230 protein-coding genes, 5 tRNA genes, 1 other RNA gene and 3 pseudogenes (2 of these 239 cut by a window edge) are annotated in these 230686 nt (G+C 51.3%); 146 read left to right on the top strand and 93 right to left on the bottom strand.

The genetic code is table 11. The features are described 5' to 3' along the window. Window positions 1-1066 carry the 5' portion of an efflux RND transporter periplasmic adaptor subunit gene (locus L3K52_17260; GenBank protein ID UOG91913.1) on the bottom strand. The gene continues 131 nt to the left of window position 1, outside the view, so 1066 of the gene's 1197 nt are visible here — the first part of the coding sequence; it begins with the start codon at window positions 1064-1066; its stop codon lies beyond the left edge, outside the window. Window positions 1067-1262: 196 nt separating this feature from the next. Here L3K52_17260 and L3K52_17255 point away from each other — a divergent pair, with 196 nt between their 5' ends. Further along, a complete protein-coding gene (locus L3K52_17255; GenBank protein UOG91912.1) occupies window positions 1263-2810 on the top strand; it encodes an ATP-binding protein in 1548 nt (515 codons plus the stop codon). A gap of 56 nt (window positions 2811-2866) precedes the next feature. Further along, entirely contained in the window at window positions 2867-3604 is a 738-nt protein-coding gene (locus tag L3K52_17250; GenBank protein ID UOG91911.1) for a TSUP family transporter, read from the top strand. A 2-nt stretch (window positions 3605-3606) separates the two neighbouring features. Here L3K52_17250 and der read toward each other — a convergent pair whose 3' ends face one another. Next, complete coding sequence (der, locus tag L3K52_17245) at window positions 3607-5025, bottom strand: ribosome biogenesis GTPase Der (protein UOG91910.1); 1419 nt, start codon at window positions 5023-5025, stop codon at window positions 3607-3609. A gap of 60 nt (window positions 5026-5085) precedes the next feature. Here der and L3K52_17240 point away from each other — a divergent pair, with 60 nt between their 5' ends. Further along, entirely contained in the window at window positions 5086-5631 is a 546-nt protein-coding gene (locus L3K52_17240) for an NUDIX hydrolase (protein UOG91909.1), read from the top strand. On the opposite strand, the gene L3K52_17235 is transcribed toward L3K52_17240, so the two are convergent. From L3K52_17235 to trpE, 7 genes are all read right to left on the bottom strand, one after another. After that, the gene (locus tag L3K52_17235; GenBank protein ID UOG91908.1) at window positions 5632-6057 is read right to left on the bottom strand and encodes an RDD family protein; all 426 of its coding nucleotides are present in this window, start codon (window positions 6055-6057) and stop codon (window positions 5632-5634) included. Then, the gene (locus L3K52_17230) at window positions 6054-6479 is read right to left on the bottom strand and encodes a DUF86 domain-containing protein (GenBank protein ID UOG91907.1); all 426 of its coding nucleotides are present in this window, start codon (window positions 6477-6479) and stop codon (window positions 6054-6056) included. The genes L3K52_17235 and L3K52_17230 overlap by 4 nt, the downstream gene beginning before the upstream one ends. Further along, on the bottom strand, window positions 6472-6879 hold the full coding sequence (locus tag L3K52_17225; protein ID UOG91906.1) for a nucleotidyltransferase domain-containing protein: 408 nt from the start codon (window positions 6877-6879) through the stop codon (window positions 6472-6474). Before L3K52_17225 ends, L3K52_17230 begins: the two co-directional genes overlap by 8 nt. Next, window positions 6863-8293 carry a hypothetical protein gene (locus tag L3K52_17220; GenBank protein UOG91905.1) on the bottom strand — a complete coding sequence of 477 codons (1431 nt, stop codon included), beginning with the start codon at window positions 8291-8293 and terminating at the stop codon, window positions 6863-6865. Before L3K52_17220 ends, L3K52_17225 begins: the two co-directional genes overlap by 17 nt. A gap of 82 nt (window positions 8294-8375) precedes the next feature. After that, on the bottom strand, window positions 8376-8951 hold the full coding sequence (locus tag L3K52_17215; GenBank protein UOG91904.1) for a Uma2 family endonuclease: 576 nt from the start codon (window positions 8949-8951) through the stop codon (window positions 8376-8378). 47 nt (window positions 8952-8998) lie between these two features. Beyond that, window positions 8999-9583 (bottom strand): aminodeoxychorismate/anthranilate synthase component II, encoded by a 585-nt coding sequence (locus L3K52_17210; GenBank protein ID UOG91903.1) that lies wholly within the window; start codon window positions 9581-9583, stop codon window positions 8999-9001. Between the two features lie 14 nt (window positions 9584-9597). Beyond that, window positions 9598-11079: an anthranilate synthase component I gene (trpE, locus tag L3K52_17205; GenBank protein UOG91902.1), complete on the bottom strand. Its 1482-nt coding sequence runs from the start codon at window positions 11077-11079 to the stop codon at window positions 9598-9600. Window positions 11080-11185: 106 nt separating this feature from the next. On the opposite strand from trpE, the gene gcvA reads away from it, so the two are divergent. The 7 genes from gcvA to L3K52_17170 all read left to right on the top strand — a co-directional run bounded on the left by gcvA (window position 11186) and on the right by L3K52_17170 (window position 15383). After that, on the top strand, window positions 11186-12160 hold the full coding sequence (gcvA, locus tag L3K52_17200; GenBank protein ID UOG91901.1) for a transcriptional regulator GcvA: 975 nt from the start codon (window positions 11186-11188) through the stop codon (window positions 12158-12160). Next, window positions 12150-12383 carry a molybdopterin converting factor subunit 1 gene (gene moaD / locus L3K52_17195; protein UOG91900.1) on the top strand — a complete coding sequence of 78 codons (234 nt, stop codon included), beginning with the start codon at window positions 12150-12152 and terminating at the stop codon, window positions 12381-12383. The genes gcvA and moaD overlap by 11 nt, the downstream gene beginning before the upstream one ends. 2 nt (window positions 12384-12385) lie before the next feature. After that, a complete protein-coding gene (locus tag L3K52_17190; GenBank protein UOG91899.1) occupies window positions 12386-12829 on the top strand; it encodes a molybdenum cofactor biosynthesis protein MoaE in 444 nt (147 codons plus the stop codon). Window positions 12830-12850: 21 nt separating this feature from the next. Continuing rightward, window positions 12851-14284 (top strand): cardiolipin synthase, encoded by a 1434-nt coding sequence (gene cls / locus L3K52_17185; protein ID UOG91898.1) that lies wholly within the window; start codon window positions 12851-12853, stop codon window positions 14282-14284. Between the two features lie 101 nt (window positions 14285-14385). Beyond that, window positions 14386-14622: a 50S ribosomal protein L28 gene (gene rpmB, locus L3K52_17180; GenBank protein ID UOG91897.1), complete on the top strand. Its 237-nt coding sequence runs from the start codon at window positions 14386-14388 to the stop codon at window positions 14620-14622. 20 nt (window positions 14623-14642) lie between these two features. Then, window positions 14643-14813 (top strand): 50S ribosomal protein L33, encoded by a 171-nt coding sequence (rpmG, locus tag L3K52_17175; GenBank protein ID UOG91896.1) that lies wholly within the window; start codon window positions 14643-14645, stop codon window positions 14811-14813. A gap of 81 nt (window positions 14814-14894) precedes the next feature. Further along, window positions 14895-15383, top strand: a complete 489-nt coding sequence (locus tag L3K52_17170; GenBank protein ID UOG91895.1) for an SRPBCC family protein — start codon at window positions 14895-14897, stop codon at window positions 15381-15383. Here L3K52_17170 and folK (L3K52_17165) read toward each other — a convergent pair. The 4 genes from folK (L3K52_17165) to L3K52_17150 all read right to left on the bottom strand — a co-directional run bounded on the left by folK (L3K52_17165) (window position 15380) and on the right by L3K52_17150 (window position 17156). Further along, window positions 15380-15871 (bottom strand): 2-amino-4-hydroxy-6-hydroxymethyldihydropteridine diphosphokinase, encoded by a 492-nt coding sequence (folK, locus tag L3K52_17165; protein UOG91894.1) that lies wholly within the window; start codon window positions 15869-15871, stop codon window positions 15380-15382. The genes L3K52_17170 and folK (L3K52_17165) overlap by 4 nt on opposite strands. Next, the gene (gene folB / locus L3K52_17160) at window positions 15853-16224 is read right to left on the bottom strand and encodes a dihydroneopterin aldolase (protein UOG91893.1); all 372 of its coding nucleotides are present in this window, start codon (window positions 16222-16224) and stop codon (window positions 15853-15855) included. The genes folK (L3K52_17165) and folB overlap by 19 nt, the downstream gene beginning before the upstream one ends. A gap of 103 nt (window positions 16225-16327) precedes the next feature. Next, complete coding sequence (locus L3K52_17155; protein UOG91892.1) at window positions 16328-16804, bottom strand: glycine zipper 2TM domain-containing protein; 477 nt, start codon at window positions 16802-16804, stop codon at window positions 16328-16330. 76 nt (window positions 16805-16880) lie between these two features. Beyond that, window positions 16881-17156 (bottom strand): glycine zipper 2TM domain-containing protein, encoded by a 276-nt coding sequence (locus L3K52_17150; protein ID UOG91891.1) that lies wholly within the window; start codon window positions 17154-17156, stop codon window positions 16881-16883. A 218-nt stretch (window positions 17157-17374) separates the two neighbouring features. On the opposite strand from L3K52_17150, the gene L3K52_17145 reads away from it, so the two are divergent. Next, a complete protein-coding gene (locus L3K52_17145; protein UOG91890.1) occupies window positions 17375-18763 on the top strand; it encodes a glycoside hydrolase family 18 protein in 1389 nt (462 codons plus the stop codon). Here the strand turns inward: L3K52_17145 and L3K52_17140 are convergent. Beyond that, window positions 18760-19938, bottom strand: a complete 1179-nt coding sequence (locus L3K52_17140) for a M20 family metallopeptidase (protein UOG91889.1) — start codon at window positions 19936-19938, stop codon at window positions 18760-18762. The two genes, L3K52_17145 and L3K52_17140, sit on opposite strands and share 4 nt — an antisense overlap. Window positions 19939-20027: 89 nt before the next feature. Between L3K52_17140 and L3K52_17135 the strand changes: the two genes are divergently transcribed. Continuing rightward, window positions 20028-20639 (top strand): hypothetical protein, encoded by a 612-nt coding sequence (locus L3K52_17135; protein ID UOG91888.1) that lies wholly within the window; start codon window positions 20028-20030, stop codon window positions 20637-20639. Window positions 20640-20709: 70 nt separating this feature from the next. After that, on the top strand, window positions 20710-21861 hold the full coding sequence (gene mltB, locus L3K52_17130) for a lytic murein transglycosylase B (GenBank protein ID UOG91887.1): 1152 nt from the start codon (window positions 20710-20712) through the stop codon (window positions 21859-21861). A 40-nt stretch (window positions 21862-21901) separates the two neighbouring features. Here mltB and corA read toward each other — a convergent pair whose 3' ends face one another. The 11 genes from corA to L3K52_17075 form a co-directional block, all read right to left on the bottom strand. Next, on the bottom strand, window positions 21902-22855 hold the full coding sequence (corA, locus tag L3K52_17125) for a magnesium/cobalt transporter CorA (protein UOG91886.1): 954 nt from the start codon (window positions 22853-22855) through the stop codon (window positions 21902-21904). A 24-nt stretch (window positions 22856-22879) separates the two neighbouring features. Continuing rightward, window positions 22880-23743: an RNase adapter RapZ gene (rapZ, locus tag L3K52_17120; GenBank protein ID UOG91885.1), complete on the bottom strand. Its 864-nt coding sequence runs from the start codon at window positions 23741-23743 to the stop codon at window positions 22880-22882. A 4-nt stretch (window positions 23744-23747) separates the two neighbouring features. Then, on the bottom strand, window positions 23748-24236 hold the full coding sequence (locus L3K52_17115; protein ID UOG91884.1) for a PTS sugar transporter subunit IIA: 489 nt from the start codon (window positions 24234-24236) through the stop codon (window positions 23748-23750). Between the two features lie 6 nt (window positions 24237-24242). Further along, the gene (gene raiA, locus L3K52_17110; GenBank protein UOG91883.1) at window positions 24243-24578 is read right to left on the bottom strand and encodes a ribosome-associated translation inhibitor RaiA; all 336 of its coding nucleotides are present in this window, start codon (window positions 24576-24578) and stop codon (window positions 24243-24245) included. A gap of 60 nt (window positions 24579-24638) precedes the next feature. After that, window positions 24639-26132: an RNA polymerase factor sigma-54 gene (locus L3K52_17105; protein UOG91882.1), complete on the bottom strand. Its 1494-nt coding sequence runs from the start codon at window positions 26130-26132 to the stop codon at window positions 24639-24641. A gap of 126 nt (window positions 26133-26258) precedes the next feature. Next, entirely contained in the window at window positions 26259-26984 is a 726-nt protein-coding gene (gene lptB, locus L3K52_17100; GenBank protein UOG91881.1) for an LPS export ABC transporter ATP-binding protein, read from the bottom strand. Continuing rightward, entirely contained in the window at window positions 26981-27493 is a 513-nt protein-coding gene (gene lptA / locus L3K52_17095) for a lipopolysaccharide transport periplasmic protein LptA (GenBank protein ID UOG91880.1), read from the bottom strand. Before lptA ends, lptB begins: the two co-directional genes overlap by 4 nt. Next, window positions 27465-27905 carry an LPS export ABC transporter periplasmic protein LptC gene (locus tag L3K52_17090; protein UOG91879.1) on the bottom strand — a complete coding sequence of 147 codons (441 nt, stop codon included), beginning with the start codon at window positions 27903-27905 and terminating at the stop codon, window positions 27465-27467. Before L3K52_17090 ends, lptA begins: the two co-directional genes overlap by 29 nt. Continuing rightward, on the bottom strand, window positions 27902-28459 hold the full coding sequence (gene kdsC, locus L3K52_17085) for a 3-deoxy-manno-octulosonate-8-phosphatase KdsC (protein UOG91878.1): 558 nt from the start codon (window positions 28457-28459) through the stop codon (window positions 27902-27904). Before kdsC ends, L3K52_17090 begins: the two co-directional genes overlap by 4 nt. Continuing rightward, a complete protein-coding gene (locus L3K52_17080) occupies window positions 28459-29433 on the bottom strand; it encodes a KpsF/GutQ family sugar-phosphate isomerase (protein ID UOG91877.1) in 975 nt (324 codons plus the stop codon). The genes kdsC and L3K52_17080 overlap by 1 nt, the downstream gene beginning before the upstream one ends. Before the next feature lie 102 nt (window positions 29434-29535). Then, window positions 29536-29622: transfer RNA gene (locus L3K52_17075), tRNA-Leu, on the bottom strand. 79 nt (window positions 29623-29701) lie between these two features. Between L3K52_17075 and queA the strand changes: the two genes are divergently transcribed. Continuing rightward, window positions 29702-30736 (top strand): tRNA preQ1(34) S-adenosylmethionine ribosyltransferase-isomerase QueA, encoded by a 1035-nt coding sequence (gene queA, locus L3K52_17070; protein ID UOG91876.1) that lies wholly within the window; start codon window positions 29702-29704, stop codon window positions 30734-30736. A 209-nt stretch (window positions 30737-30945) separates the two neighbouring features. Next, the gene (locus L3K52_17065) at window positions 30946-31776 is read left to right on the top strand and encodes a hypothetical protein (protein ID UOG91875.1); all 831 of its coding nucleotides are present in this window, start codon (window positions 30946-30948) and stop codon (window positions 31774-31776) included. A 43-nt stretch (window positions 31777-31819) separates the two neighbouring features. On the opposite strand, the gene folD is transcribed toward L3K52_17065, so the two are convergent. The 3 genes from folD to ppsA are packed head-to-tail and all read right to left on the bottom strand — an operon-like array spanning window position 31820 to window position 35934. Continuing rightward, on the bottom strand, window positions 31820-32677 hold the full coding sequence (gene folD, locus L3K52_17060) for a bifunctional methylenetetrahydrofolate dehydrogenase/methenyltetrahydrofolate cyclohydrolase FolD (protein UOG91874.1): 858 nt from the start codon (window positions 32675-32677) through the stop codon (window positions 31820-31822). Between the two features lie 45 nt (window positions 32678-32722). Then, complete coding sequence (locus tag L3K52_17055; GenBank protein UOG91873.1) at window positions 32723-33553, bottom strand: kinase/pyrophosphorylase; 831 nt, start codon at window positions 33551-33553, stop codon at window positions 32723-32725. Beyond that, window positions 33553-35934: a phosphoenolpyruvate synthase gene (gene ppsA, locus L3K52_17050; protein ID UOG91872.1), complete on the bottom strand. Its 2382-nt coding sequence runs from the start codon at window positions 35932-35934 to the stop codon at window positions 33553-33555. Before ppsA ends, L3K52_17055 begins: the two co-directional genes overlap by 1 nt. Before the next feature lie 270 nt (window positions 35935-36204). Here ppsA and L3K52_17045 point away from each other — a divergent pair, with 270 nt between their 5' ends. Further along, on the top strand, window positions 36205-37116 hold the full coding sequence (locus tag L3K52_17045) for a LysR family transcriptional regulator (GenBank protein UOG94031.1): 912 nt from the start codon (window positions 36205-36207) through the stop codon (window positions 37114-37116). Here L3K52_17045 and L3K52_17040 read toward each other — a convergent pair. Beyond that, window positions 37100-38308, bottom strand: coding sequence for a glycosyltransferase (locus L3K52_17040; GenBank protein UOG91871.1), 1209 nt, complete (start codon window positions 38306-38308; stop codon window positions 37100-37102). The genes L3K52_17045 and L3K52_17040 overlap by 17 nt on opposite strands. Before the next feature lie 380 nt (window positions 38309-38688). Here L3K52_17040 and hemN point away from each other — a divergent pair, with 380 nt between their 5' ends. Then, window positions 38689-40074 (top strand): oxygen-independent coproporphyrinogen III oxidase, encoded by a 1386-nt coding sequence (gene hemN / locus L3K52_17035; protein ID UOG91870.1) that lies wholly within the window; start codon window positions 38689-38691, stop codon window positions 40072-40074. 14 nt (window positions 40075-40088) lie between these two features. Here the strand turns inward: hemN and fnr are convergent, their stop codons facing one another. Beyond that, a complete protein-coding gene (fnr, locus tag L3K52_17030; GenBank protein ID UOG91869.1) occupies window positions 40089-40841 on the bottom strand; it encodes a fumarate/nitrate reduction transcriptional regulator Fnr in 753 nt (250 codons plus the stop codon). A 153-nt stretch (window positions 40842-40994) separates the two neighbouring features. On the opposite strand from fnr, the gene pssA reads away from it, so the two are divergent. Continuing rightward, window positions 40995-41768 (top strand): CDP-diacylglycerol--serine O-phosphatidyltransferase, encoded by a 774-nt coding sequence (pssA, locus tag L3K52_17025; protein ID UOG91868.1) that lies wholly within the window; start codon window positions 40995-40997, stop codon window positions 41766-41768. A 17-nt stretch (window positions 41769-41785) separates the two neighbouring features. Here pssA and L3K52_17020 read toward each other — a convergent pair whose 3' ends face one another. The 6 genes from L3K52_17020 to L3K52_16995 all read right to left on the bottom strand — a co-directional run bounded on the left by L3K52_17020 (window position 41786) and on the right by L3K52_16995 (window position 47694). Then, on the bottom strand, window positions 41786-42184 hold the full coding sequence (locus L3K52_17020) for a hypothetical protein (GenBank protein ID UOG91867.1): 399 nt from the start codon (window positions 42182-42184) through the stop codon (window positions 41786-41788). Between the two features lie 81 nt (window positions 42185-42265). Further along, complete coding sequence (locus L3K52_17015; protein UOG91866.1) at window positions 42266-42775, bottom strand: hypothetical protein; 510 nt, start codon at window positions 42773-42775, stop codon at window positions 42266-42268. 33 nt (window positions 42776-42808) lie between these two features. Continuing rightward, window positions 42809-45634: a hypothetical protein gene (locus L3K52_17010; GenBank protein UOG91865.1), complete on the bottom strand. Its 2826-nt coding sequence runs from the start codon at window positions 45632-45634 to the stop codon at window positions 42809-42811. Window positions 45635-45673: 39 nt separating this feature from the next. After that, window positions 45674-46498 carry a hypothetical protein gene (locus tag L3K52_17005; protein ID UOG91864.1) on the bottom strand — a complete coding sequence of 275 codons (825 nt, stop codon included), beginning with the start codon at window positions 46496-46498 and terminating at the stop codon, window positions 45674-45676. Between the two features lie 28 nt (window positions 46499-46526). Continuing rightward, window positions 46527-47021, bottom strand: coding sequence for a hypothetical protein (locus L3K52_17000; protein ID UOG91863.1), 495 nt, complete (start codon window positions 47019-47021; stop codon window positions 46527-46529). 64 nt (window positions 47022-47085) lie between these two features. Next, window positions 47086-47694, bottom strand: coding sequence for a hypothetical protein (locus L3K52_16995; protein ID UOG91862.1), 609 nt, complete (start codon window positions 47692-47694; stop codon window positions 47086-47088). Window positions 47695-47898: 204 nt separating this feature from the next. On the opposite strand from L3K52_16995, the gene L3K52_16990 reads away from it, so the two are divergent. The 6 genes from L3K52_16990 to folK (L3K52_16965) all read left to right on the top strand — a co-directional run bounded on the left by L3K52_16990 (window position 47899) and on the right by folK (L3K52_16965) (window position 53672). After that, window positions 47899-48825: a hypothetical protein gene (locus L3K52_16990; GenBank protein UOG91861.1), complete on the top strand. Its 927-nt coding sequence runs from the start codon at window positions 47899-47901 to the stop codon at window positions 48823-48825. Window positions 48826-48933: 108 nt separating this feature from the next. Beyond that, entirely contained in the window at window positions 48934-50484 is a 1551-nt protein-coding gene (locus tag L3K52_16985; GenBank protein ID UOG91860.1) for a 2-isopropylmalate synthase, read from the top strand. Window positions 50485-50490: 6 nt separating this feature from the next. Next, window positions 50491-51294, top strand: coding sequence for a uracil-DNA glycosylase (locus tag L3K52_16980; GenBank protein ID UOG91859.1), 804 nt, complete (start codon window positions 50491-50493; stop codon window positions 51292-51294). Next, on the top strand, window positions 51278-51745 hold the full coding sequence (gene rimI / locus L3K52_16975; GenBank protein ID UOG91858.1) for a ribosomal protein S18-alanine N-acetyltransferase: 468 nt from the start codon (window positions 51278-51280) through the stop codon (window positions 51743-51745). Before L3K52_16980 ends, rimI begins: the two co-directional genes overlap by 17 nt. A 122-nt stretch (window positions 51746-51867) precedes the next feature. Then, a complete protein-coding gene (pcnB, locus tag L3K52_16970; protein UOG91857.1) occupies window positions 51868-53178 on the top strand; it encodes a polynucleotide adenylyltransferase PcnB in 1311 nt (436 codons plus the stop codon). Continuing rightward, the gene (gene folK / locus L3K52_16965) at window positions 53175-53672 is read left to right on the top strand and encodes a 2-amino-4-hydroxy-6-hydroxymethyldihydropteridine diphosphokinase (GenBank protein ID UOG91856.1); all 498 of its coding nucleotides are present in this window, start codon (window positions 53175-53177) and stop codon (window positions 53670-53672) included. Before pcnB ends, folK (L3K52_16965) begins: the two co-directional genes overlap by 4 nt. Window positions 53673-53723: 51 nt before the next feature. Here folK (L3K52_16965) and L3K52_16960 read toward each other — a convergent pair whose 3' ends face one another. Genes L3K52_16960 through L3K52_16950 form a run of 3 tightly spaced genes read right to left on the bottom strand, consistent with a single transcriptional unit; the run spans window position 53724 to window position 58455 of the window. Beyond that, window positions 53724-56744 (bottom strand): efflux RND transporter permease subunit, encoded by a 3021-nt coding sequence (locus L3K52_16960; protein UOG91855.1) that lies wholly within the window; start codon window positions 56742-56744, stop codon window positions 53724-53726. After that, window positions 56741-57817, bottom strand: a complete 1077-nt coding sequence (locus L3K52_16955; protein UOG91854.1) for an efflux RND transporter periplasmic adaptor subunit — start codon at window positions 57815-57817, stop codon at window positions 56741-56743. The genes L3K52_16960 and L3K52_16955 overlap by 4 nt, the downstream gene beginning before the upstream one ends. Next, window positions 57817-58455, bottom strand: a complete 639-nt coding sequence (locus tag L3K52_16950; protein UOG91853.1) for a TetR/AcrR family transcriptional regulator — start codon at window positions 58453-58455, stop codon at window positions 57817-57819. Before L3K52_16950 ends, L3K52_16955 begins: the two co-directional genes overlap by 1 nt. 136 nt (window positions 58456-58591) lie before the next feature. Here L3K52_16950 and L3K52_16945 point away from each other — a divergent pair, with 136 nt between their 5' ends. From L3K52_16945 to dapD, 4 genes are all read left to right on the top strand, one after another. Beyond that, window positions 58592-59773, top strand: a complete 1182-nt coding sequence (locus L3K52_16945; protein ID UOG91852.1) for an ATP-binding protein — start codon at window positions 58592-58594, stop codon at window positions 59771-59773. Between the two features lie 14 nt (window positions 59774-59787). Continuing rightward, window positions 59788-60138 (top strand): YajD family HNH nuclease, encoded by a 351-nt coding sequence (locus tag L3K52_16940; GenBank protein ID UOG91851.1) that lies wholly within the window; start codon window positions 59788-59790, stop codon window positions 60136-60138. Window positions 60139-60218: 80 nt separating this feature from the next. Continuing rightward, window positions 60219-61412 carry a succinyldiaminopimelate transaminase gene (gene dapC / locus L3K52_16935; protein UOG91850.1) on the top strand — a complete coding sequence of 398 codons (1194 nt, stop codon included), beginning with the start codon at window positions 60219-60221 and terminating at the stop codon, window positions 61410-61412. A gap of 14 nt (window positions 61413-61426) precedes the next feature. Continuing rightward, window positions 61427-62260 (top strand): 2,3,4,5-tetrahydropyridine-2,6-dicarboxylate N-succinyltransferase, encoded by an 834-nt coding sequence (dapD, locus tag L3K52_16930; protein ID UOG91849.1) that lies wholly within the window; start codon window positions 61427-61429, stop codon window positions 62258-62260. Here the strand turns inward: dapD and L3K52_16925 are convergent. After that, a complete protein-coding gene (locus L3K52_16925; protein UOG91848.1) occupies window positions 62257-63822 on the bottom strand; it encodes a hypothetical protein in 1566 nt (521 codons plus the stop codon). The genes dapD and L3K52_16925 overlap by 4 nt on opposite strands. Before the next feature lie 245 nt (window positions 63823-64067). Between L3K52_16925 and L3K52_16920 the strand changes: the two genes are divergently transcribed. Beyond that, window positions 64068-64715, top strand: coding sequence for a lytic transglycosylase domain-containing protein (locus L3K52_16920; protein UOG91847.1), 648 nt, complete (start codon window positions 64068-64070; stop codon window positions 64713-64715). On the opposite strand, the gene ppk1 is transcribed toward L3K52_16920, so the two are convergent. Beyond that, window positions 64712-66796, bottom strand: a complete 2085-nt coding sequence (gene ppk1 / locus L3K52_16915) for a polyphosphate kinase 1 (GenBank protein ID UOG91846.1) — start codon at window positions 66794-66796, stop codon at window positions 64712-64714. The genes L3K52_16920 and ppk1 overlap by 4 nt on opposite strands. A 275-nt stretch (window positions 66797-67071) precedes the next feature. Between ppk1 and L3K52_16910 the strand changes: the two genes are divergently transcribed. From L3K52_16910 to L3K52_16880, 7 genes are all read left to right on the top strand, one after another. Further along, a complete protein-coding gene (locus L3K52_16910) occupies window positions 67072-67731 on the top strand; it encodes a MotA/TolQ/ExbB proton channel family protein (GenBank protein UOG91845.1) in 660 nt (219 codons plus the stop codon). Beyond that, window positions 67728-68162, top strand: coding sequence for a biopolymer transporter ExbD (locus tag L3K52_16905; protein ID UOG91844.1), 435 nt, complete (start codon window positions 67728-67730; stop codon window positions 68160-68162). Before L3K52_16910 ends, L3K52_16905 begins: the two co-directional genes overlap by 4 nt. Window position 68163: 1 nt before the next feature. Beyond that, window positions 68164-69915, top strand: a complete 1752-nt coding sequence (msbA, locus tag L3K52_16900; protein UOG91843.1) for a lipid A export permease/ATP-binding protein MsbA — start codon at window positions 68164-68166, stop codon at window positions 69913-69915. Beyond that, on the top strand, window positions 69905-70831 hold the full coding sequence (gene lpxK, locus L3K52_16895; GenBank protein UOG91842.1) for a tetraacyldisaccharide 4'-kinase: 927 nt from the start codon (window positions 69905-69907) through the stop codon (window positions 70829-70831). The genes msbA and lpxK overlap by 11 nt, the downstream gene beginning before the upstream one ends. After that, window positions 70824-71015 (top strand): Trm112 family protein, encoded by a 192-nt coding sequence (locus L3K52_16890; GenBank protein UOG91841.1) that lies wholly within the window; start codon window positions 70824-70826, stop codon window positions 71013-71015. Before lpxK ends, L3K52_16890 begins: the two co-directional genes overlap by 8 nt. Then, window positions 71012-71752 (top strand): 3-deoxy-manno-octulosonate cytidylyltransferase, encoded by a 741-nt coding sequence (kdsB, locus tag L3K52_16885; GenBank protein UOG91840.1) that lies wholly within the window; start codon window positions 71012-71014, stop codon window positions 71750-71752. Before L3K52_16890 ends, kdsB begins: the two co-directional genes overlap by 4 nt. A gap of 152 nt (window positions 71753-71904) precedes the next feature. Then, window positions 71905-73173 (top strand): outer membrane protein transport protein, encoded by a 1269-nt coding sequence (locus L3K52_16880; GenBank protein ID UOG91839.1) that lies wholly within the window; start codon window positions 71905-71907, stop codon window positions 73171-73173. A 183-nt stretch (window positions 73174-73356) separates the two neighbouring features. On the opposite strand, the gene L3K52_16875 is transcribed toward L3K52_16880, so the two are convergent. Together L3K52_16875 and L3K52_16870 are read right to left on the bottom strand one after the other, a co-directional pair. Next, on the bottom strand, window positions 73357-73662 hold the full coding sequence (locus tag L3K52_16875; protein ID UOG91838.1) for a hypothetical protein: 306 nt from the start codon (window positions 73660-73662) through the stop codon (window positions 73357-73359). Window positions 73663-73964: 302 nt separating this feature from the next. Beyond that, a complete protein-coding gene (locus tag L3K52_16870) occupies window positions 73965-74270 on the bottom strand; it encodes a hypothetical protein (protein UOG91837.1) in 306 nt (101 codons plus the stop codon). A gap of 362 nt (window positions 74271-74632) precedes the next feature. Between L3K52_16870 and mqo the strand changes: the two genes are divergently transcribed. From mqo to rraA, 3 genes are all read left to right on the top strand, one after another. Then, the gene (mqo, locus tag L3K52_16865; GenBank protein UOG91836.1) at window positions 74633-76135 is read left to right on the top strand and encodes a malate dehydrogenase (quinone); all 1503 of its coding nucleotides are present in this window, start codon (window positions 74633-74635) and stop codon (window positions 76133-76135) included. Window positions 76136-76328: 193 nt separating this feature from the next. Further along, window positions 76329-77642: an isocitrate lyase gene (aceA, locus tag L3K52_16860; GenBank protein UOG91835.1), complete on the top strand. Its 1314-nt coding sequence runs from the start codon at window positions 76329-76331 to the stop codon at window positions 77640-77642. 133 nt (window positions 77643-77775) lie between these two features. Then, on the top strand, window positions 77776-78264 hold the full coding sequence (rraA, locus tag L3K52_16855) for a ribonuclease E activity regulator RraA (GenBank protein ID UOG91834.1): 489 nt from the start codon (window positions 77776-77778) through the stop codon (window positions 78262-78264). A 10-nt stretch (window positions 78265-78274) separates the two neighbouring features. On the opposite strand, the gene L3K52_16850 is transcribed toward rraA, so the two are convergent. The 3 genes from L3K52_16850 to L3K52_16840 all read right to left on the bottom strand — a co-directional run bounded on the left by L3K52_16850 (window position 78275) and on the right by L3K52_16840 (window position 81593). Beyond that, on the bottom strand, window positions 78275-79867 hold the full coding sequence (locus L3K52_16850) for a TRAP transporter large permease subunit (GenBank protein UOG91833.1): 1593 nt from the start codon (window positions 79865-79867) through the stop codon (window positions 78275-78277). Next, on the bottom strand, window positions 79864-80400 hold the full coding sequence (locus L3K52_16845; GenBank protein ID UOG91832.1) for a TRAP transporter small permease subunit: 537 nt from the start codon (window positions 80398-80400) through the stop codon (window positions 79864-79866). The genes L3K52_16850 and L3K52_16845 overlap by 4 nt, the downstream gene beginning before the upstream one ends. An 80-nt stretch (window positions 80401-80480) precedes the next feature. Beyond that, window positions 80481-81593 carry a TRAP transporter substrate-binding protein gene (locus tag L3K52_16840; GenBank protein ID UOG91831.1) on the bottom strand — a complete coding sequence of 371 codons (1113 nt, stop codon included), beginning with the start codon at window positions 81591-81593 and terminating at the stop codon, window positions 80481-80483. Between the two features lie 111 nt (window positions 81594-81704). Between L3K52_16840 and L3K52_16835 the strand changes: the two genes are divergently transcribed. The 8 genes from L3K52_16835 to L3K52_16800 all read left to right on the top strand — a co-directional run bounded on the left by L3K52_16835 (window position 81705) and on the right by L3K52_16800 (window position 87898). Beyond that, window positions 81705-82925: an argininosuccinate synthase gene (locus L3K52_16835; GenBank protein UOG91830.1), complete on the top strand. Its 1221-nt coding sequence runs from the start codon at window positions 81705-81707 to the stop codon at window positions 82923-82925. Between the two features lie 6 nt (window positions 82926-82931). After that, window positions 82932-83135: a SlyX family protein gene (locus L3K52_16830; GenBank protein ID UOG91829.1), complete on the top strand. Its 204-nt coding sequence runs from the start codon at window positions 82932-82934 to the stop codon at window positions 83133-83135. A 15-nt stretch (window positions 83136-83150) separates the two neighbouring features. Next, window positions 83151-84572: a DUF3696 domain-containing protein gene (locus L3K52_16825; protein ID UOG91828.1), complete on the top strand. Its 1422-nt coding sequence runs from the start codon at window positions 83151-83153 to the stop codon at window positions 84570-84572. Next, complete coding sequence (locus L3K52_16820) at window positions 84572-85096, top strand: hypothetical protein (GenBank protein UOG91827.1); 525 nt, start codon at window positions 84572-84574, stop codon at window positions 85094-85096. Before L3K52_16825 ends, L3K52_16820 begins: the two co-directional genes overlap by 1 nt. Next, a complete protein-coding gene (locus L3K52_16815) occupies window positions 85089-85805 on the top strand; it encodes an RNA ligase family protein (GenBank protein ID UOG91826.1) in 717 nt (238 codons plus the stop codon). Before L3K52_16820 ends, L3K52_16815 begins: the two co-directional genes overlap by 8 nt. Beyond that, a complete protein-coding gene (locus tag L3K52_16810; protein UOG91825.1) occupies window positions 85802-86533 on the top strand; it encodes a class I SAM-dependent methyltransferase in 732 nt (243 codons plus the stop codon). The genes L3K52_16815 and L3K52_16810 overlap by 4 nt, the downstream gene beginning before the upstream one ends. Before the next feature lie 80 nt (window positions 86534-86613). Beyond that, the gene (locus tag L3K52_16805; protein UOG91824.1) at window positions 86614-87003 is read left to right on the top strand and encodes a DUF423 domain-containing protein; all 390 of its coding nucleotides are present in this window, start codon (window positions 86614-86616) and stop codon (window positions 87001-87003) included. A gap of 142 nt (window positions 87004-87145) precedes the next feature. Continuing rightward, a complete protein-coding gene (locus tag L3K52_16800; protein UOG91823.1) occupies window positions 87146-87898 on the top strand; it encodes a metallophosphoesterase in 753 nt (250 codons plus the stop codon). Window positions 87899-87977: 79 nt separating this feature from the next. Here L3K52_16800 and L3K52_16795 read toward each other — a convergent pair whose 3' ends face one another. Next, a complete protein-coding gene (locus tag L3K52_16795; protein ID UOG91822.1) occupies window positions 87978-88481 on the bottom strand; it encodes a Fe-S cluster assembly transcription factor in 504 nt (167 codons plus the stop codon). A gap of 197 nt (window positions 88482-88678) precedes the next feature. Further along, window positions 88679-89128, bottom strand: a complete 450-nt coding sequence (locus tag L3K52_16790) for a DUF1249 domain-containing protein (protein UOG91821.1) — start codon at window positions 89126-89128, stop codon at window positions 88679-88681. Window positions 89129-89220: 92 nt separating this feature from the next. Between L3K52_16790 and L3K52_16785 the strand changes: the two genes are divergently transcribed. Continuing rightward, on the top strand, window positions 89221-90858 hold the full coding sequence (locus L3K52_16785; GenBank protein ID UOG91820.1) for an alpha-D-glucose phosphate-specific phosphoglucomutase: 1638 nt from the start codon (window positions 89221-89223) through the stop codon (window positions 90856-90858). A gap of 3 nt (window positions 90859-90861) precedes the next feature. Here L3K52_16785 and mnmH read toward each other — a convergent pair whose 3' ends face one another. The 7 genes from mnmH to L3K52_16750 all read right to left on the bottom strand — a co-directional run bounded on the left by mnmH (window position 90862) and on the right by L3K52_16750 (window position 99548). Beyond that, on the bottom strand, window positions 90862-91992 hold the full coding sequence (mnmH, locus tag L3K52_16780) for a tRNA 2-selenouridine(34) synthase MnmH (GenBank protein ID UOG91819.1): 1131 nt from the start codon (window positions 91990-91992) through the stop codon (window positions 90862-90864). A gap of 5 nt (window positions 91993-91997) precedes the next feature. Further along, entirely contained in the window at window positions 91998-93038 is a 1041-nt protein-coding gene (selD, locus tag L3K52_16775; protein ID UOG91818.1) for a selenide, water dikinase SelD, read from the bottom strand. A gap of 40 nt (window positions 93039-93078) precedes the next feature. Continuing rightward, window positions 93079-93732 (bottom strand): exopolysaccharide biosynthesis polyprenyl glycosylphosphotransferase, encoded by a 654-nt coding sequence (locus tag L3K52_16770; protein ID UOG91817.1) that lies wholly within the window; start codon window positions 93730-93732, stop codon window positions 93079-93081. 185 nt (window positions 93733-93917) lie between these two features. Beyond that, window positions 93918-95138 (bottom strand): type II secretion system inner membrane protein GspF, encoded by a 1221-nt coding sequence (gspF, locus tag L3K52_16765; GenBank protein UOG91816.1) that lies wholly within the window; start codon window positions 95136-95138, stop codon window positions 93918-93920. Next, window positions 95138-96655 (bottom strand): type II secretion system ATPase GspE, encoded by a 1518-nt coding sequence (gspE, locus tag L3K52_16760; protein UOG91815.1) that lies wholly within the window; start codon window positions 96653-96655, stop codon window positions 95138-95140. The genes gspF and gspE overlap by 1 nt, the downstream gene beginning before the upstream one ends. Continuing rightward, on the bottom strand, window positions 96652-98763 hold the full coding sequence (gene gspD, locus L3K52_16755) for a type II secretion system secretin GspD (protein ID UOG91814.1): 2112 nt from the start codon (window positions 98761-98763) through the stop codon (window positions 96652-96654). Before gspD ends, gspE begins: the two co-directional genes overlap by 4 nt. 17 nt (window positions 98764-98780) lie before the next feature. After that, a complete protein-coding gene (locus tag L3K52_16750; GenBank protein UOG91813.1) occupies window positions 98781-99548 on the bottom strand; it encodes a hypothetical protein in 768 nt (255 codons plus the stop codon). Window positions 99549-99712: 164 nt separating this feature from the next. On the opposite strand from L3K52_16750, the gene L3K52_16745 reads away from it, so the two are divergent. Then, entirely contained in the window at window positions 99713-100933 is a 1221-nt protein-coding gene (locus tag L3K52_16745; protein UOG91812.1) for a DUF1015 domain-containing protein, read from the top strand. 78 nt (window positions 100934-101011) lie between these two features. Beyond that, entirely contained in the window at window positions 101012-101800 is a 789-nt protein-coding gene (locus L3K52_16740; protein ID UOG91811.1) for a hypothetical protein, read from the top strand. On the opposite strand, the gene lepB is transcribed toward L3K52_16740, so the two are convergent. Both lepB and L3K52_16730 read right to left on the bottom strand, forming a co-directional pair. Beyond that, window positions 101797-102294, bottom strand: coding sequence for a signal peptidase I (lepB, locus tag L3K52_16735; protein ID UOG94030.1), 498 nt, complete (start codon window positions 102292-102294; stop codon window positions 101797-101799). The genes L3K52_16740 and lepB overlap by 4 nt on opposite strands. 327 nt (window positions 102295-102621) lie before the next feature. Then, window positions 102622-102696 (bottom strand): annotated as a pseudogene (locus L3K52_16730) (hypothetical protein). 114 nt (window positions 102697-102810) lie between these two features. Between L3K52_16730 and L3K52_16725 the strand changes: the two are divergent. The 4 genes from L3K52_16725 to mnmC all read left to right on the top strand — a co-directional run bounded on the left by L3K52_16725 (window position 102811) and on the right by mnmC (window position 105831). Next, window positions 102811-103080, top strand: a complete 270-nt coding sequence (locus L3K52_16725; GenBank protein ID UOG91810.1) for a hypothetical protein — start codon at window positions 102811-102813, stop codon at window positions 103078-103080. After that, entirely contained in the window at window positions 103058-103489 is a 432-nt protein-coding gene (locus L3K52_16720; GenBank protein UOG91809.1) for a PIN domain-containing protein, read from the top strand. The genes L3K52_16725 and L3K52_16720 overlap by 23 nt, the downstream gene beginning before the upstream one ends. A gap of 185 nt (window positions 103490-103674) precedes the next feature. Beyond that, window positions 103675-104109, top strand: coding sequence for a hypothetical protein (locus L3K52_16715; GenBank protein ID UOG91808.1), 435 nt, complete (start codon window positions 103675-103677; stop codon window positions 104107-104109). Between the two features lie 114 nt (window positions 104110-104223). Then, a complete protein-coding gene (gene mnmC, locus L3K52_16710) occupies window positions 104224-105831 on the top strand; it encodes an FAD-dependent 5-carboxymethylaminomethyl-2-thiouridine(34) oxidoreductase MnmC (GenBank protein ID UOG91807.1) in 1608 nt (535 codons plus the stop codon). Here the strand turns inward: mnmC and L3K52_16705 are convergent. Continuing rightward, window positions 105828-106154 carry a hypothetical protein gene (locus L3K52_16705; GenBank protein ID UOG91806.1) on the bottom strand — a complete coding sequence of 109 codons (327 nt, stop codon included), beginning with the start codon at window positions 106152-106154 and terminating at the stop codon, window positions 105828-105830. The two genes, mnmC and L3K52_16705, sit on opposite strands and share 4 nt — an antisense overlap. A 260-nt stretch (window positions 106155-106414) precedes the next feature. Here L3K52_16705 and L3K52_16700 point away from each other — a divergent pair, with 260 nt between their 5' ends. From L3K52_16700 to L3K52_16680, 5 genes are all read left to right on the top strand, one after another. Next, window positions 106415-107068: a c-type cytochrome gene (locus L3K52_16700; protein UOG91805.1), complete on the top strand. Its 654-nt coding sequence runs from the start codon at window positions 106415-106417 to the stop codon at window positions 107066-107068. Between the two features lie 418 nt (window positions 107069-107486). Then, window positions 107487-107851: a transfer-messenger RNA gene (gene ssrA, locus L3K52_16695) on the top strand. Window positions 107852-108015: 164 nt separating this feature from the next. After that, complete coding sequence (locus L3K52_16690) at window positions 108016-109230, top strand: integrase arm-type DNA-binding domain-containing protein (protein ID UOG91804.1); 1215 nt, start codon at window positions 108016-108018, stop codon at window positions 109228-109230. Between the two features lie 426 nt (window positions 109231-109656). Then, entirely contained in the window at window positions 109657-109947 is a 291-nt protein-coding gene (locus L3K52_16685; protein UOG91803.1) for a DUF6516 family protein, read from the top strand. After that, window positions 109944-110318, top strand: a complete 375-nt coding sequence (locus L3K52_16680) for a transcriptional regulator (GenBank protein ID UOG91802.1) — start codon at window positions 109944-109946, stop codon at window positions 110316-110318. Before L3K52_16685 ends, L3K52_16680 begins: the two co-directional genes overlap by 4 nt. Window positions 110319-110453: 135 nt before the next feature. Here L3K52_16680 and L3K52_16675 read toward each other — a convergent pair whose 3' ends face one another. Further along, window positions 110454-111128, bottom strand: a complete 675-nt coding sequence (locus tag L3K52_16675) for a hypothetical protein (protein ID UOG91801.1) — start codon at window positions 111126-111128, stop codon at window positions 110454-110456. 363 nt (window positions 111129-111491) lie between these two features. On the opposite strand from L3K52_16675, the gene L3K52_16670 reads away from it, so the two are divergent. The 4 genes from L3K52_16670 (at window position 111492) to L3K52_16655 (ending at window position 113076) form a co-directional block, all read left to right on the top strand. Beyond that, the gene (locus L3K52_16670; GenBank protein ID UOG91800.1) at window positions 111492-111671 is read left to right on the top strand and encodes a hypothetical protein; all 180 of its coding nucleotides are present in this window, start codon (window positions 111492-111494) and stop codon (window positions 111669-111671) included. A gap of 1 nt (window position 111672) precedes the next feature. Next, a complete protein-coding gene (locus tag L3K52_16665; GenBank protein ID UOG91799.1) occupies window positions 111673-111972 on the top strand; it encodes a hypothetical protein in 300 nt (99 codons plus the stop codon). After that, window positions 111959-112321 (top strand): hypothetical protein, encoded by a 363-nt coding sequence (locus L3K52_16660; protein UOG91798.1) that lies wholly within the window; start codon window positions 111959-111961, stop codon window positions 112319-112321. The genes L3K52_16665 and L3K52_16660 overlap by 14 nt, the downstream gene beginning before the upstream one ends. A 173-nt stretch (window positions 112322-112494) precedes the next feature. Further along, window positions 112495-113076: a hypothetical protein gene (locus L3K52_16655; protein UOG91797.1), complete on the top strand. Its 582-nt coding sequence runs from the start codon at window positions 112495-112497 to the stop codon at window positions 113074-113076. Window positions 113077-113347: 271 nt separating this feature from the next. Here the strand turns inward: L3K52_16655 and L3K52_16650 are convergent, their stop codons facing one another. Further along, a complete protein-coding gene (locus L3K52_16650; GenBank protein ID UOG91796.1) occupies window positions 113348-113557 on the bottom strand; it encodes an Arc family DNA-binding protein in 210 nt (69 codons plus the stop codon). Between the two features lie 124 nt (window positions 113558-113681). On the opposite strand from L3K52_16650, the gene L3K52_16645 reads away from it, so the two are divergent. From L3K52_16645 to L3K52_16595, 11 genes are all read left to right on the top strand, one after another. Next, window positions 113682-113855: an Arc family DNA-binding protein gene (locus L3K52_16645; GenBank protein UOG91795.1), complete on the top strand. Its 174-nt coding sequence runs from the start codon at window positions 113682-113684 to the stop codon at window positions 113853-113855. 103 nt (window positions 113856-113958) lie between these two features. Then, window positions 113959-114414, top strand: a complete 456-nt coding sequence (locus L3K52_16640) for a hypothetical protein (GenBank protein UOG91794.1) — start codon at window positions 113959-113961, stop codon at window positions 114412-114414. Next, on the top strand, window positions 114411-114800 hold the full coding sequence (locus tag L3K52_16635; protein ID UOG91793.1) for a hypothetical protein: 390 nt from the start codon (window positions 114411-114413) through the stop codon (window positions 114798-114800). Before L3K52_16640 ends, L3K52_16635 begins: the two co-directional genes overlap by 4 nt. Continuing rightward, a complete protein-coding gene (locus L3K52_16630) occupies window positions 114797-115084 on the top strand; it encodes a hypothetical protein (GenBank protein UOG91792.1) in 288 nt (95 codons plus the stop codon). Before L3K52_16635 ends, L3K52_16630 begins: the two co-directional genes overlap by 4 nt. Window positions 115085-115097: 13 nt before the next feature. Next, window positions 115098-116816 (top strand): hypothetical protein, encoded by a 1719-nt coding sequence (locus L3K52_16625; GenBank protein ID UOG91791.1) that lies wholly within the window; start codon window positions 115098-115100, stop codon window positions 116814-116816. A 61-nt stretch (window positions 116817-116877) separates the two neighbouring features. Continuing rightward, the gene (locus tag L3K52_16620) at window positions 116878-117078 is read left to right on the top strand and encodes a helix-turn-helix domain-containing protein (protein UOG91790.1); all 201 of its coding nucleotides are present in this window, start codon (window positions 116878-116880) and stop codon (window positions 117076-117078) included. Window positions 117079-117165: 87 nt separating this feature from the next. Further along, window positions 117166-118206, top strand: a complete 1041-nt coding sequence (locus L3K52_16615; GenBank protein ID UOG91789.1) for a hypothetical protein — start codon at window positions 117166-117168, stop codon at window positions 118204-118206. Beyond that, window positions 118203-120149, top strand: a complete 1947-nt coding sequence (locus tag L3K52_16610; GenBank protein ID UOG91788.1) for a DUF927 domain-containing protein — start codon at window positions 118203-118205, stop codon at window positions 120147-120149. The genes L3K52_16615 and L3K52_16610 overlap by 4 nt, the downstream gene beginning before the upstream one ends. Window positions 120150-120835: 686 nt before the next feature. Beyond that, window positions 120836-121210 (top strand): Arm DNA-binding domain-containing protein, encoded by a 375-nt coding sequence (locus L3K52_16605; protein ID UOG91787.1) that lies wholly within the window; start codon window positions 120836-120838, stop codon window positions 121208-121210. Window positions 121211-121268: 58 nt separating this feature from the next. Beyond that, window positions 121269-122153: a transposase gene (locus L3K52_16600; protein UOG91786.1), complete on the top strand. Its 885-nt coding sequence runs from the start codon at window positions 121269-121271 to the stop codon at window positions 122151-122153. Window positions 122154-122546: 393 nt separating this feature from the next. Further along, window positions 122547-123107 (top strand): site-specific integrase, encoded by a 561-nt coding sequence (locus tag L3K52_16595; protein ID UOG91785.1) that lies wholly within the window; start codon window positions 122547-122549, stop codon window positions 123105-123107. A 217-nt stretch (window positions 123108-123324) separates the two neighbouring features. Here the strand turns inward: L3K52_16595 and L3K52_16590 are convergent, their stop codons facing one another. Next, window positions 123325-123813, bottom strand: a complete 489-nt coding sequence (locus L3K52_16590) for a PH domain-containing protein (GenBank protein UOG91784.1) — start codon at window positions 123811-123813, stop codon at window positions 123325-123327. Between the two features lie 467 nt (window positions 123814-124280). Between L3K52_16590 and L3K52_16585 the strand changes: the two genes are divergently transcribed. Continuing rightward, window positions 124281-125615 (top strand): IS4 family transposase, encoded by a 1335-nt coding sequence (locus L3K52_16585; protein UOG91783.1) that lies wholly within the window; start codon window positions 124281-124283, stop codon window positions 125613-125615. A 360-nt stretch (window positions 125616-125975) separates the two neighbouring features. On the opposite strand, the gene L3K52_16580 is transcribed toward L3K52_16585, so the two are convergent. Further along, entirely contained in the window at window positions 125976-126290 is a 315-nt protein-coding gene (locus L3K52_16580) for an Arc family DNA-binding protein (GenBank protein UOG91782.1), read from the bottom strand. Window positions 126291-126477: 187 nt separating this feature from the next. Between L3K52_16580 and L3K52_16575 the strand changes: the two genes are divergently transcribed. From L3K52_16575 to L3K52_16535, 9 genes are all read left to right on the top strand, one after another. Beyond that, window positions 126478-126657 (top strand): hypothetical protein, encoded by a 180-nt coding sequence (locus L3K52_16575; protein UOG91781.1) that lies wholly within the window; start codon window positions 126478-126480, stop codon window positions 126655-126657. A gap of 207 nt (window positions 126658-126864) precedes the next feature. Next, window positions 126865-127056 (top strand): AlpA family transcriptional regulator, encoded by a 192-nt coding sequence (locus tag L3K52_16570; GenBank protein ID UOG91780.1) that lies wholly within the window; start codon window positions 126865-126867, stop codon window positions 127054-127056. Continuing rightward, window positions 127053-127670 (top strand): hypothetical protein, encoded by a 618-nt coding sequence (locus tag L3K52_16565; protein UOG91779.1) that lies wholly within the window; start codon window positions 127053-127055, stop codon window positions 127668-127670. Before L3K52_16570 ends, L3K52_16565 begins: the two co-directional genes overlap by 4 nt. Further along, on the top strand, window positions 127667-128575 hold the full coding sequence (locus L3K52_16560; GenBank protein UOG91778.1) for a DUF927 domain-containing protein: 909 nt from the start codon (window positions 127667-127669) through the stop codon (window positions 128573-128575). Before L3K52_16565 ends, L3K52_16560 begins: the two co-directional genes overlap by 4 nt. Then, a complete protein-coding gene (locus L3K52_16555; protein ID UOG91777.1) occupies window positions 128563-129381 on the top strand; it encodes a hypothetical protein in 819 nt (272 codons plus the stop codon). Before L3K52_16560 ends, L3K52_16555 begins: the two co-directional genes overlap by 13 nt. Then, window positions 129374-129586, top strand: a complete 213-nt coding sequence (locus L3K52_16550; GenBank protein ID UOG91776.1) for a hypothetical protein — start codon at window positions 129374-129376, stop codon at window positions 129584-129586. The genes L3K52_16555 and L3K52_16550 overlap by 8 nt, the downstream gene beginning before the upstream one ends. A 73-nt stretch (window positions 129587-129659) precedes the next feature. Then, window positions 129660-129989 (top strand): hypothetical protein, encoded by a 330-nt coding sequence (locus tag L3K52_16545; GenBank protein ID UOG91775.1) that lies wholly within the window; start codon window positions 129660-129662, stop codon window positions 129987-129989. A 305-nt stretch (window positions 129990-130294) separates the two neighbouring features. Then, window positions 130295-130825, top strand: coding sequence for a hypothetical protein (locus L3K52_16540; protein UOG91774.1), 531 nt, complete (start codon window positions 130295-130297; stop codon window positions 130823-130825). Between the two features lie 742 nt (window positions 130826-131567). Then, entirely contained in the window at window positions 131568-131942 is a 375-nt protein-coding gene (locus tag L3K52_16535) for a transcriptional regulator (protein ID UOG91773.1), read from the top strand. A 32-nt stretch (window positions 131943-131974) separates the two neighbouring features. Here L3K52_16535 and L3K52_16530 read toward each other — a convergent pair whose 3' ends face one another. Together L3K52_16530 and L3K52_16525 are read right to left on the bottom strand one after the other, a co-directional pair. After that, window positions 131975-132622, bottom strand: a complete 648-nt coding sequence (locus L3K52_16530) for a hypothetical protein (GenBank protein UOG91772.1) — start codon at window positions 132620-132622, stop codon at window positions 131975-131977. Between the two features lie 84 nt (window positions 132623-132706). Beyond that, complete coding sequence (locus L3K52_16525) at window positions 132707-133681, bottom strand: hydrolase (protein UOG91771.1); 975 nt, start codon at window positions 133679-133681, stop codon at window positions 132707-132709. Between the two features lie 42 nt (window positions 133682-133723). Between L3K52_16525 and hisC the strand changes: the two genes are divergently transcribed. The 9 genes from hisC to L3K52_16480 all read left to right on the top strand — a co-directional run bounded on the left by hisC (window position 133724) and on the right by L3K52_16480 (window position 141691). Next, window positions 133724-134776, top strand: coding sequence for a histidinol-phosphate transaminase (hisC, locus tag L3K52_16520; GenBank protein UOG91770.1), 1053 nt, complete (start codon window positions 133724-133726; stop codon window positions 134774-134776). Further along, window positions 134773-135528, top strand: a complete 756-nt coding sequence (locus L3K52_16515) for a Nif3-like dinuclear metal center hexameric protein (protein ID UOG91769.1) — start codon at window positions 134773-134775, stop codon at window positions 135526-135528. The genes hisC and L3K52_16515 overlap by 4 nt, the downstream gene beginning before the upstream one ends. 282 nt (window positions 135529-135810) lie before the next feature. Continuing rightward, window positions 135811-136413: a ubiquinol-cytochrome c reductase iron-sulfur subunit gene (gene petA / locus L3K52_16510; GenBank protein UOG91768.1), complete on the top strand. Its 603-nt coding sequence runs from the start codon at window positions 135811-135813 to the stop codon at window positions 136411-136413. Next, on the top strand, window positions 136413-137840 hold the full coding sequence (locus L3K52_16505) for a cytochrome b N-terminal domain-containing protein (protein ID UOG91767.1): 1428 nt from the start codon (window positions 136413-136415) through the stop codon (window positions 137838-137840). The genes petA and L3K52_16505 overlap by 1 nt, the downstream gene beginning before the upstream one ends. Window positions 137841-137851: 11 nt before the next feature. Continuing rightward, window positions 137852-138610, top strand: coding sequence for a cytochrome c1 (locus L3K52_16500; GenBank protein UOG91766.1), 759 nt, complete (start codon window positions 137852-137854; stop codon window positions 138608-138610). Window positions 138611-138694: 84 nt separating this feature from the next. Then, window positions 138695-139324 carry a glutathione S-transferase N-terminal domain-containing protein gene (locus L3K52_16495; GenBank protein UOG91765.1) on the top strand — a complete coding sequence of 210 codons (630 nt, stop codon included), beginning with the start codon at window positions 138695-138697 and terminating at the stop codon, window positions 139322-139324. Then, window positions 139321-139842, top strand: coding sequence for a ClpXP protease specificity-enhancing factor (locus tag L3K52_16490; protein UOG91764.1), 522 nt, complete (start codon window positions 139321-139323; stop codon window positions 139840-139842). Before L3K52_16495 ends, L3K52_16490 begins: the two co-directional genes overlap by 4 nt. Window positions 139843-139847: 5 nt before the next feature. Then, window positions 139848-140333 carry a type 3 dihydrofolate reductase gene (gene folA, locus L3K52_16485; GenBank protein ID UOG91763.1) on the top strand — a complete coding sequence of 162 codons (486 nt, stop codon included), beginning with the start codon at window positions 139848-139850 and terminating at the stop codon, window positions 140331-140333. Window positions 140334-140353: 20 nt separating this feature from the next. Beyond that, the gene (locus tag L3K52_16480; protein ID UOG91762.1) at window positions 140354-141691 is read left to right on the top strand and encodes a dihydroorotase; all 1338 of its coding nucleotides are present in this window, start codon (window positions 140354-140356) and stop codon (window positions 141689-141691) included. Here the strand turns inward: L3K52_16480 and L3K52_16475 are convergent. Then, a complete protein-coding gene (locus L3K52_16475) occupies window positions 141688-142575 on the bottom strand; it encodes a formylglycine-generating enzyme family protein (GenBank protein UOG91761.1) in 888 nt (295 codons plus the stop codon). The two genes, L3K52_16480 and L3K52_16475, sit on opposite strands and share 4 nt — an antisense overlap. Before the next feature lie 145 nt (window positions 142576-142720). Here L3K52_16475 and L3K52_16470 point away from each other — a divergent pair, with 145 nt between their 5' ends. The 8 genes and pseudogenes from L3K52_16470 to L3K52_16435 all read left to right on the top strand — a co-directional run bounded on the left by L3K52_16470 (window position 142721) and on the right by L3K52_16435 (window position 153020). Then, complete coding sequence (locus L3K52_16470; protein ID UOG91760.1) at window positions 142721-142903, top strand: hypothetical protein; 183 nt, start codon at window positions 142721-142723, stop codon at window positions 142901-142903. A 264-nt stretch (window positions 142904-143167) separates the two neighbouring features. Beyond that, on the top strand, window positions 143168-143758 hold the full coding sequence (gene pilV / locus L3K52_16465) for a type IV pilus modification protein PilV (GenBank protein UOG91759.1): 591 nt from the start codon (window positions 143168-143170) through the stop codon (window positions 143756-143758). A 9-nt stretch (window positions 143759-143767) separates the two neighbouring features. Next, window positions 143768-144634: a PilW family protein gene (locus tag L3K52_16460; protein UOG91758.1), complete on the top strand. Its 867-nt coding sequence runs from the start codon at window positions 143768-143770 to the stop codon at window positions 144632-144634. Between the two features lie 10 nt (window positions 144635-144644). Further along, window positions 144645-145151, top strand: coding sequence for a PilX N-terminal domain-containing pilus assembly protein (locus L3K52_16455; protein ID UOG91757.1), 507 nt, complete (start codon window positions 144645-144647; stop codon window positions 145149-145151). Between the two features lie 25 nt (window positions 145152-145176). Then, a pseudogene (locus L3K52_16450) lies at window positions 145177-145290 on the top strand (prepilin-type N-terminal cleavage/methylation domain-containing protein). After that, a complete protein-coding gene (locus L3K52_16445; protein UOG94029.1) occupies window positions 145276-145635 on the top strand; it encodes a type IV pilin protein in 360 nt (119 codons plus the stop codon). Before L3K52_16450 ends, L3K52_16445 begins: the two are co-directional and overlap by 15 nt. A gap of 53 nt (window positions 145636-145688) precedes the next feature. Next, window positions 145689-149252: a hypothetical protein gene (locus tag L3K52_16440; protein ID UOG91756.1), complete on the top strand. Its 3564-nt coding sequence runs from the start codon at window positions 145689-145691 to the stop codon at window positions 149250-149252. Window positions 149253-149321: 69 nt separating this feature from the next. Beyond that, window positions 149322-153020, top strand: a complete 3699-nt coding sequence (locus L3K52_16435) for a hypothetical protein (GenBank protein ID UOG91755.1) — start codon at window positions 149322-149324, stop codon at window positions 153018-153020. Here L3K52_16435 and prmC read toward each other — a convergent pair. The 3 genes from prmC to hemA are packed head-to-tail and all read right to left on the bottom strand — an operon-like array spanning window position 153017 to window position 156215. Beyond that, complete coding sequence (gene prmC, locus L3K52_16430; GenBank protein UOG91754.1) at window positions 153017-153874, bottom strand: peptide chain release factor N(5)-glutamine methyltransferase; 858 nt, start codon at window positions 153872-153874, stop codon at window positions 153017-153019. The two genes, L3K52_16435 and prmC, sit on opposite strands and share 4 nt — an antisense overlap. Beyond that, window positions 153867-154946 (bottom strand): peptide chain release factor 1, encoded by a 1080-nt coding sequence (gene prfA / locus L3K52_16425; GenBank protein ID UOG91753.1) that lies wholly within the window; start codon window positions 154944-154946, stop codon window positions 153867-153869. The genes prmC and prfA overlap by 8 nt, the downstream gene beginning before the upstream one ends. 6 nt (window positions 154947-154952) lie before the next feature. Beyond that, window positions 154953-156215, bottom strand: a complete 1263-nt coding sequence (hemA, locus tag L3K52_16420) for a glutamyl-tRNA reductase (protein UOG91752.1) — start codon at window positions 156213-156215, stop codon at window positions 154953-154955. Window positions 156216-156405: 190 nt separating this feature from the next. Here hemA and L3K52_16415 point away from each other — a divergent pair, with 190 nt between their 5' ends. The 8 genes from L3K52_16415 (at window position 156406) to ychF (ending at window position 163072) form a co-directional block, all read left to right on the top strand. Next, window positions 156406-158124 (top strand): tetratricopeptide repeat protein, encoded by a 1719-nt coding sequence (locus L3K52_16415; GenBank protein ID UOG91751.1) that lies wholly within the window; start codon window positions 156406-156408, stop codon window positions 158122-158124. 28 nt (window positions 158125-158152) lie between these two features. After that, entirely contained in the window at window positions 158153-158791 is a 639-nt protein-coding gene (gene lolB / locus L3K52_16410) for a lipoprotein insertase outer membrane protein LolB (GenBank protein UOG91750.1), read from the top strand. A gap of 5 nt (window positions 158792-158796) precedes the next feature. Then, window positions 158797-159654, top strand: coding sequence for a 4-(cytidine 5'-diphospho)-2-C-methyl-D-erythritol kinase (gene ispE / locus L3K52_16405; GenBank protein ID UOG91749.1), 858 nt, complete (start codon window positions 158797-158799; stop codon window positions 159652-159654). 7 nt (window positions 159655-159661) lie between these two features. After that, a tRNA-Gln gene (locus L3K52_16400) sits at window positions 159662-159736 on the top strand. Window positions 159737-159782: 46 nt separating this feature from the next. After that, window positions 159783-160724, top strand: a complete 942-nt coding sequence (locus L3K52_16395) for a ribose-phosphate pyrophosphokinase (protein ID UOG94028.1) — start codon at window positions 159783-159785, stop codon at window positions 160722-160724. A 74-nt stretch (window positions 160725-160798) separates the two neighbouring features. Beyond that, window positions 160799-161371 carry a 50S ribosomal protein L25/general stress protein Ctc gene (locus L3K52_16390; GenBank protein UOG91748.1) on the top strand — a complete coding sequence of 191 codons (573 nt, stop codon included), beginning with the start codon at window positions 160799-160801 and terminating at the stop codon, window positions 161369-161371. A gap of 11 nt (window positions 161372-161382) precedes the next feature. After that, window positions 161383-161958, top strand: a complete 576-nt coding sequence (gene pth, locus L3K52_16385) for an aminoacyl-tRNA hydrolase (GenBank protein ID UOG91747.1) — start codon at window positions 161383-161385, stop codon at window positions 161956-161958. A gap of 19 nt (window positions 161959-161977) precedes the next feature. Continuing rightward, a complete protein-coding gene (gene ychF, locus L3K52_16380; protein UOG91746.1) occupies window positions 161978-163072 on the top strand; it encodes a redox-regulated ATPase YchF in 1095 nt (364 codons plus the stop codon). A gap of 9 nt (window positions 163073-163081) precedes the next feature. Here ychF and L3K52_16375 read toward each other — a convergent pair whose 3' ends face one another. From L3K52_16375 to L3K52_16335, 9 genes are read right to left on the bottom strand one after another with little or no spacing between them, the layout of a single operon-like run. Further along, entirely contained in the window at window positions 163082-163570 is a 489-nt protein-coding gene (locus tag L3K52_16375) for a histidine phosphatase family protein (protein UOG91745.1), read from the bottom strand. Further along, window positions 163567-164760, bottom strand: coding sequence for a multidrug effflux MFS transporter (locus tag L3K52_16370; GenBank protein ID UOG91744.1), 1194 nt, complete (start codon window positions 164758-164760; stop codon window positions 163567-163569). The genes L3K52_16375 and L3K52_16370 overlap by 4 nt, the downstream gene beginning before the upstream one ends. Window position 164761: 1 nt before the next feature. Further along, window positions 164762-165343: a Uma2 family endonuclease gene (locus tag L3K52_16365; protein UOG91743.1), complete on the bottom strand. Its 582-nt coding sequence runs from the start codon at window positions 165341-165343 to the stop codon at window positions 164762-164764. Window positions 165344-165362: 19 nt separating this feature from the next. Continuing rightward, on the bottom strand, window positions 165363-165962 hold the full coding sequence (locus L3K52_16360) for a Uma2 family endonuclease (GenBank protein UOG91742.1): 600 nt from the start codon (window positions 165960-165962) through the stop codon (window positions 165363-165365). Between the two features lie 58 nt (window positions 165963-166020). After that, window positions 166021-168105: an ATP-dependent DNA helicase RecG gene (gene recG, locus L3K52_16355; GenBank protein UOG91741.1), complete on the bottom strand. Its 2085-nt coding sequence runs from the start codon at window positions 168103-168105 to the stop codon at window positions 166021-166023. Window positions 168106-168117: 12 nt separating this feature from the next. Continuing rightward, on the bottom strand, window positions 168118-169863 hold the full coding sequence (aceK, locus tag L3K52_16350; GenBank protein UOG91740.1) for a bifunctional isocitrate dehydrogenase kinase/phosphatase: 1746 nt from the start codon (window positions 169861-169863) through the stop codon (window positions 168118-168120). 51 nt (window positions 169864-169914) lie between these two features. Further along, complete coding sequence (locus L3K52_16345) at window positions 169915-171144, bottom strand: TIGR03862 family flavoprotein (GenBank protein ID UOG91739.1); 1230 nt, start codon at window positions 171142-171144, stop codon at window positions 169915-169917. Beyond that, the gene (locus tag L3K52_16340; protein UOG91738.1) at window positions 171141-171914 is read right to left on the bottom strand and encodes an ABC transporter permease; all 774 of its coding nucleotides are present in this window, start codon (window positions 171912-171914) and stop codon (window positions 171141-171143) included. The genes L3K52_16345 and L3K52_16340 overlap by 4 nt, the downstream gene beginning before the upstream one ends. After that, window positions 171911-172837 (bottom strand): ABC transporter ATP-binding protein, encoded by a 927-nt coding sequence (locus L3K52_16335; GenBank protein ID UOG91737.1) that lies wholly within the window; start codon window positions 172835-172837, stop codon window positions 171911-171913. Before L3K52_16335 ends, L3K52_16340 begins: the two co-directional genes overlap by 4 nt. 84 nt (window positions 172838-172921) lie before the next feature. Between L3K52_16335 and mtgA the strand changes: the two genes are divergently transcribed. Then, window positions 172922-173647: a monofunctional biosynthetic peptidoglycan transglycosylase gene (mtgA, locus tag L3K52_16330; protein UOG91736.1), complete on the top strand. Its 726-nt coding sequence runs from the start codon at window positions 172922-172924 to the stop codon at window positions 173645-173647. Between the two features lie 37 nt (window positions 173648-173684). On the opposite strand, the gene L3K52_16325 is transcribed toward mtgA, so the two are convergent. The 4 genes from L3K52_16325 to map all read right to left on the bottom strand — a co-directional run bounded on the left by L3K52_16325 (window position 173685) and on the right by map (window position 179753). Further along, window positions 173685-174974, bottom strand: a complete 1290-nt coding sequence (locus L3K52_16325) for an ATP-binding protein (protein UOG91735.1) — start codon at window positions 174972-174974, stop codon at window positions 173685-173687. A gap of 65 nt (window positions 174975-175039) precedes the next feature. Continuing rightward, window positions 175040-176278: a molybdopterin molybdotransferase MoeA gene (locus L3K52_16320; GenBank protein UOG91734.1), complete on the bottom strand. Its 1239-nt coding sequence runs from the start codon at window positions 176276-176278 to the stop codon at window positions 175040-175042. Between the two features lie 29 nt (window positions 176279-176307). Then, entirely contained in the window at window positions 176308-178944 is a 2637-nt protein-coding gene (glnD, locus tag L3K52_16315) for a [protein-PII] uridylyltransferase (GenBank protein UOG91733.1), read from the bottom strand. Continuing rightward, on the bottom strand, window positions 178941-179753 hold the full coding sequence (gene map / locus L3K52_16310) for a type I methionyl aminopeptidase (GenBank protein ID UOG91732.1): 813 nt from the start codon (window positions 179751-179753) through the stop codon (window positions 178941-178943). Before map ends, glnD begins: the two co-directional genes overlap by 4 nt. 197 nt (window positions 179754-179950) lie before the next feature. On the opposite strand from map, the gene rpsB reads away from it, so the two are divergent. The 16 genes from rpsB (at window position 179951) to rnhB (ending at window position 194586) form a co-directional block, all read left to right on the top strand. Further along, entirely contained in the window at window positions 179951-180724 is a 774-nt protein-coding gene (gene rpsB, locus L3K52_16305) for a 30S ribosomal protein S2 (protein UOG91731.1), read from the top strand. Between the two features lie 30 nt (window positions 180725-180754). After that, window positions 180755-181624, top strand: a complete 870-nt coding sequence (tsf, locus tag L3K52_16300; protein UOG91730.1) for a translation elongation factor Ts — start codon at window positions 180755-180757, stop codon at window positions 181622-181624. A gap of 97 nt (window positions 181625-181721) precedes the next feature. Then, window positions 181722-182456 (top strand): UMP kinase, encoded by a 735-nt coding sequence (gene pyrH, locus L3K52_16295; protein UOG91729.1) that lies wholly within the window; start codon window positions 181722-181724, stop codon window positions 182454-182456. 4 nt (window positions 182457-182460) lie between these two features. Continuing rightward, window positions 182461-183018, top strand: coding sequence for a ribosome recycling factor (frr, locus tag L3K52_16290; GenBank protein UOG91728.1), 558 nt, complete (start codon window positions 182461-182463; stop codon window positions 183016-183018). A 44-nt stretch (window positions 183019-183062) separates the two neighbouring features. Continuing rightward, window positions 183063-183812, top strand: coding sequence for a polyprenyl diphosphate synthase (gene uppS / locus L3K52_16285; protein UOG91727.1), 750 nt, complete (start codon window positions 183063-183065; stop codon window positions 183810-183812). Then, window positions 183805-184623, top strand: a complete 819-nt coding sequence (locus tag L3K52_16280) for a phosphatidate cytidylyltransferase (GenBank protein ID UOG91726.1) — start codon at window positions 183805-183807, stop codon at window positions 184621-184623. The genes uppS and L3K52_16280 overlap by 8 nt, the downstream gene beginning before the upstream one ends. Further along, window positions 184613-185824, top strand: a complete 1212-nt coding sequence (gene ispC / locus L3K52_16275; protein ID UOG91725.1) for a 1-deoxy-D-xylulose-5-phosphate reductoisomerase — start codon at window positions 184613-184615, stop codon at window positions 185822-185824. The genes L3K52_16280 and ispC overlap by 11 nt, the downstream gene beginning before the upstream one ends. A 3-nt stretch (window positions 185825-185827) precedes the next feature. After that, on the top strand, window positions 185828-187204 hold the full coding sequence (rseP, locus tag L3K52_16270) for an RIP metalloprotease RseP (protein UOG91724.1): 1377 nt from the start codon (window positions 185828-185830) through the stop codon (window positions 187202-187204). 44 nt (window positions 187205-187248) lie between these two features. After that, complete coding sequence (bamA, locus tag L3K52_16265; GenBank protein ID UOG91723.1) at window positions 187249-189498, top strand: outer membrane protein assembly factor BamA; 2250 nt, start codon at window positions 187249-187251, stop codon at window positions 189496-189498. Window positions 189499-189501: 3 nt separating this feature from the next. Beyond that, window positions 189502-190080, top strand: coding sequence for an OmpH family outer membrane protein (locus L3K52_16260; GenBank protein UOG91722.1), 579 nt, complete (start codon window positions 189502-189504; stop codon window positions 190078-190080). After that, window positions 190080-191075, top strand: a complete 996-nt coding sequence (gene lpxD / locus L3K52_16255) for a UDP-3-O-(3-hydroxymyristoyl)glucosamine N-acyltransferase (protein UOG91721.1) — start codon at window positions 190080-190082, stop codon at window positions 191073-191075. The genes L3K52_16260 and lpxD overlap by 1 nt, the downstream gene beginning before the upstream one ends. A gap of 6 nt (window positions 191076-191081) precedes the next feature. After that, on the top strand, window positions 191082-191534 hold the full coding sequence (gene fabZ / locus L3K52_16250) for a 3-hydroxyacyl-ACP dehydratase FabZ (protein ID UOG91720.1): 453 nt from the start codon (window positions 191082-191084) through the stop codon (window positions 191532-191534). Between the two features lie 5 nt (window positions 191535-191539). Next, window positions 191540-192310 (top strand): acyl-ACP--UDP-N-acetylglucosamine O-acyltransferase, encoded by a 771-nt coding sequence (gene lpxA, locus L3K52_16245; protein ID UOG94027.1) that lies wholly within the window; start codon window positions 191540-191542, stop codon window positions 192308-192310. Between the two features lie 3 nt (window positions 192311-192313). Next, window positions 192314-193468, top strand: coding sequence for a lipid-A-disaccharide synthase (gene lpxB / locus L3K52_16240; GenBank protein ID UOG91719.1), 1155 nt, complete (start codon window positions 192314-192316; stop codon window positions 193466-193468). Window positions 193469-193480: 12 nt separating this feature from the next. Next, window positions 193481-194020, top strand: a complete 540-nt coding sequence (locus L3K52_16235; protein ID UOG91718.1) for a hypothetical protein — start codon at window positions 193481-193483, stop codon at window positions 194018-194020. Continuing rightward, on the top strand, window positions 194020-194586 hold the full coding sequence (gene rnhB / locus L3K52_16230) for a ribonuclease HII (protein UOG94026.1): 567 nt from the start codon (window positions 194020-194022) through the stop codon (window positions 194584-194586). The genes L3K52_16235 and rnhB overlap by 1 nt, the downstream gene beginning before the upstream one ends. Here the strand turns inward: rnhB and L3K52_16225 are convergent. After that, window positions 194572-195105: a hypothetical protein gene (locus L3K52_16225; GenBank protein ID UOG91717.1), complete on the bottom strand. Its 534-nt coding sequence runs from the start codon at window positions 195103-195105 to the stop codon at window positions 194572-194574. The genes rnhB and L3K52_16225 overlap by 15 nt on opposite strands. A gap of 74 nt (window positions 195106-195179) precedes the next feature. Here L3K52_16225 and L3K52_16220 point away from each other — a divergent pair, with 74 nt between their 5' ends. Beyond that, window positions 195180-195536 carry a nucleotide pyrophosphohydrolase gene (locus L3K52_16220; GenBank protein ID UOG91716.1) on the top strand — a complete coding sequence of 119 codons (357 nt, stop codon included), beginning with the start codon at window positions 195180-195182 and terminating at the stop codon, window positions 195534-195536. Continuing rightward, entirely contained in the window at window positions 195533-199063 is a 3531-nt protein-coding gene (dnaE, locus tag L3K52_16215; GenBank protein UOG91715.1) for a DNA polymerase III subunit alpha, read from the top strand. Before L3K52_16220 ends, dnaE begins: the two co-directional genes overlap by 4 nt. Here the strand turns inward: dnaE and L3K52_16210 are convergent. Further along, window positions 199060-200040: a polysaccharide biosynthesis tyrosine autokinase gene (locus L3K52_16210; protein UOG91714.1), complete on the bottom strand. Its 981-nt coding sequence runs from the start codon at window positions 200038-200040 to the stop codon at window positions 199060-199062. The two genes, dnaE and L3K52_16210, sit on opposite strands and share 4 nt — an antisense overlap. A gap of 250 nt (window positions 200041-200290) precedes the next feature. On the opposite strand from L3K52_16210, the gene carA reads away from it, so the two are divergent. The 8 genes and pseudogenes from carA to L3K52_16170 all read left to right on the top strand — a co-directional run bounded on the left by carA (window position 200291) and on the right by L3K52_16170 (window position 208559). Then, window positions 200291-201430 carry a glutamine-hydrolyzing carbamoyl-phosphate synthase small subunit gene (gene carA, locus L3K52_16205; GenBank protein ID UOG91713.1) on the top strand — a complete coding sequence of 380 codons (1140 nt, stop codon included), beginning with the start codon at window positions 200291-200293 and terminating at the stop codon, window positions 201428-201430. Next, window positions 201423-204653, top strand: a complete 3231-nt coding sequence (gene carB, locus L3K52_16200) for a carbamoyl-phosphate synthase large subunit (protein ID UOG91712.1) — start codon at window positions 201423-201425, stop codon at window positions 204651-204653. The genes carA and carB overlap by 8 nt, the downstream gene beginning before the upstream one ends. 4 nt (window positions 204654-204657) lie before the next feature. After that, window positions 204658-205143 carry a transcription elongation factor GreA gene (gene greA, locus L3K52_16195; protein ID UOG91711.1) on the top strand — a complete coding sequence of 162 codons (486 nt, stop codon included), beginning with the start codon at window positions 204658-204660 and terminating at the stop codon, window positions 205141-205143. Further along, complete coding sequence (locus L3K52_16190) at window positions 205143-205751, top strand: alpha-ribazole phosphatase family protein (protein UOG91710.1); 609 nt, start codon at window positions 205143-205145, stop codon at window positions 205749-205751. Before greA ends, L3K52_16190 begins: the two co-directional genes overlap by 1 nt. Continuing rightward, on the top strand, window positions 205751-206488 hold the full coding sequence (locus L3K52_16185) for an adenosylcobinamide-GDP ribazoletransferase (GenBank protein UOG91709.1): 738 nt from the start codon (window positions 205751-205753) through the stop codon (window positions 206486-206488). The genes L3K52_16190 and L3K52_16185 overlap by 1 nt, the downstream gene beginning before the upstream one ends. 96 nt (window positions 206489-206584) lie before the next feature. Beyond that, entirely contained in the window at window positions 206585-206863 is a 279-nt protein-coding gene (locus L3K52_16180) for a segregation and condensation protein A (GenBank protein ID UOG91708.1), read from the top strand. Between the two features lie 2 nt (window positions 206864-206865). Continuing rightward, window positions 206866-207303 carry a DUF2384 domain-containing protein gene (locus L3K52_16175; GenBank protein UOG91707.1) on the top strand — a complete coding sequence of 146 codons (438 nt, stop codon included), beginning with the start codon at window positions 206866-206868 and terminating at the stop codon, window positions 207301-207303. A gap of 153 nt (window positions 207304-207456) precedes the next feature. Further along, window positions 207457-208559 (top strand): annotated as a pseudogene (locus tag L3K52_16170) (transposase). A gap of 34 nt (window positions 208560-208593) precedes the next feature. Here L3K52_16170 and grxD read toward each other — a convergent pair. The 5 genes from grxD to L3K52_16145 all read right to left on the bottom strand — a co-directional run bounded on the left by grxD (window position 208594) and on the right by L3K52_16145 (window position 212408). Then, window positions 208594-208929, bottom strand: coding sequence for a Grx4 family monothiol glutaredoxin (gene grxD, locus L3K52_16165; protein UOG91706.1), 336 nt, complete (start codon window positions 208927-208929; stop codon window positions 208594-208596). A gap of 93 nt (window positions 208930-209022) precedes the next feature. Further along, window positions 209023-209289, bottom strand: a complete 267-nt coding sequence (locus L3K52_16160) for an EF-hand domain-containing protein (GenBank protein ID UOG91705.1) — start codon at window positions 209287-209289, stop codon at window positions 209023-209025. 145 nt (window positions 209290-209434) lie between these two features. Next, window positions 209435-210826 (bottom strand): ATP-binding protein, encoded by a 1392-nt coding sequence (locus tag L3K52_16155; GenBank protein UOG91704.1) that lies wholly within the window; start codon window positions 210824-210826, stop codon window positions 209435-209437. Next, a complete protein-coding gene (locus L3K52_16150; protein UOG91703.1) occupies window positions 210819-211940 on the bottom strand; it encodes an FIST C-terminal domain-containing protein in 1122 nt (373 codons plus the stop codon). Before L3K52_16150 ends, L3K52_16155 begins: the two co-directional genes overlap by 8 nt. Before the next feature lie 87 nt (window positions 211941-212027). Next, entirely contained in the window at window positions 212028-212408 is a 381-nt protein-coding gene (locus L3K52_16145; protein UOG91702.1) for a thioredoxin domain-containing protein, read from the bottom strand. Between the two features lie 95 nt (window positions 212409-212503). Here L3K52_16145 and L3K52_16140 point away from each other — a divergent pair, with 95 nt between their 5' ends. The 9 genes from L3K52_16140 (at window position 212504) to pbpC (ending at window position 223076) form a co-directional block, all read left to right on the top strand. Further along, window positions 212504-212989 (top strand): phosphatidylglycerophosphatase A, encoded by a 486-nt coding sequence (locus L3K52_16140; protein ID UOG91701.1) that lies wholly within the window; start codon window positions 212504-212506, stop codon window positions 212987-212989. A gap of 246 nt (window positions 212990-213235) precedes the next feature. After that, window positions 213236-214648 carry a glutamate--tRNA ligase gene (gene gltX / locus L3K52_16135; protein ID UOG91700.1) on the top strand — a complete coding sequence of 471 codons (1413 nt, stop codon included), beginning with the start codon at window positions 213236-213238 and terminating at the stop codon, window positions 214646-214648. A 94-nt stretch (window positions 214649-214742) separates the two neighbouring features. Beyond that, window positions 214743-215192, top strand: coding sequence for a CBS domain-containing protein (locus tag L3K52_16130; protein UOG91699.1), 450 nt, complete (start codon window positions 214743-214745; stop codon window positions 215190-215192). Between the two features lie 43 nt (window positions 215193-215235). After that, window positions 215236-215311, top strand: a tRNA-Ala gene (locus L3K52_16125). Window positions 215312-215335: 24 nt separating this feature from the next. After that, a complete protein-coding gene (locus L3K52_16120; GenBank protein UOG91698.1) occupies window positions 215336-215536 on the top strand; it encodes a hypothetical protein in 201 nt (66 codons plus the stop codon). A gap of 23 nt (window positions 215537-215559) precedes the next feature. Then, window positions 215560-215635 (top strand) — tRNA-Glu (locus L3K52_16115). 36 nt (window positions 215636-215671) lie between these two features. Continuing rightward, window positions 215672-215747: transfer RNA gene (locus tag L3K52_16110), tRNA-Glu, on the top strand. A 129-nt stretch (window positions 215748-215876) separates the two neighbouring features. After that, window positions 215877-220727 (top strand): alpha-2-macroglobulin family protein, encoded by a 4851-nt coding sequence (locus L3K52_16105; protein UOG91697.1) that lies wholly within the window; start codon window positions 215877-215879, stop codon window positions 220725-220727. A 12-nt stretch (window positions 220728-220739) separates the two neighbouring features. Beyond that, window positions 220740-223076, top strand: coding sequence for a penicillin-binding protein 1C (gene pbpC, locus L3K52_16100; GenBank protein ID UOG91696.1), 2337 nt, complete (start codon window positions 220740-220742; stop codon window positions 223074-223076). A 12-nt stretch (window positions 223077-223088) separates the two neighbouring features. On the opposite strand, the gene L3K52_16095 is transcribed toward pbpC, so the two are convergent. The 5 genes from L3K52_16095 to purB all read right to left on the bottom strand — a co-directional run bounded on the left by L3K52_16095 (window position 223089) and on the right by purB (window position 228522). After that, window positions 223089-224555 (bottom strand): ATP-binding protein, encoded by a 1467-nt coding sequence (locus L3K52_16095; protein ID UOG91695.1) that lies wholly within the window; start codon window positions 224553-224555, stop codon window positions 223089-223091. A 24-nt stretch (window positions 224556-224579) separates the two neighbouring features. Beyond that, a complete protein-coding gene (locus L3K52_16090; GenBank protein ID UOG91694.1) occupies window positions 224580-225281 on the bottom strand; it encodes a response regulator transcription factor in 702 nt (233 codons plus the stop codon). A gap of 228 nt (window positions 225282-225509) precedes the next feature. Beyond that, window positions 225510-225812: a hypothetical protein gene (locus L3K52_16085; GenBank protein ID UOG91693.1), complete on the bottom strand. Its 303-nt coding sequence runs from the start codon at window positions 225810-225812 to the stop codon at window positions 225510-225512. A gap of 186 nt (window positions 225813-225998) precedes the next feature. Further along, a complete protein-coding gene (locus L3K52_16080; GenBank protein UOG91692.1) occupies window positions 225999-227153 on the bottom strand; it encodes a cupin domain-containing protein in 1155 nt (384 codons plus the stop codon). A 1-nt stretch (window position 227154) separates the two neighbouring features. Continuing rightward, window positions 227155-228522, bottom strand: coding sequence for an adenylosuccinate lyase (gene purB / locus L3K52_16075; GenBank protein ID UOG91691.1), 1368 nt, complete (start codon window positions 228520-228522; stop codon window positions 227155-227157). A gap of 124 nt (window positions 228523-228646) precedes the next feature. Here purB and cas3 point away from each other — a divergent pair, with 124 nt between their 5' ends. Continuing rightward, window positions 228647-230686: the 5' portion of a CRISPR-associated helicase Cas3' gene (gene cas3 / locus L3K52_16070; GenBank protein ID UOG91690.1), read on the top strand. The gene runs 234 nt beyond the window's last position; 2040 of the gene's 2274 nt are visible here — the first part of the coding sequence; the start codon lies at window positions 228647-228649; its stop codon lies off the right edge, out of view.

Below are 230686 nucleotides of genomic sequence, written 5' to 3'. Positions count from 1 at the left end.
CGACTTCTTTTTCGGCATTCCACACCACGTTAATCGGCTGTACGGCGACTTTGCCCTCGCGTAGCAGCAGGATTTCTTTGCCTTGGCGTACCGCCGCACTGGGTAGGATATAAACGTTGTTGAACAGTTTGCCCGCAATCTTGGCATTGAGGAATTGCCCGATGCGTAACGGTGCAGACACGCCTTCCCGCGCAATGAAGGGCTGGTCGATTTTTGCAATCACGCTGATTTGACGGCTTTTTTCATCGAGTGCGGCGCTGCTGCGTACCACTTGCCCTTGCCAGACATCGTTGCGGTTGCCATTGCTGGGGCGAAATTCGACGGCGGGCATGGCGGCAGGGTCGGCGGCTTTGTCGCGGAAGGCTTCGGGCATTCCTAATAAGTCGTATTGCGCCAACGAGAGCGGTAAATGCACTTCCACCGCATCGGTGGCGTAGATCACGCCCAACACCGTGCCGGGGGTGACGTATTGCCCGACTTCAACGCGCTTTTCTTGCACGCGCCCGCTGTAAGGGGCGGTAATGCGGGTGCGGCTGAGGTTGAGTTTTTCTTGCTGGAGTTTGGCTTCGGCGGCGGCAATCGCGGCTTGCGCGGCGGCAATGTGCGGGCGGCGGGCGGCAAGGTCGCTTTGCGGGCGATTTTTGCTGCTATCCAGCAAATTCCAGTCGCGTTGCGCCAGTTGCGCTTGGGCTTGCTGCTCTTCAAGGGCAAGCTGTTTTTGGGCTAAATCGCCTGCGGCAATGGTGATGGCGTTGGCGTAGTTGTCGGCATCCAACTTCAGCAGGGGTGCGCCTTTATCAAAATAACCGCCATCTTGAAAGTTGGGGGAAATTTCCAACACTTTGCCAGAAACTTCCGCCACCAGATTGGTTTGGGTTTGCGCTTTGACGATGCCAGAGGCGCTGACGTTGACGCGGTAATCTTGCAATGCGAGGGCTTGCGCTTCGACCACGGTGGGGCGCGTTTCCTGCGGCTGTTTTTCGGCTTCGGGGCCGGTGGCAATCAGAAACTTGCCCAAGCCGACACCGATAGCAATGACCAGCAGGGGGAGGATGATTTTTTTCATGTGTGCAGGTTGTCCTTTGTCCCAATGTGGGCGGATTCTACGCCCAGATTGTGCAAGCAGTGTGAAAGTTTAGCGGCAGCGCTACATGGCACACATACTGCCATACAAGGACAGGAAAAGTGTTTATTCCATAGCAATTGTGCGTTTAGAATCCTGTGCTATGCTGACACCTTCCGATAATAGCAAGCCAAACGCCATGACTGCACGCAAAAAACTCCCCATTGGCATTCAGACTTTCCGTGAAATTCGGGAAAAAAATCACTATTACGTGGACAAAACTGCCTTGGCGCTGCAACTGATTAACGGCGGTAAGCATTATTTCCTGTCGCGTCCGCGTCGTTTTGGCAAAAGTCTATTTTTGGATACGCTAAAAGAGCTGTTTGAAGGTAACGCCGCGTTGTTTCAGGGGTTAGCCGCACAGCATCAATGGGATTGGAGCATCCACTATCCGGTGTTGCGGTTTAGTTTTGGCAGTGGAAAATTCACCGATACCCAAGGTTTGCCCAATACGCTCAACACACAACTGCGCCATTTGGAGCAACATTTCGGCATCTCACGGCAATTTGATGACATGGGCGGACGTTTTGCCGATTTGATTGTGCAAGTGCAGCAGCAAACCGCTTTGCCGGTGGTGATTCTGATTGATGAATACGACAAGCCGATTTTGGATGCGTTGGATTATCCTGAGGTTGCCAAAATCAATCGCGATTTTCTGCGGGGGTTTTATGGGATTATTAAAGACTACGATGCGTACATAAAATTCAGCTTTCTGACTGGCGTGAGCAAGTTTTCTAAGGTGAGTTTGTTTTCTGGGTTAAATAATTTGTATGACATTACCTTGGATCCTGAGTTTTCAGCTATTTGTGGTTATACCGATCAGGATATTGATAGCGTGTTTGCGCCAGAGTTGGTGGGGTTAGATAGGCAGGCTATTCGTGAGTGGTATAATGGTTACAATTGGCTAGGTGAAGGCGTTTATAACCCCTTTGATATTTTGCAGTTGTTTAAAAGCCGTGAATTTAAAAATTACTGGTTTGAAACGGGCACGCCAACGTTTTTGGTAGAGACGTTGTTTAAACGTCAAGTGACTTCGATTAAGTTGACGAGTATGCTCAGTAACAGTGCGATGTTATCGAGTTTTGATATTGGGCATATTGCCATTGAAGCGTTATTGTTTCAGAGTGGGTATTTAACCATTCATGAGGTAAAACGTATTGGTAGCCAAACTTTGTATCGCTTGGGGTATCCAAATAAAGAAGTGTACCAAAGTTTGAATGAAAGCTTGTTGAGTATGCTGGTGCAAGATCAAAGTGCGCAAGTGGAACAGGGTTTGCAATTGTATACCTTATTAGAGGCGAATGATTTGCAAGGATTAAAGACGCTGTTTCACAGTTTCTTTGCCAGCATTCCTTATCACTGGTATACCAATAACGATATTCAACACTATGAAGGCTATTATGCCAGCGTGTTTTATTCGTATTTTGCCGCGTTGGGGTTGGATGTGATTGTCGAGGATGCGACGAATCACGGGCGGACGGATATGACGCTGAAATTTAATGGGCGGGTGTATATTTTTGAGTTTAAGGTGGTCGAATTGACACCGAAAGGCGAGGCGATGCAGCAGTTGAAAGAACGGCAGTATGCGGATAAATACCGCTATCTGAATCAGCCGATCTATTTGATTGGGGTGGATTTTGGCAAGGTGGAGCGGAATATTGTGGGGTTTGAGGTGGAAGTAGCGTGATTGGTTTTAACATCAAATTGGATTAATTTCACTGGCAAAAAATAGGCAGAATTTTCATGGAATTACTCTTAGCCCTGTTCATCATCGCCATTATCTCTGGTTGGGTGGATTCCATCGGTGGCGGCGGAGGGCTGATCTGCATCCCCGCCTTGCTTTGGGCAGGTTTCCCCCCATTGGAAACGCTGGCGACCAACAAACTGCAAGCCAGCTTCGGCTCATCCACCGCCGCACTCAACTACACCCGCCACGGTTTGGTCGATGTCAAAGGGCAAAAGTTGGCAATTGCCTTGACCTTTCTCGGCTCAGTCGGCGGCACATTGCTGGTGCAACAAATCGACTCCAGCCTGCTGGAAAAAGCGATTCCGGTATTGCTGATACTGTTCGCGCTGTACTTCTTATTCTCACCGAAAATCAGCGATGCGGATAAACACCAAGTGATTTCACCCAAAACCTTTGCGATGACGGTCGGCGTTGGCGCAGGTTTCTACGACGGTTTTTTTGGCCCCGGTGCAGGCACATTTTTCACGATGGGTTACGTAGCATTGCTGGGGTTTGGTTTGCCGAAAGCGACGGGCAATACCAAACTGCTGAATTTTACCAGCAATATTGCCTCGCTGCTGTTTTTCGCGCTTTCAGGGCATATCGTCTGGCTGGCAGGGTTGGTGATGGGAGTAGGGCAGGTGATCGGCAGTTACCTCGGTTCGCACATGGCGGTCAAGCACGGCACGCGCCTGATCCGCCCTGTCCTAGTAACCGTGTCGTTACTGGTTTCGCTCAAACTGTTGCTGGATTGAGCTTACTTCTTTTTCTTTTCGCTCTTCTTAATCTTGTGAATCCGCGCAGCCAACCGTTTTTTGGTGTGTTCCTGACGCGGGGTCAGCGTATTGCGCTTGCCTTCATACGGATTTTCGCCGCCTTTGTATTCAATTCGCACCTGACTGCCCACTAATTTCAGGGTTTTGTGGAAATAGTTGGTCAGGTAGCGCGTGTACATATCCGGCACGTAATCGGTACGGTTGCCGTGAATAATGACGCGGAACGGGTTGCTGCCGCCTTGGTGAGCGTAGCGCAATTTGATGCGTTGCCCACGGGTCAGCGGCGGCTGATGCTGTTGCACCGCCATTTCCAGAATGCGTGTCAAGCGTGGCGTAGGCACTTTGAGCATGGCGGAATCGTAAGCGCGTTTCACTGCCGTATACAGCAAGCCAACGTTAGAGCCGTGCAGCGCGGAGATGAAATACTTTTCAGCGAAATCAAGGAACGGCAGTTTGATTTCAAGCTGTTGCTTGATCCACTCGCGGTCGTCGGATTCCATGCCATCCCATTTATTCACCGCCAGAACCAAGGCTTTGCCCGCGTCCAAAATCAGCCCCAGCAGGTGGGCATCTTGGTCGGTGATGCTGTCGTGTGCGTCCACCAGCATAATGACGACGTGGCAACGTTGAATCGCATCCAGTGTTTTGATAATGCTGAACTTTTCAATGGTTTCATCCACGCGGCTGCGGCGGCGTACTCCAGCGGTGTCGATCAAGGTGTAGGCTTGCCCATCGCGTTCAAACGGGATGAAAATGCTGTCGCGGGTTGTGCCCGGTTGGTCGAACGCAATCACGCGCTCTTCGCCCATAATGCGGTTAATCAGGGTCGATTTGCCCACGTTGGGGCGACCCACGAAGGCGATGCGGATGCTGCCGTCGTCTTCCTCTTCTTCCTCGACATCGAAATCCGCGCCGAGTGAATCGAGTACCGCCGTCATCAGCACGGTCACGCCGCGCCCTTGCACCGCTGCAATCTGGAACACTTCGGTGAAACCGAGCGAATAAAATTCGGCGGAGGCTTGATCCGCATCCACCCCGTCGATTTTATTGACCAGCAGGTAAACTGGCTTGCCCATCACGCGGATGTCTTGCGCAATCTGTTGGTCGGCGGCGGTCAGCCCTTGCTTGCCATCGACGATGAACAAGATGGCATCGGATTCCTGCATGGCAGCGCGTGTTTGTTTCGCCATGTGTTCGTCGATGCCGAGTTCTTCACCGCTCAAACCGCCGGTGTCGATCAGCATGTAGCTGCGTCCGTTGAGTTCGCCAGTGCCGTATTTGCGGTCACGAGTCAGGCCGGGAAAGTCCGCCACCAGCGCATCACGCGAGCGGGTCAGGCGGTTGAATAGGGTGGATTTACCGACATTCGGGCGGCCAATCAGTGCGAGGACGGGTTTCATGGTATAAACAGCACAACAGAAAACGAAGCCGGGTAGGATACCATTATTTCAGGAGAAAACATGAATTATTGCAGCGACTGTGGCGCGACCGTGAGTTTACAGATCCCCGAAAACGATGAACGAATGCGTTTTGTGTGTGATACGTGCGGGATGATTCATTACCAAAACCCGAAAATTGTGGCGGGGGCGTTGCCGGTGTGGGGCGAACAGGTGTTGTTGTGTCGGCGAGCAATTGCACCGCGTTACGGCTTGTGGACATTGCCTGCGGGGTTCATGGAAAACGGCGAAACCACCGATCAGGCGGCGGCGCGTGAGGCGCATGAAGAGGCGAATGCGAGCTTGCGCGATTTGCGGCTGTATACGGTGATTAGCATTCCGCACATCAATCAGGTGTACATGCTGTACCGCTGTGAATTGGTGTCGGATGACTTTTCGCCGGGGTTGGAAAGTTTGGAAACGCGCTTGTTCCACGAGCATGAAATTCCGTGGGGCGAGTTGGCGTTTCCGTCGGTGCGCAAGACCTTGGAATGTTTTTTCAGCGATCGTAAGCTGGGCGCGTTTCCGGTACACAATCTGGGTTTTGTAGTGCCAAAACCCGTGGAGTGATCATTTTTTGTGGATGCGCACCAAACGTGTGTGTGAAAAACGGTCATGCCAAGTCAGGCGTTCGGGGTCGAATAAAGAAATTAAAAAACCGACACCTAATGCACCCCAACTGGCGGCTGCCCATATAAAACGGGTTTGGGCTTGCTGCCAGTTGATCGGTTGCCCATCGGTGGTGACGACGCGCACTTTCCATGCTCGCATTCCCAGCGTTTGCCCGCCGTGCGTCCAAAACCAGCCGAAAAAGCCGTAGGTCATGGCGGCGTATGCCAGCATCATCAACGCGGCGGGTGGTTTGATGCCCGTTAGCGCAGTAAAGCTGGCTGACACGATACCCGCGACAATAACGATGCTAAAGCCCGCGAGTACGGTGTCGTAAATGATTGCGCCGAGGCGACGCAGGAGGGTGGCGGGTTCAGCAGTTTTCAAATGTTGTCGTCCTTGAATTTCAGGAGGATAAGTTGGGCAAAATCGATCAATTCTTCCAGATGGTTTTCAATCACATCAACCATAATGCTGAGGTCGAGTTTGGTGTATTCATGTACCAATATGTTACGGAAACCGACCATACCTTTGAGGTGCTGTCCCATCGTGTTGTCGATGATGCTTGCTTCAACCAACAGGGTAAAACTGTCGCTGCTGTCTTTGGGGAGGCCAAGTTTCTTGCTGCGGATGGTAATGTTTGCTAGGTCAATACACAACTGGGCGGCACGTTGCAGATTGATGCTGATGGCATCCTGTTTCATGAAATCCTGCGCGAAAGGCTTGTCCGCAGGCAGTGCGTAGTAGGTGTGGATTTGCTGGATACAGCGTTCGAGACTGTCTTTTTTGTTCAATACACTATCAAGCATGGCGGAAGCGTCCTGTTTTGATGGCATCGTTGATGATGTCTTGGCGTTCAAACTGGAGTTGATGGTACAGCGATAGGGTTAATGCTTCAAATTCGAGGGCGGCACTTTCGTCAGTGCACCAAATACGGCGATTGGCTGTGATGATTTCTTTACGCAAAACCGTATCGACTTGGCGTAAGTTGATGAGATCGACTTTTTCTACTCCGGCAATGCTTGCAAGTTTTTGGGATAGGGTTAGCCATTCCCACGGGTCAATATGCTTGGCTGTTTCATGAGGCAGCAATACAGCGATGTCTAGGTCGCTGTGCGGTGTTTGATGTTCTGTCTCCCATGAGCCGAAGAGGTAGATGGCTTGGGTTGCAGGATACTGCGTTAAAACAGCCTTAACTATCCGTATCATCAGCTTTTCCCAATATTGGTATTATTTTTTCAAGCAAATTATTGGTTTCATCACTACTTAAATATGGTACTTTCAGTGTTCTTGCCCAGAAAAAGTTTCTCCCTGTTATTTCACGTATTTTTTTAATTGAGACATGTGATTTTATTTCTGATGTTTTAGGTATTGCTGTTAAAAACACTACTTCTTTTTTGTAGCTAGTCCCATTTCCTTTGTTTGTTTTTTTGTCTGTTACTTTCCCGGCGGCAATTATTCCATATCCTCTGTGATAGAAAAAAATAATATCTTCTGTGTTTAAATATTCAATGTAATGTTTTGCATCTCCATAAGCAGCAACATACTTGTTTTTCATCATTTCCCATACGGCATTCTCATCATAAGAATTATTGGTGTCAAATAAAACTCCTTTATATTGACTGGAGGTGTTTATATTGATTGGTTCTTCTTCAATGGCATCTGAATAATCGTCTTCAATTGTTTCATTATTAAGTGTTGCTGATATATGCGCTACCATATTAGATAAATCATGTTCATCAGGACTCATTTTTGGAATTTCAATCATTGATCTCTTTGTGTAACTTATTATTGGGTTAGCATATTTTTTTATCTCGTCAAAAGTATCATGATTGATAAATTTATTATGAGCAACGATATTCCTTAGTTCTGTTAGTCTTTTCCATATGCCTTTAAAGTCTTTTCCATTTATCTTTTCAAATTCAGGAAAAAATGTTTCCAAATAACTCTTTGGTAAAATCTTCTCTAGTAATTTTATACTTATAGAGTCTTCTTTATGTTGATTTGATTTGTTAAACTCATGTTTTATGTTGTTAATGCTTTGTTCATATCCATAAACTTCATATAGTATTTTTCCTAAATCAGAAAATTCTAATTCATAAAGATGATTTTGAGATTTTCTTTCTTTTAGTTTTCTGATGTCAGTAGATTTCTCGTTAAATCCTATGAGCCAATCTCTTCCAGCTTTTGTATGCATGAAATAATTAACGATTGCTCTCGTGAGATTTTCGACCTGATGAATTAACTTGTATGATTCGGTAGAGTAAAAAAACGAAATCCCATTCCATAATGTTTCGATTTTTACTCCATCGCATATCACTTCTTGTTTTTCACTTGCTTTTTTTATTGTTAATTTATTTTTATCTATATCAAAAATGTTTTCTATTTTTTTACAAGCACTAAGAAAGCTATCTGGTATCAGATTGTTTTGAAGTTGACAAGAAATTTCCAAAGTAAAAAATATTTCTTTTTCTGCGTTTTCTTCTAGTTTATTTATTTGTATTTTTGGATATATATCTTTAATTTTTTCTTTAATTGATTGCTCATCTTTGAATTCAATGTGGTGATAACAATCGGTTTTTTCTTTTATGGCTATTAAGTACTTATTTGAAATGCTTTCCATGAATATCCCTTCACGTGATATGCGTTGCTAGTAGTTTCTACAGGTATAACTTTTTTCAGTGTAACCTAAGTATGGTGTGATTTCACAGTATCATGTCCATATCTTCGTAAATATCTTCCAGAGTCAGTTGTAGCTTTTTGTCGCCACACTGTATTTCCAATGCTTCGCCTTTTTCTAGTGAGGCAAGCTCCCATTGCTTGCTGGCATTGCGCTGGTAATAGTCAACTTGTACGTGTTCGGGTGAAACTAGCAAGTAATAACGCAGACTGGATATACGCTGATAATTCAGCAGTTTTTCACGGCGGTCAACATTGGCAGTAGCGGGTGATGAAACTTCAACGATGATGCACGGCTGTTCACGGTAATACCCGCCGATATTGTCGTCAGTATCACAGCACAGCATGACATCGGGGTAGTAAAAATAACGCCCGCCTTCCATGCGCAGTTTCATGTCGCTGAGGTACGTAGTGCAAGTCGTGCCGCGCGTTTGGCGGCGCAGATGAAAGCCGATATTCATCGTGACACGATTGTGCTTATCGTTCGCGCCTGCCATTGCATAAATTTGTCCATCCACGTATTCGTGGCGAATGTCTCCGTCGTTTTGAAACGTGAGGTATTCGGCTTCCGTTGTGTAATGTTGTGTCTGTGGTTGGGACATATCAGCAACTCTAGGTAAGGGTAGGTTTTGATGCAAGCATAGCAACCTTACTTTCCATCCAAGAAATTCCGCAACATATCATGCCCGTATTGGGTGAGGATGGATTCGGGATGGAATTGCACACCTTCCACTGGCAGCGTTTTGTGGCGCACACCCATGATTTCATCCAGCTTGCCATCCGCCGTTTCCGTCCACGCGGTAATTTCTAAGCAGTCGGGAATGCTTTCCTGTTCGATCACTAGCGAATGGTAGCGGGTGGCTTCAAACGGGCTGGGTAAGCCGGTGAATACGCCCGTGCCATTGTGATGCACCAAGGAGATTTTGCCGTGCATGATTGCTTTGGCGCGGATGATCTTGCCGCCGAAGGCTTGCCCGATGGATTGATGCCCAAGGCATACGCCGAGGATGGGGATTTTGCCCGCAAAACGCAGCAGGGTGAGGATGGAAATGCCTGCTTCCGTCGGTGTGCAAGGCCCTGGCGACAGTACGATTTTGTCTGGGGCGATGCCGTCAATCGCTTCGACGGGAATTTCGTCGTTACGCACGATTTGAACGTCCGCCCCTAACTCACCCAGATATTGTACGATGTTGTAAGTAAAAGAGTCATAGTTATCAATCATTAAGACGCGCATAGTATACCTCTTGCTTACTTATGTTTGCCGTTCAAGCCGGACAATGCTGCACTAGCCGCACGGAATACCGCCCGCCCTTTGTTCATGGTTTCATCCCATTCCGATTGCGGTACGGAGTCGTACACCACGCCTGCACCCGCTTGAATGTGCAGCACATCATCCTTGATGACGGCAGTACGAATCGCAATCGCAGTATCCATATTGCCGTTCCACGCCAAATAACCGACCGCGCCCGAATACACGCCGCGCTTCACAGGTTCGAGTTCGTCGATGATTTCCATCGCGCGGATTTTCGGCGCACCACTGACGGTTCCGGCGGGGAAGGTGGCGCGTAATACATCCATCGCATCCAGCCCCGCCAGCAGTTTGCCGGTGACGTTGGAAACGATGTGCATGACGTGCGAATAGCGTTCCACGATCATTTTGTCGGTGAGTTTGACCGAGCCGATTTCGCTGACGCGCCCCGCATCGTTGCGCCCAAGGTCGATCAACATCAGGTGTTCGGCGAGTTCTTTGGGGTCGTTGAGCAGTTCGGTTTCGAGTTCCTGATCGCGCTGTTCGGTGTCACCACGGCGGCGCGTTCCGGCAATTGGGCGCACGGTAATCACGTCATCTTCAAGGCGCACCAAAATTTCCGGTGAAGAACCGACGATGTGGAAATCACCCAGATTGAGGAAATACATGTACGGTGATGGATTGAGGCGGCGCAAAGCGCGGTACAAATCCAGCGGCGGCGCGGCAAACGGAATGCTCATGCGCTGCGACAGCACCACTTGCATGATGTCGCCTGCCTTGATGTATTCCTTGGCATCCAGCACCGCTTGCTTGAAACCGTCTTCGGTGAAGCCGGAAATGAAGTCGCTTTCTTCTACCTGTGTCGCTTTGGGGGCGGGTTGGTAAAGGCGGCGGGCTTCCTGCAATTGCTGTTCGAGCGCATTGAGGCGTTGCTGGGCTTGCTGGTAGCCGTTGGCTTCCGCCAAAACGATTAAGTGCAATTCGCCGCGCAAATTGTCGAAGACCACGACTTCATCCGACACCATTAGCACAATGTCGGGTGTACCAATCGGGTCGGGTTTGTCGCGCCCCGTGGCGAGTTTTTTCTCGATGTAACGGATGGTTTCGTAGCCGAAATAGCCGACTAGCCCGCCGTTGAAGCGCGGCAAGTCTTCGATGTCGGGTACTTGGTATTGCTGCTGGAATGCGGTAATCCACGCCAGCGGGTCAGCCACGTCAAAACGTTCAATCGGCTGATGAGCGCGATGCACTTCCACCTGCAAGCCGAACACCTTGATGATGGTTTGCGCAGGCAGGCCAAGCATGGAATAACGTCCCCATTTTTCCCCGCCCTGTACGGACTCGAACAGGTAGGAATAGGGCGCGTCAGCGAGTTTGAGGTAGGCACTTAACGGGGTGTCAAGGTCAGCCAGAATGGTTCGGCGGACAGGAACGCGGTTGTAGCCTTGGGCAATATAGGTATCAAAGATGTCCTGATTCATGGTGTGCGTGGCGTGCATTTCAGGTTGAATAAGGGGAAAAAGTCTAGCACAGTTATTGTTTAAAGTATCACTGCGAGATGCGCGGTGATTCAGGCATAATTGCCCCATGTCACAACAACTGCCCCCCCTGAATGCTTTGCGAGCTTTTGAAGCCGTTGCCCGCCACTTGAGTTTTACCAAAGCGGCGGCAGAACTTCATGTGACTCGTGCCGCCATTAGTCACCAGATTAAATTTCTGGAGGATTACCTTGGCTTTGCGTTGTTGGAACGTAAAAATCGTTCAATTGTGCTCAGCAAAGGCGCGGAGGCAGCCTTGCCAAAATTGCGCCAAGCGTTTGATTGTCTGGCGGATGCAGTGCATTTGATGCGCAATGAAACCCACCGCGAACACATTACGGTATGCGCGGCACCTTCGTTTGCGTCTAAATGGTTGATTCCGCGCCTGCCGCGTTTTTCCCGGCAACACCCGGAAATTGATATGCAAATTAATAGCAATGTCAGTCTGGTAGATGCGGATCTTCAGCAGGATAATCGCGCCATGGATACGTTTTTTCGCCAAAATCAGGTGGATGTGGTCATCGGTTTTGGCGCTGGGCAATACCCCGGTGACAGTATCACCAAGCTGTTTGCGGTATCAGCCGTGCCGGTTTGCAGCCCGGCGTTGTTGAATGCGCAACATCCGCACCCCTTGCACACACCTGCGGATTTGGCGTTTCACACCTTGTTGCATGATGATACGAATTATGTGGGACACCCCAGTTGGTCAAAATGGCTAAAATTACAGGGTGTGGAAGGCATTAATGCGAACCGGGGGCTGCATTTTAACCATGTGTCATTAGCGTTGGATGCGGCTGTGGATGCGCAAGGCGTGCTGTTGAGCATCAAGCCATTGGCGCAAGCTGATATTGATGCGGGCAGGTTGTGCATCCCCTTTGATTTGCCGATGCCATTGGAGCACGCTTACTACGTGTTTCGCCCGCAATCCGCGCCCTTAAATCAACGCGCTTGCGATGTATTTGTGGAATGGTTATTAGAAGAAGCCCATCAAAATCCAATAAAGGGAGGTTTAAATGCCCATTAAAGTACTGTTTTTCGCCAGCCTGCGCGAACGCATCGGGCAAAGCCAACGGCTGCTGGAAACCGATACGCCGTTGACCTTGCAAGAAGTCTGGCAGCGCAGCAGCGGTGAAGCGCATTTGCCGGATAATGTGTTGATGTCCATCAATCAAACGTATGTGGATGCTGACAGCTTGGTGCAACCGGGCGATGAAGTGGCGTTTTTCCCACCCGTTACCGGAGGCTGATCATGCAACACGTTGACGTGCGCGACATGCCGTTTGAGCCTTGGCAATACCTCGCCGATTGGCAAGCGCGACAGTTGCCGGACAATGCGCGTTCCGGGGCAACCGCTGTATTCGTCGGCACAATGCGCGATTTCAACGAAAGCGATGACGTGACGGGCATGTATTTGGAGCATTACCCCGGCATGACCGAGCGCCAATTGGCAACGCTGGTGGCGGAAGCGGCGCAACGCTGGTCGCTGGATGCGGCGTTGGTGGTGCACCGTGTTGGCGAAATCTTACCAGCGCAACCGATTGTGTTGGTGGCAGTGTGGTCAGCTCATCGCGCCGCTGCGTTTGAGGCTTGCCGTCATTTGATGGAAACGCTCAAACACACCGCACCTTTCTGGAAGCGTGAAACCTTGAGTAATGGCACGGTACGTTGGGTTGATCGCAATACGCTCGGTTAACCGCCTGTGGAAGGGATATTCGTGACGGCTTACCTGACAAGTTGGTTTAATACCGGCTTATTATTGTTGGACGTTATTATTGTCGCTACCTTGTTACCGACAGTGGTGCAGCAACGCCGTGAGTCGGGGGCGACACTGGCGTGGGTGTTGGCGATTGTCTTTGTGCCTTTTATTGGGCTGCTAAGTTTTTGGGTGTTTGGCACGACGCGCTTGCATTTGCGCCGTCGCAAACGCCGTCGGGTCGAGGAAAAGTTGGCGAATACGTTACAAAATGTGCAGGTTTGCTTGAATGGTCAGCAATATATTCGCGGGATTCCGCCGTCATTACTCAAATTGGTCAATAAGCTGGATGAAATCGGCCCCGTCGGTGGCAATGCCGTCGACATTATGCGCGAAGGTGAACAGCTATTTGCGGTCTTGGAACAGGCTTTCGCCGCTGCTACCCAGCATATTCATCTGGTCTACTATATCTGGGAGGCGGATTATACCGGCGAACGTTTGCGCAATGCCTTGGTGCAAGCGGCACAGCGTGGGGTCACGGTGCGTTTGCTGGTGGATGATGTGGGTTCGCGTCAGGCCAATGCACGCTTTTTTGCGCCACTGTTAGCCGCAGGCGGGCAAGTCGAACGTTTTCTGAAAGTGAATGTGTTAAGCCGCCAGCTTAATCTGAACAATCGCAATCACCGTAAAGTGGTCATTATTGATGGCATGCTGGCTTTTACGGGCGGGATGAATGTCGGCGATGTGTACGCGGGCAGAGGCGAGCCTTGGCAAGATTTGCACGCACGAATTCAGGGGCCGGTGGTGTATACCTTGCAGGAGGTGTTTTGTCAGGATTGGTATCACGCTACCGGCGAAGATTTGGTGAGCGAGGTGTATTTTCCGGTGATTGCGGATGCCGGAACGATTCACGCGCAATTCCTTGCCAGCGGGCCTGCGGATGAACGTTGGCAAGCGATTCATACCGTGTTGTTTGCGGCGATGAATCTGGCGAATACGCGGATTTGGATTGAAACGCCGTATTTCGTGCCGGATCGCCCGATTCTGATGGCCTTGCAAACAGCAGCATTGCGCGGCGTGGATGTGCGCTTGCTATTGCCGGGGAAATCGGATCATCCGCTGGTATTGTACGCGGGGCGCTCCTTTATAGACGATTTGCTGGCGGCGGGCGTGCGCGTGTTTGAAATGTACCGTGCCATGCCTCATGCCAAAGCGGTGATGATCGACAGCAATTTCGCGACGCTGGGGTCGGCGAATATGGATCAGCGCAGTTTTCGCCTCAATTTTGAAGGCAACATCTTTTTTTACAGCGCCGAAATCGCCAGTAAGCTGGAACAAGATTTTCTAAACGCTTGTGCAAATACGCAGGAAGTGACGGAAGCCCAGCGCCGTCAATTGGGCAAATGGCAGCGTTTGGCTGAAAATATTGCGCGATTGCTGGCGCCATTGTTATGAGCCTTGTGTAAAAAAACAGGTGCTTGGGTTGCTTGCAGGGGGGGCTTCTGGTATCCTCACGCGCCTTTAGAGTTCAAGAATCGCAGATCTGGAGTATCCCGATGTCTCGTGTATGTCAAGTAACAGGTAAGCGTCCCGTCACAGGTAACAATGTGTCGCACGCTAACAATAGAACCAAGCGCCGTTTCCTGCCTAACCTGCACGCGAAGCGCTTCTGGGTCGAAAGCGAAGGACGCTGGGTTCGCCTGCGCGTTTCTGCAAAAGGTATGCGTATTATCGACAAGTTGGGTATTGATACCATTCTTGCTGATATTCGTGGCCGTGGCGAAAAAGTTTAATTTACCGGAGGTAACAGCGAATGGCTAAGAAAGGCGGTCGTGATAAAATCAAGCTGGTTTCTTCCGCAGGAACTGGATTTTTCTATACTACAACCAAGAACAAGCGCACCACGCCGGACAAATTAGAGTTCAGCAAGTACGATCCGGTTGTGCGTAAACATGTTATGTTTAAGGAAGCCAAGATCAAGTAATTGCTTACTGATCTGCGATTCTTTCCAAAGCCCGGCTTCGCCGGGTTTTTGCGTTTACGGAAAAACTTGAGGGAACACCGTATGATGTGGGTTGTAATAACGCTGGTTATCCTGCTGCTGTTGCTGCCGGTATTGGTGGGGTTTTTGATTTCACCCTATCAACAAGTGACGCGGGTCGAATTAATCAAAGCGCCTGCCGATGCCGTGTGGAATGCGCTCAGCGATTTTTCGCAGCAAGCACAATGGCGTGCTGATCTGACCAGTATGCAAATGCTGGATGATGACGAGGGCTTGCGTTGGGTTGAGCAAGTGGCTAATCAGCGTCCGCTAGTATTGCGTAAGCTGAAAGAGTTACCGCTGAAAGAATTGCTGGTAGAAATGACGCAGGGTAGCAATAAGGGGACTCGTCATGCCCGCCTGAATGCCGTTCCCGGTGGCACGCGCGTCACTTTTACGGAAATGCTGGAAACCCGCAGCCCACTAGGGCGCATCAAGGGACGTATGGGCAGCAGCCTTGATCAGCGTTTGGATCATTTTATTCAACAACTGAAAGCGCACTTCACGGCTTAAGCGCCGCAATTTAAGGTAACAGGGCGCATCATTGCCGCCGACAGCGTTGATTCGCGAGCAATCTCGCCGATAGCGCGTTGCAACACGGGGTGCATGACCGTTGAAGCAATTTCCGCCAGCGGGAACAGCACAAATGCATAAGTGAGAATGTCTTGGTGCGGCAAATTGGTGGTCGGTTGCAAGTTCCAATCATCGTAAAGCAACAGATCAACGTCTAGGGTGCGAGGGCTGAACTTCTCCTCGCCACGCAAGCGTCCGTGGGTTTGTTCCAATTCCCGTAAATAGTGTTTCAGGGCGGTTGGCGTTAGCGCGGTGGTAAGGCCAGCGGCTAAATTGAAAAAGGGTTCACCCGCAAACCCTGCGGCGGGCGTTTCATAGACGTGCGAAAACACCACGTGACCAAAATCTTGCTGCAAACGTTGCATCGCGCTGCACAGGTTGGCTTCGCGTGCGATATTGCTGCCAAGGCTTAAATAGACGTTTGCCATTGCCGATTGCCACGTTCAATTTTAACACCGACTTCGCTCGCACCGCGTACTGCGCCGGGTTTGCCGACGGTGACTTGTATCCAAGGAATGTGCAATTCTTGCATGAGGGTTTCTGCGATGGTTTCTGCGAGGCGCTCGACTAATTCGTAATGAGCGCTGTCGACCAGTTGCATGACACGCTTGGCAGCGGTTTTGTAGTTGAGGGTGTCTTTAATGGCGTCGCTGGCGGCGGGGATGCGGTTATCCCACGCCATTTCCAAATCAATGCGAATTTTTTGCAGGATGCGTTTTTCCCACTCGTAAATGCCGATGCGGGCATCGAGGCGCAGGTCGCGTACATAAACTATATCCATACATTGCTCTTGTTGTGGCTATCAAGCATGGATTGTAATACAGAAACCCGCCCCCCGTGAAAGAGGGTAACGGGTTAAAGGAATTAGTGTGCCGATAAAGGCATCAGCGTGACAGTTGCCACTGCCCACGGCTGTCTTGGCAAGCTTGGGTTTGGATATTTTGGTTTCTGCCATCAATCGTACCCACAATGGTCACAGGGCGACAGACGGTACTTTGGTTGTTGACGCTAGCGCGGTAAACCTGACCGGGGTTGACGTTGTATTGGTAGCCGGTGTTTGGGTTTTGCCAGGTGGCTGGGCGACCGCTGTAAATGGATTGACCTAAATTTTGTTGGTCACGCGTGTCCAATTGCGCTCCCCATTGGCTGCCGAGGTAGCTGCCCATCATGGTGCCGATGATGGTCATGGCAGTTTTGCCGTCACCATTGCCGAATTGATTACCTGCAACACCGCCCAATACTGCGCCAATCATTGAACCAGTCTGGGTGTTGTTAATGGGCGCAGTGTCGACGCATCCACTCAGTAGAACGGATGCGACCAGTGCGGTTGCAAGGCGAGAATGATTTATTAATGTTCTCATCGGGACACTCCTGTTCTGATGTTTTGGGAGAGAGGCACTCGCTGCCCAAGCGTGCAGCAGCGAGTCTGTGCGAGGCTTAGTAGCCCCGGTTGTTGTAATACGGTGCTGGTTGCGGCTGTTGGTAGTAACGGTCTTGCTGGGCACCCATTTGACCACCGACAGCGCTGCCGACCATGGTTCCTACGATGGTTGCGGCGGTTTTACCTTGGCCTTGGCCTACTTGGTTGCCTGCAACACCACCGAGTACGGCACCAGCCATTGCGCCAGTTTGTGAATTAGTCATTGGTGTACCGCAAGCAGTCAATGCTGCCGCCAGTGTCAAAGCCCCCAGTGAATAAATAACGGTTTTCATGTATAGCTCCTTAATAGAAATTGTATTTTTGGCTGTCGCCATGTTTTCCCAAACTCTGGTGTAAGATTAGAGTGAGCCTATGTTAAGTAGTTCAGTGAAAATTTCATTATTTTTCATGACGAACGCACAATATTTATTCATTGGTTTTATGCAAAACAATACTAAGCTAATATAACGTTTTTAAAGCTAATGCAGAAAGCACATTAGGAGGATACGCCATGAGAATGACAATGGCCAACGTTAATGCGGTGATGGCGACAGGGCTACTGGCATTACTGGCGTTGGTGGTACCACCTGCCGTTCACGCCGGTGAAAAGATTACCAAGCCGTGGGTAACGGGTTATGTCACGGGCGAATGGCACCGCAGCGATGGCACCGTTGGCATTCTTAACGATGAGGACTGGGACACCCTCACGCATATTATTCATCACGCGGCAGGGCTGAACAGCAATGGCACATTAGACCTGAATTACGGCGGCTGGGGGTTGGATAGCGAAAGTCGGCGGACAGGGTTGATTGAGCAAGCTCATGCAAAAGGCGTAAAAGTTTTATTCAGTGTCGTCAATTTTGGTGGGTATGCCCCGGTATTGGCAGATGCAGCCAAGCGGCGAACCTTGGTAACTCAACTCATTGATGTACTTAAAAACGGCACTGGCCCCGGTTACGATGGGCTTGATATTGACCTAGAGCCTGTCACAGCGGACAGTTCCGGCAATAACCCGAATTACGAAGCGTTCATCACCGAATTGCAAGCCCAAATGAAGACGCTTAATAAAACCAACAATCCCGGTATGTTGGTGGAACGCCCGTTATTAGCGATTGCGACCGGTATTGAAGTGGTGGTCGATAACAGCACTGGTAATTTACGTAAGCTCTTGACTAAGCTGCAAGATAAATTGGATCAAATTAATGTCATGGCTTATGACTTAGCGATTGCTAATGACGGGGTTACTTGGCACGACGGTGCGTTATACGACGGCGGCAATAAATATCCAACCAACCCTGCGAGATCGGTAATGTCAGCGGACAGAGCGCTTCAGCAATTCATCAGTGCTGGGGTATTGCCCAGTAAACTGGGGTTGGGTATCAGCGGTGAAATACGCGGTTGGATTGGAGGAAAAGTAACCTCTACCACCGATGGCGTGACAGCTCCCATGCAAACCTGGACTGCTTTGCCGGGTACGTGGGAATCTTCGGGTGGCGACAAGATTGATCGTGGTCGTTATTCGCAATTAATGAAGCCCGGTTATCAATGTGTCAAGGGGGCAAGTAACGATTGCAGCTACAAACCGGAGTATTACCGTTGGGACGATAAAGCCAAAATGCCCTACTTGAGTATCAATAAAGCCGGTTCAGATGCTGACATGTTCATCTCCTACAACGATGCGCGTTCGGTGTCGGAAAAGGTTAAGTACGTCAAAGAAAAAGGTTTGGGTGGGGTGATGCTGTGGGAGTTAGGGCGTGAATGCCTACCACCGGGGGCAGGTGGCGGTTCCATTGATCAGTGTGTTTCTGGCGACGGCAAATATCGCCCACTTTTGAAAGCGATTCGCCAGACCCTGCGCACCGGGACTGGCAAATACAAGCCGTTGCTGGTGCAACCTTAACGACACAAGTGTTGCACTAAACGCACCCAGTAACTTGCCCCTAGCGGCAAGATATTGTCGTTGAAATCGTAATACGGATTGTGCAAAGCGCGGCTTTCGTTCGCGTCGCCATTGCCGATCCAGATGTACGCACCGGGGCGGTGTTGCAGCATATAGGCGAAATCTTCCGCACCCATGCTCGGTGGCGGGTTCCATTGCACACATGCCTCGCCCACTAACGCGGTCGTGACCTGATAACAGGCTTCGGCATTGCTGGAATGGTTGATAGTGGCGGGGTAGCCTTCCATAAAACGCACACTGGCACTGGCAGCAAACGCTTGCGCGGTGTGTTCTACCAAGTGTTGCAGGCGTTGCTTCAATAAGGCGCGATCTTGCGGATCAAGGCTGCGGATAGTGCCATGCAAACTCACGGTTTCAGGGATCACATTGTAAGCACTGCCGCCGAGCATTTTGGTAATGCTAATCACGCCGCCGCTGGTGGGTTTCAGGTTACGTGCGACAATGCTTTGCGTTGCCGTAATAATATGCCCGGCAACCAATACCGGGTCAATGACTGTATCCGGCATCGCGGCATGACCGCCTTGCGCTTGGATTTCAATGTCGAAACTGTCGGTCGATGCCATGACCGCGCCGGAATGCACCGCAAACTGCCCGGTGGGAATCCCCGGCCAATTATGCATTCCGTACACTTCGGTGATGGGGAAGCGCTGGAATAAGCCCGCCTCAATCATGCATTTTGCCCCGGCATTGCTTTCTTCTGCGGGTTGAAAAATGAAATACACTGTTCCCGCAAAATCCGGGTGTTGTGCCAAAATCGTGGCAGCCCCCAGCAACATGGTGGTGTGGCCGTCATGCCCGCAGCCGTGCATTTTACCGTGATGGCAGGAGGCATGGGCGAAGGTATTCAATTCGGTCAGCGGTAGCGCATCCATATCCGCGCGTAAACCAACATGTTTGACGCCGGGCTGCTTGCCGGGTAGCACGCCGACCACGCCGGTTTCACCAATGCCGGTGTGAACTTCCATTCCCAATGCCTGCAACCGTGCCGCGACTTGAGCGCTGGTGCGGAATTCTTCGTAAGCGGTTTCGGGGTGTTGGTGAATATCGCGCCGCCATTGTTGCATGGCAGCGTGTAGCGCATGGCTGGCGGCAATTGGGTCAAGTTTGGCGGTCATATTACATCCTTTCTTTTCGTGTGTGGTCGCGATTTTATGGGGGAGGTCTGGTATTCTTCTCATGATCAATCCTCTCAGGTATCACACTCATGAAAAGACTACAAGGCATCGTATTATTAATTGCTGGTTTAGCCGCAAGTCAGGTGCAGGCGCAAGAGCCACCCGCCGCCGCTCCGCTGCCCGCCGCCCCGAATACGCAAACGTATGTGCCGCAGCCGCAGCAACCAGCGGCTTACCCGTATACCAGTTACCCCAGCTACTCCAGTTATAATTACAACAACTACGGTTATTCTGCTTACCCTTATGCTTATTATCCGTACATGCAGCAGCAACAGCAGGGTTACAACCCTTATAACGCCTACTACGCGCAGCAATACAACCCTTATGCTGCGCAACGCATGATGCCTGTTTACCCGCAACGCCCTCCTGTCCAGCAGGAAAAGAAAGCCAAGCCGTGGGGCGATACGCGCTACATCTGGCCTGATTATTACACCGATTTTACCAGTGAAGCCTTCGATAAAATGATTAATGCGCCTTACGACATGGGCAGAATGCCGGGTGGTGTGCGGTTCCCCTCAATCAGTATGCCTGACCCCGTAACCGTGGGCGATGCGATTGCTAACCAAGTACCGCCGTTTGCGGAAGAAGCGGGTAATATGGTGCCAGTGGACGATATGGGCAATGTATTGCCATTCAAATAATACCGGCGCTATGGTAAACTATTGTTTAATTTTTACCTTAAATAACTTTGAATGATAGTCGGAGGCTTGAATGTATTTGCCGAAAAACCTGCTTGCTTGTGGGGCAGCAGTAGCGTTGTTGTTGAGTTTGGGGGCGTGCAGCTCGACACCGGAAAAATCCGAGGCTGCGGACAACAGCAGTACCCAGCAAGTAAAACAGGGGCAGGCGTCAGTAAAATTGCCGTCTGATCAAGCACAAGTCTTGAGTTATGGCGGTAAAGGTGTCGGTAATTACGCCGCTGCCAGTTTGAGCGGGGATTTTGCCGGGGATGCGCAATTATTGAATTTCATCGAAACCATGGTGAATAATCACGGATTTAATCGCGATTATTTGTACGGGGTGTTTTCCCAAGTCCGTAACCGCGATGACGTTGCCCGTCTTTGGGCGGGTTCAAGTTCAGACCCCGGCAGCCCGAAAGGTTGGCACGCTTACCGTGACCGTTTTGTGACCGCCGCGAATGTGCAACGCGGGGCGGAATTCTGGCAGCAGCATTCGGCGCATTTGCAACGGGCGCAACAGCAATACGGCGTTCCCGCTGAATACATTATCGGCATCATGGGCGTGGAAACCCGCTGGGGGCGCATTCTGGGGAAACATCGGGTGATTGATGCACTGGCGACTTCCGCTATTGTCAATCAACGCCGTAGCCAATTTTTCTTTGATGAATTGAAAAACTACCTGTTGATGACCCGCAGTGAACGCATGGATCCGCTTGCACCGAAAGGCTCGTTCGCGGGGGCTATGGGTTATGGGCAATTCATGCCGAGCAGCTTCCATGCTTTCGCAGTGGACTTTGATGGCGACGGCGTGCGTGATTTGTGGAATCCGGTGGATGCGATTGGCAGTGTGGCGAATTACTTTGCGAAAAACGGTTGGCAGCCGGGTGGCGAAGTCGCCGTGCCCGCACAAGTAACCTCTAACCAGTATGCCAATGTGCCGGATGGTTTTAAGGTGAAGTATTCCATGTCAGATTTGCAGCGCATCGGCGTTACCCCGCAATACGGCAGGGGTTCAACGGGTACGGTGCATTTATTAGCGTTGAGTACCGTGCCGAATGGTTATAAGGAACCGTGGATCGGTTACAAAAACTTCCATGTGATTACCCGCTACAACCGCAGCAATTATTACGCAATGACGGTGCATTTATTGGCGCAGTCCGTGCGTGAGCGTGTCGGCAAGTAAAACATTGTCTTCTACCGTAGGGGCGAAAAATCTTTCGCTCCTACATCCAGCCTTTACGTTTAAAGAACCAGTAGGGCGTTACCCCCGCCAGAATCATTAAACCAATCGCCATGGGGTAGCCAAACACCCAATCCAATTCTGGCATCACCCGGAAATTCATCCCGTACAAGCTGGCGACCAGTGTTGGCGGTAAAAATACTACCGCTGCAATCGAAAACATCTTGATGATTTTATTCTGTTCAATATTGATAAAACCTTGCGTGGTTCCCATTAAAAAGTTGATTTTGTCGAACAAAAATGTGGTATGCGACATCAAGGTGTCAATGTCGCGAATGATTTCAGGGATGATTTCTTGCCCTGCTTGGGTATCGCGCAATTGACGTTGCAGGAAGGCAATTGAGCGTTGGGTATCCATCAAACATAGGCGCACTTTGCCGTTGCTGTCTTCCAATGCTGCCAAGTCGTCGATGGCACTTTCCAAATCGGTGGTGGTTTCTTCCAGCACTTTGTGGCTGATGACTTCGAGTTCCAAGTGCAAATCTTCGATGGTATCCGCAAGATTTTCCACTTTTTGTTCAAACATGGTTAGCAGCAAATGGCGCGGGGTGCGCACTTCCACTTGCCCACGCCGCGCGCGCATTCTGAGCAGGCGAAAATCAGCAAGTTCCTGTTCGCGTACCGTGATCAAGCGATCGGCTTGTAAAATGAACGCGACCGTGGTGGTTTCCATGCGGCCTTCACTTTGGGTGACGAACAGCGAATGCACGTGGATGCCGCTGTTATCGGTGAAGTAACGGGCAGAGGATTCGATTTCCTCAACATCATCCGATTCCGGTAATTCGGTGTGCAGCAGGATTTCTAAACGGTCGCGCTCTTCGTCTGAAGTGTCTTGCGCATCAATCCAGCCAGTGTTGGAAATGGCGTAATCCAAGAGTTTGTCGCCGAGTTTATGCTCGACTAGTTTGCCATCCGCAAAGCCGAAAAATCGTAACATTGTGGGTCTCCGCAGGTGTTTTATTTAGCGCACGTAATTCAGTTCGCGGTGGCGCAAAATCACATTTTCGCCCATGATACGGTGAAAATGCTGATACAGGCGCTCGGCCAAATACACCGAACGGTGCCGCCCGCCAGTGCAGCCAATGGACACCGTTAAGTAGGCGCGTTGGCAATTGCTGTCGAGGCTAGGCAGCCAGTTACCGAGGAAATCACGAATGTCGGTGTACATCCGTTGTACTTCGTCGTGTTGTTCCAGCCATGCAATAATGCTCGCATCACGCCCAGTGAACGAGCGCAAATCGGGTTCCCAATACGGGTTGGGCAGGCAACGTACATCAAATAAGAAATCCGAATCCGTCGGCTGGTTGTGCTTGAAACCAAACGATTGAACCATCAACGACAAATGTTGCTGTTCAGTTTGCGAAATGCGTGCTTTCAGCATTCGCCCTAATTCGTACACGCCGATGTGTGAGGTATCCAGCCGTAGATCTGCATCCATGGCAAGGGGTTCCAACAATTCGGCTTCCAGCGCAATGGCTTTATCGAGTTCTTGGGTTTCGCTGGTTAATGGGTGGCGACGGCGTGTTTCATTGTAGCGTTTGCGCAAGACTTCTTGTTCAGCATACAAATACACCACTTGGGTGCTGGGAACACGTTGCTTGACTCGCTTTATGATGGCGGGTGTGTCCAGCAAATTATCGCGACCGCCCCGAATGTCGATGCCAACCGCTAAGTGTGGCTGCTTGGCTATTTGCGGTGTGCCCAAGAGCGCTTCCAAAAGTTGCGACGGCAAATTGTCGATACAGTAATAACCGTTGTCTTCAAGCGTGTGCAGTGCGTAGCTTTTGCCCGCGCCGGACATGCCACTGATAATGACTAAGTGCATGGAATTAGGCTGCCATTGCACCCACGAACGGGTGTTGGGGTTGAGTAAACAGTTCAAGGAAATGATCGAACATGGCTTGCGCGTCCTGATGGCAACAAATCTGCTCGATCAGGGATTTTTGCATCAAGGTACTGGTTAGTTGCGTGATCAATTCAGAATAATCAGGGGCTTGGTTGGCTGGTACGAGGATCGCCATGAATAGCTGCACGGGTTTTTTATCCGGTGTATCCATCTTAACGCCGTCCTCCAGTAACAACAAAGCCCCACAAGGTTGCTGGATGGACACGCACGCATGGGGAATGGCAACGCCATTGCCGATAGCGGTACTACCCAGTTTCTCCCGATTGGTCAGGGCGTCGAAAATGGCTTCGGTTCCTAAGCTTGTTTGACCAGTGGCAAGCATACTCGCCAATTGTTCAAAAGCACGTTTCTTGCTGGAAACGTCCGGTTTGCAAGCAATCCGTGCGGGAGAAAGCAGGGTAGTCATGTCCATGTGTTATCAGTCCGTTGTTTCAGATGCTGCGACTAATTGAGCCACTTCTTCACGGTGATGGTCTTTCACTTTTTCCTTGTGTTTGACAATCTGTCGATCGAGCTTGTCCGTCAGCGCATCAATTGCTGCATACATATCATCCGCATAGGCATCGGCAAATAAGTGATGACCATTGACATGGAAGGTTGCTTCCGCCTTGTGACGTTGTTTTTCGACTTCGAGGATGAAGTGTATTTTCATTACCTGGTCGAAGTGGCGCTTGAGGCGTTCAGCCTTTTCGCGCACGTAATTATTCATGGATTCTGTCACTTCAAGGTGATGACCAGTGATTTCTAATTGCATAAGGCAAGCTCCTTGTTCAGGTCATGGAAAAAACCACACCCCATGTTATGGGCGCATGGCTTAGGTCGGAAGCAATGCTTTCCGGTCATGCGACGACGGAATCGACATGGCTTCACGGTACTTGGCGACGGTGCGCCGCGCTACGTTAATGCCTTGCTGGTTCAGCAAAGCCGTTAATTGATTGTCACTTAAGGGCGAATGTTGATTTTCCTCATTGATTAATTTCTTAAGCATGGCGCGAATCGCGGTGGAGGAACAGCTAGACCCGGTATCGGTGTCGACTTGGCTGGAAAAGAAGTATTTGAATTCAAAAATACCGCGTGGGGTATACAGGTATTTGTTGGTGGTGACGCGGGAAATGGTGGATTCGTGCATTTCTAGCTCTTCTGCAATGTCCCGGAGAATGAGTGGCTTCATCGCCTGTTCTCCATATTGCATGAAAGCACTTTGCCGTTCAACTATTGCTTTGGCAACACCCAACAAGGTGGAATTGCGACTTTCCACGCTGCGAATCAGCCAGCGGGCTTGTTGCAGATTGGACTTGAAGTAAGTGGCATCACGTTCAGTTTTCATCTGACCCAACATGTCTGCATAGTACTGATTAACTTGCAGATTAGGCGTGACTTGCGCGTTCAGTGAAACCACCCATTCTCCTTTGATCTTACGGACATACGCATCCGGCACGATGTAATCAGCCGCCGTTGCGGAATAAGCACTACCCGGTCGCGGTTGTAGACTGCGTAATAGTAAGAGGATCTCTTCCAACTCACCTTGTTCTATTTTCAACCGCTTGCTAATTTCTTTATAGTCGCGCCGTTCCATCAAGTCTAGGTGTTTTTCGACTAAATGACGTGCTTTGAAGAGCAGGCGGCTTTCGGGTAGGTGCGCGAGTTGAATCAGCAGGCATTCGCGTAAGTTGCGGGCACCCACGCCTAAGGGATCGAGTTGTTGGATGAACTTGAGTACCACTTCAATATCATCGAGCTCAATGAGCAGATCTTGGTCGAATGATTCCAGAATATCGTCCAGCGGATCGCACAAATAGCCCGCATCATCCAGCGAACTAATAATCACCGTGGCAATTTGTTTGTCGATGCTGGTCAGGTTGCTCATGCGAATTTGCCATAGCAGGTGTTCCTGCAAGCCACTGTCGGCAGTATCACCTTGATTTTCTAAGAAACCGCTGTTGTCGCCACTGCCATCACTGTTGCTGCTGCGGGTGTCGTAGACATCTTCCCACTCGGCATCCATGTGTAATTCGTCGGGAATGTCTTGGTCGAATGGAGATGCGTCGTCGGGTGCATCGACGGTGGTTTCATTATCAGGTTTGCTGTCGTTGCTGCTGTCGGTGGTGTTGGCAAGGTCGGGGGCAGGTTCCGGGCGTGACTCATCGGTGTCTTCGGCTAATTGCAGCAAGGGATTTTCTTCCAACGCCTGTTGGATTTCGTTTTGTAATTCCAGCGATGACAGTTGCAACAAACGAATGGCTTGCTGCAACTGCGGCGTCATTGAAAGTGTCTGACCAAGTTTGAGATCGAATCCCTGTCTGAGCATTGTTCTTGTTGTTCCTTGTGCCTATAAACCATGAATCCTAATGTTTCACAGTTTTCATACTACCCTAATCGTTTGTCGGTGCAAAGATGCGATAGTCGGGGTGAATGTCGCCTGACTGATGCTGGCCTATAACTTGAAGTTTTCGCCGAGATAAACGCGCCGCGCTTGTTCGTCTTGCAAGATGGCTTCGGGCGAACCTTCCACCAAAATTTTGCCTTCACTGAGGATGTAAGCACGGTGGCAAATGCCCAACGTTTCGCGCACATTATGGTCAGTGATTAGCACCCCAATGTCACGCGTGACCAAGTGGCGGATGATTTTTTGAATTTCAAGTACCGAAATCGGGTCAACCCCGGCAAACGGTTCATCCAGCAAAATGAAAGTGGGGTCGCTTGCCAGTGCCCGCGCAATTTCGGCACGACGCCGTTCCCCACCCGACAGGCTAATCCCTTGGCTGTCACGTAAATGGGTAAGCTGAAATTCTTCCAGCAGGCTATCCACTTTATCTTGGCGTTGGTTGCGGTTGAGGTCTTTGCGCAATTCCAATACCGCCATAATGTTTTGTGCCACCGTCAGTTTGCGGAAAATGCTGGCTTCCTGCGCCAAGTAGCCGATGCCTTCGCGGGCGCGTTCATGCATGGCTTGGGCGGTAATGTCTTTGTCGTTGAGCAAGACTTGCCCCGCATCCGCGCCCACCAAACCGACAATCATGTAGAAGCACGTGGTTTTGCCCGCGCCATTCGGCCCCAATAAACCGACCACTTCGGCGTTATTGACGTGCAAATCCACGCCTTTGAGGATTTGCCGTTTTTTGTAACTTTTTTGCAGGTTACGCGCTGCTAGGGTATTCATTCGGCAGCTTTATTGGTGGGGTAAAACACGGCGGAGACGCGCCCGGCTTTGCCTTTGCCACCGGCAGTGAGCTGCCCGGTGCTGGTCAAATATTCGATATGGTTGCTGGTGAAACGGTCTTGACCTTGCAGTAACTCCGCGTCACCGTTGAGAATCAGGCGTTTTTCTTTCACCAAATATTGCATTTCCCGCGCTTTGCCGCTGGCGAGTTTGCCATCGTCCATTTTTTGTTTGAGGCTGACAGGTGCGCCGGTGGCAATAATGCTGATGATTTCATTGTTGGGCGCGTTGATTTCAATGTGGGCAGCAAGGATTTCTAAACTGCCTTGAATGATGGAAACATTGCCATCGTAGCTGGCAGTACCGGCGAGTTTGTCGAAGACCGCCGAATCGGCTTCAATTTGCACCGGCGCTGCCACGTCCGTTTTGAGGGCGTAAGCGTTGGACGTTATGCCCGCTAGTAGCAAGCACAGCAGCCATTTATTTAACTTGGTAGGTTGAGCGCACATTGGAATCAAATCTCAGTAAATTATCATCGAGTTTAGCGGTAAGCCCGGTGGATTGCATCGTGCCGTTGGGCGCATTAATGAACACGTCGGCATCGGTGGTGATTTCCCGTGTGACTTGATCGTACAACAAGTGGTCTGTATGCAACTTGAATCCTTGGCTGGTATTCACTTCCGGCGCAATGATGCGGCTTTGGCGTTTGCCTTGCCAATGCGACAAATGCCGCCCTGCAATTTCGTAGCTGACTGTGCCATCGGCTGCCACCGCCATGATGGAAAAATCCGACAAATAATAATCAATCTGGTCTTTTTGCATGGTCAGGCGACTGAGATCGGTTTTGCCCAAATAATCTTCCACCTGCGTAATCAGCAAGATCAGCAGCAACACGACGATCAGCGTAAAGACGTGTTTCATGCCAAATAGCTTGCTAGTTTGCTGTGTAACTTGCCGTGGGCGTGCAGCAGCATTTCGCACACTTCACGGCCTGCACCGCGCCCGCCATTGGTTTGTGTGACCCAATGCGCGTGTTGCTTGACGTAATAATGCGCATCACCCACCGCGATAGCCAAGCCAACTTGTGCCATGACCGGCAAATCGACCACATCATCGCCGACATACGCAATGTTTTCCGGTTTCAGCCCGGTTTTTTCCAGCAAATCGGCGAAAGCGGGGCGCTTGTCACGGTAGCCTTGCCAGATGCGGTTGCGTGGAATTTTCAGATTATCGGCACGGTGTAACACCAGTTCGGACTGCCGTCCGGTAATCAGTGCCATTTCTAGCCCGCTTTCCAGCAACATGCGGATGCCGTGCCCGTCTTTGGAATGAAAAGCTTTGTATTCTTGTCCATCATCGCCGTAAAACAAACTGCCGTCGGTCAATACCCCGTCAATGTCGAAAATGACCAGTTGGGTGTTGCGAGCGCGTTCGAGAACGGAGTCGTTTATTTTTTGATCGTCAAATGAATACATTAGGCAATTCCTGCGCGTAAAAGATCATGCATGTGGATGATACCGATAACTGCCTCATCCTGCACGACTGGCAGCACGGTGATCGCGTGTTCCTGCATCAAATTAAGCGCTTCGACCGCGAGGCGGTGCGCATCAATGCTGCGAAACGGTGTGGTCATCAGCGCGGAAATCGGTTGTTCGTGCAAACGTTGCCCTTTTTCAAACGAGCGCCGCAAATCGCCGTCGGTGAAAATGCCCAGCAATTTGCCTGCATCCGTGGTGATGGCGGTCATGCCGAGTTTTTTGCGGGTCATTTCCAGAATCGCTTGTTGCAAGCTGGCAGCCGGGCGGACTTGGGGAATGTCTGCGCCGGTATGCATAATGTCACGCACATGCACCAGCAGGCGCTTGCCTAAACGTCCGCCGGGGTGGGAGCGGGCGAAATCGTTGGCAGTAAAGCCACGCGCTTCCAACAAGGCTACCGCGAGCGCATCACCCATGACCAAGGTGGCGGTGGTGCTGGAGGTGGGCGCAAGCCCCAAGGGGCAGGCTTCTTTGTCGACCCCGATATTGATGTGGAAATCGGCGGCTTCTGCCATCGGCGACTGCGGGTTGCCGGTCATGGCGATAATGCACACGTCAAGGCGGCGAATCACCGGCAGAATCGCGAGGATTTCGGCGCTCGTGCCTGAATTGGAGAGCGCAATGATCACGTCGCCGTTGACGATCATGCCGAGGTCGCCGTGGCTGGCTTCGCCGGGGTGCAAGAAGAACGCGGGTGTGCCGGTGCTGGCGAGGGTGGCGGCGATTTTGTTGCCGATATGCCCGGATTTGCCCATGCCGGTGACAATAACGCGCCCTTTGCAGGTGAGGATGGCTTCGCAGGCGTGCAAAAAGTCGGCGTCTAAGCGTGAGGGCAGGGCGGCGAGGGCGGCGATTTCGGTGTCGATGACCGCTTTCGCAAGCGCGAGGAGGTCTTTGGCGTGGTGTGACATGGTGATTCAAGCCTCATTGTTGAAGATTCAGGAGGCGGCAGGCACAAAAAAACCCGCTACTGGCGGGTTAGATGTTCTCACTTATGTTTGGTTCACGATAAGTGGTGCCGAGAGCGAGACTCGAACTCGCACAATGTTACCATCGGCGGATTTTGAATCCGCTGCGTCTACCAATTCCGCCATCCCGGCTAAGATGTGAAGGCGGTGATTATACATAAGCTTTTCGATTTGTCGAAACATTTTTTACAAAATGGTAGACTCTGCACCCATGAAATTAAGTGACTTCCATTATGACCTCCCTCCAGCACTGATTGCCTCCGAACCTTTAACGGAACGGACAGCCAGTCGGCTACTGATTTTGAACAGCGCCAGCGGTGAATGCCGTGATGGTCAGTTCACCGATGTGCTCGATTTGATCCAGCCCGAAGACTTGCTGGTCTTTAACAATACCCGCGTGATTCCTGCCCGTTTGCATGGCGAAAAAGCCACGGGCGGCAAGGTTGAAGTGCTGGTGGAACGCATTACCGGCGACCACACCGCGCTGGCTCACATTCGTGCCAGCAAAGCGCCCAAGCCCGGTATGCGCTTGTGTTTGGAACAGGCGATTGATGCGCAAGTAACCGGGCGGCAAGACGATTTGTTTGAAGTGCAGTTTTTGCATACAGATTCGGCGCTGCGGTTGCTGGAGCAATACGGGCATATTCCTTTGCCACCTTACATCGAGCGTGCGGATACGCCAGCCGATCGGGAACGTTACCAAACGGTGTTTGCGCAACAACCGGGCGCGGTGGCGGCACCAACCGCTGGTTTGCATTTTGATCAGCCGTTACTGGAGGCGTTGCGGCAAAAAGGGGTGCAAACCGCTGCGGTTACGTTGCACGTGGGGGCGGGTACGTTTCAGCCAGTGCGAGTGCAGGATTTGTCACAACATGTGATGCACGCGGAATACGCTGACGTTTCCCAAGAAGTGTGTGATGCGGTGGCGGCTTGCCGTGAGCGTGGTGGGCGGGTGGTGGCTGTCGGCACAACGTCGGTGCGCAGCCTCGAAAGTGCTGCCCGCGATGGCACGTTAAAACCGTTTCAGGGGGATACGCGCCTATTCATTACGCCCGGTTATTCCTTCCGCGTGGTGGATGTCATGATCACGAATTTCCACCTGCCCGAATCTACCCTGCTGATGTTGGTATCGGCGTTTGCTGGGTATGAAAACATCAAGCAAGCTTACCAACATGCCGTTCGTCAGGAATATCGCTTCTTTAGTTACGGTGATGCAATGCTTATAACCTATAAGCAGAATAAATAGATATTTCGTCCGTCAAGGTTGTGACTTGTTTGCAACTGTAAGATCATAATCATGTAACGTAAATCTATGTTTATCAAAGATTAATCAAGCCTATGGCTGGGTTGTTTTTGATCGAGCTGGCAGTTTGTTTTATCCCCAACATCTGCTGTGCTATTTAACTTGTGAGATGATGCGCCCGTTGTCAGTCGGGAATGCGTCGGAGATTGATTATGAACAAAAAGAGTGTCTTCAAAAAAATGTCTTTGCCGTTGCTGGGTGGCTTGATGCTGTTAGCCGCGCCGCTGTTGAGTGTGGCGGCGCTGCCGATGCCTGCCGATAATTCCCTGATTTACCGTGTCCATAGCTTGGATGCGGGTAATGTGTTGAAAATGTACAAAGAGCCGGGTAAAGAGGTCATCGTCAACCTTCCCCATAACGCTACTTGGATTGCGCGGCGTAATGCGCAGATGACCATCGGCGACAAAGTGTGGGAAAAGGTGAGCTGGGATGACCAAACCGGCTGGGTATTATCCGATGCGCTGGAGGAAGATCCCAAAGCGACTGAAGCGGCGAATGCCCGCCGCCAGTGTTTGGTTGATCCTGCGATACAGGATAAAGAATGCTGTGGCTACCCTGAGGCAGCAAAAGGCGGATTATTCAAATCCATTCCGGTTTACGCGGTGAAGGATCTGTCGGCGGGTGAAAGCCTGATGATGTACGTGGATCACGGTGATGATGCGATTGCGGTGGAAATTCCCCACAACGGTACCAATATCGTCAAGCTAGGTCAGCGTGCAGAAGCGGGAGCATTCGCCATGGAACGGGTGCGTTGGGCAGGGCAAAATGGCTGGATAGATGCCGCTAAAATGTCTTTCGACGAAGCCAAAACCCAATCGGGCGATGCGAAACGCCAGAAGTGCGGTGGGGTTTCCGGCGGTGTGGATTTCAAAGAATCTGAAGTGGTTTGCTTGCCAGCGCCCGTGATTCGCCGCTTGCAAGAATCCGGCGCATTGGATGCCGAAACCGTCAAAAAGCTCCTAGAACAAGCAGGCAACAAATAGCACATTGCGAGATGGAGGGGCGTATTGCATACGCCCCGCTTCATTAAAACGAATGCTTTTCGCACGCTTCCAACGTATTTTTCATCAGCATGGCAACCGTCATCGGCCCCACACCACCCGGCACCGGCGTAATCCACGCGGCGCGCTCAGCCGCTGCTGCAAATTCTACATCGCCCGCCAGTTTGCCGCTTTCCAGCCGGTTAATTCCAATGTCAATCACGGTTGCACCCGGTTTGATCCAATCGCCTTTGACCAGCCCCGGTTTGCCTGCGGCTGCCACCACGATGTCGGCTTGGCGTACCAGTTCAGGCGTCATGCTACCGCTGAAACGGTGGGTGACGGTGACGGTTGCACCCGCGAGCAACAATTCCAGCGCCATTGGGCGACCGACGATATTGGATGCGCCCACGATCACCGCATGACGACCTTTGTAAACTTCACCGATGTTATCCAGCAAGCGCATGACGCCATAGGGTGTACAGGGGCGCAGGCTGGGGATGCGTAACGTCAAGCGGCCGACATTGGTGGGGTGGAAGCCGTCCACGTCTTTGCTAGGGTTGATTTGCTCGATAATTAGCGAGGCATCCAAGTGCGGCGGCAGTGGCAATTGCACCAGAATGCCATCAATCAGTGGGTCACGGTTGAGTTCGTCGATCAGTTCGATCAGCTCGTGTTGGGTGGTTTGCGGGGGCAGGTCGTAAGAGCGCGACAGAATGCCGACCTCTTCGCAGGCTTTGCGCTTGTGGCTGACGTAGACTTGCGAGGCGGGGTCGGAACCGATCAGGATGACAGCAAGACCGGGGCGGCGTTTGCCGTGTTGCAGGCGGGCTTCAACACCTTGTTTGACTTCGAGGCGGACTTCGGCGGCAATTTTTTTACCATCAATGATCTGGGCTGTCATGGCATTCCTGCGGGGCTTAGAAAAACACACATTGTCGCATCGGACTCACTCGCCGTACAACTGCCGTTTCAAGCCGCTGCGATTCAGGATGGTGGTGGAAATTTCTTCGATCGAAATAGCCGTTGTCTCAATGAATGGAATTTTCTCCCGGCGATACAAACTTTCCTGCCATTGCAGTTCCTGCTGGCATTGGCTTAGCGAGGCATAGCGGCTGTTCGGTTTGCGTTCTTGGCGAATACGCTGTAACTGCGCCGCTGTGATTGTTAAGCCAAACAACTTGCTACGGAAGGGGTGCAGGAGTTTAGGCAAGCCCGGCGCATCCATATCGTCTTCCGTCAGCGGGTAATTAGCGGCGTAAATGCCGTACTGCATCGCCAAATACAAACACGTCGGGGTTTTGCCGGAACGCGATACCCCGATCAGAATAATATCCGCTTCGGCAAAATTTTTCGCGCTGATGCCATCGTCATTGGCTTGCGCAAAATTAATCGCGGAAATGCGTTTGGAATACGATGCATCGTTATGCAGCCCATGCGAACGCCCGATAGCGTGGGAAGAAGGTTGCCCCAGTTCTTGTTCCATCGAGCCAATAAAATTGTCGAAAAAGTCGTAAATCGCGCAATTCGCCTTTTCGATATATTGGCGCACGTTGGGATTGATCAAGGTGCTAAACACCAGCGGGCGGCAACCATCCAGTTGCGCCATCAGGTTGATTTGTTCAGCGGCTTCCTGTGCTTTTGCCTCGGAGTCGAGAAACGGGATGCTAACTTTGCGCCATTGGATGCCGTCGAACTGGGTCAACAAGCTGTGCCCCAGTGTTTCGACGGTAATCCCGGTGCGGTCAGATAGGTAAAATACTGTCCGCCGATTGCTCATTATTTACCATCCAGACTGGCAAGGTGCAGCCACGTATCGACCACGGTATCTGGGTTCAACGACAAGCTGCTAATGCCTTGCTCATGCAACCACACCGCGAAATCGGGGTAATCCGATGGCCCTTGCCCACAAATACCGATGTACTTACCGTGCTTGTGGCAAGCGTCAATCGCCATTTTCAGCAGCTTTTTCACCGCAGGGTTACGTTCATCAAACAGGTGCGCAATCAAGCCGGAATCGCGATCCAGCCCCAGCGTCAACTGCGTCATGTCGTTAGAGCCGATGGAGAAGCCGTCGAAGTATTCGAGGAATTCTTCCGCCAGCACTGCGTTGGAAGGAATTTCGCACATCATGATCAGGCGCAACCCGTTTTCACCGCGCTTAATGCCTTGAGTTGCCAGCAATTCGGTGACTTGTTGCGCTTCTTCCAAGGTGCGGCAGAACGGAATCATGATTTCGACGTTGGTCAAGCCCATTTCATTGCGGACTTTACGCAGCGCTCGGCATTCCAGCTCGAAGCAATCACGGAAATTGGCAGACAAATAGCGCGAAACGCCACGGTAGCCGATCATCGGGTTTTCTTCGTGCGGTTCGTAACGGTCGCCTGCCATCAGGTTGGCGTATTCGTTCGACTTGAAGTCGGACATGCGCACGATAACCTTGTTAGGCGCGTAGGCAGCCGCCAGAGTGGCGATACCTTCGACCAGTTTTTCCACGTAGAAATCGACCGGGCTGGCGTAACCGGCAATCTTCGCACCGATTTTGGCTTTCAAATCCGCAGGCAGGTTGTCGAATTCCAGCAAGGCTTTCGGGTGAATGCCGATGGTGTTGTTGATGATGAATTCCAAGCGTGCCAAGCCCACACCGGCATTCGGCAGGCGCGAGAAGGCGAAGGCGCGGGACGGGTTGCCCACGTTCATCATGATTTTCACGGAAAGGTCAGGCAGGTTGCCAGTGTCAGCGGTGCGTACTTCAAACGGCAGCAAGCCGCTGTAGATGAAGCCGGTGTCGCCTTCCGCGCAAGAAACGGTGATTTCGTCGCCAGCATTGATGAGCTGGGTCGCGTCGCCACAGCCAACAACCGCTGGAATGCCCATTTCACGCGCAATGATCGCTGCGTGGCAAGTACGTCCGCCGCGATTGGTGACGATGGCGGAAGCGCGTTTCATGATTGGTTCCCAGTCAGGGTCGGTCATGTCGGTCACGAGTACGTCGCCTTCTTTCACCTCGTTCATCTGGCTGATGCTCATAATGATGCGGGCGGGGCCTTGACCGATTTTTTGACCGATAGCGCGGCCTTCGGCGACCACTGTGCCTTTTTCTTTGAGCTGGTAGCGTTCGATAATGGTGGCAGAAGCGCGGCTTTCGACGGTTTCAGGGCGGGCTTGCACGATGTAGAGCTTGCCGTCGCCGCCATCGAGTGCCCATTCGATGTCCATCGGACGCTGGTAGTGCTTTTCGATGATCATGGCTTGGCGGGCGAGGGATTCGACTTGCGCTTCGCTCAGGCAGAAACGTTCGCGACGTTCCGCATCAACTTCGCGGGTCAATGTCGCTTTATTGTGCGCATCGCCAGCAGTGGCGGTGTACACCATTTCGATGGCTTTTGTACCCAAACGGCGTGAGAGGATGGCAGGGCGACCCGCTTCAATATTGGGTTTGTAAACGTAGAATTCGTCGGGGTTGACCGCGCCTTGTACCACGGTTTCGCCTAAACCATACGCACCAGTCACGAAGACGGCATCGCGGAAACCGGATTCGGTGTCGAGGGTGAACAATACGCCGCTTGCGCCGATGTCGCTGCGTACCATTTTTTGCACGCCAGCCGACAGGAACACTTTGTCATGTTCAAAATGCTGGTGGACGCGGTAGGCAATCGCACGGTCGTTGTAGAGGGAGGCGAATACTTCCTTGATGGCGGCGATAACATTATCCAGCCCACGCACGTTGAGGAAAGTTTCTTGCTGACCGGCGAAAGACGCATCCGGCAAGTCTTCAGCCGTGGCGGAAGAACGTACCGCGAAAGAGGCAGTATCACCTGAACCCGCTGCGAGTGTATCGTAGGCTTCGCGCACGGTTTCTAACAATTTTTCGGGTAATGGGGTGTCCATGACCCACCCACGGATGGTTTTACCAGCACTGGTGAGGGCGTGGATGTCGTCTACGTCGAGGGAATTCAGCAGCGCGTTGATGCGGTCAGCGAGACCGTCAGCGCGGATAAAATCTTGGTAAGCGTGTGTGGTGGTGGCAAAACCATTCGGGACGCTAACGCCCACGTTTGCCAAGTTACTGATCATTTCCCCAAGGGAGGCGTTTTTGCCGCCGACGATGTTGACATCGTGCATCCCCAACTGGTCGAACCAAAGAATGTAATCTGCCATTGCGCGATCTCCGTCAGTCGAATTTGGAAGTTCTGGATCTTTTATGGATGTGGTTAGGTGATTGTTTCACAAGGGGCGGGGGATAAAAAGAGCGGCGTTCTCTCATGAACGCCGCAAGCACCACAGTTAGCATAGATAAGCACTCGTAATGGGTGCTTAGCTGCCGCGTAAGATACCGAAAATAATGCATTGTAAAAAATCAATTGTTTCAATTATTACCATTGTATTGCACAATAATGACATAATTGAGGAGGGTAAATCACTGTGGCAATGCACTATTACAAGCAAACGCGTTACAAGCTACTGCGGACTTTTTGCGTGGTGGCGCAAAAAGAAAATATTACCCACGCTGCCGACCAATTGCATATTAGTCAGCCCACGGTGTCGTTACAAGTTCAAGCGCTTGAGCGTGAAATGGGCGAGAAACTGTTGGAGCGCCGTGGCCCTAGCGTGCGTTTAACCCCGGAAGGGCGAATTCTCTACCAATTGGTGCAACCCATTGCTGCTGGGATTGATTCCCTCAAAGAAACTTTTGCGGCGAGCCTCGGTAAAATGGAGCAGGGCGAGTTGAATATTGCGGTGGGGCAGTCGACTGCATTGTATGTATTACCCAAATATTTGGAGCGTTTTTGCGCGGCTTACCCCGGTATTCGCATTAATTTGCACAATGTCGAAGGGCAAAGCGGCATGAAAAAACTGCTGGAAGATCAGGTGGATTTGGCGGTGGGGCCGTTATTGCAGATTCCTGAAACGATTGTGTATAGGCCGTTTGTGTCGTTTGGCTCGATTCTCATCACGCCAGAACATCACCCGCTGGCAAAATTGAAAAGTAAAATCACTTTGGAAGACATCGGGCCGTATGGCTTAATTTTGCCGCCGCGCAATATGAGCACCTGGCGAATGGTGGATACGGTGTTTCGCCAGCATGAAGTGCCGTATTCGGTGGCAATGGAAGCGGGTGGCTGGGAAATCGTCAAACGTTATGTCGAAATGGGGCTGGGCATTTCGATTGTGACCGAAGTTTGCCTGACGGGTCATGAGAAAATTGTGGCGGTACCGCTTAATGATTATTTTCCTGCGCGTAGCTATGGCTTGATTGTGCGGCGGGGTAAGTTTTTCACCCCGCAGGCTAAGCGTTTTATCGAGATGTTCGACGAAAAATTCTTTATGGAAGAGTTGTGACCAGTTTCATGGTTGCCATTTGCTGCTCATCCAACAGGTTTTGATAGATTTTTTGATAGCGCTCGGTAATGGTTTGTAGGGTGTAAACCTGTTGAATGCGCTGCATGGCACGTGAGCCGACTTCCTGCCGCCAAACGTCCCCGGCATTGATCCATTCCAGCCAAGCGAAGGCAAGAGACGAGGGAGTGGTGTCTGCTACCGGCAAACATTGCCCGGTGTTGCCGATGATTCTGGCAAGGTCACTGACATCGGTGGCGACGCAGGGAATGCCGCAGGCCATGGCTTCGGTGACACTTTCGGGAAAGCCTTCACCGTAGCTGGAGCTTAGGGTATACAAGTCCAAGGCATTCATGAGGTGGGGAATGTCTTTGCGTCCGCCTAACAGGTGCAGGTTCTGTTGCGCAGGTATTTTATCCAGTAAATAGCGCAATTTGGGATTGTTTGCCATTACCCCGCGCCCCGCTAGGATGAAGTGCACATTGGGGTGATGCGATAATAACAGGCGAGCGGCCTCCAAAAATAAGGCATGATTTTTCACCGGATGGTAATGCGCAAACAAACCAATGACGAATGCATCTGCGGGAATTCCCAAGTTATGCCGCATCGTGTCGCGGTGGTAGCGATTGGGGGCGAAGGCTTGTGTATCAACACCGTTAGGAATCACTAGACTGCGCTGGTCATCGTAGCCCAGCGCGGCGTGCTGCTCAGCGCTCAGGTGGGTGTTGTAAATAATGTGTTCGGGGCTGGCGGAACGTTTGGCACCGAGTTCGATGACCCAGCGGCTGGCGCGGGCTTCTTGGTTGAGGGTGTGCACTGCGCGGTGAATGCTCCACAGCACCGGGTGGCGGTTGCCGAGAGAGAGATTTGCCAATGATGCGGCAAGATTGCCGTGGTACATCCAGCCTTGAATAATATCGGGCTGCAAGGTGCGCAATAAGCGTGTCAATTTGAACACTTGCCAGCCAGCGGTAATATTATTGTGCATGTCGAGTGAATAGACGTTGATGCCGTGTGCGCGGATGCGGTTGCTTAGCTCGGCTTCGCCATCGAGTGAAATTACCATGGGTTCAAAGCGGCTGCGGTCGATGTGCGCCATGAGTTTGTATAACATCGTGGCGGCACCGTCGGTATTTTCTGTGCTTAAGCGGGTGATAATGTGGATGACCCGAATTTTGTGTGTGGGGTGTGTCATTAGGCAAACTCTTCCTCGTGTGGCTAAACCTAATGCTGTTACACCTGCATCGTCATAAACAGCGGGGAGGTGATAGAGGTGGGTATTTGTCAGATAACTGTCATCGCACGAAAAAAAAGCTCCCCCGAAGGAGAGCCTAAGTGCTTTAGGGTATGTAGAGCGTTGAAGATTACCGACTCAGAGGAGGTAACGAAACATCGACACCGGCAATCTTCAAGAACGATTACACCTGTTTTCCATAGGGTTTACAATTGGTGCGATTTCAATTTCTTGATACAAGTCAACTAAGTTTAATGTTTTTTTTCAAGTGCTTGTCAGAGCAGGCCGGATGCGGCGATTATGTGTGCTGCTTAAGCTTTGGGTCAGAAGAAGAGGTTGGTATGAGTGCAATTCAATTTGATGCAGACTTGATTCGTCGCTACGACACGGCGGGGCCGCGCTACACGTCTTATCCGACGGCGGTTGCATTCGGGCCTTTTACCGAAGACGAATACAAAGCGCACGCGTACTTGAGCAATGAAGACCCCATTCCTTTGCCGCTGTCTTTGTATTTTCATGTGCCGTTTTGCGACACGGTGTGTTTTTACTGCGCTTGCAATAAAATCGTGACCAAAGACCACGCCAAGGCCGCAACGTATTTGCAATATTTGTTTCGTGAAATCGAGATGCAAGCCGCCTTGTATGATCGTGATCGGACAGTGGAGCAGTTGCATTGGGGCGGTGGTACGCCAACCTTCTTGAGTCATGCGGAAATGCGGGCGCTGATGGATAAAACCCGTGAACATTTTTCGTTGCACATTACGGACGATGGCGATTATTCCATCGAGATTGATCCACGTTCAGTGACGCCGGAAACCATTGGCGTATTGCGCGAAATCGGTTTCAACCGCTTCAGTTTGGGTGTGCAGGATGTGGATGAGCGGGTGCAAATCGCGGTCAACCGGATTCAGCCGATTGCGCAAACGCTGTCGATTATTGACGCGTGTCGGGCGTATGGGGCAAAGTCGATCAGCGTGGATTTGATCTACGGGCTGCCATTCCAGACGGTGGCAAGCTTCCGCCAGACCTTGGATACCATTATTCAAATGTCACCAGACCGCATTTCGGTATTCAATTATGCGCACATGCCGACGTTGTTTAAACCGCAACGCCGCATCAATGAGGCGGATTTGCCTTCGCCTGACACCAAGTTACAAATCATGCAACTCGCGGTGGAACATTTGACCGCTGCGGGTTATGAATACATTGGGATGGATCATTTTGCCAAGCCCGACGATGAATTGGCAATGGCGCAGCGCCAAGGCACGTTGCACCGTAATTTTCAAGGCTATACCACGCACGCTGATTGCGATTTAGTGGCGATGGGGGTGAGTTCGATCAGCAGCGTGGCGGAATGCTACAGCCAAAATGCCAAGACCTTGGAAGAGTATTACGCGGCGCTAGACGCGGGGCATTTGCCGGTGATTAAAGGGCTGACTTTGGACGATGATGATGTATTGCGGCGTTATATTATTCAGCAATTGGCGTGTCACTTTACGTTGAATTTTCACCAAGTGGAGCGGCTGTTCAGCCTAACGTTTGCGGATTATTTCAGCCGTGAATTGGCATTATTGCAGCCGATGGTGGCTGACCATTTGCTGCAATCGACATCAACAGGCATGGATGTTACCCCACGCGGGCGATTTTTGATCCGCAACATTTGCATGGTGTTTGATGCCAGTCTGCACAAGCAGGGCGTGCAGCAACGTTTCTCGCGGGTGATTTGAAGGCGAAACGTGTATTACAGCACGTCGCCTGCCGGTCGGCAGGTATGATGTGCCAATTGTTTGAGCCGGTTCATGTCTTCAACTTTCACCAAGCGGTGTTGCACGTTGATGATTTTTTCTTCCTGTAAGCGTGAGAACATGCGGCTTAGGGTTTCGACTGCCATCCCCAAATAATTGGCGAGATCGTGACGCGCCATGGGTAAGTTAAATTCATGGCTGGAAAATCCGCGCTCTTTATTGCGTTCCGATAAACTGGATAAAAAGGTGGCGAGGCGCTCTTCGGTACGCATTTGCCCCAGCGTTAGCAGCAGCATCTGTTCGCGTTCCAATTCTGAACCGATTTGGCGCATCATTTGCCCGCGCATAATCGGCAATTTGCCGCATAATTCTTGGAAATTATCCATACTGAGTTCACACACTAGCGTGTCATCCAAGGCTTGCGCGTCACAGGTGTGGCGGTCGCGGGCAAATGCATCGAAGCCGAGCAAATCGCCGGGCAGGTAAAAACCGAGGATCTGCTCCTCACCATCCGGTGTCGACAGCGAGGTCTTAATAGCTCCGGCTTTCACCGCGTAAATGGATTGTTGTTGGTCATCACGGTGAAATAAATAATCTTTTTTCTTGATCTTGACGGTTTTGTTGATAGCGTTTTCGAGCAATTCCAATTCATCGCGATTGAGGCCACGGGGCAAGCAGAGTTCACTTAAACTGCAATTGTGGCAAGCAACGGCTGATTTCTTAGCACTGTGTAAGGCAACTGGTTTCATGCGTCATCTCTAGCGGTGATGATATTTCAATGAAAGATTGTACACGTTTATTGGTGTGAGTGTAGGAGAATAGGCTGAATAACATAAACACATTCCCCTCTGACGCAATGCTGGCTACTATGCACCTATGAAGTAGTTAAACGGAAATATTCAGTGGAAGAGCAACAACTAAACACCAAAGCACAACCCAGCAAGGGCATCTATTTATTGCCCAATTTGCTAACCACCGGCGCGATGTTCGGTGGTTTTTATGCGATTGTCGCCGCCATGCAGGGCAAGTTTGAAGCTGCCGCGATTGCGGTATTCATCGCCATGATTTTGGATGGTTTGGATGGGCGCGTGGCGCGTATGACCAATACCCAGACCGAATTCGGGGCGCAATACGACAGTCTGGCGGATCTGATTTCCTTCGGTGTCGCGCCGGGTTTGGTGATGTATCAGTGGGCGTTGGTGCATTTGCAATCCGCAGGTGTGGCGTGGGGAAAGGCGGGTTGGTTAGCTGCGTTTGTTTATGTGGCGTGTGCGGCCTTGCGGTTGGCACGGTTCAATACGCAAATCGGTAAAGTTGACAAGCGTTTTTTTGTGGGCTTGCCAAGCCCGGCGGCGGCTGCGGTGATGGTGGGCATGGTGTGGGTGTTCCATGACCTTGAGGTGATGGGGCGCAATGTGCAAATTCCGGCGTTGTTGCTGACCTTGGCGGTGGGGCTGTTGATGGTGAGCAATATCAGTTTTTACAGTTTCAAAGATTTTGACCTGCGTAATCGTGTGCCATTCGTGGTGGTGTTGGCGGTAGTGCTGGCGTTTGCGTTGACGACGATTGACCCGCCTAAAGTGTTATTTGGGGTGTTTTTGTTGTATGCGTTGTCAGGGCCGTTGTTTTGGGTGTGGCGGCGCTGGCGGAAGTTTCAGCGGCGTAAATCGACGTAGCTTATTCCTTTGCGGCGTCATTGGGTTAATGTGTACGCAATATTGAGATCATCGCCTCCTGTGCGCGTGGTGGTGAATGCCAATGTGCCGCTTTTAACGCGTTTAATACCTACCGCGCAGGTGATGGTTGATGCACTGCTGACGGATGGGCAGTCAATGCTAGATGAAGCTACGGCAAGGCTTATGCCTGTTGGGATAATTTCCAACTTGGCTTGCGGATCGTTAGAGCTAATCGAGAGTGAACTGGTGCCGGATGTGGTGTCTTCTCCCTCAGCAAACGTGAGGGAGATGGCCGGTTCAATGCTGACTAACGCGACCTTAGGGACAGTTAGGTGGAGTGTCTGGGTGCTGCCCGCTAACGTTGTGGCGCTGGCGATGGTAGCGATTAAGCCAAGCACGAAATAAAGTGAGCGCATGGGGTTTTCCTTGGGTTCTGACCCTCATAGGCTAATCAAATCGCGATCACTTGTCGCGTTCGCTGCGATTAATGGCATCCTCTAGTTTTGCGTCAGCGTGTAGATAATGTCGGCAGTATAATTACCGTAAGCAATCATGCCGGAGACGCTGGTATCAGCGGTTAATGTAATGTTGGCGGCACTTGTTTTGACCATTCCCACAGAGCAAATAGTTTTTGCTGTATTTATCAGTGCTTTGGATTGTCCACAAACAGTACCTGTCAATCCAGATGTTTGAGCTGAAAGAAGAATTCCATTAGCTGATAATTGATTTGTGTTTAGTGTTGCCGTCAATTTTGCCTCAGGGTTATTTGAGCTGATTGCGACAGGTACGGTCACCCCCTCAACAGGAAGAACGATGCCGGAAAATCCGTCGCCTGCGTTTAAAGGTGGCTCAAAGGAAAATGAAGCAGAATTAGTGGTGTCTACGTCGATGAGGGCGACGAGGGGAACGGTCAGGCTGAGGGTTTGGGTGTCTTTTGCGCTTTCAGCGGCGTAGGTAGCGCCACTGCTCAAAGCAATTAAGGAAAATAGTAAGCGTAGGGTTTTCATGGTGGTTCTCACTGTTATTATTCTGGTGGTCATTTAACCGGAAACATCAAAGCCATTGGCAGGCCCTGTTCTTTTAATACCCTGTGTTGTCGGCAATGCGCGGATCAATATTTCTTGATTGCGCTCGGCATTCAGATCAACGGTAAATTGTGTTTGTTCCAAGCGATAATTTGCAGGCACTTTATCGCTATCCACTACCACCAAACGCCATTGTCCGAGGGGAATGCCAACAAAACTGAAGCTGCCATCATGCAAGGTTGTGCGCTTGTGTACAATGCGTTTTCCAACTTCTCCGACGGGCTGTAGCTCTAATAATACCCGTCCCAAGCCTTTGTCGGGGCGCAAGCTTTCTTCGGTACCGGAGGTATCAAAAACAGCAGCGGCGGCATCGTTGACATACGTTTGCAATTTACCACTGACTTTTGCGGCGGGATGTAACGCTAACTGTGGGCGCGTAGTGGTATTGGGTTGAACCGTGACCCGTGCCTCAGCGCCTTCTTGACTAAGCATATAACCTTGGGCATTGGGGCGACTACTGTCGATTTGCACCTGATAGTCTTTGGCAATGACGCCGGGGTAGTGGAATTGCCCGTCTTTGTCGGTGACGGCGTATTGCCCACCCATTTGCACAACCACTTCACTGGCAGGTCGTTGGCTATCAGCAAACTGGACTTGTCCTCGGACTTCGCCAATATTGTTGCGCTTACGAATAGGCACGTCGAGCGGCACGCTGTATTCCAGTTGCAGGCTGTCGTCCTGTGACAATTTGCCGTCATTGGCTTGGGTGTCGGTACGGCGGGTGCTAAGGCTGACATTACCACGCCGTTTGAGGTCATGCGTGTATTTGACTTCCAGACTGTTGGCGTAAGTTTGTTCACTGTCGTTTTTATTGCGTTGCAGATAGCCTGAAAGCGCCGCTCGCTTGTTGAGTTTCAGGTTGGCATTGATTCCGGCGGCTGTGCGTTTGCCCTCGCTGTCTAAGTTATTGCTAATGGATGCATCGGCGTTGAGGTTGAGTTGTTGAGTCGCCTGCCAATTCACCGCAAGTTCTTGTTTAGTGCCGTTACCGCTGGTTTTTAAGCGGTCAGTGCGTTTGCCTTGTTCGACGGCAGCACGCACGTTGACGTCCCCTAAACGGTGGCGATATTCCAAGGTGGTGGCTTGAATATCGCGATCAGTGGTCGGGGTAGGGCGCACGTCATGTTCTTGGCGTTGGCGATGCCCAAGGCTAACTTCGATCTGACTTTCGTTGCCAAATTGTTGCGTAATGCGGGCTTGGTGTTCTTGGTCTTCGCGTATTTCGCGACTGGGGTCAGCTTCCAGATTTTGCTGGGTTTGGCGAGTACTGGCTTCGAGGCTGGTTTTGTCAGCCACTTGATAGCGGGTATTGGCAAACGCTTGGCGGGTATCACTGCTGCTGCCATCGAATTTGGCGTCAGCGTTGAGAATTGAAGCGTTAGCACCAACAGGCCCCCATTGACCATTGAAGTCAACCGACCATGCATTCGCGTCATCATCTGCTGCTATTTCGGTACGGGCGCTGAGGTGCTCGCCTTGCCAACTACCACCCACAGCGGCAATGGTTTGTTGCCTTGCTGGTGTAGTGGCAGTCGCTTGCTTATCGTGTTTGATCAGGCTGGCACTGGTGTCGAATTCGTCCCATTGATAGTTTAGGGCAGCACCCGCGACGGTTTCTTGTTGGGTATCTGTGGAGCGGCTTTGCCCGTTGAAAGCTCTTATTTCCAGTGGCTTTTTGTTTTCAGCAGTTTGCGGGGTATACACGACTTCAGCGCCGATCCCGTTAAGGGTATTGCCGCTGAGATTGCTGGCGTGAAAGCTTTGATGCCCGGTATTGACCCGGACTTCATCATTCCAATAACTGCCCCGATATTCCGCTTGTTGATTATTGAGTGACCCCGTGTCGCTGCTGTCTTTGCCATTGCGCAAGCGCACTTCAATATTGTGTTCACCTGCCGCATCAATGGCGCCTTGCGCGGTGTATTCGAATTGGCTTAAAGCGGTTTCGCTGGTGCTACCATCGCTGTTTTTGCGCTGTTGGGTGGTATAGCGCGTAGCAAGTTTGCCAGATAATTTTTGGTAGCGGCTGATGCCTTTGGGCGTGCGCGAAATGAGGGGGATTGTCACCGATTCTTGTACGGATTTACCGCCGCCCCGTGCGTCGAGGCCAAGCCGGTAGCTGCTGGTGTCGTCGATGTCGCGCGGGATTTGCCCCGTGACAGTAACACTGCCAGATTCCCCCGCCGCGAGAGTCAAACGTCGCGGGGATACTTTGCGTATATAACCTTCGTCGTCATTGCCACTCAATTTGTAAGTAACGCTGCTGTTGCCGGTATTTTCCAGCAAGAATTCAATGGCGTATTGTTCGCCGCCCAACAAACTGCTGGGGGGCGATAAGGCGGTTAAACCTAACCCTGCTTGTTCTTCAACTTGGATGGCAACCGTCTGGCTGCTGCCAATACTGCCATTCCCTTGTGCGCTGACAATGTATTGTATGTTGTACGTGCCTGAGGTGGTGCCGCGTGGTGCCGTAACATGCACCAGACGCACATCCCGCGAGCCATTGGCAAGTGCAAACGGGGCGGTATTGGTGACCAGTTCCCAGCCGGTGGGCAGGATGATATTTTCCTGTAGTTGTTGCACTTGCCCAGAGCGGTTTTCTACATTAAACCGCAGCGTAATAATCCCTGGTTTGTCGACCGTTATCTGGCGTTGCCCCGCTGTGATGCTGATCTCATCAGCGGCATTCGCGACTTGCGCCAATACGAGCAGGCTGACAGCCAGCGTTAGACGCAGCGTGTTACGCGCTGTTAGCTGCTGTGGATGGCGTTGTGCGTGCATCGTTTTCCCCCGCTGGTTTGTGGTATTGGCTGGTGGTACTTACGGCTTGATGGTCAAATTAATGTCTGACCCGAAGATTTGCCCGTTATTATTGTCTTCAGCAGCCAGCAGCGCTTTGTAGTTACCCGGTTGCAGGCTATCGAGATTGATGTTGAAAGCTTCGCGCTCACCGTTGTAAAGCCCGTGAGTTTCCGCTTCAAATCTGCCGATGCTATTGCCATCCGCCGCAAACACGTCGAGTGAAACTTTGGGGCGACTGTGGCGCGTGCCGGTATTGCTGAGATCAACCGAGAACCAACGAACGCCTTGCGTGTCACGAGCGACCGAAGGAGCGGCAAAGGTGAGGTTGCTCGCGCCTTTATTGCCGACGTTTGCCAGCACTTGCACGGCGTAGCGGACTTTTTGGTGGATCGTGAGGCTAGGTTGATCAGTAGGTGTTTGTGCCAGTTGTGACTCGCGGGATTTGTTGGAAACAGGTTCGAGCATCAACATGCTCCAATACGAGCCTTGCAAGTTGTCAGTAGGCACTTGTAAGGTGTATGGCACGCTTTGCGATGCGCCGGGGTCGAGAATCACGCGATCCGTGCCGAGCGAAATCCAGTTGGCATTGGAACGGTTATGGCTGCCAGTGCCGGGGGTGTACTCGGTACTGCCATCCGCTTTGATTTTGACATCTTCTTGATAGATTTTGACTTCAGCGGGTTCATTGCCGGTATTTTTTAATTCCAGCACGCCGCTGACTGTGCCACCGGGATTTAGGGTGTATTCGTGGGAAAGCCCGCCGGACAGCATCACTGCTGCTTGCGCGGCGTGTAAAGAGAATAGGCACGCGAATGCCGCCAATTTAAAAGCATGGTGTTTCATTTGATTAGCCCCTGTTATTTACAAACCCTTATTGGGTTGTGGTTACTTCTACTTGGTATTCGATTTCAATGTTTTTGGTGCCGTTACCGTCGGTGACATCGAAATTGCTGATTTGAAATTCCAATGGGATGCTGTTGACGTCGCCTGTGCCTTTAAACAAGGTTAAAGTACTCGGACAGGTAGAAGTATCTAGCCTAACGTAATTTAAACCATTTTGTAGGCTTGAGTCTGACGATGAACCTAAGTCGCGTTTAACATCCAGCATCCCCGCTATCCAATTTGTCACGGGCTTGACACATGCCTTTAGTTCCCATGAAGCGGGTAGTCCGCTGGAATTCAATCCAACACTATTAATTTCTATGTTAGTTCTGATTGTAAATGTCGATGGATAATAATCGCCAGCATTGGTGATGGTATCAGGTAATGAATCAAACCAATCGTCAGCTACCACGGAAATAGCATTCGCGGGTAACGCCGTTGTTGCCAAGGCTACCCCTAGCAAAAAATGTTGCCAAAACTGCATATTATCGCCCCAGTTCCCCTAAATCCCCAACGTCTGGGAAGCCGAAACTTCCCAGACTAAACTACTAACCTGCGGTTAATGTGTACGTAACAGTAACCGTTTGACCTGTTGCATGTGCCATCATGCCAGTACTATCAGGTGCGAGGATATACTCGATAGCTCGTGCTGCTACGACGCCCTCTGTTGTTGCCGTGCGGGTATTACCAATGGCGTCGACTAAATCAACGTTTGTTGTGCCGTTAAACGGAATCTCTGTGCCATCAGTTCCATCAGGTTTAGCAACCTTCACTGATAATTTCCAACCAGCAGGTAGAGCAGCGTTTAATTTACCTTGAAGTGTGCGGGTTGTACTACCAGCCGCCGCGACATTAGAACTGAGTTTGTAGGTAACACCTGTCAATTTTTGAGAACCAGTGAACGCCTCACCTGCGTTTTTTGGTGTGACAATCTTTGTTGCTGCATCAGTACTAGTATCATCAACAGTGATGGTCATTGCGCCTTCGCCTGATGCATCAATTACATCTAACAATGCAACTTGAGGAACGGTAACGGTAACAGTTTGGGTATCATCAGCATCAGTGCCGTCGGTAGCTGCCCCTGTTTTGTAAGCAGCGAAAGCGGAAGGAGTTGCGAGGATTGCAGCGATAGAAAAGATCAAGATTTTCTTATTCATAATATGCTCTACTTTGTTGTTGATTTATTGAAATTATGTTTAGTTTGCATAGAGTTCAGGTTTATCGCCCCATGAACTGAGTGTATAGTATATGGCTTGTGTCTTTTTTACCAGACAGGTGATGAAATTTTTTATCATTATCATGTCTAATAAATAGACATTCCTGAGCTAAAAATGATTAAAAATATTGCAGGAAACGCTATCATGTTGATTAGTAATTTCTATTATGAATTCTTGATACTGGGGTTAGTGAGTACGTTACTGCTGTTACTGTATGTGTTGTATGTGCGGGTTCCGGTGGATGCGGCTTATTTGCGCACTGGCTTGGGTAAGCCTAAAGTCTTGCTCGGTAGTGGTGGCTTTGTGATTCCGTTCTTGCACACACTCACGCCCGTTAATCTGCAAACGTATAGCCTTGAATTACACTTGCATGGCGAAAACTCTCTGATTACCAAAGATTTATTGCGTGTCGATGCCCTAATCGTTTTCAGTGTTAGGGTGGCGGCTCAACCTAACAGCATCCAAATCGCAGCAAGGGTACTCGGTGAAGTGGATTTGCAACGCGGCACAATCCAATCCTTACTAGAAGCAGAGGGTACAGCCGTATTACGTGGCACGGCTGCTATGATGCCGTTCAGCAGCGTGCATCAGCAACGCCAAGATTTCACTGAAACCGTCAACCGTCGCCTTAACCTGCAACTGCAAAAATATGGGTTGGAAGTGGTCTCAACCGCCCTGATGAAGGTAGAACAAACGTCGAAAAACTACTATGACCCTCAACAAGTATTAGATGCGCAAGGACTGATGTTGTTGGAGAAAGCCCAATTTACCTATGCTAAGCAGCGTCAACTCCAACGTTGGAATGCTGAATCATCTGCCCGCCGCCACGATTTTGAAACGGCAATACAGCGCATGGCGTGGGAACGTGATGAATTCACGGCTCGCTTACAGCACATTCGCTTCAAAGCCGAAGCCGATGCGAAAGCCGAGCAAGAGTTGGATGAAATTCATTTGGCGAAAGAGTTGGCATTTGAAATGGCACAGCGGGATGTGCAACTTATTCGCCTGCAAACCGAACAAGAGTTGAAGGCTGCTCAATCCATCGTCCCGTTAAAACTGGTCAGTGCATAAATTCCTACGCCGAGTGGGGCAACACGCGCTATCATTAGCCTCACTTTAAGAATTGATACAACGGTTGCCAGCCACACGCGCAGCGCAGCCGTGTTTAGGAGCAGGAACATGTCCAAAGACCGTTTGATTATTTTTGATACCACCTTACGTGATGGCGAACAAAGCCCCGGCGCGTCCATGACGCAAGAAGAGAAAATCCGCATTGCGTTGATGCTGGAAAAAATGCGCGTGGATGTGATCGAAGGCGGTTTCCCGATTGCCAGCCCCGGCGATTTTGAGGCGGTGAAAGCGATTGCCAGCCTTGTCAAAGACAGCACCATTTGCGGTTTGGCGCGTGCCTTGGAAAAGGATATTGACCGTGCGGCAGAAGCGATTAAGCCCGCGAATTCCGGGCGTATCCACACCTTTATTGCTACCTCACCGATCCACATGCAGAACAAGTTGCGCATGACCCCCGATCAAGTGGTTGAACAGGCGGTATTTGCGGTGAAACGGGCGCGGAATTACACCGATGACGTGGAATTTTCGTGTGAAGACGCGGGGCGTTCCGAGTTCGATTTTCTGTGCCGTGTAATTGAAGCGGCGATTAATGCGGGGGCGCGTACCATCAATATTCCCGACACAGTGGGTTATCAGATTCCCTCGGTGTTTGGCGATATGGTCGGGCGTTTGATTGCGCATATTCCGAATGCTGACAAAGCAATCTTTTCGGTGCATTGCCACAATGACCTCGGTTTGGCGGTGGGCAATTCCTTGGCGGCAGTGATGCAAGGCGCACGTCAGGTGGAATGTACTATCAACGGTTTAGGCGAACGCGCCGGTAACGCTTCCTTGGAAGAAGTGGTCATGGCGATTCGGGTGCGCCCCGACGTATTCCCGGTCGAAACCCGCATTGAAACCACGCATATCGTGCCGACTTCGCGTTTGGTTTCCAGTGTCACCGGCTTCCCGGTACAGCCTAACAAAGCCATTGTGGGCGCGAATGCGTTTGCGCACGAATCTGGCATTCACCAAGACGGCGTATTAAAGCACCGCGAAACCTACGAAATCATGCGGGCGCAAGACGTGGGTTGGTCAGACAATAAAATTGTGTTGGGCAAGCATTCCGGGCGCAATGCTTTCAAGACCCGCTTGCAAGAACTCAATATTGTGTTGAAATCCGAAGAAGAACTCAATACCGCCTTCTCGCGCTTCAAAGACTTGGCTGATCGCAAACACGACATCTTCGACGAAGACTTGATGGTGTTAATGATGGATGCGCGTTCTGCCCAAGATTTCATGGCGTATGAATTGATTGCGTTGAATGTTTGTTCCACGACCGGCGAAGCACCAAACGCCAGCGTTACCCTAAAAGCCCACGGCAAAGAACAGACTGCCACGGCTATTGGTGGTGGCCCAGTCGATGCGGTTTACAAAGTCATCGAAAGCATTGTCGGGGAAACCGCGACGCTGGCGCTGTACTCGGTCAACAACATTACTAGCGGTACGGATGCGCAAGGCGAAGTCACGGTACGTTTGGATAAAGGCGGTCGCATTATCCACGGTCACGGCGCGGATACCGACATCGTAATCGCTTCTGCTAAAGCGTATGTGGATGCGTGGAACAAACTCGCCAGCCAAGCGCTGCGCGAACACCCTCAGCACCATCAGGGAGTGTAAACGCGGGTGGATTTGCAGGTACGCCATCGCTACATGCAGGCCATGGGGATTCCGGTGTGGATGCCGAAAGAGATGTGCGGCTTCACCGCTGAAGATTCCCCCCTTCCTAACCTTCCCCCGCAAGGGGAGAAGGGACAAGAGGTGGTACTTACTACTAACCTCGAGCTTCTTTCTCCTTCTTCGCTCCCTTCACCCCTTGCGGGGGAAGGGCTGGGGAAGGGGGGTTCTTCCGACTTCTCCACCCTCTCTTGGCAAGACCTCCGCACCGCCGTCCAGTCCTGCACCCGTTGCGCCCTCAGCAAAACCCGCACCCAAACCGTGTTCGGCACGGGCAATCAACAAGCTGCTTGGATGGTCATTGGCGAAGCCCCCGGTGCGGAAGAAGACCGTCAAGGCGAGCCGTTTGTGGGCAAAGCGGGTCAGTTGCTCAACAATATGTTGCTGGCGATCGGAATGCCGCGTGAAACCGTCTACATCGCCAATGTGCTCAAATGCCGCCCGCCCAATAACCGCGACCCGCAAGCCGACGAAGCTGCCAATTGCCGAGGTTACTTGGAGCGCCAAATTGCCTTGGTGAACCCCGCATTGATTCTGGTGGTCGGGCGCATTGCCGCGCAAAACCTGTTGCAAACCACCGCACCACTGGCGCGTTTGCGTGGGCAAGAACACCGTGCACCAATTAGCGGTACGCCGGTAGTGGTCACGTATCACCCCGCGTACTTATTGCGCCAACCCTCTGATAAGCGTAAAGCTTGGCAGGATTTATTGTTTGCCCGCGAGGTCTTCGCCCGTCATGCTCCAACCCAATGAACCGGATTTTTTACCGCTACGCCCCATGACCTTGAACGATTTGGATGCGGTCATGGCACTGGAGTTACGGGCGTATCCCTTCCCTTGGACATGCGCTATTTTCAGCGATTGCTTAAAACACGGCTACTCCGGCTGGTTGTATGAGCAAGATGGGCAGTTGCAAGGCTATGCCATGTTGATGTTTGTGTTGGATGAAATGCATTTGCTGAATATTTGCATTGCCCCTGAGCGTCAAGGTCAAGGTTTGGGCAGTCGCTTGCTGAAAACGTTGGAGCGTATCGCGCGCACCGGCAACGCAGAAACCTGTTTTTTGGAAGTGCGTCAGTCAAACTTTGCGGCGATTCGCTTGTATTTAAATGCAGGTTTTAATGAGGTTGGGCTGCGCAAAGGCTATTACCAAGCCGAATTTGGGCGTGAAGATGGCATTGTCATGGCAAAAACCCTGTTCTAAGGTCTTGTAAAAAAATTGCGGATAGGGTGTGTATTACCGCTTCGTAGTAGTATTATTGCCACTTTTATGGCAGGAGCTTGAGTAAACGTGTGGGTAAAACGGAATTTTAAAGGTCGGTCGCAATGTTGACCCCAGACAACGCGGTGCATGTGCCACCGGCTGTGCATCATATCCCCGCTGATAAAGTGTGCGGGCGTGCCAAAGATGTAATCAGGCGTTTGCAAAAAGCGGGTTACGAAGCCTATTTAGTGGGTGGTTGTGTCCGCGATTTATTGCTCGGCTTAGTCCCCAAAGATTTTGATATTGCGACCAGTGCGCACCCTGAAGAGATTCGGCGTTTATTCAACTCCTGCCGTTTGATTGGGCGACGTTTTCGTTTAGCGCACATTTATTATGGGCGTGATTATTTGGAAGTAGCGACCTTCCGCGCACCCCACGATGACAGTGAAGATGGCGGTAAGGTCAATGATGCCGGGCGCATTATCCACGATAATGTCTATGGCACCTTGGAAGAAGACGTGTGGCGGCGTGATTTCACCATCAATGCTTTGTTTTACGACCCCATTAGCGATGAATTGCTGGATTTTGTCGGCGGCTTGGATGATTTGCGTAATGGCAAAATCCGTTTGCTCGGCAACCCCGAACAGCGCTTTCGTGAAGACCCGGTGCGGTTGTTGCGGGCGGTGCGGTTTGCGGCAAAATTGAATTTTGAGATTGAACCCGCGACCTTGGCGTGTGTGCGCCCGATGGGAATTTTGTTGGAAGGCGTGTCTTCCGCACGTTTGTTCGATGAAATTATTAAGCTGCTGCACAGCGGTTGTGGTTGGAACACTTTCCGGTTATTGCGCGAATACAATTTGCTGGAATACTTATTGCCGCTGACTTACGAAAGCCTTGAGGACGATGACACCGGCAATTTCGAGCGCATGATCACGTTGTCGTTACAGAATACCGATCAGCGCTTGGCAGAAGGCAAGTCGGTGATGCCCGCGTTTTTGTACGCGGTATTGTTGTGGCACGAAGTTTCGGTGGTGGCTGAAGAGTTGCAGGCACGTGGAATGCCGGAACTTCAGGCAATGACGCAGGCGTCCGGCGATGCTTTGCACGATCAGGTGGATTTCACCGCTGTGCCGCGCCGTTACAGCAATATTACCCGCGAAATTTGGTTGTTGCAGTCGCGTTTCCGTTACCGTGATATTCGTCGCGCCACGACTTTGCTGAGCAATCCGCGTTTTCGGGCGGCGTATGATTTCATGTGCTTACGTGCCGAAGCCGGTGAGCCAGTCGACGATGATGCGGAATGGTGGACGGCGTTCCAGAGCGCTACGCACGAAGAGCGCGAAGCCATGTGCAAAGGCGCGGCAATCAAAGGCAGTTTGCGCCGCCGTAAAAAACGCCGTAAACCTAACGCTGTGACCAAATCTGCTTCATGACGCCAGTGCTTTGCTACATTGGTTTAGGCAGCAATCTGGGCGATCCAGTGGCGAATTTGCACTCGGCACTGAAGCACTTGGCGGGCGCAGAAGGCGTGGCATTGCGGGGCGTATCGCGCTTTTACACCAGCAAACCGATGGGGCCGCAAGATCAACCGGATTATGTGAATGCGGTGGCGAGTGTACTGACGCAGCTTTCTGCACACGCTTTATTGCAAACCTTATTCGCAGTGGAACGGGCGCACGGGCGGGTACGGGACGCAGCGTTGCGTTGGGGGCCGCGTACCCTTGACCTCGATTTATTGCTGTATGGCGATGCCATCATTAACACGCCTGATTTGTGTGTTCCTCACCCCGGTATCGGTGAACGCTCGTTTGTGGTGTTGCCCTTGCTGGATCTTGCGCCGCATCGGGTGTTACCGGATGGGCGCAGTTTGTCCGCTTGCCGTGCAGCATTGGCGTGTGATGACCTTTATCCGCTCACACTGGGTTGAACGGCTTCATTAAACGCCGCTTTGCCTTTGCTCAGTTTGAACCCTATCGTATTACACCGCTGGTAAAAACAGCAGCGTTAGCACCGTCGCCACCAATAAGCCGCCCATAATCGCAATCGCCATTGGCCCAAAGAAAACGCTTTCCGACAAGGGAATCATCGCCAAAATCGCGGCGAGGGCGGTGAGCATAATGGGGCGGAAACGCACTACCGCCGCTTCAATTACGGCTTCACGCGGCACAAACCCCGCGTCAATATTGCGCTCGATTTGATCCAGTAAAATCACCGAGTTGCGCATAATCATGCCGGAAAGCGCAATTGTCCCCAACATGGCAACAAACCCGAACGGGCGATCAAACAGCAGTAAAAACAACGCAACCCCAATCAAGCCAAACGGTGCTGTCAACACCACCATAATGACGCGCTGGAAACTTTGTAATTGAATCATTAGCAGCGTGAGCACTACCACGATGAAGAGCGGGAAACCCGCGCCGATGGATTCGTTGCCTTTGGCACTTTCTTCTACCGCGCCGCCGATTTCCAGCTTGTAGCCCAGTGGCAAGTTGGCGCGAATTTCACCCAAACGCGCTTCAACTTCTGTTGTCACGGTTGGTGCTTGAATCTTGCTGTAAATATCACCGCGCACCGTGATGGTTCGGGTGCGGTTGCGATGCCAGAGAATGCCTTCTTCCTGCACGTAGTCGATGGTTGCCAGTTGTGAGAGGGGAACGGTGTTGCCGGTGTTGGTCGGTACATTCAACCCGGCAAGGCGCGAGAGCAAATCACGTTCGCCTTCCGTTCCGCGCAACAGAATCGGGATGGTTTGATCTTGCTCGCGGAATTCGCCAATCGGTGTGCCGCTCAAGGTGCTTTGCAGCAGTTGCGAGAGCGCGGATTGCGTGACCCCAAGGCTGATGGCTTTGGCGGTATCGAGTTTCAGGCGAATCGCTTTGCTGCGTTCGTTCCAGTCGAGATGCACATTCACCAAATGCGGGTTGGCACGCATGACGGTGGCGACTTGCTCGCCGAGTTCGCGTAATTGCCACAAATCTTCACCCGATACACGGAATTGCACGGGGTAACCGACCGGCGGGCCATTTTCCAGACGAATCACCCGCCCGCGAGCCAAGCCAAACATGGGGCTATTGTCCAACAGGTCAATGAGTTTGCTGCGCAAGGCTTCGCGGTCGGCGATGCTTTTGGTGGTAATCACGAATTGTGCAAAACTGGGGGAGGGCAGTTGTTGGTCTAAGGGCAGGTAGAAACGCGGTGCGCCATTGCCGACATACGCTGCAAAGTTTTCGATGTGTTCCGTTTGGGTGTCGAGGTATTGCTCCAGCTTGCGGGTTTCAGCTTCGGTGGCTTGCAGCGAAGAACCTTCGGGCAATTTCAAATCCACCACCAATTCCATGCGGGTGGAATCGGGGAAAAATTGTTGCTGCACAAACTGAAACATGAAAATTGACCCGGCAAAGGTCGCCACCGTCAGCACAATAACGATCAATGGGTAGGCGACACAGGCTTTGATCAAGCCGCGAAATCCGCGATAGAAGCGCGTGGCAAGTTTGGATTCGTGATGCTGGTGTTGTCTTTCTGGCAACAACTTATACCCCAAATACGGAATCACGATCACCGCAACAAACCACGAAATCACCAAAGCAATCGTGACCACTTCAAAAATCGAACGGGTGTATTCCCCCACGGAAGATTGCGCGGTGGCAATCGGTAAGAACCCGGCGGCAGTGACTAAGGTACCCGTCAACATCGGAAACGCAGTTGTGGTGTAGGCAAAGCTGGCGGCTTTCACCCGATCCCAACCTGCTTCCATTTTCACCAGCATGACTTCGATGGCAATAATCGCATCATCCACCAGCAAACCCAGCGCGAGTACCAGCGACCCCAATGAAATTTTGTGCAAGCCAATCCCGAATAAGTGCATGACAAAAAAAGTCGCTGCCAATACCAACGGAATCGAAAGTGCCACGACTGCCCCCGCTCGCATTCCCAAGCTCAAAAAGCTGACGGTCAGCACGATAATGACGGCTTCCGCTACCACTTTGAGGAATTCGTTGATGGAGCGTGTCACCGCCGTGGGCTGGTCGTTGACGCGATGCAATGCCATGCCCACCGGCAATTGGCTTTCGATACGTACCAGTGCGGCATCCAGCGATTTCCCCAGTGCAATAATGTCGCCACCTTTGCGCATCGAAATCCCAATTCCCAAGGCTGCTTGCCCTTGATAGCGGAAGGTGGAATGGGGTGGGTCGGCATAGCCGCGTGTGACTTCGGCGACTTCATGCAAGCGCAGGGTGCGATTGCCAAGGGTGATTGGTAAATTGCGAATGTCTTCAAGGTCGCTGAAGGCACCGGCGGGGCGCACGTAAATGCGGTCGGTTGCCGTATTGTAAGCGCCAACGGCAGCGATGGCGTTTTGCGCTTGCAGCACATCGACCAGTTGTTGCACGCTAAAACCGAGGTTTGCCAGTTTGCTGTTAGCAAGGGTGATGGTGACGCGCTCTTCTTGCTCGCCAATGCTGAGGATTTTTGCCACGTCTTTGACCAATAGCAGTTCTTTGCGAATGCCATCCGCTGCGTCGCGTAATTGCGCAAAGCTGAAACCGTCGCCGGTCAGGGCAAAGATATTGCCGTAAGTTTCCCCGAATTCATCGTTGAATAACGGCCCCACCACGCCTTGCGGCAGGGTATGGCGCATGTCATTCACCCGTTTGCGAATGTCGTAAAACATATCGGGCATGGCGGCAGAGGGCGCATCATCTTTGGCAATCACAAAGATATTGGTTTCGCCGGGGCGGGAAAAGCTGCGCACAATATCGACGTGCGCGGTTTCGAGAATGACTTTTTCGATGCGTTCGGTAACTTGTGACTCGATTTCTGGTGCGGTGGCACCCGACCAGTAGGCTTGCACCAGCATGACTTTAAAGGTGAACGGCGGGTCTTCCGATTGCCCTAATTTGGTGTAGCCGAAAATGCCCAGCCCTAAGGTGAGCACCATCAGGTAGAGCACGAAGCTACGGTGGCGTAGCGCCCATGCCGAAAGGTTGAAACTGCTCATGAGCCTGCCCCATCGTAAGGAATCGGGTTGATCACTTGCCCGGCACTGAGTTTGTGAACCCCAGCCGCAATCACTTTTGTGCCGACGGGTAGGTCGCTAACGCTAATGCCATCATGCTGATACGCCAGCACGGTGATGGGGCGTAATGTGACCTGATTATCCGCCCCGACGACCCACACTGCTGTTTGTTGCGCTTGCTGAAACAGTGCTGATGCGGGCAACCAACGTGCGGTTTGCGTGGCGTTGATGGGCAGTTTAACGTCGGCAGTTACCCCTAAACGCAAGCCAGCGGGCGGATTCAGCAGGCTGATTTTGACCAGAAAACTGCGGGTGGCATCGGCGGCGGGGGAAATTTCGCGTACTTTGCCTTGCAAGACCTTATCGGGTTGTGACCACAGGGTAATGTCGGTCAGCGTGCCGGTTTGCAAGGTTTGTGCGGTGGTTTCGCCGACACGGATGTGGACTTCGCGCTCGCCTGCGTAAGCGATGTGGACAACGGGTGTGCCAGCGGCAACGACTTGCCCCGCTTCGGTGTGGACTTGGGTGATAATGCCGTCTTGATCCGCGACGAGTTCGGTGTAGCCTGCTTGATTGCCGCTGAGTTTGAGTTGGGCTTGGGCGGCGGTGACTCGTGCATTGGCGGCGTCGTGGGCGGCTTGGGCGTTATCTAACGCAGATTGTCCGATGAACTGTTTGCGGTGCAATTCGCGGATACGGGTTAATTCGGCTTGGGCGTTGGTGAGGTCGGCTTCTGCGGCGGCGAGATTGGCGCGGGTGCTGCTCAGATTCAGTGCGACGTCAGCGGTGTCGAGGCTGGCGAGGACTTGCCCGGCTTTGACGGTATCGCCGGGGTCGACGTGGCGTTTGATGACTTTGCCACCGACGCGGAAAGCGAGATCGGCTTCCAGACGTGCTTGGGTTTCGCCGGAAAAGGTTAGCGTGTTGGCGGTGTGCGTGTCATTGACCGTCCAGACTTGGGCGGGGCGTATGACGGTGGCGGTAGTTTTTGGCTCTTGACAGGCACTCAGGGTGAAAAGGAGTGCAATGCTTGACCATAACAGTTTGGGTTTCATCAATGAATCTCCGAGGTGAGTGCGCCGCGCCAGAGGGATTTCAGGGCGGCTTCGAGCATTTGTAAATAATCATCGGCGCAAGCGCATAAGAGTGAGCGCTCTTTCATCAATTCCTTCAAGGGGGTTGGGCGCAGCAACTGCCACAAACCGATCAACAGCGCATAGCTTTGCAGCATGAGGGCTTGCGTGGCTTGCGGGAAATGGTCACGCAGTGCGGTGACGACTTCGGCTAATTGGGTGAAGGTGCGCTGTTCAAAGGCAAACGCAATGTCGAGTGGAATTTGGCGTTCCAATAAGCCATGGCACAACGTAGCAACCGGCAGAAAGGCGGGGAAATCCAGCAAAAATTGCCGTTGAATGCTGAACAAATCGTCTATGGTCATCGGAGGCGCATGTTGGGCGCGTGCTTTCAAACGGCTAAAAAATGTAGCATTATGGCGCTCGTGAATGCCGAGGAATAGCTCCTCCTTGCTGCGGAAATACAAGTAGACTGTGCCTTTAGCAAGCCCTGCGGCGGTGGCGATGTCAGCGACATTGCACATGCGTTCAGGATGGGTGAGCCAAAGCTGTTCGGCAGTATCAAGGATAGCTTCGCGGCGCAGTTCCTTGTCTTCGGGGTTAGTGGCACGGATTTGCATGTAAATGACTGCTGGTCAGTTGTTTGTGAAGATTGTAAATGACCAACAGTCAGTTGTCTAGCGTATTACTTATTGCAGAGTTATCTCAATATTCATACAATTTGATGATCGTCATGTGAGATTGTATGAAATGTTAATGCGTAACCTTGCTGCCACGCTCCAGCGACTCGCAGCCGCTTTCCCTGTCATCACTGTCACCGGCCCGCGTCAGTCGGGTAAAACCACGTTGGTTCGCGCCCTGTTTGCGGATAAGCCTTATGTTACGTTGGAAGACCCTATCGAACGTGAATTTGCCCGCGAAGACCCGCGTGGTTTTCTCGCCAGATTTGCCAGCGGTGCAATTTTTGACGAAGCCCAGCGCTGGCCTGATCTATTCTCGTATTTGCAAGGCATGGTGGATAATGACCGGCAAGTCGGGCGGTTCATTTTGACTGGCTCACAACAGTTTGGTTTGTTAGCGGGGGTATCGCAATCTTTAGCCGGGCGAGCCGGTGTTACCCGTCTGTTACCGCTTACCGCCGATGAAATACCCGCTGTCAGCCAAGGTAACATTAGCCTGAATCAGTTGTTACTGACGGGGGGGTATCCCACTTTGCATACGCAAGTCATACAGCCACACGATTGGTTTGCCAGTTATGTTGCCACTTACGTTGAACGTGACGTGCGTCAAATTATCAATGTGCAAGACTTGAGTACTTTTCAACGGTTTCTGCGTTTATGTGCTGGGCGAACCGGGCAATTATTGAACTTGAATGGTTTAGCCAGCGAAACCGGCATTTCCCATAGCACCGCCCGTGCGTGGATGTCGGTGTTGGAATCCAGCGGTTTGGTGCATTTACTGCCCCCGTATCATCGCAATTTCGGCAAACGTTTGGTCAAAACGCCCAAACTGTACTTCATTGATACCGGATTAGCCTGTTGGTTGTTGGGTATCCGTGCTGAAGAACACCTCGCCTTACACCCTTTGCGTGGTGAGTTATTTGAAACCTGGGTCATCAGTGAATGCCTGAAAGCACGTTACAATGCGGGCTTGCCCGCCGACTTGTATTTCTGGCGCGACAATAACGGCGTGGAGGCAGATTTGGTTTTCGAGTCTGGCAACCAATTGCAAACCGTTGAAATTAAATCGGGGCAAACCATCACCAGTGATTACATCAAAGCCGGTAAACGTTCCACTGCTTTTGCTGCTGGTGAAGTAACGTTAACGCCTTGGTTGATACATGGCGGTACGGATAATTACTTGCGCAGTGGCGTTGAGGTGATTGGTTGGCAACGACTTGCTCGTAAATTTGTATACAATAGCCCAATCATCCACTAACAAGAGGAACCACCATGAAGGCCGATCACGCCAAAATTGTATTAAATGCACGTAAAAATGCCGACGAACGCGCCAAAGGCTACCGCGAACAAGCCTTAAAGCTGTACCCGTGGATTTGCGGGCGTTGTGCGCGGGAATTCACGCACGCCAATTTGCGCGAATTGACGGTGCATCACCGCGATCATAACCACGACAATAACCCGCAAGATGGCAGCAATTGGGAATTGTTGTGCTTGTATTGCCACGATAATGAACATCAAAAGTTAATCGAAGCCGAGCGTGGCGGTTCTGCCGGAACCAGTGGCCCCGCCGCCGCAACGCACAACCCGTTTGCCGATTTGAAAGCGAAGATGCAGAAAAAATAGCGGGGTTGCTGGAGTTTGTGACGCTTTTGGGTTTTCCGGTATACTCTGGCGTTTCAGCCAATTTGGGATAGCCGCGCTCCATGAATCCTGATCTTGCCCGCTTGCAAGCTTACCCGTTTGAACGCATCCGTACCTTGCTGCAAGGCATCAGCCCCGCTGATTTGCCTGCGGTTTCGTTGGCAATGGGGGAACCCAAGCACCCAACCCCTGCTTTCATTCACGAAGCGATTGCAGCAAATTTGGGTGGTTTAGCCCATTACCCGCTCACCAAAGGCTCGGCAGCGTTGCGCGACAGCATTGCTGCTTGGCTGACACAACGCTTTCAGCTTCCGGCAGGATCGGTGGATGCGGAACAGCATGTCATCCCCGTGAATGGTACACGCGAAGCACTGTTTGCGTTCGCGCAAGCGGTGGTGACGCGCACTGGCGATGCGGCGGTGGTGATGCCCAATCCCTTCTACCAGATTTACGAAGGTGCGGCTCTGTTAGCCGGGGCAGAACCCGTGTTTCTGAATTGCACCGCTGCGAATGGTTTCATCCCCGATTTTGCCGCCGTGCCCGCAGCGGTGTGGCAGCGTTGCCAATTGCTCTATATTTGCAGCCCCGGTAATCCCACGGGCGCGGTCATGCCGTTGGAAACGCTGCAATTAGTGCTGCAACTCGCGGAAACCTACAACTTTATTGTCGCGGCAGACGAATGTTATTCCGAACTGTATGCAGACGAATCTCAGCCACCAGCGGGCTTACTACAAGCCGCAGCGCAGATGGGGAATACGGCATGGAAGCGTTGTGTGGTCTTTCATAGCTTGTCGAAACGTTCCAATTCGCCGGGGATGCGTTCTGGCTTTGTGGCAGGCGATGCGGAAATCCTTGCACAATTTTTGTTGTATCGCACCTATCATGGCTGTGCGATGCCGCCACCGTTTCAGGCCGCGAGTGCTGCTGCTTGGGCGGATGAAACCCATGTGCAAACCAACCGTGCCTTGTATCGTGAAAAATTCGCGGCGGTGATGGCGATACTCGCGCCGGTGATGGACGTTTCCCAACCAGCGGCAGGTTTCTACTTGTGGCCGCAAACGCCAGTGGATGACAAAATATTTACCCGTGAATTGTTTGCACGGGCGCATGTGAATGTTGTTCCCGGCAGTTATTTGTCACGGGAGGCGGACGGGATGAATCCGGGCGCAGGGCGGGTACGCCTCGCCTTGGTTGCCCCGTTGGATGAATGTATTGAGGCGGCGGAACGTATCCGGCGCGTAATCGAAACCCTATAAATTTGGAGAAAAGAATGTCAGACGTAAGCCAACTGCAACGCATTATCGAAGAAGCCTTCGAGCGCCGCGCCGACATCAACCCGCGCAATGCAGAAAGCGAAACCCGCGATGCGGTGAACGCAGCGTTGGAATTGCTGAATGCCGGTAAATTGCGCATTGCCACTCAACACGGCGTGGGCAACTGGGAGGTGAACCAATGGCTGAAAAAAGCCGTGTTGCTGTCATTCCGCTTGAATGATAACGAAGTGATGGATGGCGGTTGCACCAACTATTATGACAAAGTGCCATCGAAATTTGCGGGCATGAGCGCGGATGAATTTGCCGCTGGTGGTGTGCGCGTGGTGCCGAATGCGATTGCACGGCGTGGTTCGTACATTGCTCCCGGCTGTGTGCTAATGCCGTCTTATGTCAACATCGGCGCGTATGTGGATAGCGGCACGATGGTGGATACGTGGGCAACGGTCGGTTCTTGCGCACAAATCGGTAAAAACGTGCATTTGTCCGGCGGCGTAGGCATCGGCGGTGTGTTAGAGCCATTGCAAGCGGGGCCGACGATTATCGAAGATAACTGCTTCATCGGCGCACGTTCCGAAGTCGTCGAAGGCGTGATCGTGGAAGAGGGTGCGGTGATTTCAATGGGGGTTTACATTGGTCAAAGCACGCGCATTTATGACCGCGAAACCGGCGAAGTGACCTACGGGCGGGTTCCGGCGGGTTCGGTGGTGGTTTCCGGCAACCTGCCATCCAGCGATGGCAAGTACAGCCTGTATTGCGCGGTGATCGTGAAGAAAGTCGATGCGAAAACCCGCAGCAAAGTGGGCATTAATGAGTTGTTGCGCGACATCTAACGCAACATCTGGAGCAGCGCCCGGTACTTGGGTGCTTCTCCAGTCGCCTGATTAATATGCTCTTTTATTCCCCAACTGCCGTAAGCCTGATAAGTGCGCGGCGCTGAAAACGCCACAAACAAACCATTCCCGGTAATTTTTTGCCAGCCTTCCAGAAATTCGATATACATTGCTTCCATCGGCTGCGCCCGGTTTGCACCAATGTACTGCGGATTGGGGAAGTCGCGAATGGAACGGGCTTTGCGATCCACCAAATGTTGGCCACCTTCATACGCAATCAGTTTAACGCCGTGTTGTTTGGCGATGTCCGCTTGTTTCTGTATGCGGTCGAGGACATTTTGCAGTGAGTAAGCGTTACGTGTGTCCTTCAATAACCGAAAAACGTCTTCCGTGGTGCGTATTTCCCCCTGCTGTTTGTCATGCACATAAAAGTAGGGGGCAATGGCTATGGCATCGGTGTGTTGATAAGCGTTGTTGTAACTGAGCAATAAAGTGCTGAGTTTTGGATTGGCTGCCCAGCTTCCCAACACTCGCACTAGCCGATCGTCGTTGCGAAACACTTGCTCCCAAAGGCGAAACACTTCCAAGGAGCGTTTGACGTAATATTTGTGTCCAGCTTGTGCGGGGTCAGTGTCGAGTTTGTACTGTACGCCCATTTGTTTGGTGTAATGTGCTTGGGTGAACACCGGATTCCACGCTTCGTTGGTGTATTCCACATACACTTTTAAGTGCGGACGCAAATGTTGATGTACATAATCCGCGTATTGCTGCACCAGTTGATCGTCTGCCGCGTGGGGGATATTGAACCACGCATCGGCATTCAATTGATTCGCCAGTTTTACCATGATTTCCAGCGGCGCACCCCGCCGCCCTTCTGCGCCTGCCCAGGTCGCTTGTGACAGGCGCGGCATCTGTTGCCAAGCAGTGATCGGGTTACGGGTAATGCCGGACATATTCATAAAGCGCAGCGTTTTGAAATCGCGCATAAAATTCAGGTAATCGGGATTAAATACAATGTCATCGTAATGCGTTACAAAGTCACGGTAATCACCGTCACACTGTTGATCGCTGTTGACGCGCTGGAACGGATTGCTGGCACAAATGCCACCCGGTAGCAGTACGCGGATATTGCGCAAATAATTGTCGGGTTTGGATTGTTGAATGGTGAGCGTGACTTTGAGATATTTATCGGCGCCAGCCGCAATCTGAATAATGTCTTTGCCGGGCAAGTGCTTGATTAATTGCGCATCGTCGCCATAAGCCAATTCGCCCTCGCCGTCATACAACACGGTGTAATGACCGTCAGGCAAAGTACCCGCAGGCAGCCAATGCAACAAATTGGTACCGGCCTGCCCACCATTGAGCTGTTGCGGCCAGCCGTCGGCGTCATAAACAATGTTACCGTGCGTGAGCTTAGCATCCGCTTCGGCAAACGGCAGCGACATTTTGAAAATATTGACGAAGGGAACACTGGAGTCGACCTGCATCACTTCGTTGGTGTTCATGCCAACCGGCAGGTTAGCGGCGTGTGTTGGTGAGGTGGCAGACAGAAGGCAAACCATGCCATAAATTACCTGCCAAACCGATTTTTTTATTAATGTCACAAGCTATTCCATGCGGCGCGTTAGAATGGCGAAATGATAGCAGGATACGTGACGTTCATCACTGCCTCTGCTGCGAATTGAGCACTAGAATGCAGCGCATCACCATTCACGGAACTTTTGAGCATTACCTTGTCCTAAAAAAGAAACTTGAAATATTAGTTTTTACTAATATACTGGGTAGCAGCTTGATTTGGGGAAAATACATGAGACGTTTAAACAGTGCCATCTTGGTCATCTTATTGGGGTTTGCAACGCTGCAAACAGCCCAAGCAGCGGGTTGTGGCACCAGTGCCAGTGCGGTTAATAAAAATGCAGCAGCACATTTGGAATCGATCCAGAAATATTCAGAAAAATACGGCGTTAGCGCGGATATGGTGAAAGCCGTGATCGCTGTCGAATCCTGCTACAACAGCACGGCTTTGTCGCCCAAAGGGGCGCAGGGTTTGATGCAATTGATTCCCGCGACCGCCGAACGTTTCGGGGTGGAGGATGCATTTAACACCACCCAAAATATTCACGGTGGCACGCGCTACCTGAGTTGGCTGATGAAACGCTATGACGGCGATTTATACAAAGCGGTTGCGGCGTACAATGCGGGCGAAGGCGCGGTTGATAAATACAAAGGCATTCCGCCGTATAACGAAACCCAACATTATGTGCGTAAAGTCTTGGCGGTGTATAACGGTTTGAGTGGGCAGGCGATTGCGTTACCCGCTGTCAGCACCGCTTCTGGGAAAGGCAATAACGGTGCAGTTAGCGCCCCGGCTAAACAAGTGTTCCCCGCCGGTAAACCGGGGCGCTCTGGTTGGCAAGCAGCCAAGGCCAAAGCGCCGCACTTGTTTAAGCATTAAACATTCGTTAGCAGTTTTAACAGTTGTTGCTGAGCATTGCTGTTTGCTGTTTCGGCGTTTGCGGGTTGTTGGCGCACATACGTGCCATCCGCCTGCAATTCCCACGCCTGTGTATTGTCTTGCAAATGCAATTCAAAGGCCTCATGAATAATCCGTTGGCGCAATACGCGGTCTAAGATCGGAAAAGCCACTTCCACCCGTCGGAAAAAATTGCGCGGCATCCAGTCAGCACTGGAGCAATACAATTCCTCATCCCCTGCATTTTGAAAATAAAACACCCGTGGATGTTCCAAAAATCGTCCCATCACCGAGCGCACGTGAATGTTTTCAGAAATGCCCGCAATCCCCGGGCGCAAACAGCAAACGCCACGCACCACCAGTTCTACCCGCACGCCAGCTTGTGACGCTTGATACAAGGCGCGGATGGTTTGCGGCTCAATCAAAGCATTCATGCGGGCGCGGATCAATGCCGGTTTGCCTGCCCGTGCGTGTTGGATTTCGCGTTGAATTTTATCCATCACCGCTTGGTGCAAGTTAAAGGGCGCTTCCAGTAAATATTTCAAGTCGCGCATTCGCCCCAGCCCGGTGAGCATGTGGAAGACTTTGTGCACGTCTTCCGTCATATCAGGCTGGCAGGTGAGCAGGCCGAAGTCGGTATAAATGCGTGCCGTGCCGGGGTGATAATTGCCGGTACCAAGGTGCGCGTAACTACGCAGGCGCTTGCCCTCGCGCCGCACCACCAAACACAATTTGGCGTGCGTTTTATAGCCGACCACGCCGTACACCACATGCGCTCCGGCATTTTGGAGCTGACTAGCGAGGTCGATATTGGCTTCTTCATCGAAACGGGCGCGTAATTCAACCACGACAGTGACTTCTTTGCCCAAACGCGCGGCGCGAATCAGGTGTTTGACCAGCTCGGATTGCTTGCCGGTGCGATACAAGGTCATTTTAATGGCTAACACGTCAGGGTCTTGCACCGCTTGCCCGATGAAGTCCAGCACTGTTTGAAAACTCTGGTAAGGGTGGTGCATTAAAACATCGCCGTGTTTGATGCACTCAAACAAATCCGAGTGATGTTCGGCAAGCGATGGGGCAGGGCGAAATGGTGGGAAACGCAAGTCAGGGCGCTCTACCAGATCCGCAATCGGCATCAAGCGATTGAGATTGACCGGGCCATTGACATTGTAAACGTCCTGCTCGCACAGGTGAAAATGTTCCATTAAATATTCGACATTACCCGGTGGGCAATGGTCGGCGACTTCCAAACGTACCACGGCACCGTAATTGCGTTGTGGTAATTCGCCTTGCATGGCCTGCAACAGATCTTCGACCTCTTCCTCATCCACGTACATATTGCTGTTGCGGGTGAGGCGGAATTGGTAGCAGCCCGACACTTCCATGCCGGGGAAGAGCCGCTCAATAAACGCGTGCAAGATCGAAGAAAGAAACACAAAACTGTCTTTGCTGGCAGCCATGTTTGCGGGTAAACGGATAATGCGCGGTAATGTGCGCGGTGCTTGCACTATCGCGGTGTCAATTTCGCGCCCAAAGGCATCCGTGCCTTGCAAGCCAACGATAAAGTTGAGGCTTTTGTTGATGACGTTCGGGAACGGGTGCGCCGGGTCTAGCCCTAGCGGGCTTAGCAAGGGCATGAGTTCGCGGTCGAAATAATCCGATAGCCACGCAAGCTGGCGTTCATCCCAATGCGTGCGGCGCACAAAGTAAATGTTTTCTTGGCGCAGCGCGGGAATCAGTTCGTCATTTAGCAGCTTGTATTGGGTTTCCACCAAGGTATGGGCGATGGTGGTAATCTGTTTCAAGGCCGCCGTGGGGGTTAAGCCATCCGCGCCAATCGAGGCGATGTCCAGTTGCAATTGTTGTTTGAGACTGGCGACGCGGACTTCAAAAAATTCATCCATATTCGCGCTGGAAATGCACAAAAAGCGCAGACGTTCCAACAGCGGTACTCGCGGATCTTGTGCCAACTCCATGACGCGCCGGTTAAAAGCAAGCAAACTGAGTTCACGATTAAGGTAGTAATCGGGATTATTCAGGTCGGGTGCAGCATTTTCCTGCATGATAACATCCTGTTCCGTATCCGGTATTGTTAGTAATTGGCAGCCACCATAGTAGCAGGTTGTGACGCTTTGATGACACTCTCTGTAGAGGTAATCATCTTCGCCTAGACGCCAAAAATAGCGTAACGGTAATGGCGGCAAGTTGGCAGGGGCAGTTGTTGTTATTCTCATGATCGACAGTACACTGTGTAATGGTTTTATTGATATAGTTAAGTGACGGTCGCCGATCATACACCATGTGGGCTGAATCATAAAAAAATGAGGCATGATTAGATATGTTTGAATTAATCAAATCTGGCGGGATTATGATGTTCCCCCTGATTCTGAGTTCGATGATTGCACTGGCGATTATTATTGAGCGTTTTCTGTCGTTACGGGTCAGTAAAGTGGTACCTTCCAGCGACATTGAACGCGCCCGCAAGTTGGCTGGCATCACCAAATTAGCCGACGTGCAAGTCGATGAATTACGCAACGGTTCGCTCTTGGGGCGCGTGTTAGCGACGGGGCTGGAAAGCCGCGACTTGCCACGTCATATTATGAAAGAGAACGTCGAAGAAGCTGGACGCCACGTCGTACAAGAATTAGAACGTTACCTGCCAGCTTTGGGTACGATCATTACGATTGCGCCAATGATGGGCTTGTTGGGAACCGTGTTGGGGATGATCGGGGTTTTCAGCGCGATTAATACCGCTGGCGTGGGTAATCCGCAGCAAATGGCGGGGGGGATTTCCGAGGCGTTGGTGACAACCGTGGTGGGTTTGTTGATTGCGATTACTACTTTGGTATTTGAGCGTTATTTCAAAGCCAAAGTTGACGGTTACGTGGCGATCATGGAACGTGAAGCGCTACGGTTGATTGAAATTGCCAATTCCAGCCGCAAAACATTACCAACGGGAGCGCCCGCACCGCTGCCTCGCGGGGGTAAGCCTGCATGAAATTCCGTACCCGTGAACGCAGTGAAAGCAAGGTCGATTTGACCTCGTTGATTGATGTGGTGTTCATGCTGTTGATTTTTTTCATGGTCACGACTACCTTTGACAAGAACGCTGAACTCAAGATTGAGTTGCCGACGGCCAGTAATGTGGCGGCGGCTTCCTCGGAAGATAAGCTGGAACTGCTGATCGACGGGCAAGGGCGTTACTACATTAATGGGCGTGAAGTGTTGAATAATCAGCCGGAAACGCTGTTTCAAGCCATGAGCATGACCTTGGAAGAAATGGGTAATAATACCCCGCCACTGGTCATTTCGGCGGATGCGAGTGTCAATTATCAGGCAGTCGTGACCGCAATGGACATCGCCGGGCGCTTGGGGTTGACCAATTTTTCGATGGCAACCTCGCAAGCGACCCGCAAACCACAGGAATAGGATGACAACACCACGCACGACGGGCTGGCAGGTTTATCGACGGCTGATTGGCTATTCGTTGGGCTACTGGCATTACTTGGCGCTGGCAACGGTGGGCTTGGTGATCAGCGCGATGACGCAGCCATTTTTTGCGTGGGGGCTGCAACCTTTGCTGGACAAGGCAATTATGCAACGTGACCCCGATACCATTATGTGGTTGCCAGTGGGGATTCTGGGGCTGTTTTTGTTGCGTGGTGCGGCGATGTTTTTGTCGGGGTATTACATCGGCATGATCGGGCGGCAAGTCACTAAAACTTTGCGCAATCAGGTGTTTAACCAGTTATTGCGGATGCCGGTCAGCTTTTTTGAGAATACCCAAGCGGGCAAATTATTGGCTTACGTCAGTTATTACATTGATCAGGTGGCGAATGCCAGTATTCGCGGCATGACGACCCTGGTGCAAGATTCGGTCACTATTCTCGGCTTGTTGGGCTTAATGTTGGTGTATAGCTGGCAATTAACCTTGGGTATCTTGGTGATTGTGCCGGTGATTGCGCTGATTGTGGTGTACGCCACGCGCCGTTTGCGCCGTTTGAGCCATAAAGTGCAGGATTCGGTGGGGGATGTGACCCAAATTGCTAATGAAATGATCCGTGGTTACAAGGTTGTGCGAATTTTCAACGGCGAACCGTATGAAGAACGCCGCTTCGGGGCTGCCAATGAGCAGAACATTGACCTGCACATGAAACGCATGGTGACGGAATTGCTCAGTACGCCCTTGGTGCAATTCATGGTGGCAGTGGCACTCGCCGCGATTGTCTTCATGGCGACCCGTGAATCGACGCTGGAAACCTTGTCGCCGGGTACGTTTATCTCCTTCATTATGGCGATGATTCTGATGCTCACCCCTATCCGCAATTTGACGCAGTTGAATGCGCAATTGCAGACCGCGATTGCGGCGGGTGAGGGCATTTTTGAGTTGTTGGATAGCCCCACCGAAGCCGATACTGGCAAGCAAGCGCTGACTCAATGCCGGGGCGAAGTGCTGTTTCATAACGTTTCATTCCGTTACCCGAACACCGATAAGTGGGTGTTGCGTGACATTGATTTGCGCGTCAACCCCGGTGAAAAAATTGCCTTGGTGGGCAAGTCAGGCAGTGGCAAAACCACGCTGGTGAACTTATTGCCGCGTTTTTACGATGTGCAACAGGGCGAAATCTTGCTCGATGGGGTGCGCGTAGCCGAGTTGAGTTTGTACAACTTGCGCAGTCATATTGCGTATGTTGGGCAGGACGTGGTGCTGTTTAACGATAGTGTGCGGAATAATATTGCTTACGGCGATATGCGTGGCATGGATGATGCGCAAATTCGTGCCGCCGCTGAAGCCGCTTTTGCGTTGGAATTCATCGAAAAGTTGCCGCAGGGTTTTGATACGCTGATTGGCGACAATGGGGTGATGTTATCCGGTGGGCAACGCCAACGCTTGTCGATTGCGCGGGCGATTCTCTCGAATGCGCCGGTGTTGATTTTGGATGAGGCAACGTCGGCGTTGGATACTGAATCCGAGCGCCATATCCAAGCGGCGTTGGATAATTTGCTCAGTAACCGTACCACATTCATGATTGCGCACCGTTTGTCGACGATTGAGAATGCGGATCGCATTTTGGTGATGCAAGACGGGGCGATCATCGAATCCGGCAAGCATGGCGAATTGCTGGCGCTGAATGGGCAGTATGCACGCTTGCACGCGCTGCAATTTCACGATGACACTTGAGCGCTGGCTGCTAAACGTTTGGTATGGCAATGATCGGCTGGGTAAGTACCTGCTGTTGCCATTGACGGGACTGTTTTGTGTTTTAGCGGCGTGGCGGCGTTGGCAGCATAAACGCCAGCAAGTGAAACATCCCGTGCCTGTCATCGTCGTTGGCAATATTTCGGTGGGTGGCACGGGGAAAACGCCGTTGGTGATTTGGTTGGTGGAACGGCTGCGCGAGGCAGGATTTAAGCCGGGGGTGGTGAGTCGGGGGTATCAACGTCAAGCGGGTGATATTGGTGATGAACCGACGCTGATTAAGCAACGCACTCAAGTTCCTATCGCGATTGGCAGCGACCGCAACCAAGCGATTGCTACTTTGCTGCAACAACACACTTGCGACATGGTGATTGCTGATGATGGTTTGCAACACTATCGTATGGGGCGTGATGTGGAAATCTGTGTGGTGGACGGGCAACGGCGTTTTGGGAACGGTTTTTGCCTGCCCGCAGGCCCATTGCGCGAACCTATCTCGCGTTTGCAATCTTGCGATTTTGTGATCGTCAATGGCGATACCATGCAAATACGCGGCGATACTTTGGTGAATTTGGCAACAGATGAAACGCAATCGTTAATGACATTGGCAGGCAAAACCGTGCATGTTGTTACCGGCATCGGCAATCCGCAGCGCTTCCTCCAGTCGCTGGAACAGGCGGGTTTGCAGGTCATTCCACACCTTTACCCCGATCATCACGCCTTTACTGGCACAGAATTGTGCTTTGACGACACACATCCCATCATCATGACGGAAAAAGATGCGGTAAAATGCCGTCAATTCGCTGGGCAAAACGCTTGGTATCTGCCGATTGAGGCAGTGCTGGATGCGACGCTTGCCCACGCTTTGCTCACCCGTTTACAAGGATTCAAACATGGATAAGAAATTGCTGGAAATTTTGGCTTGCCCCGTCACTAAAGGGCCGCTTATTTATGACAAGGCTAAACAAGAGCTGGTGTCGAAATCGGCGCGGTTGGCTTACCCGATTCGGGATGGCATTCCGGTGATGTTGGAAGAAGAAGCCCGCGCGTTGACCCAAGAAGAAGTGGAAGCCTTGCACGAATGAATACAGTGTTGGTGATTCCGGCGCGGTATGCTTCGTCACGCTTGCCGGGCAAACCCTTACGCGAACTGGCAGGCAAGCCTTTGATTCAGCATGTCCACGAGCGGGCAATGGCAGCCGGTTTTGCTACGGTGTTGGTGGCGACGGATGATGAACGTATCCGGCGCGTGTGCAGCGCGTTTGGGGCACAAGTTGCCATGACTGCCAGCACGCACGAAACTGGCAGTGACCGCCTTGCCGAAGTGGTGCAACAACAAGGCTGGGCAGATGACACCATCGTGGTGAATTTGCAGGGGGATGAGCCACTTACACCTGTAGAAAATTTGCATCAATTGGCGCGTAATTTGGCGCAATACCCGCAAGCGAGCATTGCAACTTTGGCGACACCGATTCTCACAGAGGTTGATTTTCTTAACCCTAATATCGTCAAAGTCGTGCGGGATGTGCGGGGCATGGCCTTGTATTTCAGCCGTGCGCCCATTCCATTTCAGCGGGATGAAGGGATTTTATTGCAAGATTATGCGTTACGGCATATTGGAATGTATGCGTACCGTGCGGGCTTCTTGAAAGCGTTTGCAGGGATGCCGCCCGCGCAAACCGAGCAATTGGAAAAGCTAGAACAGTTGCGTGCATTGGCGCATGGCTATCGTATCCACGTTGATATTGCTGCGGAAATTCCCGGAGCAGGGGTCGATACGGAAGAGGATGCGCAGCGCGTCGCAACACTCTTGTGTGATTAATAAATAATCATAATGTAAGGTTGTATATTATTATATTATAATAAGCTATTGTTTTGCTTAATAATAAGCATTTGACAACTTAATACGCCTCAGTCACTATTTCGCAACAAATGTTGAGAAATCGCAAAAATACAGTGGAGGAGTGATTATTTATGTTGAGAAAAACTACCCTTGCAGCAGCGGTGCTATTCGCACTTGGCACACCGTCAGCGTTCGCCACCAACGGTCTTGCACCGACTGGCTTGGGTCAAACCCACAAAGCAATGGGTGGCGCTGCGGCTGGTTTCGCTGTCAGCCCGATGAGCATGGCGGCTAACCCGGCGGCAGCATCGTTTGCACCGGACGGTTACGATGTGGGTTTGGAAGTTTTTAAACCAAACCGTACTGTTTCCCTGAAAGCACCTTTTTCACCTACCGGCACGGCTGTAGAGGCTGACGGTAATGGCGATGAAATGTTCCTGATCCCGGAAGCGGGTTACAAGCGCGACATGAAGGGCGGTTTGTCAGTCGGTGTGGTTGCCTACGGTAACGGCGGCATGAATACCGCTTACGATAACGGTGTACCGTTTGGTGCAGGTTCGTTTGGCGGTTTGCCGGGAACTTCTACCAGTATCGACCTGAAACAAGTATTCATTGCACCAACCGCTAGCTATAAAGTGAATGAAAATGTTGCTGTCGGTGCATCCGTCAACTTGGTCGGTCAGCGTTTTGAAGCGGAAGGCTTGGGTGCGTTCACTGGTTTTAGCAGTGACCCAACGAAATTAACGGACAACGGCGGTTCTAAATCCACAGGCATTGGCGCGACAGTGGGCGTTCAAGGTAAATTGTCTGACAAGTTGTCGGCTGGGCTTGCGTACCGTTCTAAAGTGAGCATGGGCAAACTGGATGAATACAGCGGTTTATTCCCGAATGGCGGCGAATTTGATGTGCCTGCCGCTACCACTGCCGGTATCGCGTTTCAAGCCACACCGCAGACATTGATCGCAGCAGACGTGCAACAGATTGAATATTCCGGTGTCGACGCTATTGGTAACTCACCGTCTACACCGCTGCCATTTGGTGCTGAGAATGGCCCTGGATTTGGCTGGGAAGACCAAACCGTGTACAAAATCGGGGTGAAACAGCAAATAAATGACGGTTTGGCATTAATGGCGGGTTACAACCGCGCGGAAAGCCCATTAGCTGGCGGTGTAACCACTATTAATGTTTTGGCACCGGCTGTTGTGGAAGACCACTTGTCTTTGGGTTTTGAGAAAAAGCTGACACCAAAATCCAAAATCGTGGGTTCATACATTCACGCGTTTGAAAACACAGTGGAAGGCACGGCAGTGCTGCCACCCGCAGGCCCTATCCCGATGGATGCCTATGACTTGACGATGGATCAGGATGCCGTAGGGATTGCTTACAGCGTAGAGTTCTAATAGAAAAGAATCGGTAGGAGGAGTTGAAAAGCGGGGCTAAGCCCCGCTTTTCTTTTTATGCCTTGAGACGAATAACCCAGAAAGCCCAAACCGGATTATTCACGATGGCCTACCTACCAGCCCTTTAAATAGGTAGGCCATTATCTCAAGGTTTTTTTAGCCCTATAAATGCATTCGGTAAACTTATATCAGTGGGTGTTCGTACATCCCAAACGTATGCGACGGCAAACGTACCCGCAACAGAGATTCTGCGGTTGTCAATGAAACCGCTCCGTGTGAAATGCCATCACTTGGCGAAATAATGTAGTCTGGCACGCCACACAAGGTGTCGCTGCTGGCATGAAACGCCCGATCAATGTCATCGCCTGCTTCAAACACTGTAAAGTAAGCGTTTTGGTAGCGCTCCGCTTGAATGCGTGCGTTGCGACAGGCTTCTGCGAAAGTCTTGTGTGTTGAATGATACGTGCCGTCAAGAAAAACCTTGAACATGTTGAAAACTCCTGTCTGCCATTCCTATTGCTATGCGAGAAGAATAGGGGAATTGCGTGCCTCGATATGTGACAGTAAACACACAATAGAAAAAACAATGATCAAATATTTTTTGTATATTTAGATTTTTATTTATGAGTTTTGGCGTTTTGCAGTGTAATCGCACCCAAAGAAAAAGCGGGGACATGCCCCGCTCGAAGATGCTTCGTGTATTCAGCAGGTAGCCCCATCTGCTGAAAACACAAAGACTGTTTAACGAACAACCTACTGTTCGTTTAGCCCTATTTTTTATTGAGTTGTGTTTAAAAACCCTTGGAGATTCCCATTGAATGGCGTGCGGCGGCGGCAACTAAATTACCAATTCCAGCGCTACGCTGCTCTTCACGGTGCTCAGTGATAGCACGTGCGTGAGGCGTGATAATGTAAGCAGGTACACCCTTCATCATGGCTTTTTCAGTATCCAGCCCCGGTTTGGTGCTTTTACCTTCTGCAAACACCGTGACGTAGGCTTGCTGATCGAGAATAGCTTGCGTCCGTGCATAGCGACAAGCATTGCTGAGTGTCTCGTGTGCGGAGTCAAAACTCCCGTTAATATAGACTTTAAACATCGTGTTAGCTCCCGTCGTGTCGTTTCCTATGGGTGCAGAATAGGCAAAAAACCACGTTCAGACTGTGATAGCGAACACACTTTTTCTTTTTTTGATCAAAAGCTTTTTTATTGTGTATTTCTTTGGTTTATTGATAACAGATTAACTTATTTAATAATTAAATTTTATGATGCGGTGTTCAATGATGCAAAATGTTTCAGTTGGGTAAAATGCTGCAATGCCGCATCACTCCTCACTTTGTCGGTTGCTTATGGTAAGATTGTCGACAATCTTCTCAAAAATAGGTTAGGCACTGCTAGAAATGATTGCCCTTCCCATTTTATTATCGGTGTTTTCTTATCTTTAGCTCTTTGAAGGTGAATATGGTTGCGAAGAATGTAAACGTGGTGCTGGTAGGCGCAGGCACAATGAGTGCTACCTTGGGCGTGTTGCTGAAACAGCTAAACCCATTGTTGACAATCAGCATCATTGAGCGTCTGGATGATGTGGCGATGGAAAGCACCAGCGGCTGGAATAATGCCGGTACGGGTCACGCAGCCTACTGCGAATTGAATTACACCCCGGAACAGGCCGATGGCTCGGTAGATGCCAGCAAAGCGTTTGCAATCAATGAGTCATTTGAGCGCACCCTGCAATTTTGGTCGTATTTGGTGCAGCAAGAAGCCTTGCCAGAGCCGCCATCCTTCATTAATCCGACCCCGCACTTGAGCTTTGTGTGGGGTGAAAAAAATGTTGCGTTTTTGCGCAAGCGCTTTGAGTTGCTGCGCCAACACCCGATGTTTGCGAGCATGGAATACAGCGAAGATCCGGCTGTCTTGAAAGTTTGGATGCCACTGGTGATGAATGGGCGCGATCCCAACCAGCGCGTCGCCGGAACACGGGTGCTGCACGGTTCGGATGTGAATTTCGGCTCGTTGACGCGCAGCATGATCGGCTATTTGCAGAACTTTGATAACGTTGATGTTCTTGTCAAGCACGAGGTGAAAAGCCTGCGCAAACAAGCCGATGGCAAATGGCGCATTGTGACCCAAGAAACCGATAGCATTTTAGACACGCTGACCCTGACGGCAGATTTTGTGTTTTTAGGCGCTGGCGGTGGTGCTTTGCCATTGTTGCAAAAATCCGGCATTGAAGAGGGCAAGGGCTACGGCGGTTTCCCCGTTAGTGGTCAATGGTTAGTCTGTAAAAAACCGGAAATTGTGAGTCAACATTTTGCCAAGGTTTATGGCAAAGCGTCGATTGGTGCGCCGCCAATGTCAGTGCCGCATTTGGATACGCGCATTATTGATGGCGAAAAAGCGTTGTTGTTTGGGCCGTTTGCCGGTTTCACCACCAAATTCCTCAAAGAAGGTTCGGTATTGGATTTGGTCGAGTCGATCAAGCCGAACAATTTATTGCCAATGGCAAAGGTGGGTTTGAGCAGTTTTGACCTGATTCGCTACTTGGTGTCGGAAGTGATGCAGAATCATGATTCACGCATGGACGCTTTGCGCGAATATTATCCCGAAGCGCGTGATGAAGACTGGACATTGGCGAGTGCCGGGCAACGGGTGCAAATCATTAAAAAAGACCCGGTGAAAGGCGGCAAGTTGGAGTTCGGTACCGAAGTTATCACTGCCGCCGATGGTTCACTGGCGGGGTTGCTGGGTGCGTCTCCCGGTGCGTCGGTCACGGTGACGGCAATGTTGCAAGTGTTGGAGAAATGTTTTGCCACTGAAATGGCGTCTGCCGAGTGGAAAACCAAGCTGAAGGCGATGATTCCCTCTTATGGCGAGTCGTTGGTGAATAACACCGCTTTGCTCCAAGAAGTGCGTGCATTCACATTGTCGACACTTGGATTAACTAAGACAGATGTCAAGCATTGATTCCAGCAATGGTAAGGATTGAATTAATTTTATTGTCGACACATTGTAGGTTTATTACTATCTGCGAACCGACTATTTCCAATAGTTGTCCGACATTGCATAAAACAACAAGATTTGCCCTCTAAGGAGCCGCTGGTAGATTGCCGACATTTTACCAGTTTCGTTTACTTTTATTGATTCTAAGGAACACTACATGACTATGACTCGTGAAGCACAGATTGCAGCTCTGGAAAAAGACTGGGCAGAAAACCCACGTTGGGCAAGCGTTAAGCGCACTTACAGTGCGGCTGACGTAGTACGCTTGCGCGGTTCTTTGCAAGTTGATCACACGCTGGCAAAGCGTGGTGCTGCCAAGCTGTGGGATCTGGTGAACGGCGGCGCGAAAAAAGGCTACGTGAATGCTTTCGGTGCGATCAGTGCGGGTCAAGCGATGCAACAAGCCAAAGCAGGTCTGGAAGCAGTTTACCTGTCCGGCTGGCAAGTTGCGGCTGACGGCAACACCTCAGAAACCATGTACCCTGACCAATCGCTGTACGCATACGATTCCGTACCAACCATGGTGCGTCGTATCAACAATACCTTCAAGCGTGCGGACGAAATCCAATGGGGTCGTGGTATCAGCCCAACTGACGAAGGCGGTATCGACTACTTCCTGCCTATCGTTGCTGACGCAGAAGCCGGTTTCGGCGGCGTTTTGAACGCATTTGAACTGATGAAGAACATGATCACCGCAGGCGCGGCTGGCGTTCACTTTGAAGACCAATTGGCTGCTGTTAAGAAATGCGGTCACATGGGCGGCAAAGTATTAGTGCCAACCTCCGAAGCGGTTGAGAAGCTGGTTTCTGCACGTTTCGCGGCTGACGTAATGGGCGTTCCTACCGTTATCTTGGCGCGTACTGACGCAGAAGCGGCTAACTTGATCACGTCTGACCATGACGCTAACGACAAGCCGTTCCTGACGGGCGAGCGCACTGCTGAAGGTTTCTACCGCGTTAAGAACGGTTTGGAACAGTCCATCAGCCGTGGCGTGGCTTACGCGCCTTACGCTGACATGGTGTGGTGTGAAACTGGCAAGCCTGACCTTGGCTTTGCGCGTGAATTCGCACAAGCAGTACAAGCCGCTTGCCCCGGTCAGTTGCTGTCTTACAACTGCTCACCGTCGTTCAACTGGAAGAAAAACCTGTCTGACACGCAAATCGCTTCTTTCCAAGAAGATTTGGCAGCAATGGGTTACAAATACCAGTTCATCACCTTGGCGGGTATCCACGTCAACTGGTACAACAGCTTCCAGTTTGCACACGCTTACGCACGCGGCGAAGGCATGAAGCACTACGTCAACATGGTTCAAGAACCTGAATTTGCGGCACGTGACAAAGGTTACACTTTCGTTTCTCACCAGCAAGAAGTGGGCGTTGGCTACTTCGATGACGTTACTACCGTCATCCAAGGTGGTTCTTCATCCGTAACAGCGTTGACTGGCTCTACTGAAGAAGAGCAATTCCATTAATCTGAAAGACCCTCACCCCAACCCCTCTCCCAAAGGTAGAGGGGCTTAAGATAATCTCTCCCTCTTGCTTCCCCTCTACCTCTGGGAGAGGGGGCTGGGGGGTGAGGGATTTCCCATCTTAAGAGACTCTCCCATGACATTCAAAACAGCCGACCTGCTGGACGACAACGAAGACAAGCCACTGCAAGTGGTACAGCCGGGTTTCAACAACTACGGTGGTCGCAGCAAATTCTCTGGCGAAATCGTCACCATCAAGATTTACGAAGACAATTCATTGGTACGGGAACTGGTTGCCGAAGATGGCAAGGGCAAAGTGCTGGTGATTGACGGCGGCGGTTCTACCCGTTGCGCACTGCTGGGTGATATGCTCGCTGAAAAAGCGGTGAAAAATGGCTGGAACGGTATCGTGGTTTTCGGTTTGATCCGCGATTCCGTGGACATTGGGCAGATGGACATTGGTGTAAAAGCCCTCGGCACTTTGCCGCTGAAAAGCGTCAAGCGTGGTGTCGGTTTGCGTAACGAAGTGGTGCGTTTCCATGATGTGACGTTCACACCGGGTCAATACCTGTATTCGGATGAGGACGGGATGATCGTGTCTCCCGTCCCTTTGCTCGGCGAATAGGTGGAATAAACTACTTATCCAATTGGAAATCCAGTTCGTTACTGTCCTTCTTGGCTGGCTCTGGTGGTTTTGCCGGAGCTTGCCCATCCAGATTAAATTGTAATTCATTACTGCCTGAACTTGCCGCCGGTTTGCTGCTGCTTTCCATCTGGAAGTTGATTTCCTGACCCTTTGGCGCGGGTGCGTGACCCTTATCCAGCAAGGTTGTCACCAATCCCGGTGAGAACATCACGATCAACGTCATGATCATTTGCAGCCCCACCCACGGCAATGCGCCCCAGTAAATATCGCTGCTTTTCACCTCTTTCGGCGCAACCCCGCGCAAATAGAACAGCGCAAACCCAAATGGCGGGTGCATGAACGAGGTTTGAATATTCACGCTCAAGGTAATCCCGAACCAGATCAACGCGCCGGTTGCTGCGGCTTGTTCATTGCCGCCAAAACTTGCCAGCAATACGGGGGTGAGAATCTTCTGAGCAACAGGTGCAAGCAACGGCACGAGAATGAACACAATCTCGAAAAAGTCTAGGAAGAACGCGAGAAAGAAAATGAATAGGTTGACGATCAGCATGAAACTGACCCAGCCACCGGGTAAATCCGAGAACAGGCTTTCCACCCAATGCCCGCCATCTACGCCCTGGAACACCACTGAAAACGTTGTCGCGCCGATCAGGATGAAGATGACCATTGACGTGATACGTGCGGTATTTTTGTAGGCTTGCTTGATTAAGCTCCACCATTCTGCCGTGCCGCCCAATTGTTTACGTCGCAGGTAGGCCAGAAAGACCGCACCCATCGCGCCCATTGCACCGGATTCGGTCGGCGTGGCAATGCCCAGCATGATCGTACCTAACACCAAGAAAATCAGCACAGCGGTCGGAATAATGCCGCGTAAGGCTTTCTTCCACAGAGCTGAACCTTTCAGTGTAATCTCATTTTCAGGAATGCCGGGTAGCCATTCGGGTTTGATGCGCGTCAGAAAAAACGTGTAGAGCATGAACAAGCCGATTTGCATGGCTGCTGGAATCCATGCGCCCAGATACATGCTGCCTACGTCGGCACTTGCGGTCGGCGTTTTCAACTGGTCAGCCAGAATAATCAGCACCAACGACGGCGGTACAATCTGCGCAATCGTTCCCGAAGCCGCCAATACGCCCGTGGTGTAGCGCATATTGTAGCCATAGCGCATCATCACCGGGAGTGAAATCATCGCCATCGCAATCACTTGCGCCGCGACCGTGCCAGTAATTGCCCCCAGCACAAAACTCACCAGAATCACCGAATAACCCAAGCCGCCGCGTACCCGCCCAAATAATTGCCCCATTGAATCGAGCATATCTTCGGCAAGGCGGCTACGTTCCAGCACCGCGCCCATAAAGGTGAAAAACGGTATCGCCAGCAACAATTCGTTGGCAATGACACTGCCAAAAATCCGCTGCGGAATCGCTTGCAAAAAAGACAGGGTGAAAAAGCCCATTTCAATCGAAATAAAGCCAAAAAACAGCCCGACCGCCATCAAGGAAAACGCGACAGGGAAGCCGACCAGCATGAACAATACCAACCCCGCAAACATCAGCAGGGGCATCATTTCCAATGTAATCATTGTTCTGGCCTCTCATAGTGGGTATCAAGCTGGATCTCGCCTTTGAGCGCGGCGAAGCGTTTCACCAGTTCCGACAAGCCTTGCAGGACTAGCAAACCGAAGCCTAGTGGGAGCATGAATTTGATGGGGTAGCGCGGTAAGCCGCCGGAATTGCTGGAGTGTTCCATAATATCCCACGAGGGCAAAAACAGTGTTTTCCACGAGAGCCACGCGAATAGGGTGCAGGCGGGGAGCAAAAATAGCAGCAAGCCGAAAATGTCGATCCACAAGCGGGCGCGGTCGGAAACGTTGCCGTAAATGATGTCAACGCGCACATGCCCGTTTTGCGCGAGTGTGTAGGATGCGCCAAGCATTACCGCCGCGCCGAACAAGTACCACTGCAATTCCAGTGGCCAGTTGTCGCTGATGTCGAGGCTGTAGCGGAGTAGGGCGTTGCCCGCACTGACGACGCAGGCGAGCAGGATTAGGACGTTGGCGAGTTGCCCGAACTTGGCGTTCATCGCGTCAACGGCGTGGGAGAATTTTAGTAACATGGTGAAGAATACCCCCCATCCCCAGCCCTCTCCCACCCTTCGACTACGCTCAGGGAACGGAGAGGGAGCAGGAGGTTTGATTAGAGTTTTTTGGCGAACGCGAACTTGGCGTAGGATTGTTCCGCGACGCTAAACCATTGCGCTTGGTTGTTGCGGAATACTTTCCAGTCGTCGTAGATCTTTTTGAACTTGGGGTTGGCTTTGGATTCTTCTTCGTAAGTTTCCACAGTAGCTTTGAAGCAGGCTTCCATGATTTCGTCGCTAAACGAGCGCAATTTCACATCACCTTGCAACAAGTTGGCGAGGGCTTGCGGGTTATTTGCGTCGTATTTCGCCTGCATATCGTTGTGGGCGAGTTGGCAAGCGGCTTCCCACGCGGCTTGATACGCGGGTGGCAATTTTTCCCACTGCTCTTTATTGACGTAGAAGGAGAGTTGCGGGCCTGCTTCCCACCAACCGGGGGTGTAGTAGTTTTTGACGATTTTGGCGAAACCGAGTTTTTCGTCGTCGTAAGGCCCGACCCATTCCGCCGCGTCAATCGTGCCTTTTTCCAGCGCGGGGTAAATTTCGCCGCCGGGTAATTGCTGTGGCACTACGCCGAGCTTGCTCAACACGCGCCCTGCAAAACCGCCGACGCGGAATTTCAAGCCTTCCAAGTCTTTGACGGTGTTGATTTCTTTGTTGAACCAGCCGCCCATCTGTACGCCGGTATTGCCGCCCATGAAATTGACGACGTTGTATTCGGCGAAGAGTTCGCGCATCAACGTCATGCCCTTGCCGTGCAACATCCACGCGGTTTGCTGGCGTGAACTCAGACCGAAGGGGACGGCGCAATCGAAGGCGAGGGCAGGATTTTTGCCGAAGTAATAGTAAGACGCGGTGTGACCGGCTTCGACCGTGCCGTTTTGAATCGCGTCCAGCACTTGCAAGCCGGGGACGATTTCGCCCGCTGCAAACACTTTGAGGGTGAATTTGCCTCCAGTGATCTTGGAAAGCGCATCGGCGAGTACGTCTGATGCACCAAAAATAGTGTCAAGTGATTTGGGGAAACTGGAAGTTAAGCGCCAACTGACCGTGGGCAGCTCAGCAGCCGGTGTTTTGGCGATTTCGTCGGCAGCCAGTAACGTGGCTGGCGTGGCGGCTAAAATAGCTGCGCTGCTGGCCGCTTTTTTAAAAAACGAACGACGTTCCATGATAACTCCTCTAATCATCTAACAGGATGCAAGTGCTGGTATGGTTGGTAGTGCAAGGCAACAGTGTAGCGCATATAATCCCCGTTTTCGATTATCTACGGGAACACAAACATGGCTCAGTCAGTCAATAAAGTTGTGCTGGCCTACTCAGGCGGCTTGGATACCTCCATCATCGTGCGGTGGCTGCAAGAAAATTACGGGTGCGAAATCGTCACCTTCACGGCTGACATCGGTCAGGGCGAAGAAGTCGAACCGGCTCGCGCCAAAGCCTTGGCAATGGGCATTAAACCGGAAGAAATTTACATCGAAGACCTTCGCGAAGAATTTGTGCGCGACTACGTGTTCCCGATGTTCCGCGCCAATACCATTTACGAAGGCGAATACCTGCTGGGTACATCCATCGCCCGCCCATTGATCGCTAAGCGTTTGATTGAAATCGCGAACGACACCGGCGCGGATGCGATTTCCCACGGCGCAACCGGCAAAGGCAACGACCAAGTACGTTTTGAACTCGGTGCATATGCGCTGAAACCGGGCGTAAAAGTGATTGCCCCCTGGCGCGAATGGGACATGAATTCCCGCGAAGCCCTGATGCAATACGCGGAAAAGCACAATATTCCGGTCGATTTCAAAAAGGCTGGCAAAAAATCCCCGTATTCAATGGATGCCAATTTGCTGCACATTTCTTACGAAGGCGGCCCCTTGGAAGATCCGTGGTTTGAAGCGGAAGAAGACATGTGGCGTTGGAGCGTTTCCCCGGAAACTGCGCCAGACAAGCCTACCTACGTCGAAATCACCTTTGAAGGTGGCGATGCCGTCGCTTTGGATGGCGTGCGTTTGTCCGCTGCTACCATCCTTGAAACCCTGAATAAACTGGGTGGGGCAAACGGTATTGGTCGTCTGGATTTGGTGGAAAACCGCTATATCGGCATGAAATCACGCGGTTGCTACGAAACCCCCGGTGGCACGATTTTGTTGCCTGCGCACCGTGCGATTGAATCCCTGACTCTCGACCGCGAAGTCGCCCACCTGAAAGACAGCTTGATGCCGAAGTACGCCGAACTGGTTTACAACGGTTACTGGTGGAGTCCTGAGCGCAAGATGATGCAAACCATGATCGATGCATCGCAAGCCTTCGTGAACGGCACGGTGCGCATGAAGTTGTACAAAGGTGCGGTAACGGTTGCCGGTCGTAAATCCGACGACAGCTTGTTCGACGCACGCATTGCCACGTTTGACGATGACGGCGGCGCGTACAACCAGAAAGATGCGGAAGGTTTCATCAAGCTGAATGCGCTGCGGATGCGGATTGCTGCGGTCAAAGGTCGTTAATTCCTGATGGAAGCACGCTTGGAAAAATTGGAACTCCTGTTCATGGAACAGGAGCAAACCCTTGAAGCCTTGAGCCGTCAGATTTACCTGCAACAAAAAGACATTACCTCGGCGTTGCTGGAAATCGAACGGCTTAACGAAAAGCTCAAATCCATCACCCCGTCTGCCGTCGGTAGCCAGGCGGATGAAACTCCACCCCCGCATTATTGAAAAGGAGATATTCAAATGCTGACACATCTTCGCATCAAAAACTTCAAAGCATGGGAAGATACCGGCGACATACGGCTTGCGCCCTTAACAGTCATTTTTGGCGCAAATAGTGCGGGGAAAAGCAGCATGGGACACTTGCTTTTAGCACTTAAACAAACTGCGCTGTCTGTAGATAGACGTAAAGCACTACATTTAGGATTAGGAGATACTAACTCTCTTATTAACTTGGGTACGTATGAGGAATGTGTACATCAACATGATACTCAGAAAAGTATTGGAATTGAAATGGCATGGAATACTTCAAGTGAACTCATTGTAGAAAGTACACAGCATAACTCCGAATTTAAGGGAAGCCAACTTGAAATAAACGTTGAATTTGAACATGCTAAGAAAAATCAACATACAACTGTAAAATCACTTTCGTATACCCTTGATAAAAATAAAGAAAGTGAGTTGGATATTACTTTTTCAAAAAAAAGAAAAAGCACTAATGAATTTGAATTGTCTTCAAAAAAATACCCACTTAAAAGAACTCAAGGTCGAGTATGGCCATTATATGAGCCTGAAAAGTTTTATCACATAACTGAACAAACACGGTCTAAGTTTCAAAATGCATCATTTTTAGGTGATTTCGCATTAGAAACAGAAGCGACTCTAAAAAACATATATTATCTTGGTCCACTGAGAGGTTATCCAGAACGTTTTTATCAATGGGCAGGTGATACCCCAGAAGATGTGGGAAACAAAGGAGAAAAGGTTATTGCGGCTTTATTGGCAGCAAAAAATCGAAATTTGCATCAAAAATATGTAAAAAGAGAGAAGCAAGAAGCAAAAGATAAGAAAACATTTTCATTTCCTCATTTGATTGCAAAATGGCTAAAAGACATTGGACTTATAGAGGAATTTTCTATTCATCCAATTGCAGAAGGGAGGAATGAACACGAAGTTCTCATTCGTACTAGTCCTAACGCAAGTACTGTAAAAATTACTGATGTTGGCTTCGGCGTTTCTCAAGTTTTACCTGCATTGGTGCAAGCATTTTATACGCCAAGAAATTCAACAGTGCTTATGGAGCAACCTGAAATACACTTACATCCACAGGTGCAGGCAGGTCTTGCAGATGCATTTATCGAAGCAATCCACATTCATGAAGATAAAATACCACGTAATGTACAATTGATAATAGAAAGTCATTCAGAGCATTTTCTAACACGTTTGCAACGTAGGATAGCAGAAGAAAAAATAAAACCTGAAGAGGTGGCCATTTATTTTGTTGATAATAAAGAGGGTAAAGCCACCATCGAAGAACTTTGTATCAACGAATACGGTGAAATTGAGAACTGGCCTGATAACTTCTTTGGTGATGAAATGGGTGATCTTGCAGCTCAAGCACTCGCAGCTATTGAACGCCGTCAACGAAATCAAGCAAAAGGATAATGGCAATAATGAATTGCATCATTATCGACACTAACGTTATCTTAGTTGCCAGTGGTCAACATCAAGATATTTCCTTAGAATGCCATAAAAATTGCATTCTCAAACTTCAGTTAATTGAAAAGCATGGACATGTTGTCATTGATGACGGTTATCGGATTCTTCAGGAATACAGTAATAAAACCACGCCAAATAGCCCAAAGAATTTAGGCGATGCATTTGTGAAGTGGCTACAACGCAATAAAGGAAATGCCTCACGATGCACTCAAATATCCATTACAGAACATCATGAACGAGGTTTTGAGAGTTTTCCTGATGACCCTGAGTTGCATAGTTTTGATCCACCAGATCGCAAGTTTGTTGCAGTATCCGCAGCGCATCCTGAAAAACCTCCAATCCTGCAAGCTGCTGATTGCAAGTGGCTTGATTGGAAACTAGCCTTAAATAGACAAGGTATCAACGTAGAATTTATCTGCAAAGATGATATTGAGCGCTTCCATAAGAAGAAGTTCGGCAGTAATGGATGAGTTTTTCCGTTTTCCGCACACTCCACATATCGCTTGGCTAGGCAAAGATGAGCCGCGTAGCGATAAAGTACTGTCACAAGAAGAAGTTAATGCATTTCTAATAAATGAAGTGATTGTCGAGGAAAAACTGGATGGCGCAAATCTGGGAATTTCTTTCAATAAGGCAGGTGAAGTACAACTGCAAAATCGTGGATCGTACCTTCTTCCCCCTTATAGTGGACAGTTTTTGAAACTTGGGCAATGGCTTGATATTCACTTAGATACATTGTTTGACTATCTGGAAGATCATCACATTCTATTCGGCGAATGGTGTGCAGCTAAACATTCCCTTTCCTATGAAAATTTACCTGATTGGTTTATGGCTTTTGATGTTTATGAAAAAACTCAGCAGCAATTTTGGTCTACGTCGCACCGAAACCATTTGGCTAAATCTGTCGGTATATCTCACATTCCCTGTATTCAACAAGGTCGTCTTAGCCTAGATGATTTAAAACAGATTGTTATGACCCAACCCAGTCAGTTTCGCCAAGGAGTCATGGAAGGAATCATTATCCGTAAAGAATCTGCCGACTGGATATTGGATAGAGCAAAACTAGTACGCCCAGATTTTCTGCAAACGATTGATTCACATTGGAGAGGGCGGCTTATTGAATGGAACCAAGTACTCCCCCCTTTTACAACAACCGTTGTTATTAAAAATCAGGCATGATGACTGGCGAAACACTTCAAGTAGAGCAATTATCTCGCTATCAATTGGTGCAAACCCCTGCACGGCTGGAACTACACGATACCCACGACCCCAAAGTGGGTGCGGTGTACGTTGATTTTGTGGAAGGCAAAGCCCAACACCGCCGCAAATTTGGGGGCGGCAAAGGGCAGGACATTGCCAAAGCGATTGGTTTACACAAATTCAAACACCCGCACGTTGTTGATGCAACCGCTGGTTTAGGGCGCGAATCCTTCGTGCTGGCGACCTTGGGTTGCACGGTGACGTTGCTGGAACGTTCGCCGGTGGTTCACGCCTTGCTTGCCGATGGTTTGCAACGGGCGCTGGCGAGTGATGATCAGGAAACGCTGGAAATTGCTTCGCGCATGACCTTGTATCCGGCAGATGCGCACGTATGGCTAACAGAACTTCCGGCAGTGGCATGGCCTGATGTAATTTATCTCGACCCGATGTTTCCCGATCGGCAAAAGTCCGCTTTGGTACAAAAAGAGATGCGTTTTTTCCACGAAGTAGTGGGAGCCGATCCCGACAGTGATGGATTGTTAGCATTGGCTCAGGAACGCGCTAAGCGGCGTGTCGTCGTTAAGCGCCCGCGTCACGCACCTGAATTACACGGTTGTAAACCGGCTTTTGTCATCAGTGGTAAAACCGTGCGTTATGATGTCTATCTAGGCAAAGCAACTGCGCAAGAACACGCCCATCAGGAATAAAATGCCTACCCATGCCATGATTCTGAGAATGACGCGGTATAATTGACGTTTTTCATGTGTATTCATAAGGTCGTGTCGTTGTGAAAAAAGATCATTTTCTGTTAATTGCCAGTGTGTCAGGAATGCTCGCAGTCGCATTAGGGGCATTTGGTGCGCACGGTTTGGAAAAGTTAGTCGATGCGAAGATGTTGCAACGTTTTCACACGGGTGTCGAGTACCAGTTTTACCATTCCTTGGCATTATTGTTGATTAGTATTTTGTATAAACAGATAAAAAATAAGTATGTTTATTCTGCCGGTTATGCATTTTTATTAGGCATCGTGTTGTTCTCGGGCAGTCTCTATCTGTATGTTTTAACAGGAATCACTGCGTTTGCGCTGGTAACGCCCCTAGGTGGACTTAGCTTTATTGTGGGATGGGCGCTACTGGCTTTTTCCACGAAAAACAGTGCCTATTCAGAGAAAAGATAAGATAAATTTATTTCTTATTGCCATCAATTGCGTTATGATTTTTTTAGGATGGGTGCTGGTAGCGTGGGTGTCACAACGAAATAGATAAGCAAACCCTATACTAACTGGCTAACTGTAGTTAGGTTATTCTTGGAATATGACCATGAGTTATACGCCTTTTAAATTTTTCGGTAAAAATTCACGCGGGCGCGATTTTGTCGTCGGTGATATTCATGGCTCTTTTTCAGCGCTAGAACGGCTGTTGCAGCGTATTGATTTTGATCCTGAGGCTGATCGGGTGTTTTCGGTCGGGGATCTGATTGATCGTGGTGCAGAGTCGCACCGCGTGATTGAGTTTCTCAACTACAGTTGGTTTCATTCGATCATGGGAAATCATGAACGCATGTTGCTGGATGCAGAATACAACGCCGCAGTGTTGGAAAACTGGACTCGCTACAACGGCGGTGCTTGGTGGAAGCGTGTTCCTGAGCATATTCGACCGCGCATTCGCAATGTATTGGCGCAATTGCCACTGGCTTTTGAGGTATCGACGGCGAACGGGCATATTGGCATTGTTCACGCTGATATTCCGACGGGGATTCCTTGGCATCAGTTCATTCGTTCGTTGGAATCAGACCCCGATATGGAAGAATACGCGCTGTGGTCGCGCAATCGCTACAAACATTTCAAGATGATGGGGCGCACTGTGCCGGTCGATGGCATTGATTTGGTGGTGTTCGGGCATACACCAGTCAGCAAGCCATTACACACCGCGAATTTCTATTATATTGACACGGGTGCTGCGTTGTTAGATGACAAAGCTTTAGGCACATTGACCTTGTTGCAAATTCATCCGGTGATGGCGTTGCATCAATTGGATGTGCGCACTGAGGAAGATGTTCACGCTCCGGCGTGATTATTAACCGAACCGGCACAAAAAAGGGCGGATGATATTCCGCCCTTTTTGCGTTTACTTTACCCAACACCTTAACCTCTCAGCAATTAGCGCTTACGGCGGCACCAATTGTCGGACGTGGGGGGAACATTGTCGCAATGCGGCTGGCGATGGTGTCTTGACGGCGCGACACTTCACGGATTTCTGGGCGGTTGATGAAACTGGCTAAGGTCAGATTATCTAAAAATTCATACAAACGTCCGCTCAAATCTTCCCACAATTGATGGGTTAAGCATTTCTCACCGCCGTGGCAATCTTTAGTGCCAAGGCAACGGGTTACGTCAATGTTTTCGTCTACTGCATTAATGATTTCTGCGATGCTGATCTGACTGGACGGACGACCTAAACGATAACCACCACCTGGGCCGCGCACCCCTTCGACCAAACCTTCTTTGCGCAATTTTGCGAATAATTGCTCAAGATAAGACAGAGAAATGCCTTGGCATTGTGAAATATCTGCCAGCGTGACAGGGCCTTGATGATCGTGAATCGCCAGATCCATCATAGCAGTGACCGCGTACCGACCTTTTGTTGACAATTTCATGGAGATGCTCCTTAGCAGTGTAACTGCGTTTTAAATCCCGACTGAATTACTCAGTATCTTAAATAAACCTAGCACACTAGTCAAGAATATTTGTACGTTTAAGTTATACAAAAGATAGACTGTGTTAAGTAGCATTAGTATAGGTATGCGCACCAAATATTGCAAAAGCTGTACAGGGTTGTTTCATAGTATTAACCCTAGGTGAAACAATGCCCCTGCCTGCGCAAGTAATTCGTCCACTTGTACAAGAATCTGTTCATGCGCCACCGACACAGTAGCATCGTGTCTAACTCTTTATTCCAATACTGTACAGGGTTTTCAGTCAAGCGGCAGCGATGGCTCACCACCTCGGCTTGGCGCGAATCGTGGTAAACCCGAATCAGCATATCCGGGCGGTTGTCTTTGGCATTATGGCCTTCGTCAAACAAATACGTCAGCATTAACGTGCTGGTGTGAGACGTGTGATCGAGAATCGTGAGTGCGACCGGAATGCCGTTTGCCACCCGTGATACCGTTGCTTGCGGTAAAATACGTATGTCGCCGCACAGTAGACGCAACTGGATATAATTTATTTCGTACATTTCCATCAGCGCGGCGAAAGATTTTGGGCGTGGCGCGAAGGTGGCGGGTTGTTCTTTGACTAACATAAATCCATAATAACTGCATAATTTGTGCGGCTGCGATGCTGTGCAGATGAAGTCTCGAATCCTAACAAAAACCTACTGGTAAGCGTACTCCCATGACTATCCAGACCATTAAAACCACCCCTTTCGATGACCAAAAACCGGGGACATCCGGTTTACGGAAAAGTGTCAAGCAATTCAAGAAGCCTGATTATTTGCAAACCTTTGTACAAGCCATTTTCAATACCTTGGAAAATGTACAAGGAAGCACCCTGATTCTCGGCGGTGACGGGCGTTATTTTAACCGCGAGGCGATTCAAATCATTCTGCGCATGGCCGCCGCTGCCGGATTTGGGCGGGTGATTTTGGGGCAGGGGGGAATTCTATCGACTCCGGCTGCGTCTAATCTGATCAGGCAATACCAAGCCATCGGCGGCATTATTTTATCGGCAAGCCACAATGCGGGCGGGCCGGATGGCGATTTCGGTATCAAATTCAACGGTGCTAACGGCGGCCCTGCTCCAGAAAGCCTGACGGAAGCGATGTTTGCCGAATCCAAACAGCTTCACGAATACCACATTGCGCCGCTTCAACCGATTCCGGTCGACAAGTTGGGAACATATTCACTGGCGGGCATGTCGGTGGAAGTGATTGATTCCGTAAGCGATTACCTTGCACTGATGGAAACCATTTTCGACTTCGACAAAATTGCCGCATTGCTGACCTCTGACCATTTCAAAATGCGTTTTGATGCGATGCACGCGGTGACTGGCCCTTACGGTCATCGGATTTTGGAAGAGCGTCTGGGCGCACCTGTCGATACGGTGATTCAAGGCGAACCGTTGGCAGACTTTGGTGGCGGGCATCCTGACCCGAACCAAGCGCACGCGCACGAGTTGATGGCAATGCTGTATGCGCGGAATTCCGACATTGATTTCGGCGCAGCCTCCGACGGTGACGGCGACCGCAATATGATTCTGGGCAAACGTTTTTTTGTCACTCCTAGTGATAGCCTCGCGATTTTGGCAGCAAATGCCCGCCTGATTCCGGGCTACAAAGACGGCATTGCAGGCATTGCGCGTTCCATGCCAACCAGCCAAGCGCCTGATCGGGTGGCGGCGAAGCTGGGCATTCCGTGCTTTGAAACGCCGACCGGCTGGAAGTTTTTCGGCAATTTATTGGATGCAGGCAAGATCACGCTGTGCGGTGAAGAGAGCTTTGGTACAGGTTCTGATCATGTGCGCGAAAAAGACGGTTTGTGGGCAGTATTGTTCTGGTTGAACCTGTTGGCGGAAAAGCAAGATTCGGTGGAAAGCATCGTGCGCAAGCATTGGGCAGAATACGGGCGCAATTACTATTCACGCCACGATTACGAAGCGATTGATATGCAAGACGCGAATGCACTGGTCGATGCGTTGCATGCGCAGTTACCGACGTTGGCGGGCAAGTCTTTCGGTGCGTTAAGCGTGCGTGCGGCGGATAATTTTACCTACACCGATCCAGTCGATGGTTCAGTGAGCAAAAATCAAGGGATTCGCATCCTGTTTACTGACGGTTCGCGCATTATCTTCCGCTTATCCGGTACGGGAACGCAGGGCGCAACCTTGCGCGTTTACCTCGAAAAGTACGAGGCGGATGTCAGCAAACACGATCAGGAGGTGCAAGATGCGCTGGCTGATCTGCTCGCTATCGTGCAACAAGTTGCCAGAATTGAGCACTTTACTGGGCGCGAAGCGGCGGATGTGGTGACCTGATGCTTATTGAATGCCTTGCGCGTTAAGGTAATCCCGCACCTCGGCTGGTGAACCCGTAAACACCAGCCGATCTTGCTTTTTACTGATCTGGTAATCGTACATCGGGTCGTAATAATCCAACAAAATAAGGCGCACCACATCATAATGCCCCTCGGTTTGCCCCGTCCGTTCTTGATGTGCCAATGCAGCCTGCATCGTCTGGCGTACTTGTTGGTAACGAACCCCGCCCAAGCGCCGCTGAATTTTATCCAAACTGCCCAGCAAATACGCACTAAACGCGGCAAAACCTGCGGCTTCATCACCGTTATGCAGCGTGATGAAGGCTTGCAAATTATCCAGCACGTATTCCTGATAACTGATTTCTACCCGCTCCTCATCCGGTACTTGCATCAAGATCACTGGCGCTTCCGCGAGCCGCTTGAAAAACGTTTCGGGTAAATGTATGGAGCCGATGCTGCGGCTTTCATCTTCAAATAATAGGGTGGTTTGCTCTTGGCTAACCTTGCGCAGTAAGGCAATGCTCAAGGTGTTTTCAAACTGGATTTGCGTCGGTTGACGCTGTGCTTGTGAGCCGAATGCTGAACCACGATGGTTAGCTAAACCTTCCAAATCAATCATTTGAGTGATGGTTTGCAGAAAACGGGTTTTGCCAGAACCCGTGCGTCCGCTGAGAATAATAGGCTGTAATTGGTTCGGCAAACTCTCCAATTGTTCCCGTAAGAACTGCCGCATCTGTTTATAGCCACCATTAACACGCGGGTATTCGATGCCTGTGTATTCGTACAGCAATTGCTGCGAGATGCGCGAGCGCAATCCCCCCCGGAAGCAGTACAACACGCCATCAGGGTGTGCGCGGGCGAAGGCTGCCCATGCCGCTACCCGTGCATCCTTAGTGTCGCCGCTGACTCGTTGCATCCCCAAGGCAATCGCCGCGTCTTGCCCTTGCTGTTTATAGCAGGTGCCGATGGCTTCGCGATCCGCGTCATCCATCAGCGGGTGATTGGTGGTATTGGGGAACGCGCCTTCCAGAAATTCGACGGGGGCGCGGACATCCAATAATGGTCGGTCGGATAGGAACAGGCTATGCAAGTCGTCAATCAATGGTAGATGCTTACCAAGGTCTTTGGGATTCATGATGCTTATTCCAACGTAATCAGTGCGTTACCGGCAACGGGTTCGCGCAAGTAGCCAATCGGTTGCAAGTCCAAGCCCGCCTGTTGACACACGGCTAAGAATTCTGCTTCGCCTTCGGGCGCAAGCGCTACCAGCAAGCCGCCGCTGGTTTGGGGGTCGCAAATGATTTGCCGTTGGCGTTCGCTCATTGCTTCTAGCGCATAACCGTAGCTGTCGAAATTGCGTTTCGCTCCACCCGGTGAGCAATCCATTTCCAGATATTGGGGGATGTGCGGCAAAACCGGCACTTGGTCGAACTGAATGACCGCTTGCAAGCCACTGCCTTCGCACATTTCGCGCAAATGCCCGCCCAGCCCAAAGCCGGTGACATCGGTGAGCGCGGTGACGGCTGGCATTTCGCCGAATTGTGCGCCGATGCTATTCATCTGGCACATGGTATCAATGGCGAGATTGCTGTGTTCGGGCAAGAGCACTTTGCGTTTTTGCGCGGTGGTGAGGATGCCGATGCCGAGCGGTTTGGTGAGGTACAGCTTGCATCCGGCTTGTGCGGTGCTGTTTTGCTTGAGGTGGCGGGTTTGTACAATGCCGGTGACTGCTAAGCCGAAAATGGGTTCGGGTGCGTCGATGCTGTGACCGCCTGCGAGGGGAATACCGGCATCCTGGCAGGCTTTGCGCCCACCTTCGACCACTTCGCGCCCGACTTCTGGCGGCAATTTGTCGAGCGGCCAGCCGAAAATCGCAATTGCCATAATGGGTTTGCCACCCATTGCGTAGACATCGCTGATGGCATTGGTGGCGGCAATGCGCCCAAACGTGAACGGATCATCCACAATCGGCATGAAAAAATCGGTGGTGCTGATCACCGCCGTGCCATTGCCTAAATCGTAAACGGCGGCATCATCGCGGGAACTGTTGCCGACCAATAAGGCATCGCAGACATCGGGTGGCAGTTGGCTGTGTAAGATGACATCCAGTACGGCGGGGGCAATTTTACAGCCACAACCGGAGCCGTGGCTGTATTCGGTCATGCGGATGGGGTTTTCCATGTACGGCAATCCTTGGCAAAGCAAAGGACTGCATCATACATCACACCCCTTGACCCGTCAGCACGACCCGCACGGTATCGAACAGAATCCGCATATCCAGCCACACGCTTTGGTGTTTGATGTACTCCATATCGTAACGGTGTTTGTGTTTGGCATCTTCCACCGATGCGCCATAGGTGTAGCTGACTTGCGCCAATCCAGTCACGCCGGGCTTGACGCTGTGGCGCACGCGGTAAAACGGGATGTGCTTTTCCAAGTCATGGATAAATACCTCACGTTCTGGGCGCGGCCCAACCAGCGACATATCGCCTTTGAGTACGTTGAGCAGTTGCGGCAATTCATCAATGCGGGTTTTGCGGATGAATTTGCCGACCCGTGTAATGCGGCTGTCATTTTTAGAAGCCCAGCGTGCGCCATCTTTTTCGGCGTCTGCACACATCGAACGGAATTTGAGGATACTGAATTCTTGATTAAACAAGCCGGTGCGCCGTTGTTTGAAAAAGACTGTGCCGGGCGATTCGCATTTGATCGCGATAGCCGTTATCAGCCAAAGGGGTAACGTCATGATTAACAGCAATAAGGATACGCCCACGTCCAGCCCGCGTTTCAGGAATGGGTGGTAACTGCTTGTATGCTGCTGTTTGCCATTGTCTTTTAGTAAGTCATCCCTACTAGGTACATACACATATGTCATGACGCTTGCTCCACAAAGACCGTGCGGGGACACTTTTCCACAGGCCATTATTTTTAATATTGGTTAGGATGAAATATTTATTGCTTGTGGATACTATGCGACGGGCGCAGGTGTGCCTCAACGCCACGACCTATAATCGCGGCTATTTAGCTGACGAAATGCTTAATCAGAAAAATGAATGGGAATTAACGCATGATCTGCGACATGCCGCCCATGACCGGGAGCATGATGGAAAGGACAATTAAGGTCACGATACCGCCCATCACCAGAATCAAGCCGGGTTCGAGCAAACTGAGCATGGTGGCAATTTTGGTTTGCACTTCGCGCTCTTGCTGGATGGCGGCGCGTTCCAGCATTTCATCGAGTTTGCCACTGCCTTCGCCGCTGGCAATTAGGTAGACCATCATCGGCGGGAAATAGCCGGAACGTTCCAGCGCTTTGTGAATCGGCATCCCTTCGCGTACTTTTTCGGCTGCTTCCAGCACCGAGCGGCGCATCGGAATGCTGATGACGACTTCCGCAGAAATTTTCATCGCATCCAACACCGTCACGCCGCTGCTGCTGAGAATGCTGAAAGTTCGGGCAAAGTTTTCGGTGTTAATGCCACGGGTAATGCGCCCGATGACTGGCAAGCGTAACAATAGGCGGTGGTAACGCGCTTTCCACAGCGGGCGTTGCAATAGCCACACGATTCCCGCGATCAGCAAAATAATGCCGATGAGCAAGGTCAAACCGTGGTTTTGCAGGAATTCGCTGGCAGCAATCAACATTCGCGTCAGCAGCGGTAATTCAATATCCAGTGTCGAAAACGCTTCCACCACTTTAGGGACAACAAAGCGTAGGAGAGCCGATACCACACCAACCGCTACCAATAATAAAATCAAGGGATAAGCCAGCGCGGTACTGACTTTTTGCTGGTTGTGCTGGCGATTTTCGGTGTAATCCGCCAAGCGTTCCAACACTTCGGACAAATGCCCGGATTGTTCGCCCGCGCCCACGGTAGCGCGATACAACACTGGAAATGCACCGGGAAATAAGCCTAAGGCACCTGCCAGCGTGTGGCCTTCCATGACCCGTGAGCGGATGGCGGAAAAAATACGGCGCGAGGAATTGCGTTCGGTTTGGCGCACGACTGCACCTAGGGCTTCTTCAATCGGCGAACCCGCGCGTACCAAGGTGGCAAGTTGGCGCGTCATCAACGCAAGATCAGCCGGGTTGAGTCGCCCGCCCCCGAATAGGGAACGGCTTTCGGATTTTTTCTGCTTTTGCGCGACTTCATTGACTTCCAGCGGAATCAAATCGCCATTGCGCAATAATTGGCGTACTTGGCGCGGCGTATCCGCTTCCATAATGCCGCGTTCTTCCTTACCGGCGGCATTCAGGGCGAGGTATTCAAACGCGGGCATTACTGCGCATCCTCACGGGTCACGCGCAACACTTCGTCTAGCGAGGTGCGGCCTTCTAATACGAGGCGGATACCGTCTTCACGGATGCTGGGGCTGTGTTGGCGGGCGTAAGCTTCGAGTTGCATTTCGCTTTTGTGGTCGTGGATCATTTGGCGCAAGCCGTCATCCAACGCTACCAGTTCGTAAATCCCCAAGCGCCCGACGAAACCGCGATGGTTACAGGCAGGGCATCCGACCGGCTTGTAGAGAATTGGGCGGGCAGTGTGCGGGTCGGCACGGAGGATTTGCATTTCACCGTCATCGGCAGGTGAAGCTTGTTTGCATTCGGGGCAAAGCACCCGTACCAGCCGTTGCGCGACCACACCGAGCAAGCTGGAGGCGAGCAAATAAGGTTCCACACCCATGTCTTGCAGTCGGGTGACAGCACCCACAGCAGTATTGGTGTGCAGCGTGGAAAACACCAAATGCCCGGTCAAACTGGCTTGCACCGCAATTTCAGCGGTTTCCAGATCGCGGATTTCGCCGACCATCACCACATCCGGGTCTTGGCGTAAAATGGCGCGTAAGCCGCGTGCGAAGGTCATGTCGACTTTGCTATTGACTTGGGTTTGCCCAATGCCGTCAATGTAATATTCGATAGGGTCTTCGACGGTGAGGATATTGCGGCGCTGGTCGTTTAAGTGCGTCAGACCGGCGTACAGCGTGGTGGTTTTTCCCGAACCCGTGGGGCCGGTAACGAGAATAATGCCGTGTGGCTTTTCGATCAGGGCTTGCAGGCGGTCATAAATCTTCGGATCCATGCCCAGATGCGACAGATTCAAGCGTCCGGCTTGCTTGTCCAATAAGCGCAATACCACCCGTTCGGTGTGACCGGAGGGCAGGGTGGAAACCCGCACGTCGACACCGCGTCCGGCAACGCGCAGGGAAATGCGTCCGTCTTGCGGCAGGCGTTTTTCGGCAATATCCAAACGCGCCATGACTTTGATCCGCGAAATAATCACCGGCGCGAGTTTGCGCGGTGGTTCGATGATTTCGCGCAAAATCCCATCGACGCGCATTCGCACCGACATACGGGTTTCAAAGGTTTCGATGTGGATGTCGGATGCGCCTTCTTTCACTGCTTGCGTCAATAAAGCATTGATTAAGCGGATGATCGGGGCATCGTCTTCGGATTCCAACAAGTCTTCCGGTTCGGGTAATGACCCGGCAATGTCTTGCAAATCGGCATCATCCCCAATGTCTTGCATCATCGAGGCACCGACTTGGCTGCGGTCATAATGCGCTGCCAGCAAGCGGTCAAAGGTGGCATTGTCAACCGTTTGAAACTGCAAGTCGGCGTAGCTTAAGCGTTGCACTTCGGCCAATGCCAGCGGTGTGACCCCGGTGCGGCACAGCACCAGCGGTTGTTGCCCGCTGGTTTGCAGCAAAATGCCGTGGCGTTTGGCGAAGCTGTACGGCAAGCTCAGTGCAAGGCTGAGTGGCTCTTCGGCAATAGCGAATGCGTCCTGCCCGCTCATAATGCCCCGCTACAGAATGGGTCGGCTTTATTGCAGGTTTGTTGCCCTTGCGTGACTTTTTTCACGGGGGCAGGTGGGCGTGGCGGCGGATTATGCAAGCTGTCAGCCGTGCCGTTGATGACGCGGTTCATATCCGGCGGCAGGGTGGAGGCGCCTTCGGACAAACGATTGCGTTGCAATACTTTGCTGCGCTGCTGTTGCTGCTGCATGGTCTGGTATTTTAAGCGCGTGTAGGCATCGGCGGATTTGCCATCCGGCATAATAATCGGGTGGATAAACACCATCAGGTTGTTTTTGGTTTTATTGGTGGTGTTATTGCGGAAAGCGCCACCGAGGAAGGGTATATCACCCAAGACTGGCACTTTGCTTTCAGAATCGCGGTAATTGTCTTCGATCAAACCGCCCAGCACCAGAATTTGCCCGTCTTCCACCATGACATTGGTGGTAATGCGGCGTTTGTTGGTGATGAGATCCGACGCGCCGGAACTGCTGGAGGCAACGTTGGACGTTTCCTGCTCAATCTTGAGATTCACGGTTTCGCCCCGGTTGATTTGCGGGGTGATTTTGAATTTCAAACCGACATCTTTGCGTTCAATGGTGGTGAACGGATTGGTAGTGTCGTTCGCGGCATTGGTGGAGCGCCCGGTGATGAAGGGAACTTCTTGCCCGACGGTGATTTCGGCTTCTTCGTTATCCATCGTCACCAAGGTTGGGGTGGAGAGGATATTGGTCGCAGCATCGCCTTTGAGCGCTTCGACAATCGCCCCGAAACTGTTGTTACCACCTGCCAGCAACAAGCCGTTCGGAATACTCGGTATGGTATTCGCTTGAATGCCTCCAACAATGCCCGCAAGCGTGCCAAGGCCGCCAAAGTTGCTGTAACCAACCGGGCCGCTGCCGTCATTCGCGCCGTTCGCCAGCAAGGTTGCACCAAGCTGGTTGGACAGGTCGGTGGAAACTTCGGCGATGACGGCTTCGACCAACACTTGGGCGCGGCGGCGATCCAACTGGTTAATCACCGCAATCATGTTTTTCTGCAACGTCGGCGGGCCACTGATGATAATTGAGTTGCTGCTTTTGTCGGCTAACACTTTGACGTTACTGGTGCCGCTGCCGGGGCTGGGCGTGCCATCGGCTGAAGCGCCGCCGGTTGCGGCACCACCGGGCGGGGTGTAATCGTAATACGCACCACTGACGCCGTATTGCTGGATATTTGGCGCAACCCCGTTAAGCACGTTGACGACATCTTCGGCTTTGGCATAGCGCAATTGAATGACTTTGGTGTCACCTTCAATAGCGCGTTTGACATCCAGCTTGGCGATGGCACTTTTCATGCGTTCGCGGGTCTGGCGGTCGCCGGAAATCAATACGCTGTTGGTGCGCTCATCGGCGGAGACTTTGCCGCCAACCGCCATCATGCCACCGGCTGCGGCAGCAGCAGCGGCACCGCCGATTAAGCCCTGCAAGGTAACGGCAACCTGTGAGGCCACGGCGTATTCGAGTGGCACCAGCTCAAAATCTTCATTGTTGGGTTTGTCAACGCTGGCGATGACTTCCATCAAGCGGGCGACGTTTTGCGCCTTGCCTTTAATGGCGATGGTGTTGCTGGCTTGATTCGGCAAAATGCTGGTTTCACCTTGACCACTCAGCGGCATCAAGGTTTGAATCGCGGTGGTGACGGGGATGTATTCCAGTTTGACCACTTGTGAAATTGTGGCATCGGCATCGCTTTCCGCAGGGTCGGCCACCATGGGGGCGACGTTGCCACGGGCTTTCCCGGCAGGAACAATTTTGATGAGGTCGCCGCTTTCCACCGCTTCAAAGCCGTGAACTTGGAGTACCGACAAGAAAGCTTCGTACAAGCCATCTTTATCCAGCCCGTTACCGGAAATAAAGGTGACTTTGCCGCGCACTTGTTGATCGACGATGAAATTCTTGCCAGTGGTTTTGGCTACGATGTCAATCAATTGGCGTATTTCAGTGTCTTGCAGATTAATGCGGGTGGCATCTTCCGCATTCAACGCTGCACTCGTGGTTAATAGCCAGAGCGAGCAAGCCAAAAGACTGCTGGAAAAAAGCGAACTGCGTTTATAGTGATGCGATTTCATTAAAGACCTGTATCCGTTTACGATCGGCTGGCGGCAATGTCCCGCAAGGTTGGTACGGCAAGCCCCGCAGTATCCGCAATCTGTATGGCACGTTGCAAGCGTGCGGGAGCGCTGCGCCCCATGCAGGGGTGTTCCGGGTCGCCAGCAAAGGCGACCAACATGGCTTGTAACAGTTCCGCATGATCCAAGGTTTTGCCCGTTAAGTATTGTTGCAGGGCGTGTACATCGTGCGCCAAGGCTTCAACCAAGGCAGGATGTTGCGCCCAGAGTGTGCTTACTGTTCCGCCAACACGTAGCCCCGCAATGTTGCTGACCAGAATATAGTAGTTTTTGCGCACCAGCTCGAATAATAATTCCGCGTGATCATGCACCAGATAATGGGGAATATCCAGCGCATTCAGACTGGCGGCTAATAATGCAGCATTATGCCCGTACACGGGAGAGGGAACGACGATTTTAACGGTTTGCCCACGCTTTTTTTCAAACCAAACCGAAATCACGGTGGGGTCAATCAACCCATGCTGTTCCCAGTCTGGCGGTAATAATTCGTTTTGGAGCAGGGCTACCCGCGTTTTCCAAATGTCTGGGAGTTGTGCCAAAGTGGGGTGCAAGTCGGCTTCGCCCACGGCAACGATGACTAGCGCGGGTTCGGGAATTTGCGCGGCTTCTGCTGACATTGGCATACTGCGGGTGATCGGGTAAACCGGATGCCCTAGGCGCAAGAAACCGTGTGCCAGCACTGCACCGATTTCGCCGATTCCAATAATGACAATAGGTTGTTTCACCCTGCGCTCCTTAATCCACTCAATGTATCCGCTAAGTGGCTGAGTCTAGCCAACCTGATGCAGCGCCTCAAGTGAAATGACGGTAACGTTGCGATTGCATAGCCGCCACTGGCAATGACCGTTATAATGCGGCGATCTTTTAGCGTTGTAGGAAATGTTCCAACATGAATCTGATTTCGCCATTTAAAGGCTTGCGCCCCGCACCGGGTCGTGCCGCTGAAGTGATTGCCCCGCCGTATGATGTGTTGAATTCTGCGGAAGCGCGGGAGCGGGCAGCGGGCAAACCCTGGAGTTTTTTGCATGTCTCCAAGCCGGAAATTGATTTGCCGGAAGATACCGACCCGTATAGCCCCGCCGTGTATGCCAAAGCTGCTGAAAATCTGGCGCGTATTATCGACGCGGGTTTGTTGGTGCGCGATGAGCAGCCGTGTTATTACGCTTACCGTTTGATTATGGATGGGCATTCGCAAACCGGCTTGGTCGCGGGGGCTTCGGTGGCGGATTACGATACCAACCGGATTCGTAAACACGAATTCACCCGCCCGGTGAAAGAAGATGATCGGGTACGCCAGATTGATGCGGTGAATGCGCAAACCGGGCCGGTATTGCTGGCCTACCCGGATACGCCGGTGGTGGATGCGATTCTGGCGGCGGCTTCGCAGGCTGAGCCAGCGTTGGATGTGACCGCTGATGATGGCATTCAACACACGCTGTGGGTGATTGACGATGCGGCGAGCATTGCGCAATTGACTGCCGCGTTTAATGCGATGCCCGCGATCTACATTGCCGATGGGCATCACCGTTCGGCGGCAGCGTCGCGGATCGCGAAGATGCGCAATAATCAGCAAGGGTCTGATTTTTTCCTCTCGGTGATTTTCCCGGCGCATGAAATGAAAATCTTTGACTACAATCGCGTGATTAAGGATTTGTACGGGCTTGACCCCACGCAATTCTTGGCGGCGGTTGAAGAACATTTCGCGCTAGAGCCTTCCGCCACGCCGGTTAAGCCGAATGCACCCGGTATTTTTGGGATGTACATGGATGGGCAGTGGTTCAAACTGACCTTGAATCCTGAACTGATGCCGAATGATGACCCGGTAGCGCGTTTGGATGTGAGCCGTTTGGCGCGTTATTTGATCGAACCGATTTTGGGCATTAGTGACCCGCGTCGTGATGACCGCATTGATTTTGTGGGCGGAATTCGCGGTTTGGCGGGCTTGGAAAAGCGCGTGGATAGCGGTGAAATGACCGTCGCATTCTCACTTTACGCCACCAGTATGCAAGACCTGATGGCGGTGGCGGATAACAACGATGTGATGCCGCCGAAGTCCACTTGGTTTGAGCCGAAACTGGCAGATGGCGTGGTGTCTTACTTGCTGGACTAAGCTGAGGCTTGACAGAGTGGGCTAAATTTGCCCGCTCTGTTGCTTGTGTGTATCAGTATCCACTTATATACTTGTGGCATGAAACATACTAACACCAAGAGCAAACCGGCTCACCACGTGAACGTTGGACTGGATGTCTTCGGTAATGCCATCCCTGAAATAAAATCTGCACAGGTGGAGGGGACGGGTAAAGCCATCGCACTGCGCATTGTGAAACGCCATGACACGGTGCTGAAGCCTAGCCCGAAACGGGTACGCGCGGCGACGCGGGTAAAAAAATCCACATCCAAAGCCTTGAGCGCTGTTACCCCCAATTTGTTAGAACGCTTAGTGCCTTGGTGGACGCAAGCCAAGCCAGCGCTTGAACACCCGCCAGCGGTCGATGGCGTAAGCGAACGTTTGGAACACGCTTTTAAGCGCTTGCACCACGAATTCAACGAACGTGAGCAACAACTCGAAGCCAAAATGCACGAGTTGCAGCACGCGCAGCAAACCTTGGCAGCGACCAAAACCAAACGCCAAGTCTGGTTAGTGCCGATGATTGTGGTGGCGGGGGCGGCAGGTGGCTATATGATGTACATCATGAGCAGTATGCAAGCCTCGATGCTCACCATGTCGGGCAATATCAACACCATGAACGGTCACATTGGTACGATGGCAACCGACACGCAAACCATGGCGTACAGCACCCAGTCGATGAACCAGTCCATGTATTACATGAATAATAATGTCGCGTACATGAGCGGCAATGTGGCGCAAATGAACCAAAAAGTGGGCACATTGGCGCAAGCTGCCGTGCCGATGGGGGAAGCTGCTGCTACGGTCAGCCCGTTTATGAATATGTTTAAGTCCTTCATGCCGTTTTAATGCAGCGCTGTGCCGATGCGTTCCCAGCGTATCGTGTTGCCTTCGGCTGAAAACCAGATTTGCCGTGCTTTGCCGACCACATCCTGCAAGGGGACTGTGCCAAAAAAGCGTGAATCGTTGCTATCCGTGCGATTATCCCCCATCACGAACACTTGCCCGTGCGGAACTGTTAGATCCGTTTGGGGCAGTTGCGCCTGCTGATTATTCCAGAAAACTTGCCAGGTGCGTTCACCGCTGGTTTCGGTGACGAGTAAACCGTGTGCGCTCGTGGTAGTTTGTTGGCGCAGGGATTTGCCGTTGATGGCAACATCCGCGCCTTTGATTTTCACCTTATCCCCCGGTAGCCCGATAATGCGTTTGATGAAATAGGTATTGCGGCTGTCGGGGTAGATGAAAATGGCAATGTCGCCGCGTTGTACGGCGTGCGTTGCGCCGATGCGGTTGTAGCGTTTGTCGGCAAACAACAGGTCATATTTCAGCACAGTGGGATTCATGCTGTTCGAGGGAACGAGGAACCGTTCGACGTAGCGTTGTTGCACGTAATCACTGAGCAGGGGCAGGGCGATTAGGCTGCACACCACCCACACCAAGCCATATACGCCTGCGCTTTGCCAGCTTTTGAGGGTGTATTCACGCTGGCGGCGAGCGCTGCGGAAAGCCTGTGTAATGCTGTAAAGCCAGAGTATTAGGAGCGAAAATACCCCGATGATGAGCGCGGGCAGTGTCCAACTGATGGGCAGGTATAGTCCGACGACCACAATCCCCAACACACTTAGCAGCCCGAAACCTAGCAACAACCAGACGGTTTTGTGCCATTCGCCGTTATAAAGCTGCCCTAAGCCGGGTAATAGCAGGGATAAGAGTGCGGCGAGGAGGGGTTTGTAGGGGATTTGCATGGGGGATTCCTGTTTTGTTGGGGTGAGTGTAGATGGTGTTAGCGTGAGAGCTGTGGATTTTTGCATAGACGGTCTGTATGATTTGAGTATGACTTGTCATACGAGGATCAAATCATGAGAATTAATGCACGACTGGATGATAGCTACGAAGAAAAATTTCACCTTATCCAACAAGTGGAGCAAAAGAATCGTTCTGAGATTTTGAAGGATGCACTTGATCACTATTTTTCTATGAAATTCAAGCAGCAAGAGCAGACAGTATGGGAACAGAACCAGAAACTGTTGAAACGCTTGGGAGGCATCATCTCGTCTACGGAAGATGGCTCGATCAATTACAAAAAATACGTTGCTGGGTATTTGAATGAAAAATTCAGTAATCGCTGATACGGGATTTTGGTATGCCCTGATCGACAAAAAAGACAAGTACCACGAGTTAGCAACGCACTATTTGGCTAATTGCCAGGAGCGTTTAATAACGACATGGCCTGTGGTGACGGAAACTAGCTATATGTTGTTGAGTCGTCATAGTGTTGAAGTCGCCAGTGACTTTCTGGAAATGGGGGCGGAGGGTATGTTCAAAATCCATGATTTGACCGTGGGACATTTACAGCAGTCTGCTGTTTTAATGTTGAAATATAAGAATTTGCCGATGGATTTGGCGGATGCTTCGCTGGTGATTTTGGCGGAAGAGTTGGGTCATGGGCGCATCCTGTCGGTTGATCAGCGCGACTTCAATACCTACCGCTGGAAGAGTCAAAAACCTTTCACTAACTTGTTGTTTCCTCATGGCTGATGTCCCAACGTTTTTGGGGATGAACCGTTGTCCTGACCAGATTGTTAAACCGCCAAACCACAAGGCAATAAAATCCAATTCCTTCGCACTTACGTATCCTTCTGTGATGAGCAAGTTGCAGGTATGTGAATGCCGCGCTTGACTCCCTGTTTCCCCGTTACAATCACAATATGTGGAGAATGAAGATGAAGACGAAATTTATTGCTTTGGCTTTTACCACCGCGCTGATGGCTTCTAGCATTGCCTTTGCTATGGATCACAAAGAAATGAGCATGGGCGATCTGTCGGTTTCGGCCAAAGATCAGGATACATCCGGCGGCACGGTAACGGCTGACAAAATCATGGCAGCGGCGAATGGCTGGCTGGTCGTGCACCGTACTGATGCTGAGATGAAGCCAGGCCCCGTCATTGCGTATGCTCCCTTGAAAAAAGGTGAAAACAACGAAGTGAGCGCAATCCTGACCGAACCCGTCGCAAAAGGCGACAAGTTGATGTTTATGTTGCACGGTGAAGAGGGTGGCATGAAAACGGGCATATTTGAATACACGCTTGGAGCCAAGGAGGATGGCCCGGTGAAAGTTGATGGCAAACTGGTCATGACCGTCATTAACGCCGAATAATCCTATTGCTTTCAGCGTTGGCGGGGCTGCTTACCCCGCCAATACTGCGGTCAAGCTTGCCGTTCTTGTGCATAATGCAGCAATCCAAACCTTAACCGCCATGACATTGCCGCTATGCAAGAATTACCCCCCACCGCCAGCGAACGACTCCTGCAAGATAACCAACTCCCGCAGCGTTGGCAGGGCAAATCCCAATTCACCATCGCCGCCACCCGCTTCGGCACCGGCGTAGACTTCCTCACCACTTGGCAAGCATGGCAAGCCGACCCGCAACATTGCGCCCGCCTGCATTTCATTGCCATCGAACCGCACCCCCTTCAACCCGCGACCTTGCGTGAGTTATTGGCAAATTACGCGGAATTGCAACCCTTAGCCGCTGAACTTATCGCTCATTACCCCCCGCTGCTCGACGGATTCCACCGCCTGACGTTCGCCCAAGGCCGCCTCACCCTTACCCTGTGCTTCATGGCTGTGCCAACTGCCCTCGCCGAACTCGTCGCCCGCGTTGATGTCTGGTATTCGCCTGAACACCTTAACCCCGCGCTGGAACCCTGGTATGCCTTGCCAGCACCTTCCCCCGTCACACATGCCAACGTCATCGGCGGCGGCATCGCAGGTTGCCAAATCGCGCACGCGCTGGCGCAACGCGGCTGGCAAGTCACCTTGTACGAACGCCACGCCCGCCTTGCGACGGAAGCATCCGGCAACCGTGCAGGCGTGCTTATCCCGAAAATGACAGCAGAAGCAGGCTGGGGTGAAACCTTTTACCGCCAAGCGTTCTTATTTGCCGTGCAGCAAATTCGCCAACTGCAAGCAGCGGGGCAGGTGATCGACTGGGCGCAATGCGGCGCGTTGCAACTGGCACACGAGCCGCGTGAAGCCGCCCGTCAGCAAGCGCTTCGGGCGCGTGAATTGCCTGCCGATTTCATCCAGATTCTCGATCAGGCAGAGGCTTCCGCCGTAGCGGGAATTCCGTTACCGAGCGGCGCGAGTTATTTCCCGCAAGCAGGTTGGCTGAATCCTGCGAGTTTGTGTGCGGCGTTGGTGGCGCACCCCAATATCGAAGTGCGCCCGCTGACAGATGCGAGCGTTTTGCCGGTGGATGGTGTGACGATTATTGCCAGCGGACGCGAGGCGGATCGGTTTGCCGCGAGTCAGTTTCTGCCCTTTATGCCGGTATTGGGGCAAACCAGCGTGGCGACCGCTTCGGCGTTTAGCCAGCAACTGAAGACAACCTTGGGTCACGAAGGCTATTTAACCCCAGCGTTGGCGGGGCAACACATTTTCGGCGCAACCTTTGTGCGTAATAGGCGCGAACCCACGCTGGATGCTGCCGCCGATACCGTGAATCACCAGCAATTGGCGCAATACCTACCCGATTTTGCCGCCTCATTCGGCACGGTGAAGTCCAGTCACGCGGCAATTCGCATGACAACGCCGGATCGCTATCCGGTGGTGGGGGCGCTGCCGGATGTCGCATTTTTCCAGCAAGCCTACGCCGAATTGCGGCATGGTCGCGCAAATCAGCCGTTTCCACTGGCGCATTATCAGCCGGGTGTGTGGATAGCGGCGGGTTTTGGTTCGCGTGGGCTTACCACCAGCGGTTTGTGTGCGGAATTGCTGGCGGCGTTGATCGTGGGGGAACCGTTGCCGATGCAGGCGACGTTGTATCGCCATCTGCATCCGGCACGGTTTCTGATTCGTCAGCTTAAGCGCGGTTAGGGGGTAGTGGGCTGGGCGACGTGTTGCGGGGGGCGCAATTTGTCGATTTCAGTGTCGAGCGCTTGATTGCTGGCGTTGCCTTGGGTGAGGGTTTGTTGCAGGCGGGTATTTTCTTGCTCCAAGGCTTGTACTTGCTGCACCACGTGTTGCAGGGATTCGCGCATTTTGTCGTAGCGGGTGCGTTCGTCCGGGGTCAGCTTTGCCAATTCCTCCGGCGTCAGTTCGGGGGCGCTGAAGGGGGATTCGGCGGGTGGCTCAGCCGCTACTGCTGGAGCAGGCGCAAATTTTTGAGGCGCAGTGGCGGCGGGCGTCAAGTAAAGCATAACGCTTCCAACCATCAGCATCAGAGAAGCCATTACACCAATAGCAGTAATCGGGTTTTTAGTGGGCATAATAAAGGTAACGCGCTGGAAAAATTCATGAGCATAGTTCGCTGACGCGTGATACTCAAGCCAGAAAACGTTTTTGGGCGTACTTAATTGACATCGCTATGGGTGTCCATTAGGATACTTTCCGATTGAAATTTATTCCATAATAATGCACTTCAAAGTCTTAACACGACATACCCAGGAGATAGTTAGTCATGAAAAAAATCACCATCAGTATTTCTGCTTTGTTTTTAGCGCTAGGCGTGTTGAGCGGCTGCGGCGAGAAAAAAGAAGAAGCACCTAAAGCAGAAGCACCTGCTGCTGAGCAGAAGCCTGTTGAACAAGCAGCGCAGCAAGCCGCGCCAGCAGCAGAACCGGCAATGGCTACACCGATGGCAGCAATGACCGATGCGGCTAAAGCAGCAGGCGATGCGGTTTCACAAGCGGCGGATGCAACTACCCAAGCAGTCGGTGATACTGCTAAAGCAGCAGGCGATGTGGCAAGCCAAGCGGCAGACGCAACCACGCAAGCAGCCGGTGATGCAGCCAAGGCAGTCAGCGATACCGCCACTCAAGCAGTCGATGCAACCACTCAAGCCGCAACTAGCGCTGTAGCAGCCGTGGGCGCGGTTGATGGCGAGAAAGTCTACAAAGGGTTGTGCTTCAGTTGCCATGACATGGGCATTGCAGGTTCACCTAAATTAGGTGATAAAGCGGCCTGGGCACCACGCATTGCAACAGGTATGGATGCTCTGTATGCTTCTTCCATCAATGGTAAGGGCGCAATGCCAGCAAAAGGTGGAAACCAGACGCTGTCTGATGCAGAAGTGAAAGCCAGCGTTGATTGGATGGTTGCACAAGCAAAGTAATGCCGGATTTGTATTTGCTTTAATGTAGTAGAAAAGCCCCAGCACGGGGCTTTTTTATGCGCGGTGTAATGCCTAACTGATGGGGTATGCCATCATTAAATTGATCATTGCCAATGAGATTAATATCAAAATAAATTTGTATTCAATATCCATAACGATACATCCAATTGTTTTTATTGATTAATGGCGTGTTTGTAGTGCAGTAATAGGTGCATTACTTTTCTCTGTCAGAGCTGAATATTGTAAAACTAGATTAATTAATAAACGCTTAATAATTGTTTTTTTGTGTCCGTTATCGCCACATTTTCCTTTGGTTGTTTGCCGTTGATCGGCTGAATCCGAGTTATTTTGCAGAACCGCATGACACGTGCGGCACCAAACCGTATAATCAGTAGTCCAGCAACTTTTGCGGAACTACGGGGGCGACTTGGCTTCGACGTGGATCACAAAGTCTGGGGAGCATGTAGTGGGTGTGGTGACCACTTAAATCCTAGTCACAAACAATAGTCGCAAACGACGACTCTTACGCTCTCGCCGCTTAATAACCGGTAGTTAGCTGTCTGATCGCTACTGTGCTTATGCAGTACGAATATTCAGGCATCATCCAATCATAAGATCGTGCGGGAGGCTTGCCCAAGGCCAAACCACTAAACAGTATTGGGACAGCCTGTGAGCAGCCTGTCAGTTGGCGGCAATCGGGTTAAACAAACGACTGACTAAACATGTAGTAGCCTTCAGATGGAGGGTTTGCGGACGCGGGTTCAATTCCCGCCGCCTCCACCAATTTACTGTTTCATGCAGTCTCATGGAGTATTAAAACCCCTTACAGGCGGCAATCTGTAAGGGGTTTTTTGTTGCATGGCGTCTTATCCCGTGTCATGACATCGCACACTTTTGGGGGTATCTTGGGGGGTATCTTCCAAACTCAGAAAAGCGATACCCCTTTTATGAAACGCAGCTTGAACGACACCGCAGTTAAGAACGCCAAGCCCAAAGACAAAGAATACAAATTGAGCGATGGGGGAGGGCTGTACTTACTGGTTAAGCCCAACGGGTCTAAGTTGTGGCGTTACAAGTACAAGCTACCCAAAGAGAAAGTTCTAGCCATTGGCAGTTATCCAGAAATCAGCCTGAAGGATGCACGGTTACTGCACGAAGAGGCGCGGGCATTGTGGGCGCGTGGTGTTGACCCATCACAACACAAGCAAGCCACCAAGGGCGCAAAGCTGGCAGAGTCGGCTAATACCTTTCAGGCAATCGCGACAGAATGGCTTGTGAAGTTCACCGCAGACCAAGCACCAGAACACACCGACCGGCAGAAACGGCGGCTAGAACGTCACGTTTTCCCGTGGATAGGCGGGCGCATCATTGGGGAAATTGAACCACCGGATATTTTAGCCGTGCTAAGGCGTATCGAAGCCGCTGGAACGCTGGAAACTGCCCACAGGGTGAAAACCATCATCGGGCAAGTATTCCGCTATGCGGTGGCAACAGGTCGGGCGGTACGTGACCAAACCGCAGACCTGAAAGGCGCACTGCCACCCGCAAAAGGCAACCACTTTGCAGCGATCACAGACCCGAAGGAAATAGGGGCATTGTTGCGGGCTATGGCTGGCTACCGTGGGGCGATTGAAACCCGTATAGCTTTGCAATTGTCGGCTTACCTGTTCACCCGACCGGGCGAACTCAGACAAATGGAATGGGCAGAGATAGAAGGGGATGTTTGGACAATCCCAGCGGAAAAGATGAAGGCAGGGCGTGTGCATGTAGTGCCATTGTGCAAACAGGCATTAGCTTTGCTGGAAGAAATGCGACCGCTAACAGGTAAACGGCGCTATGTGTTCCCGTCCCGCACGGATACCAAAAAACCCATGAGCGCTAATACAGTGAGGTCGGCACTGGTACGGCTAGGCTATGAAAGCGACACCATGACCGCACACGGATTTAGGGCGCTTGCCAGTACCCGGCTGTATGAGATGGGCTTTCACTCAGAACTGATTGAACGGCAGTTAGCCCACACGGTAGGGAATGAGGTTCGCAGGGCTTACGACCGATCACAGCACCTAGACCAACGTACCGCCATGATGCAGCAATGGGCGGACTACCTCGACAGCTTGCGGGATGGGGCGCAAGTCATACCGATACGACGGGCAACCAGTTAGCCAAGCTACTGCACACCACCACAGAGAGCCGCACACGTTGCGGTTTTTTTATGTCTGTATTTCATGGGGTTAGCTGAAAAAAGGTGTAACAGAACGGGGGGCATGAGGGCAGGGCAAGCCTTGAAAAAATATTATTTTCTGAGGGGGTCTCTATATCTCTGAAAAACTGTCTTTTTGTCTTGTAGTAGTTAGTAGTTTATATATATATCTATAATTCAATTGCTTACAAAAAACAAAAGGGAGATTTCACAAGACAAAACGCTTTTTTCATTTTGTCTTGTTCTGTCTTATTTGTCTTATTTTGTCTTGCACCTAGGCAGTGTTGGTGTAACAGAACGAAGGGCGGGCAGGGCAGCAAGCAGCACCTAGTAGCGGCTAACCTTTGCGCCTATGCACCCACACCAAAGCGTTGGTATACTTGCCAACATGGAAAAAGCAGTGTTGATTTACAAGCGGCGGCGTGAATTTGCGGACGGCGCAATTATTGAGGGCGTGGCGTGGTCATTGCCCCAAGCCGTTATGGGTTCTAGCCACCTGTACAAATACCGCTTGTTTTATGGTTATCCGGGGCAACGTGTTATCGGTTACGACAACGAACGCGGCAAGGGCGACCATAAGCACTATTACGACACCGAAACGCCTTACACCTTCACCACACCGGAACAGGTATGGCGGGATTTTGTAACTGACATCCTCACAGAGAGGGGCAAGCCATGAGATACGCAATTATTCGCATTGAACCCAACCTAGAAGCCGATTTGCTGGAAATGGGCGCGGCTTTCGTGGATGCACTGGAAACCGGCAGTTATCAGGGTGAGGTATTCACCTTTGAAACGCCTATGGGATTGTTTCAGGCGATTACCCCCAAGCGCTGGGAACTGCTGGACAGGCTGCAAGGCAAAGCGGCGGTGAGTATCCGCGAACTTGCTAAGCAATTGGGGCGGGATGTGAAGAACGTTCACACGGATGTAAGCAGGCTTTTGGAAATTGGCTTGTTGGAACGTGACGAAGCAGGGCGGGTATTTTCCCCCTTTGCGGAAATCAGGACAGAATTCACCTTGAAGGGTGAGAACAAAGCGGCGGCTTGAAATCTGTAACAACAATCAAAACCCGATCAAGAAAACCACCACCAAAGAGCCGGGCAAGTTCCCGGCTTTTTTGTGTTTGGCAGATGTGAAAAAGCCCACCGTGGCGGGCGGGCTTGTTGCAAGGTGATAACAGAATTATTGGTATGGAATGTTTGAGATCCGTGGCGGGTTAGCAATCTTAGCAAGAATATCGCGGTGTGTTTTTGCCTTCCCGGTCTTGCTGCAAAGGCTATCCAGTTCTTCCCGTAACGTTTCGATTTTTGGTAACAGTGCTGAAAACTCGGCATCCTTCAGCGCCAATGCCTGCAAATGCAGGGATTTTTCAGCGGATTGCGTCATGCGTTCCCATACGCCTCTTTCAAGCAATAAGGTCGCTTCACCTTCATTCATGGCGCTAATCTGCTTTTGCTTGGTGTGCAGTTCTACCAATAATTCACGTTCAATCGCTTCATACTGGTTAATCGTTTCGGTATCACCAAAGGTTACAGCTTTCACGTAGTCGGGGTTAGGTTGCTGCATGGTGGCTTCAATTGCTTCACAACGTTGCTTCAGCACCGTGCGACGTTGGCGCAAGTCGTTAATGTGCATGGTCATCTTGTCGCCTTCTGATGTGCAGTAAGCGACATCATCAACACCCAAGTTCAGATTTTCAAACTCACCCATCAAGCCGTTAAAGCTTGCCCATGCCTTGCGTTCTAACATCACTCCCTCAGAGGTTTTGCCCTTGCCCTTAGCTGTTTCAACATCACGACGGCTGATAATGGCTTGTTCAAAAATGGTTGTAATGTGTTTCATGTTGGCGTTTGCCATGTTGCGTACTCCAAAACTGGATTTTCATTAAACACCCCCCTTTTGCGCACAACACCACGCCCGCCGGAAAATAAAAGTGCAGAGAAAAAACCCGTGAAAACCGCGTTTTTCTTGGCTTTTAGCAAGGCTGGCGTGTAGCAATGTTACAAAACGCTACAAAAATGCTTAGGGAGTCTGTTTGCCTGCCGTTCAGCAAAACCTGCACAAGACAGCGGACATAGCAAGAAATTAACGGAAAACTCACCCACAAGCTTTACTAAGGATTTTGCACAAGCCCAAAACAAAAACGCCACCGAAGACAGCGCACATAGCACAAGGCAACATAAAACCGTACCGACTAACAACACAAGGACAACAAGCAACATGATTGAAAAACGTTTGAGCTTGCAGCGCGTTTGCCAGCGTACCGGATTCAGCCGGGCGGTAATCTTGTCACAAGCGGGCTTGCCTTTTTTGGAGGTTGAATACAAAGGCAAGAAGGTGAGGCGCTACCGTGAAAGCGACGTAACCCATTTTATTGAACGACACCTGAAAGGTAATTGACATGGCATCTACAAACCGTTTTGGCGTAAGCCTGACAGAACTTCAATCATTACGGGATGATATGGAGAAATACCACAATCAACTTGAAGCTTCAGGAACATTGTGGAAAGAGGCATTCAAACTGCAAGAGCTAGAGTTTGAAATTGAAGTGATGGAGAAATCAATCAACAAAGCGTTTGATTTTGTAATTGAGAATGCCAGCACTACCAATCCGCGCATTTTGTCTGAATTTAAACGCAATAAAGCCGAATTCAATTCACTGGTGCGTAGTGGGCGGATTCACCCCGATGAATACATGTGAACCAGACCCGGAACGGGTTCTTATTGTCGTGGAGACTGCCCACTGTTCACCAGAACGGGCAGAACTCACCATTCAAGCACTGGATAAGCACGACCTAGCGCAGCAAGCCCACCGCACCACACCCACCACCACCGATAGCAGCGGTTATGCCAGCTTTGACGAACTGCTTTCACCGGGCGCGGCGGCATTGGTTGCGGCTGGTTATGGCGGCAATGAGGCGGCATTCATCCTGCAAACGCTATTCAACGGGCTGGCAGTGGAACACGGCGGTAAGCGGCTGTATCTGCCAAAACCAGAACGGCTATTGAGGAAGTTTGAAACCGTCCAGTTCTTCAACGCTAACAGGTAGCACCCACACCACCCGCAACGGGCGGGCGTGAACCTTAACAACCTATTGCAAATTCCCCCGACTTGGTTCTACCTTCCACCAAGTCGGGAACAAAAAAAAGGGGAAAGTTAGCGGCTTTCCCCTTTTGCGTATTCCCGTTTGGATGTTCTGACAATCTGACAGGAAACAAGAGTATGGACACGAAGTTGCATAGGTGCAATATCCAGTTCTGTGGAAGGTACAAGAGTGTGTTGTATCAGGTAGAAAATCGTTCTTTGTATGGTTATCCAGAGATTCAGTTAATAACTGAAGAACAAGTTAACGCTTTCCTTATCAGGATTGCTGAGGACATAACCGAAGAATTATCAGAGGTGAGATATTCATTAACGCTGGTTGAATTGCTGGAGAATAATGAATGTTATATCCATGTTTTTCCTTTTGATTGTAGGCATAACGATAAGCCTTGCAACAGAAAGCGGATTGCAAGCGTAAATCTTACGTTTTGGGTAAGTGTTCTTGGTACGTTCATTCTTGTGAATCATGACACCCCGTCTTGCATCCAGCTTTGGCGATGGGCTAAGGCTGGACACCGAGAACAGCGATGGACAGAGAAAGCCTTAGAAAGCTGGAATATCCGCATGGAAGGCAAAATGTTGCTATTTGGAGAATCCAACAAGACCACTTATACGGCATACAGAAAGCTCTTTGAACGTCATATCAACACTAAGCCGCTGAACACAGAAGAAGCTCTAAACGCTAAAAGGCTAAAAGGATAAGAAAATAAAAATGCGACATTTAAGGCTATTAGGTGTTTGATTTTTAGATTCTGATATTTTACAAAGTGCGACATTTAGCAACATATCATTATGATAATTAAAGATTTACCTTTCAATCTGATATTTTTTCGTGTTAAAAATGCTCTATTGAACTCACCAACAACCCACCCATAAAAAAAGCCACCGGGCTTAGGAGTGGCTTTTCTGCTTAATTTTTATGATCAATAGGAGTCCATTGTATGGGCTACAGCAACGCTTTGCCTAAAAAACCCTACTTACCCGCTTTGGTGAGAGCTTCATCAATTATCTGGCGTAGTTCATCGACGGTTATGCATAGCCTGCCTTCCTGCCTGATGCTTTGTTCAAGACGCACAATAATTTCAGCATTCAGTGAACGCCTGTTCTGTTCTGCCAGCTTCTCTATTTGTTCCTTGACTTCGGGCGGCATCCGAAGACCAAACGGCGGTATTTGCTTATTCATAGTATGAAGTTTACCCGCTTACTTATTGAATTCTCAATGACTACAAATAGAAGCTATTTAGATGTTGACTTGTATAATTACCGAGAGATACCATTATGACTTCTATTTGTAGTTATTGGATGGCATGGCAATCATGGAAGCAGTGAAAAAACAAGCAAGCCCTTACCCGCTACGCATGGCAGACGATGTGAAAACGTGGTTGCAGCAACGCGCAAAGGCAAATGACAGAACCGTACATGCCGAAATTATTCGGATTTTGAAAGAAGCAAGGGAGGAAGAACAAAGACACGCGGCGTAAGCCATAACGAACAAACCCCGCATGAAGCGGGGCTTATCCGGGCTGCAAGGTGCGACCAACACCAAAACAGCCCATTTCCTGACACACTTAAGAGACTCAGAAAATGAAAGCTAATGTTATCACAACGCCTAACGGCACAAACACCATCTACCAACAGGCGCAAGCGGCTGAATTCGCCGTCAACCACCTGAAAAGCCTGATTACTGTTGCCAATGCAGCGGCATACCGTCACATGGAACAACCGGAGGGATACAGCCACAAAGTAGACATTTACGACCTTACGGCAATGCTGGAAACCCTCACCGACCAAGCGGAAAAGCTCGAAACCATGCTGTCTACCCTGACAGCAAGCACTTACAGCCTAGACAAACCCGCCACCCCTTCCCCTGCTGGCAGTGAGGCACAAGCCCTGCTCAATCTGCTGCTGAACATGCTGAAGCTATGGCGGCGTGACGAAGTGAGCGGTAACGAGTTTGAAGAATGGCTCGAACAGTCCGTTTCTCTTGCATCAAGCCTCGCTTTGAATTCTGTAACAGAAATCAAAGGCGGTGCTGTATGAGCGACATAAACACCCTTCTACGTGAAATCCACTCACGCGCTGACAGTCTGGCGATCTTCGCCCAACACGCGGCGGCGCTGGATAGCACTGTATCCACCCGCAAAAGCGACACCGTACAAACCGTCTTGTATAGCCTCTCAGTGCTGCAAACCCTGCACACCGATTTACTCACCCTCCTGAAACAGGAAAAAGCAGAAAAAACCGAAAGTTACACCGACCTAAACGGCGAAATCGTGCAGGTAGACATGCTCGATTGGCTGGAAGATGGCTACTACACCGACGACGAAGGCGACCGTATGCCCTGCTCCCGTTATTGCATTGGTGATGACGACGGCGACGGAATAAGCGTGTGGCTGAATGAAGATATGGTGGAGGTAGAGGCATGAGCAACCAAATCGCAATCATGAGCGCTCTTCACTTCATCCAAACCCGTGATTATTCCGTGCTGTATTTTTGGGTAACGACGGCGGCGGCCTTCGGATTCACCCTCTTCTACATTTGGAACCTGAAGGCCGGTTTCAACCCATCCAACGCACTGGCAAGCACACCCGCACTGATTCACGTAGCGGCTTCTATCGGTATTTCCCTGCTCATGTTCGGAATGCCGAAGAACTCACTGCTACGGATTGGCGCGTTGTTTTCAATGCTGGCACTGGCGAATTTAGGATAAGGGGGAAATCATTATGTCATTACAAAAAGGTTACGCGCTGCATTCTCAAATCAGCGAATCATTGAACGACTTAAACACCACTGAAAACGAATTCAGGCTCACCAGCTATGGGCAGAAGTTTTTAACGGTAGCGACCACCCTAATTTATTACAGCTTTACCTCTGTGATTTTTGCGGGTGTCAGCGTGTGGGCTTTCCAGCAATATGTTTTCGATAACGGCGCGAATGTTAACGGCTTGATTTACACCATAGCGTTAGTCGTTTCTGCCCCTATCGGGCTGGCATTGATTAAGCACACCAACTTTAAGGCAATGGCACACGCTCACAGCCTACGTGAGTTCGGCATACGCGCCTTAATCGTGCTGGCAGTGCTTAGCGGCCTCTGGTACGAAGGAATCAGCAGTTCCAGCAACATGCAGGAAAAGGCGTTTCATGCTGTTGAAAATAGCAAATCAGGCAACGCTATCTTGAATAGTGGCGTGGTGGTCTCTAGCGGCGGCAATACAGCATTATCTGATGCTGAATTTAAGCTAGTTAGTTGCCAACGCAAACTAAAGGAAGGTTCTGTTAAAGATTGTTCCAATAGTGAAGCGCGTGTTGCTTCATTGAAAGAGCAAGCCGCGTTAGATCGTGCTTCTATCAATGATGCGAACATAAAAGCAATTACGGTTAAGCAAGAGGCATTAAGCAAAGAACGCGACGAACACGCTTTACCAGCGGCTAAATCATTTGCTGAAATGCTTAACGCATCATTGGCAACTGGAACGATGGTGGTGGTACTGCTTTCAAGTCTTTTCTTTGAATTGATTCACCTGAGTAGTATTTTCAGCGAACGTTCTTACCTGCAAAGAAAAGCCGCATTACTGGCAAGCCTTTCCGCGTTGAAAAATGAGTATTTCCGACTGATTGGCAAGACCTACTCACCCGATGATTTTAAGGATGATCGAGTAATTGATTTATCGAAGGATGAATTAAATACACAAAACTCCGCTAATACAATGTCTTTAGAAATGGCGATTGAAAAAGTCAAATCAGACATTGATAGTGGGAAATCATCAACAGACCTAACATTGATATGTGAGCGCCTATCATCTTATGTGTTAGGTCATCACAGGTCGCCACAATTGTTTTTAGATGCGGCTAAGCAAATACTCGCTGAATATAAATCTGAGGTTTTTGAAATCAGAACTAAGGGTATTCCCTATTCTGACAATAAAACGGGATTTGGATTTGTTCCACAAACGGCGGCGCGTTTCAAATGGATGGACTCAGAGATTGAATTGCCAACGAAACCAGAAAGGACGTTCGGGTTTATCCAATCAGGTCAGGTTGCTAAAGATCGTGAAACCTCATTGCTGGAAGAAAACCGCAGGAAATACCCGCAAGAAATCGTGATGCCGATGACCAAGCGCCCTACCCCAAACGATTATGGTGCAGTACCGCGTAAGGACTTACAGACCTCTGTAATTACAGACACCCCACACCTACAGACCTCTGTAATACAGACCTCTGTAGACGCTTACGGCAAGGCTGAGAGCGCGGCGGCGGGAACTGTCATTGATTGCCCAAATTGCGGCAAGTCATTCAAGAAAGTGAATCGGTTTCACATTTTTTGCAGCCACTCCAGAAAGAAGCGGGAAGACGGCGGGAATTGCTCGGATGAATTCCATAACAAGCTGAATCCTGAAAGAGCGGAAGTGCTGAAAGCGAAACATCGGAGACGTAAAGCTTAAACCCAACAGGGCAGGGGATTAATACCCCTCTGCCCATTTTTAACTAGCAAAAGAGTGTTATATGAATGAAATGCAGACAGTAAAAGAAGTGGCGGTTTTATTTAAACTGTCAACCTCCTCAATCTGGCGACTGTCAAAAGAGGGAAAGTTACCTAAACCCATTAAAGTCGGATTGAATTCGACTCGCTGGAAACAATCCGAATTAGCAGAATTCATTGAAAAGATGAATAAACCAGATTCGACTAGTCCAGAAACCCCATAAACGAAAATCCCCCATTGGTCACGACACCGCAGGGGGAAAGGAATAAAACACATGCAAGAGTATAGCATAAATCTAGGTCAGCAGACGATGACCTACACCATTTTTAACAGTCTGCATAATCCACAAGGGCAGCAATTCACCGCGCAATGGTCGGATATTTGTCGAATGCTGCAAAATGCCACCACATACCCCGATAAGGCAAGCCAACCCCTAATTAAACTCGGCACATTTGAGAATGATTCACGCGGGGCAGGGCATGGCTTAACCAATATTAGCGGAATCGAAATTGATTATGACGCGGGCAACGTGACTGCACACAGCGCGGCTAAGTTGTTGCGTCAAGCAGGTATTGAATGCGTAGTATGCAGCACCTACACCAGCTCACCCGATTGCCCAAAATGGCGCGTATTCGCCCCTACAAGCCGCACATTGCCAGCGGAATTGCGACCTTACTTAGTGTCGGCATTGGATGGCGTATTAGGCAATATTGCAGCGCGGGAAAGTTACACCCCAAAACAGACTTTCTTTTATGGGCGCAACCCTGAAAGCGCTTATGTGTTTTTCCATGTAGCAGGTCAAGCGGTTGATGTGATTCTCAAAGACACTGCCAACACATTCTATAAGGCTGACAAACGCGAAAAGGCAGCACGCGAACAATTAGCCACGGCTAGGGCTGTACACATTGAAACCCAACGCACCCAACGCCAAGGCGGGCGACTCATAGAAGGGCAGGTTTCCCCGATCACCGCGTTTAACGATGCGCACGACGTGCGGGCAATCCTCACCGCTCACGGATACCGGGCCACTGGTAGCAAGTTTGTTGCCCCCGCATCTTCCAGCGGTATGGCTGGCGTGGTGATCCTGCAAGGTGATGACAGCAGAGAGCGGGCATTCTCCCACCACAGCAATGACCCGATAGCCGACGGGCTGGCACATGATGCGTTTGACCTGTTTTGCATCCTCGACCACGGCGGCGACGAATGGGCAGCACTCCCAGCAGCGGCTAAGTTACTCACCACCACCAAGGGCGAAAGCCTGCACTCACACAATCGCAACGCTTACCGCCAACACCGCGCAAGTGATCGGGCAAAAGCCGCACTCGCTAAACTTAAGGGAGTATCGGCATGACTACTGCAACCCAAAGCAACCCAGTGATTGAGTTACTGGCAGAACTCGACACCCAAGCGCAAACCATCACACTGGCAACCTATCAAGATTTTTTGCACACAGTCGCCTTACTGGTAGTCGATGGCACAATTGACCAAATCCAGCGGGAAACCATCATTAAAGCACTCGCTAACAATGGTCACGATCTTGGAGGCAAACGCCTAATCACCACCGCTTTGACCGCAGCCGAAAAGCAGATTAAACGCGATATGGCAACGCCACCGGCTGACATGGTGCAAGGCGGGCGGGGCATGTACTACCTTAAGGACGGCTGGCTTTTTCGCTCAACAGAGAAGGGCGATTATAAGGTATGCACGGGAATCGAAGTGCTAGGGCGTACCCGCAACACAGAACAAAGCGGCTGGGGTAAGTTGCTGCAATGGCAGGATGGCGACGGCAAAACCCATACGTGGGCTATGCCAATGCGCCTAATGAGTGGCGACGGTAACGAAGTCATGGGCGCTTTGTTAGATCGTGGGCTTGTGGTGGCTGGCGGTGCAAATATGTATGCAGTCGATTACCTGCAAATGTGTGACTCTGAGCGGCGCTTAACGTGTGTTGAAAAAACCGGATGGTATGACGGGCGCGTATTCGTAACCCCTGCAAAATCGCACGGTGATGACGACGACAGTATTATTTATCAAGGCGCAATAAAGGGCAGTGACCAAAAGTCGAAAGGTACGCTCGACGGCTGGCGCGACGAAGTGGCAAGCCTTGCCGTTGGCAACAGTCGCTTAACGTTTGCAATCAGCAGCGCTTTCGCACCGGCATTGCTCGACATTGCCCGCAACATTGGGGCAGGTGGCTTTCATTTTGCGGGCAGTTCCAAGGATGGCAAAACCCTTGCTCTACGTGCTGGTGCGTCTGTTTGGGGTTATCACCAAGACGTTAAACAGCAATGGCGGGGTACGATCAACGGCATTGAAACCTTGGCAGCGCGGCATAATGACGGCTGGCTTTTTCTCGATGAAATTGCAATGGCATCAGCGCACGAAGTGGAACGCATCATCTACATGCTGGCGGAAGGTAAAGACAAGGCAAAACAGACCCGCACCAGTGAGCTAAAGGCGCGTAATCTCTGGAATATGTTGTGGTTCTCCACTGGTGAAGTAACCGCAGCGGAACACATCACCACCAAGGGCGGAACGCCACCGGCTGGAATTGAATTACGTCAAGCCGATATTCCAGCGGATGCAGGGAAGGGGCTTAAATCGTATGACACGATTCACGATTACCCGGATGTGAACGCCTTCAATACCGCCATCGGCGCAGGCATTGAAAACCATTATGGAACAGCGGGGCAAGAGTGGTTAGCCATGCTGGTGGCGCAACGTGATGAACTGAATACCCGTGTCCCGGAAATGCTCGAAACCATTGCATCTGAGATTGTGGGCGGTGCGTTTAGTCCACAAACGCGGGATGTGCTTTACCGGTGCGCACTGGTGGCAGTAGCGGGCGAACTGGCGACAGAATACCACTTGACCGGCTGGAAGCAGGGCGACGCTACCGCAGCGGCAAAGCGCATATTCACCGATTGGCTAACCGCTTTCGGCGGTGATGATTCCAGCCGCGAACAACGCCAGATAGTGCAAGCGGTGCGCGGTTTCCTTGAATCCAATATGGCGCGATTCCAGAACATGGCGTATGAAGTATCGAAAGAGGAATTGCAGCGCGTCAAAGATTGCATGGGCGGTGTTTACCCTGCTTATGAAGTATCACAAAAAGCGGTCTATCTGGTGTTCAACTCCCAGTTGAAAGAGCTTGCCAGAGGCTACAGCAAAAAGCAGATTCTTGGAGCACTGGAACAGGCAGGCATGATTAATACAGCGGATGATAATCGGGCGTATATCCCAGCACATGGACAAGTCAGGGTTACGCGCATCACACTGACAGAGGAGGACTAACCCCATATAGCGCAACTTTTGCACCCAACAGACCACCCTTAGCGGTGGTTTTTTTGTGCCTAAGACAAAACCCAAGACAAAACGCGCCTCACAAGACAAAATGAAAAACACGAAGACAAAATTTATCTAATTGATTTTATTATTATTTTCTCCAACAAGACAAAAAGCAGCAGAAACAAGACAAAATGAAAAAAGCGTTTTGTCTTGTAAAAATCTTTTTAAGTTATTGATATATAACAATAAAAAACCCAACAAGACAAAAAGACAGTTTTTTGGAGAAGTAGAGGGGGGGTGAGAAAAGAAATATTTTTTTCTTACCGGCAAAACGAACAGGGCAGAGGCGGCGTTTGTGTGTGTGTCGCACCTTCGTTTTTAGTTCGTGTTTTAGGGGTATCAGGGTAAACGGTTCAGGGAAATACCCCCGATAATACCCCCTTGAATGGGTGTCTCCATTGTGGTGATCGAAGGGCGGAAAATGGGGTGAAGTGCATTAAAGGGGGTATCACGGGGGGTATTGTAAAAAATTCAAACTCAATAAAGTAATAAATATCAATTGTTTACATGCTAAATTTAGTGGTCGCCGCCTCCACCAATTACCCGTTTCATGCGGTATCATGAAGTATTAAAACCCCTTACAGGCGGCAATCTGTAAGGGGTTTTTGCTTTTTAAGGGTTCTTAGGGTGTCATGACATACCATCAAATTGTTGGTATCTTTGATGGTATTACCACCCCAACAGCAGAGAGATACCAACAAATGAAAAGAAGCCTAAGCGATGCAGCAGCAAAGAACGCGAAACCCTCACCAGATGGAACGCCTAAGCGTTATACCGATGGGGGCGGGCTTTACCTTCATGTTTCCAGTGCTGGCAAGTACTGGCGTTATAACTACCGTATTAATGGAAAGCAGAAAACCCTCGCTATCGGCATTTATCCAGATACCAGCCTAAAGCAAGCCCGTGAAGCGCATCAGGGGGCGCGTGAACTGTTGGCGCGTGGTGTTGACCCATCAAGCCACAAGCAAGCCATTAAATGTGAATTAAGGGCAAACAACCAGCCATAGTGAAAGCCATTATCATACGGGAACTCTCTACTTTTCTCGGATGTACTGGACTCTCACTATGGACTGGCAAGATCAATTGATAGCGATTTATCTGTACCTTTGCAAGCAATATAAAGCGGATCTTTGGGCGTGTGTACAGCGTTTCTCTCCCCATGTTGAGTTACAACTGACTGATGAGGAAGTCATTACGCTGTACTGGTTTGGCTTGCTGGACGGTCATCGCACCATCAAACAGATTCATACTTATGCCGATCGCCATTTACGGGACTGGTTCCCCGCGTTGCCGAGTTATCCTGCTTATGTGATGCGCCTGAACCGTTTGGCTGATCTGTTCGCCCCGCTATTGGAGCGCATCCAGTCTCAGGTTCCTCCAACGGATGGAAAACTGCTAGTGGACTCTTTCCCCGTTGCGTTGGCAAGACAGGGGCATCGCTTCAAAGCTTGTGTCGCTGCCAATATTGCTGATCATGGCTACTGTGCGACGAAAAAACTGTATTTTTATGGGGTACGTGTTCATGTCATTGGACGTAAACAAGCGGGAACGTTGCCCACACCCGAATACATCGGTTTGCTGCCTGCCAGCGTACCGGATGGCAAAGTGTTTGACCAAATCAGACCTGTTCTGAAGCAGGAGGAAGTCTTCGGTGACAAAGCGTATCAGCGACCGGATGCTGCCGATGTTGAACAATCCCAGCAATTGACCGTGCGGACACCCGTCAAAAAGAAAAAGGGACAACGCTATCTGGATGCCGATGAGCAATGGCTGTCAACCGCTGTGTCACAAGTACGCCAACCGATTGAAACGCTGTTTGCTTGGATTGAGAAGAAAACCGGTATTGAGGTTGCCTCAAATGTACGTTCATACCAAGGATTGCTCGTTCATGTATTTGGACGATTAGCTGCCGCTCTGTTTTTCTGGAATCAGCTACGAAAATGCCCTTAATTCACATTTAAGGAAGAAATCAAGGCTATCGCGTCGAATAGCTTTGAGTGTATCGCCCGTGAATGGTTTGTGAAGTTTTCCGCGCAATGGGTAGAAAGCCATTCAAGCAAGGTAATACGGAGGCTGGAGCGTGACATATTCCCGTGGTTAGGCTGCTTGCCCATTGGTGAGATTGAACCCCCCGACGTACTGAAATGCTTGCGACGCATAGAGGCAAGGGGGGCGATAGAGACAGCACACCGTGCTAAGCAGGATTGCGGGCAGATATTCAGGTATGCAGTAGCAACGGGGCGGGCAGTGCGTGACCCTACCCCCGATCTAAAGGGAGCGATACCACCACCAAAGAAAAGCCACTTTTCAGCAATCACAGACCCCACAGAGGTGGGCGAACTAATGCGGGCAATGGATGGCTACACAGGAACATTAGAAACCCGTTCTGCTTTGGTGCTTTCTGCTTACCTGTTCACGCGCCCCTCTGAATTGCGTCAAATGGAATGGGCAGAGATTAAAGGGGATGTATGGACAATACCAGCCAATAAGATGAAGGCGGGAAAGGTTCATATTGTCCCCTTACCACGTCAAGCAATGGCGATACTGGAAGAACTTAAACCAGTGACAGGAAGGCGGCGCTATGTATTCCCCTCCCGCACGGATACCAGCAAGCCAATGAGTAACAACACTGTCAGGCAAGCATTAAGGCGGCTTGGATACGATAACGAAACAATGACGGCACACGGATTTAGGGCGATGGCATCAACGCGCCTTTATGAACTGGGATACCCGACGGACGTTATAGAAAAACAGCTTGCCCATGCAGTTGGTAATGACGTGAGACGCGCTTATGACCGATCACAGTACCTAGACCAACGTACCGCCATGATGCAGCAATGGGCGGATTACTTGGACAACTTGCGGGATGGTGCAAAGGTGTTGCCATTCAGAAAGGCGGGTTAGCGTTTGCCGACATTGTTATTTTTTCCGGTTACAACGGTTACAACGGTTACAGCGTTGTTTATAAAAGGTTTTTTCTGTAACCGTGGCATGGTTACAGCGGTTACAGCGGTTACAGCGGTTACAACGTTGTTTTATAAGGAATTATTTGTTTTTTGGCTATATTTGCTCAGTGCAAAATACCGGAACACTAAATATATTGTGTTCCGGTGACTTCGATTTAAGCAGGTATAACGCCTTCGATTTTACGTTTAACGTTCATCGGGTCAGCCACAAGATTAAATGCAACATCTGACAACCCCCTGCCAGTTACGCGAACTTGACCAAATCCAAGGATACGCCCAATGATTCCTTGCCTAATTGTTACAGTTTCAATTGCATTCAATCTTAGCTCACCAGTATTACGGCTGATAATCCCTTGTTTGGTGATTACCCGTTTGTCTGTCATGCCGCGCTCTTCATTGATATTAACTAAAGCGAAATATCCCGCAAGTATTAGGAACAAGATACCAACGCCAATGGCTGGAAGAGTAAGTACACCAATGAAGCACCATATAACTACGCGCAACCATGCCCACCAATGAAGCGGAAAAGTCGCCAATAGTTCTTCATTTTTCGATAAGGATTCTTTTATATATGACATTTGCTTAGCCTCTATTGTTATTATTAATAAGGTGCAAACATTAGCCAACGTTTGCGGTTCGTGCAATTTGATTCCGACATACTGTCATGCCTTGACCGTTAAAGCGTACCACTAGAGCGTTTTGCGGTAACACTACCGTACCACTAGAGCGTTTAAAGCGTGTCACTCGATCAATTAGCGGCTTTCATTCGTTCGCGTATTTAACGTGGAATAATTAGGTGTAATACACAAGCTCTAAATGTGCAACCCGTCTTAACAATGTACAACCCGACATATACCCGATGTGCAACCCGTCTTAAACAGTGTGCAACCCGACAAAAAACAACCAGCAAACACGCCCCCGCTTTTGCGCTAAGTAGAACAGCGTCGAATAGGTGGGCGTCCCCGCTTTTTTGCCTTGAAATGCCCATTACGGGGGTATTACGGGGCTATTACGCCTGAATTGTGGTATTCGCCAGTATTCACAAGCCACCCTGTAGCCATCTCCTTATACACAAGTCCCCAAACTGATGTAAGATAAGCAATTTTCACCCATGAACTGGTCATCTACCGAACTCACCGATCTTGATTTGGGAGACAAGCGTCTCGAAACACGCGCTGCCCATATCCTCAACGCCATGCTCAAAGCCCCCCAATCGAGCATCCCGAAAGCTTGCCAAAGTTGGTCAAGCACCTTGGCGACGTACCGTTTCTTCTGGAATGAAGCGGTGAGCCATGATGCTTTGATGGCATCCCACTTTGAAGCGACCGAGTGTCGAATCCGTCAGCAAGATTCGCGGATTATCCTGTGTATTCAAGACACCACCGAACTGGATTTCAATGGGCAGGAAACCGAGGGTTTGGGGCGTTTATCCTACGATAAGCAACGCGGGATGTACCTGCATCCGACCTTGTGTATCACCCCAGACCGTCTGCCATTGGGGATCACCGATACGTGGATGTGGTCACGGGGCTTGAGCAAAGCGGCGGATCTTGCCAACCCCGGCATCAAAGAAAGCCGTCGCTGGATTGAAGGGTATGAACGGGTAGCCGAACTGGCGGCACGCTGCCCTGAACACCGCCTCATCTATACGGGCGACCGTGAAAGCGACTTTTATGACTTACTCAAACGGGCGCAAGCCTTGGATTACCCGGCTGACCTGCTGATACGGGCGCAACATAACCGCGCCTTGGGGGATGACCTCAAACTGTGGGATGCCATTGATCAACAACAGGCGTTGACTCGTATCACCTTTACCAAACCGCGCAAGCAGGGTGAAAAGCCTCGCAAAGTGGTACAAGAAATCAAGGTGTTACGTTATACCCTGCGTCCCAAAAGTAAGCATCCAATGCTATTGACCTTGGTTCAAGCCAAAGAAATCAACCCACCCGCCGGAAAATCGCCCCTCATTTGGCGTTTAGTCACCAACCGTTGTGTAGAGACCGCCGATGCCGCCTGTGAACTCATCGACTGGTATCGGGCGCGTTGGGAAATCGAGATGTTTTTTGATGTCCTGAAAGTCGGCTGTCGCGTCGAAAAACTGCAACTGGACACTAAAGAGCGCATCGAAAAAGCCCTCGCGCTCTACATCATGGTGGCCTGGCGGATTATGTTTCTGATGCGGTTGGGGCGTACCTGCCCAGAACTTCCGGCTGATCTGGTGTTTGACCCGCTGGAATGGAAAGTATCTTTCCGGCTCGGCAAAAAAGCACTACCCGATGGCATACCTACCCTCAATCAAGTGATCCGCAATCTAGCGGAACTGGGGGGCTTTTTGGGCAGAAAATGCGATGGCGAACCGGGGGCTAAAAGTATCTGGCTTGGCTACTCAAGGGTGCTGGACTGTATTTATGGGATTCAGATGGCTAGTGAGTTGGGGGAGGACTGATTTGTGTATAAAGAGATGCCCTGTAGCCCGCTTATGGTGTGCAACCCGATTTGAAAACGTGCAACCCGATCATAAAAGCGTGTGCAACCCGATTTGAAAACGTGCAACCCGATCATAAAAGCGTGTGCAACCCGATGTGCAACCCATTTAATAATATATTGCTTATGGATGGGTGATTATTAAGGTTATAATTAGCGGCTTAATGTTGGGATGGTATTGCGCGGTGTGCTACTCGAACGCCTAAAGCGTACCACTACCGTACCACTAGACCGTTTTGCGGTAACACGAAGCGAGCTTTGGCTACGGAGAAAGAGTAGCCAAAAGCGATGGGGCATATACGGATTAATCGTAATTGTTGCGTCACTGGTTACGCCTTTCCAATTCCTCCACACGCCCCCGCAAATCATCAAGCATATTCAAAAGCTCTTCATTGGTGGGGGCGCTTTCGTTGTCCGTTTCAGACATCGAATACGTGTGAGTACTGGCAAGGCGTAACACGTCACCAGCGGTTTGCACATTTGCAGCGGCGGGCAATTCTTCAAAGGTGCTTATCAAGCGTAAGGCAATCTCAGAATGAAGCGACCTACCCGCTATTTTCGCGGCGGTTTCCAGTTTGGCGCGTAATCCCTTTTCAAGGCGTAATGAATATGGGGGCGCTCTATTGTCCGTGGTCATGCGGTCTCCTTTTCCTTTGGTTGATATGCCCATTTCCCGCGTTTTTGCCATAAAAACGCCAGTACGGGGCTAGTACGCTTGTTTTTTACATATTGCATTGGTAGTCAAAAGGATTCAATGATTCATTGTGAATACCAGAGAATACCGTTATAATCTGGATTCATAACCAATACAGAGGAATAACAACATGAACCAAACAGCAAAACGCCAGCCCCCGCGCTCAATTCGCATTGAATCCAGCCTTGAATCTTGGCTGATTGAACGCGCTAAACGTGGGGATAGATCGGTTAATGCAGAAATTAACAGAATGATAAGGACTTTCAAGGCATTGGAAGAACGCAAGATGCAAGGGCAGGCGGTGGTATAGGGCAAGGCTTTGTGAAACCGTTTGACCCGTGATAATGTGAAAAGTGATAGGCACAAAAAAAGCCGACTATTGGCGTAGTCAGCTTTCTATTTTGTCTAGCTAAATCGTACTTGTGACGCCCTAGCCTTTATACCTCTTCTAGTTTCAAAGCTTAGGGCATTCACAAGAAATTGTAAATCAGTTTTTTACACTTCTTAAGGAGTGACCATGAACAACCCTACCAGAATAGAACGCCTGAAAGATGTTATCGCCCGTACTGGGCTTTCAAAATCCACTATTTACCGCCTCGAAAAGGCTGGAATGTTCCCCGCGCGGGTCAAGATCGGTTTCCGTGCCGTTGGCTGGCATGAAGGCGACGTTATCGCCTTTGTTCAAAGCTTAAAGGGGGCGCAGCAATGAAACGGCTTAACCATAACCAATACATAAGCTTTCCAGAGGTGCGCACGGCAGCAGCGGGGCGCTGGGAACAGATTCACCGTTCGTTAGGTATCCAACTTGCCACCACGTCACACCAAAAGCACACCCCATGCCCCGCGTGTGGTGGGCGTGATCGTTTCCGCGTGGATGCAACCTATCAAAGTACAGGGCGTTGGATTTGCAGCGGGGGCGGTGATTTACAAAGCGGTGATGGCTTTTCTTTGCTCGGTCACGTCTACGGCTGGACACCCTCAGAACAGCTTAATGCTGTCTCTGAATGTTTGGGGCTTGCCAATGCCAGCGACAAGGAACGCGAAACCCTACGGCGTAAAGCAGAGGCAATGCAAGCGGCAATGCAGGCCGATGCACGGCGCAGGGATGAACAAGCACGAATTGATTCAAATATAGTTGCTTGTCTCGATGAACTGAGAGACATCATTACTACCCGTCAAAACTTGCAACGTTTGTCACACCAGCAAACCTCCCTATATCGCGTCACAATGATACCTTTAGAGGAAGAATTATCAGCGGCTTACGCTTTGAATACGATGATTCTGGAAAATTACGCCCCCCATGTAGCGGGGGCTAACCAATGAGAAACTTTGTAGCTCTTGATGATTACCGCCTAAACCACAAGAAACCACCAGAACCGGCGACAGTATTAGGCGAAAAAGGTATTTTTTCCCTTAAGTCCGAAGGTGTGTTTTATGCTGCATTCAGCAGCGACGGACAATCGCAAACAGAGCGGCGCATCTGTTCACCGCTGCAAGTGTTAGGGGAAACCCGAAGCGTTAGCAGTGATTCATGGGGGCGAATGCTGGAATGGAAGGACGGAGACGGCAAACCCCATAAGTGGGCAATGCCTGTTGAACTCTTGGCAGGCGACGGGCTTGAAGTTATCCGCACATTAATGAGTGGGGGGCTTCATATCGCCACAGGCAAGAGTAAGCAGGTAGTCGACTATATTAACACCTGTAAAGCCGTTTCACGCATTACTTGCACCAACAAGACCGGATGGCACGGGGGCGCTTATGTAACGTCTAACACGGTTTATGGTGAGGATGCGGGGGAATACGTCTATCAGGGCAGTCTCATAAATACCGCCATCGGACAGCGTGGCACGTTGGCGGAATGGAAGGGGCAAGTATCAGCGTGTGCGGCGGGTAACAGTCGTGCGGTGTTTGCCATTAGTGCGGCGTTTGCGGCTTCTCTGGTGCGTTTGGCTGGCATTGAATCAGGCGGCTTTCAGTACACGGGGGAAAGTAAAGACGGGAAAACGACCGTGGTTAAAATGGCGGCGTCTGTTTTCGGTGTGCCAGATGACTATAAGCGGCTATGGCGTACCACCTCCAACGCGCTGGAAGGCACGGCATTAATGCACAATGACGGCTTTCTTATCCTTGATGAGTTAAAGATGTGTAAGTGGGCGATGTGGCGTATAACCTCACCAACGGGCAAGAAAAGGCACGATCTACCAAAGCGGGGGGAATGCGTGAACTGAGAACGTGGAAGCTACTTTATTTCAGTACTGGCGAAATCAGCCTACCTGACTACGTGGCAAGCGGGGGCGGAAAAACCTTTGCAGGGCAAGAAGTACGGCACGCTGATATTCCATCGAATGCCGGTACAGGGTTTAAGGTGATGGATACCATACGCGGCTTTAAGGACTTACCCGCATTCTTTGCACACATTAACACGGCAATTAACCGGAACTATGGAACGGCGGGGGATGCGTGGTTACAACGTATCGCCACCGATCGGGCAAGCATAGAGGCAACCATAGGCGATTCACTCACCACCATTAAGGCGGAATTGCTACCTGATAACAGCAATACTCAGCATGACGTAGTGGCTACCCGTTTCGCACTGGTAGCGCTTGCGGGGGAAATGGCTACACAGTACGGGATCACCGGATGGAATGACGGAGAAGCAACGGGGGCGGCTAAACGCTGCTTTAATGATTGGCTTGAAGGCTTTGGAACTGGCAACCGTGAAGATACTAAAATACTGCAAGCTGTAACCGCGTTTATTGAGCGTAACGGGGCAAAGTTCCAAGATCTAACCTTAATATCACCCAACGCAATACCCGACCTTGTGGGATATAGCAGGATGGCGGCAAATGGTCGTGAATATCTGGTGCTGGCAAGCCAATTTGAACGCATCTGCGACGGTTACAGCCGAAAGCAGGTCGTCCCCGTGTTGGTAGCGGCTGGGATATTGCAAACAGCAACAAGCAAGCCGGAACGGATACCCGATGGCGTGAAAAAGGTGTACGTTTTACGGTTACAGGATGATAGCCATGAATGAAAAAACCTTAATAAACAATGATGTAACCGTTGTAACCGCTGTAACCCTAGAGTGGTTACAGAAAAAACCTTTTATAAACAACTCTGTAACCGTTGTAACCGCTGTAACCGGAAAAAATAACAATGTTGGCAAAGCATTTTCTGATTATGGCGGCTCTTCAAAGGTGTTAAACCTCTGTGAGTACAGGCGACGGCGCAACCGTTAAACCGTTCACAACCTCGAAGGCTGGCAAGTTCCAGCCTTTGATATTTTTATCAAAAGCAAAAGGAGTGTTACACATGGCAGACATTCACCAGATTGGCAGGGGCGGCAAGCGTGAAGGGGCGGGTAGACCAAAGGGGGCGGGCAATCTCACCCCTAAGCCCGTGCGTGAAATGGCGTTAATGCACACTGAGGCGGTTCTAACGGCGTTACTGGAAATAGTGCAAGACAAAGACGCGCCCCCGTCTGCAAGGGTAGCAGCGGGAAGGGAGATACTAGACAGGGCAGACGGCAAACCGGCGCAACGTATTGAACAGATCGTAACCGACAATTCAGGCGATAAATTCAACGATATAGCGGAACAGCTTAGACGGGAATTTGAAGAGCAGGGCAACGAATACAAGTGAGTCGCTACTGAAAAGCCAGTAGCGACCCCATAACCTACCTAATACCATTTGTCTGGTATTTTTTATCAGTCCCAGACAGATGCAAAGCAAACATTTACGCCCCCGCACCATGCCAAGCTAGGCACATCAAGGCATTCAGCCACCACAAACACAAAGCATCAATTTAAATGGTAAGCAAAGTTTTACAGTAATTAGTATTTAAATAACTTATGAAATTTAGTTTCATCAAGTATATTTATTCACATGGCGGAACAACAAACGCCAACACAAAAAGCAACTAACTACACAACAAACAGAGGTTTATCATGAAATCTAATCAAGCAAGCAAAGCATACGCGCAACAAGTAAACGCCTTCCATGCCGATAACGGCTTAGTTTGGAGTTCCCCCGAAGGTAAAGCGCTGGCAAGCACTATTCGCCAGTATAAGGAGCGTGTGAAAGCTTACATGCAATCCAATGGCATGAACTGGAAAGCGTGGGGCGGTGATGTTATGGCGGTATTTGCTGCTATTCCCTTCGATCTTGCCAGCCTTTCAGCTTTCCACCAGAAAGTAATGATCGAAGAAATCGGTAAACGGGTGATCGGGAGAGACAAGGCGTTTAAAAAACCACTGGCAAAAGTAGCCTTCACCTTCCAAGCATTCACCCCTGACATGACAAGCTACAAATTCACCAACATGCTACGCAACCATGCACGTGCTTTAGTGGTAATGCGTCAATTCGTGCGTGAATATGCGGAACGTGGGCAGTATTCACATATCACTTGCAACCTACCAGACGGAAGAAGGGCGAAATGCTCAAACCGTGGGGGCTTTGCTTTGGTGCAAGTCTGGTAATGCATTTGTTGGTATCAGGTCGGGCTTATCCTTGCCCTGATACCAACAAAATGGGGGGATACCAGCATAAATACCAACAAAACGGGGCTGTTGGTTCATGCGATTACTTCCCGCACCGTTAATGCCATGAATAATTACCACTTGTCAGGCTGGATTATGGGCATCTAATAGGGGGCGGAATAGCAGCAAGTGGGGCTTATCGCGGGTTATTGTTGGTATTTATGATGGTACTTTTTGAATTTATGAATAGTTATTTATTTTATTTTCAATAGTTTATATTGTTTGTTCAATAGTCGCCGCCTCCACCAAACTGTAACCCCTTGATTTTTAAAGAAAAATTAAGGGGTTTTTTGTTTTTGTTGTAACTGCAAGCTTAACCATTCGATCATCCGCCTTTCCAGCCAATAGTCAGCTCGCCAAGGCACACTACCAATCACAAAACTCACATGCCCGCCGTGCTAAGGCGCATCGAAGCGGCTGGAACTGTAATGGTGGAACGTTTGAGTAAGACAGAATTCAAAGCACCAATCTCAAAGCGTTGGTATATTCGCCAACATAGAAAAAGCAATATTGATTTACAAGCGGCGGCGTGAATTAGCGGATGGCGCAATTATTGAGGGCGTGGTCATTGCCTCAAGCCGTTATGGATTCTAGCCACCTGTACCAATATCGCTTGTTCACCATAACCAGAACAGGTATGGCGGGATTTTGTAACTGACATCCTCACTGAGAGGGGCAAGCCATGAGATACGCAATTATCCGCATTGAACCCAGCCTTGAAGCCGATTTGCTGGAAATGGGCGCGGCTTTCGTGGATGCACTGGAAACCGGCAGTTATCAGGGTGAGGTATTCACCTTTGAAACGCCTATGGGATTGTTTCAGGCGATTACCCCCAAGCGCTGGGAACTGCTGGACAGGCTGCAAGGCAAAGCGGCGGTGAGTATCCGCGAACTTGCTAAGCAATTGGGGCGGGATGTGAAGAACGTTCACACGGATGTAAGCAGGCTTTTGGAAATTGGCTTGTTGGAACGTGACGAAGCAGGGCGGGTATTTTCCCCCTTTGCGGAAATCAGGACAGAATTCACCTTGAAGGGTGAGAGCAAAGCGGCGGCATGAAGAAGTTATTGCTTAATTTCCCTCTGGCGTCCTCAAATATCCCGCTTGCCCTGCCAAACGTAGATTACACGTCCTGAAATCACTAACTTCGCCGTTTTCACCCGCACAGTGGCAAAATTAGGATTGTCGTAGCTCACACAAACATGTTCGCCATCTGGTTCGAACTGAATGCGGGCAATGCTCAATGCTTCACCTTTGTTCTGGATGCCATATAGCCCGTTGATGTGTGTTTTTGCATCGCTATTAATGACTACTAAATCACCACGTCGGATAGATGGCTGCATCTCGCTGGATTCCATTCGGTAGATCGTATAATTACCTTGCGAAGGACTCATCCCAAACAGCTCAGTGAGCCAATCATCTCGACAGATAAGGTTTTCATACTGAGGTCTGTCACCTTCGTTCATATCCTTGTAATCGCCCTGTTTAAAAATGGGTATGATTATTTGACCAGACGAGATGTTTATTGAGTTTGGGTGTGAATATTCGCCATGTTGTAACCATTGTGGATCACATGTTAGGTACTTTGCCGCCGAAAATAGGTAGTTATTTGGCACTTTGTCACGTCGTGTCCAGCCATAAATGTGTTGTCTCTCAATGTCTAGCTCTCTGGCGAGATCAGACATATTACGTCCCATTTCTTTTAGTCTTGATTGTAAGCGTGTTTTGAGTGTTTCCATTTTATTTGATGCCTATATATTTTTAATTGATTTGGCGAGTAAATGTATATCATCATTTGGCAGTTTGGCTAGGAATTTAAACACTCATGTTGATTTTTGACGCAACTGACTTTTTATCCATTCGATCATCCGCGTTTCCAACCAATAGTCAGCCCGCCAAGGCACATTGCCAGCTACAAAACCCACATGCCCGCCGTGCGTTGTCAATTCCAGCGTAACGCTATCACTCAACATGGCTTCCGTCGGTGCCGTGGTAGGGTACATAAACGGATCATCTTGCGAATGAATAATCAGCGTTGGGGTTTCAATGCGTTGCAAAAATTGCCGTGAACTGCTGCGGCTGTAGTAATCTTCTGCCCCAGCGAAGCCATTCAGTGGCGCGGTGATCTGATCGTCGAAAGCAAATAGCGTCTTGACTGTACCCAAATCGACAGCTAACGGACTGGTCATCTGGCTGAATTTGCGGCGATAGGAAGCCTTGAGTTTGTTGACCAGATAGCGCCCGTAAACGACAGAGAACCCCCGTTCCAGCTTGCGAGCGCATTCCTGTAATTGGAACGGCACGGAAACCGCAATCGCCGCTTGCAAACCAGCGTTTGCGCCCGTTTCGCCAAGGTATTTCAAAATCAAGTTGCCACCCAGTGAAAAGCCGATGGCAGCATCAGGCATTCGTTGGGTTTGCTGCAAATGTACCAGCACTTCCGCAATATCAGCCGTGCGCCCGGAATGGTAACTTTCCGGTAAGCGGTTGTGTTCGTCGCTACAACCGCGCAAATGCATGAAGACACTCGCAAAACCCGCTTGTTGCAAGGCTTGCATTAGCGTTTGCGAGTAGTGCGATTGCAACGAACCTTCCAGCCCATGAATCACCAACACCAGCGGCGAATTGGGGCGCGGATACCAAGCAAGGTCGATGAAATCGTCGTCGCTGAGTTCCACCCGTTCGGCTTGCAGGGGCAGTTGCACGCGGCGGCGCAGAAATACCGGCCACAGCGTTTGCAAATGAGGTGAGCGTAACCACCACGCTGGGCGAAAGGTCGATTGCTGGATTCGTTTCATCCCTATATCATCACACGTTTCTATTCTCCACCGGAAGCACGCATGAGCCAATACTGGAGCAAGCTGGTACACAATCTCGACCCGTATACACCGGGTGAACAGCCAAAAGACCAGCGTTACATCAAGCTGAATACCAACGAATGCCCGTACCCGCCTTCGCCGAATGCGCTGGCGGCAATCCACGCGGCGGCAGATGAGCGCTTGCGTCTTTACCCCGACCCGAATGCGGACGAGTTGAAGGATGCGATTGCCGACTATTACAATGTGCAACGCGCCAATATTTTCGTCGGCAATGGTTCGGATGAGGTGTTAGCGCACGTTTTCCAAGGCTTGCTCAAGCACGACGCGCCGTTGTTATACCCTGACATTAGCTACAGTTTTTACCCGGTTTACGCCAATCTTTACCAGATTAATGCGCAGCAAATCCCGTTGCGTGAGGATTTTCGGGTGTGCTTGGGCGATTACGCGGTCGATAACGGCGGGATTATTTTCCCCAATCCGAATGCGCCCACTAGCATGGCCTTGGGTTTGGATGCTATTGAAGCTTTATTGGAAACGCACGACAAATCCGTGGTAGTCGTGGACGAAGCCTATGTTGATTTCGGGGCGCAAACTGCGGTTCCGCTGATTGACAAGTACCCGAATTTGTTGGTGGTGCAAACCTTCTCTAAGTCGCGTTCGCTGGCAGGCTTGCGTGTGGGGTTTGCGGTGGGTCATCCTGATTTGATCCACGGGTTGGAGCGGGTGAAAAATTCGTTTAACTCTTACCCATTGGGGCGTATGGCGATTGCAGGCGCGGCGGCGGCGATGCGTGATAAGGCGTATTTTGAGGATACTTGCCAGCAAATCATCGCCACCCGTGAATTGACAGTAACCAGCCTAACCGAAATGGGCTTTAGTGTATTGCCTTCGGCAGCAAATTTTGTGTTCGCGCGTCCACCGGCGGGTAATGCAGAAAGTTTGTATCTGGCACTGAAGCAGCGCGGTATTTTGGTGCGGTATTTCAATAAGCCGCGCATTAACGAATATTTGCGGATCACCATCGGCACAGAGGAAGAAATGGCAACTTTCTTGAGTACATTGGCGGAACTATGAACCTGTACGCACTTGAAGCCCACATCAATGCATTGCTGAATGTGGGCAAATTCCGCGACTATGCCCCCAACGGCTTGCAAGTTGAGGGCAGGGCAGAGGTGACGCGCATTGTGACAGGCGTCACGGCTTCACAAGCGTTACTGGATGCCGCGCTGGAATACAAAGCCGATGCGATCTTAGTGCACCACGGGTATTTTTGGAAAGGCGAGTCGCCAGTGATTCGTGGCATGAAAAAGCGCCGAATTGCGACGTTGCTTCAGCATGACATCAGTTTGTTGGGTTATCATTTGCCATTGGACGCACACGCGACTTTAGGCAATAACGCGCAATTAGCGGCACAGCTAGGCATTTGTATTGAGGGCGTGATGCATGAGCGCGAATTGCAAGGCGTGGGCAACGTCGGTTCATTGGCTGAAGCCATGAGTTTAGACGCGTTTGGGCAACACGTTGCGGCAATTTTGGGGCGGGAGCCATTGTTGATTGCTGCTGGTGAGCATCCAATCCGACGGATCGCGTGGTGTACCGGCGGTGGGCAAGGCCACATTCAGCAGGCTTTTGAGTCCGGGGCGGATGCGTATTTGAGTGGCGAAATTTCGGAACACACCGTGCATTTTGCGCGCGAAAATGGCATTCATTACCTTGCGGCGGGGCATCACGCGACTGAGCGCTACGGCATTCAAGCGCTCGGCAATCATGTGGCAGCGCAATGCGGGCTGGAACATTATTTCTTGGATATCAATAACCCGGCATAAGTCAGGTTATTTTGCTTGTTCTTGTGCTATTATTGCCGCGCTTTGTTGAAGAGCGGGACGTAAATGATTTAAATCAAAACCTTTGCGTTTTACCCTTTAAGGTACGGATTTTCGCTTGATTTTACGTGTGAGTTCGGACATTCTACGTAGTCTTTCAGCATATGCTAATATAGCTATGCTTAGATTAATGGCTCATATATTTAGTGCGGCTGCAAGCATTACTTGGGTGTGTTTGCAGGCGTGCAGCAGGTTACGTTTTGAACATTTGGGAGAGTGCTAACGATGGCAAATTCTGGAGTAGATAAAGGCCGCCGCCGCGTCCTCGTCGCTGCCACATCCGTGGTGGGGGCAGCAGGCGTGGCAGCGGTTGCGGCTCCGTTCCTTAGTTCCTGGAATCCTAGTGCGCGGGCGCTTGCCGCTGGTGCGCCGGTAGAGATTTCTGTCACTAAGGCGGAACCAGGACAACAGATTCGTGTAATTTGGCGTGGTAAACCGGTTTGGTTGGTGAACCGCACCCCGGAAATGCTGGCTGCCTTGGAAGGCTTGGCAGAAGCATTGAAAGACCCGAATTCTGAGAATGTAAAGCAGCAGCCGGAATATGCCAAGAATTTGGCACGTACCCGTGAAGGCAAAGAGCAGTATCTGGTGTTGGTTGGTATTTGCACCCACTTGGGTTGCTCACCGACTTACCGCCCAGAAGTGGCTCCGGCAGATTTGGGAGCGGATTGGAAAGGTGGTTGGTATTGCCCATGTCATGGTTCGCGTTTTGACTTAGCAGGTCGCGTGTTCAAGAATGTTCCAGCCGGGTCAAATCTTGAAGTTCCCCCTTATTATTTCAAAGATGATAACACCATCGTGGTTGGCGAAAATGGAGGCACTGCATAATGGCTGAACGTCCCGCACACAATTACACGGGTTTCTTGGGGTGGGTCGAAGACCGCTTCCCATTAATGGAAACCTGGCAAGCGCATTTGGCTGGTTACTATGCGCCTAAAAACTTTAATTTCTGGTATTTCTTCGGTTCACTGGCGATGCTGGTGCTGGTTATCCAGATTTTTTCTGGCTTGTTCTTGGCTCTGCACTATAAACCGGATGCGAATCTGGCTTTTGCTTCCGTTGAATACATTATGCGGGACGTGCCCGGTGGTTGGTTTATCCGCTACATGCACTCGACCGGCGCGTCAGCGTTTTTTATCGTGGTGTATCTGCACATGTTCCGTGCCTTGATTTACGGGTCCTACAAAGGCAAGCGTGAACTGATTTGGCTGTTGGGCATGGCGATCTACTTGGTGTTGATGGCAACCGCGTTCATGGGTTACTTGCTGCCTTGGGGTCAAATGTCTTACTGGGGTGCGCAGGTTATTATTAACTTGTTTAACACCATTCCGTATATTGGTGAAGGTTTGTCGACTTGGATCCGGGGTGACTTCGTATTGGGCGATGCAACCTTGAACCGTTTCTTTGCGCTGCACTTCTTCCTGCCATCGTTGGTGTTGCCAGCATTGGTATTTGTTCACATTGTGGCATTGCACGCAGTGGGTTCTAATAACCCGGACGGCGTTGAAATCAAGCAAGGACCTAAAGGCAACCGTTGGAGCGAAACCGCTCCGGCTGATGGTATTCCCTTCCACCCTTATTACACGGTTAAAGACATCGTGGGTGTGGTAGTGTTTTTGTTTGGCTTCTTCGCGATTTTATTCTTTGCACCAGAAGGTGGCGGTTACTTCATTGAAGCGCCGAATTTCGAGCCTGCAAATGCCTTGAAAACGCCGCTGCATATTGCACCTGTTTGGTATTTTACGCCGTTTTACACCATATTGCGTGCTATCCCTGACCCGTTTTTAGGGACGTTGGCGATGTTCGGCGCGATTGCGGTGCTGTTTGTGTTGCCGTGGATTGACCGTAACCCGATGAAATCTTGGCGCTATCGCACCACTGCCCACAAAATTAACCTGCTGTTGTTTGCGGCAACGTTCATTGTGTTGGGTTGGATGGGTGTTGAAGCCGTCACACCTGTTTACAAGGAACTGGGTACGCGCATGACACAAATTTACTTCATGTTCTTCATGGTGATGTGGATTCACAGCAACCCAGCAAAAGCGAATTATGTGATGTGGTTTGGGATTTTACTCGCGGCCGTTATTGGGTATGACATTATGTTCCGCTACATTCCTGGCGATGCAGAAGCGACCAACCAAATGCTGATCCAATTCATTTTGCCGTTAGCGTACTTGGCATTGACGCTGTTGTTGCCTGCTTTCAAAGCAAGCTGCAACACGGAAAAGCCCGTTCCAGACCGTGTGACAGGTTGAGGTGTAGCAACATGAAAAAATTTATTATTGGTGTAATGTTCGCACTGTCCGCGTCTTTGATGGCTACCACTGCGTTGGCAAATGAGGCCATTGAATTACAAGATGCGAATGTTGATATTCACAACAAGCCCAGTTTGCAGCGTGGCGCGAAGTATTTCGTCAACTATTGCATGGGTTGTCACTCGTTAAATTTCAGTCGCTACAATCGCATGGCGACTGACTTGGGCTTCAGTGAAGAACAAGCGGCTAAATACCTGATCTTTACCCGTGACGAAGACGGCGAGCTGAACAAACCGAGTGCGTTGATGAAAAACGGCATGTCCCAGAAGCAGTCCGCCGAATGGTTCGGTGCACCGCCACCGGACTTGTCTTTGGAAGGGCGTTCACGCGGGCCAGACTGGATTTACAGTTACCTGAAAGCGTTTTATCTTGACCCGTCGCGCCCACTGGGTGTGAACAACACCGTCTTCCCGAATGCGGGGATGCCGCACGTGTTGTGGGAATTGCAAGGTTTGCAAGAAAAGCATTGCACCAAGGGTGAAGGCGAACACGCGACAGAACATTGCGAGCTGAAGTTAGTGAAAACGGGTAGTATGACGCCGGTTGAATACGACCAAGCCATTCGCGATATTACCAACTTCTTGACGTATGTTGGTGAGCCTGCGGCATTGCATCGTACTACCTACGGTATCTTTACCTTGCTCTTCTTGGCATTGTTTGGTGTAGTAGCGTATTTCCTTAAGAAGGAATACTGGAAGGATGTTCATTAATCTTTCATCGGTATAACACCTTGAAGCCACTCTAGTGTAATATAGAGTGGCTTTTTTGTTTTCAGTCCAGGGAGTTCCGCTTATATGGCTTCGCTTTCCAGCCGAAGATCTGTGATGACATTATTTTCCGCCCCCGACTGCGCAGACAGTCATCGGGTGCGCATTGTGTTGGCGGAAAAAGATATTACCGTCGACATTCTCAACATCAATCCCGATAACAAACCCGAAGATCTCGCGGAGTTGAACCCTTATAACACCACGCCGACTTTGCTTGACCGTGATCTGGTGTTGTATGACGCCCGTATTATCATGGAATACTTGGATGAGCGTTTCCCACATCCACCCCTGATGCCGGTCGACCCGGTGACTCGGGCGCATTCCCGTTTGGCACTGTTCCGTATTGAAAAAGACTGGTTTTCACTGGTCAGCGATATTGAACACGGTGATGATGCAACTGCTTCGCAAGCCCGCAAAATTCTGCGTGAGAGTGTGTTGTCAGCGGCAGAAGTCTTTTCCGTGAAACCGTATTTCCTCAGCGACGATTTTTCTTTGGTGGATTGTACAATTGCGCCAATTCTGTGGCGTTTACCGAAATACGGCATTGATGTCCCCGAAAAACAGGGTAAACCTATTTTGAAGTACATGGAGCGCGTATTCTCACGGGATGCATTCCAGCAATCGTTAAGCAAGGTTGAAAAGTCGATCCGCCCATGAGTCAACCAAATCCTCCTGAATTTATTGCCACGCCGAAACGCCCTTATTTGTTACGGGCGTTTTATGAATGGATTGTGGACAACGGCATGACGCCACACATTATGATCGATGCGCGTTCGCCCAAAGTGAAAGTGCCGCGTCAATTCGTCAAAGATGGCAACATTGTGCTCAATATCAGCATGACCGCTGCCAATAATTTGTTGATGGATAACGATCAAGTCACTTTCAATGCGCGTTTCAGTGGCAAAGCCATGTCGATTTGGTTGCCGATGTGGTCGATCATGGCGATTTATGCGCGTGAAACGCAGGATGGTTTGAACTTTCCGCTAGAGGAATATGCTGAAAGCATAGCGCTTGCAGAGGCGGCGGCATCACGCCCTACGTTAGCCAGTGTACCGGCTGCTGAGGCAACGCTGAGTGATACGGAGGCAACTGCTGAAGCCGATGGTGCGGATGATGATGAGCCGCCACCGCCGAAGCCCACAGCTCGCCCTTCTTTCTTACGGGTGGTGAAATAAAGCCGATGCTGTCTTTGATTGCAGCCATGGCACAACAGCGGGTAATCGGGTGCAACGGTGCGATGCCTTGGCATTTACCGGCTGATTTGGCTTGGTTTAAGCAAAATACTCTCGGTAAGCCCATGATTATGGGACGCAAAACGTGGGACTCGATTGGGCGGGCGCTACCCGGGCGTCGCACCATCGTGATTTCACGCGATGCGGGATTGCAACCCGCTGGCGCTGAACGGGTCATTTCACCAGAAGCGGCGTTGGCTGCTGCGGCCGGTGCGCCAGAAATTATGATTGTGGGGGGGGCGCAAATTTATCAGCATTTCCTCACTTATGCCGACCGTCTGTATTTAACCCTGATTGATGCTGATTTTACAGGCGATACGTTTTTTCCCGACTATAATCAACACCAATGGCGCACTGTAGAACGGGTTAATCACCCGGCTGACGCTAAAAACCCTTATCCTTATTCCTTCCTGATTCTCGAACGGGAATCTTGATCCCAAGGAGACTCTTCCCCATGAGTTCACTGTTGATTGTCAATGCCAATGTGGTTAATGAAGGGCAAATTGTCGAGGCTGATGTGTTCATCCGTGACGGACGGATTGCTGCAATCGGCAAGCATTTATCCGCACCGGGCGTCGAGGTACTGGATGCCGCCGGGCGTCATTTGCTTCCCGGTATGATTGATGATCAGGTGCATTTTCGTGAACCCGGCATGACGCATAAAGCGGATATGGCAACCGAAAGTCGCGCAGCACTGGCGGGCGGTATCACCAGTTTTATGGACATGCCCAATACCATACCCAACGCATTGACCACCGCGATTCTTAATGAAAAGAAACAGTTGGCAGCCGGGCGTGCCGCTGGAAATTATGCTTTTTATCTAGGGGCGTCTAACGATAACCTTGAGGCGATTAAAGCGCTAAATCCTAAAGATGCTTGTGGGGTAAAGGTGTTCATGGGGGCGTCAACCGGCAATATGCTGGTCGATGACCCTGAAATATTGGAGCAAATCTTCCTACACGCGCCCACGTTGCTGGCGGCACATTGCGAAGACACGCCGACGATTATGGAAAACGAGGAAAGTTACCGCAGCATTTACGGTGACAATATTCCGTTTCACTTGCATCCGACCATTCGCAGTGAAGCCGCTTGCTACAAATCGTCGTCAATGGCGCTGGAACTAGCCAAACGTTGTGGCACACGCTTGCATATTTTGCACATTTCGACCGCGAAAGAAGCGGAGATGTTTGCGGATATTGCCTTAAAAGATAAACGCATTACCGCAGAAGCGTGCGTACATTTTCTGCATTTTGCGGATGAGGATTATGCGAGCAAAGGCGCACTAATCAAATGCAACCCTGCCATCAAAACCGCCGAAGATCGGGCAGGTATTATTCAAGCGCTATTGGATGGCAGATTGGATGTTATCGGCACTGACCATGCCCCGCATACCTGGGAGGAAAAGCACAATCCCAGTTATTTCAAAGCACCTTCTGGGTTGCCCTTGGTGCAACACGCGTTACCGCTGGTGTTAGAGCATTACCAGGATGGTATTTTCACGCTGGAATTTATTGTTGAAAAGACCAGTCACGCAGTCGCCGAGATGTTTAACATTAAAGAGCGCGGCTACATCCGCGAAGGTTATTGGGCCGATTTGGTGTTGGTTGATTTGGAAAAACCCTTCACGTCGACACACGCGAATAGCTTGTCGAAGTGTGGCTGGACGCCGTTTGATGGCTATGAATTCCGCTCCAGCATTGCCGCCACCCTAGTCAACGGTCAACGGGTGTGGCAAGACGGCACCTTGCTGGATGTTGCGCCCCAAGGCAGGGCGCTGGAATTTGAGCGTTAAAGTTCCCGCACCACACGGAAGCCGAGGTTGGTATCCATTTCATCCATGTAGCGCTTTTTGCGGGCAGCACTGCGGGCGCGTGCTGCCGGGTCAAACCATGAGCCACCCTTGGTCACGTACCAATAGGGGCTGGCGGCGACTGATGGGCTACCGTCACGATTAGCGTTTAGGTGCGAGCTTGTCCAGTGATCTTGGGTGAACTCCCACACATTGCCATGCACATCGTGTAATCCCCATGCGTTTGGCGCTTGCAAACCGACTTCGCTGGCTTTAGGGCTAGGAAAGCAGCGCGGCAAATACCAAGGGCGCTCATCTTGTTGCTCGCGATACGGGAAAAACGCGTTGAAATGCACTTCGCGGCAACTGACATCTTCGCCGTGATGGAATGGCGTGATCGTGCCCGCCCGTGCCGCGTATTCCCATTCCGCTTCGGTTGGCAGGCGATATTTCTGGCCGGTTTGCAAGCTCAACCATGCCAAAAACAGCTTAATGTCTTCCATGCGAATATTGATAACCGGGTAACGGCCTTGGTGCCAAATGAGCTCTGGGCGGCGAAACCATTCGGTATCCTGGCAGAATTGCTGAAACTCCTCGCCAGTGACGGGGTAGACGCCGATGGCAAACGGCTTGCGAATCATGGTGAGATGGCGCGGTGCTTCATCGCGCTGATGACCGTGCTCGTTGGGCTCTGAGCCCATTTCAAAACGTCCGGCAGGAATGATTGCCAGTTCAGGGCCATTGCTACCTGTTGTTAAGGTGTCATGGAAATAGGGCTGCAAGTGGTGTGCTTCGGCAGCCTCTTGTTGCAACTGTTTGACCTGTTGAGGGGTTAATTCATCAACAAATACGGTGCGTGATTCATAGGTGAGGGTTTCTGTCATCATCGTGCTCAATCAGTAACAGGTAATATACTAAACCCTTTGTATTATCCCCAAATTTAGTGCAAAGACAACGCTAAAAAATTATTTTTGCACTATAGTTAGACCGAGGGTTAGTACTAGTGGTTAGTCGAAGACGGGGAGCTTGTAAATGGATAGAAGGCTTGCGAGTGGAAAGGGTGTAGGGCAGCGCAGTACTGCCCAAGCGTTGTTGGATGGGTTGATTCTTTACCGTCAAGACTTGGGCGATCTGGGGAAGCAATTAGAGCGCTTATTACGCGAAAATGGAGTACGGTCAACGTTTGACCCCGGTTTTTCTCTGAGATTGCACTGAAAATGCTCATCAGCTTCATGAACTATTTGTGTGGTCAGCGCGACCATTAGAAGAACACAGTAGTTTGATAGTCATGAGTTGAGAGTTTGTAACCCCGGTCAACCGGGGTTTTTTTATGTCTGCTTAATCAGTGAGCAATTACCATTGATTCCGTGAATACGACAGCTTGTCGGCATAAATTGGTTTTTTCCTGCATCGATTTCGGTTTGCAGTATAATAGCTGTAGTTAATACGCCCCCAATCATAAAAGTAATAGGTGGCTTTATGCCAATACGTTTAGCTTCTCGACGCCAGCAGTCAGGTTTGAGCCTGATCGAAGTGTTAATCGCCACGGTGGTACTGTCCACCGGGTTGTTAGGTCTTGCCGGTTTGCAAATCGCAGGCATGAAAACCACGCACAATTCTTACCAGATGCAACAAGCAACGTGGATTGTGCACGATTTGCTGGAAAAAATGCGGGCAAACCGTGCCGAAGTGTTTCGCATGAGCACTGCTTCAACGCCAGTACCGCAATCGGCGTATCTGTTAGCCAATCTGACCAGCGCAGCTACTTACTGTAGCAATACACCGCCGAAAAATTGCACCGTTGATGCGGACTGCACTAACGCGGAAATGGCGAGTTATGAGCTTCACCAAACCTTATGCGGTTACGGTTCAAACACCGGAATCAACAATGTTTTATTGGGTGGGCAGTTGCAAATCACCTGTCCAACGGGTGATTGTCACGATGGCGTGACCATCAATTTGCAATGGGATGAACGTAACGCCACACGTCAAGCGGATTTTGCTGGCACGGGTTCGGATACGGCAAATGGCATCGAAACATTTACCATTAATCTGAATGCAATTTTATAAGGAAGTCGCATGAAATATAGCCATAAGCAACACGGGCTTTCTTTAATTGAGTTAATGATTGCCATGGTGGTCAGTCTGGTGTTGGTTGCAGGCGTTGGCACTGTTTACATGAGCAGTAAGCGCAATTACCATGCCCGCGATCAATTTTCCCTAATGGATGAAACAGCGCGTGTCGCCCTGAATGCGCTCACTAAGCATTTGGAACACGCGGGCTATGCCACCCCAACAAAATTGCCGCTTGGTGATTATATGTACCCGCTTGGTGGCACTACACCGCCTAAAGCCCCTTGCAATAGCAGTGATAAGGGAGTGCATCCCAGTCTGAATTTGACCACTTTTGCGGCGCGGGCAACGCAGGATAGTTATAAACCCGATGGCGTGACTACTACCGGCGATGCCGTCAGTGTGCGTTTTTTGGGTGATTCCACCTTGTTTACGGATTGCGCTAATGGTGAGTTGCCCGAAGATTGTCGCGTCGGAAAAGCCCCCAGCATGGAGGCTGCGCTGATCTACAACACGTTTTTTGTCAACGAGAGCACGGGATACCCGACGTTAATGTGTTCTGGTTCGCGCAATAATGATGCGGCTCCCATTGCTAACGGTGTTGAAAACATTCAGTTTTTGTATGGCGTGGATACTAACGCGGATGGCAATGTCGATCAGTATTTGAATGCCACGGGAGTATCCGCTGCGGCAGCATGGCTGCAAGTGGTGAGTATCAAAGTAGGCATTCTGGTTAGGTCATTAGAGCAGGTGTTGCCCACCGCAGAGGCAAAATCGTATGACGTATTGGATACCACTTTGAGCCGCAATGACCGTTTCCAGCGTTCGGTATACACCGCTGTCATTCACCTACGCAACGTCGTGGAAGGTTAGGGTAATCGTTATGCAAATCAGTAAAAATCAACAGCAGGGTGCGGTATTGATGTGGGGCATGGTGCTACTACTCACCATGACCGTTATCGGTATTGCGGCAACCCGCATGGCGACGGTTGATAACCGCATTGCCGGAAATCAGATGACGACAATGCTGACTTTCCAAGGCGCGGATTCAATGTTGCGACTTTCCACTAGCTTGTATCAGGTATTGCAAACGGCGCAATTTGGCACAACCCCGACCGTGGGTTATGGCAAACACAAGGTGAAAGTCCTACAGCTCAATGATTTCGATGACACTTCGAGTGGGGTTGAAGTTAAGGGCGAGGCGGGCATGAGCGAAGAAGACGGGTGTCCGCCCCTTAAGGGCATTGCAATGACGGCTGAAATGACGCCTGACGCGGGCGGTATTGCCTGTCGGATATTTACGACAGATGCGGATGCGTCCCTGTCAGGGACGGGAGCAAAAAGCCAACATTCTGAAGGCGTCCTTAAACCTGTGCCAAAACTCAACTAAGCAAGCGGAAATAACCATGATAACGATAAAACATCACCAAGGCTTTACCCTGATTGAACTCATGATCACGGTGGCGATTGTGGGAATTCTGGCAGCGATTGCCTACCCCAGCTATACCGCGCAGGTGCAAAAAAGCCGTCGCGCTGATGCACAAATAGCCCTGCAAGAAATTGCACAACGTCAAGAAGCGTATTTTCTGCGCAATCGCAGTTACGCTAAAGATGTAACGCAATTAGGTTACGCTGCTAACAGTACTGATGGTCAATATACCTTGAGTATCACCGGAACGCCCAATGCTTGTACCGGCGCAGCGGGCACAAGCGCTTGCACTGCCTATGAAGCAAGCGCAGTACCGGCAACTGGCAAACCGCAAGTCCACGATACGCCTTGCCAAGTGTTTACGTTGGATAACCGAGGCAGGAAGCGCGGTGGCACGACTGCGACCACCGCCGCTGCGGATAATGCGCAAACCTGTTGGAAATAAGCAGCCGTTGCTGTGAACGATTGCCCGTTAAATTTAATCACAAAAATAATGCCATGAAAAAAATACGTTGTAGCCTGCGGTGGCTGTTGTTAGCCGCACCCCTGTTGTTTGCCAGCATTTTGATGGCAGACGAAACCGAAATCTACTTTACTGACAAAAGCGGTGAAGTAGCGCCCAACGTACTGTTTGTGATTGATGCATCGGGCAGCATGAGCCAAGTCGTGACAGGTGATGCCAGCGGCCGCACCCGGCTAAAGGTGCTGAAAGATTCGTTCCAGGAAGTGATGAGTACCGCACCGACCAATTTAAATGTGGGGCTAATGCACTACGCTAACCATGGCTTGGGCGCTGATTATTGGTGGAGTTCGATCAAGGGGGCAAATTTTCCGGTTACGCCAATTGATGCAACAGTTGAGCCACTGATTACCTCGTACCAAGTCGATGATAATTTACCGGATCCGGCGACGAGCAGCACGGTGGTGCGCGAATTTTTATCGAGCATTGTCAACAGTTGGGATGCTAACGGCTATACGCCGATTGTGGATTCCTTGTACGAAGCGGCGCGTTACTTTCGCGGTGACTCGGTAGAATGGGGCATGGATGTACCCAAAATCGGTTGGGCAGCGCACCCGCTAACCTATGACAACGCCCCAACCTGTACCGCCCCCCGTCAGGAAGATTGCGTCAAGAGTTGGGGGCAGTGCAATACCAATATCGTGTCCGGCAGTTGCACGACCACCAGCCATAACGAATGTTGCGCATGGATTACCACGGGTGGTGATGGCTCAGGTTACTGCAAAAACGATGACTACACCTGTTCTGCCGCGATCGAAAAGTGCAAGCACACCGTTTGCGATGCCGTGGCAGGCGCTCCTGTCTACAAATCGCCGATTCAATACAGTTGCCAAGCCAATTACTTGGTATTGATGTCGGACGGTAAGCCCGAATACCCTTATTTTCCCGGCTTGGGGGACACTGACGGCACGCGTTATTACCCGCCTTCGGTAAAAAGCTTGGCAATGAGCGATTTCAATCCCATGCCCGCGCCCGATTGGACCACGTATTTTCCCGGCTTGGTTGCGACGAACAATAGTCAAATTAAAGTGGCACCGCCGTTACCAGACTATCTCGGTGCTGCTGCCAACAATTGTGGCACCAGTGCTGCGGCGCCGCACGGCTACAACAGCGGGCGTTGCGGGCCTGAGCTGACCCGTTGGTTGGCAGATACCGACCACGACGATACGCTACAAGGCAAACAAGGCATTGAAACTTACACCGTCGCGTTTGCCTTGGGCGATGAGCCAACCGGCACGGCGTATTTGAAAGATCTGGCAACGAAACAAGACGGTGCTTTTACCGCTGACAATGCCGAGGAATTAGCGGGTGCTTTCAAAGCCATTCTGAGTTCGATCAGCAAGGCATCTTCCTCATTCAGCTCACCGACTTACGCGATTGACACCGACAATATGCTGTCACACAGCGATGAAGTTTACATCCCGATGTTTGACCGCAGCACCACGGCGCTTTGGTCCGGCAACTTGAAAAAGTTTGCCCGCACCGTGGATGGTAAAATCGTTGGCGGCACGCTAGTCCGTGATGCCCAAAACCGGGTAACGGCAGGAGACCCGGTGGTGAATGACAAAGGCGAATTTTTGGATACAGCAGATGACTTATGGGGAGTGGCGAGTGGTTCGGATGTCACAGGCGGTGGTGCTGCCAGCCAATTGCCGCTACCCGACAGCCGCAATCTGTACACCGATGTGAGTACCAACAGTGATCTGACCGCAGCAGGAAACGCACTGAAAGGCGTTAATACCAATTTGCCGATTGCCAGTATTTACCAAGATAATGACGGTAATAGCGGTCATGGCGATAACCCTAACGGTTGCGATCCCGATAATCCTGCCGCGAATAATAAAAGCGAATGTGTCGCATTGAAAACTGGGTTGATTGATTTTATTCGAGGTAAAAATCCTGACGGCACGGCACGCCAGCACTTGGGCGATGTGCTGAATAGCAAGCCCTTGGTGGTGGATTATGGCGCTGGCGAAGAGCGCATTTTCTTACCCACGAACGAAGGATTTTTACATTCTATTGATGCGGATAGTGGTGAAGAACAATGGGCTTTCATGCCAAAAGATTTGCTGCCCAACATCAAAACCTTCATGGAAAACTTACCGACCAAAGACCACGTTTACGGCATTGACGGCCCGCTAACCTTGTGGAATTACGATAAAAATCTGGACGGCAAACTCAAAGCCACCGACGGCGATAAGCGCGTGTTGTTCTTTGGGTTGCGGCGTGGCGGTAAAGCCTATTACGCCTTGGATATTACCAACCCGGATAGCCCGTTAATTTTGTGGAAAAAAGATAGCACCCTCTCCGTGGACAGCAATGCTTGGAAGGAGCTGGGCGAAACTTGGTCAAAACCCACCTTGGCAAAAATGCGCATTGGCAGTTCAACCGCCAGTGAAATACGCAACGTGTTGGTCTTCGGTGCGGGTTACGACGCCGCCAAAGACGCTGAAACCGGGCGTCAAGCCGACCAACTCGGTAACGATGTGATGATTGTGGATGCTTTAACGGGTGATTTGTACTGGTCATTGCAGCGCGATGTCTACGGTGGCAATGCCGCCACCAATCCGGTCAAACACAGTGTCCCCGGTGATATTCGGGTGCTGGATATGGATCGCAACGGCACACTCGACCGGCTGTATTTCGCGGATACCGGCGGCAACCTGTGGCGCGTCGATATGGATCACGATTTGCGTGACAGTGACCCGGATATGTACAACTACGACGACGCAATCCTAACCAAAATCGCCGAATTGGGTGAAAACGGCTCGCACGGCACGGATACCCGCAAGTTCTTTTACGAACCCGACACCGCGCTGATTCAACACAATGGCAAAGTGCGCATGACGATTTCACTGGGCAGTGGCTACCGCACACACCCCTTGAATACCAACACCGAAGACCGCTTTTACGTGTTGATGGAACCGAATGTGTACAACGAACCGCCTGCTGGCTTCACCGCCCTTAAAAACGCCGATTTGGTCGACGCGAAAACCAGCTTCACCGACCCGAACGACAACCTGCTGACGGGCACGTACAAAGGTTGGTACTACGACTTTGCGCACAAAGGGGAAAAAGTGCTCGCACCAGCGGTCACGTTCCTCAACAAAGTCGTCTTCACCACGTTTGCGCCAGTGGACGAAGCCGGGAATGAACCGCCGGATGACCCTTGCATCGTGCCCCCTAACAGTGCCCGTGCTTACGTGTTGGATTTGTTCACCGGCAAAGCCGTTGCCAATCTTGATCGCGATAGCGCGACAGGCACTGACGGCAAAGACGAGTACGTGGTGGCGGGTTTCAATGAAATCCTCGATGCTGCCAAGATCATCTTCCGTATGCCTAGCGCGGCGGATGGTGGCGATTGCGCCGTCGGCGATTGCGAACAAACCGTGGAAATCCGGGTTGGCAAGTTAGAAATGCCGGTTTTGGATGCCAGCAACGATGAAGACGGCGGCACAGGTCTCGGTGGGGTTGCGGGCAGTGTTGATTTGACCGACATCTTACCGCGTATGTTTTGGTTGGATCACAATGTGACCGACTAAGCGTTTATTTTAAATAACAGCGTAAACGCAATGTTAATAATAATTTATTTGGAATAATGCCGGTTATTTATGAAAATTACTAAAGCTACTCTTCGAGCATTGTTATTGACTATGCCTCTGTTGTTTGCCAGCGTTTTGATGGCAGACGAAACCGAAATCTACTTTACTGACAAAAGTGGTGAAGTGGCGCCCAACGTACTGTTTGTGATTGATGCATCGGGCAGCATGAGCCAAGTCGTGACAGGTGATGCCAGCGGCCGCACCCGGCTAAAGGTGCTGAAAGATTCGTTCCAAGAAGTGATGAGTACCGCACCGACCAATTTAAATGTAGGGCTAATGCACTACGCTAACCATGGCTTGGGCGCCGATTATTGGTGGAGTTCGATCAAAGGGGCGAATTTTCCGGTTACGCCAATTGATGCAACAGTTGAGCCACTGATTACCTCGTACCAAGTCGACGATAATTTACCGGATCCGGCGACGAGCAGCACGGTGGTGCGCGAATTTTTGTCAAGCATTGTCAACAGTTGGGATGCTAACGGGTATACGCCGATTGTGGATTCCTTGTACGAAGCGGCGCGTTACTTTCGGGGTGACTCGGTGGAATGGGGCATGGATGTACCCAAAATCGGCTGGGCTGCGCACCCGCTAACCTATGATAACGCCCCAACCTGTACCGCCCCTCGTCAGGAAGATTGCGTGAAGAGTTGGGGGCAGTGCAACACCAATATCGTGTCCGGCAGTTGCACGACCACCAGCCATAATGAGTGCTGCGCATGGATTACCACGGGTGGTGATGGCTCAGGTTACTGCAAAAACGATGACTACACCTGTTCTGCCGTGATCGAAAAATGCAAGCACACCGTTTGCGATGCCGTGGCAGGCGCTCCTGTCTACAAATCGCCGATTCAATACAGTTGCCAAGCCAATTACTTGGTATTGATGTCGGATGGCAAGCCCGAATACCCTTATTTTCCCGGCTTGGGGGATAAAGACGGTACGCGTTATTACCCGCCTTCGGTAAAAAGTTTGGCAATGAGCGATTTCAATCCCATGCCCGCCCCTGATTGGACCACGTATTTTACCGGCTTGGTTGCGACGAACAATAGTCAAATTAAAGTGGCACCGCCGTTACCAGACTACCTTGGTGCTGCTGCCAACAATTGTGGCACCAGTGCTGCGGCGCCGCACGGCTATAACAGCGGGCGTTGCGGGCCTGAGCTGACCCGTTGGTTGGCAGATACTGACCACAATGATACGTTGCAAGGCAAACAAGCTGTCGATACCTATACTGTCGCGTTCGCCTTGGGCGATGAGCCAACCGGCACGGCGTATTTGAAAGATCTGGCAACGAAACAAGACGGTGCTTTTACCGCTGACAATGCGGAGGAATTAGCAGGCGCTTTCAAGGCCATTCTGAGTTCGATCAGCAAGGCATCTTCCTCGTTCAGCTCACCGACTTACGCGATTGACACCGACAATATGCTGTCACACAGCGATGAAGTTTACATCCCGATGTTTGACCGCAGCACCACGGCGCTTTGGTCCGGCAACTTGAAAAAATTTGCTCGCACCGTGGATGGTAAAATCGTTGGCGGCACGCTAATCCGTGACGCCCAAAACCGGGTAACGGCAGGAGACCCGGTGGTGAATGACAAAGGCGAATTTTTGGATACAGCAGATGACTTATGGGGAGTGGCGAGCGGTTCGGATGTCACAGGCGGTGGTGCTGCCAGTCAATTGCCGCTACCCGACAATCGCAATCTGTACACCGATGTGAGTGCCAACAGTGATCTAACTTCCGCCGCAAATGCCTTGTCTGTCAGCAATACCAATAATTTAACCGATGGCAAATTATTGGGCTTGCCGGATAATCCGGCGGAGAAGGTCAAGTATTGGTTGCCCGATGCCGACGGTGATGGCACCAGTTGCTTGGGCTATTACAAGGACTGCGATGGTAATAATCACGTTGTTCTGGGTAACTACGATACCAAGGTAGGGTGTGTCACCATTTCCAGCGTGGCGATTACCTGCCCCGGAACCGATTATTTGACCGACCCTGAGCGTGAAAACTTGATTGATTTTGCACGCGGTGAAATCGACGACCCGACTAGCGCCGACCCTGATGTGACGATTCCGCGTCAACAAATGGGGGATATGCTCAACAGTAAACCGTTGGTGGTGGACTACGGTAACGGCGAAGAGCGTATTTTCGCGGCAACCAACGAAGGTTTCCTGCATTCCATTAATACCGGAGACGGCGAAGAACAATGGGCTTTCATGCCAAAAGATTTGCTGCCCAACATCAAAACCTTCATGGAAAACTTACCGACCAAAGACCACGTTTACGGCATTGACGGCCCGCTAACCTTGTGGAATTACGATAAAAATCTGGACGGCAAACTCAAAGCCACCGACGGCGATAAGCGCGTGTTGTTCTTTGGGTTGCGGCGTGGCGGTAAAGCCTATTACGCCTTGGATATTACCAACCCGGATAGCCCGTTAATTTTGTGGAAAAAAGATAGCACCCTCTCCGTGGACAGCAATGCTTGGAAGGAGCTGGGCGAAACTTGGTCAAAACCCACCTTGGCAAAAATGCGCATTGGCAGTTCAACCGCCAGTGAAATACGCAACGTGTTGGTCTTCGGTGCGGGTTACGACGCCGCCAAAGACGCTGAAACCGGGCGTCAAGCCGACCAACTCGGTAACGATGTGATGATTGTGGATGCTTTAACGGGTGATTTGTACTGGTCATTGCAGCGCGATGTCTACGGTGGCAATGCCGCCACCAATCCGGTCAAACACAGTGTCCCCGGTGATATTCGGGTGCTGGATATGGATCGCAACGGCACACTCGACCGGCTGTATTTCGCGGATACCGGCGGCAACCTGTGGCGCGTCGATATGGATCACGATTTGCGTGACAGTGACCCGGATATGTACAACTACGACGACGCAATCCTAACCAAAATCGCCGAATTGGGTGAAAACGGCTCGCACGGCACGGATACCCGCAAGTTCTTTTACGAACCCGACACCGCGCTGATTCAACACAATGGCAAAGTGCGCATGACGATTTCACTGGGCAGTGGCTACCGCACACACCCCTTGAATACCAACACCGAAGACCGCTTTTACGTGTTGATGGAACCGAATGTGTACAACGAACCGCCTGCTGGCTTCACCGCCCTTAAAAACGCCGATTTGGTCGACGCGAAAACCAGCTTCACTGACCCGAACGACAACCTGCTGACGGGCACGTACAAAGGTTGGTACTACGACTTTGCGCACAAAGGGGAAAAAGTGCTCGCGCCAGCGGTCACGTTCCTCAACAAAGTCGTCTTCACCACGTTTGCGCCGGTGGACGAAGCCGGGAATGAAACGCCGGATGACCCTTGCATCGTGCCCCCTAACAGTGCCCGTGCTTACGTGTTGGATTTGTTCACCGGCAAAGCCGTTGCTGACCTCGACCGCGACACCGCGACAGGCACTGACGGCAAAGACGAGTACGTGGTGGCGGGTTTCAATGAAATCCTCGATGCTGCCAAGATCATCTTCCGTATGCCTAGCGCGGCGGATGGTGGCGATTGCGCCGTCGGTGATTGCGAGCAAACCGTGGAAATCCGGGTCGGCAAGTTAGAAATGCCGGTTTTGGATGCCAGCAACGATGAAGACGGCGGCACAGGTCTCGGTGGGGTTGCGGGCAGTGTTGATTTGACCGACATCTTACCGCGTATGTTTTGGTTGGATCACAATGTCAGCGACTAAGCCGCCAGCCATTGCCCTAAACTAACCCGATCGTTGCCTGCCAAATCCGGTAGGCAACGTACTTGTTGAAAGCCCGCCATTTGCAGCAGGGTTGTGACCGCTGTTGCCTGATTGTAACTGTGTTCCAACAATAACCAGCCACCGTTTACTAACCAATGCGGCGCGGTTTGCACAATGTGGCGAATGTCATCCAGCCCGTCTTGCCCCGCAGTGAGCGCGGTGAGCGGTTCAAAGCGCACATCGCCTTGTGTTAGATGTGGGTCGTTGGTTTCGATGTAGGGCGGGTTGGAAACAATGACAGCAAAGCGTTGTGGTGGCAGGTTGCTGAACCAGTCGGATTGGATAAATTGCACGGTGTGAATGTGGTTGCTGTGGGCGTTTTCTGTGGCAACGGCTAAAGCGGCGGCGGAAAGGTCGCAGGCAGTGATATTGAGGTCAGGGCGTTCGCTGGCGAGGCTTAAGGCGATTGCGCCAGTGCCAGTGCCGAGATCGAGGATAGAACAGGGCGTTTTCGGAAGCAATGCCAGCATGGTTTCGACGAGCAATTCGGTTTCGGGGCGGGGGATTAGGGTGTCAGGTGTGACTTTTAGATTGAGCGTCCAAAATTCGCGTTGTCCGGTGAGGTGCGCAATCGGCACGCCACGCACACGTTCTGCCAGCAGTTGTTGAAACGCTGCTTCAATCCCTGGCTCGACCCGTTTTTCAGGCCAGGTCATCAGCCAAGTGCGCGATTTTTGCAGGCAATGTGCCAGCAAAATTTCTGCATCTGCCCGCGCTGATTCCGACGTATCGGTTAATTGCCGTGTGGCTTGTGCCAATAATTCGGCGATGGACACCGAAGATTTTCTACTCATCCGCCAACGCCGCCAATTGATCGGCTTGGTATTCATTAATCAGCGGCTCAATCACCTGATCAACACTGCCCACCAAGATTTCATCCAACTTATACAACGTCAGGTTGATGCGGTGGTCGGTGACGCGCCCTTGTGGGAAGTTGTAGGTGCGGATGCGTTCGGAACGATCCCCAGACCCCACCAAGCTTTTGCGGGTTTCGGCTTGTTCAGCGGCTTGTTTCTGGCGTTCGCCTTCAAAAATACGCGATTGCAACAGCCCCATCGCTTTGGCGCGGTTTTTGTGTTGCGAGCGCTCTTCTTGGCATTCGACCACGATGCCGGTAGGAATGTGCGTAATGCGAATGGCGGATTCGGTTTTGTTGATGTGCTGACCACCCGCACCCGATGCGCGGTAGGTGTCGACCTTCAAATCTGCCGGATTAATATCGGTGGCTTCGACTTCATCCAGCTCTGGCATGACCGCAACCGTGGCAGCGGAGGTGTGAATCCGCCCCTGCGATTCGGTGGCAGGTACGCGCTGCACGCGGTGTGCGCCGGATTCAAATTTCAGCCGTGAATACGCGCCCTGACCAATGACCCGCGAAATGATTTCTTTGAAACCGCCGTGTTCGCCTTCGTTTTGGCTGATGATTTCCACCTGCCAGCGGCGGCTTTCGGCGTAACGCGCGTACATGCGGAACAAGTCTCCGGCAAAAATCGCGGCTTCATCCCCGCCCGTGCCTGCACGGATTTCGAGGAACACGTTGCTATTATCGTGCGGGTCTTGCGGCAATAACAGTTTTTGCAGGTCGAGTTCGAGCGCGGCGCGGCGAGCTTTGGCGGCTTCGATTTCCTCTTGCGCCATGTCGCGCATTTCGGGATCGGCGAGCATTTCCTGCGCGGCTTCCATGTCGGCGGCGGTCTGTTGGTAGGCGTGAAAGCCTTGCGACACGGGTTCGAGCTGGCTGTATTCGATCGAGAGTTTGCGGAATTGTTGCTGATCGCCGATTACATCCGGTTCACCCAACAGGGCGGAAATTTCGGCGTAGCGTTCGCTTAAGGCTTCGAGTTTTTGCAGGATAGATGCTTTCACAGAGGGTTAGCCGTTGTCGTCAGTAGAAAGGTTAAACAGGGCGCGAGCGTGTGCCAGTAATTGGTGGTCGCCGTTGCGTGCCGCCGCGTGCATGGCTTGGGTCGCGTCGTGTGAGAGTTTGTTTGTCAGCGTGTGTGCCAGAAATTGCAAGGCTTCTGCGGGGCTTTTGCCGTTTTGCAACAAGGCAGTGGCTTTGTCGAAGACTTCTTGGCGGATGTTGTCGGTGCGGGCGCGGTATGCCCGAATCGTGTTCATGTGGTCTTGTGCCCGCAGCCATGCCATGAAATTGCTGACTTCGGTGATGACCATGCCTTCGGCTTGTTCGGCGGCGGCGCGGCGTGATTGGAGATTTTCTTCGATGACCGAATGCAAATCGTCCACGGTGTACAAATAGACGTCATCGAGTTGGGCGACTTCTTGTTCAATATCACGCGGGACGGCGATGTCGACCATGAACATGGGGCGGTGTTTGCGGATTTTGAGCGCCCGTTCCACCGCGCCTTTGCCCAAAATGGGTACAGGTGAGGCGGTGGAGGAAATAATAATGTCCGCTTGGGGCAAATGATCGGCTAATTCGGGCAAGCCGATGCCCTTGCCACCGTATTCTGCGGCGAGTTTTTGCGCTTTGTCGATGCTGCGGTTGGCAACGATGATTTTGCCAATGTGATTGGTGGCAAGGTGTTTGCCGACGAGTTCGATGGTTTCGCCCGCCCCAATCAGCAGCGCGGTTTGGGTTTCGAGTTTGCTGAAAATTTGCTTGGCAAGGCTGACGGCGGCGAATGCTACCGAGACGGGGTTGGCGCCGATGCTGGTTTGGGTGCGCACTTTTTTGGCGGTGGAAAAAGCGTGCTGCATCAGACGGTTTAATTGATTGCCGGTGGTGGCTTGGTCGCTGGCGGCTTGCAGGGCGGTTTTGAGTTGCCCTAGGATTTGCGGTTCGCCCAATACCAGCGAATCCAGTCCGCAGGCAACCCGTAAGGCGTGGCGAACCGCGTCGTCTTGTTGGTAGATGTACAAATAGGGTTGCAATTGCGCGGCGGACATTTTGTGCCAGCTTGCCAGCCATTCAATCAGCGCGGTGACGGACTGTTGCGGGTGGGCGGCGGCGTAGATTTCGGTGCGATTGCAGGTCGAGAGTATTAGGTTTTCAGGCACGACCTGATGCGCAGCGTGCAAGGCCAACGGCAAGCTGTCGGGTGAGAACGAAACCTTTTCCCGGATGGAGACTGGGGCGGTTTTATGATTGACTCCAACGATCAGGATGGACATTCAGTATTTCACCAACGGATACATTTTGGCCTTTGCACCCTTTTAGGGCGAGGTAGTTGACTTTCAGAACCGCGAATTTTCTGATACGTTATGGCTTATTACAAGGTAATTCGTTGAATATATCCTTAAAACCTCTTGCAACATAACACGATCAGTCGCAGTCAGGGATTGTGACAGACCGGAGAAACACATGCCCAGCAGCCGTTTACCGCGCCGTTTTGTGAGTTTAGGTCTCGCGCTCTTGATTGGTGGTTGTACATTGGGTAACACCCCGTTCGCCGATCAGCCAGTCAGCAATGTTGCCACTTTCAGCAGCCCTTTGAGCTATCAGGTTTACAATATTCTTGCGGGGGAGATGTTCGCTAAGCAAGGCAATGTGGCGCAGGCAGCGTTGCATTACGTTGCTGCCGCTCAGCAGGCGACTGATCCTGCGATTGCGCAGCGGGCGGTGGAATTGGCGATGAGTGCCAAAGACACGCCATTGGCAGGGCGGGCGCTGGAACGTTGGATGACGTTATCGCCGGATTCCACCGAGGCGCTTCAGTACCAAGCCTTGGCGAATTTACGGGCTGAAAAATACGCAGAAGCGGTCAAGGATTTGGTGAGAGTTCGTGACACGGCTGAAAAAAAAGCCGGGCATGGCTTTGCTTTCATTGTGTCATTGCTGGCACTGGAGCCGGATGCAAAAAAGTCTTACGAAACCCTCAAACGCTATGTGGAAAGCGTGGATAGTTCACCACAAGCGCAGCTTGCCCTGGCGTCTTTTGCGCTAAAAACCGAGCAATTTGAGGTGGCTTTGCAGGCGAGTCAGGCGGCAAAAAAACAGGGTAGCGCTGCCGAAAAAGTGCAGGGGACGAGGTTGGCGGCTAAGGCTTTAGCAGGTTTGGAGAAATTGGCCGAAGCGGTTCAAGAAATGGAGGCTATTGCTAAGGATAGTCAGGATGCTGAACTCAAACTGGATTACGCTCGCCTGCTGATCTTGGCGGATCGGCGAGTGGAGGCGTTGCCAATTTACCAACAACTTTATGCAACGTTTCCGAATAGCGTGGATATTCTTTACACCTTAAGTTTGTTGCACTTGGAACAAAAGTCATTCACCGCCGCCGAGCCATTGATTGCTAAATTACTGAGCGTGCCGGAACGTGCCGTCGATGCGAGTTATTTCATGGGGCAGATTCATGAAGGTTTGCAACGCCCCAAACAAGCGCTTGAGGTTTACCAACAGGCGCTTGGCGGGCAGTACAGCCGTGAAGCGACGTTACGCATTGCTGATTTACTGGTCGAAACCGCGAGTTTGGCGCGTGCGCGTGACTGGCTGGCGGCGCAACTGAAGGCTACGTCTGAGAATGAGCGCAAAGTGTTGCTGTTACAATTGGATGGGCAGATTTTGCATGATCAGGAAAAATATGCAGAAGCAGTCGAGAGCTTTAGCAAGGCATTGGCGGTGACAGCCGATGACCCGGATGTGTTGTATTCCCGCGCTCTGAGCGCCGAAAAGCTTGGTGATTTCGGCAAAGCGGAAGCCGATTTACGCGCGGTACTGAAATTACAGCCTAATAATGCCACCGTATTGAATGCTTTGGGGTATATGTTGGCGGTGAATACGCAACGTTATGCAGAAGCCAGCGAGTTGATTACCAAAGCGCTCACGGGTCGCCCGGATGACCCGGCGATTATGGATAGCATGGGTTGGGTGTTATTCCTGTCGGGCAAACCGCAAGAAGCAGAAACTTGGTTACGCAAAGCCTATACTCTGCTACCAGACCCTGAAGTTGCCAGCCATTTGATTGAAGTGCTGGCGGCGCGTGGCAATAAAACCGAAGCGCAAGGTATTCTCGATGCCATGCTCAGCAAGTTTCCAGCCGATAGCTTGCTGCTTAACGCCAAGGCAAAGCTGGTTAGTTTGTAAGCTTCTCATTACTTAAGGATAACGACTCATGAAACAATGGATGCTGGTTGCGGCGTGTTGCGCCCTGACGCTGGGCGGGTGTGCAACGCAAACCAAAAGCCCCACCGCAGGCGCTGAAATGCCGAATAAGCCTGCGGATGCGCAAAGTGCTTGGCAGCAACGTCAGGCTGAATTTGCCCGCATGAGTAGCTGGCGTTTACAAGGCAAAGTGGGCGTGCAGTTTCAGGAGCAAAGCGCTTCGTTCAATATTTCATGGCTTCAGACCGGCAATGATCAGTATGAAATGAACATTAAAAATCCGCTGACAGGCTCGATTGTCGCTTATCTCAAGGGCGAGCGCTCCGAAGTGGTGATGCAAGCCAATGGCAAGACTTATAAAGACTCGAATGCCGAACGTTTGTTGCAAGCGCAACTGGGGGTGTCTTTACCGTTGGATGGCATGAAATATTGGGTGCGCGGTATTCCTGCTCCCGATTCCCCCGTGCAGCAAGTCAAGTTGGATGCGCAAGGCCGCCCCGAACTGCTGCAACAATCCGGCTGGCAGGTGGAATACAGCGGCTGGAAAGGCACGGATTGGAAAGCGTTACCGGAAAGAATCAACCTGAGCCGCACCCCTGATAACACCAAGGTCAAGGTAATTGCGAAAGATTGGCAGACACGTTATTGATTCCCATGCAAACGTTAATATTGCCTGCACCCGCTAAGCTCAATCTGTTTCTGCACATTACCGGCAGGCGTGCGGATGGCTACCATTTGCTGCAAACCCTGTTTGTGTTTCTCGATTTTGGCGATGAAATTACCTTGAGCGTGCGCGATGACGGGGTGATTCAGCGCTCCGTCGGCGCGGCGGGCGTGCCGGAAGCGGCTGATTTGACGGTGCGGGCAGCGCGGTTGTTGCAGCAGGTGACGGGCTGTTCTTTGGGGGCGGATATTCAGGTGTTGAAGCGCATTCCCATGGGCGGTGGTCTAGGTGGTGGTAGCTCCGATGCAGCAACGGTGTTGCTGGGGCTGAACTACCTATGGCGTTGCGGCTTGAGTACGGATGAATTGGCTGTTTTGGGTTTGCGTTTAGGGGCGGATGTGCCGGTTTTTGTGCATGGTCATGCAGCATGGGCGGAAGGCGTCGGGGAGCAGTTAACCCCCGTGAGCTTGCCTGACGCTTGGTATGTGGTGATTTATCCCGGTGTGCATGTGCCTACTGCCGAACTTTTTTCTGATTCGGGCTTGACACGTGACTGTCCTCCCATTACATTAGCGACCTTCCACGCGGGGCTAGGCAGAAATGTCTTTCAACCGGTGGTAGAAAAGCGTTATCCCGAAGTTGCCACGGCCTTACGTTGGTTATCTCGGTATTCAAACGCGGTGTTGACAGGTTCAGGCAGTTGCCTGTTCGCCTCGGTCGAAAGTAAGCAAGACGGTGAAATAATCCTGCAAAACTTACCTGATCAGTGGTTCGGTTTTGTCGCAAGCAGTGTGAATACTTCACCATTGCAACAAAAATTGTTAACATTGTCAGCGCTTTACAATTAGTTTCAGAAGGGCCGTCGCCAAGCGGTAAGGCACTGGATTTTGATTCCAGCATTCCCAGGTTCGAATCCTGGCGGCCCTGCCATTTTTTCCCTCCTACTCAATGCGGATATGTCATGTCTGACGATAGAATGATGGTGTTTACAGGCAACGCTAATCCTGAACTCACCGAAAAAATCGTCGATCACCTCGGAATTTCCCCCGGTAAAATCAAAGCAGAACGCTTCAGTGATGGTGAAGTGCATGTGGAGATTTTGGAAAACGTGCGTGGTCGTGATGTCTTCATCGTGCAATCTACCTGCGCACCGACCAACGATAACCTGATGGAACTGCTGATCATCGCGGATGCGTTGTATCGTGCGTCCGCCGGGCGAATCACCGCTGTTATTCCGTATTACGGCTATGCGCGGCAAGATCGACGGGTACGTTCACGGCGTGTGCCGATTTCTGCCAAACTCGTGGCGGATATGATTGCGACGGGACACGTTGACCGGGTGTTGACCATCGATTTGCATTCTGACCAAGTTCAAGGCTTTTTCGATTTACCCGTGGACAATGTGTATGCCTCTGGGGTGTTGATTAAGGATGTATTGGCTTGCGAGCTGGATAACATTATGGTGGTGTCACCGGATGTCGGCGGTGTGGTGCGTGCCCGTGCTTTAGCCAAAGGCCTTGGCGATGTCGAATTGGCGATTATCGATAAGCGCCGCCCTGAACCCAACAAATCCGAGATTATGAATATTATCGGGAATGTGGAAGGGCGCAATTGCATTTTGATCGACGATTTGATCGACACCGGCGGTACCTTGTGCAATGCCGCGACTGCCTTGAAGCAGCATGGCGCATTAACCGTGCGGGCGTATGCGACTCACGCGGTATTTTCCGGCAAAGCCGTAAGCAATATCGAACATTCTCAGCTTGATGAAGTGGTTATCACCGATACCATTCCATTAAGCGACGCGGCGAAAAAATGTGCTAAGATTCGTCAGCTTTCGGTAGCTGGGGTGTTAGCGAAAACCATTTTACGCATCAATCAGGACGAGTCCGTCAGCTCGCTGTTTGAAGGTTTATAAGTTTAGTCCCCGTTCGCGGGTTTTTTTAGTTGCCGTCCGGTCGCGTTCGGTAACGATTTTGTTGGAGAGATAACATGTCAAAACAATACGTTTTGCAAGCGCAAACACGTGACACACAGGGTAAGGGTGCGAGCCGCCGCCTGCGTAATACTGGTATGGTACCTGCCGTTATTTACGGCGCAGGCGTTGACGCACAATCCATTATGTTGCGTCACAATGAAATGATCCGTAATTTGCAGGAAGAAGGTTTCTACTCGCAAATCATCACGGTTGATTTCGGTGATCGTAAAGAGCAAGTAATTTTGCGTGACCTGCAACGTCACCCTGCCAAGCCCATCATTATGCACGCTGACTTACAGCGCATCCGTGACGATGAAGAAATCAACGTTCACGTGGCGCTGCACTTCCTCAACGATGACGTGGCAAAAGGCGTTAAAGAACAAGGTGGCACGGTTAGCCACATGATTTCTGAAGTAGAAGTTTCTTGCTTGCCGAAGAATCTGCCTGAATTCATCGAAGTTGACATGATCGATGTCGAGAAAGGTCAGATTTTGCACATGAGTGATTTGAAGCTGCCGGAAGGCGTCAGCCTGCCGCAGTTGGCGCTCGGCGAAGACCACGACAACGCTATCGCTGCGATTCACTAAGGGCGATACCGATGGGAACTCCCATTCGCCTTATTGCAGGCTTGGGCAACCCCGGTAGCCAGTACGACAAAACCCGGCACAATGCCGGGTTTTGGTTTGTTGACGAACTGGCAAGGCGTTACTCCGGCAAGTTTGCTGTTGAGAAGCGTTTTTCCGGCGAAGTCTGTAAACTGCAAGTCGGCAGCGCGACGGTATGGCTGATTAAGCCCATGACTTTCATGAACCGCAGCGGCTTAGCCGTCAAACAGTTAGCCAGTTTCTACCAAATTTCGGTGGAACAAATTTTAGTAGCGCACGACGAGCTGGATATTGCACCCGGTGACGTGCGTTTGAAACAAGCCGGTGGTCACGGCGGACACAATGGTTTGCGTGATTGCCATGCGCATTTGAGCGCGGATTATTGGCGGTTGCGGCTGGGTGTCGGACACCCCGGCGACCGTAATAAAGTGGTCGATTATGTGCTGTCGCGCCCCTCGTTGGATGATGAAATCGTCATTTCACGCGCGATTGATAAAGCCGCCGACCAGACTGAATTGATTTTAGCCGGTGAGATGCAGAAGGCGATGAACGCGCTGCATACGAAGTAAACATAAGCAGGTACAACTCATGGGATTCAAGTGCGGCATTGTTGGTTTACCAAACGTGGGGAAATCCACATTATTCAATGCGCTGACCAAAGCGGGCATTCAGGCAGCGAATTACCCGTTCTGCACGATTGAGCCGAATGTGGGCATCGTCCCCATGCCCGATCCGCGCTTGGACGCCTTGGCGGAGATCGTCAAGCCCATCAGGATTTTGCCGACCACGATGGAATTCGTGGACATAGCAGGCTTGGTGGCAGGCGCATCGCAGGGCGAAGGCTTGGGCAATAAGTTTCTGGCGCATATCCGCGAAACGGACGCCATTGCGCAAGTGGTACGTTGCTTTAATAACGACGACATTATTCACGTTGCAGGCAAGATTGACCCCGCCTCCGACATCGACACCATCAATACCGAGTTGGCGTTAGCGGATTTGGATACGGCGGAAAAGGCGGTGAATCGTCTGACCCGTTCGGCTAAATCCGGCAGTAAAGATTTGCTGGCGCAAAAAGTCTTGGCAGAACGCTTGTTTGCACACCTGTCTGAAGGGCATTCCGCGCGTTCGCTGGATATGACGGCGGAAGAGCGTGCCTTGGCAATCCGCGAATTCCACCTAATTACCATCAAACCGTTAATGTTCATTGCCAATGTTAGTGAAGAGGGCTTTGAAAACAACCCGTATCTGGATCAAGTTCGCGCCATTGCGGTACGTGAAAATGCCGTGGTGGTGCCGGTATGTGCGGAAATGGAATCCGAACTCTCGCAATTAGACGATGCGGAACGCGATGAGTTTTTGGCGGGTATGGGGCTGGATGAGCCGGGTTTGAACCGCGTGATTCGCGCGGGTTACGATTTGTTGGGCTTGCAGACCTATTTCACCGCAGGCGTGAAAGAAGTGCGGGCGTGGACGATTCCGAAAAATGCCACTGCGCCCCAAGCGGCAGGCGTGATTCATACCGATTTTGAACGCGGCTTTATCCGTGCGCAAACCATTGCGTATGAGGATTTCATTGCTTATAAAGGTGAGCAGGGTGCGAAAGAAGCCGGGAAAATGCGGGCGGAAGGCAAGGAATACATTGTGAAAGACGGCGATGTGTTGAACTTCCTGTTTAACGTGTAAGATTTTCCGCTACTTCATCAGCGCGTTGGGGATGTTCCATTGGAGTTCCCCGACACCGCTTGTTATATCGACGTCCAAGCGTATCAATCCGGCTTTTTTGACTTTAATACGGCTGTTAGGGCTGCCTAGCAAGTGGGCTATTAAGGTTGAAAATTCCGGCTCATGACCCACCAGCCAAATATTATTGTCAGCGTTTGCGGCTAAGGCTGCCAGTGCGTGCAGTGCGGTTTGGGTATCTGTGCCATGCGCTAACCAAGACACCACGACGGCTTTGGGGCAATCGGCTAAGTGTTCGCGTAAACCTTGCGCGGTTTCCAACGCCCTTACCAGTGGGCTGCACAGCAAGTGGGTTGGCAGTAAGGCGTGGCGTTGGCAAAAGCTGGCGATCCGTTGCACTTGCTTGTGACCTTTGGGGATGAGGCGGCGGGCTTCATCGGGAATCGGCAGGTTGTGATCTTCCGCAGTGGCGTGGCGTAAAAAAGTCAGGGTAGTTGTCATGCGGGTTTTCGCTGTGAAAATAGGGCGGCGGTGGCAGCTAAGCCAAAAATCAAGAAGCCGCTGATCAGGGGTAATATTGTGCCATCGTAGGCTTGCCCAACAAACGTTCCTAGCGGAATCGCAATCAGGGTCGAGAGCGAGCCGATGACCGATGCGCCAATTCCGGCAATATGCCCCAATGGTTCCATCGCCAGCGCATTCAGATTGCCGAATAACATCCCTAATGCCAAAAATGCCAGCATGAAGTACGCCATCAACAGTGGCAGTGCGGGGTGTCCGGCGCTGTTGTAAGTGACGAGCCAAAATGCACCCGATAGTAGCGTGAACAGCAGCAATGCCCGCTTTGAAATCCAGTGCATTCCGTAGCGCATCACCAGCTTGGCATTGAGTAACGATGCGCCGCCAATCGCCAGTGCCAGCAGTGCAAAATACAGCGGGAAACGTTCCCCCAAGCCGTATTGGATTTGCAGGATTTGTTGCGCCGAACTCAAATAGCCAAGAAATGCGCCAAACACAATCCCTGTCGTGAGGGTGTAGGTCATGCTGGTACGGTTGCTGATGACTTCTTTCAGCCCCTGCCAAAATTCACGGAAATTGAAAGCGCGGCGTTTAGCGGCGGGTAGGGTTTCCGGCATTCGCCACCCAAACCACACTGCCACACTGAGCGCCAGTACAAAAAACAGCGTGAAAATACTGCGCCAGCCTGCCATTAGTAAAATACCTTGCCCTAATGACGGCGCAATCATGGGTACAAGAATAAAAATACTCATGGTGAATGACATGACACGCGCCATCGCCCGCCCTGAATAGCAATCGCGCACCAGTGCCATCGTTAACACACGCGGGGCGGATGCGCCCACCCCCTGTAAAAATCGCCCGATCAGCATGTGCGAAAAGTCTTGCGCGAGCATTGAAAGCAAACTGCCGAGCATAAAGATGCCCAAGCCCACGTACATCAGCGGTTTGCGCCCGGTTGCGTCGGATAAAGGGCCGAAAAATACCTGCCCCAGCGCCAAACCCAGAAATAAGGTGGTGAGGATTAATTGCGCGTCGTTGTCGTGTTGCACGCCCAATTCGCGCCCGATGGTGACGAGTGCGGGCAGCATGGCATCAATCGCCAGCGCGGTTAGCGATGTGAGCATGGCAATGAGGGCGACGAATTCGCCGAAACGGGGGAGGTTAGTGGACATTTTAGGTAGTGGTTTCCTGCATAAATCCCCAATCAATCAGCAATTCGGGGAACAACCCCACCGCAGTCGGCTCATCCATCCCAAACATCAGCGGCAAGCCGTATTGCCCGTCATCTTTCAGCGTATACACCATCACCCAGCGGTCAATGGGGTGGATAATCCAATATTCTTTCACCCCATGTCGCTCGTATAACCAGCGTTTTTTGTCCATATCCTTGAGCGCGGTGGAAGGCGAAAGCACTTCGATGATCCAGTTGGGCGCACCCCGACAGCCTTTGTCATCCAGCTTGTTTTTGTCGCAGATCACCGCAAGATCGGGTTGCACGGTGGTGTCTACATTATCATCGGCTTCGTTGTGGTTGGGCAGGCGTATGTCAAACGGTGCGGGATAAACTTCGCAAGATTTGCCTTCCAGATAACGGTCTATTTGATTGCCTACTTTCAGGACAATCTTTTGGTGTTGCCGTGACGGAGCAGCCATTGCATACGCGACACCCTCAATCAGTTCCCAACGCTCATCTTCCGGCCATTTGGCGTAATCGGCATAGGTAAAGTGTTCTTGCAATTTTTCTGCTGCACCCATTGGTCATACTCCTAATATTTCAATTTCGAGTGATTTGCTGTTCCAACCACGCCAACACATCCTCATTCTTAACCCGCTCATAAATAGCTTCAACAGGTAAGCGGGAATTGACCGATTCCAATACCACCTCATCCCCCAAAAAGTAATACGCAGATTGCCAACTGGCACTGCGGCGTTGCACTTCAATTTCCGCAAAATCCTGCTCAATCAACACGTATTCTTGCAGGCTGGGAATGGCGAGGTATTCCAGCCGTTTTTCGCCTTTGTCTTTTTTGCGGGTGCTTTTGGACAACACTTCGACAATGAGGATCGGGCTTTCCCTGATCTGCTCATCGTCGGAGGCATCATCATCACACACCACAACCACATCGGGGTAACGGAAGCGTTTACCCAACGTCTTCAATAGCATGTCGCTACTCAGCGGCACGCAAGAGGTTCCCCGTAAATGACTCCACAATAGCCCGGAAATATTTGCGGCAATCAGGTTGTGTTTGAGGCTACCGCCAGCCATCGCGTAAGTTTGACCATCCACGTATTCATGCCTGACTTCGCTGGTCTTTTCGCCTGCCAAATAATCTTCTACGGAACAGTAATCGAATTTTTCTGCCAATGCTGCCATAACATCACCTACTGCTTTTCCCAGTGTTGATGTTAGCACAGCAGAAAGTGGGGATGTCTTAACTCTGGAAAAACTGCGTCGCCGTTTCGCCATCCGGCTGCTGCAACCAACGTTGCGTCAACGCTTCCACCCGCTCTGGGTAATGCGCCACCACGTCCCGCGCGGCCGTTTGTACCGCTGGCAACAAATGCTGATCACGCAGCAAACTCGCAATCCGCAGCCGCACATCCCCCGTCTGGCGCGTGCCCAACACTTCGCCGGGGCCGCGCAATTCCAGATCAATATCCGCAATCATGAAACCATCGGTGGTAGTGCGCATCGCATCCAGCCGCTTCCGTGCCGTTTTACCCAGTGGATGCTGGTAAAGCAGCACGCAACTACTCGCCACACTGCCGCGCCCAACCCGCCCACGTAACTGGTGCAATTGCGACAAGCCCATGCGTTCCGCGTTTTCGATCACCATCAAGGACGCATTCGGCACATCCACTCCGACCTCAATCACCGTCGTTGCCACCAAAAGCTGGATTTCCCCCAGCTTGAACTGGCGCATCATGCTCTCCTTTTCCGACCCGTGCAGCCGTCCGTGTACCAGCCCCACCGCAACGTGTGGCAAGCGTTCGTGCAACATCGCCGCAGTGACTTCTGCCGCTTCGCATTGCAAGGCTTCCGATTCTTCGATCAGGGTGCAAACCCAATACACCTGCCGACCTTCGCGACACGCGGCTGAAATGCGTTCAATCACCTCATCGCGGCGCTCATTGTTCAGGGCAACGGTGGTAATCGGCGTGCGTCCCGGCGGTAATTCATCAATCACCGAATAATCCAGGTCGCCGTAAGCGGTCATTGCCAAGGTGCGCGGAATCGGTGTCGCCGTCATGACCAATTGGTGCGGGTAATGCTCGCCTTGCTTGCCTTTTTCGCGCAAGGCCATGCGCTGATGCACGCCGAAGCGGTGCTGTTCGTCGATAATGATCAGCCCCAGTTGCAGGAATTCGACCGTGCGTTGGAACAAGGCGTGTGTACCGACCGCAATATGCCCAATGCCCAGCAACAGGTTTTCCACCTTGCGGCGGCGTTGGCGTGGGGTTTGATTGCCGGAAATGTACACGGTTTCCACCCCCAACGGTTCGAGCCAGCGCACCAAGTTTTGGTAATGCTGTTCCGCCAGCAATTCGGTGGGAGCCATGAGCGCGACTTGGAAACCGTTGGCAATCGCGTGTAATGCTGCGGCAACGGCGACCAAGGTTTTGCCTGAACCGACATCGCCTTGCACCAAGCGATTCATTGGCACGGTTTGTTGCAAATCGGTGGTGATTTCAGCAATCACGCGGTTTTGTGCGCCCGTCGGGGCAAAGGGCAGGGTGCGCAGCAATTGCCGCCAATAGTGGTTGGTTTCGGGCATGACGTGCGCTTGCACACGCTTGAGTTCGTGCCGCGCTTGTTGCACACCGAGTTGGTGCGCGAGTAATTCCTCGAAAATTAGCCGGTACGGGCGCATTCCTTCCACCGTTGAACCTGACGGCGGCGTGTGCAATTTGCGTAATTCGTGCGCCAGCGGCGGAAAACGGTGTTGCTTAACCACGCTTTCTGGCAGCAAATCGGGCAATTCTTCCACATGCTCCAATGCCAAATCAATCAAGCGGCGCAAGCTACGTTGTTGCAAACCTTCAGTCGTGGGGTAAGTCGGCGTAAGCGTATTCGCAATCGGTTCATGTTCATCGGCTTTGAGGTAATGGCATTCGGGGTGCGCCATTTCCAGCTTCATGCCTGCTTGCCGCACTTCGCCAAAACAGCGCAGCAACACACCTTTGCGCAAGCTGTATTTCTGGGCAGAGGTAAAGTGGAAAAAGCGTAGGATTAAGGTGCCGCTGCCGTCGTTGAGGTAGCACAGCAACATGGTGCGCCCGCGTTGCACCACTTCGGCGTATTCGATTTCACCTTCGACCAGCACTTCCTGCCCAACTTTGAGGCTGGCGATGGGGTAAATGCGGGTGCGATCCTGATAGCGCAGCGGCAAGTGAAACAGCAAATCCGCCACCCGCAAAATGCCGAGCCGCACCAATTTTTCAGCGACTGCATCGCCCACCCCACGCAGGGCAGTCACAGGTTGCTGTAAAAAATCGGGTGCGGCGGCTTCAGTCATGCCCGCAGTATACTATCGCTTGAAGCGCAATGCCTCTGGGTAGGGGAACACATCTTCGTATTGCCCGTTATTAATCTTGTCTTTTTTCGCTTGCCAGTACCGTGCATCCAGCAGGTCGCGGTGGTATTTAAGGAAAAACTTACGAATTTTGGGCGTAGATAATAAAAACGTGCCGAATTCTTCCGGGAATACGTCATTCGGCTCGACCGAATACCACGGCTCCGAGCGGAATTCGTCTTCAGGAAAGCGCGGCGGCGGAATTCTGCGGAAATTGCATTCGGTCATGTAAGTGATTTCATCGTAATCGTAAAACACCACCCGCCCCAATTGCGTGACCCCAAAGTTTTTATAGAGGAAATCGCCGGGAAAAATATTTGCGCCAGCCAATTGTTTAATGGCATTGCCGTAGTCGTCGATCACCCGTTCCAAGGTTGCATCGTCAGCGGTTTCGATGAAAATATTCAGCGGAATCATGCGCCGTTCTAAATAAATATGCCGGAAAATAATATTGTCACCGTCAAAACTGAGGCTGCTGGCACAGGTTTCTTGCAACTCTTGCAACAGTTCTGGCACGAAGCGTTCGATCGGCAGCACCACATTGGAATATTCCATCATATCCGCCATGCGCCCCACGCGGTCGTGGCGTTTAACCAATTGGTATTTGTCTTCGACTTGTTGGCGGGTGAATTCTTTTTGCGGTGCAAATTTGTCTTTGATGATTTTGAACACGTAAGGGTAGGAGGGCAGAGTGAATACCATCATCACCATGCCACGTATCCCCGGTGCGACCACGAATTCATCGCTGGAATGCCGCAAATGGTGCAAGAAATCGCGGTAAAACGCGGATTTGCCTTGTTTATGTAAGCCAATCGCCGAATACAGTTCTGAGGTATCGCGGCGCGGCAATAAATGTTGCAAAAACGACACCACGGCGGAAGGCACTTGGTGTTCAATCATGAAATAGGCTTGTGAATAGCTGAAAACCACCGAAAGCTGTTTTTCCCCCAATAACAAGGTGTCGATATACAAGCCACCGTTTTCATTATTGAGGATCGGCAGTGCAAACGGAATGTCTTCGCGCCCATTGATCATGCGCCCCACTAAATACGCGGCTTTATTGCGAAAAAACGGGTGACGAATTACCGAGAGTTGGAAATTTAATTGCGCTTTGCGGGCGGATTTCCCCCGGTAATGTTTGACGATGGCGCGGAAAATATGGCGTATATCCCGTTCTAAATTTTCAAACGGCAATTCAAATCCCGCATTTTGCAGAATACGCGTGAGGGATTCGCGTAAGCCAATGTTACTTGGGTAATAACACAGGTAACTGGTTTCTTCGGCGTCAATGTATTCGGTTGACATCGAGCTACGCACGAAAATAAAGTCATTGGTGTAATGTTCGCGGGGAAATTGGCGACAAAATACCGAGGTATAGAAAGTTTCGGCTAATTCAGGCTGCTGGTGATTCAGTAATAAGCGCATGTAGCGATGTTTGATTTCACGCCATAATACCAAATCCACGGTTTTGATTTCGTAGAGTTCTTGCACCATTGACACTGTTTCTTTGACGCGCCAGTCATACAATACAATGCGTTCGCGGGAGGCAAGTTGCACCGCTTTCCAGTCCGCTGCTTCAAAACGCTGCCGTGCGCCCGCCGTAATGCGTTGGAAAATTTCAAAGTGCCGGTTAAAGCCTTGCAGGATAGTCGTCGCAATCCCACGTGCTAATTGATTGATTTGCAAAGAAGGTTCTGGCATATGCAATAACGTCCAACAAAGCTAAAAGTGTTGACGATGTTACAGGAATATTTATGTGCGCTGCAACATAAGCCAGTGGATCACGCCTTGCCCGACGGCGCGTCCGCTGGCAAAGCACGCGGTGAGCAAGTAACCGCCAGTGGGGGCTTCCCAATCCAGCATTTCCCCCGCGCAAAATACGCCCGGTAAGTGCCGCAACATCAGGTTTTCGTCCAAGGCTTCAAACGGTACGCCGCCTGCGGTGCTGATCGCTTCATCAAGCGGTGTAGTGGCGGTGACAGTGATGGGGATAGCTTTTAACGTTGCAGCCAGCAGCGGGATAGTTTGTCCGTGTGTTTTATCCAACGTTTCAAACAACAGTGCCGCTTTAACACTATCCAGTTTCCAATGGCTTTTCAGGAAGTTGCCCAGTGTTTTGTTGGCAGGTTTTTTGTGTAAAGCGGCTTCCAATTGGGCTTGGCTGTGGTTGGGGAGCAAATCCAGATAAAAAGTGGCTGAACCGTGCGCGGTAAGTGTGTCACGCAGGCGAGCAGAAAAGGCGTAGATCAAGCTGCCTTCCACGCCGTGTGCGGTGACGATCATTTCACCCCTGCGGGTTTCGGTTTGCTCCGCCAAATCGGTGAAACTGAGGGTGATGGATTTTAGCGGTGAACCCGCAAAGCGGCTGCTGAGGTGCGTGCTCCACGCGCATAAAAAACCGCAATTGGCAGGTTTTAACGGCGCGATGGGGGTATTGCGGGCGCTTAACATTCTGACCCATGCGCCATCGCTGCCGAGCTTTTGCCAGCTACCGCCGCCGAGCGCGAGGATGGCGACGGTGTGATGAACGGTCATTGTACTTTGCGGTGTTTCAAACACGAGCTGCCCCTGCGCATTCCACCCCACCCAACGATGACGCGGATGCACCCGCAACCCATTGCGTTTCAGCCGAGCCAACCACGCCCGCAATAGCGGTGCGGCTTTCATCTCCTTAGGAAACACGCGCCCGGATGTACCAACAAATGTTTCCACCCCTAATTCCGCACACCACGCCTGCAACTCCGCCGCGCCAAATGGTGCTAATAACGGTTGCAACTGCGGCTGGCGTTCAGCGTAACGGCTGCAAAATTCGGCAAATGGTTCGGCGTGCGTAATGTTCAAACCGCCAATCCCCGCCAGCAAGAACTTGCGCCCCAGCGTCGGCATGGCATCGTACAAATCCACCGCATAACCCGCGTCAGTAAGCTGTTCGGCAGCCATCAATCCCGCAGGACCGCCGCCGATAATAATGACCGCTGTCAACTGCGAATCCCAATGCCTTTATTCAATAAGTACAGGCTAAACGCGCCTAGTAACCCGATAAAGCCAATAATAACGGCGTAACTTATCCAAATTGACATATCCGACGCGCCCAAAATTCCGTAGCGAAAGCCATTCACCATGTACAACACGGGGTTGAGCAAAGACACGTGTTGCCAAAACGGGGGCAGCATGGCAATCGAATAAAACACGCCACCCAAATACGTCAGGGGTGTCAGCACGAAGGTCGGAATAATGGTGATGTCATCAAAACTTTTCGCGTATACCGCATTAATGATCCCTGCCAGCGAAAACAGTGCCGATGTCAGCAATACAATCGTGAACGTGATAAAAACATGCTGCACACTCAAAGCGCTGAAAAACAACGACACCAACGTCACGGCCAGCCCAACTGCCAAGCCACGCGCTACGCCGCCACTCACAAAACCCGCCAAAATAATCCAATTCGGCATCGGCGATACCAGCATTTCAGCGACATTGCCTTGAAATTTACTGCCATAAAACGATGACACCACATTCGCGTAAGAATTGGTAATCACCGTCATCATAATCAAGCCCGGCGTGATAAAGTCAATGTAGCTGTAACCGTCCATATCGCCAATTTGCGAGCCAATCAGGTTGCCGAAAATCACAAAATACAGCGCGGTGGTAATCATTGGCGGCACAATCGTTTGCAGCCAGATTCGCGAAAAACGCAGCACTTCCTTGACCAAAATCGTGGTGTAGGCTGTCCATAACTGTTGCAGATTCATTGCTTGTTGTTCTCCACCAAATCCATGAAAAGCTGTTCTAAGCGGTTGGTTTTATTGCGCATACTGTTGACGATGACCCCGTGTTCATTGAGGAAGGCGAAGACTTTGTTGAGTGAATAGTGTTCTTTGTGGAACACGGCTTCCACGGTCGTCGGGTCTTGCAGGGTGAAATGGCAGAGGTTGCTGGTGGTGGGTAATGCCTCCACGGGGCTGGCAAGGTCAAAGACGTAGCTTTCGGTGTCCAGTCGGTTGAGAAGCTGTTTCATGCTGGTGTTTTCGATCAACTCGCCTCGGTCGATAATGCCGATGTTGCGACACAGGCTTTCGGCTTCTTCCAGATAGTGGGTGGTGAGGATGATGGTGGTGCCATCGGCGTTGAGTTTGCGCAGGAATTCCCACATCGAGCGGCGGATTTCGATGTCAACGCCAGCGGTGGGTTCGTCGAGGATCAGCAGGCGCGGTTGGTGAATGAGGGAACGCGCAATCATCAGGCGGCGTTTCATCCCACCGGAGAGGGTGCGGGCTTGGTCGCGGGCTTTTTCCCACAAGCCGAGTTGTTTGAGCAGCACTTCGGCACGGGCAAAGGCTTCCGCACGCGGGATGCCGTAATAGCCGCCTTGATTCACGAGGATTTCGACGATTGGCTCGAAAATATTGAAGTTGAATTCTTGCGGCACTAGCCCGATTTGCGCTTTGGCTTGCTCGCGTTGGGTGTCGAGGTCGTAGCCGAAAATGCTGACCTTGCCTGCGGTTTTGTTCACCAAAGAGCTGACAATGCCGATGGTGGTGGATTTGCCTGCACCGTTCGCACCGAGCAGGGCGAAAAAGTCGCCTTGTTCCACCCGCAAGTCGATGCCTTTGAGGGCGGTGAAGCCGTTGCCGTAGGTTTTTTGTAAGCCTTGAATGTCGAGAGCCGTCGTCATAATGCTTTTTCTGCCAAAAACGAAACACGAATGTTACCACGTATCTCACGGGTGAGGTTTTGTTGTGACATAATGCGCGACATTATGAAATTGTATGATCTGTTTGCGAAATGGAAGGCTCAACATTGGGCGCACTGGCTGTGGCGCGTGCCGTTGTTGCTGTTCTTGGCATTGTGTGTGTGGCTGCTGATTTTCCGCTGGCTGCCGGTGCCGACGTCGGCGTTTATGCTGCGGCAAAATGTGGTGGCAATCTTTAGCGCGGAAACGCCATTTGTGCGCCACGACTGGGTGAGTTTGGCGGAGATTCCGCGTCACATGCAGTTGGCGGTGATTGCGTCCGAAGACCAGCGTTTTGCGGAACATTGGGGCATTGATATGGTGGCGACCGAGGCGGCGATTCGGGCAGAAATGCGCGGGCGCGGCAAAGGCGGCGGCAGCACGATTACCCAGCAGTTGGTGAAAAACCTGTTTCTGTGGGAAGGGCGTAGTTATCTGCGCAAGGGTCTGGAATGGGGCATTTCTGGGGTGATGGAAATCTTCTGGTCGAAAGAGCGGATTTTGGAGGTTTACCTGAATACGGCGCAGTTTGGTAAGGCGGATTATGGCGTGGGGGCGGCGAGCGCGAATTTGCTGCATAAGCCGTTGGGCAAGCTGGGGGCGGCGGATGCGGCGTTGCTGGCGGCGGTGTTGCCTGCGCCGAGTAAATACAGCGCGGTGAAGCCGTCGGGGTATGTGCGGGCGCGGCAGAATCGGATTTTGCGGCAGATGCGCTCGCTTGGTGGGGCGGCGTATTTGCAGCGTTTGGATTGAGTCAAGTTCATCACAGTCATAGGTCAACTAAAATCGATTACGCGCAAAGCAAATACCGCCAAGCCGCTACAACCTTGATAGTTACCCCGTCTTCCTGCCACTGCGCGTCTTCATCCCGCGTCACAATCACCCCTTGCTGAACACCGCAAAAACGGCAAGCCGCCAGCAATCCCGCTACCTCCCGCGCACGGGTGGTGGGATCACCCAGCTCATAACACACCTGCATCGGTAACAACTCGCCTGTTGGTTGCTGCACCACAAAATCGCATTCCTGTGCCCCTTTCACGAACAGCAGTTCCAACCCTTGCTTGCGTAACTCCATTGCCATCAGGTTTTCCAGCAATTTGCCCTTGTCTTGCCCCGCTCGCCAGCTAAAGGCATTGATCAAGCCGTTATCGACGATATAGGCTTTTTTGTCGCCTAATTCACGCCGTACCAATGACGGGTCATATTTGTACGCCAATTGCAGCAAGTAAATCGCATTCGCTTGTTCCAAATACTGGTGCAAGGTGTCTTTGCTGACACGAAATCCCGCAGACTTGAGTTCGTTGTGAATTTTGTTGATTGATAACGGGCTAGTCACACCTTCGATGCAACGCCGTAGAAAAAACTTGAGTGCTTGCACGTTACGTTCCTGATAACGCTCGATCAGGTCGCGATAGATCATCACATCGAAATATTCGGTCAGCAGTTTGCGGCGGATGTTGTCATCATCCAGCAACACCGCCTCAGGAAAGCCACCGTGCAGCATAAATTGTTCAAAAGCAACGTTGATTAAGGCGACGGATTGCGAAGAATGCAGGTCAGGCACAATCCCTTGAAACGCCAGATATTCGCCAAATGACAGCGGAAATACTTCATAACGCAAGGTTCTGCCCCGCAAGGTAGTCGCGATTTCGCTCCCCAGCAATTTGCTGTTAGACCCCGTAATAAACAAATGGCGTGACACACCGTCATCGAGCCGCCGCACAAACAATTCCCAACGTGGAATATTTTGGATTTCGTCAAAGAAAAAGTAGCACTGCGCCAACTCCAGCGCTGGGTAGAGTTCACGGTAAGCCTGCATAATCAAATCAAGCTCGTGGGTCGCGAGATCCAATCGCTCATCCTCGAAATTCAGGTAAACAATCTGCTCACGTGGCACGGTTTTACGTAATTGCTCAATGGCTTGCAAGAGGATGGATGACTTACCGCTACGCCGCACGCCCGTCAATGTCACCACTTTGTTGAGGTGCAAGGGAATGTCTAACAGGCGCGGTTTCAGCGCGGGAATATCACGCAGGTGAAAGTCACGGATCAAGGTTTTCAGCAGTTCTTTCTTAGTCATACTGCTATTTTAGTCGAAATCTTCCTTGTTGGAAGGAAGATTTCCTGAAAATTTTAAGGCAGCACCTATAAAAATCCTTCAAACGGTATAATTGTCACCGTGGCTCCCGCCTCCAAATTCCCCGCTTCCCGTGGCAAAGCGATAAAGCAATTCGCTTGACTCATGGAGCGCAAAATATGGGAGCCTTGCTCACCCGTGCTGCGAACGTGCCACTGCCCGCGCTCATCCCGCTCGCAAACGCCACGTTGATAATCTTTACGCCCCGGTGCTTTTCTCAGTGGGGTCGTACACCGCGCGGTGTATTCCGGCACAGTGGGCAAGCTTTCACCACGTAACCGCAAAATTGCGGGGCGCACAAACAACATGAACGTTGCCATTACCGCCACTGGGTTGCCGGGCAAGCCAAAGAATACGCATTCCCCTAACGTGCCAAATGAGAGCGGTTTGCCGGGTTTCATGGCGATTTTCCAGAAATTCACTTGCCCCAAACGTTCCAGTGTGGAGGTGACGTAATCGGCTTCACCCACCGATGCGCCGCCGCTGGTGATGAAAATATCCGCTTGTTGCATGGCTTGCTGGAAAGCATGTGCCACCGCTTCGGGGGTATCGCGCACCACGCCGAGGTCGATGATGTCCACGTCGAGGTTTTGCAGCAAGCCGTACAGGGTGTAGCGGTTGCTGTCGTAAATATCACCAGCTTGCAGCGGCTCACCAACGCTTTTGAGTTCATCACCCGTAGAACAAAACGCGACACGCGGGCGGCGCAATACTTTGATTTCGCCAATGCCCAGTGAGGCAAGTAAGCCCATATCCGCTGCATTCAATTTGCGCCCTGGCGTTAGCACGGTGTCGCCAGTGCGCATGTCTTCGCCGGGGTGACGCACATTGTCACCGAGTTTCAGCGAACCCGTTAAACGGATAGTGTCGCCATCGCGTTGCACATTTTCTTGCATCACAACACTATCGGTACCTTCCGGGACGACTGCGCCGGTCATAATGCGCACGCATTCGCCGGGTTGCACTGTGCCCACAAACGGGCGACCGGCAAATGCGGCCCCTACCATTCGCAGTGGCTTGGCGTCGAGCAGATCCGCATGATTAATGGCATAGCCATCCATCGCGGAATTGCGATGCGGGGGAACATCCAGCGGGGCGCACACGGTTTCTGCCAGAATGCGCCCTTGCGCTTGCCACAAGCTGACGGGTTCGCTGGCTTGCAATGCTGCAACGTTGCCGAGGATGTGGGTTTGCGCCTGTTCGACGCTGAGGATGCCTTGCGGTAAAAGGTCACAAGTGTGAGTCATGGGCGGTTCTCATGGGTAAGCGGGTGCGGTTAATGAAGCTGCAAAGCGTGTTCCAGCGTTTGCCGAATGTGCGCTTGTTGCGCCTCGTCCACAATCATTTCGCACTGGCGCGTGGTGATGTAGAAAATATCCTGTGCTTGTTCGCCAAGCGTATTGATGCGGGCGTTGTGTACCCGCAGCCCCAAGCCATCCATCGCTTCGCCGAGGCGCGAGAGCAAGCCCGGCATGTCACCGGCGTTAATTTCCAGCAAGGTCAGGTTCTTTTCGGGTTGCTGGCTGAACTGGATGCGGGTGGGCACATTAAAATTACGCAAAATACGCGGTTTGCGGTGATTGTGATGATAAGGCTGATCACGTTCCAGATTGTTGCACAGCGTATTCACAATGTGTTGCTGGTCAATATCGCTGATAATGAGCTGATTATCCGGGCCAAGAATGTGCAGGGTGTACAGGTCGAAACCTTGGGTGGTTGATACAATGCGTGCTTGCACCACGTTAAGGTTGAGTTGTTCCAAGGAGGCGACTACCCGCGAAAACAGGTCATCACGGTCTCTGGTGTAGACGAACAGCACATTGCTGCTGCCTGATACGGTGCGGCGGATATGGATTAAGGTGGATTTGAAAGCAGCTTCGGCGAGAATATTGCGCGTGTGCCAAAGCACCGATTCCACCGAGTGCATCAAATGGTAATCTGCGCCGAATTGTTGCCAGAGCGTATTGCATTCGGCTTCGGTAAAGCCTTCTTGCAGCAGCGGTTCGAGTGCGGCGTTGCGCTTTTCTTCGATCAATAGCTGGCTTTCGTGCGTAAGCAGGGTGCGATTGCTCAGTAAGCGGCGCGTGGAATGGTAAAGTTCGTGTAATAGCGATTGCTTCCAACTGTTCCACAATTTGGGGTTGGTGCCGCGAATATCCGCAATCGTCAGCAAAAACAAGCAGTCAAGACGGCTTTGCGACGCCACAATCCCCGCGAATTCGTGGATGACTGCCGGGTCGCTAATGTCTTTGCGTTGCGCGGTCATGCTCATCAACAAGTGATGGCGCACCAACCAACTTACCAGCGAAGCATCGTGTAGATCAAGACCGTGCTCACGGCAAAAAGCGTAAGCATCGGTCGCGCCCAGCACGGAATGATCCCCTTTGCGGCCTTTGGCAATGTCGTGGAACAATCCTGCGAGGTATAAAATTTCCGGGTCACGCAAGGTTTTGAACACTTCGGCACAAAAGGGCAATTCCTGTGCGCCTAGCGTGGTGCTGTAGCGGCGTAGATTGCGCACCACAAACAGCGTGTGCTCATCCACGGTGTACATGTGGAACAAATCGTATTGCATCCGCCCGACGATATTGGCAAAGGCGGGGATGTACGCTGCCAAAATGCCGTAGCGGTTCATCAAACGCATCACAAACGTAATGCCTTTGGGTTGGCGTAAGATTTGGACAAATAACTGCCGATGACGTGCTTGCTGGCGGAAACTGGCATCAATGCGGTGCAAATTGTGCCGAATCAAGCGCGTGGTATCCGGTGTCAGCCCCGTCACCCCCGGTATCATTTGCAGCAGCAGGAAAATTTCCAGCAAGGCCGTCGGGTACAGCACAAACACATCTGGCGAATTCACCGAAATCAGATTGCCGCGCTTTTGATACCATTCCCCCAGCATTTCCGGTAAGGGCGGGTGTTGCGTGAGGATACGCTCGCGGAAAATGCCCATCAGCATTTCATTCAGGCGCTCCAGATCGGTGATTGTGCGGTAATAACGCTGCATAAAGGCTTCTACTGCTGCATTATTGGCATCATCGGTGTACCCAAACAGATGCGCTAAACTGCGCTGATAATCAAACAGCAAACGGTCTTCTTTGCGGTTGGCGAGTTCATGCAGGGCAAAACGAATCCGCCATAAAAACTCACGGCCTTCGCGCAAGGTTTGGAACTCGTCGTATTCTAGGAGCCGATTTTCATACAATTCTTGCAACGACATGGTGCCGTATTCACGGTGCGTCACCCAACTGATGGTCTGAATATCGCGCAATCCGCCGCGACCTTCTTTGAGATTGGGTTCTACCCGGTGCGAGGTATCGCCCAACTTGAGGTAACGCTTGTGTTGTTCCTCGCATTTGGCTTGGAAAAATTCCGCGCTGCTCCACAGGTGTGCGGGGGAAATTTCTTCACACAGGCGTTGGAACAAATATTCATCGCCGCTGAGGTAACGGGCTTCGATTAAATTGGTAATGACGGTGAGATCGGCACGCGCGGTTTCCAAACATTCCGCAAACGTGCGCACACTGTGGCCGACATCCAAACCAATGTCCCAGAGCAGGGTAATGAAATTGGACAGGCGCTCGCAGCATTCCGCATCCGGGGTTTCGGTAAGCAAAATAAGCAAATCAATGTCCGAAGCCGGGTGCAGTTCACGCCTGCCATAACCGCCTACCGCAATCAAAGTGGCGCGGTGATGTTGCGGAATGTTGTTCAGCCCCCACAAATGCTGCAACAAGGTGTCAATGAATTCCGCGTGATCTTGCAATAGGGTGCGAATGTCGGTGCCTGCATGAAACGCTTCACCCAATAATTGACGGGCATCCTTAATCGCTTGCGCATAGTCGGCAGTGCGTGGCGGGTCACGTGCCAGCAGTTGGTCATAAACATCCAGCAAGGCGTTGGTTTGAATCATAGATTGGCACGCCAATTAGCTTCTTCGGCGCGGAGGGTGAGGATTTCAAAACCGTCTTCCGTCACCAGCACGGTGTGCTCCCATTGCGCGGAAAGCTTGTGGTCTTTGGTGACAGCCGTCCATTGATCGGGAAGGATTTTCAAATGACGCTTGCCTTGGTTGATCATCGGTTCGATGGTGAAAATCATCCCCGCTTCCATAACGATTTTGTCGCTGTCTTTGCTGTAGTAGTGCAGGATTTGCGGCGCTTCGTGGAAACGGCTGCCGATGCCGTGCCCGCAGAATTCTTCGACCACGCTGTAATGATGCGCATGAGCATGGCGTTGAATCGCTTTGCCAATATTGCCGAACGGTGCGCCGGGGCGAACTTCCAAAATGCCGAGATACATGCATTGCTGGGTAATATGGCTCAAGCGTTTGCCCGCAATGGTTGGTTCCCCGACGTGAAACATTTTGCTGGTGTCGCCGTGGTAGCCGTCTTTGATCACCGTAATATCAATGTTCAGCGCATCACCGCTTTTCAATTTTTTGTCACTGGGAATGCCGTGGCACACCTGATGATTCACCGAGGTGCAAATCGACTTGGGGAAGGGCGGCTCGCCGTAATTCAACGGGGCTGGGATTGCTTGCTGCACATTGACAATGTAATCGTGGCAAATCTGGTTCAGCTCGTCGGTAGTCACGCCCGGTTTGACGCATTCACCGATCATGTCCAGCACGTCGGCTGCCAGCTTGCCTGCTACCCGCATTTTGGCAATTTCATCTGCCGTTTTGAGCGTTATGGTGGGATCGCGTTGTGTCTTTGCCATTTGTAGTGGTTCTCGGTAGCACTGAAAAGCGTTTCATGGTATAAAGCGCCCGCGAATTCCGCAAATAGTTTTACCTACTGTTCTACTATTTTATTTTAAATCCACACATACATCGACACGACACGCAGGGTGCCTGACCAAAAAACAGGTTGCGTTTGTTGGGGTGTATGGAGGCATAACCCATACAGGAGCTTATCATGCCTAAAGTTACTATGCGCCAAATGCTCGAAGCAGGCGTTCACTTCGGTCACCAGACCCGTTACTGGAACCCTAAAATGGGTCAGTTTATCTTTGGTGAGCGCAACAAAATTCACATCATCAACCTTGAGCAGTCCCTGCCAATGTTCAATGATGCGACCAACTTCATCGGCAAGTTGGCGGCGAAAGGCGGCAAAATCATGTTCGTTGGCACCAAGCGTTCCGCGCGTGATGCGGTCAGCGAAGCGGCGGCGGCTTGCAAAATGCCTTACGTCAACCATCGCTGGTTGGGCGGGATGCTGACGAACTTCAAAACCGTTAAGCAATCCATCAAGCGTTTGAAAGATCTGGAGCGCATGGCTGAAGACGGCACGTTCCAGAAATTAGGCAAGAAAGAAATCCTGACCTTGACCCGTGAATCCGAAAAGCTGGAACGCAGCCTCGGTGGGATCAAAGACATGCGCGGTCTGCCCGATGCGATTTTCGTTATCGACGTGGGCTACGAAAAAATTGCAGTTCAAGAAGCGAACAAGCTGGGCATTCCGGTCATCGGCATCGTGGATACTAACAACTCCCTGCAAGGCGTTGATTACGTGATTCCGGGCAATGATGACGCCATCCGCGCCATTCAATTGTACGTTTCTGCGGCTGCTGATGCGATTAATGAAGGTCATACCGCTGCTGCTATTACGCCAATGCCGGAAGCGGAAACGCCCGCAGAAGTAGAAGCGGCGACTGAAGAAGTACCAACCACTGACGCTGCTGGCGAATAAGTCAGCTCGTTCAAACAAGGAGTTATCCTAATGGCAATTACTGCTGGAATGGTGAAAGAGCTGCGCGAACGTACCGGCGCAGGCATGATGGAATGCAAAAAAGCCCTGACTGAAACCAATGGTGACATGGAAGCGGCGATTGACCTGATGCGCAAATCCGGTGCAGCGAAAGCTGACAAGAAAGCCGGTCGTGTCGCAGCAGAAGGTCGCGTGGTGATTGCACTGACGGCTGATGCCAAACGCGCAGCGGTTATTGAAGTCAACAGCGAAACCGACTTTGCGGCAAAAGACAGCTTCTTCATGGCATTTGCTGATGAAGTGGGCGCAACCGCGCTGGCGCATGATGTCGCTGATGTGGAAACCTTGTCAGCACTGACCGAAACCAGCCGCACGGCTTTGATCGCCAAAATCGGTGAAAACGTGCAAGTGCGCCGTTTGGTGTGGGTTGATGCCGGTGACGGTCAGTTGGCTACTTACCAACACGGCGCGAAAATCGGTGTAGTCACTTGCATGACAGGTGATGACGGCGAAATGGGCAAGCAAGTGGCGATGCACATTGCCGCTAGTCGCCCGGCTTGTGTGGATGAGTCCGGTGTTCCGGCTGATTTGGTGGAGCGTGAGCGCGAAATCCAGATCGACATCGCGATGCAAAGCGGCAAAGCCCGTGAAATCGCTGAAAAGATGGTGGTTGGTCGCATGAAGAAATTCATGGGCGAAATCACCTTGGTGGGTCAGCCGTTCGTGATGAATCCTGATCAAACCGTTGGTGAATTCTTAGCATCCAAAGGCGCAAGCATTTCTCAGTTTGTGCGTTTGGAAGTCGGTGAAGGCATCGAGAAGAAACAAGACAACTTTGCTGAGGAAGTGGCGGCGCAAGCGGCTGCGGCGGCAGGGAACTAAGAAGACCTGCGGGTTCTTCTGTAAAAGGGGCACTGGTTGCCCCTTTTTACTGTCATCTGTATAAAGGCACCCATTCAATCAAACACAGGCGTATCCCATGACTCCTTCAGTATCCAACCCTGCTATTCGTTTCCGCCGAATCTTATTGAAACTCAGTGGCGAAGCTTTGTTAGGCAACCAAGATTCCGGTATCGATCCTGAAATCCTCTACCGTGTCGCAGGCGAAGCCCTGGCGGTGCAACGTTCCGGCGTACAAGTCGCTATCGTCATTGGCGGTGGCAATTTATTCCGGGGGGCTGGCTTGGCGGAAAAAGGCATGGATCGGGTGCGTGGCGACCAAATGGGCATGTTGGCAACGGTGATGAATTCCCTCGCCATGCAAGATGCGATCGAAAAACTCGGTGGGAATTGCCGCGTGCTGACCGCGCTTGGCATTGATCAAGTCGGCGAACGCTATGCGGCGCATCAAGCCCGCCGTTATTTGGCGCAGGGCGACATCATTATTTGCGCCGCAGGCAGTGGCAACCCCTTTTTTACCACCGATACCGCTGCCAGCTTGCGCGGGGTTGAATTACAATGCGACCTGTTGCTGAAGGCGACCAAGGTGGATGGCATCTATGATGCTGACCCGAAAAAAAATCCTACGGCGAAACGCTTCGATCGGTTATCCTTCGAGGATGCAATCCAGCGCCAATTGGGTGTGATGGACTTAACGGCAATGGTCATGTGCCGTGATAATAAACTGCCACTGGGTGTGTTCGATATGTTTGCACCAGGGGCGCTTGCGGCGATGGTTCGCGGCGAGATTGTTGGAACATTGGTTGAGGTTTAAGGTAATGATTGCTGACATTAAAAAAGATGCCGAGCAGCGGATGCACAAAAGTATCGACGCGCTACGCAATGATTTGACGAAGATTCGCACAGGTCGGGCGCACCCCAGTTTGCTGGATCAAATCACCGTGGATTACTACGGTTCTGAAGTGCCTTTAAGCCAAGTAGCCAATATTGGCACGGAAGATGCGCGGACTTTGAAGGTGACGCCATGGGAAAAACCGATGGCGGCAAAAATCGAAAAAGCGATTTTGACCTCTAATTTAGGTTTGAATCCCGCCAATGACGGCAACACCATTCGGGTGCCGTTGCCTGCTTTAACCGAAGAACGCCGTCGTGATTTGGTCAAGGTGGTGAAAGGTGAAGCGGAAGGTGCGCGGGTGGCTATCCGCAACATTCGCCGCGATGCTAATTCGGATTTCAAAGCCTTGTTGAAAGAAAAAGAAATTTCCGAAGACGAAGAGCGCCGCGCGGCAGAAGAAATCCAGAAACTGACCGATCACTTCATTAAAGAGGTGGAAACGGTGCTGGAAAAGAAAGAAAAAGAATTGATGGAAGTATGATAACGGTCGCTACTTGTCGCTGGGTGGCGTGGCACGGGGCCTGAATGACAAATACAATTTTAAAAGATGCGGTTCCCCGCCACGTTGCGATCGTCATGGATGGTAATGGACGTTGGGCAAAAGCACGTTATCTGCCGCGTTTGATGGGACATCATCGTGGCGTGGAAGCGGCGCGTAAAGTCATCCGCGCTTGTAGCAGCGCCGGGGTGGAGTGCCTGACACTGTTCGCTTTTAGCAGTGAAAATTGGCGTAGGCCCGAAGAGGAAGTGAGCGGCTTGATGTCATTGTTCATGTCAGCGCTGGAGCGTGAGTCGGCGGCATTGTTACGTCACAATGTAAACATGCGTTTTATTGGTGATCGCAGCGGTTTTTCGGTGAGTTTGCAGGAAAAGATTCAGCAGGTGGAGGCGATGACAGCGAGTTGTACCGGAATGCGCTTGCTGATTGCGGCGAATTACGGCGGTCGCTGGGATATTTTGCAGGCGGTACGCGCGGTTGCCAGCCGCATTGCCGGTGGCGAGTTAGATGCAATGACATTGGATGAGGCTGTCTTCAATGATTTATTGTCGACCCGCGATGTGCCGGAGCCGGATTTGTTTATTCGCACTGGTGGAGAAAAACGCATCAGCAATTTCCTGATGTGGCAATTGGCATACGCGGAATTGTATTTCACGGATGTATTATGGCCGGAGTTTGACGAGCAATGCCTGCGGGATGCTTTTGACGATTTTGTCAGGCGGCAGCGGCGTTTCGGTATGACAGGTGAGCAGGTATCGGGAGGGAAACATGCTTAAACAACGAATGATTACGGGGTTGGTGCTGATTTTATTGGTGTTTGCCGGTATTCGGTTTCTGCCAACCGAGTTGTTTGGCTTGTTTTCATTGATGTTTATCGTTGGTTTGGGGGCGTGGGAATGGGCAGGGCTGACGGGTTGTTATCTGCCGGAAAAGCGCATGGCTGGCGCGATGATGATTTTGACTGCTTCGATTCCTTTGGTGTTTATTCGCCCTGACCCGGTATGGGTGTTGTTGATCAGTATTCCGGTGTGGGCAATGGTATTGGTTGCGCTTAAAATGTACCCGCGTAATGCCGGGTTTTACAAGAAACATGCGCTGGTGATGCGTTTGTCTGGCATTTTGGTGCTGTTACCTGCTTGGTATGCGTTGATGCACTTGCATGTGATGCATTATACCTATGTTATTTATTTGATTACCTTGATTGCGTTGGCGGATACGGCGGCGTATTTCACAGGCCGTAAGCTGGGCAAGAATCAGTTGGCACCGGATTTAAGCCCCGGCAAAACCAAAGAGGGCATGTCCGGCGCGGTGATTGTCACGGCTATCTGGGCATCACTAGCCGGTTTCTGGCTGGATATTCCTGAGGGCAAAGGGGTGATTTTCATGGGCTTGTCCATGTTCGTGGTGCTGATGTCGGTGGCAGGCGATTTGTTTGAAAGCTTGCTGAAGCGCGAATCCGGGGTGAAGGACAGCGGCAGCATTTTGCCGGGGCACGGCGGGATTTTGGATCGCATTGATAGCCTGTTAGCGGCAGCGCCACTGTTCACGCTGGGCTTGTTATGGTTGGGGATTTTCCGTGGCATCTAAAGGCATTACGATTTTAGGCGCAAGTGGCAGTATCGGGGTCAGTACCTTGGATGTGTTGGCGCGTCACCCTGAGCGTTTTCATGTCTACGCCCTGACCGCGCACAGCAATGTGAATAAGTTGTTCGAGCAATGCCAGCAATTTCAGCCGCGCTACGCGGTAATGGTTGATCCCGTTGCGGCGGTCGTGCTGGAAAAACGCTTGCAGGCAGTGGGCAGTGACGTGGTGGTGTTGGCGGGTATGGAAGCCTTGGATGCGGTTGCAAGCAGCCCTGACACCGATTACGTGATGGCGGCGATTGTGGGGGCGGCGGGTTTGGTGCCAACCTTGGCGGCGGCGCGTGCGGGTAAGCGCGTGATGTTGGCGAATAAAGAAGCACTGGTCATGTCGGGGCAGTTATTCATCGACGCGGTGTGTGAGCACGGTGCGGAATTATTGCCGATTGATAGCGAACACAACGCGGTATTTCAATGTCTGCCTTCGGCTTCGTTCAGGGAGCGCGATCATGCGGTCGCTGAGCGAAGTCGAAGCGGGGTGGAAAAGATTTTGCTAACCGCTTCTGGTGGCCCTTTCCGTACTTGGGCGGCGCGTGATTTGCATGACATTACCCCGGAACAAGCCGTGGCACACCCGAATTGGTCAATGGGGCAAAAGATTTCGGTCGATTCGGCTACCTTGATGAACAAGGGGCTGGAAGTGATTGAGGCTTGCTGGTTATTTGGTCTGCCCGCCGAGCGCGTTGAGGTGGTTGTACACCCACAAAGCACTATTCATTCAATGGTGTCCTATAATGATGGTTCGGTGTTGGCGCAATTGGGCAACCCGGACATGCGTACCCCGATTGCCTATGCGTTGGGATGGCCTGAGCGTTTAGTATCAGGGGTAGCACCGTTGGATTTGTTTGCGACCGCAAGATTGGATTTTGAGCAGCCCGATCAAGAACGTTTTCCGTGCCTGCAATTGGCGTATGATGCCCATGTGCGCGGTGGTTATGCCACGATTGCGTTGAATGCGGCGAATGAAGTGGCAGTGAAAGCCTTTCTGGGGCGCGAAATCGGTTTTACCGATATTCCGGTGCTGGTAAAGGCGGTGATGCTTACCGCATCCACTGGCACGCCGATGAACCTCGAAGAGATACTTATTCAGGATGAGGAAAGCCGTGTGCGTTCACTATCTTGGATAAAAAACAAGAAAATACATTAAATCATGAACTTACTGATCATAATTCCTGCATTCCTTGTCGCGATTGGTCTATTGGTAACAGTACACGAATTCGGACATTTCTGGGTCGCCCGCAAATTGGGCGTCAAAGTCTTGCGCTTCTCAATCGGTTTTGGCAAACCGTTGTTGCGGCGCGTGTCTAAAGACGCCGATCAGATTGAATACGTGTTAGCGGCGCTCCCCTTCGGTGGTTACGTCAAAATGTTGGATGAGCGCGAATGCGAAGAGGGTTGCGAAATTCCTGAAAAGGATTTGCCCCGCGCATTTAATCGTCAGGCATTATGGAAGCGTGCTGCGATTGTAGTGGCCGGCCCTATGGCTAATTTCTTATTGGCTATTTTGATTTATGCGCTGGTAAATATGATCGGTCAGGATGCGATGCGTCCGTATGTCGATGTGGTGAAAGATTCTCCGATGGCGGCGGCAGGTTTTCAGCCAGGAGAAGAAGTAACCGCGATTAACGGCATTGCGACGGATTCGTGGGAAGACATGCGCATGTTGCTGATTGATGAGTATTTGAAATCCCCGCAATTGTTGTTCAGTGTGAAGGCAGCGGATGGTTCAGCCTTGCAACGTCAATTGGACTTGAGCAAAGTAGCAATGTTCGATGAGGAAGCGGGTGCGTTGGACAAGTTAGGTTTGAATCCGTGGTTGCCGCCTTACGAGGCGGTGATTAACGCGGTATTGCCCGATACTCCCGCCGCGCAAGCAGGTTTACAGGCGCAAGATAAAATTCTACAAATTGACGATTTGAAGCCGACTAGCGGACGTGTGTTCATCGAGCATATTCAGCAACACGCTGATAAGCCGGTGGTATTAACCGTTGAACGTGCTGGTAGTGTGCAAACCTTGAATGTTACCCCGCGTATCAATCCAGCCAGCGGCGTGGCGGCTGCCACCATCGGGGCGCAATTAGCCCCGCCGCCCGCGAGTTTGCGTGAACAGGTATATTTTACCCAAGCGTATGGTTTGCCAGAATCGCTGTGGCGTGGAATGCAGAAAACTTGGCAAATGTCGGTGGTAACGCTGAAATTGATGGGGCGAATGCTGACGGGCGAAGTGTCGCTGAATAATGTCAGTGGCCCGGTCACCATTGCGCAATATGCGGGCGTTACCGCGTCGCTGGGTTTTACGGTTTACTTAGGGTTCCTCGCGATTGTGAGTGTTAGCCTTGGGGTATTAAATTTACTGCCTATTCCAATGCTGGACGGTGGGCATTTATTTTATTATTTGATTGAATGGATAAAAGGTAGCCCGGTGTCGGCAGCAACGGAAGCCGTCGGTTTTCGGGTAGGAATGGCAATCATTGGCGGACTGATGGTGCTTGCCTTGTATAATGACGTTACACGGTTATTAAATTAATTATGAAAAAACACACTCTTGTAATTTCAGCGGTGAGCTGTTTATTGGCAGTTTCTCAAGCGGTCTGGGCTGCCGCCTTTGTAGTCCGCGATATTGAAGTTAATGGTTTGGAGCGCATTGCCGCTGGCACGGTGCTGAATTATTTGCCTGCGCAAGTGGGGCAACAGTTTAATGACGCCCAGTCCGCCGAAGCCATCCGCGCGCTATTTCAGACGGGTTTATTTGAAGATGTGCAACTCGGTCGGCGTGGCGATGTGTTGGTGGTAACGGTGGTGGAACGCCCGGCCATTGGTGAATTGACCATTAAAGGCAATAATAAGATTCCCACCGCCAAGCTGATGGAAGTGTTGAAACTGCGCAATATCAGCAAGGGTGATACGCTTGATAAAGCAGCGTTGGCGACCATTCAGCGCGAGTTGGCAGAACAATACCAAGGCATGGGGCATTATGGCGTCGATATTAATACCACCATTGAAGCCTTGCCGCGCAATCGGGTAGCGGTCAATATTAATATTAATGAAGGCAATGTTGCCCGCATTCAAAAAATTAACATTATCGGCAATAAAGCCTTTCCCGAAGCAGTATTGTTAAAACAATTGGAATCCGGGCCACGCGGGGCATTTTCGATTCCGTTTTTGAGTGATAGCGATAAGTATTCCAAAGAAAAGCTGATGGCGGATTTAGACGCGCTCAACAGTTTCTACCGCGATCGCGGGTATATCAATTTTGAAATTGCGTCGGCTGATGTGTCGATGTCGCCGGATAAAAAAGACATTTTCCTGAATGTCAGCGTCAATGAAGGTGATCAGTACCGCATTGGTGAAGTTAGCTTGGCGGGAAACCCCGGTTTGTCTAAGGAGCAATTGGCTAAAGCCATTAAATTGCGCAAAGGCGAAGTGTTTTCGCAAAAAGCATTGGAAGAAACCCGCAAAAATCTGTCGAATCAGTTGGGTGCGCAAGGCTACGCTTTCACTAAAGTGGCGGCAACCCCGGATTTTGATGAAAATAACAAGCAAGTGGGTATTTTGCTGTCCGTTGATCAGGGCAAACGCACCTATGTCCGCCGTATCGACATTCGTGGCAACAACCGCACCAAAGACGAGGTATACCGCCGTGAATTGCGTCAGGTAGAAAGCTCGTGGTTCTCGAAGGAGCAAGTAGAGCGTTCTAAAACCCGTTTGCAACGTCTGCCTTATGTCGAAGAAGCGACGATTGAAGTCGAACCTGTGGCGGGTACTGAAGACCAAGTGGATTTGATCGTTACGGTAAACGAGCGCTCGTCTAACCAATTCCGGGTTGGTGCGGGTTATTCGCAATCGCAAGGCGTGTTATTCAATATTAATCTCAACCAAGATAATTTCATGGGGACAGGTAAGAAGCTGGATTTGAACGTTGATAATAGCAAGGTCAACAAAAACTACAGCATTGGTTACACCAACCCTTACCACACGCCCGATGGTATTAGCCGTGGGTTCAGCGGTTATTACAAAGAATACGATGCGGAAGCGGAAGACATTGCCAGCTATGCCTCTAACCGTTACGGCGGCAGCGTCAACTACACCGTGCCGTTGAGTGAGCACGATTCGGTATACGCCAGTGTCGGCGCGGAAAAGCGTGAAATTGTGTTGGGCACTGAACCGGCGCAGCGCATTAAAGATTTCGTGGCGACCAATGGCGATGAATACAACCAATTGCCGGTAACGGTCAGCTATGTACACGATACGCGTAACCGGACGGTGTTCCCGACAGAAGGCCAGCGTCACCGGGTTTCCTTGCAAGCAGCGGCTCCGGGCAGCGACTTGCAGTACCAAAAGTTAAGCTATGATGGCGCAGGGTATAAGCCTATCACCGATACCGTGACTGTTGCGGTGAAAGGCAAGGTTGGTACCAGCAATACCGGCGGGGATTTGGAGAGCGTGCCGTTCTTCGATAAGTATTACGCTGGTGGCATTAACAGTGTGCGCGGTTTTGATCAAAGCACCCTGGGGTCACGCGATGAAAACGACGACCCGATCGGCGGCGATCTGCTAGTGACCGGGACGGCAGAAGTGCAGTTCCCGATGCCTTTAGCGGAAGATGTGAAAGGGCTGAAAATGAGCGCCTTCGTCGATGGCGGCAATGTGTTTGATGACACGGGTGATTTTAAAGCCGATGAACTGCGCTATTCGGCAGGGGTTGGTGCCGTGTGGTTGTCACCGATTGGGCCGTTTGAAGTCAGTTACGCCAAGCCGTTAAACGCGGAAGCAACCGATAAAGAGCAGAAAGTGCAATTCAGTATCGGAGCGTCGTTTTAATCCATGTTGAAATTAGGTGCGTTATGCCTGTGTGGGTTGTTGCTGTTGGCGGGGCAGCAGGTTGCGGTTGCCGCTGATGACGCGGTGCCGCGCCCGGTGCTCATTGCGATTGTGAACATGGCTAGTTTGCTCGAAAATGCGCCGCAGTCGAAAGCAGCCGATGCGAAATTAAAGCTCAATTTCGTGCCACGTGAGCAGAAGCTGGAAACTGATCAGAAAGCTATTCAGCAATTGGAAGACGCGCTCGCCGCTGGGATTCAATCCGGTGACCTGCCCGATGTCGAAAAAGTCGAACGTCAACGTGAGCTGCGTGATTTACAACGCAATTACGCGCGTAAGATGGAAGATTTTCGCGAAGAAGTTCGCCTTGCTCGTGACACCGCAATTGATACCTTGCAAGCCGAGATTATTCAGGCGATTGGCGAAGTGCGCGAGCAAGAAAAAATTGATCTCGTGTTACGCGAAAGCAATTACATCGTGGCCAGTGACCGCATTGATATGACCGCTAAGGTCATGCAGCATTTGGAAAAAAAGTTTCAAGCAAAAGCCGTTGCCACACCCGTGACAGGTAAGCAGGAGTGATGGCTATGCCCGACGGCGTTTCCCTACAAACATTGGCCGAGCGCACGGGATCGGGCTTGCAAGGCGATGCGCAGTTACGCCTGTATGCAGTGGCTTCCATTGAAAAAGCGCAAGTCGGTGAGATTAGTTACATCCGTGACGCAAAATACCGCCATTATTTGCAAACCGCACAAGCCAGTGCGCTGATTTTAACGCCGGACATGGCGCAAGCTTACGACGGCAATTGTTTGATCAATTCCAATCCTTACCTTGCTTATGCGCAAGTGGTGGGCGTGTTGTACCCCGCTGTACGCCCGGTGCCAGCAATTCACCCTGGCGCAGTGATCGCTGCCGGGGTTGAATTGGGTGTGGATGTGGTGATTGAAGCAGGTTGTGTGGTCGGTGCGGGCTGCCGGATTGGGGATGGCAGTTGGTTGCACGCCAATGTGACGTTGTACGCAGATACCCAAATCGGGCAACGCTGCATTATCCATTCCGGCGCGGTGTTGGGGGCGGATGGCTTCGGGTTTGCGCCCGATCAGCGCACTTGGTTTAAGATTCCGCAAGTGGGCAACGTGGTGGTGGGCGATGATGTCGAAATTGGTGCGAATACCACCATTGACCGTGCGGCGTTGGGTTCAACCGTGATTGGCAACGGCGTCAAACTCGATAACCTGATTCAGATTGGGCATAACACCCAGATTGGTGATTACACTGCCATCGCCGCGTGTACTGCGGTGGCGGGCAGTGTGCAAATCGGTAAACATTGCCAGATTGCGGGAATGTGCGCGATTGCGGGGCATTTGAGCATTGCTGATAATGTTGTGGTCACGGGGACGAGCATGGTTTCACACGCGATTACCAAACCAGGGGTATATTCTTCGGGTACAACAATAGTGGAAAATGCACTTTGGCGTAAAAACGCAGTACGTTTTAATCAGTTGGATAAATTAGCACGCCGTTTGCAGGATGTAGAGAGGCAACTGGCGGCCTTAGAAAGCAAAGGGAGTACGTGAACCGCTATGGGTGCAATGAACGTTGAACAAATTAGAAATTACTTACCCCACCGTTACCCGTTTTTGTTGGTAGACCGCGTGGTGGAATACGAAGTCGGTAAGTCATTGACCGCGATAAAAAATGTCACCGTGAATGAGCCGTGGGTCAACGGGCATTTCCCGCATCAGCCGATTATGCCGGGGGTGTTGATTATTGAAGCCCTGGCGCAAGCGACCGGCTTATTGGGGTTTCGTACCATGGGCGAAGAGCCGCAAACCGATACCCTGTATTTGTTGGTGGCAGTGGATAAAGCACGTTTCAAGCAAGCGGTGGTTCCCGGTGATCAATTGGTGATGAAGGTTGAATTGGTGAAGCGCAAAGGCATTATGTGGGTGTTCACGGCGGAAGCACGAGTCGATGGTAAGCTCGCGGTGTCGGCTGAATTGATGTGTGCGGCGAAAAAAGAGACGGCGGCTTGAGCAGTTTGATTCACCCTACCGCGATTATACACCCGTCGGCGCAACTGGCTGACGGCGTGGAAGTGGGCGCTTACAGCGTGATCGGTGCGAACGTGAGCATCGGTCAGGCCAGCCGGATTGGTTCGCATGTGGTGATTGACGGCCCGACGCGCATCGGTGCGGAAAACCAGATTTACCAATTTGCCTCGGTGGGTGCTGCCCCTCAGGATAAAAAATTCAACGGTGAGCCGACCGAATTAATCATTGGTGATCGCAACGTTATTCGTGAATGCTGCACCTTGAATCGTGGCACCGCGCAAGACAAGGGCAAAACCGTGATCGGTGATGATAACTGGATCATGGCTTACGTGCACATTGCGCACGATTGCATCATTGGCAATAACACGATTTTCGCTAACAGTGCGACACTGGCGGGGCATGTGGAAATCCGTGACTGGGTGATTTTGGGTGGTTTCACCTTGGTACACCAGTTTTGCACCGTTGGCGAACACGCCTTCACCGGCATGGGGTCGGCGATTGCGAAAGATGTGCCGCCGTATGCCATGGTGACAGGCACGCCCGCTGAGCCGCGCAGTATCAATATGGAAGGCTTGAAACGTCGGGGCTATAGCACCGAAGCGATTCACCGCATTAAAGAGGCGCATCGCATTTTGTACCGCCACAACCTGACCACACAGGAAGCCCTCGCGAAAATTGACGTGGATTTTGGTGAATATGCCGACATTCGCTTATTGCTCGATTTTTGCCATAACAGCCAGCGGGGGCTGATTCGTTAACGCATGAAGCGTATAGCCATCATTGCCGGAGAAGCGTCAGGTGACTTGCTGGCGGCGCGTCTGATCCTTGCCTTGCGCGAACTTCGCCCTGAACTGGTGTTTGAAGGAATTGCAGGCAGTGAAATGCAGGCGGCGGGTTGCACCAGCTTGTTTCCGATGGAAAAATTTTCAGTCATGGGCCTGGTGGAAGTGTTACCGCGCTTGCCCGAATTATTAGCTATCCGCAAACAATTGCTGCAACGTTGGCAAGCAAACCCACCGGATTTATTCATCGGCGTGGATGCGCCCGATTTAAACCTGCCCATTGCCAAAAAGTTACACGCACTCGGCATTCCCACGGTGCATTATGTCAGCCCATCTGTATGGGCTTGGCGTGCCAAACGGGTGCGCAAAATGCGCGGCAACCTCGATTTAATGCTGACCTTATTCCCGTTTGAAGTGGATTTTTACCGCGAGCATGGCATTCCGGCGGCGTTCGTCGGGCATCCCTTGGCGGATGAAGTAAGCTTTAACGCGGAGCGGCACAGCGCCCGTGAGCAATTGGATTTGCCGCTGACCAAACCGCTGCTGGCGATCTTGCCGGGCAGTCGCTTGGGTGAAGTGCGCCGTCTTGCCCCGGATTTTTTCAAAGCCGCCTTGCAATTGCAGCAACAATACCCTGAATTACGCTTAGCAACGCCCGCAGCAACGCCGCGCTTGCGGCAAGAATTGGAAACGATTCGGCAGGATATTGCTCCAGAACTTATCCTTAAGGTATTGAATGGGCAATCCCGCACCTTAATGCAAGCGGCAGATCACATTCTATTAGCGTCTGGAACGGCGGTACTGGAAGGCATGTTAGCCGGACGTTTAATGGTGGCGGCTTATCGGGTTGCGCCATTGACTGCTTGGCTGATTCGCACCTTCAAATTGCTCAAAGTCCGGTTTGTCACCTTGCCGAATAATCTTGCTGGTGAAGCGCTGGTGCCGGAATTGTTGCAAGAACAGGTAACACCGGCGAATCTGGTACAGGCATTGGAATGCCTATTTAACCTGCCTGCTGAGCGCCAGCAATATATTTTGCAACGTTTTCAGGCATTGCACGCGCAATTACGCCAAAACGCGAGTGCCAGTGCCGCTCATGCTATCCTTACCCATTTTCCGACCAAAAAATCCTAGAGACAGTACACCATGGTCTATCTTACCAAACTCAAACACACCGGCTCCGTCATCAGTTCCAGCGATAAGTTTGGGGCGAAAATGTTTGAGGTCGCGGCGCGTTATTTTTCACATTACACGCGCGGTATTTTTATTGGAACCGGCAGTGGGGTGGTGGCGCAATATTTCATGCAAACCCCTGTTCCCTTTGCATTTGTGGAGAAGCATCCTGATTTTGTACGCCAATTCCATGCACGTTTTGGCGCCGATACCCTGCTGCTGGCGAAGGATTTTTTCACGCTGCCGATCAACGAAAGTGAGGAAGGTTTAGGCAACTGCATTATGGTGTCGTGTATGCCGGTCACGGGGATGTTTTATTCTGAAAAATTGGTGGAGCAATTTCGTGACGCGCTTAACAGTGGATCAACGATTGTGCAAATGAGTTATACCCCATTTATTAAGCAAATCCGTTTATTTGAGGGTTTGCAGCGTGAAGGTTTTAAAATCCAACGGGTGAGCACCGTATTTTTCAATATTCCACCCGCATCAGTATTCGTATTGAGCAAAGTGTGATGTTAGTGGCGGGGGTGGATGAAGTGGGGCGCGGGCCATTGGCGGGAGCGGTGGTGGCAGCGGCGGTTATCCTCGACCCGAATCAGCCGATTGCGGGCTTGAACGATTCCAAGAAATTGACCGAGAAACGCCGTGAACGGTTAGCGCTTGAAATTCGTGAAAAGGCGCTGGCATGGAGTCTGGGGCGGGCAGAAGTGGAGGAAATTGATGCGATCAATATTCTGCAAGCGACGTTTCTGGCGATGCAACGCGCGTTGGAAGGCTTAAGCATTCAGCCTGATTTTGTGAAGATTGATGGCAACCATTGCCCAAAGCTGGCGTATAAAATGGAAGCGATTATTGGCGGTGATGCGACGGTAGCGGAAATCAGTGCGGCGTCGATCATTGCGAAAGTGGCGCGGGATGCGGAGTTGGTGGCATTGGATGCGTTGTACCCGCAGTACGGTTTTGCGAAACATAAAGGCTATGGCACGGCGGCGCATTTAGCCGCTTTGCAGGAATTTGGGGCAACGCCCATTCATCGGCGCAGTTTTGCCCCGGTTAGAAAAGCGCTATTTGGCAGTTGATGAAGCATTGATCAGGCGTGGCTTGGTTTTTGCTTTGGGTAACAATTCCATTTTGGCTTTTTCTTGACGGATGCGTAACACATAGCCGCCAAGCCCGCCGCCCGCTGTGGTTAGTACCAACAAACCCAATGTGATGAATTGTGTTAGCAACAGCAAGCCGCCGATGCCTGCTGCTCCCGCAAACGCGATACCCACCTTGATATTCGCTTCGGTGGAAGAGCGGCGTACTTCCTGAATCGTTTCCTGATGCGCTTGTTTGATGACGCGATGCTTGGCGCGTTCGGCATTGACGCGCAGCGCTTCACGCTCTTTCGCGTGGCATTCTTGCAAGCGACTGATTTCATCTTTGTTGTGGTGTGCCGCCATTGAACTGAACCAAGCGGCGGTGAGTACGCCCACAATGCCGACGGGAATCATCAGCCGCAACCAGCCCCAGCCGCTCAATTCTGCGGGCGCAATTAACACCAACGCCACGGTGATGGCTTGTAGCAATAGAATGCCGGGTAGAAATTTCAGCACTGTGAGTGTCCTTTTCTTCTGTTAGGTTCTGATTCGGGGATTATAATGCGTATTGGATTCAATAGGACATTACCATGCTGCCGAAAGACCTTGTGGATGAACTTATGCACTTCCGCGCCGAACGCGATTGGGCGCAGTTCCACACCCCGCGCAACCTTGCGATTTCGCTCTCCTTGGAGGCAAGTGAGGTGTTGGAATTGTTTCAGTGGGAAGACCGGCGGGGTGCGGCGTTGGATAAAATCATGCCGCAGTTGCGGGATGAAGTGGCGGATGTGGCGACTTATCTGACGTATTTGTGTGCGGATTTGGGGATTGATTTGGAAGCGGCGGTGCGGGAGAAGATGGTGCAGAATCGGCGTAAATATCCGGTGGAATTGGCGAAAGGGTCGGCGAGGAAGTATACCGAATTGCACGCGGGGGATGAATCATGACCCCATTCGTCCACCTCCGCCTCCACACCGAATATTCATTGGTCGATAGCACCATCCGCATCAAGCCGCTGATGAAAGTTGCCGCGAGCAAAGGCTTGCCCGCCCTCGCCATCACCGACCAAAACAACTTTTTCGGCTTGGTAAAATTCTACAAAGCCGCGATGGGCGCAGGCATCAAACCCATTTTCGGCCTCGACTTGCTGCTGGCAGACGAACAAGGCACGGATACCTTATTCCATGCCATCCTGCTGTGCCAAAACAATACCGGCTACCGCAATCTTACCAAACTCGTGTCCCGCGCTTACCAACAAGGGCAAGTGCTGGGTGTTCCGCGTGTGCAACGCGAGTGGGTCAAAGAATTCAGCGACGGTGTAATCATGCTCTCCGGCGGACGCGAAGGCGATATAGGTCAAGCCTTGCTCTCCGGCAATCAAGAACTTGCCGAGAAACGCCTGCAAGAATGGTTGGAAACTTTCCCCGACCGCTACTATTTAGAGCTGCAACGCACCGGACGCGATGGCGAAGAAGACTACATCCATGCCGCCATCGACCTCGCCCTTGCGCACGACATCCCCGTGGTGGCGACCAACGACGTGCGTTTCACCGCCGAATCCGATTTTGCTTCCCACGAAGCGCGTGTCTGCATCCGCGACGGCTACGTGCTGGCAGACCCCAAACGCCCCAAACGTTACAGCCCGCAGCAATATTTGCGCACGGGCGACGAAATGGCGGAATTGTTCGCCGACATTCCCAGCGCGATCAGCAACACGGTTGAAATTGCCAAACGCTGCAATGTGTCGCTGACCTTGGGCAAAAACTACCTGCCACAATTCCCGATTCCCGACGGGCTTACCGAAGCCCAATACTTTTGCCAAGTCAGCGAAAAAGGCTTGGAAGAACGCCTTGATTTCCTGCTCGGCGACAAATATCCCCGTGGCACGCCCGCCTTCGCCGAAAAACGCAAAGTGTACGACGCACGCCTGAAAATCGAACTCGACGTTATCAACGAAATGGGTTTCCCCGGCTACTTTCTGATCGTTGCCGACTTCATCCAGTGGGCAAAAGATAATGCGATTCCTGTTGGACCTGGGCGGGGTTCAGGTGCGGGTTCATTGGTGGCTTATGCGCTGAAAATCACTGACCTTGACCCGCTTGCTTACGACTTGCTGTTTGAACGTTTTCTCAATCCAGAACGGGTGTCGATGCCTGACTTTGACATCGACTTCTGCATGGATGGGCGCGACAAAGTGATTGATTACGTTGCCAGAACTTACGGGCGCAATCAGGTGTCGCAAATCATTACCTACGGTTCGATGGCGGCAAAAGCGGTGGTGCGCGACGTGGGGCGGGTGCTGGGGCATCCCTACGGTTTTGTCGATCGGATTGCTAAATTGATTCCGTTCACCATCGGCATTACCTTGCAAGATGCGTTGGGGATTAGTGACAAATCCAAAAAAGATGCTGAGCTGATTTCGCCTGATTTGATTGAATTATCCGAACGCGACGAAGACGTTAAGTCCTTGCTGGACTTGGCGATTTCCTTAGAAGGTTTGTCACGTAACACCGGCAAACACGCGGGCGGGGTATTGATTTCACCGACCGATTTGACCGATTTCACCGCGATTTGTTGCGAGGAAAACGGCGATAGCGTGGTGTCGCAATTCGATAAAAACGACGTGGAAGACATCGGGCTGGTCAAGTTCGACTTTTTGGGCTTACGCAACCTCACCATCATTGACTGGGCGTTGCAAACCATTAACCGCAAACAAGCGGCGAAAGGCTTGCCGCCCGTGGATATTAACCGCATCCCGCTGGACGACAAAGCCAGTTTCGACTTGCTCAAGGCGCAAAAAACCACCGCAGTCTTCCAGCTTGAATCACGCGGCATGAAAGACCTGATTCGCCGCCTGCAACCGGACGTGTTCGAGGATGTGGTGGCATTGGTGGCACTGTTCCGCCCCGGCCCGTTGCAGTCGGGCATGGTGGACGATTTCATCAACCGTAAAAAAGGGATTGCCAAGGTCGAATACCCCCATCCCAGTTTGGAGCAAATTCTCAAGCCAACCTACGGCGTTATCGTTTACCAAGAACAGGTTATGCAGATTGCGCAAGTTCTCGCCCAGTACACGCTGGGTGGCGCGGACATGCTGCGCCGCGCAATGGGTAAAAAGAAACCGGAGGAGATGGCGAAACAGCGTTCCATTTTTATGGAGGGGGCGCGTAACAATAATGTCGACGAAAATCAGGCTGGCTATATATTTGATTTAATGGAGAAATTCGCGGAATATGGCTTCAATAAATCGCATTCCGCCGCCTACGCCCTCGTCGCTTTCCAAACCGCATGGCTAAAAGCCCATCACCCAGCCGCGTTTATGGCAGCGGTCATGTCGGCGGATATGGATAACACCGAAAAAGTCGTGACCTTGCTAGACGATTGCCGCCAATTGAGTTTGCAGGTGTTGCCGCCGGACATTAACCGCTCCGAATACCAATTCACGGTGGATGATCAGAACCGCATTATTTACGGGCTGGGTGCGGTGAAAGGCGCGGGTGAAGCCGCCTTGAGCATTTTGGTGGAGCAGCGCAATAAAGACGGGGCATTTAAATCACTGGCGGATCTCTGCAAACGTGCGGGTACACAAAAGGTCAATCGCCGCGTATTGGAAACCCTGATTAAATCCGGCGCGTTCGACAGCTTGGGCGGGACGCGCCGCGCCATGCTCGAATATTTGCCCGAAGCCATGCGCATGGCAGAACAATACAACCGCAATCAAGGCACGGGGCAAACCGACTTGTTCGGCGGATTATTTGGCGGCGGCGTGGCGGAATCCACACCCGAAGCGACCATGCCAGAACGCGAGGAGTTCCCTGAAAAAGAACGGTTGCGTTTGGAAAAAGAAACGCTGGGGTTGTACCTCACTGGGCATCCGCTGGATGAATACCAATCAGAAATTGCCGGTTTGGGCAGTCGCAAAAAGCTGGTTGATATTGCCGAAGACGACAGCACTAAGTACCGCCGTGAGCCGGTGATGTTAGCGGGGTTGGTGGCGAGTGTGCGCACCCAACACACCGATAATGGCAAACGCGCCTTTGTGCAACTAGATGACAATACCGCGTATTACGAGGCGATGATTTTCACCGATACGTTTACTCAGTACGGTGATTTGCTGGAAAAAGAGGCTTGTATTGTGTTGGAAGGCACGCTCGATACCGATCAGCGCACGGGCAAAACGCGGTTGCGCGTCGAGAAAATCCACAATATGCAATCTGTGCGTGAAAATTTCCTGCGCAAATTGGTGTTGCGACTGGAAGAGCAGCAGGTGCAGCAAGGCATATTGCCCGCCCTGCGCCAACGCTTGAAACCAGCAGCAACAGCGGGCAGTTTTCCGATTACAATTGAATATTTTAATGCCCAAGCGCGTGCCGATTTGCGCTTGGGTGGAACCTGGACAGTGCCGCTAGACGATGCCGGAGTGCGTGATTTACGCCAGCTATTGGGCAAAGAAAATGTCAGTTTGGTGTTTTAACGCACCTTGGTCAGCACCACGCCCACCATATTGGTACGCGCCTGCTTCAAACGCTCAAACGCGGCATGAAGCGGGCGACGGCGGGTTTCATTACACGCAACTACCAATAAAGTGGCATGGACGCGATTGCCGATAAGTAGCGCATCCGCCATGCCCATCACGGGTGGTGAGTCAATAATGATCAGGTCAAACGGCGCATCTTGTTGTTCAGTGGTCGCAATCAATTGCGTCAAACGTTCGCTGGACAATAATTCCACTGGATGCGGGGTAATCGGGCCAGATGACAACAGTTGCAAATTAGCAATCTTGGTGGGGCGGATGAGCGTGTTGAAATCATCTAACCCTGCCAAGTAATTACCCAGCCCTTTGGTGTTGTCTAATTTAAAATGCTTGTGCAGCGTTGGGCGGCGCAAATCGGCATCAATTAACAATACCCGTGTCCCCGCTTGTGCAAAAACAGTGGCGAGGTTAATGCTGGTGCTGCTTTTGCCTTCACTCGCATCGGTGCTGGTCACATTGATGACTTTCGGGCGCTGTTGCTGGGTGACAACTAATAGATTATTGCGCAGGGAACGAAACGCTTCCGCCACTTTGGAATCGGGGCGCTCGGCACTCTGAAACGCATAATTGCCCGCTTTTTTGGGGATGGCAGGCGCAACGCCCAACAGTGGAATCGGCAATACGCGCGCCAGCATGTCTGGATTTTTGATAATCGCGTCCGTGCCTTCGCGGACAAATGCGGCAATCATCCCGGCACACACGCCTAAGATAAAACTTAAGATAAAGTTTTTAAAAAGGTCAGGGCTTAACGCTTCTGTGGCAAACAACGTGGCTAAAAAGACCGTTAAATAGACGCTGAGCAACGTTTTTTCGCGACGTTCGATTACTATTTGCAATTTGCGCAGTTCTTCGCGAAGTGATTTGCCGCCGGTATTGAAGGTCGATACTTGGATAAACCCTTTTTCGTGTGCATTCATGACTGATAATTCCCCAATTTAGCCCTGATTCCACTGATTATACATAAGAAAATATAATTTGCACGGTTGAAAGCGCATCTACATAAACATATTGCATCTGCTTCGATACAATAGATCAGCGCATAACCATTAAGTTTCCGTGAAAGCGTGCATGGACACTCTGTCGGGCAGAGAGTAAAATACTGTCCTACTGATTTCACGGGATGAGCCACGCCTCATCCCGTTTCGTATGTAGACTTCGGAGGTTCTTTTGAACAAGCAAGCACTGCTGGTGCTGGAAGACGGGAGTGTTTTCCACGGGCGTTCCATCGGCTGTGATGGCCAAACCACGGGTGAAGTGGTCTTTAATACCGCACTGACAGGCTATCAGGAAATCCTGACGGACCCGTCGTATTCACGTCAAATCGTCACGCTGACTTATCCCCACATTGGTAATGTCGGTGTCAATCAAGAAGATTGCGAATCCACCCAAGTCCACGCGGCTGGGCTGATCGTGCGCGATGTGCCTGCGGTTTACAGTAGCTGGCGTGCGGAAGAATCCCTGCCTGACTATTTAGCCCGCAATAACGTTGTCGCGATTGCCGACATCGACACGCGCCGTTTAACGCGCATTTTGCGTGAAAAAGGCGCACAGCGTGGCTGCGTTATGGCAGGTGAAAACCTGTCCGTGGATATAGCACTGGACGCGGCACGTTCCTTCCCCGGCTTAAAAGGCATGGATTTGGCGAAAGAAGTCACCGTCAAGTCCAGCTATGTGTGGACAGAAGGCAGTTGGCAATTAAACCCCGCCACCCCGCGTCCCTCTACCGCAACAACGGCTGAATTCAACATCGTCGCTTACGATTACGGTATTAAAACCAATATTCTGCGCATGTTGGTGGATCGTGGTTGCCACGTTACTGTCGTGCCTGCGCAAACCCCAGCGGCAGACGTGTTGGCAATGAAACCCGATGGCGTATTCCTCTCCAACGGCCCCGGCGACCCAGAACCGTGTGATTACGCGATTGCCGCCATCCGCGAAGTATTGGAGCAAAAAGTCCCAACGTTTGGTATTTGCTTAGGTCATCAATTGCTCGGTCTTGCCAGCGGCGCGAAAACCGTCAAGATGAAATTCGGGCATCACGGCGCGAACCATCCGGTGCAAGATTTAGACAGCAAGCGCGTGATGATCAGCAGCCAAAACCACGGTTTTGCGGTGGATGAAACCACGCTGCCAGCCAACGTGCGTGCCACGCACCGCTCGTTGTTTGACGGCACATTGCAAGGCATCGAACGCACTGACTGCCCCGCGTTAAGTTTCCAAGGACACCCCGAAGCCAGCCCCGGCCCGCACGACGTAGCCCCTGTATTCGACCGTTTCATTGAGATGATGAGAGCTGCACATGCCTAAACGCACTGACATTAAAAGCATTCTGATTATTGGTGCAGGCCCGATCATTATCGGTCAGGCGTGCGAATTTGACTATTCCGGTGCGCAAGCGTGTAAGGCGTTGCGTGAGGAAGGCTACCGCGTCATTTTGGTCAACTCCAACCCCGCGACCATTATGACCGACCCGAACATGGCGGATGCGATTTACATCGAGCCAATCCGCTGGGAAACCGTCGCCAAAATCATTGAAAAAGAACGCCCTGACGCGCTCTTGCCAACAATGGGTGGGCAAACCGCGCTCAATTGTGCGCTCGACCTGTCCCGCCACGGCGTGCTGGAAAAGTTCGGCGTGGACATGATTGGTGCGAACGAAGTGTCCATCGACATGGCCGAAGACCGCCAAAAATTCAAAGTGGCGATGGATGAAATCGGTCTGGAATCGGCGCGTTCCGGCGTAGCCCATACGATGGACGAAGCCCGTGCGGTGCAAGCAGGTTTGGGTTTCCCGATTGTTATCCGCCCCTCCTTCACGATGGGCGGCAGTGGCGGCGGTATCGCTTACAACAAGCAGGAATTTGAAACCATCGTGGCGCGTGGCTTGGATATGTCCCCGACCACCGAAGTTCTGTTGGAAGAATCCCTGCTCGGCTGGAAAGAGTATGAAATGGAAGTCGTGCGTGACCGCAATGACAACTGCATCATTATCTGTTCCATCGAAAACCTTGACCCAATGGGCATCCACACGGGCGACTCGATCACGGTAGCGCCAGCGCAAACCCTGACCGACAAGGAATACCAATTGCTGCGGAATGCGTCGATTGCAGTTCTGCGCAAAATCGGTGTTGATACTGGCGGCTCTAACGTACAGTTCTCGGTTAACCCGAAAAACGGGCGCATTATCGTTATCGAAATGAATCCGCGTGTGTCGCGTTCTTCCGCACTCGCTTCCAAAGCCACCGGCTTCCCGATTGCGAAAGTCGCGGCGAAACTGGCAGTCGGCTACACCTTGGACGAATTGCGCAACGAGATTACCGGCGGAGCAACGCCTACGTCATTCGAGCCATCTATCGACTACGTTGTCACCAAGATCCCGCGTTTCACCTTCGAAAAATTCCCGCAAGCCGACTCGCGTTTGACCACGCAAATGAAGTCCGTCGGCGAAGTCATGGCGATGGGACGCACCTTCCAAGAGTCGTTCCAGAAAGCCCTGCGCGGTTTGGAAACGGGCATTGATGGCTTGAACGAGCGCATTGATCCGCAAGACCCTGACGCAAAAGACACGCTGCGCCGCCAACTGACCGAAGCCAGTTCCGAACGGATTTTGTACGTCGCGGATGCCTTCCGTTTGGGCTTGAGCATTGAAGAACTGTTCGCGCAAACCAGCATTGACCCGTGGTTCTTGGTGCAAATCAAAGAACTGGTCGATATGGAAAACGGTTTGAAAGACCGTTTACTGAACAGCATGAGTGTTGACGAAATGCGCAACTTGAAGCGCAAAGGCTTCTCCGACCGCCGTTTGGCTAAACTGTTACACGAAACCGAAAAAACGGTGCGGGTGGCACGTCACAAGCTCAACGTGCGTCCGGTGTATAAGCGCGTCGATACCTGCGCGGCGGAATTTGCCACCAATACCGCGTACATGTATTCTACTTACGAAGAAGAGTGCGAATCCAACCCGACTGACCGCAAGAAAATCATGGTGTTAGGTGGCGGCCCCAACCGTATCGGTCAAGGGATCGAGTTCGACTACTGCTGCGTCCACGCGGCGTTAGCGTTGCGTGATGATGGCTTTGAAACCATCATGGTCAACTGCAACCCTGAAACCGTTTCCACCGACTACGACACCTCCGACCGTCTGTATTTCGAGCCGCTGACGCTCGAAGACGTGATGGAAATCGTCGATCTGGAAAAACCTTACGGCGTGATCGTGCAATACGGCGGGCAAACCCCGCTGAAGCTGGCGCGTGATCTGGAAGCCTTGGGCGCACCGATCATCGGTACATCGCCGGATTCCATCGACTTGGCGGAAGACCGCGAACGTTTCCAACAATTGATCCACAAACTCGGCTTGAAACAGCCGCCGAACCGTACCGCCAGAAGCATTGACGAAGCGGTACGTCTGGCAGACGAAATCGGCTACCCCTTGGTGGTGCGTCCGTCTTACGTGCTGGGTGGACGGGCGATGGAAATCGTTTACCACGAAAACGAATTGCGCCGTTACATGACCACAGCGGTTTCCGTGTCCAACGATTCGCCGGTATTGCTCGACCGTTATCTGGATGATGCGATTGAAGTGGACGTTGACGCGATTTGCGACGGTGATAACGTGCTGATCGGCGGCATTATGCAGCACATCGAACAAGCAGGTATCCACTCCGGTGACTCGGCGTGTTCCTTGCCACCGTATTCCCTGAGTGTCGCGATTCAAGACCAATTGCGTGAGCAAATGGTGCGCATGGGCAAAGCCCTAAACGTTATCGGCTTAATGAACGCGCAATTTGCTATCAAGGGCGATGACGTATACGTGCTGGAAGTGAACCCGCGTGCCTCACGTACCGTGCCATTCGTGTCCAAGGCGATTGGTCGTCCATTGGCAAAAATCGCCGCACGCTGCATGGCTGGTCAAAGTTTAGCGTCACAAAATGCACTGAACGAAATCATTCCGTCCTACTACGCGGTGAAAGAAGCGGTGTTCCCGTTCATCAAATTCCCCGGCGTTGACCCCATCCTCAGCCCGGAAATGAAATCGACGGGCGAGGTCATGGGTGTGGGCAGAACCTTTGCCGAAGCTTTCGGCAAGGCGCAATACGCAGCGGGCGAAGTTTACCCAACGTCTGGCGTGGCGTTCATCAGCGTGCGCGAAGCCGACCGCCGTCATTTGAAAGAAGTGGGCGATATGCTGATCGGGCAAGGCTTCAAGATTGTGGCTACCCGTGGCACGGCACGCGAATTGCAGAACGTCGGTGTAACCTGCGAAATCGTCAACAAAATGCGTGAAGGCCGCCCCAATATCGTCGATATGATCAAGAACGAGGAAATCGACCTGATCGTGAACACGACCGAAGGCGAACAGTCTACCCGCGATTCGTTTGAGATTCGCCGCGAAGCCTTGCAGCACAAAATTACCTATACCACCACGATTGAGGGTGCGCGGGCGTTGTGCAAAGCGATGGCGTATACGGACAGCGAGCAAGTGTATTGCTTGCAAGATTTACATCGTGAACTGACAGAACAAGGGGTGTGATGCGATGAGTACAAGACCACCAGTGACATTGAAGGGTTCGGAGCGTTTGAAGGCTGAATTGCAGCGTTTGAAAACCGAAGATCGCCCGCAAATTATTCAGGCGATTGCGACAGCGCGGGAACACGGCGATTTGAAAGAAAACGCCGAATACCATGCAGCGCGTGAGCAGCAAAGTTTCTGCGAAGGGCGCATCAAGGAGCTGGAAAGCACCTTGTCGATGGCTCAAGTGATTGATGTGGCCGTTGTGGGTGCAATGAACCCCGGTAAAGTGGTTTTCGGGGCAACCGTGGAACTTGAAGAAGTCGAAACCGGCGAAACCATCACGTATCAAATCGTGGGTGATATTGAGGCGGATATTAAGCACAACCGTGTGGCAGTATCTTCCCCGATTGCGCGGGCGATGATTGGTAAGGAAGAGGGCGACATCGCGGTCGTGCAAGCGCCGAGTGGCAAGCGCGAGTATGAAATTGTTGCGGTTAGCTATCAATAGTGGCCAATAATTTTACTCACATTGGCTTATTGCAACACGGTGCGGTGGAAGCGGGGGATGTGTTCTGTGGTGAACTCGATACTCCGCTCACCAAAGCCAGTTGGAAGCAGCTCAAACAAGCTTTCGGTCGCGCCAGTCCAGATTGGGATGCCGTGGTTACTTCACCTCGGATGCAATGTGCTGCTTTTGCCGAATGGTTTGCGCAAAAACAGGATTTACCGCTGGTGCGCGATGAACGCCTGCGGGAAATCCATTTTGGGGAATGGGAAGGGCGTAATCCGCAAGACGTGATGACGACGCATCCCGAAGAGTTGGCGCAATGGTGGCTGAATCCGGCACAAGTATCGCCACCGGGCGGCGAAAGCTTTGGCGATTTTCGCGCCCGTGTGTTGGATGCATGGACAGAAATGGGACGTGCCTACCGAGGCGAACGGGTGCTGGTGGTGACTCATGCCTTGGTGATTCGGGTGATTATCGCGCACGTATTGCAAATGTCGGATGAGCGCTTGCTGGCCTTGAACATTGAGTACGGCGCGTTGACCCGCTTGCGGGTATTGCGTGACCGTAGCGGTGAATGGGCCAGTTTATTGGCACACGGTTGCGGATAATGAAAGCCGTGCTGCGTTCTTTTCAGGTGGCGTTGCGGGTGTTGACATTATTGCCAGCACCGCCCATTGCCACGTTTTCGGCGGAAGAAAAAGGGCGTGGTCTGATTTGGTTTCCGGTGATTGGGGCGTTAATGGGCGGGTTACTTGCTCTAACCGCATGGCGTTTGCAAGGCATTGAACCGATGTTGGCGTCGGTGATTTTACTGACAGCTTGGTTGTTTATCAGTGAGTTGCATCATTTGGATGCGTTGGCGCGTAGCATTAATGTGTGGTTGTTTGGTGGGCGAAGTGCCGCTATAGCGGATGATGCAGAGGCGGCGCAGTTGCCGATGCCGCATTTCGGTGTCATGGGGGTCATGGCGCTGGTGATGATGGTTAAGTTTTCAGCGCTCTCGGTGCTGATTGAATACAAACTGTGGCTGTACATTATGATGGCACCGCTGGCGGCACGTCTGTTAGTGGCGGCATTGATTGGGTTCACGCCGAGTGCGCCGGGGCAAACGCTGGCGCAAGATTTTCGGGTTGAATTTCCCTACGTTGCCTTGTTTATTTGGTTATTGTTGGCATTACCGATCGCATTGGTGGCAGGAATCCCGTTATTGGGGGTGTTTGTGTTGCTGTTGCTGATTCGTTTACGCCTCAAACAGACGAGTGGCGGGCTAACCTGGGAGTCTATTGGCGCGAGTATTGTGTTATTGGAAGCGGTTGGTTTGTTTGTCGCCGCCGTGACTGCTTGAGAGCACCGCGCAATCCCCATCTTGGTGGTATGGTATTGGCTTAGCTGTTAAGATAATCTTATTATTTTGCAGCGTCACAGGCAGGCCAGAATTATTATGTCAGCAGAACAGTTCTCCACAGAAAAACGTATCCTGATGGCGATGCGTAAAACCCTCGGCGGCATTATTCGCGATTTAACCCCTTCAGATTCAGCCGTGCGTTACCCTTTATCCGATGCGACGGTTGAGGACGTGAAAAAATGCTTTGATTTGATTGCAGCGCGTGAGCGTGAATTGGCGCAATTGGCTGGGGTGAGTGAAGAGCGTCCGCACTTTATTGATGAAGTCAGCGCGACGAAAGTGGTGTCGATTGCTGGTCTGAAAAAGAGGGATTAACCATGCAAACCTTTTCAAGCGAAGAGATGAGTGCTTTAACGCGAGCTGTCCTCAATCATATGGATGAATGGAAGATCAGCGCGGATGAGATGCTGGCGATTTTGCAGTTGGGCGAAGAAGTGCGCCCGCGCCATTTGCAGCAATACCGTCAAGGCGATAAAACCTTCCCGCAAACCACCGAAATGATGAATCGCATTGATCATATTGTGGGCATTGCCGATGCCTTGCGCACCACGTTTCCGTTTAGCAGCCAGATGCGGGTGATGTGGTTGAGCAAGCCGCACCGCCGTTTCCAGCGTCGTAATCCCTTAGCGGTGATGTTGGATGAGGGGGATGATGGTTTAATGCGGGTCAGAATTGAAGTGGATTGCGCTTACGGTTACGCAATCAACGATGCGCTTCATGCAGCGGCTGAAGAAAAGAAGGCAGCAGCAGCCTAGTTGATGCAAAAGGGCTTGATATTCAAGCCCTTTTTATCAGTAATCGCGTAAAACCTCGTCCTTCAGGACGGGGATATAAGTGTCTTCGGCTACCTCTGATGAAGAGTCATCCATGCAGTGGTTTTTTGCCGTAATGCCGCTACACTCTACCTCATGAAACCCGTTACCACTACCCTGAAAACCCTCAAAGTCCGCATCCGCGACAAACACGCACCCGTGCTAAAGCAGTGGGCGTTTGAGTGCAATCAGGTGTGGAACGAAGCCAACGCTATCACGGCAGAATACAGCTACATAGCCGTGCCAGAAGTCGGCTACCTCAGAAATAATTTCACCGCCTTCGATCTCGCCAAGAGCCAAGCGGCATTCAAGAAAGCACGCGGCTTCACTCTCCACTCGCAAACTGTTCAAGAAGTGACCGAAGCCCACGCCAAAGCCCGTAAGCAATTCAAGAAAGATAAGCTACGCTGGCGTGTATCAGGCGGTAGCCGCCGTTCGTTGGGCTGGATACCGTTCAAGTCGGGTGCAGCCGTGTGGAAAGACGGACAAGTGCGCTACAACAAGCACCATTTCAAGGTATGGGACAGCTATGGCTTGTCACAATACGCCTTCCGTTCTGGCTCCTTCACCGAGGATTCCCGTGGTCGCTGGTATTTCAATGTGGTGGTGCAAGTGCCCGTTGATTGAAGCCGTCGGGGCGCGGTGAAGTCGGCATTGACCTTGGCTTAAAAGACTACGCCACCTGTAGCAATGGCGAGAAACTTCAAGCCAATCAATTCTACCGCAACGCCCAAAAACAATTGGGTATTGCCCAACGTGCCAACAAAAAGCAGCGCGTCAAGGCTATTCATGCCAAAGTCAAAAACCGTAGAGCCGATGCTATCCACCAGTTCACCACCCAATTGGTGCGTGAGCATTCATTAATCGTTGTCGGCAACGTCAGCAGTAAAGCCTTAATCAAAACCAAAATGGCGAAAAGCGTCTTGGACGCAGGCTGGTTCATGCTGAAAACACAACTTGATGCAAAATCGAAAGCGATGCAAGGCGTGTTTCTGGAAGTCAACGAAGCGTACAGTACCCAAGCCTGTTCGTGTTGCGGAAGCATTTCCGTCAACAGTCCGAAAGGTAGAACAGGACTTGGAATAAGAGAATGGACTTGCCCCGACTGTGGATCATTGCATGACAGAGATGTCAATGCAGCCAAGAACATTCTCGCGGCAGGACATTGCCGTCTCGCAGGAGGAATCCCCGTCCTTTAGGGCGGGGAGGATGTCAAGTGCTCAGTGTGGCTGATTAAGCCGCTTCGCCTGAATTACCCTGCATGGCTTCTTTAACCATTTTCTGTAATTCACCGTTTTGGTACATTTCCAGCGTAATGTCGCAGCCGCCGATCAATTCGCCGTTGATATACACTTGCGGGAACGTCGGCCAGTTCGCGTATTGTGGTAAATCTTGGAAAATTTCCGGGTCACTCAATACGTTCACGTAAGCAAACTCTTCGCCGCACGCCATTAATGCTTGGGATGCGCGGCTGGAAAACCCACATTGTGGCATTTTCGGTGTGCCCTTCATGAAAATGACGACGGGGTTGCTTTTAACGGCTTGGTCGATACGGTCTAATGCGCTCATGCGATAATCCTCATTATGGTTTAGTGATGATGATTACATTCTACCTGTTGCCCAAAATAAATAAACGTCAGATTCCATGAGGAATAGCCGCATCTACGGCTTGCGGTTATCACGGCGGCGTTTCATCTCGGCAAATTCCGCCGGATCGATATAGCCGTCACGGTTAGTATCCACATTGTCGAAAATGCGGCGCGGGTCGAGTCTGCCGGATTTGGGATTTTTGGCGGCGTATTCCGGCCAAGAAATTAGCCCATCTTTGTTAGTATCCAAGCGTTTGAAATCTGGGTCAGTTGCGGCAGCCGCGTTTCCTGCGCTGAGTAATACGGCAATGCTTAGCGCTGATAAAATCATTTTGTTCATAATGCACCCCTGTTTGGTTGATTTGTTGTCGGTGAAAGGGATTAACGCGAATTCCGAGGCAACGTTGACAGCATTACGTCAGAATTTTGGTTTTTCTTCACGCAGTATCAGCATAATCCTGCGATGCTAACAGGGGATGAACATTTTAAGACGTGAGGGTTGGTGTCAGCCATTGTTGCAGTTTTTGCCGCAAGCTTGCCATGGAAATGGGTTTGGTCATGTAATCATCCATGCCCGCTTGCAAGCAGTTTTCGCGGTCGCCCTGCATGGCGTTGGCAGTGAGCGCAACCACCGGAGTGCGCGGTGTTTGCTGTGCTTGCTCCATTTGGCGGAATTGGCGGGTGGCTTCGTAGCCATCCATGCTGGGTAATTGGCAATCCATTAGTACCAAGTCGTAGCGATTGTTAGCCAACATAGCGACCGCTTCATGCCCATCCATCGCAATATCGAAGCCCATGCCCAGTTTGGTAAGCATGACTTGCGCCACTTTAATATTCACCAGATTATCTTCAACCAGCAGAATATGTCCTTTCAATACGCTATTGGCAGAAGGGTCAGTTGTGGCGTGTGGATGATCAGCATCGGGGTTGCTGACGAAGTGATGTTTAGTGAGGGTGAGGTCAAAATAGAAGGTACTGCCTTGCCCTGATGTGGATTTTATCCGAATACAACCTCCCATGAGGTGTACTAATTCTTGCGCGATGGTTAGCCCTAATCCCGTGCCACCGTAGAGGCGGGTAGTGGACTCATCCGCTTGATTGAAGGCATTGAAGAGCGCTTCCTGTTGTGCCGGATGAATACCGGGGCCAGTGTCCGCAACCAATAAACGCAGAGTGGTTTGTTCGGGTTGTTGTTGCAAGGCTTCGATGTATAGCGCTACTGTGCCGCTGGTGGTGAATTTCACCGCATTGCCCAATAAATTCCCCAGCACTTGTTTCAGGCGAATGGGGTCGCCGTAAAACCATGCGTGGCAGTCATTGAGTATTTGGCTGCTTAGCGTTAGGTGTTTTTTGGTCGCAGAGCCACTGAATAACAGCACCATATCGGCGGCGAGTTTGTGCATGTTAAAGGGGATGCGTTCCAGTGCCAGCTTCCCGGATTCGATTTTGGAAAGATCCAGCACCGCGTTGATGACATCCAATAAGATTTCGGAGGAGCTGTAGGCAGTGTGCAGGTATTCTTGCTGCTGTGGGTCTAGTGGGGTTTTGGCGAGAATATCCAGCATCCCCAAGACGCCGTTCATGGGGGTGCGGATTTCATGGCTCATATTGGCGAGGAAGCGCGATTTTTCCTTGGATTGTTGCAGAGCGCGAATTTTTTCCTGCGATTCCTGTTGGAGCGTGGCATTGAGCGCCAGCATTTCCTGCGAAGATACTTCTAACGAACGTTCCAGCACATAGTAGGCTTGTTTGTGATCATCGTAGGTGTGACTGATCCGATTCAGGAAGGCACGCCAACTGGCAGCGTCAGGGGGAGCTTCTGGGTTTAACCCCAGACTGCGTAACTGCCGGTTAAGCGTGCGGTCGTAATCACTCATACAGCGTGGTCAGCGTCATCGTCTGATTGTGCAGATCACAATTGCCTTTGGAAAACGGTGAAATTTCGCCGTAGGAATAAAAACCAATCTGGGTGGTATTTTCCGGTAGATTATCGAGCACTGCTTCGACTTCTTCCTCAGCATCTGCGCCCATGACCATGCGCCGCCCGACGCAACTGATCGCAATGCACAGCACGGTTTTGTCGGTGTCGGCATTGCACATTAACGCGGCATCTTCAGCACCTTCCACCAATTGTTCCAAATTTGCCCGCATTAATTGCGCTTGCGAGCCGACGGGAATGTCTCCGGCAAAGGTGAGCGATTGCGTGGCTTCATCAACCGCTAAGATGGTGCGTACCAGTTCTTTGGTTTCACCGGGTCGGCTCAGGGCTAAGGGGAAGCGTAGCCCGGTGGCGGGTAATCCGGTGGCCATTTCACCGAGGTAGGTTTTATACAAAGCCAGAGCAGGTTTACCGGCTAATTCGTATAACACGTTGTTTTCAGCACGGGTCACTTCGCGGGCTGGCCCAAAAGGTTTCCAACCGCCTTTGGAGCCATGACTGATGTGAATGTTGCCGTAGAAGCCGAGCGCGGTGACGATGCCGCTGGTGGGTTTACCGTCTTTTAATACCCAGGTATTCACGAAACGTTCGCCATCGCCTGCCAGCCCGCCGGTGACGCTGATCGCCGCACTGACGACATCGTTAAACCCTTGGGTGAGTTCGCTGCCGTTGACTTTTAAGCCATCTGAGAGGGTAAAAATGCCTTTTAGGGTGTCGTGCGCGAGGTTATCTGCCAGAAAACGCCCAATGGTGCGTGATTCTGACGGGTTGTGAATAGCCACTTGCGCGAGGCGTAATGTGGTGGATTCAAATTCTACCAACGCAATGACCAGACTGTGGTCACGAATATGACCAGCGAGGATTTCACCTGAACTGGAACATCCCATAAAAATAGCTTTTGGGTATTGTGCCGTTAGCACTTCAAAGGGTGCGGGTTGATTGATAAAATCCGAAGCCCCAAAGACAAGCACAAGCTGCTGTGCGCTTGTCATGGCAGGCAAATTGTCAGAAAAACCTTTGGTGGTGGTATAGGAAAGCGTATGGATTTTCATGGTGGTGCCATTCCCTCAACTAATGATAATTTTTATTAATGATTGCTTTATCGGAATAATGGCATGACTCATTCCAAGACGCTAGTCTTATGGATGTAAGGGGTTAACTTTTGCCAGCATTTTGCTGTTGGTGTCGATAAAATCTCTGACGAACGGTTTGTTGCGGGCGCTGCTAAAGCGGGCGACTTCTTCACCCTGTTCAAACAAAATGACAGTGGGAAAACCGCGCACTTGGTTACGACCTGCCAGTTTCATATTTTCATCTTCTTCGGTATCGAGTTTGGCGAGTACCACTTTGCCCTGGTATTCGGGAATAACGGCTTTCAATACCGGATCAAGGAACAGGCACGGGCCACACCAATCCGCCCAGAAATCGACGAGCACGGGGGTGCGTAATGAGGCTTTGAGTACCCGTTCTTCAAAATCGGCAATGCCGTTGATGTCATAAATAAAGGTGTCAGTGGTCATGGTGCGTTTCCGGTTAAGTGATGGGGCGCAATTATAGCGACCTGAGGCTAGATGTGTATAATCCCTAAGCCTTAAGCGTATAGGAATGGGTTCTCATGCACGTAACAGTAACGGCAAAAACGGTTTTTTCTTCCCCCGTCCATTTTTTGGCATTCGGGTTTGGCAGTGGTTTATCGCCGTTTGCGCCCGGCACGGCGGGAACCTTGGCGGCGATTCCGTTGTATGTGTTGTTGGTGCAATTGCCGCTCTGGGGTTATGTCGCCGTATTGCTGGTGATGGCGTTGGTCGGTATTTGGATTTGTGGCGAATCCTCACGGCGTCTGGGTGTGCATGATCACGGCGGGATTGTGTGGGACGAATTTGCAGGGTATTTGCTAACCATGTTGGCAGCACCCGCTGGGTGGGTGTGGATTGTGGTGGGCTTTTGCTTGTTCCGCCTGTTCGATATTTGGAAACCGTGGCCGATACGCTTGGTGGATCGCGATGTACCCGGCGGCTTCGGAATTATGTTCGATGATATACTGGCGGGTATTTACGCTTGGATTGCGTTGCAAGTGTTGGCAAGATTGTTTGGCGCTTAAGATTGCGCAGACAACAAAAAGCCTTCCCGAAGGAAGGCTTTCAAGACACGAAGCCTGTTATTATTATTGGGCGCTTCAATGCGGAATAAAAAGAAGGGGCGTAGCCCTGTTATTATTCTTCTACCCCTTTAGCCCTTGAACGAGGCTGATTATGTGAGGGTGGCACTGAATTTGAACTGAATATTTCGGTTATTTTTCGTTCAGTTTTGCTTAAGGTATTATTTAAAAATCAATCACTGGAATGTCATGAACGTCAGAACTCGCTTTGCTCCTAGCCCGACTGGTTATTTGCACATTGGTGGCGCACGTACCGCGCTGTTTTCTTGGCTGTATGCCCGCAAGATGGGCGGTACTTTCATTTTGCGTATCGAAGACACCGACCGCGAACGTTCCACGCAAGCTTCCGTGGATGCGATTCTGGAAGGCATGGCATGGTTGGATTTGGGGCACGACGAAGGCCCGTTCTACCAAACCCAACGCTTCGACCGTTACGCGGAAGTGATTCAGCAATTGGTCGCGAGTGGTCACGCTTACCGTTGCTATTGCAGCAAGGAAGAGCTGGAGCAGATGCGCGAAGGCCAAATGGCGCGTAAAGAAAATCCGCGTTACAACGGACTATGGCGTGATCGTCAGGACGAAACACCGCCAGAAGGTATTGAGCCGGTGATCCGTTTCCGTAACCCGCAAACGGGTGTGGTGGAAATTAACGATTTGGTGCGCGGCACAATCACCATCAGCAATGCCGAACTGGATGACTTAATCATTGCACGTTCTGACGGCACGCCCACGTATAACTTGACCGTGGTGGTGGATGATATTGATATGCAGGTGACGCATGTGATTCGGGGTGATGACCATATCAGCAATACCCCGCGTCAGATCAATATTATGCGGGCATTGGGCTTTGAGCCGCCGAAATTTGCACATTTGCCGATGATTTTGGGGTCGGATGGACAGCGTTTGTCGAAGCGTCACGGCGCGGTGAGTGTGATGCAGTACCGCGATGACGGTTTCCTGCCACAAGCTTTGCTGAACTATTTGGTGCGTTTGGGCTGGTCGAATGGCGATCAAGAAATTTTCTCGCGGGAGGAAATGATCGAATTGTTCTCGTTGGAGGCGATTAACCGTGCACCATCGGCATTCAATGCGGAAAAATTGCTCTGGCTCAATCAGCACTATATCAAAACATTGCCGGTAGAGGCGTTGGAGGCGCAATTGCAATGGCATTTGCAGGCGCAAAACTTGGATGTCTCGCAAGGTCCTGCCTTAGCCGCTGTTATCAATGCCCAACGCGATCGTGCGAAAACCTTGGTGGAAATGGTGGCGATTAGCCGCTATTTCTACGAAGAGTTCACGGATTTTGATGCCGCAGCGGTACAAAAGCAGTTTAAAGCAGATACGGCTGCCAATTTGCAGGTGGTGCATGAAGAGCTGGCGGCGTTGACTGCTTGGCAGAGTGCAAACATTCATGCCGCGATTCAAGCCGCGTGCGAAACATTAGGTTTGAAACTGGGCAAAGTGGGGCCGCCGTTGCGGGTAGCGGTGACGGGCAGTGCTTCTTCGCCGTCACTGGAAATTACCTTGGAATTAATCGGGCGTGAACGGGCATTGCAGCGGATTCAGCGAGCTGTTCAGTTTATCAGCACGCTCGCGGTTTGAAGCGAATAATATTCTCTTAAGCTCATACAATTTATGAGGGCTTTTATGTTATATTTGTGTTACCAAAACATAGCATGAATGAGGAGGAGGATGAATGAAAGTTAAAGACATCATGAATACTAGCGTCAAGACGGCGAAGCCTAACACGCGGGTGCGCGATTTGGTCGAAGTTATGTGTTTCAACAAAATCAGCGGGATGCCAGTGGTCGATGACAGCAACAATGTCGTCGGCGTTGTGTCTGAAAAAGACGTATTGCGTAAGATGTTTCCTGACATCGGTGAGGTGGCGCGTGAAGAGGGCGTGCCTGATTTTGAGAAGATGGAAAAAGGTTACAGCGATGCGTTGAGTTTAAATGCCAGCGATTTGATGACCAAGCTGGTGGCGTCTGCCAGCCCTGAGATGCCCTTGATGAAAGCTGTTTCTATTATGTGCGTGCAGAAGATTCGCCGGATTCCGGTGGTTGAAGCGGGCAAGTTAGTGGGCATTATTAGTCTTGGCGATGTGCACAAAGCAATCTTCGCAAATTCTTTAAAAGGCGCTTGACAAGGTTGGCGGATTCCCTCAGAATTCGCCTCTCTTTCGCCGTGGGGCTATAGCTCAGCTGGGAGAGCGCTACAATGGCATTGTAGAGGTCAGCGGTTCGATCCCGCTTAGCTCCACCATTATTGAACGACGTGAGAGTGTTTATGGATCGTCTTGGTCGTTACAGTTTGATCATTGGTTTGGTGATAACAGTTGTAGGCTTAATCTTCGGATTTGGTTTCATGTTAGTAGACAGTGACGAATTGGCGAAAATGTTTTTATTGGCGGTACCACTCGGTTTTATGGTTACATTTGCCGGGTTAGCCACCATTGTCATTTTCTCTCCACGGGAAGATGATAAATAGTAGGTTTGGAAGTTTGTATCAGCGACCCTATCGTCTAGAGGCCTAGGACACGACCCTTTCACGGTTGTAACTGGGGTTCGAATCCCCATAGGGTCGCCACTTTTCCAAGTCTGGCTATACAAGTTTCACATCAGCGACCCTATCGTCTAGAGGCCTAGGACACGACCCTTTCACGGTTGTAACTGGGGTTCGAATCCCCATAGGGTCGCCACTTTTTTCTTTCTTCTCACACTCCCTCCGATTAAGTATTGTCACCACATTGTGGTAACTTATCTGTGCCAAAAAAGTCTATACTAGCATTCTATACAATGCATCTGGTCTTACAGGGTGGAGAACAATAATGGCTTATCAAATTCGTCGCGTGTTACCGTGGTTAGGGGTGTGTCTGTTACTGTTATTTATGGGGCAGGCAAGGGCAGAGGCAGAAGCGCCGCAATACAGCAATGAAGCCTTATTGACGCAAATGTTGGTAGTGGATGTGTCGGAACGTACCTTGGATACCAGCCCGGCGTTGGCGGTGACTTTTTCACAAGATTTGAATCCCACCGAGAATTACAACAGTTTTATCACCTTAACGGCTAACGGCAAAATGGTCGAAGGTCAGTGGGTGATGACCAGCGAATCGCGTCGCCTGTTTTTCAGCAATATCAAGCCACAAACCGATTATCGCGTGCAGATTAGGCCGGGTGTCACCAGTAAAAACGGCCTGAAATTGCAAAAACCGTCGGATACCAGCCTTAAAACCCGCGATATTAGCCCTGCATTTGATTTCGCGACGACGGGCAGCATTTTGCCTGCAAAATTGACGGGCGGCTTGCCGATTCGGGTGGTGAATGTGCCGGAATTGGACATTGAATTCCTGCGGGTGCAGCCAGAAAAATTGCCGGATATGCTCAAAACGGTCAGTTTGGGCGGGCGTTTGTCGCAGTGGCAATTGGAAGAAATCCATGCCGTGACTGAAAGTGTGTATGCCCGCCGCTACGTGACGGATGCCAAGTTGAATGCGCGTACTTCGATGTTGATTCCGGTAGAAGATATTCAAGAGTTGAAAACGCCGGGCGTGTATTTTGCGGTGATGCGGGAACCGGGGCGTTTTAACGATGAGGCTTACCGGATTACGCAGTTCGTCGTGACGAACATTGGTTTGCATGTGCGTTTGTATGCGCGTGGGTTGGAAGTGTTCGCGAATGCTTTGGACACCGGCAAACCGTTATCCGGGGTGCAATTGAAGTTGCAAGGCGAAAAAGAAGCGTTGACGCTGGAAACCGATGCGGCTGGGCGTGTCAGTTTTGAACATCGACCCAGTGGTGATTTATTGCTGACAGCGCAGCAGGAAACGCAGTTTGCGTTTTTGGATTTGCGGGAAGCGGCGTTGGATTTGTCAGAATACGCCGTAACCGGGTTGCCGGATAAGCCGATTGCACCGTTTATCTACAGCACCCGTGATTTGTTCCGCCCCGGTGAACCGATGGATTTGTCGGTGTTGTTGCGTGATCGGGATGGCAAAGCGGTTGCGCTGAAAAACCTGCACTTGCGCATTGTGCGCCCCGATACCAAATTATTATTGGAAGAAAACTTGCTGGCTGCCAATGCCGATCTTGGCTTTTTCAGCTACCGCTTGCCGATTCCGGCGGATGCGCCAACGGGAACCTGGAAAGCAGAAGTGCGGATTAATGCCAAAGATGAAGCGCCGGTCAGCAGTTTTAATTTTCACGTCGAAGATTTCATGCCGGAACGCATGAAGCTGGCCTTGAGTGCGGAAGAGAAATTGTTGACGGCGGGGAAAAAGCTGGTGGTGGCGGCGCAGGGTGATTATTTGTACGGTGCGCCTGCCAGTGGCAATAAGTTAACCGCTGTGCGCACGGTGAGCGTGAATCGTCATCCTTTGGCTGAATTTAAAGATTACTATTTTGGCGATCCTGCCGATGAGAAATTGGTGAGTCGCGAAGATTTGCCGGAAGTGATGCTCAATGAAACCGGCGGCGGTTTTGTGGAAAGCCCGGCGTTAGTGGGCAACATCAGTTCGCCGTTGACCTTGAGCATTATCGGCAGTTTGCACGAAACCGGCGGGCGCAGCGTTACCCGCAAGTTGGATGTTCCGTTTTGGCCTAGCCCGAATTTGGTGGGCATTCGTCCCTTATTCAGCAAAGACACCGTAGCCGATAACGGTGAGGCGGGTTTCGAGTTGGTGCGTCTGAATGCAGAAGGGCAGGCGGTTCCCACTACTCAAGCGCTTGCTGTGACCTTGGTTAGGGAAGAGAAGGACTATTTCTGGGAATACAACAATGCCGAAGGTTGGCAGCGTAAAGAGATTTCCAGTGAATACCCGACCGTGCAGCAAAAAGTTACCTTGGATGCGAATGCGCGTGGCAAAGCGGTGTTTGCGGTGCAATACGGCTATTACCGTTTGGAAGTCGAAGATGTGGAAACTGGCTTGAAAGCGGTTTACCCGTTCCATGCAGGTTGGGATTGGGAGCAAGCGGAGAACAATGCCGCCCGCCCTGACCAGATTGAATTGGCTTTGGATAAAGCCAAGTACCAAGCGGGTGATGTGGTCAAATTGAAAATTACCCCGCCTGCGGCTGGTGAAGCATTGGTGGTGGTGGAAGGTGAAGCGCTGTTGTGGTCACAGCGGGTAACATTGCCCGCCGACGGCATGACGGTGGAGATTCCCGTGGATAAAGGGTGGGATCGCCACGATTTATACGTCACGGTGACGTCGTTCCGCCTTGCGAGTAGTGAGCAGAAAATTGCGCCTAACCGTGCGTTGGGGGTGATTTTCCTGCCATTGGATCGGGATGCACGGCGTTTGAATGTGAGCATTGCAGCGCCCGAAAAAGTATTGCCCGAAAAGACCACCACTGTGACCGTCAGTGCGGATAATCTCAGTGACGAACAGGCGATCGTGACCTTGGCAGCGGTAGATGTGGGCGTATTGAGCATTACTGATTTCAAAACACCCGATCCGCTGGCGTTTTATTTCTCACAACACCAATACACGCCTAGTCTGTATGACGCTTACGGCAAAATTATTGAGAGTGTGGACGGTGCGCCCCTACGCCAACGTTTTGGTGGCGATGCCGGTGGGCGGCGCGGTGGCACGTTGGGGCAGGCGGATTTGCGGATTGTGTCGCTGTTTAGCGGTGCGGTGACGTTTGATGCCGAGGGTAAGGCTAAAATTGAATTGCCATTACCCGGCTTCGATGGAACTTTACGCTTAATGGCGGTTGCTGCAACAGCAGACCGTTTTGGTAGCGCCGAACGTGAGATGAAAGTGGCTTCGCCCGTGGTTGCTAGTTTGGCTGCACCGCGTTTTCTTGCCGCTGGTGACAGCAGTTTTCTGAGTGTTGACGTGAATAACACCACGACGGAAACGCAAGTGGTGACATTAAAACTCAGCAGCAATGCGCTGTTGTCGGGTGTGACCGATACCCGCGAACTCGCGTTGGTGGCGGGTAAGCGCGAAACGCTACGTTTGCCAATCTCCGCGCAGCAAGCGATGGGTAGCGGGCAGATTAATCTGGAGTTGACGGGGAAAGGCTTTACCGCGCGGCATCAGCTTCAGGTTGCGATACGCCCTGCATACCCGGCGCAATATTTGGCACAAAAGCGGGAATTGGCGGCGGGTGAAACGCTGAAGCTGGATGCAGCGACGATTCAACAGTTTCAAGCGGCGGGTTTGCAGGCGAATCTGAGTGTGGGGGCAACGCCGGTGTTGCCGTTGCGGAATGCGTTGCAAGGCTTGTTGCAATACCCTTACGGTTGTTTGGAACAGACCACTAGTAGCGCCTGGCCTTATTTATACTTGGATGCAAATGTAGCGGAATCGTTAGGTCTCGAACCGTTGGAGATGAAAGAGCGGAATGAGCGCGTCACGGCGGCCTTATTGCGTTTGGCGGGAATGCAGTTAGCCAACGGCGGTTTCACCTTGTGGGGCGATGCCAACGGCGGGCAAGAAGAATATTGGCTCACGCCGTATGTGGTGGATTTTTTGCTGGATGCCAAAGAGCAGGGCTTTACGGTGCCGGAATGGTTGTTGCAGCGGGCGCTGCAAAATCTGGAAGAGCGTTTGCAGGAAGGCGAAGGCGCTGCGGAAAGCCGGTATGATTTTTCGGATAGGCCAGAGCATGTTGATTTCGCCGCTCGCGCTTATGCAGGGTACGTATTGGCACGGGTGAAACGTGCTTCGCCGGGGACGCTGAAAGTCATGTATGAAAAAGACTTGGGCAAAGCGGCTTCGGGTTTGCCGCTGGTGCATTTGGGTTTGGCGCTGAAAATGGTGCCGGGCGGTGACAGTAAACGCGGTGACGCGGCGATTCAACAGGGGTTGGCGCTGGTGCGTGATGAGCAAAAATACCTCGGTGATTACGGCAGCAGCTTGCGTGATCAGGCGGCTGTGTTGTACTTGCTATTGCGCCATAAGGCTAAATTGCCGCAACTCGCCGCAGAAATTAATCAGTTGGTGGATTTGCTGCATAACCGCAATTATTTCAGCACACAAGAGCAACTGTTCACCTTGTTAGCGGGCTTGAAAGTGCAGGAGAAATCCCAAACGGCTTGGAAAGCGGCGCTGACCATCGGCAAGGACAGCGTGGATTTGGCAGGCAGTGGTACGCAATACCGTGCCTTGAGCGCGGCGGATTTTCAGCAAAGCATTCAGGTGACAGCACCGCAGCCGCTATACTTGGCGTTGAATGTGGATGGCTACCCGAATAGCGTGCCTGCACCGGACAGTGATCCGATTGAAATACAACGCGCTTGGTACAGTTTGGATGGCAAAAAAGTATCACCCGATGGCATTAAGGCCGGAGCATTATTGCTCACGCATCTCACGGTAAGCAGCAATATTGACATCAATGATGCGCTGGTGGCGGATTTATTGCCCGCAGGCTTTGAAATTGAGAATACCAATTTGTCTAGCAACGAATCCTTAGAGGGCTTGCAATTGGAAGGGATGGATAAGCCGGTATTAGAGCTGTTGGGCAGTAGCGAATTGCGCACGCAGGAATTCCGCGATGACCGTTACATCGCTGCACTGCCGTTGACGGCGAAAACACGCCACCATTTGTTCTATTTGGTGCGGGTGGTGTCAGCGGGCAAGTTTGCGGTGCCGCCGCCTTATGTTGAAGACATGTACCGCCCGGAACTGAATGGCTTAGGGGCTGTGCCGCCCGCGCTGGTGATTCCGTAAGCGCAACGCATAATGCGCACCTATCTGATAAGGGCGGCTGGCTCGGCGCTACTATGCCTGTTGCTGTTTGTATTGGCAGATTGGTGGTGGCCGCTGCCGGAGCCTGAGCGGGTGCGCAGTGTGTTGATTCTGGCGCAAGATCGAACCCCGTTGCGGGCTTTTGCAGACAATGAAGGCGTGTGGCGCTATCCGGTGACGTTAGCGGAAGTGTCGCCTTTGTATGTCGAGGCATTGCTGACCTACGAAGACCGTTGGTTTTATCAGCATCCGGGCATTAATCCGTTCGCTTTAGTGCGAGCAGGCTGGCAATGGTTGCAAGGCGGGCGGGTGATTTCGGGTGGTTCGACGCTGACCATGCAAGTGGCGCGAATTTTAGACCCCCATGACCGTACCGTGAGTGGGAAAATTCGGCAGATGTTTCGGGCGTTACAACTCGAATGGCATTACAGCAAGACGGATATTCTGACGTTTTACCTCAACCTTGCGCCTTTCGGTGGCCCTATCGAAGGCGTGCAAACCGCCAGTTTTGCCTGGTTACACAAACCTGCGTTAGCGCTGAGTCATGCAGAAGCGGCATTATTAGCCGTGTTGCCGCAAGCCCCCTCGCGTTTGCGCCCGGATCGTTCCCCCGAATTGGCGCAACGTTACCGCGATAAAGTCCTGCACCGTATGGCGACACAAGGCGTTTGGTCGCAAGAAACGGTAGCGGATGCGATGGTTGAACCCGTGATGAAATTGCGTTTCCAACAGCCGATGAAAGCGCCGTTATTTGCGGAACGCATGAAAATCCGCGCTTTTGCCGACAAAGTGTCACGGTTGCAAACCACCTTGGATGCGAATATTCAGTGGGCGGTCGACAATGTATTGCGTACCCGCGTGAACAGTTTGCCGGAGAAGGCTTCTGTCGGGGTCTTAGTGCTTGAAAATCACACGGGCTACGTGCGGGCGTATGCGGGATCGGCGGATTTCCACAATGCCGAACGTTTTGGGCATGTGGATATGGTGCAGGCGGTGCGTTCCCCCGGTTCGACTTTGAAGCCGTTTTTGTATGGCATGGCGCTGGATGATGGCTTGCTGCATTCGGCGAGTTTGTTGAGTGATGTGCCGCTGAAATTGAATGATTATGCCCCGCAGAATTTTTTCCGGCATTTTTCGGGGGCGGTGAGCGTGGCGCAAGCGTTGCAGCAATCGTTGAATGTGCCTGCGGTGGACATCTTGCAACGTTTGACACCCGGCGTGTTTGTGGCGCGGCTGCGTCATGGCGGGGTGGTGATCAGTTTTCCCGAACACGCTGAGCCGAATTTGAGCGTGATTTTGGGGGGCGCTGGCACGACCTTGGAAGATTTGGTGCGGGGATTTACCGCATTAGGGCGTGGCGGTATTAGCATTAAGCCGCGCTTTGTGGCGGATGATCCGCTCGAAGAACGCCGGATGTTGTCCGAAGGGGCAGCGTGGATAATTCAGGAAACCTTGCGGGCGATTCCGCCGCCAGAGGGCAGTATTAATGCAGCGGGTGTGGCCTGGAAGACGGGAACCAGTTACGGGTTTCGGGATGCTTGGGCGATTGGGGTGAGCGATTACTACACGGTTGGGGTGTGGACAGGTCGCCCCGACGGTACGCCGTTACCCGGCAGTTTGGGGGTTGCGGCGGCAGGCCCGATTTTATTTGACGTATTTCGGGCATTGCCCAAGCAGTCGGGCATGAATACCCGTCGCCGTCCGGCAAGTGTGACGCAAACGGATATTTGTTGGCCTTTGGGGGAAAGTGCGGCGCAAACTGCCCCGGAACATTGCCATGTCCGTCAGCAAGCGTGGATTTTGAACGGCAATGTGCCTCCAACCTTGCCGCATTTTCAGCACTATTCATGGTCAGCCGGTTTGCAGACGTATTGGATTAACCCCGCCACCGGCTTGCGGGTAACGTCGGCTTGCAATGTCCCGGCGCGTATGGCGCGACAAGTCGCTCAATGGCCGTTGGAATTGCAGCCTTGGTTAGCCAATACTTTGTTGGAAAAAATACGCTTGCCTGCTTTTGATAGCAGTTGCCCGCCCGGTAGCGCGTATCAGGGCGGGAAACAATTGGCGGTTCGGCATTTGGATAGCAGCACGCGCTTGTATTTGCCCAAAGTAGCCGCAGGGCAACCCAACAACGGTGTAACGTTGGATTTGCTGGCGGACGGTGGCGAAGGTCAGTATTTTTGGTTGGTGAATGGCGAACCCGTTGGCGTGGATACCGCGCGTAGTGGTTTGCGCCACACCTTTACGCGGGCAGGCGATTACGAATTGACGGTATTTGACACCGCCGGAGCGGTGGATAAAGTCAGCATTCGCGTTATCAGCCAACCCTGAAGCATCTTACACTTATACCGGCAAATGCAAGCGTACCCGCGCACCCACATACGGCGACACCAGCAGTTCAATTTTGCCGCCAATGGCTGATACAATTTCGGTACTGACCGCCATGCCAATGCCCTGACCATCGCTTTTGCTGTCTTCACGAATCCCGCGTTGCAATAATTTTGCGGGGTTATTGAGCGGAAAACCCATGCCATCGTCATCAATATCAATGACTAGCAGGTTGTCTTCGTGATGCGCAGAAATTTCCACCACGTCTTTGCAGAAACGGCAGGCATTATTCAGCAGGTTGCCAAACAGTTCCATCATGTCTTCGGCATCCATGCGGCACTTGGCGTATTCGTCGACATTGATGCGAATTTCAAAGGGTTTGTCGCGGTAAACTTTCTGCAAGGTTTCGCGCAATCGGAACAGCACGGGGCGTACTGGTTGGGATAAAATCATCGCGCCTTGGTTTGTTACCATGGCACGACGCAGTTGATGCCCAATGATTTCACGGATGCGTTCGATTTGCGTTTCAAATACCGTGGCAGCAATTTTGTAGCTTGGATCTAAGTTGGCTTCGCGGCGCAATTGATCCAGTTGGTTTTGCATCGCGGTCAACGGGGTTTTGATGCTATGCGCTAAATCATCCAAAGTATCTTTGTAACGCTGCTTTTGGCCTTTTTCGTAACTCAATAAACCATTCAGCGCGTTTTTGACGGGAATTAATTCTTCAGGGTAATGGTCATGGATGCTATCGCGTGCACCGGCCTCAATCGCTTTGACTTCATTCTCAAATTCTTTAATCGGGGCGACCACCCAAAAACTCAGCGCCAGTTGCGCAATCAATACCAGTACGGCGGATAGAAACAATAAGATCGCAAATTTTTGGCGCATGTCCTGCATTTCTTTTTCAATATCCGCGATAGAAACGCCCACAATAAACTGGAACGTGCCGTATTCGGGCTTGAAAAAGCTTTGAATCGCCAATAAATACTCCTGATCATACGTTTGTCGCATGTTTAGATCGTCTTCCAAGCTTAGCTTATTTTTAGGTGGCAAGGGTTTGAGCTGATCGAATGTGGGTTCAAAGCTGGTTTTTAATACCTGACTGATTTTGAAGCGCAAGTAATAATCTTCGTCGACCAAATCATTGGGCTTGCTGAGCGTAGAAGCGCTCCACACCACTTGAGCTTTGTCGATATTGATCACATACGCGAAATGATTTTGGGTCACATCATCCAAATTGTGTTCACTGATCATTTGCTGAGCTTTGGCCGCCATCTCTGCGTCTGGCAAGATGTCAAATTGACCGTCCTGAAAGTTCAAATACCCCAATACGTCGTATGATATTTCTTTCAGTTCGGCCTTTTTTTGATCAATTTTATAACTGTAGGAAAACCAGTGCAGCATGATACCTAGCATCAGGATGCCGACCATAATAACGCCAAACCCACTGATGAGTTGGCGGCTACGTAAGGAGCTTAGCATAGGGGTTGCTACCGGATCTGAAGTTTACGTGCGGGTTAAGGTGAAACGGTAGCCGCGCCCGCGCAAGGTTTCGATTGGCTTAAGCGTATCATCCGGGTCTAATTTAATGCGCAAGCGGCGGATAAATACCTCAATCACGTTGCTATCGCGGTCGGTGTCTTCTTCGTACAAGCTGTCAGTCAGGCGTGTTTTGGAAATCACTTCACCCGCGTGCAACATTAAATGTTCCAATACGCGGTATTCATAAGCCGTTAGGGTGATTTCCGTTTCGTTGACATACACCCGTTGTTCGGAGGTATTTAGGCGAATCGGGCCGCAACTGAGTTCGGCTTGCGTCCAACGTCCGGTGCGGCGCAATTGTACGCGCAGGCGGGCAATGAGTTCTTCGTTCTGGTAGGGTTTAGTGACGTAATCGTCAGCACCGGCTTCCAGCCCCTCAACCTTGCTCTGCCAGCGGTCACGGGCGGTCAGAATAATGATAGGATAACTTAAGCCCTTAGCACGGATAGCACGGACAATATCCAAACCCAAGTCATTGTTAACCGGGCTGCCTTTGGATTGGGGCAATCCTAAGTCAATCACTGCAATATCAATGGGATATTCAAGAGCAACGTATAGCCCTTGAGAACCGTCAGCAGCCAAGTCAACAGTAAACCCACTCTTTTTTAAATTGTCAGCGATTTGCTCGCGGATGATGTTTTCGTCTTCTATTATCAATACGCGCATAACACGGCTCTTTTGTGATTGGTCAACGGATTATCGTTTCAACGTATACAGGAGCCTTAATTAATCAGCAAGCTCCGAAGACGCAATCATACACCAGCTTATAGGTAATAAAAAACAGTCAATAGCAGTTATTAATAAAAATTATAAAAAAATACCCGAAGATTCGGGCTGAATTTCGGGTATTTAAATAAGTTATTCGCTATTTTTCAACGATTTCGCGCGGATTCTTCAGTCGCTGCAAGCAACTTTTATGGTTAAGTATTCACCATCTAATGCCAGCATCCGCACGATGTGACAATCTGGATAGTCGGGCGAAGGCTTCTCTTGAACAGAAAGTACGCGACCTTTGTAGGTGGCCTTCACTTTCGAGAGCACCGCATCCCGCCCTATCGGTTCATTGGGGTTGGTGCGCTTCAGCGAAATTTTCTTTTCACTGTCTGCGGCAACCGCAATGTTAGGCAGCAGTGCGCTTGTAGCACCCACTACCATTACGCTGCATAAAGCAGCAAATATGGATTGTTTGAAATCCATCGTGTTTCCCCTGTTACATAAAAAATTAGCAAAACTCTAAAACTACGCCGGAATAGAAATGAGTTAATTATCGTTAAGTATATTAATCAACCAAAACTGAACTTGAGGTGAATGATGATTAATTGATTTTATGCATGATGCTGATAATTATAGAAAAATCTTTAAACACCATCAGGCTTAAATGCATTACTTTTTTACTGTGAAAATACCGTTTGTCAGCAGTTCTTGCAGTGTGTCAAAGCAGGACGTGTTCGTTAAAAAGTGCGAATAATCTTTATGCAACAGTGTGGCGGATCGACACATGTATTCAATAAATTGAATGTGTTGGCTGTCAAGTTGCTGATGATTACCATTCGCAAATAAGTGTATCTCATTGGCTGATGAAAAGTACAGTAAGCGCGCGTCCAGTGATTTTTCAAAGCGTTTTTTCTGCCGAATGAGGCGGCTGAGTTCCGCGCGGCTAATGGGTTCTACTTCACAAGGTTGTGCGCTGGCTTTAGGGGTCGTGAGGTATTTTCCTACCCAACGTTGCAAGGATTGTTCATCTTGTGGCAACGCATCGACCACAAAATCCACCAACCTATCCATGTCCGCTGCCGTTAATTCGCCAGGATTGGCCTGTGGCGTGCGCTCGGTATCGGTGAAACGTTGCTGTAAACGTGTATTTTCCAGTGAGTCTTCGAGCAATTTTTCCAGCATATCCGCTTGCGAAGGGGCGCGGAAACCGATGGAATAGGTCATGCATTCGTTCAGCGCGACCCCGTAATGCGGCACGTTGGGGGGCAAGTACAACAAGTCACCGGGTTCGACGATCCATTCCTGTTCAGCTTGAAAGTTGCGCATAATGCGCAAATCCAAGTCAGGCAGGAAATTGTTGGGGTGAGCGGGTTGCGTGGTGATTTGCCAGCGGCGTTGCCCTTGCGCTTGCAATAGGAAGACGTCGTATTGGTCAACATGCGGGCCAACCGAGCCACCTTCCACCGCAAAGCTGATCATCAAATCGTCGATGCGCCAGTCGGGGATAAAGCGGAACGGCTCAATAATGGCTTTTAATTCGGGCAAATGCTGATCGGTGTCGTTGACCAGCAATGTCCAATGCGTTTCCGGCAGGTTGCTGAAATCGTCATCGTCGAATGCGCCGTGGCGCACTTCCCACGGGTGTGCGCCGCCTTGTTCGATAACAATGCGGGCGGTGTCGGTTTCACACGCCAAACCCGCGAGTTCGTCTTGCGTGATGGGCGATTGGAAGTTGGGTAAGGCTTGGCGGATCAGCAGCGGCTTTTTTTGCCAGTAATCGCGCAGGAATGCTTCAACAGAAATGTCACCAAACATGCCAGCCATGTTACACCGCCTTGGCTTGCGCAATGGCATTGCCGATGTAAGTTGCTGGCGTCAGCGCCATCAGCGCATCTTTGGCTTCCTGCGGCATATCCAGCGTATTGACGAATTCGCGTAAGCCTTCTGGCGTAATGCGTTGCCCACGGGTCAGGGCTTTGAGCTTTTCGTAGGGCTGTTCGATGCCGTAGCGGCGCATGACGGTTTGGATGGGTTCGGCGAGTACTTCCCAGTTGGCATCGAGGTCGGCGGCGGTGCTGGCAACGTTGACTTCGAGTTTGCTGATACCTTTTAAGGCGGATTGGTAGGCAATTAAGGAATGCCCCAAGCCTACGCCGAGGGTGCGCAAGACGGTGGAGTCGGTGAGGTCGCGTTGCCAGCGTGAAATCGGCAGTTTTTGTGCCAGATGCGTCATTAATGCGTTGGCAATGCCGAGGTTGCCTTCGGCATTTTCAAAGTCAATCGGGTTGACTTTGTGCGGCATGGTGGAAGAGCCGACTTCGCCCGCGATGACTTTTTGCTTGAAATGTCCAAGGGAAATGTAGCTCCACACGTCGCGGCAGAAGTCGATCAGGATGGTGTTGAAGCGCACTACCGCGTCGAAGGTTTCGGCGATGTAATCGTGTGGCTCGATTTGGGTGGTGTACGGATTCCAGGTTAAGCCGAGCGAGGTGACGAATTGTTCGGCGGTGGCTTGCCAGTCAATGTCGGGGTAGGCGCTGAGGTGCGCGTTGTAGTTGCCGACTGCGCCATTGATTTTGCCGAAGTATTGCGTGGCAAGAATCTGTTGTTGTTGGCGTTGCAGGCGGTAGGCGGTATTCGCCATTTCCTTGCCCAAGGTGGTCGGGGTGGCGGGTTGCCCGTGGGTGCGTGACAGCAGCGGAATTTCGGCGTAATCGTGCGCGAGTTGGCGGATTGCGCCGAGGGTGGCGGCGAGTTCTGGCTGAATCACCTGTTCCATGCCGCCTTTGAGCATGAGTGCGTAAGACAGGTTATTAATGTCTTCGGACGTGCAGGCGAAGTGGATGAATTCGCTGACCGCTTCTAGCTCGGCTTGCCCTGCAATTTTTTCTTTTAAGTAGTATTCGACCGCTTTCACGTCGTGGTTGGTGGTGCGCTCGATGGCTTTGACGCGCAGCGCATCGGTTTCGCTAAAGCCGCTTAGGATGCTTTCCAGAAAGGCGTTGGTTTCCGTTGAAAATACGGGCACTTCGCGGATTTGCGGGTGTGCCGCGAGCATTTGCAGCCAGCGGATTTCCACGAGAGCGCGATGGTAAATCAAACCGTATTCGCTGAACCACGGGCGCAACGCCGCTGTTTTGCTGGCGTAACGCCCGTCAGTAGGGGAAAGAGCGGTGAGTGCAGAAAGTTCCATGCGGTATCCTGAGCCAAAAGTCTGAAAGGCTGGGATTGTACCGCAAATTCATCGGGTGTTAAGTCTGTTAATGTGGATGATGGTAGATAGTTGTTGTTGTAATGGGCATAAGATGTGTTAAATAATGCGCACAAGTGAAGTTTACATTGGGGGCAAAGTGGAAGATTCACGTCCGATAGCGCATGTGCGTTTTGATGAAAAGGGGCTGCCAATTGAGCATTGGTTGGATGAGCATCTGCATGACGTTGCTAAATTAGCAGCAGGCTATGCGACATTGTTTGGCAAGGATTGGGCGCATGTTGCCGGAATCTGGCACGACCTCGGCAAATACAATCCTGAATTCCAACGTTACATCGGTGACAAGACAGGTTATGTCGCCGCCAATGCCCACATTGAAACCGACCATGCTCCCGGCAAAGTCAATCACTCCGCTGCTGGTGCGTTGTATGCCGTACAGAAGCATCCCGCATTGGGCAGAATTCTTGCCTATCTGATTGCGGGTCATCACTCCGGTTTGCCAGATTGGGTGAAAGATGATGCTGACGGGCGTTCATTGGAAGAAATCCTGCAAGATGGCATCCATTTGGATAAAGCTCTGCAAGCTCCTGTTCCTGATGACATCCTGCAAACCAAAATGCCTACGTCTGCCCCTGTGGGGGGCATTGATAATGCAGCGTTGTGGATACGAATGCTTTTTTCTTGCCTAGTTGATGCGGATTTTCTGGATACCGAAACCTTCATGCAGCCGGACAAACAGGATTTGCGCGGGCAATACCCTGACCTGAATAGCTTATTGACTGGATTCAACGACCACATGGCAGGCTTTGCAGCAAAAGCAGCAGATACCCCAGTCAACCGCTTGCGTACACAAATCTTGCGTGATTGCCGGAAAGCAGCAGAAAAACTACCTGGTATATTTTCCCTGACCGTACCAACCGGCGGTGGTAAAACACTTTCTGGTATGGCATTCGCGCTTGAACATGCGATCCGGCACGGTAAGCAGCGCGTCATTTACGCCATCCCCTACACCAGCATAATTGAGCAAACCGCCAATATCTACCGCCATATCTTTGGTAATTGCGTGGTGGAACATCACAGCAATCTTGACCCCGACAAGGAAGACGCGCAAAGCCGCTTGGCGGCGGAAAACTGGGATGCGCCGATTATTGTTACCACCAACGTGCAACTGTTTGAATCGCTGTTTGCCAGCCGTACTAGCCGTTGCCGCAAGCTGCACAACTTGGCAAACAGCGTGATCGTGTTGGATGAAGCGCAATTGTTACCGCCGGAATTCCTGAACCCGATTTTGGGCGTGATGAAAGCTCTGGTAGAGCATTACGGTGTGACCTTCGTTCTTTCTACAGCTACTCAACCAGCGTTACACACTTACCACGATACATTTGGTAGTGCAGTAGTGAAAGGCTTTGAAGCCGAGCAAATCACCGAAATCATGCCTGATCCTGAAGCATTGTTTGCTGCACTGGAGCGGGTAAAAGTCGAATTGCCAGACGATTTGATAACAGAACGTTCGTGGGAGGATGTGGCAGAGGAAATTGCTGAACTGGATTCTGTGCTGGTTATCGTCAATACCAAACAGCAGGCTGCGGAACTGTGTCGTTTGTTGCCTCCTGAGACTTACTACCTGACGACCAATTTGTGTGGGGAACACCGTTCCGAGAAGTTAAAAGAAATCCGCCAGCGTTTGCAAGACGGTGAGCCGGTTCGTGTGGTCAGTACGCAGTTGATTGAAGCCGGAGTTGATGTGGATTTCCCCGTGGTTTACCGGGCGTTAGCTGGGCTTGATTCCATTGCGCAAGCCGCCGGACGTTGCAACCGTGAGGGCAAGCTGTCGGAAAAAGGGCGCGTGGTTGTGTTCGTGCCGCCACTCAATGCCAAACTACCGGGGCATCTGGGGCGGTCGGTGACGGTGTGCCGTTCCTTGTTACCAACTTTCACCCAAGCACCGCTACACCATTCGCATTTTCAGATTTACTTTGAACACTTTTATGCGCGAGCAGAATCGCGGGATAAACATGGCATTGTCGATTTGCTTAGTCAGAATGCGCGTGAATTAAAAATCCAGTTCCGCACGGCAGCCCAACGTTTTCGGCTAATTGATGACGAAGGTTCAGCAGTGCTGGTGACATACGGTGATGGTGCAAAA

The organism is Candidatus Thiothrix sulfatifontis, from assembly GCA_022828425.1.
Lineage (GTDB): Bacteria > Pseudomonadota > Gammaproteobacteria > Thiotrichales > Thiotrichaceae > Thiothrix > Thiothrix sulfatifontis.
The sequence above is the reverse complement of the archived record's forward strand: the minus strand, read 5'-3'. Positions and strand labels throughout refer to the sequence as shown.

Excerpts from the sequence above, each read along its gene's own strand:
- corA (UOG91886.1), bottom strand. The coding sequence starts at position 22,855 with ATGTTACGATTTTTCGGCTTTGCGGATGGCAAACTAGTCGAGCATAAA.
- fnr (UOG91869.1), bottom strand. The coding sequence starts at position 40,841 with ATGAAACCAGTTGCCTTACACAGTGCTAAGAAATCAGCCGTTGCTTGC.
- lpxD (UOG91721.1), top strand. The coding sequence starts at position 190,080 with ATGGCTATGCCCGACGGCGTTTCCCTACAAACATTGGCCGAGCGCACG.
- L3K52_16150 (UOG91703.1), bottom strand. The coding sequence starts at position 211,940 with ATGAAAATCCATACGCTTTCCTATACCACCACCAAAGGTTTTTCTGAC.
- hisC (UOG91770.1), top strand. The coding sequence starts at position 133,724 with ATGAGCCAATACTGGAGCAAGCTGGTACACAATCTCGACCCGTATACA.
- L3K52_16675 (UOG91801.1), bottom strand. The coding sequence starts at position 111,128 with ATGGCAAACGCCAACATGAAACACATTACAACCATTTTTGAACAAGCC.
- folK (UOG91856.1), top strand. The coding sequence starts at position 53,175 with ATGACGCCAGTGCTTTGCTACATTGGTTTAGGCAGCAATCTGGGCGAT.
- rpmB (UOG91897.1), top strand. The coding sequence starts at position 14,386 with ATGTCTCGTGTATGTCAAGTAACAGGTAAGCGTCCCGTCACAGGTAAC.
- L3K52_16495 (UOG91765.1), top strand. The coding sequence starts at position 138,695 with ATGGCTTCGCTTTCCAGCCGAAGATCTGTGATGACATTATTTTCCGCC.
- L3K52_16575 (UOG91781.1), top strand. The coding sequence starts at position 126,478 with ATGAACCAAACAGCAAAACGCCAGCCCCCGCGCTCAATTCGCATTGAA.
- L3K52_16340 (UOG91738.1), bottom strand. The coding sequence starts at position 171,914 with ATGAATCTGCAACAGTTATGGACAGCCTACACCACGATTTTGGTCAAG.
- L3K52_16830 (UOG91829.1), top strand. The coding sequence starts at position 82,932 with ATGGAAGCACGCTTGGAAAAATTGGAACTCCTGTTCATGGAACAGGAG.
- L3K52_16715 (UOG91808.1), top strand. The coding sequence starts at position 103,675 with ATGAAGACGAAATTTATTGCTTTGGCTTTTACCACCGCGCTGATGGCT.
- L3K52_16550 (UOG91776.1), top strand. The coding sequence starts at position 129,374 with ATGAATGAAAAAACCTTAATAAACAATGATGTAACCGTTGTAACCGCT.
- L3K52_16700 (UOG91805.1), top strand. The coding sequence starts at position 106,415 with ATGAAAAAAATCACCATCAGTATTTCTGCTTTGTTTTTAGCGCTAGGC.
- L3K52_17080 (UOG91877.1), bottom strand. The coding sequence starts at position 29,433 with ATGTCACACCACGCCAAAGACCTCCTCGCGCTTGCGAAAGCGGTCATC.
- L3K52_17000 (UOG91863.1), bottom strand. The coding sequence starts at position 47,021 with ATGCAGTTTTGGCAACATTTTTTGCTAGGGGTAGCCTTGGCAACAACG.
- gspD (UOG91814.1), bottom strand. The coding sequence starts at position 98,763 with ATGAAATCGCATCACTATAAACGCAGTTCGCTTTTTTCCAGCAGTCTT.
- L3K52_16540 (UOG91774.1), top strand. The coding sequence starts at position 130,295 with ATGAAATCTAATCAAGCAAGCAAAGCATACGCGCAACAAGTAAACGCC.
- fabZ (UOG91720.1), top strand. The coding sequence starts at position 191,082 with ATGGGTGCAATGAACGTTGAACAAATTAGAAATTACTTACCCCACCGT.
- selD (UOG91818.1), bottom strand. The coding sequence starts at position 93,038 with ATGGAAAACCCCATCCGCATGACCGAATACAGCCACGGCTCCGGTTGT.
- L3K52_16650 (UOG91796.1), bottom strand. The coding sequence starts at position 113,557 with ATGAATAAGCAAATACCGCCGTTTGGTCTTCGGATGCCGCCCGAAGTC.
- L3K52_17155 (UOG91892.1), bottom strand. The coding sequence starts at position 16,804 with ATGAGAACATTAATAAATCATTCTCGCCTTGCAACCGCACTGGTCGCA.
- L3K52_16610 (UOG91788.1), top strand. The coding sequence starts at position 118,203 with ATGACTACTGCAACCCAAAGCAACCCAGTGATTGAGTTACTGGCAGAA.
- greA (UOG91711.1), top strand. The coding sequence starts at position 204,658 with ATGAGTACAAGACCACCAGTGACATTGAAGGGTTCGGAGCGTTTGAAG.
- L3K52_16940 (UOG91851.1), top strand. The coding sequence starts at position 59,788 with ATGAAGGCCGATCACGCCAAAATTGTATTAAATGCACGTAAAAATGCC.
- L3K52_16785 (UOG91820.1), top strand. The coding sequence starts at position 89,221 with ATGACTATCCAGACCATTAAAACCACCCCTTTCGATGACCAAAAACCG.
- L3K52_16945 (UOG91852.1), top strand. The coding sequence starts at position 58,592 with ATGCGTAACCTTGCTGCCACGCTCCAGCGACTCGCAGCCGCTTTCCCT.
- L3K52_16415 (UOG91751.1), top strand. The coding sequence starts at position 156,406 with ATGCCCAGCAGCCGTTTACCGCGCCGTTTTGTGAGTTTAGGTCTCGCG.
- L3K52_16670 (UOG91800.1), top strand. The coding sequence starts at position 111,492 with ATGATTGAAAAACGTTTGAGCTTGCAGCGCGTTTGCCAGCGTACCGGA.
- L3K52_16875 (UOG91838.1), bottom strand. The coding sequence starts at position 73,662 with ATGTTCAAGGTTTTTCTTGACGGCACGTATCATTCAACACACAAGACT.
- L3K52_16985 (UOG91860.1), top strand. The coding sequence starts at position 48,934 with ATGTCCAAAGACCGTTTGATTATTTTTGATACCACCTTACGTGATGGC.
- L3K52_16335 (UOG91737.1), bottom strand. The coding sequence starts at position 172,837 with ATGACGACGGCTCTCGACATTCAAGGCTTACAAAAAACCTACGGCAAC.
- L3K52_16210 (UOG91714.1), bottom strand. The coding sequence starts at position 200,040 with ATGAATGCACACGAAAAAGGGTTTATCCAAGTATCGACCTTCAATACC.
- L3K52_16810 (UOG91825.1), top strand. The coding sequence starts at position 85,802 with ATGATGACTGGCGAAACACTTCAAGTAGAGCAATTATCTCGCTATCAA.
- folA (UOG91763.1), top strand. The coding sequence starts at position 139,848 with ATGCTGTCTTTGATTGCAGCCATGGCACAACAGCGGGTAATCGGGTGC.
- L3K52_16910 (UOG91845.1), top strand. The coding sequence starts at position 67,072 with ATGTTTGAATTAATCAAATCTGGCGGGATTATGATGTTCCCCCTGATT.
- L3K52_16720 (UOG91809.1), top strand. The coding sequence starts at position 103,058 with ATGAAAAATTCAGTAATCGCTGATACGGGATTTTGGTATGCCCTGATC.
- L3K52_16325 (UOG91735.1), bottom strand. The coding sequence starts at position 174,974 with ATGACTAAGAAAGAACTGCTGAAAACCTTGATCCGTGACTTTCACCTG.
- L3K52_17010 (UOG91865.1), bottom strand. The coding sequence starts at position 45,634 with ATGCACGCACAACGCCATCCACAGCAGCTAACAGCGCGTAACACGCTG.
- L3K52_16625 (UOG91791.1), top strand. The coding sequence starts at position 115,098 with ATGTCATTACAAAAAGGTTACGCGCTGCATTCTCAAATCAGCGAATCA.
- hemA (UOG91752.1), bottom strand. The coding sequence starts at position 156,215 with ATGTCCATCCTGATCGTTGGAGTCAATCATAAAACCGCCCCAGTCTCC.
- L3K52_16220 (UOG91716.1), top strand. The coding sequence starts at position 195,180 with ATGCTGCCGAAAGACCTTGTGGATGAACTTATGCACTTCCGCGCCGAA.
- L3K52_16920 (UOG91847.1), top strand. The coding sequence starts at position 64,068 with ATGAGACGTTTAAACAGTGCCATCTTGGTCATCTTATTGGGGTTTGCA.
- L3K52_16545 (UOG91775.1), top strand. The coding sequence starts at position 129,660 with ATGGCAGACATTCACCAGATTGGCAGGGGCGGCAAGCGTGAAGGGGCG.
- L3K52_16635 (UOG91793.1), top strand. The coding sequence starts at position 114,411 with ATGAGCGACATAAACACCCTTCTACGTGAAATCCACTCACGCGCTGAC.
- L3K52_17055 (UOG91873.1), bottom strand. The coding sequence starts at position 33,553 with ATGAGCAATCGGCGGACAGTATTTTACCTATCTGACCGCACCGGGATT.
- L3K52_16525 (UOG91771.1), bottom strand. The coding sequence starts at position 133,681 with ATGAAACGAATCCAGCAATCGACCTTTCGCCCAGCGTGGTGGTTACGC.
- L3K52_17105 (UOG91882.1), bottom strand. The coding sequence starts at position 26,132 with ATGCTCAGACAGGGATTCGATCTCAAACTTGGTCAGACACTTTCAATG.
- lolB (UOG91750.1), top strand. The coding sequence starts at position 158,153 with ATGAAACAATGGATGCTGGTTGCGGCGTGTTGCGCCCTGACGCTGGGC.
- ppsA (UOG91872.1), bottom strand. The coding sequence starts at position 35,934 with ATGGCAGATTACATTCTTTGGTTCGACCAGTTGGGGATGCACGATGTC.
- kdsB (UOG91840.1), top strand. The coding sequence starts at position 71,012 with ATGAATACAGTGTTGGTGATTCCGGCGCGGTATGCTTCGTCACGCTTG.
- frr (UOG91728.1), top strand. The coding sequence starts at position 182,461 with ATGATTGCTGACATTAAAAAAGATGCCGAGCAGCGGATGCACAAAAGT.
- L3K52_16870 (UOG91837.1), bottom strand. The coding sequence starts at position 74,270 with ATGTTTAAAGTCTATATTAACGGGAGTTTTGACTCCGCACACGAGACA.
- L3K52_17250 (UOG91911.1), top strand. The coding sequence starts at position 2,867 with ATGGAATTACTCTTAGCCCTGTTCATCATCGCCATTATCTCTGGTTGG.
- L3K52_17090 (UOG91879.1), bottom strand. The coding sequence starts at position 27,905 with ATGAAACACGTCTTTACGCTGATCGTCGTGTTGCTGCTGATCTTGCTG.
- queA (UOG91876.1), top strand. The coding sequence starts at position 29,702 with ATGAAATTAAGTGACTTCCATTATGACCTCCCTCCAGCACTGATTGCC.
- L3K52_16180 (UOG91708.1), top strand. The coding sequence starts at position 206,585 with ATGTCAGCAGAACAGTTCTCCACAGAAAAACGTATCCTGATGGCGATG.
- L3K52_16665 (UOG91799.1), top strand. The coding sequence starts at position 111,673 with ATGGCATCTACAAACCGTTTTGGCGTAAGCCTGACAGAACTTCAATCA.
- L3K52_16455 (UOG91757.1), top strand. The coding sequence starts at position 144,645 with ATGCAAATCAGTAAAAATCAACAGCAGGGTGCGGTATTGATGTGGGGC.
- L3K52_17225 (UOG91906.1), bottom strand. The coding sequence starts at position 6,879 with ATGATACGGATAGTTAAGGCTGTTTTAACGCAGTATCCTGCAACCCAA.
- uppS (UOG91727.1), top strand. The coding sequence starts at position 183,063 with ATGACAAATACAATTTTAAAAGATGCGGTTCCCCGCCACGTTGCGATC.
- L3K52_16960 (UOG91855.1), bottom strand. The coding sequence starts at position 56,744 with ATGAGCAGTTTCAACCTTTCGGCATGGGCGCTACGCCACCGTAGCTTC.
- L3K52_16955 (UOG91854.1), bottom strand. The coding sequence starts at position 57,817 with ATGAAACCCAAACTGTTATGGTCAAGCATTGCACTCCTTTTCACCCTG.
- L3K52_16770 (UOG91817.1), bottom strand. The coding sequence starts at position 93,732 with ATGACATATGTGTATGTACCTAGTAGGGATGACTTACTAAAAGACAAT.
- L3K52_16620 (UOG91790.1), top strand. The coding sequence starts at position 116,878 with ATGAATGAAATGCAGACAGTAAAAGAAGTGGCGGTTTTATTTAAACTG.
- L3K52_17005 (UOG91864.1), bottom strand. The coding sequence starts at position 46,498 with ATGAAACACCATGCTTTTAAATTGGCGGCATTCGCGTGCCTATTCTCT.
- L3K52_16890 (UOG91841.1), top strand. The coding sequence starts at position 70,824 with ATGGATAAGAAATTGCTGGAAATTTTGGCTTGCCCCGTCACTAAAGGG.
- lptA (UOG91880.1), bottom strand. The coding sequence starts at position 27,493 with ATGTGCGCTCAACCTACCAAGTTAAATAAATGGCTGCTGTGCTTGCTA.
- rnhB (UOG94026.1), top strand. The coding sequence starts at position 194,020 with ATGTTAGTGGCGGGGGTGGATGAAGTGGGGCGCGGGCCATTGGCGGGA.
- L3K52_16840 (UOG91831.1), bottom strand. The coding sequence starts at position 81,593 with ATGGAACGTCGTTCGTTTTTTAAAAAAGCGGCCAGCAGCGCAGCTATT.
- glnD (UOG91733.1), bottom strand. The coding sequence starts at position 178,944 with ATGATTCAAACCAACGCCTTGCTGGATGTTTATGACCAACTGCTGGCA.
- L3K52_16370 (UOG91744.1), bottom strand. The coding sequence starts at position 164,760 with ATGTCCACTAACCTCCCCCGTTTCGGCGAATTCGTCGCCCTCATTGCC.
- L3K52_16995 (UOG91862.1), bottom strand. The coding sequence starts at position 47,694 with ATGAATAAGAAAATCTTGATCTTTTCTATCGCTGCAATCCTCGCAACT.
- hemN (UOG91870.1), top strand. The coding sequence starts at position 38,689 with ATGAGTGCAATTCAATTTGATGCAGACTTGATTCGTCGCTACGACACG.
- L3K52_16835 (UOG91830.1), top strand. The coding sequence starts at position 81,705 with ATGGCTCAGTCAGTCAATAAAGTTGTGCTGGCCTACTCAGGCGGCTTG.
- gspF (UOG91816.1), bottom strand. The coding sequence starts at position 95,138 with ATGCCCGCGTTTGAATACCTCGCCCTGAATGCCGCCGGTAAGGAAGAA.
- L3K52_16815 (UOG91826.1), top strand. The coding sequence starts at position 85,089 with ATGGATGAGTTTTTCCGTTTTCCGCACACTCCACATATCGCTTGGCTA.
- L3K52_17135 (UOG91888.1), top strand. The coding sequence starts at position 20,028 with ATGAAAAGACTACAAGGCATCGTATTATTAATTGCTGGTTTAGCCGCA.
- L3K52_16535 (UOG91773.1), top strand. The coding sequence starts at position 131,568 with ATGAGATACGCAATTATCCGCATTGAACCCAGCCTTGAAGCCGATTTG.
- L3K52_16440 (UOG91756.1), top strand. The coding sequence starts at position 145,689 with ATGAAAAAAATACGTTGTAGCCTGCGGTGGCTGTTGTTAGCCGCACCC.
- L3K52_16470 (UOG91760.1), top strand. The coding sequence starts at position 142,721 with ATGGATAGAAGGCTTGCGAGTGGAAAGGGTGTAGGGCAGCGCAGTACT.
- raiA (UOG91883.1), bottom strand. The coding sequence starts at position 24,578 with ATGCAATTAGAAATCACTGGTCATCACCTTGAAGTGACAGAATCCATG.
- L3K52_16185 (UOG91709.1), top strand. The coding sequence starts at position 205,751 with ATGAAAGCCGTGCTGCGTTCTTTTCAGGTGGCGTTGCGGGTGTTGACA.
- L3K52_16990 (UOG91861.1), top strand. The coding sequence starts at position 47,899 with ATGTTGATTAGTAATTTCTATTATGAATTCTTGATACTGGGGTTAGTG.
- mltB (UOG91887.1), top strand. The coding sequence starts at position 20,710 with ATGTATTTGCCGAAAAACCTGCTTGCTTGTGGGGCAGCAGTAGCGTTG.
- carB (UOG91712.1), top strand. The coding sequence starts at position 201,423 with ATGCCTAAACGCACTGACATTAAAAGCATTCTGATTATTGGTGCAGGC.
- L3K52_16155 (UOG91704.1), bottom strand. The coding sequence starts at position 210,826 with ATGAGTGATTACGACCGCACGCTTAACCGGCAGTTACGCAGTCTGGGG.
- L3K52_16105 (UOG91697.1), top strand. The coding sequence starts at position 215,877 with ATGGCTTATCAAATTCGTCGCGTGTTACCGTGGTTAGGGGTGTGTCTG.
- L3K52_17140 (UOG91889.1), bottom strand. The coding sequence starts at position 19,938 with ATGACCGCCAAACTTGACCCAATTGCCGCCAGCCATGCGCTACACGCT.
- L3K52_17210 (UOG91903.1), bottom strand. The coding sequence starts at position 9,583 with ATGCGCGTCTTAATGATTGATAACTATGACTCTTTTACTTACAACATC.
- L3K52_16605 (UOG91787.1), top strand. The coding sequence starts at position 120,836 with ATGACATACCATCAAATTGTTGGTATCTTTGATGGTATTACCACCCCA.
- L3K52_16515 (UOG91769.1), top strand. The coding sequence starts at position 134,773 with ATGAACCTGTACGCACTTGAAGCCCACATCAATGCATTGCTGAATGTG.
- L3K52_16585 (UOG91783.1), top strand. The coding sequence starts at position 124,281 with ATGAACTGGTCATCTACCGAACTCACCGATCTTGATTTGGGAGACAAG.
- L3K52_17220 (UOG91905.1), bottom strand. The coding sequence starts at position 8,293 with ATGGAAAGCATTTCAAATAAGTACTTAATAGCCATAAAAGAAAAAACC.
- L3K52_16690 (UOG91804.1), top strand. The coding sequence starts at position 108,016 with ATGAAACGCAGCTTGAACGACACCGCAGTTAAGAACGCCAAGCCCAAA.
- L3K52_16845 (UOG91832.1), bottom strand. The coding sequence starts at position 80,400 with ATGTTACTAAAATTCTCCCACGCCGTTGACGCGATGAACGCCAAGTTC.
- mtgA (UOG91736.1), top strand. The coding sequence starts at position 172,922 with ATGAAATTGTATGATCTGTTTGCGAAATGGAAGGCTCAACATTGGGCG.
- L3K52_16505 (UOG91767.1), top strand. The coding sequence starts at position 136,413 with ATGGCTGAACGTCCCGCACACAATTACACGGGTTTCTTGGGGTGGGTC.
- L3K52_16260 (UOG91722.1), top strand. The coding sequence starts at position 189,502 with ATGTTGAAATTAGGTGCGTTATGCCTGTGTGGGTTGTTGCTGTTGGCG.
- L3K52_16160 (UOG91705.1), bottom strand. The coding sequence starts at position 209,289 with ATGAACAAAATGATTTTATCAGCGCTAAGCATTGCCGTATTACTCAGC.
- rraA (UOG91834.1), top strand. The coding sequence starts at position 77,776 with ATGACATTCAAAACAGCCGACCTGCTGGACGACAACGAAGACAAGCCA.
- L3K52_16580 (UOG91782.1), bottom strand. The coding sequence starts at position 126,290 with ATGACCACGGACAATAGAGCGCCCCCATATTCATTACGCCTTGAAAAG.
- kdsC (UOG91878.1), bottom strand. The coding sequence starts at position 28,459 with ATGTATTCATTTGACGATCAAAAAATAAACGACTCCGTTCTCGAACGC.
- lpxB (UOG91719.1), top strand. The coding sequence starts at position 192,314 with ATGAAGCGTATAGCCATCATTGCCGGAGAAGCGTCAGGTGACTTGCTG.
- L3K52_16560 (UOG91778.1), top strand. The coding sequence starts at position 127,667 with ATGAGAAACTTTGTAGCTCTTGATGATTACCGCCTAAACCACAAGAAA.
- ppk1 (UOG91846.1), bottom strand. The coding sequence starts at position 66,796 with ATGCAGGAAAATGCTGCACCCGACCTGAATAATCCCGATTACTACCTT.
- pyrH (UOG91729.1), top strand. The coding sequence starts at position 181,722 with ATGACTCCTTCAGTATCCAACCCTGCTATTCGTTTCCGCCGAATCTTA.
- aceK (UOG91740.1), bottom strand. The coding sequence starts at position 169,863 with ATGCCAGAACCTTCTTTGCAAATCAATCAATTAGCACGTGGGATTGCG.
- L3K52_16905 (UOG91844.1), top strand. The coding sequence starts at position 67,728 with ATGAAATTCCGTACCCGTGAACGCAGTGAAAGCAAGGTCGATTTGACC.
- rpmG (UOG91896.1), top strand. The coding sequence starts at position 14,643 with ATGGCTAAGAAAGGCGGTCGTGATAAAATCAAGCTGGTTTCTTCCGCA.
- dapD (UOG91849.1), top strand. The coding sequence starts at position 61,427 with ATGTCAGACGTAAGCCAACTGCAACGCATTATCGAAGAAGCCTTCGAG.
- L3K52_17190 (UOG91899.1), top strand. The coding sequence starts at position 12,386 with ATGCAACACGTTGACGTGCGCGACATGCCGTTTGAGCCTTGGCAATAC.
- L3K52_16130 (UOG91699.1), top strand. The coding sequence starts at position 214,743 with ATGAAAGTTAAAGACATCATGAATACTAGCGTCAAGACGGCGAAGCCT.
- L3K52_17230 (UOG91907.1), bottom strand. The coding sequence starts at position 6,479 with ATGCTTGATAGTGTATTGAACAAAAAAGACAGTCTCGAACGCTGTATC.
- L3K52_16825 (UOG91828.1), top strand. The coding sequence starts at position 83,151 with ATGCTGACACATCTTCGCATCAAAAACTTCAAAGCATGGGAAGATACC.
- ychF (UOG91746.1), top strand. The coding sequence starts at position 161,978 with ATGGGATTCAAGTGCGGCATTGTTGGTTTACCAAACGTGGGGAAATCC.
- folB (UOG91893.1), bottom strand. The coding sequence starts at position 16,224 with ATGGATATAGTTTATGTACGCGACCTGCGCCTCGATGCCCGCATCGGC.
- L3K52_16660 (UOG91798.1), top strand. The coding sequence starts at position 111,959 with ATGAATACATGTGAACCAGACCCGGAACGGGTTCTTATTGTCGTGGAG.
- rseP (UOG91724.1), top strand. The coding sequence starts at position 185,828 with ATGAACTTACTGATCATAATTCCTGCATTCCTTGTCGCGATTGGTCTA.
- L3K52_16880 (UOG91839.1), top strand. The coding sequence starts at position 71,905 with ATGTTGAGAAAAACTACCCTTGCAGCAGCGGTGCTATTCGCACTTGGC.
- L3K52_16460 (UOG91758.1), top strand. The coding sequence starts at position 143,768 with ATGAAATATAGCCATAAGCAACACGGGCTTTCTTTAATTGAGTTAATG.
- L3K52_17170 (UOG91895.1), top strand. The coding sequence starts at position 14,895 with ATGATGTGGGTTGTAATAACGCTGGTTATCCTGCTGCTGTTGCTGCCG.
- L3K52_16615 (UOG91789.1), top strand. The coding sequence starts at position 117,166 with ATGACCTACACCATTTTTAACAGTCTGCATAATCCACAAGGGCAGCAA.
- rpsB (UOG91731.1), top strand. The coding sequence starts at position 179,951 with ATGCCTAAAGTTACTATGCGCCAAATGCTCGAAGCAGGCGTTCACTTC.
- L3K52_16555 (UOG91777.1), top strand. The coding sequence starts at position 128,563 with ATGCGTGAACTGAGAACGTGGAAGCTACTTTATTTCAGTACTGGCGAA.
- L3K52_16435 (UOG91755.1), top strand. The coding sequence starts at position 149,322 with ATGAAAATTACTAAAGCTACTCTTCGAGCATTGTTATTGACTATGCCT.
- mnmH (UOG91819.1), bottom strand. The coding sequence starts at position 91,992 with ATGAATCCCAAAGACCTTGGTAAGCATCTACCATTGATTGACGACTTG.
- L3K52_16820 (UOG91827.1), top strand. The coding sequence starts at position 84,572 with ATGGCAATAATGAATTGCATCATTATCGACACTAACGTTATCTTAGTT.
- mnmC (UOG91807.1), top strand. The coding sequence starts at position 104,224 with ATGCAAGAATTACCCCCCACCGCCAGCGAACGACTCCTGCAAGATAAC.
- pilV (UOG91759.1), top strand. The coding sequence starts at position 143,168 with ATGCCAATACGTTTAGCTTCTCGACGCCAGCAGTCAGGTTTGAGCCTG.
- L3K52_16725 (UOG91810.1), top strand. The coding sequence starts at position 102,811 with ATGAGAATTAATGCACGACTGGATGATAGCTACGAAGAAAAATTTCAC.
- msbA (UOG91843.1), top strand. The coding sequence starts at position 68,164 with ATGACAACACCACGCACGACGGGCTGGCAGGTTTATCGACGGCTGATT.
- L3K52_16655 (UOG91797.1), top strand. The coding sequence starts at position 112,495 with ATGGACACGAAGTTGCATAGGTGCAATATCCAGTTCTGTGGAAGGTAC.
- L3K52_17040 (UOG91871.1), bottom strand. The coding sequence starts at position 38,308 with ATGACACACCCCACACACAAAATTCGGGTCATCCACATTATCACCCGC.
- L3K52_16685 (UOG91803.1), top strand. The coding sequence starts at position 109,657 with ATGGAAAAAGCAGTGTTGATTTACAAGCGGCGGCGTGAATTTGCGGAC.
- L3K52_17145 (UOG91890.1), top strand. The coding sequence starts at position 17,375 with ATGAGAATGACAATGGCCAACGTTAATGCGGTGATGGCGACAGGGCTA.
- L3K52_16235 (UOG91718.1), top strand. The coding sequence starts at position 193,481 with ATGGTCTATCTTACCAAACTCAAACACACCGGCTCCGTCATCAGTTCC.
- purB (UOG91691.1), bottom strand. The coding sequence starts at position 228,522 with ATGGAACTTTCTGCACTCACCGCTCTTTCCCCTACTGACGGGCGTTAC.
- grxD (UOG91706.1), bottom strand. The coding sequence starts at position 208,929 with ATGAGCGCATTAGACCGTATCGACCAAGCCGTTAAAAGCAACCCCGTC.
- L3K52_16120 (UOG91698.1), top strand. The coding sequence starts at position 215,336 with ATGGATCGTCTTGGTCGTTACAGTTTGATCATTGGTTTGGTGATAACA.
- folK (UOG91894.1), bottom strand. The coding sequence starts at position 15,871 with ATGGCAAACGTCTATTTAAGCCTTGGCAGCAATATCGCACGCGAAGCC.
- L3K52_16950 (UOG91853.1), bottom strand. The coding sequence starts at position 58,455 with ATGCAAATCCGTGCCACTAACCCCGAAGACAAGGAACTGCGCCGCGAA.
- L3K52_16365 (UOG91743.1), bottom strand. The coding sequence starts at position 165,343 with ATGGGTGCAGCAGAAAAATTGCAAGAACACTTTACCTATGCCGATTAC.
- L3K52_16080 (UOG91692.1), bottom strand. The coding sequence starts at position 227,153 with ATGGCTGGCATGTTTGGTGACATTTCTGTTGAAGCATTCCTGCGCGAT.
- lpxK (UOG91842.1), top strand. The coding sequence starts at position 69,905 with ATGACACTTGAGCGCTGGCTGCTAAACGTTTGGTATGGCAATGATCGG.
- L3K52_16630 (UOG91792.1), top strand. The coding sequence starts at position 114,797 with ATGAGCAACCAAATCGCAATCATGAGCGCTCTTCACTTCATCCAAACC.
- L3K52_16795 (UOG91822.1), bottom strand. The coding sequence starts at position 88,481 with ATGAAATTGTCAACAAAAGGTCGGTACGCGGTCACTGCTATGATGGAT.
- L3K52_16095 (UOG91695.1), bottom strand. The coding sequence starts at position 224,555 with ATGCTAAGCTCCTTACGTAGCCGCCAACTCATCAGTGGGTTTGGCGTT.
- pcnB (UOG91857.1), top strand. The coding sequence starts at position 51,868 with ATGTTGACCCCAGACAACGCGGTGCATGTGCCACCGGCTGTGCATCAT.
- L3K52_16850 (UOG91833.1), bottom strand. The coding sequence starts at position 79,867 with ATGATTACATTGGAAATGATGCCCCTGCTGATGTTTGCGGGGTTGGTA.
- L3K52_16680 (UOG91802.1), top strand. The coding sequence starts at position 109,944 with ATGAGATACGCAATTATTCGCATTGAACCCAACCTAGAAGCCGATTTG.
- rimI (UOG91858.1), top strand. The coding sequence starts at position 51,278 with ATGCTCCAACCCAATGAACCGGATTTTTTACCGCTACGCCCCATGACC.
- L3K52_17255 (UOG91912.1), top strand. The coding sequence starts at position 1,263 with ATGACTGCACGCAAAAAACTCCCCATTGGCATTCAGACTTTCCGTGAA.
- L3K52_16530 (UOG91772.1), bottom strand. The coding sequence starts at position 132,622 with ATGGAAACACTCAAAACACGCTTACAATCAAGACTAAAAGAAATGGGA.
- rapZ (UOG91885.1), bottom strand. The coding sequence starts at position 23,743 with ATGCACTTAGTCATTATCAGTGGCATGTCCGGCGCGGGCAAAAGCTAC.
- L3K52_16490 (UOG91764.1), top strand. The coding sequence starts at position 139,321 with ATGAGTCAACCAAATCCTCCTGAATTTATTGCCACGCCGAAACGCCCT.
- gcvA (UOG91901.1), top strand. The coding sequence starts at position 11,186 with ATGTCACAACAACTGCCCCCCCTGAATGCTTTGCGAGCTTTTGAAGCC.
- map (UOG91732.1), bottom strand. The coding sequence starts at position 179,753 with ATGGCAAAGACACAACGCGATCCCACCATAACGCTCAAAACGGCAGAT.
- aceA (UOG91835.1), top strand. The coding sequence starts at position 76,329 with ATGACTATGACTCGTGAAGCACAGATTGCAGCTCTGGAAAAAGACTGG.
- L3K52_16475 (UOG91761.1), bottom strand. The coding sequence starts at position 142,575 with ATGATGACAGAAACCCTCACCTATGAATCACGCACCGTATTTGTTGAT.
- recG (UOG91741.1), bottom strand. The coding sequence starts at position 168,105 with ATGACTGAAGCCGCCGCACCCGATTTTTTACAGCAACCTGTGACTGCC.
- L3K52_17215 (UOG91904.1), bottom strand. The coding sequence starts at position 8,951 with ATGTCCCAACCACAGACACAACATTACACAACGGAAGCCGAATACCTC.
- L3K52_17020 (UOG91867.1), bottom strand. The coding sequence starts at position 42,184 with ATGCGCTCACTTTATTTCGTGCTTGGCTTAATCGCTACCATCGCCAGC.
- trpE (UOG91902.1), bottom strand. The coding sequence starts at position 11,079 with ATGAATCAGGACATCTTTGATACCTATATTGCCCAAGGCTACAACCGC.
- gltX (UOG91700.1), top strand. The coding sequence starts at position 213,236 with ATGAACGTCAGAACTCGCTTTGCTCCTAGCCCGACTGGTTATTTGCAC.
- der (UOG91910.1), bottom strand. The coding sequence starts at position 5,025 with ATGAAACCCGTCCTCGCACTGATTGGCCGCCCGAATGTCGGTAAATCC.
- pbpC (UOG91696.1), top strand. The coding sequence starts at position 220,740 with ATGCGCACCTATCTGATAAGGGCGGCTGGCTCGGCGCTACTATGCCTG.
- L3K52_16500 (UOG91766.1), top strand. The coding sequence starts at position 137,852 with ATGAAAAAATTTATTATTGGTGTAATGTTCGCACTGTCCGCGTCTTTG.
- L3K52_16570 (UOG91780.1), top strand. The coding sequence starts at position 126,865 with ATGAACAACCCTACCAGAATAGAACGCCTGAAAGATGTTATCGCCCGT.
- L3K52_16480 (UOG91762.1), top strand. The coding sequence starts at position 140,354 with ATGAGTTCACTGTTGATTGTCAATGCCAATGTGGTTAATGAAGGGCAA.
- gspE (UOG91815.1), bottom strand. The coding sequence starts at position 96,655 with ATGAGCGGGCAGGACGCATTCGCTATTGCCGAAGAGCCACTCAGCCTT.
- L3K52_16925 (UOG91848.1), bottom strand. The coding sequence starts at position 63,822 with ATGGTTTGCCTTCTGTCTGCCACCTCACCAACACACGCCGCTAACCTG.
- dnaE (UOG91715.1), top strand. The coding sequence starts at position 195,533 with ATGACCCCATTCGTCCACCTCCGCCTCCACACCGAATATTCATTGGTC.
- lepB (UOG94030.1), bottom strand. The coding sequence starts at position 102,294 with ATGAATCCCACTGTGCTGAAATATGACCTGTTGTTTGCCGACAAACGC.
- L3K52_16800 (UOG91823.1), top strand. The coding sequence starts at position 87,146 with ATGAGTTATACGCCTTTTAAATTTTTCGGTAAAAATTCACGCGGGCGC.
- tsf (UOG91730.1), top strand. The coding sequence starts at position 180,755 with ATGGCAATTACTGCTGGAATGGTGAAAGAGCTGCGCGAACGTACCGGC.
- L3K52_16140 (UOG91701.1), top strand. The coding sequence starts at position 212,504 with ATGCACGTAACAGTAACGGCAAAAACGGTTTTTTCTTCCCCCGTCCAT.
- L3K52_16280 (UOG91726.1), top strand. The coding sequence starts at position 183,805 with ATGCTTAAACAACGAATGATTACGGGGTTGGTGCTGATTTTATTGGTG.
- L3K52_16360 (UOG91742.1), bottom strand. The coding sequence starts at position 165,962 with ATGGCAGCATTGGCAGAAAAATTCGATTACTGTTCCGTAGAAGATTAT.
- L3K52_16565 (UOG91779.1), top strand. The coding sequence starts at position 127,053 with ATGAAACGGCTTAACCATAACCAATACATAAGCTTTCCAGAGGTGCGC.
- L3K52_16390 (UOG91748.1), top strand. The coding sequence starts at position 160,799 with ATGTCAAAACAATACGTTTTGCAAGCGCAAACACGTGACACACAGGGT.
- folD (UOG91874.1), bottom strand. The coding sequence starts at position 32,677 with ATGACAGCCCAGATCATTGATGGTAAAAAAATTGCCGCCGAAGTCCGC.
- L3K52_17150 (UOG91891.1), bottom strand. The coding sequence starts at position 17,156 with ATGAAAACCGTTATTTATTCACTGGGGGCTTTGACACTGGCGGCAGCA.
- L3K52_16640 (UOG91794.1), top strand. The coding sequence starts at position 113,959 with ATGAAAGCTAATGTTATCACAACGCCTAACGGCACAAACACCATCTAC.
- L3K52_16085 (UOG91693.1), bottom strand. The coding sequence starts at position 225,812 with ATGGATTTCAAACAATCCATATTTGCTGCTTTATGCAGCGTAATGGTA.
- dapC (UOG91850.1), top strand. The coding sequence starts at position 60,219 with ATGAATCCTGATCTTGCCCGCTTGCAAGCTTACCCGTTTGAACGCATC.
- L3K52_16595 (UOG91785.1), top strand. The coding sequence starts at position 122,547 with ATGCGGGCAATGGATGGCTACACAGGAACATTAGAAACCCGTTCTGCT.
- L3K52_16740 (UOG91811.1), top strand. The coding sequence starts at position 101,012 with ATGAAACATACTAACACCAAGAGCAAACCGGCTCACCACGTGAACGTT.
- L3K52_16090 (UOG91694.1), bottom strand. The coding sequence starts at position 225,281 with ATGCGCGTATTGATAATAGAAGACGAAAACATCATCCGCGAGCAAATC.
- petA (UOG91768.1), top strand. The coding sequence starts at position 135,811 with ATGGCAAATTCTGGAGTAGATAAAGGCCGCCGCCGCGTCCTCGTCGCT.
- moaD (UOG91900.1), top strand. The coding sequence starts at position 12,150 with ATGCCCATTAAAGTACTGTTTTTCGCCAGCCTGCGCGAACGCATCGGG.
- L3K52_16320 (UOG91734.1), bottom strand. The coding sequence starts at position 176,278 with ATGACTCACACTTGTGACCTTTTACCGCAAGGCATCCTCAGCGTCGAA.
- L3K52_16645 (UOG91795.1), top strand. The coding sequence starts at position 113,682 with ATGGCAATCATGGAAGCAGTGAAAAAACAAGCAAGCCCTTACCCGCTA.
- L3K52_16790 (UOG91821.1), bottom strand. The coding sequence starts at position 89,128 with ATGTTAGTCAAAGAACAACCCGCCACCTTCGCGCCACGCCCAAAATCT.
- ispE (UOG91749.1), top strand. The coding sequence starts at position 158,797 with ATGCAAACGTTAATATTGCCTGCACCCGCTAAGCTCAATCTGTTTCTG.
- L3K52_16705 (UOG91806.1), bottom strand. The coding sequence starts at position 106,154 with ATGCTTTACTTGACGCCCGCCGCCACTGCGCCTCAAAAATTTGCGCCT.
- L3K52_16745 (UOG91812.1), top strand. The coding sequence starts at position 99,713 with ATGAATCTGATTTCGCCATTTAAAGGCTTGCGCCCCGCACCGGGTCGT.
- pth (UOG91747.1), top strand. The coding sequence starts at position 161,383 with ATGGGAACTCCCATTCGCCTTATTGCAGGCTTGGGCAACCCCGGTAGC.
- L3K52_16600 (UOG91786.1), top strand. The coding sequence starts at position 121,269 with ATGGACTGGCAAGATCAATTGATAGCGATTTATCTGTACCTTTGCAAG.
- L3K52_17115 (UOG91884.1), bottom strand. The coding sequence starts at position 24,236 with ATGGACATGACTACCCTGCTTTCTCCCGCACGGATTGCTTGCAAACCG.
- L3K52_16395 (UOG94028.1), top strand. The coding sequence starts at position 159,783 with ATGATGGTGTTTACAGGCAACGCTAATCCTGAACTCACCGAAAAAATC.
- lptB (UOG91881.1), bottom strand. The coding sequence starts at position 26,984 with ATGAATACCCTAGCAGCGCGTAACCTGCAAAAAAGTTACAAAAAACGG.
- L3K52_17065 (UOG91875.1), top strand. The coding sequence starts at position 30,946 with ATGAACAAAAAGAGTGTCTTCAAAAAAATGTCTTTGCCGTTGCTGGGT.
- L3K52_16175 (UOG91707.1), top strand. The coding sequence starts at position 206,866 with ATGCAAACCTTTTCAAGCGAAGAGATGAGTGCTTTAACGCGAGCTGTC.
- L3K52_16375 (UOG91745.1), bottom strand. The coding sequence starts at position 163,570 with ATGACAACTACCCTGACTTTTTTACGCCACGCCACTGCGGAAGATCAC.
- mqo (UOG91836.1), top strand. The coding sequence starts at position 74,633 with ATGGTTGCGAAGAATGTAAACGTGGTGCTGGTAGGCGCAGGCACAATG.
- L3K52_17240 (UOG91909.1), top strand. The coding sequence starts at position 5,086 with ATGAATTATTGCAGCGACTGTGGCGCGACCGTGAGTTTACAGATCCCC.
- prmC (UOG91754.1), bottom strand. The coding sequence starts at position 153,874 with ATGAGTAGAAAATCTTCGGTGTCCATCGCCGAATTATTGGCACAAGCC.
- L3K52_17015 (UOG91866.1), bottom strand. The coding sequence starts at position 42,775 with ATGAAAACCCTACGCTTACTATTTTCCTTAATTGCTTTGAGCAGTGGC.
- L3K52_16145 (UOG91702.1), bottom strand. The coding sequence starts at position 212,408 with ATGACCACTGACACCTTTATTTATGACATCAACGGCATTGCCGATTTT.
- L3K52_17045 (UOG94031.1), top strand. The coding sequence starts at position 36,205 with ATGCACTATTACAAGCAAACGCGTTACAAGCTACTGCGGACTTTTTGC.